Source organism: Methanooceanicella nereidis (genome assembly GCF_021023085.1).
Lineage (GTDB): Archaea > Halobacteriota > Methanocellia > Methanocellales > Methanocellaceae > Methanooceanicella > Methanooceanicella nereidis.
The window spans coordinates 57,672-285,824 of sequence record NZ_PGCK01000003.1 but is presented as its reverse complement, the minus strand read 5'-3'; the positions used below and the strand labels follow the sequence as shown (position 1 = coordinate 285,824).

Annotated in this window: 233 protein-coding genes and 2 tRNA genes (1 of these 235 cut by a window edge); 105 read left to right on the top strand and 130 right to left on the bottom strand. The window is 48.1% G+C overall.

The features are described from left to right. Window positions 1-49 precede the first annotated feature (49 nt). Both CUJ83_RS05605 and CUJ83_RS05600 read left to right on the top strand, forming a co-directional pair. A complete protein-coding gene (locus CUJ83_RS05605) occupies window positions 50-796 on the top strand; it encodes a TrmB family transcriptional regulator sugar-binding domain-containing protein (RefSeq protein ID WP_230741302.1) in 747 nt (248 codons plus the stop codon). Window positions 797-970: 174 nt separating this feature from the next. Next, complete coding sequence (locus CUJ83_RS05600) at window positions 971-1,882, top strand: DUF4349 domain-containing protein (RefSeq protein ID WP_230741301.1); 912 nt, start codon at window positions 971-973, stop codon at window positions 1,880-1,882. 59 nt (window positions 1,883-1,941) lie between these two features. Here CUJ83_RS05600 and argS read toward each other — a convergent pair whose 3' ends face one another. Together argS and prf1 are read right to left on the bottom strand one after the other, a co-directional pair. Beyond that, window positions 1,942-3,639: an arginine--tRNA ligase gene (gene argS, locus CUJ83_RS05595; protein ID WP_230741300.1), complete on the bottom strand. Its 1,698-nt coding sequence runs from the start codon at window positions 3,637-3,639 to the stop codon at window positions 1,942-1,944. 12 nt (window positions 3,640-3,651) lie between these two features. Then, complete coding sequence (prf1, locus tag CUJ83_RS05590; protein ID WP_230741299.1) at window positions 3,652-4,896, bottom strand: peptide chain release factor aRF-1; 1,245 nt, start codon at window positions 4,894-4,896, stop codon at window positions 3,652-3,654. A 407-nt stretch (window positions 4,897-5,303) separates the two neighbouring features. Here prf1 and CUJ83_RS05585 point away from each other — a divergent pair, with 407 nt between their 5' ends. Further along, complete coding sequence (locus CUJ83_RS05585; RefSeq protein WP_230741298.1) at window positions 5,304-7,190, top strand: sensor histidine kinase; 1,887 nt, start codon at window positions 5,304-5,306, stop codon at window positions 7,188-7,190. A gap of 392 nt (window positions 7,191-7,582) precedes the next feature. On the opposite strand, the gene CUJ83_RS05580 is transcribed toward CUJ83_RS05585, so the two are convergent. From CUJ83_RS05580 to CUJ83_RS05570, 3 genes are all read right to left on the bottom strand, one after another. Continuing rightward, window positions 7,583-8,557 carry a 5,10-methylenetetrahydromethanopterin reductase gene (locus tag CUJ83_RS05580; RefSeq protein WP_230741297.1) on the bottom strand — a complete coding sequence of 325 codons (975 nt, stop codon included), beginning with the start codon at window positions 8,555-8,557 and terminating at the stop codon, window positions 7,583-7,585. Window positions 8,558-8,765: 208 nt separating this feature from the next. Then, entirely contained in the window at window positions 8,766-9,416 is a 651-nt protein-coding gene (gene deoC / locus CUJ83_RS05575) for a deoxyribose-phosphate aldolase (protein ID WP_230741296.1), read from the bottom strand. Window positions 9,417-9,653: 237 nt separating this feature from the next. Continuing rightward, the gene (locus tag CUJ83_RS05570) at window positions 9,654-10,784 is read right to left on the bottom strand and encodes a tetratricopeptide repeat protein (protein ID WP_230741295.1); all 1,131 of its coding nucleotides are present in this window, start codon (window positions 10,782-10,784) and stop codon (window positions 9,654-9,656) included. A gap of 156 nt (window positions 10,785-10,940) precedes the next feature. Between CUJ83_RS05570 and ilvE the strand changes: the two genes are divergently transcribed. The 3 genes from ilvE to CUJ83_RS05555 all read left to right on the top strand — a co-directional run bounded on the left by ilvE (window position 10,941) and on the right by CUJ83_RS05555 (window position 14,532). Continuing rightward, a complete protein-coding gene (ilvE, locus tag CUJ83_RS05565) occupies window positions 10,941-11,816 on the top strand; it encodes a branched-chain-amino-acid transaminase (RefSeq protein WP_230741294.1) in 876 nt (291 codons plus the stop codon). Between the two features lie 759 nt (window positions 11,817-12,575). Next, window positions 12,576-14,015: a complex I subunit 5 family protein gene (locus CUJ83_RS05560; RefSeq protein ID WP_230741293.1), complete on the top strand. Its 1,440-nt coding sequence runs from the start codon at window positions 12,576-12,578 to the stop codon at window positions 14,013-14,015. 10 nt (window positions 14,016-14,025) lie between these two features. Continuing rightward, complete coding sequence (locus CUJ83_RS05555) at window positions 14,026-14,532, top strand: hydrogenase 3 maturation endopeptidase HyCI (RefSeq protein ID WP_230741292.1); 507 nt, start codon at window positions 14,026-14,028, stop codon at window positions 14,530-14,532. Between the two features lie 239 nt (window positions 14,533-14,771). Here CUJ83_RS05555 and CUJ83_RS05550 read toward each other — a convergent pair whose 3' ends face one another. Next, window positions 14,772-15,038, bottom strand: coding sequence for an acylphosphatase (locus tag CUJ83_RS05550; RefSeq protein ID WP_230741291.1), 267 nt, complete (start codon window positions 15,036-15,038; stop codon window positions 14,772-14,774). 38 nt (window positions 15,039-15,076) lie between these two features. After that, window positions 15,077-16,135 (bottom strand): type II glyceraldehyde-3-phosphate dehydrogenase, encoded by a 1,059-nt coding sequence (locus CUJ83_RS05545; protein ID WP_230741290.1) that lies wholly within the window; start codon window positions 16,133-16,135, stop codon window positions 15,077-15,079. Between the two features lie 184 nt (window positions 16,136-16,319). Here CUJ83_RS05545 and CUJ83_RS05540 point away from each other — a divergent pair, with 184 nt between their 5' ends. Beyond that, a complete protein-coding gene (locus tag CUJ83_RS05540) occupies window positions 16,320-16,886 on the top strand; it encodes a DUF2085 domain-containing protein (RefSeq protein WP_230741289.1) in 567 nt (188 codons plus the stop codon). A gap of 950 nt (window positions 16,887-17,836) precedes the next feature. Here the strand turns inward: CUJ83_RS05540 and CUJ83_RS05535 are convergent. Both CUJ83_RS05535 and CUJ83_RS05530 read right to left on the bottom strand, forming a co-directional pair. Beyond that, window positions 17,837-18,403, bottom strand: coding sequence for a DUF2085 domain-containing protein (locus CUJ83_RS05535; RefSeq protein ID WP_230741288.1), 567 nt, complete (start codon window positions 18,401-18,403; stop codon window positions 17,837-17,839). A gap of 38 nt (window positions 18,404-18,441) precedes the next feature. Further along, the gene (locus CUJ83_RS05530; protein ID WP_230741287.1) at window positions 18,442-19,632 is read right to left on the bottom strand and encodes an AI-2E family transporter; all 1,191 of its coding nucleotides are present in this window, start codon (window positions 19,630-19,632) and stop codon (window positions 18,442-18,444) included. Between the two features lie 45 nt (window positions 19,633-19,677). Here CUJ83_RS05530 and CUJ83_RS05525 point away from each other — a divergent pair, with 45 nt between their 5' ends. After that, window positions 19,678-19,830, top strand: a complete 153-nt coding sequence (locus tag CUJ83_RS05525) for a hypothetical protein (RefSeq protein ID WP_230741286.1) — start codon at window positions 19,678-19,680, stop codon at window positions 19,828-19,830. On the opposite strand, the gene CUJ83_RS05520 is transcribed toward CUJ83_RS05525, so the two are convergent. Then, window positions 19,825-20,700: a damage-control phosphatase ARMT1 family protein gene (locus tag CUJ83_RS05520; protein ID WP_230741285.1), complete on the bottom strand. Its 876-nt coding sequence runs from the start codon at window positions 20,698-20,700 to the stop codon at window positions 19,825-19,827. The genes CUJ83_RS05525 and CUJ83_RS05520 overlap by 6 nt on opposite strands. Before the next feature lie 93 nt (window positions 20,701-20,793). Between CUJ83_RS05520 and CUJ83_RS05515 the strand changes: the two genes are divergently transcribed. Then, entirely contained in the window at window positions 20,794-21,963 is a 1,170-nt protein-coding gene (locus CUJ83_RS05515; RefSeq protein ID WP_230741284.1) for a glycosyltransferase family 4 protein, read from the top strand. Window positions 21,964-22,115: 152 nt separating this feature from the next. On the opposite strand, the gene CUJ83_RS05510 is transcribed toward CUJ83_RS05515, so the two are convergent. The 4 genes from CUJ83_RS05510 to CUJ83_RS05495 all read right to left on the bottom strand — a co-directional run bounded on the left by CUJ83_RS05510 (window position 22,116) and on the right by CUJ83_RS05495 (window position 26,614). Then, window positions 22,116-23,273, bottom strand: a complete 1,158-nt coding sequence (locus CUJ83_RS05510; RefSeq protein ID WP_230741283.1) for an aminopeptidase — start codon at window positions 23,271-23,273, stop codon at window positions 22,116-22,118. A gap of 183 nt (window positions 23,274-23,456) precedes the next feature. Further along, on the bottom strand, window positions 23,457-23,852 hold the full coding sequence (locus CUJ83_RS05505) for a hypothetical protein (protein ID WP_230741282.1): 396 nt from the start codon (window positions 23,850-23,852) through the stop codon (window positions 23,457-23,459). 427 nt (window positions 23,853-24,279) lie between these two features. Continuing rightward, complete coding sequence (locus CUJ83_RS05500; RefSeq protein WP_230741281.1) at window positions 24,280-25,524, bottom strand: Nre C-terminal domain-containing protein; 1,245 nt, start codon at window positions 25,522-25,524, stop codon at window positions 24,280-24,282. Window positions 25,525-25,645: 121 nt separating this feature from the next. Continuing rightward, window positions 25,646-26,614, bottom strand: coding sequence for a hypothetical protein (locus CUJ83_RS05495; RefSeq protein WP_230741280.1), 969 nt, complete (start codon window positions 26,612-26,614; stop codon window positions 25,646-25,648). 475 nt (window positions 26,615-27,089) lie between these two features. Here CUJ83_RS05495 and CUJ83_RS05490 point away from each other — a divergent pair, with 475 nt between their 5' ends. From CUJ83_RS05490 to hypE, 3 genes are read left to right on the top strand one after another with little or no spacing between them, the layout of a single operon-like run. Further along, complete coding sequence (locus CUJ83_RS05490; RefSeq protein WP_230741279.1) at window positions 27,090-27,317, top strand: HypC/HybG/HupF family hydrogenase formation chaperone; 228 nt, start codon at window positions 27,090-27,092, stop codon at window positions 27,315-27,317. Between the two features lie 2 nt (window positions 27,318-27,319). Next, window positions 27,320-27,664, top strand: a complete 345-nt coding sequence (gene hypA / locus CUJ83_RS05485) for a hydrogenase maturation nickel metallochaperone HypA (protein ID WP_230741278.1) — start codon at window positions 27,320-27,322, stop codon at window positions 27,662-27,664. Then, window positions 27,664-28,665: a hydrogenase expression/formation protein HypE gene (hypE, locus tag CUJ83_RS05480; RefSeq protein WP_230741277.1), complete on the top strand. Its 1,002-nt coding sequence runs from the start codon at window positions 27,664-27,666 to the stop codon at window positions 28,663-28,665. Before hypA ends, hypE begins: the two co-directional genes overlap by 1 nt. Window positions 28,666-28,795: 130 nt before the next feature. Here hypE and CUJ83_RS05475 read toward each other — a convergent pair whose 3' ends face one another. Further along, window positions 28,796-29,173 (bottom strand): desulfoferrodoxin family protein, encoded by a 378-nt coding sequence (locus CUJ83_RS05475; protein ID WP_230741276.1) that lies wholly within the window; start codon window positions 29,171-29,173, stop codon window positions 28,796-28,798. A gap of 72 nt (window positions 29,174-29,245) precedes the next feature. Next, complete coding sequence (locus CUJ83_RS05470) at window positions 29,246-29,620, bottom strand: hypothetical protein (RefSeq protein WP_230741275.1); 375 nt, start codon at window positions 29,618-29,620, stop codon at window positions 29,246-29,248. Window positions 29,621-29,795: 175 nt separating this feature from the next. Here CUJ83_RS05470 and CUJ83_RS05465 point away from each other — a divergent pair, with 175 nt between their 5' ends. From CUJ83_RS05465 to purD, 3 genes are all read left to right on the top strand, one after another. Beyond that, entirely contained in the window at window positions 29,796-30,320 is a 525-nt protein-coding gene (locus tag CUJ83_RS05465; protein ID WP_439651960.1) for a CDP-2,3-bis-(O-geranylgeranyl)-sn-glycerol synthase, read from the top strand. 25 nt (window positions 30,321-30,345) lie between these two features. Beyond that, window positions 30,346-30,873 carry an orotate phosphoribosyltransferase gene (gene pyrE, locus CUJ83_RS05460; RefSeq protein WP_230741273.1) on the top strand — a complete coding sequence of 176 codons (528 nt, stop codon included), beginning with the start codon at window positions 30,346-30,348 and terminating at the stop codon, window positions 30,871-30,873. 204 nt (window positions 30,874-31,077) lie between these two features. Continuing rightward, window positions 31,078-32,382: a phosphoribosylamine--glycine ligase gene (gene purD, locus CUJ83_RS05455; protein WP_230741272.1), complete on the top strand. Its 1,305-nt coding sequence runs from the start codon at window positions 31,078-31,080 to the stop codon at window positions 32,380-32,382. Window positions 32,383-32,643: 261 nt separating this feature from the next. Here the strand turns inward: purD and CUJ83_RS05450 are convergent, their stop codons facing one another. From CUJ83_RS05450 to pyrH, 4 genes are all read right to left on the bottom strand, one after another. Next, window positions 32,644-33,999, bottom strand: coding sequence for an NAD(P)/FAD-dependent oxidoreductase (locus CUJ83_RS05450; RefSeq protein ID WP_230741271.1), 1,356 nt, complete (start codon window positions 33,997-33,999; stop codon window positions 32,644-32,646). A 71-nt stretch (window positions 34,000-34,070) separates the two neighbouring features. Next, window positions 34,071-34,370: a hypothetical protein gene (locus CUJ83_RS05445; protein WP_230741270.1), complete on the bottom strand. Its 300-nt coding sequence runs from the start codon at window positions 34,368-34,370 to the stop codon at window positions 34,071-34,073. Between the two features lie 311 nt (window positions 34,371-34,681). Beyond that, on the bottom strand, window positions 34,682-35,143 hold the full coding sequence (locus CUJ83_RS05440) for a hydrogenase maturation protease (RefSeq protein ID WP_230741269.1): 462 nt from the start codon (window positions 35,141-35,143) through the stop codon (window positions 34,682-34,684). Beyond that, a complete protein-coding gene (pyrH, locus tag CUJ83_RS05435) occupies window positions 35,143-35,823 on the bottom strand; it encodes a UMP kinase (protein ID WP_230741268.1) in 681 nt (226 codons plus the stop codon). The genes CUJ83_RS05440 and pyrH overlap by 1 nt, the downstream gene beginning before the upstream one ends. Before the next feature lie 150 nt (window positions 35,824-35,973). Here pyrH and CUJ83_RS05430 point away from each other — a divergent pair, with 150 nt between their 5' ends. Next, complete coding sequence (locus CUJ83_RS05430; RefSeq protein ID WP_230741267.1) at window positions 35,974-36,465, top strand: hypothetical protein; 492 nt, start codon at window positions 35,974-35,976, stop codon at window positions 36,463-36,465. Window positions 36,466-37,002: 537 nt separating this feature from the next. Here CUJ83_RS05430 and CUJ83_RS05425 read toward each other — a convergent pair. Genes CUJ83_RS05425 through CUJ83_RS05415 form a run of 3 tightly spaced genes read right to left on the bottom strand, consistent with a single transcriptional unit; the run spans window position 37,003 to window position 38,467 of the window. After that, window positions 37,003-37,461, bottom strand: a complete 459-nt coding sequence (locus tag CUJ83_RS05425; RefSeq protein ID WP_230741266.1) for a Zn-ribbon domain-containing protein — start codon at window positions 37,459-37,461, stop codon at window positions 37,003-37,005. A 9-nt stretch (window positions 37,462-37,470) separates the two neighbouring features. Then, complete coding sequence (locus CUJ83_RS05420) at window positions 37,471-37,824, bottom strand: DUF2073 domain-containing protein (RefSeq protein WP_230741265.1); 354 nt, start codon at window positions 37,822-37,824, stop codon at window positions 37,471-37,473. 7 nt (window positions 37,825-37,831) lie between these two features. Beyond that, complete coding sequence (locus tag CUJ83_RS05415) at window positions 37,832-38,467, bottom strand: Era-like GTP-binding protein (RefSeq protein WP_230741264.1); 636 nt, start codon at window positions 38,465-38,467, stop codon at window positions 37,832-37,834. Window positions 38,468-38,677: 210 nt separating this feature from the next. On the opposite strand from CUJ83_RS05415, the gene CUJ83_RS05410 reads away from it, so the two are divergent. The 9 genes from CUJ83_RS05410 to CUJ83_RS05370 all read left to right on the top strand — a co-directional run bounded on the left by CUJ83_RS05410 (window position 38,678) and on the right by CUJ83_RS05370 (window position 47,638). Continuing rightward, window positions 38,678-39,268, top strand: coding sequence for a CBS domain-containing protein (locus CUJ83_RS05410; protein WP_230741263.1), 591 nt, complete (start codon window positions 38,678-38,680; stop codon window positions 39,266-39,268). Between the two features lie 14 nt (window positions 39,269-39,282). After that, on the top strand, window positions 39,283-40,071 hold the full coding sequence (locus CUJ83_RS05405) for a CBS domain-containing protein (protein ID WP_230741262.1): 789 nt from the start codon (window positions 39,283-39,285) through the stop codon (window positions 40,069-40,071). Next, window positions 40,064-41,038, top strand: coding sequence for a CBS domain-containing protein (locus tag CUJ83_RS05400; protein WP_230741261.1), 975 nt, complete (start codon window positions 40,064-40,066; stop codon window positions 41,036-41,038). The genes CUJ83_RS05405 and CUJ83_RS05400 overlap by 8 nt, the downstream gene beginning before the upstream one ends. Next, window positions 41,038-41,883, top strand: coding sequence for a CBS domain-containing protein (locus CUJ83_RS05395; RefSeq protein ID WP_230741260.1), 846 nt, complete (start codon window positions 41,038-41,040; stop codon window positions 41,881-41,883). Before CUJ83_RS05400 ends, CUJ83_RS05395 begins: the two co-directional genes overlap by 1 nt. Further along, entirely contained in the window at window positions 41,880-42,641 is a 762-nt protein-coding gene (locus CUJ83_RS05390; RefSeq protein WP_230741259.1) for a CBS domain-containing protein, read from the top strand. Before CUJ83_RS05395 ends, CUJ83_RS05390 begins: the two co-directional genes overlap by 4 nt. Window positions 42,642-42,990: 349 nt before the next feature. Continuing rightward, the gene (locus CUJ83_RS05385) at window positions 42,991-44,187 is read left to right on the top strand and encodes a mechanosensitive ion channel family protein (RefSeq protein ID WP_230741258.1); all 1,197 of its coding nucleotides are present in this window, start codon (window positions 42,991-42,993) and stop codon (window positions 44,185-44,187) included. A gap of 173 nt (window positions 44,188-44,360) precedes the next feature. Then, entirely contained in the window at window positions 44,361-44,750 is a 390-nt protein-coding gene (locus CUJ83_RS05380) for a hypothetical protein (RefSeq protein WP_230741257.1), read from the top strand. Window positions 44,751-44,878: 128 nt separating this feature from the next. Next, a complete protein-coding gene (gene asnS, locus CUJ83_RS05375) occupies window positions 44,879-46,171 on the top strand; it encodes an asparagine--tRNA ligase (protein ID WP_230741256.1) in 1,293 nt (430 codons plus the stop codon). Between the two features lie 153 nt (window positions 46,172-46,324). Next, window positions 46,325-47,638 carry a glycosyltransferase family 4 protein gene (locus CUJ83_RS05370; RefSeq protein WP_230741255.1) on the top strand — a complete coding sequence of 438 codons (1,314 nt, stop codon included), beginning with the start codon at window positions 46,325-46,327 and terminating at the stop codon, window positions 47,636-47,638. Here the strand turns inward: CUJ83_RS05370 and CUJ83_RS05365 are convergent. Then, a complete protein-coding gene (locus CUJ83_RS05365; protein ID WP_230741254.1) occupies window positions 47,621-49,384 on the bottom strand; it encodes a glycoside hydrolase family 15 protein in 1,764 nt (587 codons plus the stop codon). The genes CUJ83_RS05370 and CUJ83_RS05365 overlap by 18 nt on opposite strands. Before the next feature lie 44 nt (window positions 49,385-49,428). Beyond that, window positions 49,429-50,100, bottom strand: coding sequence for an HAD family hydrolase (locus tag CUJ83_RS05360; protein ID WP_230741253.1), 672 nt, complete (start codon window positions 50,098-50,100; stop codon window positions 49,429-49,431). A 415-nt stretch (window positions 50,101-50,515) separates the two neighbouring features. Between CUJ83_RS05360 and CUJ83_RS05355 the strand changes: the two genes are divergently transcribed. The 8 genes from CUJ83_RS05355 to CUJ83_RS05320 all read left to right on the top strand — a co-directional run bounded on the left by CUJ83_RS05355 (window position 50,516) and on the right by CUJ83_RS05320 (window position 56,997). After that, a complete protein-coding gene (locus tag CUJ83_RS05355) occupies window positions 50,516-52,426 on the top strand; it encodes an NADH-quinone oxidoreductase subunit 5 family protein (protein WP_230741252.1) in 1,911 nt (636 codons plus the stop codon). After that, window positions 52,423-53,307 carry a respiratory chain complex I subunit 1 family protein gene (locus CUJ83_RS05350; RefSeq protein WP_230741251.1) on the top strand — a complete coding sequence of 295 codons (885 nt, stop codon included), beginning with the start codon at window positions 52,423-52,425 and terminating at the stop codon, window positions 53,305-53,307. The genes CUJ83_RS05355 and CUJ83_RS05350 overlap by 4 nt, the downstream gene beginning before the upstream one ends. After that, window positions 53,304-53,774, top strand: a complete 471-nt coding sequence (locus tag CUJ83_RS05345) for an NADH-quinone oxidoreductase subunit B family protein (RefSeq protein ID WP_230741250.1) — start codon at window positions 53,304-53,306, stop codon at window positions 53,772-53,774. Before CUJ83_RS05350 ends, CUJ83_RS05345 begins: the two co-directional genes overlap by 4 nt. Further along, window positions 53,774-54,109, top strand: a complete 336-nt coding sequence (locus CUJ83_RS05340; RefSeq protein ID WP_230741249.1) for an NADH-quinone oxidoreductase subunit C — start codon at window positions 53,774-53,776, stop codon at window positions 54,107-54,109. Before CUJ83_RS05345 ends, CUJ83_RS05340 begins: the two co-directional genes overlap by 1 nt. A gap of 1 nt (window position 54,110) precedes the next feature. Then, complete coding sequence (locus CUJ83_RS05335) at window positions 54,111-55,190, top strand: hydrogenase large subunit (protein ID WP_230741248.1); 1,080 nt, start codon at window positions 54,111-54,113, stop codon at window positions 55,188-55,190. A gap of 4 nt (window positions 55,191-55,194) precedes the next feature. Further along, the gene (locus tag CUJ83_RS05330) at window positions 55,195-55,659 is read left to right on the top strand and encodes a 4Fe-4S binding protein (RefSeq protein WP_230741247.1); all 465 of its coding nucleotides are present in this window, start codon (window positions 55,195-55,197) and stop codon (window positions 55,657-55,659) included. A 158-nt stretch (window positions 55,660-55,817) separates the two neighbouring features. Further along, on the top strand, window positions 55,818-56,195 hold the full coding sequence (locus tag CUJ83_RS05325) for a hypothetical protein (protein WP_230741246.1): 378 nt from the start codon (window positions 55,818-55,820) through the stop codon (window positions 56,193-56,195). A 151-nt stretch (window positions 56,196-56,346) separates the two neighbouring features. After that, window positions 56,347-56,997 (top strand): response regulator, encoded by a 651-nt coding sequence (locus CUJ83_RS05320; protein WP_230741245.1) that lies wholly within the window; start codon window positions 56,347-56,349, stop codon window positions 56,995-56,997. 317 nt (window positions 56,998-57,314) lie between these two features. On the opposite strand, the gene CUJ83_RS05315 is transcribed toward CUJ83_RS05320, so the two are convergent. After that, complete coding sequence (locus CUJ83_RS05315) at window positions 57,315-57,722, bottom strand: pyridoxamine 5'-phosphate oxidase family protein (RefSeq protein WP_230741244.1); 408 nt, start codon at window positions 57,720-57,722, stop codon at window positions 57,315-57,317. A gap of 105 nt (window positions 57,723-57,827) precedes the next feature. Between CUJ83_RS05315 and CUJ83_RS05310 the strand changes: the two genes are divergently transcribed. Further along, window positions 57,828-58,157: a hypothetical protein gene (locus CUJ83_RS05310; RefSeq protein ID WP_230741243.1), complete on the top strand. Its 330-nt coding sequence runs from the start codon at window positions 57,828-57,830 to the stop codon at window positions 58,155-58,157. 133 nt (window positions 58,158-58,290) lie between these two features. Further along, window positions 58,291-59,106: an MBL fold metallo-hydrolase gene (locus CUJ83_RS05305; protein WP_230741242.1), complete on the top strand. Its 816-nt coding sequence runs from the start codon at window positions 58,291-58,293 to the stop codon at window positions 59,104-59,106. Between the two features lie 451 nt (window positions 59,107-59,557). Here CUJ83_RS05305 and CUJ83_RS05300 read toward each other — a convergent pair whose 3' ends face one another. Both CUJ83_RS05300 and CUJ83_RS05295 read right to left on the bottom strand, forming a co-directional pair. Next, window positions 59,558-60,598, bottom strand: coding sequence for an ABC transporter permease (locus tag CUJ83_RS05300; RefSeq protein ID WP_230741241.1), 1,041 nt, complete (start codon window positions 60,596-60,598; stop codon window positions 59,558-59,560). Continuing rightward, window positions 60,598-62,403 carry an ABC transporter permease gene (locus tag CUJ83_RS05295; protein ID WP_230741240.1) on the bottom strand — a complete coding sequence of 602 codons (1,806 nt, stop codon included), beginning with the start codon at window positions 62,401-62,403 and terminating at the stop codon, window positions 60,598-60,600. Before CUJ83_RS05295 ends, CUJ83_RS05300 begins: the two co-directional genes overlap by 1 nt. A gap of 45 nt (window positions 62,404-62,448) precedes the next feature. Here CUJ83_RS05295 and CUJ83_RS05290 point away from each other — a divergent pair, with 45 nt between their 5' ends. Next, window positions 62,449-63,318: an ABC transporter ATP-binding protein gene (locus CUJ83_RS05290; RefSeq protein ID WP_230741239.1), complete on the top strand. Its 870-nt coding sequence runs from the start codon at window positions 62,449-62,451 to the stop codon at window positions 63,316-63,318. Window position 63,319: 1 nt separating this feature from the next. Here the strand turns inward: CUJ83_RS05290 and CUJ83_RS05285 are convergent, their stop codons facing one another. From CUJ83_RS05285 to CUJ83_RS05255, 7 genes are all read right to left on the bottom strand, one after another. Continuing rightward, on the bottom strand, window positions 63,320-63,952 hold the full coding sequence (locus CUJ83_RS05285; protein ID WP_230741238.1) for an HIT family protein: 633 nt from the start codon (window positions 63,950-63,952) through the stop codon (window positions 63,320-63,322). A gap of 77 nt (window positions 63,953-64,029) precedes the next feature. Beyond that, the gene (locus tag CUJ83_RS05280; protein WP_230741237.1) at window positions 64,030-64,818 is read right to left on the bottom strand and encodes a flavodoxin family protein; all 789 of its coding nucleotides are present in this window, start codon (window positions 64,816-64,818) and stop codon (window positions 64,030-64,032) included. Window positions 64,819-64,980: 162 nt separating this feature from the next. Then, entirely contained in the window at window positions 64,981-65,292 is a 312-nt protein-coding gene (locus CUJ83_RS05275) for a hypothetical protein (RefSeq protein ID WP_230741236.1), read from the bottom strand. Window positions 65,293-65,396: 104 nt separating this feature from the next. Next, window positions 65,397-66,017 (bottom strand): methyltransferase family protein, encoded by a 621-nt coding sequence (locus tag CUJ83_RS05270; RefSeq protein WP_230741235.1) that lies wholly within the window; start codon window positions 66,015-66,017, stop codon window positions 65,397-65,399. A gap of 178 nt (window positions 66,018-66,195) precedes the next feature. After that, window positions 66,196-67,995 (bottom strand): aldehyde ferredoxin oxidoreductase family protein, encoded by a 1,800-nt coding sequence (locus tag CUJ83_RS05265; RefSeq protein ID WP_230741234.1) that lies wholly within the window; start codon window positions 67,993-67,995, stop codon window positions 66,196-66,198. Beyond that, the gene (locus tag CUJ83_RS05260) at window positions 67,982-68,500 is read right to left on the bottom strand and encodes a 4Fe-4S binding protein (protein WP_230741233.1); all 519 of its coding nucleotides are present in this window, start codon (window positions 68,498-68,500) and stop codon (window positions 67,982-67,984) included. The genes CUJ83_RS05265 and CUJ83_RS05260 overlap by 14 nt, the downstream gene beginning before the upstream one ends. A gap of 156 nt (window positions 68,501-68,656) precedes the next feature. Continuing rightward, the gene (locus tag CUJ83_RS05255) at window positions 68,657-69,373 is read right to left on the bottom strand and encodes a methyltransferase family protein (protein ID WP_230741232.1); all 717 of its coding nucleotides are present in this window, start codon (window positions 69,371-69,373) and stop codon (window positions 68,657-68,659) included. Window positions 69,374-69,607: 234 nt separating this feature from the next. On the opposite strand from CUJ83_RS05255, the gene CUJ83_RS05250 reads away from it, so the two are divergent. Continuing rightward, entirely contained in the window at window positions 69,608-70,087 is a 480-nt protein-coding gene (locus CUJ83_RS05250) for a hypothetical protein (RefSeq protein WP_230741231.1), read from the top strand. A gap of 18 nt (window positions 70,088-70,105) precedes the next feature. On the opposite strand, the gene CUJ83_RS05245 is transcribed toward CUJ83_RS05250, so the two are convergent. The 3 genes from CUJ83_RS05245 to CUJ83_RS05235 form a co-directional block, all read right to left on the bottom strand. After that, window positions 70,106-70,492 carry a secondary thiamine-phosphate synthase enzyme YjbQ gene (locus CUJ83_RS05245; RefSeq protein WP_230741230.1) on the bottom strand — a complete coding sequence of 129 codons (387 nt, stop codon included), beginning with the start codon at window positions 70,490-70,492 and terminating at the stop codon, window positions 70,106-70,108. A gap of 149 nt (window positions 70,493-70,641) precedes the next feature. Further along, window positions 70,642-71,511 (bottom strand): flavodoxin family protein, encoded by an 870-nt coding sequence (locus tag CUJ83_RS05240; RefSeq protein WP_230741229.1) that lies wholly within the window; start codon window positions 71,509-71,511, stop codon window positions 70,642-70,644. A gap of 2 nt (window positions 71,512-71,513) precedes the next feature. After that, entirely contained in the window at window positions 71,514-72,176 is a 663-nt protein-coding gene (locus CUJ83_RS05235) for a TetR/AcrR family transcriptional regulator (RefSeq protein ID WP_230741228.1), read from the bottom strand. A gap of 218 nt (window positions 72,177-72,394) precedes the next feature. On the opposite strand from CUJ83_RS05235, the gene CUJ83_RS05230 reads away from it, so the two are divergent. The 3 genes from CUJ83_RS05230 to CUJ83_RS15665 all read left to right on the top strand — a co-directional run bounded on the left by CUJ83_RS05230 (window position 72,395) and on the right by CUJ83_RS15665 (window position 75,252). Further along, window positions 72,395-73,255, top strand: a complete 861-nt coding sequence (locus CUJ83_RS05230; protein ID WP_230741227.1) for a bile acid:sodium symporter — start codon at window positions 72,395-72,397, stop codon at window positions 73,253-73,255. Between the two features lie 238 nt (window positions 73,256-73,493). Beyond that, a complete protein-coding gene (locus CUJ83_RS05225; RefSeq protein WP_230741226.1) occupies window positions 73,494-74,816 on the top strand; it encodes a hypothetical protein in 1,323 nt (440 codons plus the stop codon). 313 nt (window positions 74,817-75,129) lie between these two features. Beyond that, window positions 75,130-75,252 (top strand): hypothetical protein, encoded by a 123-nt coding sequence (locus CUJ83_RS15665; RefSeq protein ID WP_255668353.1) that lies wholly within the window; start codon window positions 75,130-75,132, stop codon window positions 75,250-75,252. A gap of 399 nt (window positions 75,253-75,651) precedes the next feature. Here the strand turns inward: CUJ83_RS15665 and CUJ83_RS05220 are convergent. The 7 genes from CUJ83_RS05220 to CUJ83_RS05190 all read right to left on the bottom strand — a co-directional run bounded on the left by CUJ83_RS05220 (window position 75,652) and on the right by CUJ83_RS05190 (window position 79,015). After that, window positions 75,652-75,726 (bottom strand) — tRNA-Met (locus tag CUJ83_RS05220). An 88-nt stretch (window positions 75,727-75,814) separates the two neighbouring features. After that, window positions 75,815-76,123: a Sec-independent protein translocase subunit TatA/TatB gene (locus tag CUJ83_RS15820; protein WP_305067639.1), complete on the bottom strand. Its 309-nt coding sequence runs from the start codon at window positions 76,121-76,123 to the stop codon at window positions 75,815-75,817. Between the two features lie 97 nt (window positions 76,124-76,220). Continuing rightward, complete coding sequence (locus CUJ83_RS05210) at window positions 76,221-76,982, bottom strand: CPBP family intramembrane glutamic endopeptidase (RefSeq protein ID WP_230741225.1); 762 nt, start codon at window positions 76,980-76,982, stop codon at window positions 76,221-76,223. After that, window positions 76,979-77,488 (bottom strand): hypothetical protein, encoded by a 510-nt coding sequence (locus tag CUJ83_RS05205; RefSeq protein WP_230741224.1) that lies wholly within the window; start codon window positions 77,486-77,488, stop codon window positions 76,979-76,981. The genes CUJ83_RS05210 and CUJ83_RS05205 overlap by 4 nt, the downstream gene beginning before the upstream one ends. A gap of 21 nt (window positions 77,489-77,509) precedes the next feature. Then, a complete protein-coding gene (locus tag CUJ83_RS05200; RefSeq protein WP_230741223.1) occupies window positions 77,510-77,818 on the bottom strand; it encodes a DUF7521 family protein in 309 nt (102 codons plus the stop codon). 1 nt (window position 77,819) lies between these two features. Further along, window positions 77,820-78,272: an Lrp/AsnC family transcriptional regulator gene (locus CUJ83_RS05195; RefSeq protein WP_230741222.1), complete on the bottom strand. Its 453-nt coding sequence runs from the start codon at window positions 78,270-78,272 to the stop codon at window positions 77,820-77,822. A 53-nt stretch (window positions 78,273-78,325) separates the two neighbouring features. Then, complete coding sequence (locus CUJ83_RS05190) at window positions 78,326-79,015, bottom strand: PHP domain-containing protein (RefSeq protein ID WP_230741221.1); 690 nt, start codon at window positions 79,013-79,015, stop codon at window positions 78,326-78,328. A gap of 39 nt (window positions 79,016-79,054) precedes the next feature. Here CUJ83_RS05190 and CUJ83_RS05185 point away from each other — a divergent pair, with 39 nt between their 5' ends. Both CUJ83_RS05185 and aroD read left to right on the top strand, forming a co-directional pair. Next, window positions 79,055-80,497 carry a dihydropteroate synthase-like protein gene (locus CUJ83_RS05185; protein WP_230741220.1) on the top strand — a complete coding sequence of 481 codons (1,443 nt, stop codon included), beginning with the start codon at window positions 79,055-79,057 and terminating at the stop codon, window positions 80,495-80,497. A 2-nt stretch (window positions 80,498-80,499) separates the two neighbouring features. Beyond that, window positions 80,500-81,168 (top strand): type I 3-dehydroquinate dehydratase, encoded by a 669-nt coding sequence (gene aroD, locus CUJ83_RS05180; RefSeq protein ID WP_230741219.1) that lies wholly within the window; start codon window positions 80,500-80,502, stop codon window positions 81,166-81,168. 444 nt (window positions 81,169-81,612) lie between these two features. Here aroD and CUJ83_RS05175 read toward each other — a convergent pair whose 3' ends face one another. Then, entirely contained in the window at window positions 81,613-82,884 is a 1,272-nt protein-coding gene (locus CUJ83_RS05175) for a methanogenesis marker 16 metalloprotein (protein ID WP_230741218.1), read from the bottom strand. 50 nt (window positions 82,885-82,934) lie between these two features. Further along, window positions 82,935-84,935: a thioredoxin domain-containing protein gene (locus tag CUJ83_RS05170; RefSeq protein ID WP_230741217.1), complete on the bottom strand. Its 2,001-nt coding sequence runs from the start codon at window positions 84,933-84,935 to the stop codon at window positions 82,935-82,937. 128 nt (window positions 84,936-85,063) lie between these two features. Between CUJ83_RS05170 and CUJ83_RS05165 the strand changes: the two genes are divergently transcribed. The 4 genes from CUJ83_RS05165 to mscL all read left to right on the top strand — a co-directional run bounded on the left by CUJ83_RS05165 (window position 85,064) and on the right by mscL (window position 88,411). Next, window positions 85,064-85,204 (top strand): YHS domain-containing protein, encoded by a 141-nt coding sequence (locus CUJ83_RS05165; protein ID WP_230741216.1) that lies wholly within the window; start codon window positions 85,064-85,066, stop codon window positions 85,202-85,204. Between the two features lie 33 nt (window positions 85,205-85,237). Next, entirely contained in the window at window positions 85,238-87,700 is a 2,463-nt protein-coding gene (locus tag CUJ83_RS05160; protein ID WP_369423876.1) for a heavy metal translocating P-type ATPase, read from the top strand. Window positions 87,701-87,708: 8 nt separating this feature from the next. Continuing rightward, window positions 87,709-88,014: a Rieske (2Fe-2S) protein gene (locus tag CUJ83_RS05155; RefSeq protein ID WP_230741215.1), complete on the top strand. Its 306-nt coding sequence runs from the start codon at window positions 87,709-87,711 to the stop codon at window positions 88,012-88,014. Window positions 88,015-88,093: 79 nt separating this feature from the next. Then, a complete protein-coding gene (mscL, locus tag CUJ83_RS05150) occupies window positions 88,094-88,411 on the top strand; it encodes a large conductance mechanosensitive channel protein MscL (RefSeq protein WP_230741214.1) in 318 nt (105 codons plus the stop codon). Between the two features lie 13 nt (window positions 88,412-88,424). Here mscL and CUJ83_RS05145 read toward each other — a convergent pair whose 3' ends face one another. From CUJ83_RS05145 to CUJ83_RS05120, 6 genes are all read right to left on the bottom strand, one after another. Continuing rightward, window positions 88,425-90,383: a hypothetical protein gene (locus tag CUJ83_RS05145; RefSeq protein WP_230741213.1), complete on the bottom strand. Its 1,959-nt coding sequence runs from the start codon at window positions 90,381-90,383 to the stop codon at window positions 88,425-88,427. Beyond that, window positions 90,362-90,787 carry a hypothetical protein gene (locus CUJ83_RS05140; protein ID WP_230741212.1) on the bottom strand — a complete coding sequence of 142 codons (426 nt, stop codon included), beginning with the start codon at window positions 90,785-90,787 and terminating at the stop codon, window positions 90,362-90,364. The genes CUJ83_RS05145 and CUJ83_RS05140 overlap by 22 nt, the downstream gene beginning before the upstream one ends. A 142-nt stretch (window positions 90,788-90,929) precedes the next feature. Further along, complete coding sequence (locus CUJ83_RS05135; RefSeq protein ID WP_230741211.1) at window positions 90,930-91,481, bottom strand: hypothetical protein; 552 nt, start codon at window positions 91,479-91,481, stop codon at window positions 90,930-90,932. 103 nt (window positions 91,482-91,584) lie between these two features. Next, window positions 91,585-92,250: a Yip1 family protein gene (locus CUJ83_RS05130; RefSeq protein ID WP_230741210.1), complete on the bottom strand. Its 666-nt coding sequence runs from the start codon at window positions 92,248-92,250 to the stop codon at window positions 91,585-91,587. 1 nt (window position 92,251) lies between these two features. Further along, window positions 92,252-92,596, bottom strand: a complete 345-nt coding sequence (locus CUJ83_RS05125) for a dihydroneopterin aldolase family protein (protein ID WP_230741209.1) — start codon at window positions 92,594-92,596, stop codon at window positions 92,252-92,254. A 142-nt stretch (window positions 92,597-92,738) separates the two neighbouring features. Then, window positions 92,739-92,963 carry a helix-turn-helix transcriptional regulator gene (locus CUJ83_RS05120; RefSeq protein ID WP_230741208.1) on the bottom strand — a complete coding sequence of 75 codons (225 nt, stop codon included), beginning with the start codon at window positions 92,961-92,963 and terminating at the stop codon, window positions 92,739-92,741. A 549-nt stretch (window positions 92,964-93,512) separates the two neighbouring features. Here CUJ83_RS05120 and CUJ83_RS05115 point away from each other — a divergent pair. Genes CUJ83_RS05115 through CUJ83_RS05105 form a run of 3 tightly spaced genes read left to right on the top strand, consistent with a single transcriptional unit; the run spans window position 93,513 to window position 95,624 of the window. Continuing rightward, window positions 93,513-94,445 (top strand): ABC transporter ATP-binding protein, encoded by a 933-nt coding sequence (locus CUJ83_RS05115; protein ID WP_230741207.1) that lies wholly within the window; start codon window positions 93,513-93,515, stop codon window positions 94,443-94,445. Continuing rightward, a complete protein-coding gene (locus CUJ83_RS05110) occupies window positions 94,442-95,191 on the top strand; it encodes an ABC transporter permease (protein ID WP_230741206.1) in 750 nt (249 codons plus the stop codon). The genes CUJ83_RS05115 and CUJ83_RS05110 overlap by 4 nt, the downstream gene beginning before the upstream one ends. Window positions 95,192-95,234: 43 nt before the next feature. Further along, a complete protein-coding gene (locus CUJ83_RS05105; protein WP_230741205.1) occupies window positions 95,235-95,624 on the top strand; it encodes a hypothetical protein in 390 nt (129 codons plus the stop codon). 113 nt (window positions 95,625-95,737) lie between these two features. Here CUJ83_RS05105 and CUJ83_RS05100 read toward each other — a convergent pair whose 3' ends face one another. Then, window positions 95,738-97,894: an amylo-alpha-1,6-glucosidase gene (locus tag CUJ83_RS05100; RefSeq protein WP_230741204.1), complete on the bottom strand. Its 2,157-nt coding sequence runs from the start codon at window positions 97,892-97,894 to the stop codon at window positions 95,738-95,740. A 562-nt stretch (window positions 97,895-98,456) separates the two neighbouring features. Here CUJ83_RS05100 and CUJ83_RS05095 point away from each other — a divergent pair. Further along, window positions 98,457-99,653 carry a phosphoglycerate kinase gene (locus CUJ83_RS05095; RefSeq protein ID WP_230741203.1) on the top strand — a complete coding sequence of 399 codons (1,197 nt, stop codon included), beginning with the start codon at window positions 98,457-98,459 and terminating at the stop codon, window positions 99,651-99,653. A gap of 268 nt (window positions 99,654-99,921) precedes the next feature. On the opposite strand, the gene CUJ83_RS05090 is transcribed toward CUJ83_RS05095, so the two are convergent. Both CUJ83_RS05090 and ppsA (CUJ83_RS05085) read right to left on the bottom strand, forming a co-directional pair. Then, window positions 99,922-100,902 (bottom strand): 2-hydroxyacid dehydrogenase, encoded by a 981-nt coding sequence (locus CUJ83_RS05090; protein WP_230741202.1) that lies wholly within the window; start codon window positions 100,900-100,902, stop codon window positions 99,922-99,924. A 117-nt stretch (window positions 100,903-101,019) separates the two neighbouring features. Beyond that, window positions 101,020-103,485, bottom strand: coding sequence for a phosphoenolpyruvate synthase (gene ppsA, locus CUJ83_RS05085; RefSeq protein ID WP_230741201.1), 2,466 nt, complete (start codon window positions 103,483-103,485; stop codon window positions 101,020-101,022). 94 nt (window positions 103,486-103,579) lie between these two features. Here ppsA (CUJ83_RS05085) and CUJ83_RS05080 point away from each other — a divergent pair, with 94 nt between their 5' ends. The 4 genes from CUJ83_RS05080 (at window position 103,580) to CUJ83_RS05065 (ending at window position 109,347) form a co-directional block, all read left to right on the top strand. Continuing rightward, on the top strand, window positions 103,580-103,747 hold the full coding sequence (locus tag CUJ83_RS05080; RefSeq protein WP_230741200.1) for a hypothetical protein: 168 nt from the start codon (window positions 103,580-103,582) through the stop codon (window positions 103,745-103,747). A 385-nt stretch (window positions 103,748-104,132) separates the two neighbouring features. Further along, a complete protein-coding gene (gene eno, locus CUJ83_RS05075) occupies window positions 104,133-105,383 on the top strand; it encodes a phosphopyruvate hydratase (RefSeq protein WP_369423883.1) in 1,251 nt (416 codons plus the stop codon). A gap of 209 nt (window positions 105,384-105,592) precedes the next feature. Then, a complete protein-coding gene (locus CUJ83_RS05070) occupies window positions 105,593-106,651 on the top strand; it encodes a type II glyceraldehyde-3-phosphate dehydrogenase (protein ID WP_230741198.1) in 1,059 nt (352 codons plus the stop codon). A gap of 272 nt (window positions 106,652-106,923) precedes the next feature. Next, entirely contained in the window at window positions 106,924-109,347 is a 2,424-nt protein-coding gene (locus tag CUJ83_RS05065; RefSeq protein WP_230741197.1) for a plasma-membrane proton-efflux P-type ATPase, read from the top strand. Window positions 109,348-109,461: 114 nt separating this feature from the next. Here CUJ83_RS05065 and serA read toward each other — a convergent pair whose 3' ends face one another. Beyond that, window positions 109,462-111,042, bottom strand: coding sequence for a phosphoglycerate dehydrogenase (gene serA, locus CUJ83_RS05060; RefSeq protein WP_230741196.1), 1,581 nt, complete (start codon window positions 111,040-111,042; stop codon window positions 109,462-109,464). A gap of 130 nt (window positions 111,043-111,172) precedes the next feature. Here serA and CUJ83_RS05055 point away from each other — a divergent pair, with 130 nt between their 5' ends. From CUJ83_RS05055 to hpt, 5 genes are all read left to right on the top strand, one after another. Beyond that, a complete protein-coding gene (locus CUJ83_RS05055; RefSeq protein WP_230741195.1) occupies window positions 111,173-111,529 on the top strand; it encodes a hypothetical protein in 357 nt (118 codons plus the stop codon). Between the two features lie 202 nt (window positions 111,530-111,731). Beyond that, a complete protein-coding gene (locus CUJ83_RS05050; RefSeq protein ID WP_230741194.1) occupies window positions 111,732-112,136 on the top strand; it encodes a helix-turn-helix transcriptional regulator in 405 nt (134 codons plus the stop codon). Window positions 112,137-112,138: 2 nt separating this feature from the next. After that, window positions 112,139-114,415 carry a phosphoenolpyruvate synthase gene (ppsA, locus tag CUJ83_RS05045; protein WP_230741193.1) on the top strand — a complete coding sequence of 759 codons (2,277 nt, stop codon included), beginning with the start codon at window positions 112,139-112,141 and terminating at the stop codon, window positions 114,413-114,415. Between the two features lie 11 nt (window positions 114,416-114,426). After that, complete coding sequence (gene mfnA, locus CUJ83_RS05040) at window positions 114,427-115,572, top strand: tyrosine decarboxylase MfnA (protein ID WP_439651959.1); 1,146 nt, start codon at window positions 114,427-114,429, stop codon at window positions 115,570-115,572. A 16-nt stretch (window positions 115,573-115,588) separates the two neighbouring features. Further along, entirely contained in the window at window positions 115,589-116,161 is a 573-nt protein-coding gene (gene hpt, locus CUJ83_RS05035) for a hypoxanthine/guanine phosphoribosyltransferase (RefSeq protein WP_230741191.1), read from the top strand. A 372-nt stretch (window positions 116,162-116,533) separates the two neighbouring features. Here hpt and CUJ83_RS05030 read toward each other — a convergent pair whose 3' ends face one another. The 5 genes from CUJ83_RS05030 to CUJ83_RS05010 all read right to left on the bottom strand — a co-directional run bounded on the left by CUJ83_RS05030 (window position 116,534) and on the right by CUJ83_RS05010 (window position 121,818). Further along, complete coding sequence (locus CUJ83_RS05030) at window positions 116,534-117,751, bottom strand: SufB/SufD family protein (RefSeq protein WP_230741190.1); 1,218 nt, start codon at window positions 117,749-117,751, stop codon at window positions 116,534-116,536. Then, window positions 117,736-118,488, bottom strand: a complete 753-nt coding sequence (locus CUJ83_RS05025; protein ID WP_230741189.1) for an ABC transporter ATP-binding protein — start codon at window positions 118,486-118,488, stop codon at window positions 117,736-117,738. The genes CUJ83_RS05030 and CUJ83_RS05025 overlap by 16 nt, the downstream gene beginning before the upstream one ends. Window positions 118,489-118,948: 460 nt before the next feature. After that, a complete protein-coding gene (locus CUJ83_RS05020) occupies window positions 118,949-120,139 on the bottom strand; it encodes an acetylornithine transaminase (RefSeq protein ID WP_230741188.1) in 1,191 nt (396 codons plus the stop codon). An 84-nt stretch (window positions 120,140-120,223) separates the two neighbouring features. Next, window positions 120,224-121,141, bottom strand: a complete 918-nt coding sequence (gene guaA, locus CUJ83_RS05015) for a glutamine-hydrolyzing GMP synthase (RefSeq protein ID WP_230741187.1) — start codon at window positions 121,139-121,141, stop codon at window positions 120,224-120,226. A gap of 203 nt (window positions 121,142-121,344) precedes the next feature. Next, window positions 121,345-121,818, bottom strand: coding sequence for a flavodoxin family protein (locus tag CUJ83_RS05010; RefSeq protein WP_230741186.1), 474 nt, complete (start codon window positions 121,816-121,818; stop codon window positions 121,345-121,347). Between the two features lie 147 nt (window positions 121,819-121,965). On the opposite strand from CUJ83_RS05010, the gene CUJ83_RS05005 reads away from it, so the two are divergent. Together CUJ83_RS05005 and CUJ83_RS05000 are read left to right on the top strand one after the other, a co-directional pair. After that, window positions 121,966-122,469, top strand: a complete 504-nt coding sequence (locus CUJ83_RS05005) for a DUF488 domain-containing protein (RefSeq protein ID WP_230741185.1) — start codon at window positions 121,966-121,968, stop codon at window positions 122,467-122,469. A 117-nt stretch (window positions 122,470-122,586) separates the two neighbouring features. Then, entirely contained in the window at window positions 122,587-122,826 is a 240-nt protein-coding gene (locus tag CUJ83_RS05000) for a hypothetical protein (protein ID WP_230741184.1), read from the top strand. 29 nt (window positions 122,827-122,855) lie between these two features. Here CUJ83_RS05000 and CUJ83_RS04995 read toward each other — a convergent pair whose 3' ends face one another. The 3 genes from CUJ83_RS04995 to CUJ83_RS04985 all read right to left on the bottom strand — a co-directional run bounded on the left by CUJ83_RS04995 (window position 122,856) and on the right by CUJ83_RS04985 (window position 126,731). Next, on the bottom strand, window positions 122,856-123,524 hold the full coding sequence (locus CUJ83_RS04995) for a hypothetical protein (RefSeq protein WP_230741183.1): 669 nt from the start codon (window positions 123,522-123,524) through the stop codon (window positions 122,856-122,858). A gap of 52 nt (window positions 123,525-123,576) precedes the next feature. Continuing rightward, complete coding sequence (locus tag CUJ83_RS04990; protein ID WP_230741182.1) at window positions 123,577-124,092, bottom strand: flavodoxin family protein; 516 nt, start codon at window positions 124,090-124,092, stop codon at window positions 123,577-123,579. A gap of 722 nt (window positions 124,093-124,814) precedes the next feature. Continuing rightward, window positions 124,815-126,731 carry a threonine--tRNA ligase gene (locus CUJ83_RS04985; protein ID WP_230741181.1) on the bottom strand — a complete coding sequence of 639 codons (1,917 nt, stop codon included), beginning with the start codon at window positions 126,729-126,731 and terminating at the stop codon, window positions 124,815-124,817. Window positions 126,732-128,081: 1,350 nt separating this feature from the next. On the opposite strand from CUJ83_RS04985, the gene acsA reads away from it, so the two are divergent. From acsA to CUJ83_RS04965, 4 genes are all read left to right on the top strand, one after another. Beyond that, window positions 128,082-129,809, top strand: coding sequence for an acetate--CoA ligase (gene acsA / locus CUJ83_RS04980; protein WP_439651958.1), 1,728 nt, complete (start codon window positions 128,082-128,084; stop codon window positions 129,807-129,809). Between the two features lie 898 nt (window positions 129,810-130,707). Then, entirely contained in the window at window positions 130,708-131,490 is a 783-nt protein-coding gene (locus CUJ83_RS04975) for an SAM-dependent methyltransferase (protein WP_230741179.1), read from the top strand. A gap of 114 nt (window positions 131,491-131,604) precedes the next feature. After that, a tRNA-Glu gene (locus tag CUJ83_RS04970) sits at window positions 131,605-131,679 on the top strand. A 195-nt stretch (window positions 131,680-131,874) separates the two neighbouring features. Continuing rightward, the gene (locus CUJ83_RS04965) at window positions 131,875-132,978 is read left to right on the top strand and encodes a winged helix DNA-binding domain-containing protein (RefSeq protein WP_230741178.1); all 1,104 of its coding nucleotides are present in this window, start codon (window positions 131,875-131,877) and stop codon (window positions 132,976-132,978) included. Between the two features lie 636 nt (window positions 132,979-133,614). Here the strand turns inward: CUJ83_RS04965 and CUJ83_RS04960 are convergent. Then, window positions 133,615-133,782: a hypothetical protein gene (locus CUJ83_RS04960; protein ID WP_230741177.1), complete on the bottom strand. Its 168-nt coding sequence runs from the start codon at window positions 133,780-133,782 to the stop codon at window positions 133,615-133,617. 207 nt (window positions 133,783-133,989) lie between these two features. On the opposite strand from CUJ83_RS04960, the gene CUJ83_RS04955 reads away from it, so the two are divergent. After that, window positions 133,990-134,790 carry a DUF4013 domain-containing protein gene (locus CUJ83_RS04955; protein ID WP_230741176.1) on the top strand — a complete coding sequence of 267 codons (801 nt, stop codon included), beginning with the start codon at window positions 133,990-133,992 and terminating at the stop codon, window positions 134,788-134,790. 174 nt (window positions 134,791-134,964) lie between these two features. Then, complete coding sequence (locus tag CUJ83_RS04950; RefSeq protein ID WP_230741175.1) at window positions 134,965-135,816, top strand: ABC transporter substrate-binding protein; 852 nt, start codon at window positions 134,965-134,967, stop codon at window positions 135,814-135,816. Window positions 135,817-135,912: 96 nt separating this feature from the next. Here CUJ83_RS04950 and msrB read toward each other — a convergent pair whose 3' ends face one another. The 3 genes from msrB to CUJ83_RS04935 all read right to left on the bottom strand — a co-directional run bounded on the left by msrB (window position 135,913) and on the right by CUJ83_RS04935 (window position 138,289). Then, window positions 135,913-136,365 carry a peptide-methionine (R)-S-oxide reductase MsrB gene (msrB, locus tag CUJ83_RS04945; RefSeq protein WP_230741174.1) on the bottom strand — a complete coding sequence of 151 codons (453 nt, stop codon included), beginning with the start codon at window positions 136,363-136,365 and terminating at the stop codon, window positions 135,913-135,915. Then, window positions 136,366-136,920 (bottom strand): peptide-methionine (S)-S-oxide reductase MsrA, encoded by a 555-nt coding sequence (msrA, locus tag CUJ83_RS04940; protein WP_230741173.1) that lies wholly within the window; start codon window positions 136,918-136,920, stop codon window positions 136,366-136,368. Window positions 136,921-137,089: 169 nt separating this feature from the next. After that, window positions 137,090-138,289, bottom strand: coding sequence for a cation:proton antiporter (locus CUJ83_RS04935; protein WP_230741172.1), 1,200 nt, complete (start codon window positions 138,287-138,289; stop codon window positions 137,090-137,092). Window positions 138,290-138,495: 206 nt separating this feature from the next. Between CUJ83_RS04935 and CUJ83_RS04930 the strand changes: the two genes are divergently transcribed. Further along, on the top strand, window positions 138,496-139,008 hold the full coding sequence (locus tag CUJ83_RS04930; RefSeq protein ID WP_230741171.1) for a GNAT family N-acetyltransferase: 513 nt from the start codon (window positions 138,496-138,498) through the stop codon (window positions 139,006-139,008). Between the two features lie 16 nt (window positions 139,009-139,024). On the opposite strand, the gene CUJ83_RS04925 is transcribed toward CUJ83_RS04930, so the two are convergent. After that, on the bottom strand, window positions 139,025-139,600 hold the full coding sequence (locus tag CUJ83_RS04925; RefSeq protein ID WP_230741170.1) for a hypothetical protein: 576 nt from the start codon (window positions 139,598-139,600) through the stop codon (window positions 139,025-139,027). 228 nt (window positions 139,601-139,828) lie between these two features. Between CUJ83_RS04925 and CUJ83_RS04920 the strand changes: the two genes are divergently transcribed. Then, entirely contained in the window at window positions 139,829-140,119 is a 291-nt protein-coding gene (locus CUJ83_RS04920; protein ID WP_230741169.1) for a hypothetical protein, read from the top strand. 96 nt (window positions 140,120-140,215) lie between these two features. Here CUJ83_RS04920 and CUJ83_RS04915 read toward each other — a convergent pair whose 3' ends face one another. Further along, entirely contained in the window at window positions 140,216-140,779 is a 564-nt protein-coding gene (locus CUJ83_RS04915; protein WP_230741168.1) for a flavin reductase family protein, read from the bottom strand. Window positions 140,780-141,067: 288 nt separating this feature from the next. On the opposite strand from CUJ83_RS04915, the gene CUJ83_RS04910 reads away from it, so the two are divergent. Beyond that, window positions 141,068-142,885, top strand: coding sequence for a PKD domain-containing protein (locus tag CUJ83_RS04910; protein WP_230741167.1), 1,818 nt, complete (start codon window positions 141,068-141,070; stop codon window positions 142,883-142,885). Window positions 142,886-143,358: 473 nt separating this feature from the next. Here CUJ83_RS04910 and CUJ83_RS04905 read toward each other — a convergent pair whose 3' ends face one another. The 27 genes from CUJ83_RS04905 to CUJ83_RS04775 all read right to left on the bottom strand — a co-directional run bounded on the left by CUJ83_RS04905 (window position 143,359) and on the right by CUJ83_RS04775 (window position 163,981). Next, on the bottom strand, window positions 143,359-144,066 hold the full coding sequence (locus CUJ83_RS04905; protein ID WP_230741166.1) for a hypothetical protein: 708 nt from the start codon (window positions 144,064-144,066) through the stop codon (window positions 143,359-143,361). Window positions 144,067-144,083: 17 nt separating this feature from the next. Further along, a complete protein-coding gene (locus tag CUJ83_RS04900) occupies window positions 144,084-144,716 on the bottom strand; it encodes a hypothetical protein (protein ID WP_230741165.1) in 633 nt (210 codons plus the stop codon). 31 nt (window positions 144,717-144,747) lie between these two features. Further along, complete coding sequence (locus CUJ83_RS04895; RefSeq protein ID WP_230741164.1) at window positions 144,748-145,656, bottom strand: hypothetical protein; 909 nt, start codon at window positions 145,654-145,656, stop codon at window positions 144,748-144,750. Window positions 145,657-145,660: 4 nt separating this feature from the next. Next, entirely contained in the window at window positions 145,661-147,202 is a 1,542-nt protein-coding gene (locus CUJ83_RS04890; RefSeq protein ID WP_230741163.1) for a baseplate J/gp47 family protein, read from the bottom strand. Continuing rightward, entirely contained in the window at window positions 147,202-147,636 is a 435-nt protein-coding gene (locus CUJ83_RS04885) for a GPW/gp25 family protein (RefSeq protein ID WP_230741162.1), read from the bottom strand. Before CUJ83_RS04885 ends, CUJ83_RS04890 begins: the two co-directional genes overlap by 1 nt. 20 nt (window positions 147,637-147,656) lie before the next feature. Further along, window positions 147,657-148,040, bottom strand: coding sequence for a PAAR domain-containing protein (locus CUJ83_RS04880; protein WP_230741161.1), 384 nt, complete (start codon window positions 148,038-148,040; stop codon window positions 147,657-147,659). An 8-nt stretch (window positions 148,041-148,048) separates the two neighbouring features. After that, window positions 148,049-148,855 (bottom strand): phage baseplate assembly protein V, encoded by an 807-nt coding sequence (locus CUJ83_RS04875; protein ID WP_230741324.1) that lies wholly within the window; start codon window positions 148,853-148,855, stop codon window positions 148,049-148,051. 9 nt (window positions 148,856-148,864) lie between these two features. Then, window positions 148,865-149,278 (bottom strand): hypothetical protein, encoded by a 414-nt coding sequence (locus CUJ83_RS04870; RefSeq protein ID WP_230741160.1) that lies wholly within the window; start codon window positions 149,276-149,278, stop codon window positions 148,865-148,867. A gap of 18 nt (window positions 149,279-149,296) precedes the next feature. After that, window positions 149,297-150,340, bottom strand: coding sequence for a zinc dependent phospholipase C family protein (locus CUJ83_RS04865; protein WP_230741159.1), 1,044 nt, complete (start codon window positions 150,338-150,340; stop codon window positions 149,297-149,299). 11 nt (window positions 150,341-150,351) lie between these two features. Next, complete coding sequence (locus CUJ83_RS04860; protein ID WP_230741158.1) at window positions 150,352-150,972, bottom strand: hypothetical protein; 621 nt, start codon at window positions 150,970-150,972, stop codon at window positions 150,352-150,354. 8 nt (window positions 150,973-150,980) lie between these two features. Next, window positions 150,981-151,691 carry a peptidoglycan-binding domain-containing protein gene (locus CUJ83_RS04855; protein WP_230741157.1) on the bottom strand — a complete coding sequence of 237 codons (711 nt, stop codon included), beginning with the start codon at window positions 151,689-151,691 and terminating at the stop codon, window positions 150,981-150,983. Window position 151,692: 1 nt separating this feature from the next. Continuing rightward, window positions 151,693-153,801, bottom strand: coding sequence for a phage late control D family protein (locus tag CUJ83_RS04850; protein WP_230741156.1), 2,109 nt, complete (start codon window positions 153,799-153,801; stop codon window positions 151,693-151,695). A gap of 24 nt (window positions 153,802-153,825) precedes the next feature. Next, entirely contained in the window at window positions 153,826-154,539 is a 714-nt protein-coding gene (locus CUJ83_RS04845; RefSeq protein WP_230741155.1) for a carboxypeptidase regulatory-like domain-containing protein, read from the bottom strand. Then, the gene (locus tag CUJ83_RS04840; RefSeq protein ID WP_230741154.1) at window positions 154,539-156,044 is read right to left on the bottom strand and encodes a hypothetical protein; all 1,506 of its coding nucleotides are present in this window, start codon (window positions 156,042-156,044) and stop codon (window positions 154,539-154,541) included. Before CUJ83_RS04840 ends, CUJ83_RS04845 begins: the two co-directional genes overlap by 1 nt. Before the next feature lie 6 nt (window positions 156,045-156,050). Next, on the bottom strand, window positions 156,051-156,260 hold the full coding sequence (locus CUJ83_RS04835; RefSeq protein ID WP_230741153.1) for a hypothetical protein: 210 nt from the start codon (window positions 156,258-156,260) through the stop codon (window positions 156,051-156,053). Between the two features lie 8 nt (window positions 156,261-156,268). Beyond that, on the bottom strand, window positions 156,269-156,634 hold the full coding sequence (locus tag CUJ83_RS04830) for a hypothetical protein (RefSeq protein ID WP_230741152.1): 366 nt from the start codon (window positions 156,632-156,634) through the stop codon (window positions 156,269-156,271). Window positions 156,635-156,647: 13 nt separating this feature from the next. Continuing rightward, window positions 156,648-157,043, bottom strand: a complete 396-nt coding sequence (locus tag CUJ83_RS04825) for a hypothetical protein (protein ID WP_230741151.1) — start codon at window positions 157,041-157,043, stop codon at window positions 156,648-156,650. Window positions 157,044-157,060: 17 nt separating this feature from the next. After that, window positions 157,061-158,416, bottom strand: a complete 1,356-nt coding sequence (locus CUJ83_RS04820; RefSeq protein ID WP_230741150.1) for a phage tail sheath subtilisin-like domain-containing protein — start codon at window positions 158,414-158,416, stop codon at window positions 157,061-157,063. 365 nt (window positions 158,417-158,781) lie between these two features. Next, a complete protein-coding gene (locus CUJ83_RS04815; RefSeq protein WP_230741149.1) occupies window positions 158,782-158,979 on the bottom strand; it encodes a hypothetical protein in 198 nt (65 codons plus the stop codon). A gap of 115 nt (window positions 158,980-159,094) precedes the next feature. Beyond that, a complete protein-coding gene (locus tag CUJ83_RS04810; protein ID WP_230741148.1) occupies window positions 159,095-159,490 on the bottom strand; it encodes a DUF134 domain-containing protein in 396 nt (131 codons plus the stop codon). 33 nt (window positions 159,491-159,523) lie between these two features. Continuing rightward, complete coding sequence (locus tag CUJ83_RS04805) at window positions 159,524-159,853, bottom strand: NifB/NifX family molybdenum-iron cluster-binding protein (protein WP_230741147.1); 330 nt, start codon at window positions 159,851-159,853, stop codon at window positions 159,524-159,526. Beyond that, window positions 159,850-160,740, bottom strand: a complete 891-nt coding sequence (locus tag CUJ83_RS04800) for an ATP-binding protein (protein ID WP_230741146.1) — start codon at window positions 160,738-160,740, stop codon at window positions 159,850-159,852. The genes CUJ83_RS04805 and CUJ83_RS04800 overlap by 4 nt, the downstream gene beginning before the upstream one ends. Further along, window positions 160,737-161,594: an ATP-binding protein gene (locus CUJ83_RS04795; protein WP_230741145.1), complete on the bottom strand. Its 858-nt coding sequence runs from the start codon at window positions 161,592-161,594 to the stop codon at window positions 160,737-160,739. Before CUJ83_RS04795 ends, CUJ83_RS04800 begins: the two co-directional genes overlap by 4 nt. Window positions 161,595-161,613: 19 nt before the next feature. Then, complete coding sequence (locus CUJ83_RS04790; protein ID WP_230741144.1) at window positions 161,614-161,814, bottom strand: DUF5320 domain-containing protein; 201 nt, start codon at window positions 161,812-161,814, stop codon at window positions 161,614-161,616. Window positions 161,815-161,831: 17 nt separating this feature from the next. After that, window positions 161,832-162,191, bottom strand: a complete 360-nt coding sequence (locus CUJ83_RS04785; protein WP_230741143.1) for a NifB/NifX family molybdenum-iron cluster-binding protein — start codon at window positions 162,189-162,191, stop codon at window positions 161,832-161,834. A 582-nt stretch (window positions 162,192-162,773) separates the two neighbouring features. Continuing rightward, window positions 162,774-163,097 carry a NifB/NifX family molybdenum-iron cluster-binding protein gene (locus CUJ83_RS04780; RefSeq protein WP_230741142.1) on the bottom strand — a complete coding sequence of 108 codons (324 nt, stop codon included), beginning with the start codon at window positions 163,095-163,097 and terminating at the stop codon, window positions 162,774-162,776. Window positions 163,098-163,123: 26 nt separating this feature from the next. Next, entirely contained in the window at window positions 163,124-163,981 is an 858-nt protein-coding gene (locus tag CUJ83_RS04775; RefSeq protein WP_230741141.1) for a PHP domain-containing protein, read from the bottom strand. A 152-nt stretch (window positions 163,982-164,133) separates the two neighbouring features. On the opposite strand from CUJ83_RS04775, the gene CUJ83_RS04770 reads away from it, so the two are divergent. Then, window positions 164,134-165,513, top strand: a complete 1,380-nt coding sequence (locus CUJ83_RS04770) for a deoxyribodipyrimidine photo-lyase (protein ID WP_230741140.1) — start codon at window positions 164,134-164,136, stop codon at window positions 165,511-165,513. Window positions 165,514-165,546: 33 nt separating this feature from the next. Here CUJ83_RS04770 and CUJ83_RS04765 read toward each other — a convergent pair whose 3' ends face one another. The 8 genes from CUJ83_RS04765 to CUJ83_RS04730 all read right to left on the bottom strand — a co-directional run bounded on the left by CUJ83_RS04765 (window position 165,547) and on the right by CUJ83_RS04730 (window position 173,529). Continuing rightward, window positions 165,547-167,328: an Ig-like domain-containing protein gene (locus CUJ83_RS04765; protein ID WP_230741139.1), complete on the bottom strand. Its 1,782-nt coding sequence runs from the start codon at window positions 167,326-167,328 to the stop codon at window positions 165,547-165,549. Between the two features lie 107 nt (window positions 167,329-167,435). Further along, window positions 167,436-168,413, bottom strand: a complete 978-nt coding sequence (gene ala / locus CUJ83_RS04760; protein WP_230741138.1) for an alanine dehydrogenase — start codon at window positions 168,411-168,413, stop codon at window positions 167,436-167,438. Window positions 168,414-168,682: 269 nt separating this feature from the next. Further along, on the bottom strand, window positions 168,683-169,126 hold the full coding sequence (speD, locus tag CUJ83_RS04755) for an S-adenosylmethionine decarboxylase (protein ID WP_230741137.1): 444 nt from the start codon (window positions 169,124-169,126) through the stop codon (window positions 168,683-168,685). A gap of 784 nt (window positions 169,127-169,910) precedes the next feature. Next, the gene (locus CUJ83_RS04750; protein WP_369423881.1) at window positions 169,911-170,285 is read right to left on the bottom strand and encodes a desulfoferrodoxin; all 375 of its coding nucleotides are present in this window, start codon (window positions 170,283-170,285) and stop codon (window positions 169,911-169,913) included. 14 nt (window positions 170,286-170,299) lie between these two features. Further along, window positions 170,300-170,878, bottom strand: coding sequence for a rubrerythrin (gene rbr / locus CUJ83_RS04745; protein WP_230741135.1), 579 nt, complete (start codon window positions 170,876-170,878; stop codon window positions 170,300-170,302). A 337-nt stretch (window positions 170,879-171,215) separates the two neighbouring features. Next, a complete protein-coding gene (locus CUJ83_RS04740) occupies window positions 171,216-172,166 on the bottom strand; it encodes a S1C family serine protease (RefSeq protein WP_230741134.1) in 951 nt (316 codons plus the stop codon). An 86-nt stretch (window positions 172,167-172,252) separates the two neighbouring features. Continuing rightward, window positions 172,253-172,810, bottom strand: coding sequence for a CDP-alcohol phosphatidyltransferase family protein (locus tag CUJ83_RS04735; protein WP_230741133.1), 558 nt, complete (start codon window positions 172,808-172,810; stop codon window positions 172,253-172,255). Window positions 172,811-172,854: 44 nt separating this feature from the next. Continuing rightward, window positions 172,855-173,529, bottom strand: coding sequence for a hypothetical protein (locus tag CUJ83_RS04730; RefSeq protein ID WP_230741132.1), 675 nt, complete (start codon window positions 173,527-173,529; stop codon window positions 172,855-172,857). Between the two features lie 293 nt (window positions 173,530-173,822). Between CUJ83_RS04730 and CUJ83_RS04725 the strand changes: the two genes are divergently transcribed. Beyond that, window positions 173,823-174,344 (top strand): CDP-2,3-bis-(O-geranylgeranyl)-sn-glycerol synthase, encoded by a 522-nt coding sequence (locus CUJ83_RS04725; RefSeq protein ID WP_439651957.1) that lies wholly within the window; start codon window positions 173,823-173,825, stop codon window positions 174,342-174,344. An 8-nt stretch (window positions 174,345-174,352) separates the two neighbouring features. On the opposite strand, the gene CUJ83_RS04720 is transcribed toward CUJ83_RS04725, so the two are convergent. Together CUJ83_RS04720 and CUJ83_RS04715 are read right to left on the bottom strand one after the other, a co-directional pair. Continuing rightward, window positions 174,353-175,081: a dolichol kinase gene (locus tag CUJ83_RS04720; RefSeq protein WP_230741130.1), complete on the bottom strand. Its 729-nt coding sequence runs from the start codon at window positions 175,079-175,081 to the stop codon at window positions 174,353-174,355. A 33-nt stretch (window positions 175,082-175,114) separates the two neighbouring features. Continuing rightward, window positions 175,115-175,591, bottom strand: coding sequence for a TspO/MBR family protein (locus CUJ83_RS04715; protein ID WP_230741129.1), 477 nt, complete (start codon window positions 175,589-175,591; stop codon window positions 175,115-175,117). A 514-nt stretch (window positions 175,592-176,105) separates the two neighbouring features. On the opposite strand from CUJ83_RS04715, the gene nifH reads away from it, so the two are divergent. The 12 genes from nifH to CUJ83_RS04655 all read left to right on the top strand — a co-directional run bounded on the left by nifH (window position 176,106) and on the right by CUJ83_RS04655 (window position 187,227). Beyond that, window positions 176,106-176,930, top strand: coding sequence for a nitrogenase iron protein (gene nifH / locus CUJ83_RS04710; RefSeq protein ID WP_230741128.1), 825 nt, complete (start codon window positions 176,106-176,108; stop codon window positions 176,928-176,930). A 24-nt stretch (window positions 176,931-176,954) separates the two neighbouring features. Next, window positions 176,955-177,281, top strand: coding sequence for a P-II family nitrogen regulator (locus tag CUJ83_RS04705; RefSeq protein WP_230741127.1), 327 nt, complete (start codon window positions 176,955-176,957; stop codon window positions 177,279-177,281). A gap of 13 nt (window positions 177,282-177,294) precedes the next feature. Next, a complete protein-coding gene (locus tag CUJ83_RS04700) occupies window positions 177,295-177,714 on the top strand; it encodes a P-II family nitrogen regulator (protein ID WP_369423880.1) in 420 nt (139 codons plus the stop codon). A gap of 17 nt (window positions 177,715-177,731) precedes the next feature. Continuing rightward, entirely contained in the window at window positions 177,732-179,339 is a 1,608-nt protein-coding gene (nifD, locus tag CUJ83_RS04695; RefSeq protein ID WP_230741125.1) for a nitrogenase molybdenum-iron protein alpha chain, read from the top strand. A 5-nt stretch (window positions 179,340-179,344) separates the two neighbouring features. Continuing rightward, window positions 179,345-180,712 (top strand): nitrogenase component 1, encoded by a 1,368-nt coding sequence (locus tag CUJ83_RS04690; protein WP_230741124.1) that lies wholly within the window; start codon window positions 179,345-179,347, stop codon window positions 180,710-180,712. 30 nt (window positions 180,713-180,742) lie between these two features. Beyond that, entirely contained in the window at window positions 180,743-182,134 is a 1,392-nt protein-coding gene (gene nifE / locus CUJ83_RS04685) for a nitrogenase iron-molybdenum cofactor biosynthesis protein NifE (protein WP_230741123.1), read from the top strand. Beyond that, on the top strand, window positions 182,131-183,528 hold the full coding sequence (locus tag CUJ83_RS04680; protein WP_230741122.1) for a nitrogenase component 1: 1,398 nt from the start codon (window positions 182,131-182,133) through the stop codon (window positions 183,526-183,528). Before nifE ends, CUJ83_RS04680 begins: the two co-directional genes overlap by 4 nt. A gap of 1 nt (window position 183,529) precedes the next feature. Next, on the top strand, window positions 183,530-183,838 hold the full coding sequence (locus tag CUJ83_RS04675) for a 2Fe-2S ferredoxin (RefSeq protein ID WP_230741121.1): 309 nt from the start codon (window positions 183,530-183,532) through the stop codon (window positions 183,836-183,838). A gap of 25 nt (window positions 183,839-183,863) precedes the next feature. Beyond that, the gene (locus CUJ83_RS04670; RefSeq protein ID WP_230741120.1) at window positions 183,864-184,490 is read left to right on the top strand and encodes a Fe-only nitrogenase accessory AnfO family protein; all 627 of its coding nucleotides are present in this window, start codon (window positions 183,864-183,866) and stop codon (window positions 184,488-184,490) included. Window positions 184,491-184,849: 359 nt separating this feature from the next. Next, window positions 184,850-185,692, top strand: coding sequence for a molybdate ABC transporter substrate-binding protein (modA, locus tag CUJ83_RS04665; protein WP_230741119.1), 843 nt, complete (start codon window positions 184,850-184,852; stop codon window positions 185,690-185,692). Then, window positions 185,673-186,530 (top strand): ABC transporter permease, encoded by an 858-nt coding sequence (locus tag CUJ83_RS04660; protein ID WP_230741118.1) that lies wholly within the window; start codon window positions 185,673-185,675, stop codon window positions 186,528-186,530. The genes modA (CUJ83_RS04665) and CUJ83_RS04660 overlap by 20 nt, the downstream gene beginning before the upstream one ends. Beyond that, window positions 186,517-187,227, top strand: a complete 711-nt coding sequence (locus CUJ83_RS04655; RefSeq protein ID WP_230741117.1) for an ABC transporter ATP-binding protein — start codon at window positions 186,517-186,519, stop codon at window positions 187,225-187,227. The genes CUJ83_RS04660 and CUJ83_RS04655 overlap by 14 nt, the downstream gene beginning before the upstream one ends. A 56-nt stretch (window positions 187,228-187,283) precedes the next feature. On the opposite strand, the gene CUJ83_RS04650 is transcribed toward CUJ83_RS04655, so the two are convergent. The 6 genes from CUJ83_RS04650 to CUJ83_RS04625 form a co-directional block, all read right to left on the bottom strand. Then, on the bottom strand, window positions 187,284-188,315 hold the full coding sequence (locus CUJ83_RS04650) for an ABC transporter ATP-binding protein (protein ID WP_230741116.1): 1,032 nt from the start codon (window positions 188,313-188,315) through the stop codon (window positions 187,284-187,286). 23 nt (window positions 188,316-188,338) lie between these two features. After that, window positions 188,339-189,139, bottom strand: a complete 801-nt coding sequence (locus CUJ83_RS04645; protein WP_230741115.1) for an ABC transporter permease — start codon at window positions 189,137-189,139, stop codon at window positions 188,339-188,341. Window positions 189,140-189,154: 15 nt separating this feature from the next. Continuing rightward, a complete protein-coding gene (tsaA, locus tag CUJ83_RS04640; protein WP_230741114.1) occupies window positions 189,155-189,631 on the bottom strand; it encodes a tRNA (N6-threonylcarbamoyladenosine(37)-N6)-methyltransferase TrmO in 477 nt (158 codons plus the stop codon). Between the two features lie 15 nt (window positions 189,632-189,646). Then, window positions 189,647-190,444 (bottom strand): molybdate ABC transporter substrate-binding protein, encoded by a 798-nt coding sequence (gene modA, locus CUJ83_RS04635; protein ID WP_230741113.1) that lies wholly within the window; start codon window positions 190,442-190,444, stop codon window positions 189,647-189,649. A 310-nt stretch (window positions 190,445-190,754) separates the two neighbouring features. Further along, entirely contained in the window at window positions 190,755-191,246 is a 492-nt protein-coding gene (gene tsaA / locus CUJ83_RS04630; protein WP_230741112.1) for a tRNA (N6-threonylcarbamoyladenosine(37)-N6)-methyltransferase TrmO, read from the bottom strand. A gap of 15 nt (window positions 191,247-191,261) precedes the next feature. Further along, a complete protein-coding gene (locus tag CUJ83_RS04625; RefSeq protein ID WP_230741110.1) occupies window positions 191,262-191,891 on the bottom strand; it encodes a class I SAM-dependent methyltransferase in 630 nt (209 codons plus the stop codon). 370 nt (window positions 191,892-192,261) lie between these two features. Between CUJ83_RS04625 and CUJ83_RS04620 the strand changes: the two genes are divergently transcribed. The 3 genes from CUJ83_RS04620 to CUJ83_RS04610 all read left to right on the top strand — a co-directional run bounded on the left by CUJ83_RS04620 (window position 192,262) and on the right by CUJ83_RS04610 (window position 194,379). Beyond that, window positions 192,262-192,465, top strand: a complete 204-nt coding sequence (locus tag CUJ83_RS04620; RefSeq protein ID WP_230741109.1) for a TOBE domain-containing protein — start codon at window positions 192,262-192,264, stop codon at window positions 192,463-192,465. A gap of 54 nt (window positions 192,466-192,519) precedes the next feature. Then, window positions 192,520-193,644, top strand: a complete 1,125-nt coding sequence (locus tag CUJ83_RS04615; RefSeq protein ID WP_230741107.1) for a putative sulfate/molybdate transporter — start codon at window positions 192,520-192,522, stop codon at window positions 193,642-193,644. Window positions 193,645-193,746: 102 nt separating this feature from the next. Continuing rightward, a complete protein-coding gene (locus tag CUJ83_RS04610) occupies window positions 193,747-194,379 on the top strand; it encodes an FmdE family protein (RefSeq protein WP_230741105.1) in 633 nt (210 codons plus the stop codon). Between the two features lie 49 nt (window positions 194,380-194,428). Here CUJ83_RS04610 and CUJ83_RS04605 read toward each other — a convergent pair whose 3' ends face one another. Then, a complete protein-coding gene (locus CUJ83_RS04605) occupies window positions 194,429-194,857 on the bottom strand; it encodes a Tfx family DNA-binding protein (RefSeq protein WP_230741103.1) in 429 nt (142 codons plus the stop codon). Window positions 194,858-195,318: 461 nt separating this feature from the next. Here CUJ83_RS04605 and CUJ83_RS04600 point away from each other — a divergent pair, with 461 nt between their 5' ends. The 6 genes from CUJ83_RS04600 to CUJ83_RS04575 all read left to right on the top strand — a co-directional run bounded on the left by CUJ83_RS04600 (window position 195,319) and on the right by CUJ83_RS04575 (window position 200,402). Continuing rightward, complete coding sequence (locus CUJ83_RS04600; protein WP_439651956.1) at window positions 195,319-196,638, top strand: formylmethanofuran dehydrogenase subunit B; 1,320 nt, start codon at window positions 195,319-195,321, stop codon at window positions 196,636-196,638. Next, window positions 196,616-197,074, top strand: coding sequence for a molybdopterin dinucleotide binding domain-containing protein (locus CUJ83_RS04595; RefSeq protein WP_230741099.1), 459 nt, complete (start codon window positions 196,616-196,618; stop codon window positions 197,072-197,074). The genes CUJ83_RS04600 and CUJ83_RS04595 overlap by 23 nt, the downstream gene beginning before the upstream one ends. Window positions 197,075-197,152: 78 nt before the next feature. Further along, entirely contained in the window at window positions 197,153-197,908 is a 756-nt protein-coding gene (locus CUJ83_RS04590; RefSeq protein WP_230741097.1) for a formate dehydrogenase accessory sulfurtransferase FdhD, read from the top strand. A 26-nt stretch (window positions 197,909-197,934) separates the two neighbouring features. Further along, window positions 197,935-198,117 (top strand): hypothetical protein, encoded by a 183-nt coding sequence (locus tag CUJ83_RS04585; RefSeq protein ID WP_230741095.1) that lies wholly within the window; start codon window positions 197,935-197,937, stop codon window positions 198,115-198,117. A 210-nt stretch (window positions 198,118-198,327) separates the two neighbouring features. Beyond that, window positions 198,328-199,176 (top strand): formate dehydrogenase accessory sulfurtransferase FdhD, encoded by an 849-nt coding sequence (fdhD, locus tag CUJ83_RS04580; RefSeq protein ID WP_230741094.1) that lies wholly within the window; start codon window positions 198,328-198,330, stop codon window positions 199,174-199,176. Further along, a complete protein-coding gene (locus CUJ83_RS04575) occupies window positions 199,173-200,402 on the top strand; it encodes a molybdopterin molybdotransferase MoeA (protein WP_230741092.1) in 1,230 nt (409 codons plus the stop codon). Before fdhD ends, CUJ83_RS04575 begins: the two co-directional genes overlap by 4 nt. 26 nt (window positions 200,403-200,428) lie before the next feature. Here the strand turns inward: CUJ83_RS04575 and tsaA (CUJ83_RS15880) are convergent, their stop codons facing one another. Continuing rightward, window positions 200,429-201,235 carry a tRNA (N6-threonylcarbamoyladenosine(37)-N6)-methyltransferase TrmO gene (tsaA, locus tag CUJ83_RS15880; RefSeq protein WP_369423878.1) on the bottom strand — a complete coding sequence of 269 codons (807 nt, stop codon included), beginning with the start codon at window positions 201,233-201,235 and terminating at the stop codon, window positions 200,429-200,431. Between the two features lie 284 nt (window positions 201,236-201,519). On the opposite strand from tsaA (CUJ83_RS15880), the gene CUJ83_RS04565 reads away from it, so the two are divergent. After that, entirely contained in the window at window positions 201,520-201,975 is a 456-nt protein-coding gene (locus CUJ83_RS04565) for a flavodoxin domain-containing protein (RefSeq protein ID WP_230741088.1), read from the top strand. Between the two features lie 147 nt (window positions 201,976-202,122). Here CUJ83_RS04565 and msvR read toward each other — a convergent pair whose 3' ends face one another. Further along, window positions 202,123-202,863 carry a transcriptional factor MsvR gene (gene msvR / locus CUJ83_RS04560; protein WP_230741086.1) on the bottom strand — a complete coding sequence of 247 codons (741 nt, stop codon included), beginning with the start codon at window positions 202,861-202,863 and terminating at the stop codon, window positions 202,123-202,125. A 163-nt stretch (window positions 202,864-203,026) separates the two neighbouring features. Between msvR and cooS the strand changes: the two genes are divergently transcribed. From cooS to CUJ83_RS04545, 3 genes are all read left to right on the top strand, one after another. Continuing rightward, a complete protein-coding gene (gene cooS / locus CUJ83_RS04555; RefSeq protein ID WP_230741085.1) occupies window positions 203,027-204,916 on the top strand; it encodes an anaerobic carbon-monoxide dehydrogenase catalytic subunit in 1,890 nt (629 codons plus the stop codon). 77 nt (window positions 204,917-204,993) lie between these two features. After that, a complete protein-coding gene (locus CUJ83_RS04550) occupies window positions 204,994-205,224 on the top strand; it encodes a heavy-metal-associated domain-containing protein (RefSeq protein ID WP_230741083.1) in 231 nt (76 codons plus the stop codon). 99 nt (window positions 205,225-205,323) lie between these two features. Next, window positions 205,324-205,488 carry a hypothetical protein gene (locus CUJ83_RS04545; protein WP_230741081.1) on the top strand — a complete coding sequence of 55 codons (165 nt, stop codon included), beginning with the start codon at window positions 205,324-205,326 and terminating at the stop codon, window positions 205,486-205,488. A 62-nt stretch (window positions 205,489-205,550) separates the two neighbouring features. Here CUJ83_RS04545 and CUJ83_RS04540 read toward each other — a convergent pair whose 3' ends face one another. Beyond that, entirely contained in the window at window positions 205,551-206,342 is a 792-nt protein-coding gene (locus CUJ83_RS04540; protein ID WP_230741080.1) for a TrmB family transcriptional regulator, read from the bottom strand. 68 nt (window positions 206,343-206,410) lie between these two features. Between CUJ83_RS04540 and CUJ83_RS04535 the strand changes: the two genes are divergently transcribed. The 5 genes from CUJ83_RS04535 to CUJ83_RS04515 all read left to right on the top strand — a co-directional run bounded on the left by CUJ83_RS04535 (window position 206,411) and on the right by CUJ83_RS04515 (window position 215,250). Continuing rightward, window positions 206,411-207,184, top strand: coding sequence for a 4Fe-4S binding protein (locus CUJ83_RS04535; RefSeq protein WP_230741078.1), 774 nt, complete (start codon window positions 206,411-206,413; stop codon window positions 207,182-207,184). A 372-nt stretch (window positions 207,185-207,556) separates the two neighbouring features. Beyond that, on the top strand, window positions 207,557-209,461 hold the full coding sequence (locus CUJ83_RS04530) for a PAS domain-containing sensor histidine kinase (RefSeq protein WP_230741076.1): 1,905 nt from the start codon (window positions 207,557-207,559) through the stop codon (window positions 209,459-209,461). A 220-nt stretch (window positions 209,462-209,681) separates the two neighbouring features. After that, window positions 209,682-210,218: a ferredoxin domain-containing protein gene (locus CUJ83_RS04525; protein ID WP_230741074.1), complete on the top strand. Its 537-nt coding sequence runs from the start codon at window positions 209,682-209,684 to the stop codon at window positions 210,216-210,218. A gap of 88 nt (window positions 210,219-210,306) precedes the next feature. Beyond that, window positions 210,307-211,110 (top strand): rhomboid family intramembrane serine protease, encoded by an 804-nt coding sequence (locus CUJ83_RS04520; protein ID WP_230741072.1) that lies wholly within the window; start codon window positions 210,307-210,309, stop codon window positions 211,108-211,110. A gap of 78 nt (window positions 211,111-211,188) precedes the next feature. Beyond that, window positions 211,189-215,250 (top strand): YVTN family beta-propeller repeat protein, encoded by a 4,062-nt coding sequence (locus tag CUJ83_RS04515; protein ID WP_230741070.1) that lies wholly within the window; start codon window positions 211,189-211,191, stop codon window positions 215,248-215,250. A gap of 5 nt (window positions 215,251-215,255) precedes the next feature. Here the strand turns inward: CUJ83_RS04515 and CUJ83_RS04510 are convergent, their stop codons facing one another. The 3 genes from CUJ83_RS04510 to CUJ83_RS04500 form a co-directional block, all read right to left on the bottom strand. Continuing rightward, on the bottom strand, window positions 215,256-216,524 hold the full coding sequence (locus CUJ83_RS04510; protein ID WP_230741068.1) for an MgtC/SapB family protein: 1,269 nt from the start codon (window positions 216,522-216,524) through the stop codon (window positions 215,256-215,258). A 111-nt stretch (window positions 216,525-216,635) separates the two neighbouring features. Further along, entirely contained in the window at window positions 216,636-217,274 is a 639-nt protein-coding gene (locus CUJ83_RS04505) for a phosphoribosyltransferase (protein WP_230741066.1), read from the bottom strand. A gap of 34 nt (window positions 217,275-217,308) precedes the next feature. Beyond that, entirely contained in the window at window positions 217,309-217,758 is a 450-nt protein-coding gene (locus CUJ83_RS04500) for a hypothetical protein (protein WP_230741064.1), read from the bottom strand. A gap of 214 nt (window positions 217,759-217,972) precedes the next feature. Here CUJ83_RS04500 and CUJ83_RS04495 point away from each other — a divergent pair, with 214 nt between their 5' ends. Beyond that, complete coding sequence (locus CUJ83_RS04495) at window positions 217,973-218,317, top strand: hypothetical protein (RefSeq protein ID WP_230741062.1); 345 nt, start codon at window positions 217,973-217,975, stop codon at window positions 218,315-218,317. Between the two features lie 428 nt (window positions 218,318-218,745). Here CUJ83_RS04495 and CUJ83_RS04490 read toward each other — a convergent pair whose 3' ends face one another. The 4 genes from CUJ83_RS04490 to glyA all read right to left on the bottom strand — a co-directional run bounded on the left by CUJ83_RS04490 (window position 218,746) and on the right by glyA (window position 223,111). Further along, window positions 218,746-219,846, bottom strand: coding sequence for a DUF373 family protein (locus tag CUJ83_RS04490; RefSeq protein ID WP_230741323.1), 1,101 nt, complete (start codon window positions 219,844-219,846; stop codon window positions 218,746-218,748). Window positions 219,847-220,272: 426 nt separating this feature from the next. Then, window positions 220,273-221,133, bottom strand: a complete 861-nt coding sequence (locus CUJ83_RS04485) for a coiled-coil protein (RefSeq protein WP_230741060.1) — start codon at window positions 221,131-221,133, stop codon at window positions 220,273-220,275. Continuing rightward, a complete protein-coding gene (gene serB, locus CUJ83_RS04480; RefSeq protein ID WP_439651949.1) occupies window positions 221,111-221,800 on the bottom strand; it encodes a phosphoserine phosphatase SerB in 690 nt (229 codons plus the stop codon). The genes CUJ83_RS04485 and serB overlap by 23 nt, the downstream gene beginning before the upstream one ends. Window positions 221,801-221,803: 3 nt before the next feature. Further along, window positions 221,804-223,111 (bottom strand): serine hydroxymethyltransferase, encoded by a 1,308-nt coding sequence (glyA, locus tag CUJ83_RS04475; RefSeq protein ID WP_439651955.1) that lies wholly within the window; start codon window positions 223,109-223,111, stop codon window positions 221,804-221,806. 454 nt (window positions 223,112-223,565) lie between these two features. Here glyA and CUJ83_RS04470 point away from each other — a divergent pair, with 454 nt between their 5' ends. Next, entirely contained in the window at window positions 223,566-224,036 is a 471-nt protein-coding gene (locus CUJ83_RS04470) for a hypothetical protein (protein WP_230741055.1), read from the top strand. Window positions 224,037-224,156: 120 nt separating this feature from the next. Here the strand turns inward: CUJ83_RS04470 and CUJ83_RS04465 are convergent, their stop codons facing one another. The 5 genes from CUJ83_RS04465 to CUJ83_RS04445 all read right to left on the bottom strand — a co-directional run bounded on the left by CUJ83_RS04465 (window position 224,157) and on the right by CUJ83_RS04445 (window position 227,637). Next, window positions 224,157-225,341 carry an aminotransferase class I/II-fold pyridoxal phosphate-dependent enzyme gene (locus tag CUJ83_RS04465; RefSeq protein WP_230741053.1) on the bottom strand — a complete coding sequence of 395 codons (1,185 nt, stop codon included), beginning with the start codon at window positions 225,339-225,341 and terminating at the stop codon, window positions 224,157-224,159. Next, window positions 225,338-225,817: an Lrp/AsnC family transcriptional regulator gene (locus CUJ83_RS04460; protein WP_230741051.1), complete on the bottom strand. Its 480-nt coding sequence runs from the start codon at window positions 225,815-225,817 to the stop codon at window positions 225,338-225,340. Before CUJ83_RS04460 ends, CUJ83_RS04465 begins: the two co-directional genes overlap by 4 nt. A gap of 300 nt (window positions 225,818-226,117) precedes the next feature. Further along, window positions 226,118-226,333, bottom strand: coding sequence for a histone family protein (locus tag CUJ83_RS04455; RefSeq protein ID WP_230741049.1), 216 nt, complete (start codon window positions 226,331-226,333; stop codon window positions 226,118-226,120). Window positions 226,334-226,564: 231 nt separating this feature from the next. Continuing rightward, on the bottom strand, window positions 226,565-226,729 hold the full coding sequence (locus CUJ83_RS04450; RefSeq protein ID WP_230741047.1) for a hypothetical protein: 165 nt from the start codon (window positions 226,727-226,729) through the stop codon (window positions 226,565-226,567). Window positions 226,730-227,082: 353 nt separating this feature from the next. Continuing rightward, window positions 227,083-227,637: a CBS domain-containing protein gene (locus tag CUJ83_RS04445; RefSeq protein ID WP_230741045.1), complete on the bottom strand. Its 555-nt coding sequence runs from the start codon at window positions 227,635-227,637 to the stop codon at window positions 227,083-227,085. Between the two features lie 246 nt (window positions 227,638-227,883). Between CUJ83_RS04445 and CUJ83_RS04440 the strand changes: the two genes are divergently transcribed. Continuing rightward, window positions 227,884-228,153: the start of a COG1470 family protein gene (locus CUJ83_RS04440; RefSeq protein WP_230741043.1), read on the top strand. 1,296 nt of this gene lie beyond the right edge of the window; 270 of the gene's 1,566 nt are visible here — the first part of the coding sequence; its start codon is at window positions 227,884-227,886; the stop codon falls past the right edge of the window.

The following is a 228,153-nucleotide window of genomic DNA, read 5'->3' as shown; positions in this document are numbered from 1 at the left end:
TTATACTTTAAGCGGGATATTTTTAGATACACGATGGAAGGACGACGATATGGAAAGTCTTGAAAAGATACTCGAAAAGATGGGCCTTGACGATGACAGTAAAGAAGTATTCTCATACATGGCAGTCCGTCGCCGTGCCAGTCTTGAAGATATCTTTAACAACACGAACCTGTCAATGGCAGCCATATCAAAGGCTGTGTACACCCTCATGGGGAGGGGCGCGATAAAGAGGGAAGGACAAATATTATTAATGGATAATATACAGTCATCGCTGACGAATTTATTATCAGCCAACATCGAGGACATCAATTCGTCGATAGCATCATACAGGCAGTCAGCTGTCACGATCTGCGATACAAAAAACACTTCCATAGAGGTCGTACATGACGATGTATCCGCAGTCCCGTCATTCACGGCGGGAAGGATCGCATCGGCCTCGAACTCGGTAGAGATAGTGACCCGCTCGCTTACCTGGCTGGACGGAGAAACATTAAGGGCGATACAGGAAGCATCAAACAGAGGTGTCCTCATACGGGTAATAACATATCACCAGCCTGAACTCGAAGAGGGCATAAAGGCGCTAAAAGATGCGGGTGTGAAAGTCAGAAGCCATGAGTATTCGAGAGACGTAAGGTTCATCGTCGCTGACGGCGAATTCGTAGCCTTCGCCATACGTGAGCCTCCGCGCACCACCTCGTCATCATATTTCGGGCTCTGGATAAACAGCCGCGACGCATGCTCAAAAGTACTGGAGCACATATTCGAGCCCGCATGGCAGGAAGCTGAAAACGTATAAATTTTTTCCTGGAGCTCATCAGGCTGATAGAGCCATATAAAACAACGAACCCATACTCTATCTGACAGACCACTAAAACTATTTTTCCGCTTATTATCGGTATTCAGGTCATTGACTACGAAATTTCCCGTACCTTTAGCCATTTTTAAATAATCAAATATTATACATATTATTATGAGACATCGTAATATCCCCGGGACATTTGCTATATTGATCATAATCGTGACGATCCTTTTTTCCGGATGTATGGGCCAGGAATCATATACGGACAAGAGCCCTGGCATTTCATATGACGGCGGCAGTTCGGCGCCTTATCCGGCGCCGGACACCAGCAAGGGAAGCGAGACACTTACAGGGTCGACCTCGCAAACATCGACAGATTACGGTAACGCGTATACTAACATAAGCGACAGAAAGGTCATCATGACCGCGACCGTACATATCGAGACGGATAAGTACGATAATGCGGTAAACAGGGTCAGGGAGATAACGTCGGGCTACGGAGGGTACATCGAATCATCAAGCACGTACCTTTCGGATAATGGAAAGCATACGACGACCATCACGATGAAAGTCCCGCAGTCTGCGTTCGAGCCTGCGCTTGCACAGGTCAAGACACTGGGTAAGGTCCAGTATGAACAGTCCTCCGGACAGGATGTTACAAAGCAGTTCATAGACCTGAACGCACGCCTGAAAAACCTGAAGCTGGAAGAGGAAAAATTGAACGAGATAATGAACAGGGCCATGACAGTTGACGATGTCCTGCAGGTGTCGAAGGAACTTTCAAGAGTAAGGTACGAGATAGAGCGCACCACTGCCGAATTGAACTATTTGAGCGCCAGAATAGATTTCTCGACCATAACGGTAAAGATCATGGAACCTGAACCGGTAGTATCCTATGACTGGGGCATAGACGACGCTTTCCGTGAAGCTGCCAGGGCTTTCGTGTCGATGCTGGGCGCGCTGGTCGTGCTGACGGGCTATCTGATACCCATAATATTATACATAGCGATAGGACTGGCAATATTGTACCTGCTCTTAAAGATATCGTGGCAAGTTTACAAGAAATTCATTAAAAAGAAATAAAGGCTAAGATCCGGGATCATGCATGAGACATCCCGGACTCATTTATTTTTTTTTTAATTTTACATCTCTTCCAGTGCCTCTATGCCCAGCATCTCAAGTGAGCATGCGAGAGCGATCCTGGCGGCATCGACAAGAGCGAGCCTTGCCTCGCGAAGCTCAGGCTCGGCGCTCAATACTGGGACGAACCGATAGAACTGGTTAAAAGTCTCGGCCAGTTCCCTCGCATAGGTCGCGACGATGTGGGGCTTCAGTTCGTCTGAGGCGGTTTTTATCACATAAGGCAGCATCGCTATCTTTTTAACAAGGGCTGCTTCCTCTTTTTCCTTGAGCATGCTCAGGTCATAGTTCCCGGGTTTTGCCTTATCCAGTATGCTGCACGTCCTCGCATGGGCGTACTGTATGAACGGGGCGCCCTGCTTCTCGAAGTCCAGCGCCTGCTCCCACTTGAAGGTAATAGTTTTTTCGGCGGCGACACGTATGATGTCGAACCTGACCGCCCCTATGCCCACTGCATCTGCGATCTTGCGCTTCTTCTCTTCCGGGATGTCCTTCCTGCGTTTATCCACTTCAATATATGCCCTTTCGACCGCCTCTTCCAGGAGGTCGTCCAGGTTGACAACGACGCCTTTACGCGTCGACATCCTTCCCTCGGGCAGCGAGACAAATGAATAGAACACTATAGAAGGTGTCTTGTTCACGCCAAGTATCTTCAGCGTGGCTTCCAGCCTCTGCATGGCCAGTTTTTGGTCCTCGCCAAGAACATTGATAGCCTTATCGCAATTCGAAAGCTTCCATATGTGATAGGCGATGTCCCTTGTGGTGTAAAGTGAGGTCCCGTCCGAACGCGTCAGGACGAACTCTTTTTCTATACCGAACGATGACAGGTCAAGCATGAGAGCGCCGTCCTTTGTCCGGGCATATGGGGTCTTTGAGAGTTCCTCGACCACCTTATCGACCGAGCCGTTCTTTACGAACTCCGACTCCCATACGAAATTGTCATAGAATACGTTCATCTCCGCAAGAGTCATCTTTTGACCTTCGAGACAGATGTTGACCACATTTCGGAACTTTTCCGTTATCTCCGGGTCGAGATGCTCGTACCTGTTCAATATCCCGGAGATCTCTTTCTCGACAGCCTCATCCGACTTCATGCGCCCTGTCGCTTCGCGGTAAACCTCTACGACGGCATGGTCCGGCTTATCCATCTGGGGCGCGGGGAGAGCCTTTGGGTCAAGATTATCATAACCCCATACGATCGTCGCAACCTGCTTACCCATATCATCCACATAATACTGCACTTCGACGTCGTATCCGCCGTTCCTCAAAATGCGGGCAAGCGTATCGCCTATGACAGGATTCCTGCCCCTTCCCACGTGTAACGGGCCTGTCGGGTTAGCGGAGGTGTGCTCGAGGATGACTTTTATGCCATTATCCGGCAGCGAGCAGAAAGTTTTGCCTTTTTCAAGGACATCCTCCACTGCATCCTTTACGTATATATCGTTCGCAAAGAAATTTATGTAAGGGCCTATAGTCTCGATACGGCCTATGTATTTGCCTTTATTATCGATCCTGGCGACTATCTCAAGGGCTATGTCGCGCGGGTTTTTCTTCAGCTCCTTGCCCAGCCTGAACGGCAGGGACGAGCTGACGTCAGCATGCTGTGACTCTCCGAGATACATATCGTCAGACTCATATCCCGCCTTTTTGACAGCTTCCCCCATTACGGAATTCACTTCATCGATGAACTTCAGATACATCAATATACCTCTTCATACCCCTGTCTTATATCTCAAAATGGCCGCGATGCCGCCGAACGCGTTAAAGAGCTGCTCCCCTTCCTCAAAGTCAGTCGATATGAACTCTACCTGAGTGTTCATCTGGTCTGAAAGTACCGAAAGCTCCTCCACGACGTCGACCTTATCAGCTATGCTTAACGAGGACTGGCACTTCGGACATTTGTCGGATACCGTGGGCGTCTCCCCCGGCCTGTACTTGATCGTGCTCGTCTTTGTATAGTCGCAGTTCTGGCACTTTATCGTGATACGGCTTCTTCTCAGGTCTTCAGATAAAAGCAGCACTTCTACCGAGCCTAACTGAAGGTTTTGACGGACTGAATCCTCACCATATGCCGCCAGGCCGTTATCGCTTACAAGCTCTTTCATGAAGCGCTCCATGAACTTCTTCTCCTTCATGACGTCAAGCCCGGAAAGCACTTCGCTCGCGGCTTCCATCAGCTCAGACAGCCCTGACTCGTCCGTGTATGCTATGTCAAAAAGCCCCATGATCTTCGGCTGGAGCTCGTGGTGCAGGTATTCTCCCTTAACGAATTCCTCTTTCGAAGGGGTAGGCCCGCCTATGAGGATGCCCTGAAAGTCGTTACGGTCCACGGTCAGGAAGATGTCGTTGGCCGAATCACCTATCCTCGTGTTAAAATCGTTGATGGCGATGAGCCTTAGCTGCTGGAAACGATGGGATGACTGACCGCCTTTTCTCTGTTTGCCGGGGACAGTGCTCGTCAGATGCCTCATGGGCGTGATATGCTTACCTTTTAAAAGGCCTATCGTAGCCTCACGCCTGTCAAGGACCAGAAGGCCGAAGGTCTTTTTGTCGACCAGCATATCTTCCAGCTTATCTAACTCGAAAGCGCTTCCGCACCGGTATGAAAAGGATGTGATCACCTGTGGCGGCTCGACCACTATGGTCTCCATGGCCGTCTTATCCCCGCCGATGGATATGGCGCCGCAAAATATGACCATTCCGTTCTCTGGCGGCTCTTTGTAATATTTAAGCCTGGCCAGGATCGATTCAAGGGCGCTCTGCACATTGGTCCTTGTCGATTTGGATTTAATGTTGGCCGCGGACCCGTGCTCATCTCTCAGATAAGCGACGATATCCGATATTCTCTTTTCGTGAGGGATATATAACGAGACAAGCTCGGTCCCCTGACCCTGCTTGCTTCGAAGTTCCTCAAGCTGCCTCTTAAATTCGTACTTGTGTTTTGCTTCTTCTGACATATGTGATTATCCCGGTAAATTTTATATTCATGTTACTTGATCGGCCGTTTATATGCGACCATTTAACATTTAATTCGTAAAGATTATAAAAATCGCAAAAGCTATCGGCCGTATACACTGATCGGATCGGCCGTCCGCTAATCGTTGTTGACGATCCCCGTTAAGACACCGCATGCTGATTCATCCACTAATAAAATATGGGTACACCCCTTGAATGATTCACGGTGCCTATACACATCTCTGTCAATTTACTGACATTATATATATAATTTTCGCAAATCTAAATGTGAGTCCTGTACCGGGAAAATTAAAGGAGTTCTTTGGAGATTCATGGGATTAATGGGCAAATTTTTATACTTTGACCGCCGGGATAATATAAAATAAAACAAATGAATCTGGGATTGGGAATGGACAGTCAAAATGACAGGCAGAAGTTAATGGATAACGCCCTCATGGGACTTGAAATAGGAATATCGGCCATGATAGCCATATTGTTCCTCATATCCCCGATAACTGAAGAAGTATTTGCGGCCGCATCGATCCTCATAGTATTATTCTGTATAATCGTCTCTTTTAAGCTTTTTATCTCGAACAGAGATAGAGATCTTAAGAATATGATAAAAGGGCTGATGTCCAGCCTCACCATCTGGATGGTCGTGATATTGATAGAGGTGTTTTTTACATCACACTTTAATATCCAGTACCTCATGCCCGTGTCAGAAATTTTAATGCTGGCAGGATATCTGCCATTGATATACTATGTCCATAGATTATTGATCGATAACAGGGATAGATTTGACGGACGGCTGGACAGGAAGATCATTCCGGGCTACCTGTTCTTGATCCTTGTGATACTGTATTATGCGTCCAGTAATATTATTCCGGTAAAAATTTCTTATTTTGATACTTTATTATTGATATCCTATCTTATAGCAGGGATCATATTTCTCGCCCTATCGACAAAAGCCTTGCTGGGCCGGCTGGAATACAGGATAAAATATTTCCTTGTGATATTGACAGTCTTTATCTTCCTGAATTTTTTAGGCGATGCGTTAAATCTCATCGAGGTGCTGAGAGCAGTAGACACAGGAGGGCTTCCTGCTACATTCTATAGTCTTGGGATATTATATCTTACATTATCACTTCTAGTATTTTCATTTAATAACAGGAATACTTCTCTGATCGATGATATGAGCAAGAAGTTAAATGACACCCAGAGGTTTACCAGAGACCTGATGAGCCAGTCTCCGGACGCTGTCTCCATATTTAATAATGACGGGAGCATGGTGTCAGTGAATGATTCTTTCCTGAGGATATATAATGTCACAAGGCATGAAGTGGAGGGAAAATATAACCTGTTCACGGACTGGAAAGCCCTCGGATTATCCTCGGGATCGCAGGCGGAAAGCCTAAAAAAGGGGAATATTCTGGCGTTAGAGAGATGTAAACCGGGGATAGGAAAGTTCAAAGGGGGAGATTTTTACTCTTCTCTAAAGATATTCCCGACCTATGACTCTGATGGCAGGATGTCAGGCTATGTGGGGATATCAATGGACTTATCGAATAACGTCGGCCTTGAATCAGATATAAGGTGCGCCCATGATAAGCTTAGGGATGAATATGAGCGAAAGCTGGAGTTCACCGGCATTGCTGCCCAGGAGCTTAAGGCCCCGTTGACGCCGATCCTTGGATGCCTGGACAGAGTGAGATCTGAGATCAAGGATGAATCCCAAAGGCAATACCTGGACATCATCGAGAGGAACGCTTACAGGCAAAAGAATATCATTGACAGGATGGTCGAACTATCCAGGCTCGATAATGGAAAAATAAGCGTAAGATATGATGATGTCGATCCCTGCGGGCTGGCGAATGCCATACTCGGCAACTATAGCACATATAAGCGCACCACAGTAAACGAGATCCCGTCCGGGACCATTATAAGGACGGATAAAGAAAAACTTCACAACATACTGGACAACATGATCTCGAACGCCATGAAGTACAGCTATGACGGAAGTAAGGTATCGATAGGCCTCTATGAGCAGGGACCCGAATACATATTTTCAGTCAGTGATACGGGGCGAGGTATCCATCCCTCTGATCTTGAACGTATCTTCGAGAGGTTCTATATCGTAGATGCAAACAACGATAAAAGAGAATGCGGCAGGATCGGCCTTGGGCTGGCGCTAGTAAAAGGATATGTTCAATTGCTGGGCGGCAGAGTATGGCTGGAGAGCACTCCGGGAGAGGGCTCTACATTCTATTTCAGTATTCCGAAACATAATGATTTTTAAGGTCGTTAGAAAACCTTTTGTGATATAAGAATGTATTCAAAAGAATTTTTTTAGACATAATTCTATTGCTATGTCCCGTTAATTCCTGTTATATTATATCTTCTTTTTCACCACAAAGGCGAAAAAGGAACACAAAACGTTAACCACAAAGGGCACAAAGGGGCACAAGGGTACACAAAGGACTTTTTTAGAAGGTTAACATATACTTAAAAAAATTTGTGGACCTTCGAGCACTTGGAGCCCTTCGTGGTGAAAAATAGTGAACCTTTGTTGCCTTTGTTGTGGACTTGATCAAAGATAAACTAATGCACACACGATAGAATTCACTGGACACACTAAAAAGAGATATCAGAAAATATTAAAAAGAAAGAAAAAAGTGGAGATCATCCACTTTATTCGATAACGTATTTGCCAACTAAGCGTATGCTGGTGTTCTTGTCCGGGCCGATCGGTGAGCCTGCGACTATCTGGGTTACACCCATGCCGACGAGGTTCTTGATCTTCTCGTTGAGCTCGGCCGGGCTTCCGTATATCGAGAATGCCTCGATCATTGCGTCGTCTACTGCGCCGAACGCGGTCTTGAAGTCACCCTTTGCGAGACCTGCCTTGATGGTGTTGACTGCGTCAAGGTTAAGGCCGTGCCTCTGGAGTACGGGTACCGGGGAGCCTGCTGCGATGAAAGCGACGACCGGCAGAACTGCCTTCTTTGCCTTCTTGCTGTCCTTGTCTATTGCGAAGCAAGCGTATGCTGCAATGTCGAATTTCTTGTCGCCAGCGGTCTTCTTGACTATTGGTACTGCATACTGGAAGTCCTTCGGGTTTGATGCGTTGATCAATACACCGTCACCAATCGCACCAGCGGTCTCGAGCATCTTTTCGCCCTGTGCGCCGATGTAAATGGGGATCTTCTTCTGCTTGGGCTTGTATGCGAGCTGTGCGCCTGCGAACTTGAATACCTTGTTGTCCGGGGTGCTTACTGCCTCTCCTGCCCAGAGCTTGCTGATTATAGATACGGCTTCAGTAAGCCTTGCGACCGGGGTCTCCATCGGGATGCCGATCTTCGGGAGTGTGCTCAGGTCACCAGGGCCGATACCGAGGGTAGCCCTACCGTCGGATACCTCGTCGATCGTGCAGATCGCGGATGCGGTGACTGCCGGGCTTGCGGTAAATGCGTTGGTGATGCCCGGACCGAGCTTTATCCTCTCTGTCTCAGCTGCTATGAGGGCCAGCTCTGCGAATACGTTGCGGTTGTTATAGTGGTCAGTTATCCACAAAAAGTCAATTGCGTTCTGTTCTGCGTACTTACAGTACTTGATAAGTTCCTTGGTTGGAACGTTCGGAACAAACTCAATGCCGAAAGATACCATAAATTATACCTCAAGCAATTATGTATTAAGCTACTTATTTAAAAGAATATCGGTTTTTACTTATTTGAAAAAAATTTGATAGATGTACCCCGGGATCAATACACCATATCGGGTAAATATCGTGAAAGGATTATATATTCAGTACACATTTCCCAGAAAAGTATATATAACCCTTAATTTTTCTAATTTCATGCAACGCTAATGTAATTTACAGATCTTCAACTATCGTCGGCCCTGCACTGGTGCCAATTCTAGAAGCGCCTGCATTTATGAACTTATTCGCGTCCTCCAGCGTACGAATGCCGCCCGATGCCTTTATCCTGATTCCAGGAACTTCGGTTTTAATTAATTCCACATCTTCAAGCCTTGCTCCGGACGGGCCGTATCCCGTAGACGTTTTAACAAATGCTGCCCCGGAGTTTCTGACAAGTTTGCTCGCCTGGATGATCTCATCCGGAGTAAGATAGCATGTCTCGATGATGATCTTTACCGTCGCGTTTCCCGATGCTTCCACTATCCCGGATAGTTCGCTCGCCATATAGTCGAGCCTTCCGGATTTTAAGTAGCCTATGTTGATGACAGCATCGATCTCGTCAGCCCCGCTCGCTACGGCAGTTTTAGCCTCGAAGGCTTTTGTATGATATATTTCCGCCCCGAACGGAAAGCCGACCACTGAACATACCCTGACCCCGCTCCCCGATAGCTTTTCTCGCGCCAGCGGCACCCAGCATGAGGCCACGCAAGCCGATGCGAAGCCGTACTTTATGGCCTCGTCACATAGCTTTAAAATATCCTTTTCGCTGGCATAAGGCCGAACGTTCGTATGGTCGATGTACTTTGCGAGGTCTTTTTTATCCATATAGAATATTACTCTTTTTAAAAGGCGATAAATATTATGCGAATTAAGACGGCCGATAATAATTCCATACATACAAGAAAATAAAACACCTGCATAGTTTTACCATAATGGCTCGACAAACTGCTCGATGATCTAAACGTTTTTTTAAAAAGAAACATTGAGATAAAATTGAAATACTTACTTTTAGACAGCATTGACCATTGACCCGCGGCCTTAAAAACATGAGGTGTGTTCTGATCACGCACTTATGTTTTCCAGCCCATCCTTGATCATCTCATATATCTCAGGGTCTATATCAATAGCCTTATTTATACACTGTGCGGCTTCATCATTGTTCCCGAGTATGCTCAATATCAGGCCCTTACGATACCATGCTCCCGCGTGGCGCGGGAATATATCTATTGCCTTATCAAAGCAATCAATAGCCTCCGGATATTTTTCAAGTTTCGCCAGAAGCACGCCTTTTGTATACCACACTAGCTCGCTGTCAGGCGCGAGCTCGATGGCCGCGTCATAATTCTCTAAAGCTTTCGAGACATTTCCTATCCTGTCGAACGCCCATCCCCTGTAGAACCATGCTTCCACGAATTCCGGGAACATTTCGATAGCCCTGCCGAAGATATCAATAGCGTCCTCGTATTTTCCTTCCCGGACCAATACCCTGCCTTTTCCATAATAAGATTCCGCCATTCCCGGATCGATACGTATCGATCTGTCATAGCACCTGTATGACTCTTCAAAATCCCCTATTATCGCCATTGCCTCGGCCTTGCCGCGCCATGAGCGGGCACTATCGGGGTTTATCTCAATGGCTTTATTAAAAGAGCGAAGAGCTGCATGAGACTCGCCAAGTATCAATTCGTATGAGCCCTTAAGGTACCATAGCTCCTCGTTAAAAGGCTCGACCTCCAGGGCTTTTTCAAGGCATGATATCGATTCGGTCAATTCCCCGGTCCTTGCGAGAGCCTGTGCACGGCCCCGCCATGCCTGGATATGCCGGGGATTCAGACGTATCGCATTAAGGCAGGCCTGCGATTCATCCTCGGACATGTCAAGCTTTCTGAAAAGAAGGCTTTTACTATACCAAAACTTCGAGTTATCCGGAGATATTCTTGTCGCATACTCGAAACATTCGAACGCTTCTTCAAGCTTGCCGAGTTCCATGAGCACCAGCCCTTTACAATTATATGCCTCACCGTACTCGGGATCGGCCTTAATAGCCTCGTCGAAAAATGGTATGGATTCGGGCATCTTGCCCAGGCTTACCATCTCCAGGCCCCTGCTCAATAGCTCGCTCGCACCGGGGCTCTTTTTATCCCTCTTTTCCTCAACATCGCTCATCGGGAACTCAACGCCCTGATTTTTCATCCTTTTAAGTTTTTATATTACTCATCGGTGGTTAATAATTTTCCTATCGGGAATTCTGACGATAAGTTTTCGTTTTTCAAGAAACGATCAATGGACCCTAAAAAAAGTAACATAAAAAATATATTCTATCCCTGTGTTTATTGATGGGGTATCTGTATGACCGAACAAATCTACATCGATGGCAAGTTCTACTCAAAAGAGAACGCTAGGATATCGGTTTATGATCATGGATTATTATATGGTGACGGTGTCTTTGAGGGTATACGGGCATATAATGGCAGAGTATTCAGGCTGGACGAGCATATCGACAGGATGTACGATGGTGCGCGTGCCATATGCCTTGTGCCGCCATTGAGCAAGGAAGAGTTTAAAGAGGCTATACTGGAGACGTTGAGAAGGAACGATCTCAAGGACGCTTACATAAGGCCCATTTTTACCAGAGGCGTAGGCGACCTGGGCCTGGACCCGAGAAAATGCCCGAAGGCCGGAGTCATAATCATTGCAGTAAGCTGGGGAGCCATGTATGGCGACCTGTATGAAAAGGGACTGACAGGGGTCACCGTCAGCGTCAGGAGAAACGCTCCCGAGGCGCTACCGACCAATATTAAATCGCTTAATTACCTGAATAACATCCTGGCGAAGATAGAGGCGAATGAAAAAGGCGGCGACGAGGCCATCATATTCGACATCAGAGGAAATATATCCGAAGGTTCCGGAGATAACATATTCATCATAAAGAATGGCAGAATAAGGACACCGTTCGTACAGTACAACCTTAACGGCATTACCAGGGGAGCTGTGTTCGAACTCGCCGAGAAACTCGGCATATCCCTGGCTGAGGCTAACCTTGGCTACTTTGACCTGTATACGGCGGATGAAGTGTTCGTGACCGGCACTGCAGCGGAGATCGCTCCGATGACCAGGATCGACGGGCGCGTCATAGGCGACGGAAAGCCGGGCCCGGTAACAAAGAAGTTAATGACTGCCTATACGGAGCTTACCAGGACAACAGGTACTCCGATCTATAAGTGAAAGACGAGATAGGAAGGTCGGGCGGGATAGTCGCCCGAACCATGATTTTTTTTATGGTTTTTTATAGCATAAATTAGCGTAAGCAAGAACTTGTCCGTTCTAAAGTAATTTTTACAGGATAATTATCGTTTAATATGCAAATGTTTAAGGATAAATCGCTTAAGCCTTTCCTAACTTTTGATACTTCACAGATATTAACATTCATCAGGGTATAGGACCCGACTAAAGTATAGCGATCATTTAAGCCATACACTCCCAAAAACCGGGCCCCGGAGAGGTAATGACGCAGCCGGTGTTATACCGTTATCAGGGTGAAAAGGTAGCAAAAAATTTCCCCTCTACCCCAAAAGACCTTTTTCCCTTAATGCCATAACATCTCTACCACGGTTCCCAAAAGGTAAGAAACGGCGCTGAACCTTCTTCACGGCCCATATATTTTTTATTTTTTGTCTTAAAGAGGTATAAATGCCCGTGTTTTAGTTAGATCAGCGATTCTCTGCACTCTAAAAAAATTTTCATTTACAATGCATAGCAAACTTTTTTTACAGTAATATCTAAATGTTATTTTCTTAAATAGGATAAGGTGAATAATGTATACCAAAGGGCTTATGCTAATACCCCGCAAAGGTTTATGTTAATGCGAGACCTTAAAGCGTTGGAATATAGTTTTTCAGGTATGAACCTATACAGCATCATCAAACGAGTTCAATGCCGAATAACATGACCATCAAGCCGAAGATAAAGCGTGGATGAAATACGATGAACGACTATCTTGCCCTTGCACCGATAATACTGCCTATTCTTGGAGCCCTGGCCACACTCATCATAGGAAAATATTCAGAGAAGGTCCAGGACATCTTTCTGGTATCATACTCCATTTTCCTGTTCATCATGAACGCCGCATACCTGGTTTTGCTGGAGAACGGCAGGATCGAGCCTTTGTCATACGGGCCGATATTGCTGGATGGCGTGGGCATGGTGATCACATGCCTCATATGCTTCATAGGCACGCTCGTGATCTTTTACTCGTTCTCATATAAGGATAAGAAACATTACGATAATACTTATTTCATCGCATATTTACTCCTGATAGGCATGATGTCGGGGCTGGCCAACACATATAACGTCATCGTCATGCTCGTTTTCCTCGAGGCGGCGACAGTGATAAGCGCCGTGCTGATATTGTTCGGCAGGACAAAGAAGGCGATAAAAGCGACAATGGTGTACCTCGCGATAAGTATCGTTGAGGTGATACTTGTCATATACGGGTCTTTCATCCTTTTCATACAGGGCGGCACGCTCAACCTTCTTGAACTTAACACGTTTAATATCGCCCCCGGCGACCAGTTTTTGCTGGCAATGCTGTTCTTCTTCGGCTTTGGCACAAAGGCAGGTCTCATACCGCTTGGTCTCATATGGCTTCCGTCAGCCCATGCCGAGGCGCCGCCCCCGATCAGTGCCACGATGTCAGGCATACTTGTCAAGTCAAGCGTCATAGCCGTAGTAAAGGCTATCTACATATTTTATCCCATGATAGGGTTCGGTACTATAGTGCTAATAGTCGCCGGCTTCGGCATCCTGAACATACTCATCGGCGTCATAATGGCAATATTGCAGGAGGATATTAAGCGGCTTCTCGCATACCATACGATCAGCCAGATCGGCTACATCATAGTGGGACTGGGCATCGCGACGCCTGACGCCGTGTACGGCGCGCTCTTCCATATCACGAACCACATGCTCTTCAAAGGATGTCTTTTCCTTATCACGGGAGCTATCATTTTACGCATAAATAAGAGAAAGATCCACCAGATGGGCGGCCTTTTAAAACAGATGCCGCTGACCGCGATCTGTTTCCTTATAGCGTCTCTGGCCATGTCCGGTTTCCCGCTGCTGAACGGGAGCGTAAGTAAGGCCATACTTCATGATGCCGCCATCGAAGCAGGCTATCCTCTGTTTGCCACGCTAATGACGATAGGCAGCGTATTGACGTTTTTATGCCTGATACACGCGTTCTATGTGATGTTCATGGGCAAGCCGGTGGAAGAATTTAAGAACGTGTCAGACCCCCCGGCATATATGATGATCCCGATACTCATACTGACAGGGCTTTGCATAGTGCTGGGCTTATACCCGGACCTATTGTCAGGCGTTCTGGAATACTCGGCCCATATGCTGTCCTCTATCGCACGCCCGTGAGGTCATATCGATGGAGGATGCTTTAGCGGACATAAAAGACGTTCTAAAAAAGCGTATAGGCGGCCTGTATAAAGAAAAAGTGGTCTTTGTAGGGGTCGGTAACAGGATGCGCGGGGACGATGCCATAGGCCCGGCGCTCATAGACATGATAAGCGATAATGTGCCGCACGCCATAGATGCGGAAAACGTACCGGAAAATTTTACGGGAAGGATAAAAAGGATCGATCCTCAGGCGATAGTTTTCATAGATGCCGTCCACTTCGGGAACTTTCCGGCGGGATATACAAAGATAGTGGAGATCAGCGAAGCAGGAGGCTACGGCCTGACGACGCACAAATTCTCGCTGGACATGGTAATGGAATATTTGAAAGAAGAGACGGGCGCGGACGTATTCATGATAGGAGTACAGCCGGCTACGATATCCGATACTGAGGGGATATCCCCGGTCATCGAAGATAGGTTAAAGGCTATTTCAAGATCGATCAGTACAATTTTTAATAATGATCTTTCTTTGTAGCGTCATAGTACGTTGCATGTGTCTGGCATTCTGTATGCATATGAGAGAATGCCTGAGAACATAATGAATTTTCATCCTAAAGACTCAACGTTTCTAAAAAATCTTTAAGACCTTTGAGATAAAAATTGATTATTTCCCGTGAAGCAATTAAGAGTTAAAGGAACAGGAAACTGGGAAAAATCATTAAACACGGATTTCTATGACGCTACATATGAAACAGATCGGATCTTATATGCACGTCAGCGAACATCAAAGCCAGTATATCCTGACTTGTCTATGTCCTTTACCTTTACATCCCTTACCCGGGACGTCATGGGCCCGTTCTTGACGACCTCGAGCAACTTATCCACCTGATGCTCATTACCTTCCATTACAGCATGTACTGTGCCATCGCGCTGGTTCTCGACATACCCTTTGACTCCCAGCATCACCGCGTTCTTTCTGGTAAACGCACGGAAGCCGACTCCCTGCACTCTTCCCGATACTATGACGTCGATGGCCTTCATATTTCCTCAAAAAGAATGAAGAGGATAGTTAATATCCTCTACGGTAATTTCTGTATCCAGGGTGCAAAGTTCCCAAGACCTAAAGTCTTGTCCGTCTTATCCATAGACTTCTTAGCATCCTTCTCGATGCCCATCATAGCCCTGATACAGTCAACGTTCTCAGGTATCGCATCGGATTCCTGGTGTATTGCCTGGAAAAGGTTGACCTCGCCGGAATCGTCGACAGAGACGGATTCTTCCCATATGCAATTCTCCATCATGTCGTTCCTGGGCCTTCCCAGCTCCCTGCCGAACTCCATGACATCAGCCGTCGATTTTATGTTCATCCAGGACGGGATCAGCCACAGCCTCGGATACTGCTTAAGCGTCGATACCACTTCATCCCTTGAAGGAGTGACCTTCAGGTTCATGTTGACATAGTGCATGTGCATAAGTGTCGTCGGTAGCTTTACAGCGACAGTGTCGATCTTTATGTTCGGAAGCACCGTGTTAAGGTCCGGTCCGTGGTGGGAAGGCAGCTTTACGGGGTCAGGCACTATAGCGTTTATAGGTCCTCTCTTTACGTCATTTGGATCGCCGCCGCGCCTCATCATCGTTGCCCGGACTTTCTTTACGCCGAATCCCTTGTCAAGGGCGTAAATGAGCCTTGCCAGACCGGTTGTGTTACAGGATACTACCCTTACGAACTGTTTGCCGATGGCTTCGTCATAGTTGCATACCGCGTTGAAAGAAGTGCCTGCCAGCTCGTGCTCTTCGCCGCCCTGGAAGATCGCTTTCTTTCCCAGTTTTTCGTATAATGGCTTATTTTGCTCGCCAATGCCCCCGGGGGTACAGTCGACTATTATGTCGGCCTTTTTGATCATATCTTCGTTGGATCCGGCTATCTTTATCCCGGCTGCCTTGAACTTCGATTCGGCTTTCGCGGGGTCGACCGGATAGATGTCGATGCCATTTTTCGCTGCTACGTAAGCATCATAATCAGGCTTAGTCTTGGCGACTCCGATGAGCGCCATATCATCCTGGCGCATCACTGCGGAGGCGACTCTTTTTCCAATTGTGCCATAGCCATTAATGGCCACTTTTACTTTATCTGCCATGGAAGTACCTCTTATATTAATATTAAACAGGTTTCATATTATATTTTACGAAAGAGGTATCACTTTTTCATACCATATAATAAAAAGGCATAACATAGTTTTTTTATAAAGCTATGGATCATATTCTGCAGGTCTTTCTAAAGGCATTTATACTCCAAATACCGTATAGAATTGGGACCAACCGATGATAGACTTAAAAATGTTAATCTATGACATAATACTTGCATCTTATATCATTATAAGCGTTCTAATATTCGTTCCCCCGGTACTGCTCTCCATAACATCCTCGGATCCGGGATATCTTTCATTATCGGACTCAATACACACATTCTTCTCCCCGCTGTGCCATCAGCTCCCGTGGAGATCGATATTCTTAAACGACATTAAAATGCCGGTGTGCGCACGCTGCACGTCGATCTACATCGCCACGGCCCTGGGTCTATTATTCTTCAGGCTGAAAGGCTTCGGGACAAAGGAATTCAAGATGAACTGGATCCTTTTCGGCTTACTATTCGTACCGACAGGCATCGACGGCGTCACACAGCTGTTCGGCTTGAGGGAAAGTACCAACGAGCTCAGGATCATAGCGGGTTTCCCTTACGGCCTGGGCTATGCACTGTTGATGGTATGGGCGCTGCCATTCATATGGGCCCTGCTTGAGCTGATATGGGATATTGTCTCAAGAAAAGACGATAAGACTGTAAACGGCGTTGTTAAAAGACTAAAAGACATGGTCTGGCCCATTAAATAAAAAGTCGATTAACAGGGATCTAACGTCTAAAATTTTTACAAAAGCGCCAGACCGGGCGTCCCTGTCCTTTTTCACCACGAAATCTTTGATGAGCGGGGTCTTGCTCAGGTTTTAAGAATGAACAAACGTGTCTTACTAAATTGTCTTTGAGATGAAGTTTTTATGGTTGTGCCTGTCGGATGGCAGGCAGGCACGTAACCTCACAGAAACACGGAAACACAAAATTTTTTATATGATTTTTTAAGGGCACAAAAAGCACTAAGAATTTACTCACCAAACCACAAAGGGCTCAAGTATCACCGTCAACGCACAAACAGCCCAAACGCTCGGCTCAACGCACCAACCTGCTCTAATTCACCAACGCTAAAACAAGACACGAACATTCCCCAAACCACAAAAGTTCAATATCCCGGTTTGTGTTCCCCTTGACCTATAGCAGTGATATTAGTCGTGTAAGCGTCAACCGTGCAGTTAAAATTTAGTGTTTTGGAGAATGTTCGGGCCTTGTTTTAGCGTTGGTGAATTAGAGCACTTCGAGCATTAAGCCGTGCATTAGAGACTTTAGTGCGTTGACGGTGATACTAGAGCCCTTTGTGGTTTGGTGAGTGAACCTTTGGGTTTTCGTGACCTTAAATTCTAAAAAAAAAAATTTGTGGTTCTGTGTTTCTGTGAGGTTACGTGCCTGCCTGCCATCCGACAGGCACAACGGCAGAACATCGATCCCATAATGAATGTTACATGCAAGTCTTTACAGAGACCATCAAAAAGTCTTTCATGGGAGCGCACAACGGCGAACAAGGACTACTAACTTCCACCACGAAGCGCCCTTTGTGGTGAAAGCCAGTGGTCCTTATTTGCCTTCTGCCCTTCGATGTGGAAAAGTAATGCCACCGATCGCATTCAGTGTTGAGTATTTTTGAAAGGGGTTATGATCAAATTTATGGCAATGATCATGAGGACTCGTTTTGTTCCGGCTTATGGCGTTCGAGCTCCATCTTAAGGCGCTCGCTCTCCTCTTTTTCCATCTTGAATATCGCCTGCATGTAGGGGAATACATATAATGCGCTTCCCAATCCGAAAATCACGCCGGTGATGATCCTCAGAAGGTTAGTGCTCTCGCGGAACCCGAACAGTTGCGTGAAGCCGTCAAGTGCCATCGGGATGCAGAATAACACATAATAGATTATATTAAAAGGCTGAAGCCTGTCCCTGACGAAATAGAAGGCGATGCCCCCTATAAGGAATGCCACATAGATGGCGAAGCACCTGGAGCATACGGCCATCGAATAGCCGAATATGAATAGCGACCTTTCAGGCATCTGATGGCATGTCGCATGATAGCCTGCCATTATTATCTCTGCAATGCCTGTTAAGAAAGTGTTCCCGGTATTCATGAAAACAGGTGCCAGCACTATCGGCAGTATGAACAATAACACGATCCCATTGATGAGTAGCAGCCAGTGCCTGACTAAGAACGAAGCCATTCTTATAAGATGCTTATCGAAATCCCTGAACAAAATGATCACTACCGGGAGCTTTTGAAATGATAAAGATGTTATTCATTTATATCTTTAATGCTGTCTTCATCAGTCTCTGGCAAGCCCTTCTCCCGACGGGCGTCCTTCGATAGCTGCGGTACGACCATGCCGAAGTAACGGGTGATCAGTACGAGCACTATAGCGCCTAAGAATAAGCCGGATATGCCAAACACTATCGGGCCGAGTATGTATGCGAACATCAAAAGGCCTGTATGGACCTGGCCGCGGGCCATGATAGGCCTCAGGACGAAATCGGGCAGCGTTTCGACGAATATGAAGATCACGACTATCATTATTATGAAAAACACGATGTTCGGCAGTAGCGTGCCCGCTATCAACGAGGTTATGGCGATATATAGAAGAAGCGGCACTATCACGAGAGCCATCCCTACGACCGGGACGAGCGCCGATATTCCGCAAAGTATGCCCATCAGTATCGAATAGGGTATTTGAAGCGTCGGGTCCGGAGCGAACATGTTCAGGACGCTGAAGGTCACCGCGGACACTATCGCGAAGAACACTATACTGAGTATGTTACCGAAGAATATCACTTCGAGGTCCCTGTCAACGGATTTAGCGAACCTGGGCAGGATATTATCATGCTCCCTCATGAAGTTCGGGAAACTCTTCTTGATCCAGGATATAAGACGATCATCGTCGCGGAGAAGATAGAACGCCACGAGGAATATCAGGAACAGCTTGAATAGTATGTCGGCAATGGTGCCTCCCGTCGCAAGCAGTATCTGCGGGATACCGGCCAGAGAGCCCACGCTCCCTGTCAATGTCTTATACCATTCCTGTTCGGTAACGTTCATTATACTCTCGAGGCTTAAGGATTCAAGGGTTAGGTTGCTCTGGATCTGATAAGCCGTCACGCTAAGGTTAGCCAGGGGGCCGCTTACCATGCCCGAGTTGATACCGGAGCCTGCCACAGCCCTGTTAAGCTCGGATATTCCCACCAGGAGCGTATAGGATATTACCAATATCAGCGGTAATACCAGCACCAGCATACATATCAGTACACGCAGCGAATCGCTTTTTATATAGGGCTTGAGCTTTTTCTTGATAGGCCTCGTTATATAGTAAACGAATATGGCATATACGAAAACATCAAGGAATGGCCAGCCTATCCATAACAGCAGCAATATTAGCGCCACTCCGAAAATTATCCACTTTGTATCATAGACCCTAGATAAGAAACCGTTCACGTATTGTAATAATATTTATTATACTAAAAACCTTATGTATCAGCCATGAGTGATTTTTACAAAGGAAAAAAATGCGCGATATGCGGAAAGGACGCCACAAGGGCCCATTTTGGCAGGTTCCTTTGCGATTCCAGAGAATGCATGGACACTGCCCGTGAGACCCGAGAATGTGTTGGAAAGACACTGACTAAATTATAAGTATAATTTAGCCACGTTCATATCTTTTTTAACTCCCAGAGATTGGGATACCGGCTCGCATTTAGACCTTAGCAGGTATGCGATAGGCTTAAAGTCCTCTTCCGACAGTGCCTCGTAGTTCGCCATGCCTTTGCTTATTATTACCGATGCGCCCCGCATGGCTTCAAGCAACTCTTCGGGGGCCTCCTCCAGGCTTATCCCTATCGCGTTGGACCCGGTGGTCATCACAATGTCGACCTTTTTGTCAAGACCCATCCTGGCGACGTCTTCCATCGTAACGTCCGTGAGTATGTATCCGCCCCTCACCACAAGGGTAACGTGTGCGTTAGCTTCCTTTAGCTGCTCCAGGACAAGCTCGTCAAAATAGATCTCGCCGCAGTTGTCGCAGAGATATATCACTTTACCGTTCCGGGCAAGCTCAAGGATCCTGTCCGTGTCGTCAACGTCCAGGCCGTTCTCGAAGAGTTCATTAAAGAACCCGTCAAAGTTCTCCGTCTCGACCTTATGGCCCTGCACTCCGAAGTCAAAGCTGTTCCCGATAATGGACGCCAGCACGGCCTTCCTGAAACGATCCTCAGGCTTTGCGCCGGAGATATATTCTCTGACAGTAGGGATCATCGCCGCAGCGATCCTGTTGCTCTCGGCTTTCTTTTCCCGGTATGGGTCCTCGTCGCCTAAAATACTGTAAGCCTTTCTGTGTATGCCGGTAGATATCTGGATAGCGTTGGTGCCGGGCTTGAAATTTTCCCGAAGGAACTCAATGCCACCCTGGATAGCCATAAACTTTAGCTCTTTATCAGTTGTGGAAAGCTCGGCTTCGTACAGAACGCGGTTCAAAAGACAGGGAGCGCATCTTGGGTCGGATCTCATGTATTCTCGAGCTAAATAAACATGGGCATATGATAAATTCTTTTCCCGACATTAAAGTATTATATATTAGTAAATATATACTAATAGGTATCTATGGAGACACTACGCATCGCAATGTTCTCATGGGAAAGCCTTCATGCGGTAAAAGTAGGCGGCCTTGCCCCTCATGTATCGGAACTTTCCGAGGCCTTAGCGTCAAAAGGCCATGAAGTGCACGTATTTACAAGGGCAGGGGACTACAAGCCGTACGATAATGTAAACGGCGTAAGGTATCAGCGAGTAAAATATGACCAGTTTGGCAACATAGTGAACCAGATGAACACCATGTGCGACAAATTCGTCGAAAGGTTTCATTCAGTGGAGGACATGTTCGGGAAATTCGACATCCTGCACGGACATGACTGGCACCCGGTGACCGCCCTGAACCGGTTAAAGCATGAAGATGGCAGAGACTATATCCTGACATACCATTCGACAGAGTGGGGCAGGAACGGCAACAAGTTCGGCTCATGGCCCGATGCCAGAGAGATATCCCATAGAGAATGGCTGGGAGGATACGAATCAAAAAAGGTGATCGCAACATCACCTGTGCTAAAAGAGGAGATCCAGTTCCTCTATAGCATTCCGTCAGAAAAGATCAATCTTATCCCGAACGGCATCTTTCCCGGAAAGATGAAGAAGGACCTCGACCCGGGGAGTGTGAAGGAGAGATACGGCATACATCCCCTGGCTCCTGTCATCCTTTTTGTCGGCAGGATGCGATATCAGAAAGGCCCCGACCTGCTTGTCGACGCGGTTCCGCTCGTATTGAAAAAGCGCGGCGATGCTAAGTTTATCTTTGTAGGGGAAGGGGACATGAGGGGCGCCTGTGAGAGAAAGGCAAAAAAAATGGGAGTTAGCGACGCATGCATCTTTACCGGGTACCTTCCCGACGATCATCTGATCGATATATTTAACGCGTGCGACATGCTCGTTGTCCCGTCCCGGAACGAGCCTTTCGGCATAGTAGTCCTGGAAGCCTGGGATATTGGAAAGCCGGTGATAGGCACGGACGCGGTGCAGATAATAGACAATTTCGTCAACGGTATAAAGGCACGGATGTACCCTGAATCCATAGCATGGTGCATAACGAACGTCATTAATAAGCCCGGTGCCCTGAAATGGATGGGAGGGCAGGGCAAAAAATTGATAGATGCCATATATAACTGGGACTATATCGCCGATGAGACCATAGGGCTTTATAAAAAGATACAGTCACAGTAACGCTATAAGTTTTCATTTTCGATGCCAGTACTTCTGATACGACCTGAATAACTGTATCTTTAATATCCTCGTTCAAAACATAAGAATAACATGACACCGGACGGTTTAAATAAAGTAGTATAATGGGAGAAATGATGAGCTAACTGAAAAGATCAATATTGAAGCTTACCGTCTTTCATTATTAACTTTTTATCCCCGTTCTTGTATTCCACTTCGAGCGTGATCTCCGGAGAGGTCACAAAATCCCAGTGCATGTTGCTCTGGACGTTTCCGCCGTACATGTCGCTTCTGCCAAAAGCGACGTGGACAGAGCCGCCTATCTTTTCGTCCGTGAGAATATACCCTATGGCCCGATCGATAACCGGATTCAGTCCGATACCCAGTTCTGCCACTTTCAAAGCATTCGGCGCCCCGTATTTTTTTATGTCCAGCTCGACCATCTTTTCCAGGGTGTCCCGCAGCACGCTTTCGTTAGTATCGGCTGTGCACTTCTCGGGTATCAGCGTCCCGTCCTTAAATTCCAGCGTGACGCCTTTTATTATGATGCCCCTTGTGAGGTCATCGATAGTAAGGGGGCAGTATATACGGCCTTCTCCAAAGGTTTCCACAGGCGCGACAAAGACTTCTCCCGCTGGCAGGTTCCCGCCCTTGTTACCCTCGGCTTCTTTTTCGGCTGACCAGAGGCCGTCATCCAGGTTAAGCCTTCTTCCCTCTATGTTCAGCTTAAAATCAGTGCCATATGGGTCCGTCGCGTGAACATATCTTCCGCCGTCAAGGACTTTTCTCAGGTACTCGCAATCGACCATCAGTCTTCCATAGTCAATGTTACACCCGCCGATGACCAGCTTTTCCAGGATTTCGACCGGCACGCCGTACATTTTGGCCATAGGCTCGGTCGCCCATCCCATGTATACCCATCGTTTTCCGGGCTCGCCATATATGATCTGCATGATCGGGAACATGCCGTCAGACCGCGCCTGCATCTTTTCCCGGTAAAATGATTTGATGGAAGGGTCGAAATATGGCTCTATGATAACATAAGCATCCATTGATTCTGTCACACCCTTCATTATCTTTGGAGTTCGCCTGTACTGGTCGACTGTGTAGGTCTCGAGCATCCTTTTTTGAAAATCGTTAGACACCGAATGAATGAACGGCTCCGCACCTCGGCGGGCTACCTGTATACCGATCTCTTCAAGGAAACCCTGCTCATGGATGCCTCCGGATATGAAAATCGCCTCGCCGTCTCTGACGTTTAAAAGGTTCAGGATGTTTTCAGCAAGCTTTGGGAACATTGCAGGGTCGATCATGTTATGTAGGTTGTATTATATGTTGAATAAATTATCTTGTGCATGTTACGTCAAAGACGGATAATACCTGAGATGTGACATGCAAGGCAGAAATGTAAATGGATAAAAATTGCCAGGGGATCGCGGTAAGCAAATTTATCCGGGGAGTGAAAAACTAGGAAGAGCCGGAGACCGATACTCCGACTATTTTTTGCGCAGCTCTGAAAACATGGTATACGCGATACCAAAGAACAGGAGCATTAACAGGATAACGGTGACGAGATCATTATTTGTAATGTCCGGCTTTAGCAGTATGGATGCGGAAATAAACAGGATCAATAATTCTATAAGGCCCTCGACGGCAAGGATCGCAGTATATATTTTGTTGCCGCGAAACATTTCTCCGTTCGCGGATTCCAGCCGGATGGTCCCCTGATCGACCCCAAGGAATCTTATGTAATTCCTTAGCTCTTGCCTGTCCAGCTCATCCTCTATGGACGTTACCTTCATTCCCCTCCTGCGCTCGTTTATTTCCCGGACTTTCTTATTGATAAGCTCGGTTTTTCTCTGGATAGAGTCGGTCCCCGTTTTTTTATTCATGAGCAACTGTTGAAAGTTATAGTCTAAATACATTTTCGCTCACGTTCGGGGGGTAAACGGTTGATAGCCAGGCTAAAATTACTGTATAGATAAATGAAATAGATTATTTTATTAGAATTTAGTGATAAATGCCGTAAATTTCACGGGACATGGATTAAATTCCCTTAATGGAGAGAAGTTCCGCCAACATCCATTATTTTTGACTGCTTATACGGGATATTCGGTTAACCGGCAGGTTTAAGGAATATTTGATCTCCAGCCGGATTCTTTTCCGCATATTCAAAGCATTTTCGGGCGATTTTCATCCCAGCGGCTCGATCGTGGGATCGTCCGCCATCCGCCGGGAGGAAAAAATCTTTATTCCCGGTATGCACCCGGGATCGTACCATCAGCTATTATACGGGATAATGACCTGATATTTTAGTCATTAAAAGAAATCAAAGAGCCTTTTCTGCTGGCGCAGATACCTGTAAAGCGTACTGGCGTTAAGCCATGGCGACATAGGCGTGTATATTTTCGAGGATATTGAGTTTATAGCCTTGTCCAGAGTGTCAAAGCACTCCGGGACCGAGTTCATAGCTTCCCTGGCAAGTTCCCTGAACCGCCACACTCCCAGCGGTATCCAGTCATTCTTCACTTCAAGGAAAGCTATCGCTCCCGCCTGCCTTCGGATACCATCGAGGTATTCCAGTACAGGCAGCCTGGACGCATAGTAAGCTCCCGCCGTATTCGAAGCATAGGTCTTTCTACCTTCATAAAACTCGAAATCTGCGTCGACATGATAGTTGGGCGCGCTCATATGCCAGAGCTCAAGCGCTTCGAACATCCACGTCGTGGGTGTCAATAATATTCTCACATTATTTGCCAGCGCTTCCGCTCCAAAGACCATATACTGGTCTATTGTAGGATAGTATTTTACGCCGTCAGCAAGTCCTTTTCCCACGATATCATCAACCGCGGTTATGCTCCATCCTGTGGGCACCAGCCTCCTGTTCTCCTTTTGTCCCAGAAGTCCCACCGAGAATAACCGGGTGATCTGTCTCTGGTCAACCCCGCTTTCGAACAGCTCAACGACACCCGGCGCGGCTTTATAGTCGGTGTCGGATGTCACCCTGTCCACTTTACGCGGGACTGAAGGGTTATCGACGATGGTGAGATCTTTAAGGGAGGCTGAAGGGCCCGATGGTGCCTCACGTGCTGAAAATGCTACCCTTGTATCGGGCTTTTTCTCAAAAGATGCCTCGGTGTCCACGGACCTATCCGAAAGCACCATTTCCTGCACTTTTTCCAGGATGCCTGAGGGGTCCGACGCGCTGTGTATATCGATCACGGACTTACTTCTCACGAGCTGGAACCGGTACCGGAGAATATCGTCAAAGCTGGAGCCGATCCAGTGTTCCGAGTCCATGTGCATTGTATCCCCGCATACGGGCGGTATGAGCGGGCCTGCGATGACCTTTGGATACCCGAAGCTTCCGACGAATACTGCCGGAGGCGCCGAACCGGCGATATTCGTGCTCTTTAAGGATTCAAGGTCAAGATAGGTTTTGGATTTTATGAGGATAGGGCAGACCTTCTTGCCGCATAAGGCCATGAATCCCTTACATCTGGAGCAGAGAGACTCTTTTCTGCTCTCCCCGTAGCCGGCATTAAAAGTGACTTGCTTATCCACACTCTGAATAAAGCCGCTAAAAAGAATAATGGTTTTGCATGCTCATTGAAAATAATATAGATGCCCGGGTCCCCGCCTGAACCAGACCCGGGCACATATTTTCTATTCAGACAACCAGCGTTTATTTGGTGTAATATGTCAGGTTGATAGCATTATATAGCTGCCTCTGGCTGATGTCGCCGTCCATGTAGTTCAATACGGGATTTGCCCCGGCATCCACTACATAGTAGTCAGTCCCGGCGGTCGGTATCAGGCTTATCATAAAGCGATCGTAATCGCCATAGCCGCCGCAGAGCGCCTTTAGAGAGGCGTCCAGGACATCATATTTTTGTTCGTTGGTCATCCCGCCTGGCGTGGTGACAGTCAGAGACACTATCTTTTCACCGTTCTCCAGGTTACCGGGCGCCACTTTTACTGAGTCGAATCCGGACTCATTCATATATTCGGTAACGTAAGTGGACCTGTCGGGAGGCTCAACAAAGCCATTATCGTTTTCCTTGAACGCCGCTTCCAGGTCTATCGACATACGGGTCTTATTTACAGGGCTGTCGGACGCCCTCAGGCTTTGGGTCTCCGGAGTGACAACGATAGCCTTATCCGCGATCTCCGAAGCTGTCGCTCCCCCGTCCATATACGATTTTATCGAGGAACGCTCAAGAGCATAGATGTCGACTTTATATTGCGAGGGATTTATCTTTTCAGTGGTATCCACCAGCCCTACGAGCAGCGGGTCTTTAACGTCAAAAACCGGGTACAGGGCCGTATAGCCCGCTAAGAGCAGGCTTGCAGTGTCGCCAGATGCCACAGGCCTGTAGATGTAGACCATCGCAACCTCATCCCCTCCGACCTGCTGAATGGAAGCGCCTCCGAAGGAATATCCCCCGGCACTGATCATCTCTTTTAACATGTCAAACTTTTCCAGCACATCGGCTTTTACGGAACTCCCGTCATCCGACGCCGCGGCAGGTGTGGGGTCCGGCCCCGATGAGTCTCCTGCAGGGGCCGGATTTAATATGCTCTGGAAAACAAGGATGACAGAGCTGACTACTATTAATCCAAGTATTATCGCTACTAGCACATTTCGTTTCATACTGATACCTCTTTACCGTTGATGTGGACCGGTCAATGCCCGGCCCGAACCCTTGGTGATCGTCACCGTCACAGTTATCCGGTCATTTTATAGGATCGATGCTTTGCTTAATTTTGTATATTGAGTAATAAATAAAATTTATTAATATATAACCATTTAATGTCTAAAAATCAATTATCCAATATATAACAACAGTAAAAACACGGAAATCAGGTAATTATGGCACAATGAAATTAGTTTTTCAATCAGGGATAATTATTTTGGCAAAAATTAAGTAACCCGATGTTATCTTATCCCCCCTTCATCCTTACATGGGACTGTAAGACGAGGTAAAACCCTTCCCGACACAGGGCAAATTATTTTAATAGAAATGTATTTGAATGAACAGGCAAATATCAAAGAAGAATATTTACCAGCATGTTTTAATGTCATTATCAGGCGTTTTTGCCTGACCGAACAGGAGAAATGAAAGCACATGTGTCTTGCAGTCGTTGCTCAATTAAAAGAGATCAAGGAGAATACAGCGGTAGCCGATTTCGGAGGCCTCACCCAGGAAGTAAGAATAGACCTCCTCGAAAACCCGAAGGTCGATGATTGGGTCCTGGTCCATACAGGGTTCGCTATTCAGCAAATAGATGAGAAAGAAGCGCTGGAAACGTTAAGGTTGCTCGAAGAGATAGCAAAAATGGACGAGGAACAGTAAACATGCACGAGCTAAGCATAGCGACGGACCTTATCAACGCAGCCATAGCCACGGCTCAGCAGAACAATGCAAAGCAGGTGCTGAGCGTCACCGTCGAGGTCGGGGAAATGGCCATGGTGAACCCCGAACAGCTTATCTTCATGTATGAGGTCCTGACCGAGGAGAATATGCTGAAAGGATCGAAGCTGAACCTCGTTAAAGTCCCGGCAGTGGCAAAATGCGAAAGCTGCGGCTATGAAGGGCCTGTAGAGGATAAATACACTTGCTCGTGTCCGAAATGCAGTAAGACGCTCAAGCTCATAGCGGGTAGAGACATCAGTCTAAAAAATATGGAGATAGAGGTATAATGGATAAAGTCAGCCTTATACACGGTGCGGGCGGAGAGATGATGCAGTCGCTCATCGGCAGCGTATTCGCCAACATCAAGAACAACAACGCTGGCGGCGTCGGGCTCGAAGCCCTGGACGATGGCGCAGCTATACCGTTCGGGGACAAATACATTGTTTTGACGACGGATAGCCACGTGATTAAGCCTATCTTTTTCCCCGGAGGCGACATAGGCAGGTTATCAATATCCGGCACGGTAAATGACCTGGCAATGATGGGCGCCAGGCCGGTAGCCCTGACTAACGGCGTGATAATCCCCGAAGGCTTCTCTATGGATGACCTGAAAAAGATCGTGGAATCTGTCGACGAAGCTCTGGGAGAGGTCGGAGCAGCCCTTGTGACAGGCGATACGAAAGTACTGCCAAAGGAAGCGCTTGACAGCATTTTGATCAACACCGCCGGCATAGGCATAGCGGACACACCCATACGTGATTCCGGCCTTAACCCGGGGGACGTCATCATCGTCACAGGCACGATAGGCGATCACGGCATATCGATCATATCCCATAGAGAGGGCTTCAAGTTCGGCACGGAGCTGAGATCGGATTGCGCCCCGATATGGAACACTGTAAAGGCTGCGCTTGACGTCGGCGGAGTGACTGCCATGAAAGACCCGACCAGAGGCGGTGTCGCGAACGTGCTCAACGAAATGGCGAGTAAAAGCCACGTTAAGATAGTGATAGAAGAGGAAGCGCTCCCGATACGCCAGGACGTTAAAGCCGCTGCCGACATGCTCGGTATCGACCCGATGGAAGTGGCGAACGAGGGTAAGGCAGTGATAGGCGTCAGGGCGGACAAGGCCGATGAGACGCTTGCCGCTATAAAGAATACTAAATATGGGAAAGATGCAGTCATCATAGGCACCGTTACAGAAGGTAAAGGCGTCATCATGAAGACGAAGATCGGCGGCCAGAGATTCATAGAGCCGCCATTGGGCGATCCAGTACCGAGGGTCTGCTAGTAGACCCTGATTTCTATTTTTATTATCAGCTTTTAAAAAAATGATTTTCTGAAAAGCTCTTTAACTGTGACTGAATTAAAAAAAGTCGGTAATTGAGCCATCATTTTATTATGGCCTTATTACCGGAAGATCATTTAACGATCATTGTCTCTGTGCCGGCACCATCGCCATGGATGTTGCAATGTACTATAGCCTTTAAATTAGCGTCCTTATCGAAGTTGCCTGTATAACTAATATCCCATGTTGGGCCTTTTTTATAGCTGCTACTGTCAAAGCTCCATTCCTTTAACATTTTATTACCGTCATAGAGAGTGACCTTATCCACGAAGTGTCCGGGACCTGAACCCAGATGGTTTACTATTACGGTAACTGTGGCCGGCATCTCGCTAGATACGGTAGAAGGCGCGCTTATCGATACCGATGGCACATTAGCCAATACTGTCAGCGGTATCATATACATGGCCAATAAGATAATTGCCGTCAGCACTATTTTTCCAGAACTTTTCAAAGATGGACCTCCTTATAATATTGTCTTTTCATCTGATTATCGGGACCATGAAAAATGGGATCATGCTGATGATCACTTCACGTTCACTTTCATGCCATACGAGCTCTCTGCGTTATCGCTACAGTGAACCACAGCCCTCAGATCGGCGTCCCTATCAAGAGAACATTGATGCTTAAGGTCCCAGGATCGGTCTTTTACATAGTTGTCCCTGCCATATGTCCATTCCTTGAGCAGTTTGTCCCCGTCATAAAGAGCGACCCTGTCCACATAATGTTCCGGCCCGGTCCCGAGATGATTTACGGATAAAATTATCGTTGTTGTCGTACCTTTTTTGAGGCTTTCCGGAGTGCTTATGGAGACCTCGGGCTTATGGGCCATACCGGTCACCGGTGCCATACACATATTAAGAAAATCAGCCATTAACGCTGCATTTTTTCTCCAGATCATAGTTTCATCCCCCATTTGCCTTACTTTAAATATTATATAATATCGGGAAAATAAGCCATCTTAAAATTTTACACGAAAACATTGATATATAAAGATATTAATTTGACTTTAAAATCCGGCCAGCAATGGAATGGAATTTATCATGATAGATTTGATAATATTATCGTTGTGGTTCATGCTTCCAGCCTATATAGCAAACCCCGCGGCAGCTTTATTCGGCGGTGGCAAGCCCGTCGACCTCGGAAAAAAATTCCGGGACGATCGACGTATACTAGGAGACGGTAAGACCTACAGGGGTTTTATTATGGGCTCTATGATAGGGGCTTCGGTAGGAGCCTTACAACTGGTCATTGCCCCCCATATCGCGCCGTGCTTTGCAGAATACGTTGACCCCGAAGCATTTACCAGCATATCGTACCTAGCATTGATAACGTTGCCAGTGGGTGCGCTGATAGGCGATATGGCAAAGAGTTTCATCAAAAGGCGCATGGGATATGAAAGAGGGCAGATGCTCCCGCTTGCCGACCAGCTTGATTTTGTCATCGGAGCATGGATACTGACGTATATTGTAGACCCGTCATGGATGCTGGCTAATTTCACCATAGGGATAATCATCACAGTGCTCTTGATCACTCCGATACTACACCTGTCGACCAATATTATCGGCTTCAAGATCGGCGCGAAAAAGGAACCCTGGTAAATATCATTTAATGGAGATGCTCAACATGGACATCGGACTCGTTGAAATGCTGAAAGAGACCGGAGCCGTGAAGTTCGGTGATTTCACGCTTTCCTCCGGCAGAAAGAGTAAATATTACGTTGATAAGTACATTTTTGAGACAAACCCTAAATGCCTTGAGGCTATCGGAGAACGCATAGCGAAGATGATACCCGGGGGATCCAAAAGGCTCGCGGGCATAGAGATCGGCTCGATACCGCTCGCGGCGATCGCCAGCGTAAAAAGCGGCATGCCGTTTGTCATAGTCAGGAAAGAGAAGAAAGGCTACGGCACTAACAAGCTCGTAGAGGGCGTTTTCGAACAGGGCGATAAGGTCTTCGTCGTGGAGGACGTCGTTACGACAGCAAAGGGTGCGCTCGGCGCTGTCCACGCATTAAGGGAAGCGGGACTTGTGGTCGATACCGTAGTTTGTGTCGTCGACAGGGAAGAAGGCGGCCGGGAAAACCTGGAAAAAGAGGGTATAAAGGTCCTGTCCCTTGTTAAGTCCAGCGAACTTCTGGGTTATAAGCCCTGATAGATTACCCTGCCATTTTTATCTTTTTAACAGGAAATAGGAAGTGTCTATCGAGTTGTGATAAGGTTACTATAATAACCCCTATTTTATTCATTTATTAGCCGCTCATTAAGCTTATCTATGATTTAAGTCATTATGATAAAGCATAGCATTATGAGTCTATGCGATTAAAAACGTTCATTACATTCATGTGAGTTGATATTGATGAAGATCCTTGTAGTTGGTTCGGGAGGCAGAGAGCATGCGATCGCCGAGGCGCTCGCCAGGAGCAAGTATTCCCCGAAGATATATGCAGTGATGGGAAACTTGAACCCGGGGATAAAAAAGCTTTCAGCTGACTATCTGCTTGAGAAAGAAACGAACGTGCCGGCAGTCGTAAGATTCGCCGAAGAGAATAAAGTGGATTTTGCCATCATAGGCCCGGAATCGCCTCTGGCGGCCGGCCTTGCCGACGCTCTGGACGATGTCGGGATACCGGCAGTAGGCCCCAAAAAGCTCGCAGCCCAGATCGAGTTCGATAAGGCATGGACAAGGGAGTTCATGGCCAGGAACAAAATAAAAGGCCTGCCGACATTCAAGGTCTACAGCGATTATGACGACGCCTGCAGGTACCTGAAGGATAATCCGGACATAGTCGTAAAACCCGCAGGATTGACCGGAGGCAAAGGAGTCAAGGTCATGGGAGACCATATGACGACCGTGGCGGAAGCCTGCGAGTATGCGGCGGAAGTGCTGAAAAAGGATAAAGTCGTGATAGAGGAAAAGCTCGTAGGCGAAGAAGTTACCATACAGGCTTTCGTCGACGGCGAGCACATAGCCCCTATGCCCACGGTGCAGGATCATAAGAGAGCGTTCGAGGACGATAAAGGTCCCAACACGGGAGGCATGGGATCCTATACGGATAATATTGAGCTCCTGCCGTTCATGACTCTCGACGACTACAATGAGGCGCTTGAGATAATGAAAGCCACTGTAAGGGCTATCAAGAAGGATACCGGGGTGGAATATAAAGGAATACTATACGGCCAGTTCATGATCACGAAGAACGGCATGAAAGTCGTAGAGTTCAACGCCAGGTTCGGCGACCCGGAAGCGATGAACGTCCTGTCGCTGCTTAAGACCGATTTTGTCGATATATGCGAGTCTATCATAGACGGCTCTCTTGATAAGATGGACATCGAGTTCGAGAGGCAGGCCACCGTATGCAAATACGTGGTACCCGCAGGATATCCTGACTCGCCCGTAAAAGATTCGCCTCTTGAAGTGGTGGAAAGGCCTGAGTATAAGGTTTACTATGCCAGCGTTAACGAAAGAGACGGTAAAGTATATACGACATCATCCAGGTCGCTTGCTATCGTCGGGATGGCGGACAGGATCGCCGATGCGGAAAAACTTGCGGAGATGGGGCTATCAAACGTTCATGGCAAGTTCCATTGCAGGCATGACATCGGGAAAGAGACTCTCATCAGAAAAAGGATAGAGCACATGGAAGCCATTAGAGGAAGATAATCTTCCTCCAGGTTCTTTTTTCTATATATACTGTCTATTTTACTAATAAATAGTGAAGGGCAAACTAATGATCTGTCCCAAATACCCTATTTTTTTCTCCTTATGATTACAAAACCCACAAAGGCGGATAAGGGCACTGGCTTTCACCACGAAGCGCTCAACGGGCACAAGGGTACACAAATGACTTTTTAGTAGATTAATATTATTTATAAAAAAATAGTGGTCCTTATTTGCCTTTGTGTACTTCACGGGGACATTTCTTTATTTTTTCCTGGCGCATCTTAACGCGAGCATTTCCGCGGCATATGTCATCGGGTCTATCATAGGCGAGACAGGCGGCGCATAGCACGTCTCCATGTCGGCAAGCTCTATTGGCGTTATGCCTTTCTTGATACCCAGCGACAGAGTGTTTATCCTTCCGTGGACGCCCTCCTCGCCGATCACCTGGCCGCCGACTATTCTCTCTCCGTCAGAGATCAGCTTGATATTTATCTTTTTTCCGCCCGGGTAGTATCTTGCACGGGTGTTTCCTGTAGCCTTAAATGATATTGGCTTTATCCCCATAGACTCGCATGCCCGGCTGTTTAAGCCTACGCTGCCTATGTGCAGGTCTCCCACGACACAAACTGTTGGACAAATAACAGGCCCGTAAGGCGCCCCCTTTCCTAAAAGCTGGTCCGTCAGGTAGCTTGCCTGCCTGTTCGCGACGCTCCCTACGGCGCACAGCATCGGCTTATTAGTTATCGCGCTTATGACCTCCGCGCAATCGCCTGCGGCAAAGACATCATCGAGTATCAGGTTATTCATCTTTACCCGGAAATACGGGTCGACGACAATACCGCCCGCAGGCCCGATCTCAAAGCCGGCCTTTCTGGCAAGTTCTACGTTCGGCCTGACACCGGCGCTTAAAAGCACCATGTCCGCGGGAATTGTCTCGCCGTCCACGGTGACGGATTCGACCCTTTCCGCACCGTTTATGGAACTGACACCTTTTCCGGTCATCACGCGCGCGCCTTTACTTATAAGATATTCTTCCAGCAATACCGCCATATCGGGATCCAGCGACGACGGAAGTAGCTGCGGCATACGCTCGATAATAGTCAGGTTGATTCCCCGGTCTAAAAAAGCAGGAGCTGTCTCAAGACCTATAGGTCCTCCGCCGATTATCACGGCATTTTTTGATGAAGATATGCTTTTCAGTATGGAGCGCCCGTCATCCAGGTTTATCAAACGGTGTACGCCTCTCAGCCCCGTACCCGGTATCGGAGGCACGAATGGTACCGTGCCCGTCCCGATCACAAGCTTATCGTAGTGGACTTCCTCACCCTTATCGGTCGTAACGGATTTCCTGTCGGTGTCGATAGACGCTATGCCCGTGCCTGTGCGGACGTCAAGGCCGAGGTCTTTGAATACCTCCGGGTTGTATAATATGAGATTGTCAAAACCGGGTATCTTCCCGTCAAGAACGAAAGGCATCCCGCACTGGCTGTATGCTACCGTCGTTTCCCTGGAAAAAACAATTATTTTAAGGTCGGGGTTTTTTCTCGCAAGGTTGAACGCTGCAGTAAGGCCAAGGCCGCCTGCGCCTATGAAAATGATCCTGTCCGATGATGACATGACATTGACCCGAATATTATGTCACCGGATAAATATCCACTATAAAAATGAGTAAGATAATTATCCTGTGATCAGATCTCTTTACCCAGCCTCTTAACCTCTTCGAACTTTTTATCGAGGTTGTCTATCTTTTCTTCGAGAGTGTCAACGAATATTTTTGTCTTTTCGGTCGTGACAGCCCCATGCATGGATGGTCCGATAAGCCCCTCATGCTCGAGCACCCTGAGCGAGTATCGCACCTTATGTTTCGGAAGTCCTGTCACTTCAGATAGTTTCATGATCCCGATAGGTTCCTGCTCAATTACATATTTTAGTATCAAAAAATGCCGCTCGAGCATATCAAGTTCAGTCTCAAGTTTATTGATAAGCATAAATACCACCCTGCATGTGGGTCAGGCTAAAGTTGGATGTTGATATGTTATATCATACCTGACATTGTAACAGTAGTTTAAGTTTTTCTTAGTATTAAGATTTTATCGGTTACTGGAGATTAAAATAAGAGTATAATATAAACTATTTTGATATGTCGGAAAAAATTATCAAAAATGCCTAAAAAATGGTATCATATGTGTTAACATATAACATATAAAAAATTGAGCGGATATTTTTTCAATTAATCGTCCTGTTAAGCAATAATTGCCTGAAGACAGCCGATCGGCCAAAATAAAATGAGAATTAAATATTACTTTTTGATCTCTTCCAGCACCAGCTCGATCAGTTCAGGTATGGCGGCCTCAACTTCAGGGGTAAGCTCCTTAGTGAACTCGATCAGGCGCTTTACTTCGACGCCGTAAATGATTATCTCCGACGGCATCTTCTGGACCATCCTGCCGACATTTATAGTATCGACAAGGTTGAGGTCGTGAAGGGAAAGCATGAACATGCCCGAAGGCGGAAGCTCTTTGTCAGTAAACCGGTATATCGTACCCGCAGGTTCGTTCCCGGTCTGGACCGCGTCTATTATGACAACTTTATCGGCATCCTCTATCCAGCTAAGGATGTTAAGTCCCCCTACGCCCGCGTCGATGCACTCCACGTTCTCGGGCAGGTCCATCTCCTGTAGCTTCTCTATCACCCGTATACCGACTCCGTCGTCACCTACGAGCGCGTTGCCGCATCCAAGTATCTTAATGGTTTTTGTCATTATTTATCTCCTTTTATAAGTGTACCTATACGATTGCCTGCGACCGCGTCCAGCAAGTTCTTCGGATCTTTTCCGTTAACGACTATGGTCGGGATCTTAGATCTTTTTACTATCTGGGCTCCCAGCGGGTCGAAAATATTGTTCGCTCCTGCGGTCATCTCTATCTTGGTGACCATGTCGACCAGTTCCTGAGGCGTCATCCTGTCGATCTTTTTCGCCTTCGGGTCCAGTTTGGGGTCGGCCGTATACACTCCATCGACCGACGTAGTCCTTATTAAAAGGTCGGCGTGGACATATTCCGCGAGGATCGCTGCGACGGCATCGGTTGTCTGGCCGGGCACTACGCCGCCCATAATGACGACTTTACCGGAATACATCGCAAGACCCGCTTCCTGATAGTCGTAGGGAGGTTCCGGGTACGCATAGTCCTCGAGGGCCGATATCAACAGCCTTGCGTTAAGCCTTGATACTCCTATGCCGATATAGTCCTGTAGTGAATTATTAGCCTTTAACTCACGTGAAACATTGATATAATCTCTCGCCGGTGTCCCTCCGCCCACCACGATGAGAACAGTATGGTCCTTCGCGAGAGTCTTTATGACCTTCGCATATGCTTTAAACCTCTTTGAATCGAGGTCCGGGGCTATCGCGGAGCCGCCGACTTTAATGACGATCTTCATAGTAATCCTCTCTGTGAATATACCCTGCCTTACAAAAATATTTCGATGCCGGATATGATATGTAAATATTTTCCATTCAAGATGTTCACAAAATATATATTTGTTTCCCGGTGGAAAATCTTTATATCTTAGCAACCCCATACCACACAAATGTATAAAGGATTGCCGGGGGTAGTCGATATGATATCTAAAAGAGTATCAGCCATTATCATAGTATTCTTGCTTATAGCATGTATAGTCCCGGCTAACGCTGCTTCTTCTGAAAATAACCTCGTCCGCGTGACCAAGATCGTAGTGGAGCCTGATGGCTCGGACCTGAAGTACACGCTAAATTATGATACGAGCATATTCACCAAAGTGTTCTCGCTTATTTTCGGGGCAAGAGTGATACAACCGTCCATAGAAGGCGTATTTGTCGACGACTCTGACCTGACCCTGGTCAGCATAGACCCCAACAATTGTATAGCGAAATTCACCGCCAAAAACCAGTCAAGGCTCACGATGGGCGGCTGGTACGTATATGACGGCGGCGCGAAGTTCTCAACCGAGATCGAGGAGATCGAGATCAGGGACATGTCCATGGAAAAGCCGATCATTGTCAGGAACGGCGCAGAATTACCGATGTTCTATTACAGAGCATAGATCTTCATGCCCCGGACTTCTTTTAGAACGTATCCAAGCGTTCTGTAATCCGGTCAGTTTTAACCGTCTCATATTGATTCATTAAAAAAATAGCTATTTCTTTCGCTACCACAAAGGCGAACAAAGACCACTAACTCCCACCACAAAGCACACAAAGGCGAACAAGGACACGACTTCCAACCACAAAGCACACAAAGGCGAACAAAGACCACTAACTCCCACCACAAAGCACACAAAGGCGAACAAGGACACGACTTCCAACCACAAAGCGCACAAAGGCGAACAAGGAACACAAAAGACTTTTTTAGAAGATTAGCATATACTAAAAAAATTAGTGTACCTTATTCGCCTTCGTGCGCTTCGTGGTTAACAGTCTAGTGTACCTTACTCGCCTTCGTGCGCTTCGTGGTTAACAGTCTAGTGTACCTTACTCGCCTTCGTGCACTTCGTGGTGAAAAATAGTGGACCTTCGAGCCCTTAGAGCCCTTCGTGGTGAAAAATGGTGAGCCCTGATTGCCTTTGTGTTATCGAAAAGGATCATTTGCGCTTCTTTTTAGAGGTCTTTAGCGCGGACGGCAGGTCTACTATGTAGTTACCCTCTTCCTTGGACATAACAAGCTCTTTTCTGTTCAATAGTATCGGAAGGTTGATCTCATAGCTGCCTTTTTCCAGAATGCGTACACTGTCGATCCTATCGAATTCGGACTTCTTGTCAGCGGCCTCGTTTTTATTTTTTGTGGGTGAGGGCGGCTTAATGACGTCTATGATATCTTCCAGTGGCGTGACGGGCGGAGCCTCTGGCTGAGCCTCAGTCGGGGCAGGCTCTGCGGAAGCGGCTTCGGTCACAAACTCTGCAACCGTTTGCTTTGCTTTTTTGGGTTCCTTTTTCGGCCTGATGTACTGGAATTTTTTACAACCGCATACAGGACAGCCTTTTTCAAGGTCCATCGAGCCTGATTCTATGATATTTTTACAGTCCATGCATTTATGGGGCATATTACGACCTTATGCTATAAGGGCAGAGATGATATCTTTTTCTTTCTTTATGCTCTTTAAACGATTTGCCGGGCCTATGACGGTCATGCGAGAATCGGGGTCTTTACCGAACAATTTTCCTATCGCCGACTTTTTCTGGTCGCGCGGATAGCTCTGTATCTCGATGCCGGAGAATACGTCGTTACGTATCTGTATCATCGTGAACTCGATGAGCTTTGCTTCTTCCATCGGGTCGAGGCCTTTTTCGAGTATTACGATATGGCCGTTCATGACGTCATCCAGGATAAGCCTTATCTTTTCCATTGTGTTCATCGACTGCATCCTGTTTGCTGATATGATGTTTATCTGAACCTCATCCGACATCGGCGCATCACCCGAATCTCTTCGCTATGGTCTCGTACAAAAGATCAATATTGTTGCCTTCCAGCGCAGATATCGGTACGACCGTATGCTGAGGGAATGCGCCCTTGATACGCTCCACCGAGGAACCCTGGAGGTCCATTTTATTGGCGACTATGAGCATCGGAAGGCTTCTTGCCTCCATATTGCCGACGACGGTGACGTTGACCTGAGTATACGGATCCTGCGTCGCGTCCATGACAAGCAGGACGCCGTCAAGGTTATCCATCCACTTTATAGCCTCTATGACTCCTTCGGTAGCCTCTTTTGCCCTTTTTTTCGCCTCTTCTTCCGGTATGCCCATCTCCATAAAATCATGGAAGTCTATCTTAGTGGCAAGCCCCGGAGTGTCGACGATGTCCAGCGTTATGGAGGAGCCGTTGCTCGATATTGTCACGCCGTCACGCTTCTTGACCCTTCTGGTCTCATGTGGCACGTTTGACGCTGTTCCGATGGTCTCGCCCGTGAAGTCGGTCACTACCCGGTTGGCAAGCGTCGTCTTGCCCGCGTTCGGCGGCCCGTATATTCCTATACGCGATACTTTTTTCTTAAATATACTGCTTAGAAAGCTAGATAGATTACTCTTAAGCTTTGCTATAAATGCCATCCAATTCCCCTGCGAGTGTTAATTTATGGCATTTTAACTATATTAAAATATTCTCTTATCGAGCATACGCCAGAAGATGGTAAGAGGATATGTTTGTTTTTTATGGCCCCGCCACATAGATACTACTAACATATTAAAAAACGGATAATATTAATAATATTATCATCATAATATAACATAGATTATATAGATTCTTGAGGAGCGAGCCAGATGGAGACCGATTTACCCGTTAGCGACGTCATGTCGCGAAGGCTCATAACAGCCGATGTTTCTGAAACTGCGGACAGGCTTGGCAGCATAATGTCCGAAGCTAAAGTGGGGTGTATTATCATCACTAAGGGCGCGCGGCCAGTAGGAATAGTCACCGAGCGCGACATTGTCGTAAAGATCGTATCAAAGAATCTTCTTCCTTCTACAGTCGTAGCCGAGGACATTATGTCCCGGCCCCTGATCACTATCACACCGGACAAGAGCGTTGAGCTTGCGTCAAGGGAAATGTCCAGGCGCAGGATCCGCAGGCTCCCTGTGGTGCAGGGTAACAAATTGATCGGGCTAGTATCCGATTCTGACCTAATGATGGTATCATCAGAGCTTAGCGAGATACTGAGAGACCTTATCAGGCAAAATAATCCCCAGGGAGAATTTTCAGAGGAATCGGAAGAAGTGATGGAGACGAGAAACCCCACTACTTTTATCCAGGGCATATGCGAGGTTTGCCAGAAGTTCCAGGAGTCCCTGGAATACATCGACGGTAAGTACGTATGCTCGAGCTGCAGGGAAGATCTCCCATTCTATCAATAAAAAAACCTGGTGATATGATGATAGTCGAAGATATGATGTCCGTAAACCCGGTATCGATAAATGGCAATGAGTTCGTGACGAGGGCCAGGGAGCTGATGAGGGAATACGGCTACCAGAGCTTGCCTGTCGTTGACGATGATAAAAAAATCGAGGGCATGATAACCATCCAGGACGTGATCAAGGTGACATCGACCAGATCGAATGTCACGGTCAAAGGGTTCATAAGGCGAAATGTCCCCACGGTGACTCGTTCAACAGGCCTTGCCGCTGCTGCCAGGACATTGCTGGGCACGGATGAGGGCAGAGTCCCGGTAGTTGACGATAATGGACGCCTTATCGGCCTTTTAAGCATTGTCGACATTTTTCAGGGCATAGGGGACCTGGAGTTACAGGATGAGCCCGTGAAGAACTATATGACAAAAAAAGTCCTGGTCTGCGAGCCTGAAGAAAACGTGTCGCGCGTATGGCTGAACATGATAGAGCGCGAGATAACCGGATTTCCCGTCGTAAGTAAAGATATGGAAGTTATAGGCATGGTCACGCGTGAGGATATTATGAAGCGGGGCTATGCCAGGATAGAGCGCGAGAGCGAAAGAGGTCACATGACATCCACTACGGTCCAAAAGATCATGACGACGCCCCCGGTGACCGTGAACGAGGATGACAGCATAAAAAAGGTGGCGAAGATATTCATCGAAAGAAATATCGGCAGGGTCCCGGTCGTAAGGGATAACAAGATCGTGGGCATAATCGACAGGTTTGATATCATAAGAGCTTGCAGGAGGCCGATGCTGGTTGACTAGGGAAGGTATAAATGAGTTTGGAAAAAACAGGCGTTCACGCCGCGCTAACACAGGAAAGTTCGTACATGACCTGAATGAAAGCTTTACTAAAGGCCCGCTGGATTTCAAGCAGCGCATATCCCAGCATGTAAGCGGTATCATGGCCGTGGCGAGCAAGGATGTCGTCACTATACCGCCCACCACCACGATCATGGGAGCGGCCAGGACTATGGTGGGGTATGGATATAGAAGGCTGCCGGTGGCCGACCCCGGGACAAAGAGGATAGAAGGTATCTGCACTGTCGTAGATGTGATCGATTTTTTAGGGGGCGGAGATAAACGCCAGATCATAGACAAAAAATATGACGGTAACATGATCGTGGCGATAAACGGCCCCATAACTGAGATAATGCAGCAGGAAGTCATCACGATACAGGATAGCTCCTCGCTGGAAGACGCGGTCTCCACAATGATAGAGAGATCCATAGGAGGCGCTCCGGTCGTCACGGAGGATGGAAAGATCGTGGGCATCATAACAGAGAGAGATATTGTCCATCTGATGGGCGAGACGATATCGGGTAAGAGGATAAGCGACGTGATGAGCGAAAGGGTCACTACGGCGCCGCCGGACATGTCCATAGAGTCGGCTGCAAAGACGATGATAGAGAGCGGTTTCCGCAGGCTACCGATAGTCTCGAATAACCTGGTCTGCGGCATAGTCACCGCGACTGACATAATGAGATACCTGGGAAGCGGGGATGCGTTCAAAAAGCTGGTGACGGGCAACGTTGACGAGGCCTTGAGCCTGCCGGTGAGCAGCATCATGAAAGGCGAGATAATCACGGTGCGGCCGGATGAAGACCTGGGGGCTACGGCAAAGCTCATGTACAGGAATAAGATCGGCTGCCTCCCGGTCATCAGCGATGAAGGGCTGGCCGGGATTATCACGGAGCACGATATAATGATGTCATTGAAGGAGGAGGAGTGATGACAGAGGTCGGCGAAATAATGTCTTCGCCTGTCTTCGCCGTATCTATGAGCGATAACCTTGCCAGGGCGAGAAACCTGATGCTCCGCAACGGAGTTTCCAGGCTTGTCGTGATGGACGGTGAAGACCTTAAAGGGATAGTTACTAAAAAAGACCTCGCTGCGAGGTTAAACCAGGCAGAGCCGCAATGGAGAAGGCGTCCGCTCGATAGCATACCTGTGGAGATTGTTATGACGCCGAACCCGATCACGGTCACGTCGAATATCCCGGTACAGGAAGCTGCCGCGCTCATGCTTGAGAACGAGATATCAAGCCTCATCGTTTTTGATGATAGGGTCAAAGGTATCGTGACAAAGCATGATCTTGTAAAATTTTTCACTCTCCTGGGATGCAACCTTCGCGTCGGGGACATGATGTCGTCTAACATGTTGAAAGTGAGCAGGCACCATACCATAAACAGCATAATGGATCTCATGGACGAGAATGAAGCGGAGAACGTCATAGTCACTGACGGCCTTGAAACTAGCCCGTACGTGGGCTTTATAAACATGGCAGACCTCGGGTTCGTGGAAATAAACCCCAGGCATGTCAAGGATATCAAGGAGACGAGAAAAGAATCCTATGCAGGTCAGAAGAAGTACAGGCATTTCAGGGAGGCCATGATAGTCGCTGAGGACGTGATGTCGACACCGCTGGCATCCGTGAAGCGAGAGGATAAGGCGGTCGACGCCGCCCGTATCATGGTAGATAACAACTATGATGCGCTGCCGGTCATAAACGGCGAGCTGACCGGCCAGTTCAACTACATGAACATACTGAAATGGCTATCGGAGGCCCCGGAATGAAAGTGAAAGATATCATGTCTAAACCGCATACGATCGATAAATCGGCCAGGATGTCCGAAGCTCTCGACATGATGGATAAATACCATGTCAGAAGGCTGGTCGTTAAACACAAGGACGAAGTCCAGGGAATAGTGACCTTAAGGAGCATATGCGGGGAACTTGGCTCAAGGAGAAAATATAACCACCCGCCGTCGCTGTTCCATGTATGCGATGCAGTGAGCAACAATTTCAGCATGATCGGCCCTGAAGATGACCTGAAGAAAGCCATAAGCATGCTAAAGGACGTCGATTGCGTAGTAGTTGTAGACGGCGATGTCGTCGGTTCGATCACCACCAAGGACGTCATCAGGAACGCCACGCCGGCAGGAACGGTGTCGTCGATCATGAAGATGCCGGTAGTAGCACCCCCGGATGCGAGAGTGGCGCATATAAGAAAGCTGATGATGGAGAAAGGAGTGACGCGCGTCCCGATCATGGACGGGCATGTGCTGGTCGGACTTGTGTCTGAGACCGATATCGCAAAGGCATTCAGGGGAATAAAAAAGCATGCCCAGCAAAACCGGCAGGACAACAAGGTCGAGATGCTTATCGCCATGGACATAATGAGCGTCAGCGTTATCACGGTGCCCCACGATACGCAGATAAAAGATGCGGCTAAACTGATGATAGAAAAAGATATCGGCGCACTGCCTGTGATGAATGAAAACAACCATGTCATCGGTATGATAACTCGAAGGGATATCATCAAGGCCATATAAAGTCACAGGGGAATTGAGAAGTCCATGGAAGGGTCGGTTTATCCCATGTTTTAGCCATCGTACCCTTTCATGAAAATTTTTTATAGTGTTTTTTGATAAAGATGCCGATCCTGAGGCCATAACTACGGATGGATCCGCAGTATAGGGAATCTATTTATTTTCGGCGCTTCAAGTCTGATCGGTAGATGGCGATGAATAAAAAATATCTGTCTCCGATGATCTATACAATTGCTGTAACGATGGCGATCATACTTCATGTCCTGAGCGATACGTCCGGCGCCTTCGTCTAAATACTATTTTGGATAGTCAGAGTAAAAGTTAAATACTCAACGGTCAGTAAAAAGCTAGAATGCTCGAGATCGTGGACAATAGCAGCTCACTGCCTAATGACCCAATCGCTATGACGCAGCCGGCGAACGATACAGTGAACTCCACTGCCAGTGCGACCGCCGGAAGCTTTATGGACATTAACCCCTTCGCTGACGCCATAGAAAACTGGATATCCATGAACACCGGCTTAAGCCCGTTTATTGCCGACCTGATGGCAGCACTGTTGATCGTTGCCATATTCCTTATCTTATCCGAGATCGTCAAGAGGATCGTATTGGATGTAGCCCCCCATCTTGTCTCAAAGACCAAGTCGACGCTGGACGACGAGATATTATCGGTCATAAAAGGCCCGATACAGGTCATAGTCATCGTCGCCGGCATCTACCTGGCGTTCAAGACTATCAATCATATGCCGGTGAACGCCATCACGATGCTGGACAGGCTTTCCGCGATCGTGCTCATACTCTTATGCGCCTACGTCGTTTCAAACCTGATAAAAGGAATAATAAAATGGTATGTAACGGACGTGGCCCCGAAAACCAATTCGGACCTTGACGACCATCTGATGCCATTCCTTAGAAAGTTCCTGGTCGTGCTGGTATACTCGATAGCGGTCATAATGATCATAGGGCAGTTTGGCGTTGAGATCACGCCGCTGATCGCGAGCCTAGGGGTCGTGGGTATCGCGGTGGCGCTGGCTGCCAAAGAGTCCTTGTCCAACCTGTTCGGCGCTGTTGCGATATTGACCGACAGGCCTTACAAGGTAGGTGACAGGCTCATACTTCCCAGCATAGGACAGGGGGACGTGCTCGACGTCGGCCTGCGAAGCACGCGCATCAGGACGATGGACAACAGGGTAGTTATCGTGCCTAACGAGGAGATGGCGAGAAGCAAGATAGTCAACATGTCCCAGCCCAGTTCAAAGGTGCGTGTCACGATAAAAGTGGGCATATCCTACAGGTCGGACGTCGATAAGGCGTGTGCGATAATGGAAAGGATCGCTTCGGAATTGCCCCAGGTATCGAAAGAGCCTGGTCCGAGGGCATATGTTTCCGCACTGGGCGACTTTTCGGTGGACATCACGATGCTCGTATGGATCGACTCGTACAGGGAAGACCTCAGCGTGCCTGACGTCATATACAGGAAAGTGCTCGCAAGGTTCAAAGAAGAGGGCATTGAGATCCCGTACCCGATAAAGACCGTCATACCAAAGTGATCCGGTATTGGCGCTTTGAGGTCCGTCCGCCATGACGTAAGAGCACCGGTGAAACTTCAGCCTATTTTTACTCCTTGTTAAAAAAATTCAGTTATGTTTATCCGTTTATCAGGACATACCGGAAATATTAATGAAAGAAGAAAATGGCTGTTAAAAACTAAGGGCGCATTATCATGTATTCAACGACAAAAGAACTATCCAGATACAGGGACCTTATCATCCGCGACGCGGTCAACAGGTTCAGGGGAGCCGCGTATTTTGCAGGAAAAGGCCAGCCCCCGGAAGACATCGCTCACGCTGTTTGCGAAGGCCTTATGGACCTGCTGATGGAGCCGTCGCAGGCCAGGGACGTCGCGACCGTCAGGCGCTACATGGAATGGTTGTATAACCTTATTCGTAAAGAGGGAAAGAAGACCGATACTACGATCAGGTTCCTCGACGAGTTCGAGGAAATCATAACAAGGCGGCTTGACAACAAGCAGGATGCGGAAGTTGACGTGTTCTTCGAGATATGCCGGGAGATCGTCGAGAACAAGCACAAGCAGCTTATTGGCAAGCCATAGCATGCCATATAGTAAAAGATTTTTAGAAATACGACAAAGATAACCTGAGCCGTTATATTTCCGGCGGGGACCTTTCGGGCATACCGGCGAGCTATAATGGCGTTATCCGATATGAAGATGATATTGTTATGTTAGCGAAGATCAAAGACATCCTTTCAGGTAATTACAGCGACGGTGAAGAGATAGAGGTAGGCGGATGGGTCGTAAAGAACCGGTCCAGCGGCAAGATCGTTTTCACCACCATACGGGACTCTACGGGAGAGATACAGGTCACCACTAAAAAGGGAAATGTCAGCGACGATGATCTGATGACAGCCGACTCTTTATCTCTGGAGTGCTCCGTCCGCTTGAAGGCTAAAGTGAGGACCGATGCCAGGGCACCCGGAGGCAAGGAACTTGTAAGTACGGGTATCGAGCTCGTAGGCTGCGCCCAGGATTATCCGATCTTCGGCGAAGGCCACAACCCGGAAGTGCTGCTGGACCTCAGGCACCTGCATGTCAGGAGTAAAGAGCTTGTGGCCATAATGAAGGTCAAGGACTCGGTGCTCAACGCGGCAAGAGAATGGTTCAGGAACAACAGTTTCTATGAGGTCACGCCGCCTATAATCATGTCAAGCTCATGCGAGGGCGGCTCTACGCTGTTCGAAATAAAATATTTCGATGAGAAAGCTTACCTCTCCCAGAGCGCCCAGCTCTACCTGGAGTCGCTCATCTTCGGGCTGGAGAACGTTTATGCGATCACACCGTCTTTCAGGGCGGAAAAGTCGCGCACCACGAGGCATCTGGCCGAATACTGGCATATCGAGGCGGAGATGGCATGGATGGGTCTCTATGAGATGCTCAATATGCTCGAAGACCTTGTATCATACATATGTAACAAGACGGCGGAAGAAAGGGCAGAAGAGATCAGGTCACTCGGAAGCGACCCCGAGTACTTCCTTAACCTCAAGCCGCCTTTCCCCAGGATAACATACGATGACGCGATAAGGATATTGCACGAAGATGGTTACCGGATACAATGGGGAGAGGATTTCGGGACGCATGAGGAAAGACAGCTTTCTATGCATTATGACAAGCCTTTGTTCATTACGGAGTACCCGCTGGCCGTGAAGGCGTTCTACATGAAGGATGCCGGGAATGAGAAAGTGCTTAACGTGGACATGATAGGGCCTAAAGGGTTTGGAGAGATAATCGGCGGAAGCGAAAGGGAAACTGACCTGGGCCTGCTTGAAGGGCGATTAAGGAAACAGGGCGAGGATCCGTCGAAGTACGCATGGTATCTGGACCTGAGAAGATATGGTTCAGTCCCGCATTCCGGATTCGGCATGGGAGCCGAGCGCCTGGTCAGGTGGATCTGCGGGGCGGAGCATATAAGGGATACAATACCATATCCGCGAACCATAAGCAGGTTATACCCGTAATAGGCTGCTTATCACATTTTTCATTTAAAATTAACAAAATTATTATTTTTTAGTAAATTGAAATTAATAACGTGCTTTACACTGTCATTAGACCTTTTTATTGGTTTTTTATTCGACCAATATATTTAGCCCAAAATAGCAAGATGTTAAAATATGAAAATTTGCACAGTATCCCAATCATTTTATCCGTACGTGGGTGGAGTGACGCGATATTTGCTTGCCCTTGGAAGGAGGCTGATCGATCGCGGGGATGAACTGGTCGTGGTCCATCTTAAGGCCGGGGATGCGCCCGACTTCGAGGTCGTGGACGGTATAAAAGTATATCGCATGTCAGACCAGGAGAATGTCCTGGAATCTATCGAAGGTTATTTTAAATTCAAGGAATTGATAATCGACATCACCCATGGCAATGAAAAAGTGAACTATGTCCCCGTCGAAGACAGGTTCAACCAGGGCTATCCCGAATACCTGGGGTTCAACGTCAGCATGTACGAAAAGGTTAAACAGGTATATGAGACCGAGCAGTTCGATATATTGCATGTCCATGATTTTCAGGTCATGCCGCTTGCATTCTTACTCCGGGGCGAATTGAACGTTCCGACCGTGTTCACATGGCACATCCCGTTCACGGATGTGATGCCTGCCGAATGGCGGGATTTTCTCATAAGGTACATGCAGTACTATGACCGGATCATATTCTCGACGGATGAATATGTGAGGACTGCAGTGGAAAGCGGGCTAGACCCTGAAAAGATATCAAAGATCAATCCTTTCATAGAGACCGAGAAATATTGCCGGAGCGAGGAGAATGGCTTTAGGGAAAAATTCGACATACAGAAAGACCATAATATAGTGCTGTGTGTCGCGCGAATAGACCCCAGGAAAGGGCAGGAATACCTGATAAGGGCCATGAAAGAGGTCGTGCGTAAGGAACCGAAGACGACCTGCGTGTTCATCGGGAACGGTTCCCTGACCAAAAAGATACTTGGAAGGAAGAACATGCTGGAAGAGCTGGAAGCTCTTGTGGATGAGCTCGGCATCGGCGAACATATAAAATTTTTAGGCAAGGTCAGCAACGAGGACCTCCTTGAGGCTTATGAGGCATGCGACATGCTGGTCCTGCCGTCGATCAATGAAGGTTTCGGACTGGTCCTGTCTGAGGCCATGTGTTTCTCAAAGCCGCTTATCGGATCGAATATCGGAGGCATCCCCGAACAGATAATGGATGGCTTTAACGGGCACCTTTTCAAGCCAAGAGACCACCGGGAGCTTGCCGAACGGATCATCTCGCTCATCGAGAACCCCGAATTAAGGAGAGAGATGGGCGAGAACGGAAGAAAGCTTGCAAACACGCGCTTTTGTGTCGAGAGAGGTTTTTTGGAACACTGCGACATATACGATACCATACATCTTCAGAAGAGGATAAGGGATAGATCAGGAGCGGGAGAGTCACTCCTTACCGAGTAAATAATGCACGGACCGGATAAACTCCTCATGCGAGAAGGACTGAGGGATGTTCCCTACAAGGCGCCTGTAGTACATGTCGTACTCTTCGGCAAACAGTCCGAGCTCGCTGGATGCATACCTGGCCGCCCTGTTAATGATCTCCATCGCGTTCACCACTTTCCCTTTTTTCATCATTACCTGGGCCAGCCATAATGATGCCAGCATGAAAGCCCCCGTCTCGTCCTGGAACCTTTTCAGGAGACCTCCGGTCCCCAGGTTATCAGTGATGCTCTTTACTGTCATCTTTACCATAGGGTCGGTGACAGGTAGCATGTTCATGAGAGGGATCGCCAGGACCGACGCGTCGTAGGCGGCATCCTCGTATGCCCGCTTAAAGCATTTTCTTCGCTCGGACCAGCCTTTTTCGATGATGTCGGCCTTTACTTTTTCGGCCTCTTTTCGCCATTCATCGACCAGACTGTCCATATCCAGCAGCGACGCGAGCCTGCTGCCATATTCCAGTGCCGCCCAGCACATGGTCTTACTATGCACGTAGTTCATGTATTCTCTGCGGAACTCCCATATGCCGGCGTCCTTTTCCATCCAGTGCCTCTTCGAATAGTCCACTATCTTTTTTATCCTGTCGAAGTTTCGTTTTACATAAGAGGTGTCCCGGGAATATTTGTAATAAGTGTATATCGCATGTATTACCTCCCCCTCCATGTCATTCTGCTTCTGCTCTACGGCCTTATTTCCGATCCTTACCGGACGGCTGTTGCCGAAGCCCGTAAGGCTGTCCAGCAATACTTCTTCGGTCCCGGTAAGGTCGCCGTAGATGGATACTAGCGGATACGGGTAGGGCTTCCCCTTAAGGTTAACGATATTAAGGAGAAAATCAAGTATTCTCCTCGAGTCTTCGTACATTCCGGCAAGCGCAAAAGCTTCAGAACTATACGCCCCGTCCCTTACCCAGCAAAAGCGGTAATCCCAGTTATGCTCTCCGCCGATGGTCTCGGGGAACGACGAGGTCGGAGCGGCAAGTATGGCCCCTGTGTCATTGTATACAAGAAGTTTTAGGACAAGAAGAGAACGCATATAAAAATAATGAAGCCTGGGGTTAAGCTCGAATATCGGTGTGGCCCCGGACATGTAATCCCTCCAGAACCTCACTTCGGCCAGATAATCTTCAGTATGCCCGGGTGAACCTTTGAACTCCTTTATTGCCTCATTAGTATCGCGACCGTATGTCATCAGTACGGGAACGGTCACAGGCGGTTCGATAGAGAATATGATCCTGTTCTTCCTTATCACAGCATTTTCGGCGGACGTTATGTATAAAGCCTGTCCGGGAGAAGAGACCATCATACCGGCTTCGATCATCTCGATCCGTGGAGCCTTGCGATTATAGTCAGGCCGCGCATCGACGTCCATGTACAGCTTAAAGCGGTCAGGGCCGGAAATGCCCAGGATACGCCACAGGGAATGCTTGCCGAAGGGCATGAAATCTATCGCCTTTATCATGTCGCTGCCTACACGTGTCGTGGTCTCGAGGATATTGGTATCCTCGATATACCTCTGCTCCCCGCTCTCCAGCGGCAGTATCGATCCTCCAAGCTCATATGAAAGCTTGATGCATCCGCCCTCGGAACTGTCCAGTGCCCGTGCGAACATCGTGGGAGAATCGAACGCCGGCAGACAAAGCCAGTCAAGTGAGCTAAAGACACTGATGAAGGCGCAGGTCTCGCCGTTACCTATGATGCCGTACATAGAATAAGGTTGAGCGAATATTATAATAAAATTTATTGTATATATTAGCCGTGATTATTATTAATGAACTCTAAAAATTCTTTCAGACCGTTCCCGAACATGCCGCGGGTCACGTAATCGGCTTTTTCTTTCATGGAAGGAAGCGCGTTCGAGACCGCACCGAGCATGCAGCAATACTCCCTCATTTCCAGATCGTTCTCGGCATCACCGATACACGCCGTTTCTGTAGCAGATACACCGTACAGTCCGGACAGCCACTTCACGCCAGTACCCTTAGACACCCCGTAAGGAAGCACCATCAGTGAGTCCACGTTTTTAATGACATGGAACATGTTTTCCATACTCTTTAAGGACTCGTCCAGTTCCTTCCCATAACCGTGATGGACCGATACTACGACATCACCGGCATCGTAAGGTACATTCTTCCGTTCAAGTCTTTTTAGGAGTTTATCCCGGTCGACCTCTTCACACAGGAAATGTTTCCTGTCTTCGAAAAAGCCGACACATCCGTTCTCGGCGACGAAAGAATCCAGAAAGTGTCCCATATCATCGAAAATATCCCGCATAAAAGAAAATTTCCTTCCGGACACTATAGAAAATCGCACCCCTTTTCTTTTAAGGTTAAGGATAGCATCTATCAGATCAGGGGCAAAGTACAGTGAGCCATCCGTAAAGGTCCTATCGAAATCACTTACTACCAGCCGGATGTTATTCATATATCCTATTTATCCCGTGGTGAATTTAACCATTACCCAAAAAGTATCCTGCATGTATATAAAGCAAAGTAATATTAAATGAAAAATGAGGATTTTATGACATTTTTTATAAAAGATAAGATAAAATATGTCTCCATTATTTAAAATAAGGCGAATAATAAGGTTAAAATTTTCCAGACCATATAAAATATTATTATGTGTTAGCATATGACAGTGTTGCTGAACTTTGAGGATTTTAAACGATAAATTTAGATTAAAAATGATTTTAAAATATTATAAAAGCATATTTTGCTGATTTAACCATTAATATCACATATTTTTGAATAATAATACCAAATTGAGTCTAATAGTGCCTATCATTCAATTTATATATCATGATTGTAAATGTATATTCATTCATTGCCTGGTGTAGCATATGGAAGGATCATTACTGCTAATACTTACGATAATAGTGCCGATATTACTCGGCATAATAACCTACCTGGTGCCCGGCTATAATATTAAGAAATATATCATAATATTATGTGCAGTGGTACTGTCGGTAGCGTCCCTGTTGGTGCTGGCCGGCGGCCCGGTGGAACTGGCCGTTGAATCAATAGACCTTGCGGGCGTAACGATACCAATTTCGCCTATTATAATATTACTTGATTATCTGTTATTATTAACACTTTTATGGTTCGGTATCAAGGATAAAGAATACAAGGCAGTCGCCCTTGTAATCCTTCAGCTCATACCGCTCACGTACGTCGAGTTCCTGATGCCGGGGACAGAGCACGCGGGCGTTAGCACGTTCGTCATCGATGAGCTGGCCATAGTGATGTGCCTGATAGTATCATTGATCGGCTCAGCTATCCTGATATATTCCATAGGATATATGAAGGATGATAAGAGACCCGCGCCATTTTTCCTGGTCATGATGGGATTCCTGGGCATAATGAACGCCCTGGTCTTCACGAACGACCTTACATGGCTGTTCTTCTTCTGGGAAGGCACGACGCTGTGTTCATTCCTTTTGATACGCCACTACCGCAACGAAGAGTCAATCAAGGCATCCGACAGGGCATTGTGGATGAACCTGCTCGGAGGCGTCGCCCTGATAACGGGCATATTGCTCATAGAATCGATGTATGGCACAAAATACCTGTCCGAACTGATCGCCGCGAACGGCACGCTTCCTGGACCGCTGTCATTCCTGCCGGCATCCGCGATCGTGTTACCGTTCGCATGCCTGGCATTCGGCGCGATGACGAAGTCCGCCATAATGCCGTTCAATTCATGGCTGACCGGAGCGATGGTAGCCCCTACACCAGTATCCGCCTTATTACACTCATCGACGATGGTGAACGCGGGAGTGTACCTGTTGATAAGGATAGCCCCATTCATAATCGGCTCTGCGGTCTCGACCACGATAGCGGTGATCGGCGGCTTCTCTTTCATGTTCTGCGCCCTTCTCGCTATCTCGCAGACCGACTCAAAACGCATACTCGCGTATTCGACCATAAGCTATCTTGGACTGATAGCTTTGTGCGCCGGCATAAATACTGCTTTAGCCCTTACAGCGGCGGTAGCCCTGCTGGTCTTCCACGCGGTGTCGAAAGGTCTGCTTTTCCTTTGCGTGGGCAAGATCCAGCATGACATCGGCTCAAGGAGCATAGAGGCCATGGAAGGCCTGATCAAGAAGATGCCCCTTGTAGCGCTGATCACGGTGATAGGCCTCATTTCCCTTATGGCTCCACCGTTCGGCATATTCGTGGGCAAATGGCTGGCTTTCCAGTCGGTGTCCACTTTCAGCCAGGTAAGCTTTTCGCTGATTGACATATTCTTCATAATATTCGGAAGCATCTTCTCGGTGTTCTACTACGCCAGATGGGCAGGTAAGCTTCTTGCAGCCAGGCCGCTGGATAAATCGGATAAACCGGCCCACAGGGACTGGTACATGGAGTTGCCCTTGCTGGTCCTTACTGCAGGGATCTTCATATCCGTGGCATTATCGACGGCGTTCTTCAATAGCCTGATCAAGCTGCCGGCCATTTACGGGATCGAGCCTTCACAGCTAATCTTCGGGCCTACGATACAGAGCGCCATAGGCGGGTTCTCTCCGCTAAGCTTCCTGATAATATTCCTGCTGATAATACTGGTGCCTTTAGTGCTGATAAAAGTGCCAAAGACGTCGATATCGGAACCATGGTCCTGCGGCACGGGTGTCGAGCCTGAGCTAGGGGGCGGATACTTTGAAGACATGATAGGAGAGGAAAAGCTCTTCAAATACCTCGACCCGATCGGAGTATTGCTTATGATAGCCCTCTTCCTGGCGGTGTTAATATGATGGAGACGACAACGCAATTCTCATGGGCATATCCCTACATCTTACCGACTATCCTGCTGATATTATCACCGATAATCGGAGGCCTTCTGATAGGTATTGACCGAAAGCTCACGGCGAGGCTCCAGAACAGGCGTGGTCCGCCGATCGTTCAGCCGTTCTACGATATGCTGAAGCTGTTCGGAAAAGAGGATAAGATAGTCAACAGGAGCTACCTGGTGTTCGGATCGGCATATTCCTCAACGGTCGTCTTGAGCACGGCACTGCTGCTGTTCCAGTATGACCTGCTCGTTGTCACCTTCGTGTTCGGCCTGTCATTCATATTCCTGGTGCTTGCCGGATACAGCGCAAGGTCCCAGTTCAGCTTCGTGGGAGCCACGAGAGAGCTTATGCAGATGATGACATACGAGCCGATACTGCTCCTGATAGTGTTCATGATAAGGCTGGTCACCGGAAGCTTCGAGGTCGAAGCAATATTTGATGCGTCACAGCCCCTGCTGTTCACGCTTCCCCTGGCGTTCTTAGCCCTGCTGGTCATACTCCCGATAAAGTTCAGGAAATCTCCGTTCGACATATCGACCGCCCATAGCGAAATAGCCCAGGGCCCGACGATCGAGTTCGCCGGCAAATATCTGGCCATAGTAGAAACAGGACACTTCTTCGAGATGTTCTTCGTACTGTGGTTCATAGGGCTATTCTACGTACAGAGCTGGCCCATCAGGATAGGCCTGATGGTGTTCGCCTTCCTGTTCTCGCTGGTAGTGGACAACGCGACGGCCAGGCTGCGCGTCGACCAGATGCTCAAACAAGTATACATAGTTGGAATGATATTGTTGATAATTAACCTCGCATACATTATCGTTACAGGGAGCTGGATCGTATGAGCATAATAGAGTTCGCAAGAAAGAAATCACCGTGGGTACTTCACGTGAACGCGGGCGGATGTAACGGCTGCAACCTTGAGCTGCTTTCATGCCTGACCCCGAGATATGACGTATCCAGGTTCGGCGTGTACAATACGGACAATCCGAAGCATGCCGATGTTATGATCGTGATAGGCCCCGTGACGCTGAAGTATAAGGAGATCATCACCAATCTTTACAATCAGATGCCTGACCCCAAAGTAGTCATGGCCGTAGGGACATGTACGTGCACAGGCGGCATATACCAGGGATGCTACGGGCACTGCGGAGCGCTTGACCAGGTGCTTCCTGTGGATGTCTATGTTCCCGGATGCAACGTGAGGCCTGAAGCCATCATAGACGGGCTGGTGCTCGCGCTGGACATGCTGAATGAGAAAGAGCGTAAGATCCTGGAAGATAAAAAGGCAAAGGCTAAGGGGGTGGCGTAATGGACATCAAAGTATTGACTCAGGAAGAATTGCTAAAAGAGGTAAAGAGGCTAAAGGAGAGCGGAGCCCGCATCATAACGATCGCCGGACAAGACTTAGGCGAGAACATCGAGGTCCTGTACTTTTTCCACACCGGCATAGGCAAGTCAGAGGTCTTAAAACTGATAGTGCCTAAAAAAGGAGGCAATGAAGAGGTACAAAGCATAACACCGATAATGCAGGGCGCTTACATTGCCGAGAACGAGCTTGCGGAGATGTTCGGGCTGCATGTTGTAGGCGTGCCCGGTCGCTTCTTCCTGCATGAGAGCATAACGGCCCCGTTAAGGAGGAAATAAGATGAAGACGACGATACAGTACGGCCCGCAGCACCCCGTATGGGTCGAGCCCATCAGGCTGAAGCTTAACGTCGACGGTGAATTCGTCAAGGACGTTGAGTATGAAGGAGGCTTTGTACACAGGGGCATTGAGAAAAGATTCGAATTTGACTATAATAAAGGCCCTTACCTTGCAGAAAGAGTCTGCGGGATATGCAGCACACACCACTCGACATGTTATTGCCTTGCGGCAGAAAAGACCATGAACCTTGAGGTGTCGCGCAGGGCGACCATCATAAGGACTATCATATGCGAGCTGGAAAGGCTTCACAGCCACATACTCGCGGTAGGGCTTACCCTTGAGGCCATTGGGTTCGAGAACCTGTTCATGCTGTGCTTCCGAACGAGAGAGTCGGTTCTCGACGTATTCGAAAGGGTCACCGGTAACCGCGTGTTACACGGGCATAACATCGTAGGGGGCGTAACGAGGAACATCGGCCCCGAGATGGCAAAGGAAATGAGCGACTTCTGCGATGAGCTTGAGAAAAAATGCCATGACCTCGAGAACATGATAGTCAACAGCTACACCATCAAGCAGAGAATGAAGGGCATAGGGATAATGAGCGAAAAGCTGGCCAGGGACCTGGCGGTCGTAGGCCCGGTCGCGAGGGGCAGCAACGTTGCTTATGACGTCAGGCATGCAGACCCGTACATCATGTATGATGAAGTAAAGGTGGAGCCTATCGTAGAAAAGGACGGCGACTGCTGGGCCAGGAGCATAGTCAGAGTTAGAGAATGGTTCCAGTCCATTGACATCATTCGCCAGTGCCTGCCATTGCTGGACGGCACTCCTGACGAGATATTCGTCAAGTCAAAGGCACTGCCTGAAGGCGAGCACTTCGCGAGAGTTGAAGCCCCCAGAGGAGAGCTGTTCTATTATCTAAGAGGCAAGAAATCAAAGGAGCTCGACCGCGTCAAGATCAGGACTTCGACGTACGGCAACGCGCCGGGAATAGTCCCGCTGGTAAAAGGCTGTCACCTGGCAGACGTAGGGTTCATCACGGTAACGTTCGATCCTTGCATAGGATGCATAGACAGGTGAAATCATGCTTAAGATATTGCAGAACATAGTCCACAATGCGATAAGCAGGCCTTACACGTCAAATTACCCGTTCACGCCATACCAGCATTTTCCGGGCACAAGGGCAGATGTGTCCTTTGACGGATCAAAATGCATACTTTGCGGGCTGTGCCAGAGATCCTGTCCGGCCGACTGCATCGTGATCCATAAGGAAGAGACCAAAATAGAGTACCTGAACACCCAATGCATAAGGTGCGGCTATTGCGTAAGGATATGCCCGACAAACGCGATAATCCAGAACGAGGTATACACAAAGCCCTCTACGGATAGGCTTACGGTATTCACACTGGTCACTAACGAGAATGCGCCCATCATCAAAAAGCGCAAGGCTGAAGCCGCGGCGAAGAAAGCCGCTGCAGAGGGTAACCCTGCGGAAGCGAAGCCTGTAAAGGATGCTCCCGGAAAGACAGAGAACAAGCCAGGTGAGTAAGCCCGGCGTTCTCTGAATTATTTTTTGTTAAGTACTTTTTATTCTTGTAATTCCTTTAAAAAAATTCGATTTTTTATTATAAATAGGGTTATATTGGCATTTTTTCTTTTAATAAGGATTAATAGTGCGGCACAATAGATTATATCTGGTGATCATGAATGGCATTATTTGGTCAATTGAGAAGGCCCAGGGAAGAAATGGCATCAGAAAAGCTCAGAGGAGCCGCAAGAGAGTTTGAGAGAAAGAGCTCCAGGATGTCAGGAAAAATGGCAGAGAGCGGCGAAAAGGTCGGGTACAGGATAGCGAATATCATGAAAAGGGCGGCGGACGACATACAGATGATAGAGTCTGAGGGAGTTCCCAGGGCTAAATATACTATGCAAGCATTAAAGCAGGAAGTCAATAAAGACAGAGAGATGATCAGAAAGAACGTAAAGGCTCATCCGTATGCGACAATGGCATCATTCGCCGTGGCAGGCATGCTTATGGGAGCAGTTATCAGTTTTATCATGAAAAAGATGCCCGAGAAACAATAAAAGACCCATTTACGGGTCTTTTAAAAAAAGGATTTAAAAAAAATTATATGTTTTTTTGTCTTTTTTAAATGTAATATTGAAAGTTATAAATAATATTTCAGTTAAATAATATGAAAAAGCATCATTCTCTTTTATGCGGGAAGAAGAACCAATGACTAAAACCTCAGGTAAAAGAATACTGGTCACGGACGATGAGTCCGACATCGTCGACATCATTACAGGAATGCTCCGGCACATAGGATATGAGACGCTCAAAGCTTACAGCGGAAAAGAATGTATAGAGGTCGCCGCCGGCGAAAGGCCGGACCTTATTTTCCTGGACATCATGATGGAAAACATGGACGGCTGGGAAGTCGCCACAGAGATAAAAAATGACCCCCAATTAAAAGAAATACCGATCATCATGGTCACCGCAAAGCCGCTTACGCTTGAGGACGTCAGGGACAGGGCTCAGCTCATCGAGAACTACATAATGAAGCCGGTCAGCATTGCGACGCTCAAAGAGGCGGTCGAGGACATTTTCACGGCAAAGACCAGAGTGGAGCGCATTATCGAGATAGCAAGAAAATCGGGCGTAAAAAGTGAAATGATCGAAGAGCTGAAAGATAGGTATCTGCGCATCTATACTCAAAACCGTACCAACCAGAAGTTACTGGTCCTGTTATCTCAGATATACACTGAAAAGAGACTTGAGGATAACCCTGGATGGAAAAATACCATGGCAAGCCTTAAGAAAGGCATAGAGCACCAGGATGAAGAGCTGGAAAGACTTGAAAAGATAATAATGAAGCCGCAAAAGTGATGTTAAACTATTTTTAAATATTATTCTTCCTTAGTAATGTATCCCGGTCATTCGTCGGCCCATTATCAGATTTGAAAGAGATGTGATATGCAGTACATCCACGTACAGCCTCCTGAGCCACTATCATCGATACCCTGTCCGAAATAAGCGTATAAACCACCGGATTTACGGGACGCGGCACTTAGTTTTTTGTCTCTGCCAAATACTCTGCCAAATATTTTGACTACCCGCAGGCAAACATATCCAAAACCAATGATGTGCAAAAATAATATTCCCGGGCAAAAGTCCGAATGATCCCATTGCCCGGCAAAAAAGTATTACAGTATCTTTTTACCGGCTTCAGTGCCGGGCTTTATCGAATAGACTTCCGTGATCCTTATCACGACGGCTGATTTTGGGGTGAGCTTTGGCATCACCGATTTTATCCATTCCACATCCTCTTTAAAGACATCGTCGTCCTTATGCACTACTGCGACGCCTTTGATCTGATAGCCGCCCTTCTCGCCCCAGTAGGATATCGCCACTTTCTGGTTCTGTTCCAGGTTCTTCATCGTCTTGTTCATGAACTGATCCGAAATGAGCATCGTCTCGTCGTCAAGAAGCTTATAGGCCCCCATCGGAGCTACGTTTGGTATGCAATCATTGGAGCATGTAGCCATGTATATCGTCTTTACCCCTTTCAGGGATTCCTTAATTTCCTCCGTCAGTTTGACCAAACTTTTCACCTTCTAAGTATTATTATATTATCGTTTGTAAATTATTAATTTTTTCATACTCGCGCAATCGACAACAATATTATCCATGATATACATGTTTTAATCGGAGAACAGATGATGGACAGGATAATATTGAACATCGTCGAGAAAAAGACGGAATTCTCGAAGAGAATCGTACTGGACGTTAACATGGACCTTCAGAACTGTGATTTTGTCACGATAGGGGATGACCTCATATTCGACAAGGATACGGATTTCTTTACGTTCGGGTTCGACCTTTCAGGGGGTAACAGGCAGCTGGCTATCGTAACCGGCGAATTCCTGGCGATGCCGCCGGAAGAGATGGTCGCTTACATAAAGGACACGTTCAAGGACAGGTTCGAAATAGTCCAGGATGACGACGAATACCTGTGGATGAGAGAGAAATCCGGGACTGACAATTGATCCTGCATTAAAATACTATTAACCTTTTTTACCCTGATGCCAGTCACATCATCTTTAAAAACCAAACTGGCGAGGATATTATTTTCTTTAACTGATCCAGGATAATTTTAAATTGTCCCAGGCCATTTATTTGATGATGTCTGAGATAGTGTTCCTGGGGACGGCAGGCGGCAGAATGGTCGTAACGAGCCAGCTAAGAAAAAGCGGCGGGATGTGGCTTGAGCTCAACGGAAAGAGGATAGTCCTTGACCCCGGCCCCGGATGTCTGCTCAGATGCGTGGAGCTCGGGATAGACCCGGCAGGAATAGATTGTATAGTCCTGTCGCACAAGCATATCGACCATAGTAACGATGTCAACATAATGATCGAGGCGATGTCCGGAGGAGGCTTCAAGCCTAAAGGCATACTCATAGCCCCGGGAGACAGCCTCGAGGGGGACGACCCGGTTGTACTCAGATATGTGCGGACTTACATAAAAGGCAATATTAAGGTTTTAAAGGAATCATTCAGGTATTCTCTGGGAGAAGTCGATATCGAAGCAGCGACAAAACTGGAGCATTCCGATGTTGAAACATACGGGCTAAAATTTTCGTTCGGCGGAAAAACTATCGGCTACATAGCCGACACTGAATACTTTGACGCGCTTCCTGAGGCGTTCAAAGGATGCGACTACCTGATTATCAATATGGTCAGGATGACGCGTGTCAAGATGCTTCAGCACCTTATCCCCATAGACATCATCAATATATTGAAGAAAGCAAGACCGGGTGTCGCCATACTGAACCACTTCGGAATGCAGGTCGTAAAAGCATCCCCGGAGGCCGTGGCGAAAAAGATTGAGGCCGAATCAGGTGTGCGCACCATAGCGGCCGGGGACGGCATGAGACTGGACCTTGGCAAAGTCCCGGAAAGACCGAAGGATATGACTCTTGAAAGATTTTTAGGATAGATGTTTTTTACAGATGATATTGTAAAAATATTTTTTACACAGCGACTAAAGTTTTTACGCACGTGATCACTTTTATTGAAGAATCATAGGTGCATTATTGATTATAGATACTACAAAGATGAATATGGAACACTTTTTTCACCACGAAGCGCACAAAGGCGAACAAGGACCACCAGTTTCCACCACGAAGGGCGCTAAGGGCTCGATGGTTCACAAAGGACTTCTTTATGAAGATCGTCATATGAAAAATTTTGTGTACCTTATTCGACTTTGTGCGCTTCGTGGTGGAAACTGGTGGTCCTTAGAGCCCATTGAGCGCTTTGTGGTGAAAGCTAGTGTACCCTTGAGCCTGTTGAGCGCTTTTTGGTGAAAAATAGTGAACCCTGGAGCCCTTCGTGGTTAACTTGCGCAATCTGTCTCGTCGTTATGTAAAAAATCTTATTCCTGTATGCTAATTTTTTGCCGCGAACATTTTATTCGATAAGAAGAAAAACAATATCAGCATCACTATGACAGGAACCGCGTATGCCAGGACGTTCGCCATCCCGACATAGATATCTCCCGCGGCCAGCCTCGCCATCAGGCTGAAAGGCGACGGGTTAAGGAAATATGTCACAGCTCCTGCCGAAAGCAGCAATATCGAATAGATGAACTGCGAGCGTTCCCGGTCCTTGAAGAATATGGCGAGAATGCCTGAGCTGACAGATATGAACGCCGCTATTATCACTGCGAGTAAAATGACCGGTATGACATTGTGTATGTAGATATGGTTAAAGAACAGCAATATCGGCCAGAGTATGCATTGCACGGCAGCTATGAACACTGCTGCAGTGAGTTTTGCCCCCAGCATCTGGTTCAATGATACGGGAGCGGACAATAATGTATCCAGCGTCTTGTTCTCAAATTCCTCCGACAGGGTGTCTATCACGATGCTCCCCGCGATGAATGCAGGGAACAGCATGAGCATCGGCACGATAAACGTGTACAGGAACTCGTATGTTGTGTTCTGTTTACCCCGGATGTCAGTATATTTAACATCCACCCCGTTATATTCTCTCAGGTAATTCTCGTACTTTTTAAGCGGCTCTTTTAACACCATCAGGATCACTGTAGACTTTGAGTCGGACTCCGGCAGGTACAGCTTCATATCTGTAACGCCCGACCTATTTTCGGGAATATGGAGTATGGCATCAATAGAGCCTTTATTGAACTCTTCTTCCGCATCCTGCTGAGAATAGAAATACACCGTGCGAACTCTCTTGTCGTCCAGATAGCCTACGAGAGGGCTATAGCTATCGCCCACGATGCCGACCTTAAGCTTAATGTTAGTGTTTTCGCCTATGGAGTCAGGGTCATAGAATGACATCAGCCCTATAAGTATGACCGACGAGAAAGATGCTATCAATAGCTGTATGATTATCGCGAGGATTATTGTCCTTTCTTTAGCCACTGCCTTGATCTCTTTTTTCAATATCGACGAAAAGCCGCTCACTATATCATCCCCAGGACGTAAAGATTGTATAGATAATGCACCAATGAGCCGCCTATTATCGCGAACGGGTACGACCTGATCCTGAACTTAAAGACGGTCAGCGAAACGATGAGTGTGAACACAAAGTGCGCGATCAAGGGTATTATCAGCAGATTAGCGCTTCCCATCGCATCTATCAGCATAACGCTTGAGAGGACGCTCAGCGACAGGAACAGGAGAAGTTTTTCGCCTGCCAGAAAACCGAGCGCAGAAAAGAATGACAGGAATGCCACCTGTTTTACGGAGCCTGCTCTGCGGTTCTCTATCAGCATCGCTATGCCTGCCGATTTTGCTATCTCCTCGACGATTACGCAAAGCAGCAATAATATTCCAAGAGTGTAAGCCGGAGGAAGGTTTACCGAAAGAGCGACGAACACAAGCTGTACCATGAATACCGCAGGAATTATCAAAGCGCTCAATACTGCTATCGAAACATAAGGATGGTCTTTGTTTATGGCCAGGTATATGGCGTCCGCGATCTTTCTGTAAAGCGGCCCGTAGCTCATCAGGTACTCCTCGTTAAACATCCTGACCGCAAGGAACATCGTCAGCAAGAACACCAGGTACATCGGCCCCGTAGAGAACAGGTATTCCATGATCCCGAAGCTTTCTCCCCGATACATTTCCACGGCAAGGGTCAAAGGCGATATATAGCTCAGCTTATTTACGCCGGTGAACAATGCGGGGAAAACAAGATACCCGGTAACGAAGGTTATGGCCGTCATCGAAAAGAACGTCTGGTCCTTGTATGTCCGGTATATCAATGCCACCATCAGGTAGATCGAGAATATAAAAAGTATGATCGGTATGAATATCGCCAGTGCCAGCAGCAGATCCCCGTTCAGGAATAGTGTGATCCCTATCGTGAGGGCTAACGAGAACAGGAAATAAGGTAAAAGCTTTCCTATGATGATCTCAAGCGGCGTCACAGGAGAGGATATGAGGATGTTAAGCTTTCTGTTAGTTTTTTCCTCCATGAAGCTGCTGGTGAAGAATATGCTTATGAAAAATATAGGCACAATGTAAAGGAAAGCTATTATGACCTGGGCCAGCGGAACGGGAGGGTTCATCAATGACGGGACTATGATCTCCTTATCCGAGACGAACTCCGCCTTGAAATTCGTCATATCCCCGCTCTCAAGCTTTTCTATTTGCTTTTTCACTGCGTCATCCGTTGAGTCCGGAGTGCCCGTCGGCGATAATATTGCCGATCCGCCGGTCCCTGGAGTCGCTGTCGGGATTAATGTAGGATATGAGGATGGGACGTAAGGAGTTGATGACGCCTGAGGCAGAGGTGTAGAAACACCCGGACCCGATTGGGAGCCTTGCGGTGCGCTGAGATAATTGATCTCTATCCTTAGCGGGAAAGCCTTATCAATATCATACTGGTCCTTTATGCGAGTTATTTCCTCTTTCTCGAAATATTGCTTTAAAGCTCCGGCCGCATAAAGCGATCTACCGTCATACCTGCTCTTGACAAGATCGCCGTCGATAAAAACATCGATAGTCTTATCATATAGCATCTGATAGCCGGTCGGCCGGTCCAGTGCGATGACATTGAACCTGCTATCAAGGATTTCGGGCCCGTCAGGAGAGACACCTATCGTATATATGTCTTTACTCAGCGTGACCCCTTGCTGAAAGACCATGTAGGATAACGCCAGGGATATGGCAAGTATCAGTAGCACGATCAGTCTCGAGCGCCCAGTGAACCGTGACCTGAACCGCCTGGTCTCCCGCTTTGCCAAAGTGAGAATATTTTTCATCGCCGACACGAAAGCTTTTTAATTATTCTGGATAATTGAAAGTTAATGATTAAACTGAAAGGCGTCACTAAGTTATATAAAGATTTTGTAGCGGTAGATAACCTTGACCTTGAGGTAAAAGAAGGAGAGATACTGGGAATAATAGGACACAATGGCGCCGGAAAAAGCACGACTTTAAAAATGATAGCCGGGCTGACGGCCCCCACGTATGGATCGATACACGTGATGGGGAAGGACATGGCCAAAGAAAGCACTTATGTTAAGCGATACATAGGATACCTTCCTGAGGAAAGCCCGCTGTACGAGAATATGACCGCAAGTGAGTACCTTTTATTCTTTTCTGAGCTCTACGGGATGCCTTCGAAAGACGCTAAAAAGCGTATAGACATGCTTCTTAAGGCGCTAAAGCTCGATGAGCAGAATAAGCTTACGGGAGAATTTTCAAAAGGAATGAAAAGAAAAGTGGCGATAGCCCGTTCGCTCCTGCACGACCCAAAACTGCTGATATTCGACGAGCCGAACTCCGGGCTGGACCCGCTCACGTCGTTCTTTATCATCGATTACCTTAAAAACCTGAAGGGACAGGGCAAGACGATTTTATTGAGCGCCCATAACCTGTTTCACGTAGAATACATATGCGACCGCGTCGCTATAATCAAAGGCGGAAAGTTACTGGTCTGCGATACGATGGACTCGATACGCAAAAGCCTGGGCTCAAGAGAATACGAGGTAATATTCTGGTCCGGCGATAACCTTGACTATGAGCGCAGCGACGGTAATTATATTTTCAAGACGACAAGTATCGGCGAGATGGCATCAGTACTTAAGAACATCTCGGAAAATAACTGGGCATTGATAGACCTGTCGATAAAACAGTCCGCGCTGGAAGACATCTATGTCAAACTGATGGCTTAGATCAGGACGGGAGACCGTCGTTTATTATCTTCTCCACATAACTGCTTAACGTAGACGGCTCGACTGCCAGGTTTTTCCTTATTTTAAGCGCAAGCGACCTGTAATCGAAATCAGCGTCCATTTCACTTCTCCCCGAAAAAAAGGGAGGTTTGTTGAAATTCTCTCCTTCGGACCGGTACCGCGGGATAAGATGAACATGGAGATGGTCGTGGAGGTTCATGTATATCGCATAATTGATCCGGTCCGCTTTGCATACCGCCTGGATCGCGTCTACGACGGCAGATACATCCTCAAGAAAAGCCATGAATATCAATAGCTTATTCTTTAGAACGTAGTTCAGGTCGGTCTCATGGTCCCTCAATATGACGACGGACCTGCCAAAATGATCCTGGTCATAGCTCAGCGCGGCCACGCTCGCCGGCATCCTCTTTATGAACGTGGGCTCCGGGTGCTCATACTCTTCGTTGACCAGCACTATTTGCCTGTTCTTTTTACAAAAACTGCATTCTTCGTCATAGTTGACTTTAAAAGGCCGGGATACGGCGCCGCTTCTATCGAGAACGGATGAAGTGAGTATTGAGCCGACATCATCCATGATCATCGCCTCTGGCCGGTCATTCATTTTTTCTAGCACTGCTATCCCATATACCTTTTTAAATACTGATATTATATATTTTCCGAAAAGGAAAAACACTTTTCTATTCTCGTATTTTATTTATTTTCCTTTTTCATTGCCTCTTTATTCGGCCCCATGTCTTTCATAAAGGTCATGGCTATCCTGAAAAGTATCGAGGACATGACCTTATTATAAAGGCTTATCTTTGTATCATAGTAGTATTCCTTATCCTTGTAAAACTCATAGTCGGCCGGAAGATACTCTTTTACCTCTGAGGATATGGTCTTCAAGAACTTGAAACGCATATAATCATTTAATTTCGGCGGTGACAGCGTCTTTACGAGCATGGCGTCATGCAGCTTTTTCGATGCTTCTCCTATCTTTTTCTCGTTCTTTTGCTCCATTCCGGGAGTGACAGGCCATGGAGGCGTCGGGACCGCCAGTTCATAAACGATTTTCGCGCCTCCCAGCGCGTTTCTCATGGACTTGAGAGTCTCTTCAAGCCCGGCACCGCCGCTGTTAGCCACAAGTAAAACCTTTTGATTGAAAAACCTGAGCCTGTGATTAGAGTACGCGAACCTGTCGATGAAATTTTTCATCAGCCAGCTTACGTTGAATACATAGCCGGGGGAGGATAATATAACTCCGTCCGAATCCAGTATCTTTTGTTCGATCTTTTCCCTGTCATCCTTTAGCGGGCAGAGGCGCTCTCCTTTTGGCACGCATACAAAACAGCCCTTGCAGAGGCCGAGGTTCGCTTCTTTAAGAAAGAGATATTCGAACTCGACGTCGCCTGTTTGCTTCATGTTCTCTTCGATCCTGCGAACGACCTTATAGCCGTTACCTTTGCCTTTTGGGCTCCCCATTATAGCCAGCACTTTCATAGTACTACCTTTTTACATGGCCTGATTACAGGTTCCTTAGCGTTACAAGGTTTTGTGATATTATATATACATTTACTACTACAGCATATCTTTTTTACAAGCGGACTGCATGTATAATGAACTTCATATCGCTAAAATAGCATACATCGATCTATTGAGTTATCATCTTTTTATCCTGCTCAGCTCTATCTGAACGTTAATGTAATGCTGTGTCCTTTCCGCAATGAACCTGTTGATCTCTTTTTCCTTTTTTCTGCGATACCTTATCGCATCCCGCCCGCACATCCTTCTTGACAGCTTTTGCATTTCCCGGTATAATGGCGCTGCGTCCATTCTGGCCTTCTCCATCGCTATGTTATGCATGCTGTCAAAGTCGTCGGGGACCGTGCTCTTTTTTGGCGTCAAAGAAAAGATCCCCTCAAGCAGCACTTTTATAATACTTATTATCTCTGTGATAACCGATATCGACAGCATGTTCATCACTACGGCTTATGGTGAACACTATAGGAATTTCGTTTATTAAATTTATAGAAAGACTATACCGCAAGTAAATAGGATATCAATGTGTAGCTGCTTTATTATTTCCGAAGCCTGTAAGGCAGGAACATATAGGTCTTATTTTTATAATCAGTATAATCCTGTCCGAATTCTTCCTCCATGCTGAGTTCTTCCTTTTTAGCCAGCCGGTAATACAGGATCGCAAGTACCGGCCACATGAATAGCAGGGGAATGGTCGCCCACTGGACAAGCATTCCGAGCGATATGAGAAGAAGGCCGGTATACTGCGGATGGCGGACATATGCATATATGCCTTCCTTGACCAGGCTTCCCTCGCCCTTTTTCTTGCTCCAGTAGTGCATATATACATCTTTCCATCCGAAGACTATCATAAAGATGCCTATGAGAGTTAACAGGATCCCGGCATACATACCAAGATCACCGATATACAAAACAAGGGTATGGCCCCAGAATACGCCTACAGGCAGGATAAAGCCAAAAAGCCAGGATATCATGTACATGCTGAAAGGTAACCCGTACATCTCGACCGCAAATGCGACGATAAATGCAAGATATGCGCTTGATGGTATAATATGGCTCTTTTTATAGAACGGAATGAAAAATATGAATAACCCGTATAAAAGAACCCAGATGGCGACTGCCCACCACAGTCCATAATAATCCCAGACGGTGCTCATCATGATATTTTGCCATCATTTATTAAGCGGTCATGGATTTATACTTATCTTTAATATGGGGAAAAATTAATTTTTATGAAATTAATATCGGTTTAAAACGTATTAAAACAATAATAATAATCATATCATGAAATTAAGTATACAAATAAGGAACAGGATGAGGGCGGACAGGTTTTGAAGCCTATGCCTCCGCCTTCTCTGCCCCGCCTTTCTCAGGAGCTACCTCTTCCAGCATCTTTTTCTTGAAATGCTCCACTGCCTTACGTATGAACGCTTCGTCAAGCTGGCCCAGCGGCGTCGGTGTCTCGAATATCCTCTTCGGTATGCGGACATTGTCCAGGCTGAAGCCTTCGCGCACCTTGAACCGGTTCTTCTCCCGGAGTATCTCGTCGCCTATGCGGTCAAGATCTTCTTTGGCCAGTTCAAAGCCAGTCAACTTTAACGCCCTTAGCGTCACTTCAGGCGTATATATGCCCCTGGCAAAGAAGCATATAGTAAGGCTTGACAGTATCTGTCTCCATTTTTCTTCTTCCATCAGGGCATCGGCAAGCTCTTCGGGAGAAAGCTGCTTTTTTGCAAGTATCTTTTGATCAACGCTGTATCCGGCGTTATCCAGGTGGCTGTGCCGCGCTCCTATCAGATGGCCGACATGCGTGCCCGGCCCGGTATGGTATCCCGCCATCTCGTTCTTACCGAAAGACAGGGCAAAATCACTCCCGCCGTATATCGATGACGCGTGCTCCACGCCCCTTGCCAGCGCAGCATAGAAATCATTAGGCTGATCCATTATGTTGTGAGCCGCCTTAATGTAAGTGTTATAATCGCCCCACGCTAACTTGAGCCCCATAGTATCCTTTTCTGATACCAGTCCTTTTTCAAACGCCTCTGTAGCCCATGCGAGCACGACACCGGTCGTCATCGCGTCCAGCGCCCACGACTCTACGTGGTCCATAAGCTTTAGCAGACCTTTGGGGTCCGAGACGCCAAGCATAGTGCCCAGCGCGTAAATAGGCTCATAGTCGTATGAGATCATCGAGGTCTTATAGAAATACGTCTCGTCCTCGTACGGTATTCTCAGTGCCGCGATATGTATGCACCCCACAGGACAATGGGAGCAGGCAAGTCTCCTTCCGAGATAGTTCTCGGCAATGGAGTCACCCGAAATTTCTTTCGCGCTCTCGAATTTTGCCGTGAGAAGATTTCTTGTCGGCATGCCGCCGAGCATGTTTAGCGGCTCGATGTTTTCCGCCGTACCCAGGTCATGATATTTCTTCATCAGCGGGGACTCGACGGCGGTATGATAAAGCTCATCGTATAGCTTCCGGTATTCCGATTTATTGGCCGTGGGTATGGTCCGCTTGCCCGATACAAGGACAGCTTTAAGTTTCTTGCTGCCGAAGACAGCCCCGAGCCCAAGCCTGCCGAAATGGCGGTAAGACTCTGTGGTGACGCACGCATATGATACGAGCTTTTCACCCGCCTTCCCTATACGCATGATAGTTCTCATGCCGGCCGCAGGCTCGTTCTCCCTGATGATACGTCCGACGGTAAAGTTACTCTCCATTCCCCACAGCGCAGAAGCGTCGCGGAAGTTGATACTATCCTCATGTATGGCCAGATATACTGGCCTGGAGCTTGAGCCTTTAATCACCAGGGCGCCATAGCCGGCCATTCGTATGGCCACTGCGCTTCGACCGCCTGCGTGGCTTTCTCCGAGATATCCGGTATGGGGAGATTTGAACATGGCTACGGTCTTAGACGCTAACGGGAACAAAGACGTGAGCGGGCCTACCGCGAATACGATAGGATTGGAGGGGTCGTATGGGTCGATCCCTTTAGGGCACTCTTCCTTCAAAAGCTGTATACCTACGCCTGCGCCGCCGATATACTTTTCAAAAAGATCACTACGGTCCTTCACCTTGAAACTCTTCTTTGTCAGGTCTATGTAAAGGACCCTGGACAGCGGGTCATGCGGTAACACCCTTGGCAGCCTCCTTCTCCTCTTCCTTCTCCTCTTCCTTTGATGCTTCTTTCGTTGATCCGGTTGAGACTTCGGTCTTTTCCAGAGCCAGAACATTATGCGGACAGTACTGGGCGCAATATCCGCAATAAACGCATACCAGCGGCTTATTTGATTCCTTGTCCCAGAATATGGCGCCGAGCGGGCATGCGTCCTGACAGTTCTTGCACCCGATGCATTTATTCAGGTCTATCCTGACGCCGCCTTCTTCCCTGACAGTTATCGCGTCTACGGGACACACCTTTGCACACGGGGGATCCTCGCAGGCCCTGCATACCACCACGACGAACCCGCGTTCCATGCCGCCTACGGACCTGACGCCTATACAGGATTTTTCAAGCCCTGCATTGCCGGTCCTTCTGGAGCATGCGAACATACAGTTCTGGCAGCCGACGCACCTGTCGATGTCCACTATACGCAATCTAACGTTCTTTGTCCGTTTCTTCTCTTCCTTTTGTTCCGTCATATCAATGAAACAATATATGAATTAATATAATCATGAATACTTTCCGACTATGATTAGTGTAGAAACAATAAATTCCGAGGAAATAACAGCCATATATAAAATTATTAACGCCCGATAAAAAGATCAGGGATGAATCTATGCTTTGACGGGGCTTGTTTACCACAGTCCCGGAATGAGGCGGTAGCGGACCTTTACCGCATAGTCCCTGTACCCCGGCAACTCATTCTTTAGAGTATCGTCTTCCAGGAAAGCCCTTATGAAAAATAATATGGTAACTATCAACGCCGGGATAAAAGCCCAAAAAGATCCGAGCGCGACAGGAGTAGCGAGGTCAAATATGATGACTCCCAGATAACCGGGATGCCGGACAAAACGATAAGGGCCTGACGTGACCGTAGTTTGGCCCCTTTCATCCTGTATCCGGACTGTAGGGGCGAAGAACCTGTTAGTGACCATAGCCCACGTCGTAAGCAACGACCCCAGAAGAGCTACGGCCAGAAAAACGACCTGGATCTCGACTGGAATTTCGGGCGACCACCCGAAGCGATAGTCCAGTCCGGCAGCGATCCATATGAATATAGGGACGACAAGGGCCACAAGCGGCGCAAGGATCTTATCCCATTCCTTTGTACCTTCTTTCATCCGGGAGCGCTCTTCCAGTAATTCCGGGCACTTTATTGACGCATATATCCCGAGTATGGCATTATCTATCACTACAATGCCCAGAAAAGCCCACGCCATCATCCAGTCAAGCCTGCCTGATGATATGAACATGGCCAGCGCTAAGAGTATAATTCCAATTGAGGTCTTTATGATCCATCTAACTATGCCGCTGATATTGCCGGATGAATTTACATCAGGTACTGCGTCCACTTTAACCGAACCCCAATACTGAAAAGCATTATGATTTTGTCATTAGCATCATAAAAGGCTTACCTTCTAGGCCTAATGTAATAGATTGCATATTTTCGTGGAAGCTCGCATGAACCCCTTCACCAGGCCCTTTTACCATAGGATAAATGCAAATGTCACGTACATTTGCAATAACTTTATACGAGTTTAAAATAAACATGGTCATTTAACAGATAATTAAATGGGCGGATTACAATGCGTTTAGAAGATGACAGGCCGGACGAGACTGAGAGGCGTAATAATATAAAGTTCGAGAGACTGGTATCCGGGCTCTTCAGCCCCGAGCATTATGCGATAGAGAGAAAACCCGTTACACCTGCGGCGGACCAGCCTTACAGGGACCCGGACATTATTATCAAGCATAAGAAGTCGAACCAGAGGTTCGCGGTCGTTTGCGTTTTCAGGCAGGATTTTTCACAAGGACAGTCAGTAGGCAGCGACGTCATAAGGTGGTCGTCCCCTAACCAGATCAAGCATTACCAGGATTTCCAGAGCTCGAAAAAACTACCCGTGTTCGTCGTAGCAGGAGTGAAAGGCTTCCCCGATAATCCTGAGCACATGTACTGCATTCCGCTCGATAGCGCGAAAACGCCGGAGATACCGCCCAGCGTGTACGGCGGCCACAGGAAACCCGTGAACAAGCCGTTCTTCTACATGAACGGGAAACTAAAATAAGGAATACGGCGACAGGCGTTATTCGCCCGACGTGCCGAAAAGCAACTTTCGGCTTCGGGGCCCGTCAAACTCGCAAAAGTATATTCCCTGCCATGTGCCTAACGCCAGCCTGCCTTCTATCACCGGTATCATCAGTGAAAAACCCATCATTGAAGCCTTCATGTGAGCGTCGGAATTACCTTCAGAATGCAGATAACCGCCCCTTACAGGCACAAGCTTTTCCAGGATATTTATCAGGTCCGTCGTAACATCGGGATCGGCGTTTTCATTAATGGTCAGGCCTGCCGTCGTATGTGTGACGTATAGATGACAGATGCCGTTCTTAACGTTCCTTTTTGACACTTCGGCCTGAACACGCCTCGTAATATCTAAAAACTGAACACGTGAACTTGTGGATATACTCATTTCATTCCAGATGATATTGATCGCCCCCTAATGTATACTTAAATGATACTCAATATCAAATTATTTGAACCATTGGTCAGGTCATATGAATAAGAGGGCTTTAAACATACAGATTTTAAAAATAAAAAAGTCCGGAACCTGGAAGCCCCTCAGACCTTATTTCCCTGTATCAGGCTCTTAGCCTGAACTTCCGACCTTTCAGGCGACCTTTTTCCCATCTCGGAGAATATAGTCCTTTTGAGATATAACATCATGAACGCTACTGCGACATTTGCTATTAATTTTTTCATGATGCCGATATTCGCGTCCGTGTAGTAGTACTTGCTGCGGTCCATCCAGCCTTTCTCTTTCCAGTACTGAGAATCGGCAGGATATATGTTATCGTATATTTCTCCGAACTCGTTCCCCATAGCCTGTATAGACTTGAAACCTATCACATCCATTAAGCCGGGGGCTGCCGGACCTTTGTTCTTGATACTATTGTAGAATTTGTCCGATGCGCTATCGATCGCCTTTAAGTTCTTTTCCTCATGTTCCTTCGGTGTCTTGAAAGGCGGCGTCATGACGCTGATCTTGCCCGCGGTCCTGAACCCGAAGCTTGAGAACGGCCCTTGCATGGCCGCCATGCACTGCTTTACTCCGCCCGGGCCTGCGCTTGTGACCACGTAGAGGGCATATTGCCCGTAAAACCTGGGCCTGTGTCCCGCATAAGCGATACGGTCGATGAAAGTCTTCATAAGGCCGGTTACGTTGCTCGCATAGTTCGGCGAGGCAAATATAACACCGTCAGCTTCGAGCATCTTCTTCTCCAGCACTTCGCTGCCATCCCTGACCGGGCACTTCTGCTCTCCCTTCAGGAAGCACACAGTGCATCCCCTGCAATAGCCCTGGCCAAGATCTTTAAGGAACAGGTACTCGAAGTCCACGTCCCCCATATTTTTCATATTCTCTTCAATGCGCTGAACGACACGATATGTGTTGCCCTTTCTGGCGCTCCCTATGATAGCGAGTATTTTCATTTTTATGTCCCCTCAATTTTTAACATCTCTACGAAAAGTTTCATCTGTGCCCTTGACTTCTTTTCAATACGCTCAACATCAATGCCTTCCTCATACCTCAGCAGGAAAGTCTCCATATGCATGTAAGCTGTGAAGGAAAAGTAAGACGTCGCCAGAGCCCTCGGGTCATACGGCTTGATCTTTCCTTTTTCGATCAGCCTCCTGAATAAAAGCTCATTCTCGTCTACAGGGCGCTCGAACATCTGATCGTAGAAGAAGTCTCTTATCTTCTTATTCCTGTGAAGCTCTATGGTGACTATGCGAACAAGCTTGAACATGAGCGGATCTTCAGCCATCTTTTTTATCGACTCAAACCCCATCTCAAGCACCTCTTCGAAAGACAAGGTATCGAGTAAAGTATCCATATCCAGATCCTTGGGCGGAGGCATATATAGCATTGATTTCATGTACTCGAATATGGAATCCAGGATAACGTCCTTGCTGGAATAATGCTTATACACCGAACTTTTTCTGATCCCTACAGCATTCGCTATGTCGTCCATCGAGACCCCGTCATACCCCTTCTCGGCGAACAAGTCCACGGCGGCGTCGAATATTTTCTCCTTCGTGCATTTCTCGCCGGGGACCTTCGCCGGCCTGCCAGTCTTTCGCGTTTTCACGGCCATCAATATCACCATAAGCTACCATTTGGTAGCTTTACAATGTATAGAATATTCTTAAAGTATATAAAGCTACCTATTGGTAGCTTTTTTAAGAATAAAAAACATATGAATAAAACGGGAAGTGTTTTTGTGCTTGAATCTTAAGAATTAAATTGTAACTATCAGTATTCGGTCAGTGCACGACATAATCATGTTTTGCCCTAAAGATGTGATAAAGCGTGATGATATCAGGGCTCATCCTGCAAATAATTCAAACTGGCGCAATAATAAGTACATTTGCGATCATGTTATCTCTTGGGCTGGACACATCCTTTAAGGAACTGACTTTTTTCAAAGAGCGTCCATGGCTGTTTTTTAGGTCGCTACTCTCCGTAGTTGTGATCGTACCCATTATCGTCATGCTGGTCATATTTTTGGTCGATCCTGAACGCGCAACTGCGATCGGACTTGTGATCCTTGCAGCATCCCCTGCGGCACCAAGAGTATTATCGAGAATAATAAAGTCGGGAGGAAAGCATGAATACGCCATAAGCCTTCACTTATTGCTAGCCTTACTGGCGATCGTCACTACGCCTGTCACATTAACTATTTTAAATACTATTCTTGATCTCGGGTTTATGGTAAGCCCGTTAGCAGTGGCGGATCAGGTGGGGCTTTCCATACTAGTTCCGGTCATCATCGGCATTATTTTCCGGTCATTTTTCCCCGACGCGGCTCGACGTATTATCCGGCCTTTGGCGGCCTTATCACAGATCATCCTGTTTATGGTCATTATCATTATCATGTCGTTTTCCTATGATCTTATCTTTAAGATGGACATCAGGTCATACGCGGCCATGGCAATGATGATAATTGCCGCTCTGGCAACCGGCCACCTGTTAGCTACGGGCGGTCCGGAAGAGCGTACTACGCTGGCCCTGGAAAGCGCGACTAGAAATCCGGGGCTGGCCCTTCTGATCGCCTCGGTGAACGCTCCTCTGGAAAGAGCCCTGCCGGTATTGATACCATACTTAGTGGTGTTTATCATTGTCACATCGGCTTATCTCAAATATTGCACTAAAAGCAAAAAGGAGCATATGTAAAAATCGGATGGTAAAAATTGTCGAGTTCATCGATACGCATGACAAGCCTTTTACGCCCTGAAGTCTGAAATTGCAGTTCATGATAGGGACTTCGGAGATAATAACGGGAGAGAAAAAATTAATTTTTTATAATATTATTTTTAAACTTTTAGAAAAATTGTAAACATCCATATCCTATACCCAATAATATATATCGAAATAATATCAATTATTATCATTTACCGGGGGGTATTGAGTTTTGAAAAAGATTAAATTGCTATTCATAGCGATATTGATAGTTGCAACTATATTTATTATCGGCATACAACCCGGGTCCGCAAGCACGATGTATTCTGTGAGCATTGAAGATATGTTGAATGGCACAGGATTGGGCGGCGAGGAGATGATCGTTAATGTGGGGAATATTTCCAGAGTATCGCTCACCAACCCGCTCATTATCCTGGGATCCGGCATGGACCTGGAAGAGGAACAGTTACTGAACAATATAAAAGGCCAGCATTTTGATGAAAATCGAATTATCAAAGATGACGTGAAAGAGTTCGATGGTAATGACGTTTCCAGCTATGACCTCATTGTAATGGGTGGGCCTAACCATAATGCTTATACCCGGATGCTGCTGGATGAAGGCTACCTGAAGTACAATGTCACTGACAAAAAAATGCCGACGATCATATTTGAAGTCATCAAGGGTCCCGGAGGCAAAAATGTCGCGGTGATAGGGGACGCATCAGGATATGATTACCACAGGAAGGACCTGCCGGGGAACGGCATTATCCCGGAAGAACTTATGCCGGCCGCAGCAATTGTGACGGGGATATGTTTAAGCTTTTTATTCTCTCTGCTGGGAAGAGGACTATTCGGGAAGATTACAGAATTTATTTTGGATGTATTATCTTTCAGTGTCGATGAGAAATTAAGCGAGACAGGGGACCGCCTGGCAAAAGATACTATCGGTAAGAAGAAAGTGGTATTGTTTAACCTGTCATTGTATGAAATATCGATAGTGGTCATAGCAGCAGTCATTTTCGGCCTGATGTTCATTTACGCCGACCGTGAAGTCTTCTCTCTCACCAATATCCTCCTTGGCATATCCATCGTCGGCATAAGTGAAGTCGCACATGACCTCGTAAGCATAAGGGCCGCGAATAAGCTAAAGATCGATACGGAGTACAAGTTCTGGAAGTTAGGCACAATAACGGTCCTGCTAACATCATGGCTGTTTGGCTCGGTGTTCGGAGCTCCTGCAAGGACAGCCGTAAAAGGAGAGAATGTTACAGAAAAGGACGATGCTGACATCGCTTATGCAGGCCCCAGGATGAACTTTATACTGGCAATATTGTTCCTGTTACTGATACCTTTGAAATTCACGACATGGGGACAGGATATCGCCTGGATCGGGATCATCGGGTTTTCTGCGAATATGGTCTTAAGCCTGTACCACCTGATGCCTTTTGAGCCTCATAAAGGTGCCAAGATATACCGGTCAAACAAGATATTATGGGCTAAATTGTTCATACCGTCGCTTATTGTATATCTGGTGATATTCATATTCATATTATGATCTATTTTTATTTTTTATGAATATGATCAGAGAGGCCTTGCTTTTCTTTTTTTACTTATAGTTTTTTATCAAACCGTATAACAGAGCTTGAGATCACTGATTTTTCACAAAAATAGTATTTATAGAAGTATAGTGTTGAATAAAGCTCTAGTACTATTTTAAAAGTAGCGGGGAATGGATTTGAACCATTAGTCTACGGGTTATAGCCCGTCGGGATCTCCTGACTAATGCATATCTTGTATATTTAAGATATTTTTGAGAATTATCATCGCGTTCGGCGAGACTTTTAGGGTCTGCCCGAGCGAAGCGAGGGATGCGTAGATGGCAGGGTAATGGACGCGGCGTTAGTCCGCGTCGCTTAGGGCTTGCGAGCATAACAGAGCGAAGCGAATGTTATGCGGGGTGCAAGCCCGGCCCTGACATCGGAGCACCCTAAAAGCCGAGTAGCGAGCGACCAAAGGGAGCGAGCGTCGAACTGCATGAAACGGTAACGACAAATACAAAAAGAACGAGCGTCGAACCGCATGAAACGGTAACGACAAATACAAAAAGAACGAGCGTCGAACCGCATGAAACGGTAACGACAAATACAAAAAGAACGAGCGTCGAACCGCATGAAACGGTAACGACAAATACAAAAAGAACGAGCGTCGAACCGCATGAAATAATAAGAAATAGCTAATCAAATATAACAAATAGCGAACATAGAATACTAAAAAGAAATAACTACAAACGCAGGAAAACTTTTTGAAAAAAGTTTTCCGCTAGCCTTTCAAAAACTTTTATCGATAGCAACTCCTACGGAGTTGCAAAAATTTATTAATTATTTTAAAAGTAGCGGGGAATGGATTTGAACCATTGGTCTACGGGTTATGAGCCCGTCGGGATCTCCTGACTACCCCACCCCGCTATGTGTTACAACGAGTAATATGTTAGCAGCCTTATAACGCTGCCAACAGTATATATAGTTTACCAGTAACGCTCTTATTGTTACCGTTTCAATTCGAAGAAGCGCCCTTTTCGCCGAGCTTCGTCTCGATCTCGGCCAGGAGCTGGTCCTCGGTCTTTCCGGTGATGTCGATGTTAAGTTTCTTCGCCATCTTCTGGACTTTGGTCAGTTCGGCTTCCTTTTCCGGGGCAGATTCTTTCATCGTCTTTAGATCTCTCTCGACTTCGATCTGTCCGCGCTTGAACTCGCCAAGGGATTTACCCATCGACCTGGCAAGCTCGGGAAGCTTTGACGCGCCAAACAGTAAGACTATGGCCAGAAATACAAGTAACAGTTCCTGATAGCCAAACATGCCCATGATAATTCTCCAAGCTGTGAATTTTAATTACTAGATGTTATATGCTATAATATACTTTTTGAATGCCATGCAGGCGCATTTTAATAATATATTATTTCTAATATATTTCGTTTTCGGGTGAAGGCTTAGCCTTAAAGTAATAAGATAACACAATGATCGATGCTACAGTCACGGCAAGCCCGATGATCGATGCCTCAGCACCGAAACTGCCGCCGTTAAGGACCGCCTCTCCGCTTTTTGATACTTTTAAAACGGAGTCGAGAGGGCCGAGGCCAAAGATGTTGTACTGGAGAAGGTTCCAGAAGAAATGGAACGCTACGGCGTTAAGTATGCCCCCGTAGACATACAGCAGCGTCAGCAGAATGCTAGCCAGAAAGATCGTCAGAAAGGCGATCACCATCAGGCCAGAGTTTATCTGAAGGACTATCATGGACGGAATATGAAGCGCGGCAAAAGCTATCGATGTTATAACGGCCGACGCAGGCTTCCCTATAGTGTCCCCCAGCACCTGGAACAGGTACTGGCGAAAAGAGAGCTCTTCCCCGAAAGCGACAAATCCCTGTAAAATCACAGCGCTAAAGAGAACCACCGCGTATTCCGGGTTGACCGACAATATTTCCACGCTGCCGGAAACCAGCATTAAAATGAACGCGGAGGTCATCGAGAGCACGGCTACGATACTGCCGAGAATGAAACTCCTTTCTTTGACCTTTATTCCGTCAAAGATCACAAACATTATCGACAACATTATCATCAGGGCATAGGCACCTATAGCGCCGACGACGGAAGGAAAGACGAATACGAGCGATAATATCAGTAAAAAGAAAAGTGAGGCCCTGGTAAGCGCGGAATATTTCAACGTAAACTCACCACGAACTCGCAGAACTTATTGGTCGCGCAGCATTTCCTGGACACCTTTAGCTCTGCTTTATCATTGACAGCGCGAACGAGCCCCAGGGAATAGCTTTCACAGGCCCGTGACTTAATGTCAGGGTTCATCCCGTCGAACATGCCGGAGAACATGCACCCCCGGATACGTATCGAAGTCGACCTCTGGTCTTTTCCGCTCCCGCATACCTCCGAGTCAATGCCTGATAATAAGGAGACCGTCTCGAGCGGCATGACGCAGCCTTTAGTGGTGCCGGACTCAAGATTCAGGTTCTCGCAGATCTTTTTACCGTCCTCGAGCCCTATCTCAAAGGTTATGTCAGAGATGATGGCCATCACCTCTTCGCCGTATTTTTCCACAAGAGCCTTTATGAGCTGTGAGTTTAAGCGGTCGATAGTATTGCTCTGCTGCCACTTTACCCTTGACGTGACGCCGACCGTTTTCCAGCTATTGGCAAATTGCTTGAACCTATCCATTTTCACCACGAGCTGATATGGTCATTTCTTTTGCCCGAACGGATGGATGGCAGATAATAACAGGATGATTATGCCGGATAGCTGTATTATCAGCGCTGCCGTGCGGGCCGTCGACATATCTATAGCGGCAGCGTATTGAGGTATCTCGATTATCCCTGCGGCCAGCGTGTTAAGGTTACTTCCAAAAATGATAACAAAAAACCCGACAGCCATATACATGAGATTCGTCTGTTTTGTCTTGACGTAAGCCTCATATATGAAAAGTACAAGCGCGCCTCCTAACAGGTACATTAAAAAAGCCGCTATCCCCTCTATCAGATATACTCCCATCTCAATCACCGTTCTTCGTTATACAGGCGTTCTCCTTATGCCGCCTTGTCGTAAGGATGCTGCTCGTGTTCAGGACCCCCTTCGTATTCGCGATCACACGCAGCACGTTTTCCTTCAGCTCGCTGATGTCTCGCGTACGGACCTTGACAAAAATATCATAGGGTTCCAGAAGCTCATACACCTCAAGCACGTTATTAAGGGACTTTAAAGTGTTGATGACCTCGTCCTTACGGCCGCTGTCCACATTGATGCCAATGAAGGTCGTAAGCGCCGTACCGGATTTTTCAGGGTTTAAAATAATTGTGAATTGCTCGATCACCCCGTCGTTATAAAGCTGGTTGACACGCTTATGCACCGTCGACGTCGCGACGCCCAGTTCGCTGGCGATCTCGGTACAGTGTATCCGGCTATCGCGGGTGAGTTTTTCTATGATTGTACGATCAGTAAGATCCATTGATCATCTATCTATTGCTGGGTCTCATATATGATAAATATATCGATGAAACGCTACATTTTGGAAAATTTTTTTTCCCGACCGCCCATTTTATACTTAATTTTTCTTACCCAGCCGCGACCTATCTGTGCCATGTACTTGATGAGCGGCGTCTTTTTCACGACCACCCTGGTCTTTCCTTCACGGATAGCTTTCAGGACTGAGCCCGCGTCCCTTTCGTGGGTATTGACCTCAGTGACGGCCGTGCCGACCAGGTCTGCCGTATGCGCGTCGCTGCCGGCGACACCCGGTACGCTCTTCCTGTGAGCGCGTCTTCTCGCCATATAGTTGTGATAGCCCACTATGTACCTGGAATTGAAGATCTCCACGGCGTCTATGCCTCTCGGCACGTTCATGCCATGCCTCATCCTGTGCCCGGGGTGAGGTATGATTATTGTGCCGCCAAGCTCCCTTGCCCTCACTATGGTATCCTTCACAGATAGCCCGGGCGGTATCGTCTCCGTTATGCCGAGTACTATCATATGGCCTGACTTTGTAGATATCTCTTCCCCCGGAATGACAATAAGGCCGGGAGCCACTTTCTCGCATATCTCGAGGGCGTACTTCGCGCCTTTAGTGGTATCGTGGTCGGTGATCGCTATACCGTCCAGCCCCTTAGCCTTCGCGGCCTTAAGTATCGATTCTATGCTGCTGGTGCCATCTTTTGAAAAGTTGCTGTGCACGTGAAGGTCGAAGCGAAGCATAGAGTTAATATTTTGGTTGTTCGAATATAACTCTTCTGTATGCGCGTGTTGTTGGTTACGGGCAGGCTGGCCTACCCCGTGGTAAAAAGCGTGGCGGGCAAAGCCGCGGATGTTATTATGCTTGATATAGGAGTGGCGGCGTTTGTCACGCCGAAGCTTTTAGAAGAGGCTATCAAAGATAAAGCGGAAGACTATGACCTTGTCCTTGTGACGGGCCTGTCATCGTCGGATTTCTCAGGGCTTGAGAATAAGCTCGGCGTCAAAATAAGGCTTGGCCCTAAGCACGCGTTTGACATACCTCTGGCGCTTCAGTATGCGGATAAGATCGAGTTCTCGCATAAGGTCTCTGCATGCCAGCTTCTCGCGAACATTAAGCGCGAGAACGCGATAAAGGATTATGAGAGATTAGAGGAAGAGGCCGCGCCGGAATTTATGCTGAAAGGCGTAAAGATAGGCTGGACGTCGACCATGAAAGTCATGGCAGAGGTCGTCGACGCTACGAAACTGTCAGACGTAGATCTGATAAAGAAGATAGACAGCTACGCGTCGGCTGACATCATTGACCTGGGAGTGCCGCTTGACTCGACGCCCGAAGCCGTTATGCATGCGGTAAAGGTCGCCAGGTCGGCGACTTTCAAGCCGATAAGCATAGACACGCTTATACCCGAGTACATAGAGGCAGGAATAGAAGCCGGCGCTAATATGGTGCTGAGCCTTAACGGCTCTAACATCGATATGATAGGCAATCTCATAGCAGAAAAGGATATCCCTGCAGTCGTAATTCCCGACGACGAGACCCTTGAAAGCTTATGTGTAAATATTCAAAAATGTAAGGACATCGGCATTGAACACATCGTTGCCGACCCGGTATTGTCCCCGGTCGGGCACGGCGCCGTGGAATCGCTGGAAAGATATATCGACTTCAGGAAAGAGCATGCAGGCATGCCGTTATTCTTCGGCGTGGGCAACATAACCGAGCTCATAGACGCGGACTCGATAGGTGTCAACGCCCTTCTTGCAGGCTTTGCCATGGAGCTTGACGCGAGCATCCTGTTCACTACAGAGCACAGCCAGAAAGCCATAAACAGCGCTGACGAGCTTAAAAAAGCCTGCATGATGATGGCGCTGGCCAAAGAGCGTAAAGGCCCGGTAAAGGATCTGGGCATTGACCTTCTCGTCATAAAAGAAAAGCGCCCGCGTAAAGACCTTATAGAGCCGGGCAGAGTTATAGAGGCTAAAAGACATGAGTGGATGACAGACCCGAAAGGCAGCTTTAATATATTCATAGATAACGGCACGATATACGCAAAGAATGGCGACATCACTATCGCAGGAAAGGACGCAGGCCCGATAATGCATACGATAATAGACAGGGGCCTTGTATCCAGGCTTGACCACATGGGATACCTGGGTGCCGAACTGATGAAAGCCGAACTGGCGATAAGGTTTAACAGGACATACCTGCAGGATGACAGGTTCTAGGAATGATGAAAATGGATTTCCCCCCTAAAGTAGTCGCATCGATCACATCGATGGAAGAGGCCATAGAGGCTATCGGGCTTGGCGCGGACATAGTGGAAGTTCGCGTCGACCTTTCGACCGAGAAGCCGCTGCCCATGATAGAAGGCATCTACGAGGACCTGAAGTGCGGCATAATCGCTACGATAAGGCCCGTATACGAGGGCGGTAATTTTAAGGGCCCGGATGCCGACAGGATCAAGATTTTCAAGGAACTGGCACCGTTCGTGGATTTTATAGACGTCGAGCTTAGAGCCAGTAATATCGATGATATATTAGAGACGCTGGAGGGAACGGATGCGCTTCCTATCGTATCATACCATGACTTTGAGAAGACGCCTTCGAACGACGAGATGCTGGACATCATCGACAGGTCGTCTCAGAAAGGAGGGTATGCCAAGCTCGCCGTCATGCCAAAAAGCTTCCATGACGTGCTGAGGCTGTATGAGGTGACGCTGGTGTCAAAAAGGCCGGTCTGTACCATAGCAATGGGAGAGATCGGGCAGCATTCCCGCATAATGTCCTGCGTTTATGGATCTTCCCTGACATATGGATACGTTCGCAGGCCGGTGGCACCCGGGCAAATGCGCGTGGATAGGATAAAAGAAGGGCTCAAAATACTGGGATTAAGATAATTTATCCTTTCACCACAAAGGGCTCGAAGGAACACAAAACTGCTAACCACAAAGCGCACAAAGGCGAACAAGGAACACAAAACTGCTAACCACAAAGCGCACAAAGGCGAACAAGGAACACAAAGAACTTTTTTAGAAGATAAGCATATATTTTAAAAAAAATTAGTGTACCTTACTCGCCTTCGTGCGCTTCGTGGTTAACAGTATAGTGAACCTTACTCGCCTTCGTGCGCTTCGTGGTTAACAGTATAGTGTACCTTACTCGCCTTCGTGCGCTTCGTGGTTAACAGTATAGTGAACCTTACTCGCCTTCGTGCGCTTCGTGGTTAACAGTATAGTGAACCTTACTCGCCTTCGTGCGCTTCGTGGTTAACAGTATAGTGTACCTTACTCGCCTTCGTGCGCTTCGTGGTTTAAAAAGGATACCAGATTATTATCTTCTAATTAAAACTTGATTTTTTCGACCATTTCTGTGACTTTGAATTCACCGGACAGTATCAGTCTTTTCAATTCGGCAGATATCTTCATAGCACCCAAACGGTCCGAATGGCGTTCTGTGATAGGCATCTTCTTACCCAGGAACTCCACTTCTCCGAGGTTCGCGGACACTGCCGAGTTTGGACAGAAGCCGATGCATACTCCGCAATTGAAACATTTGCTGCGGTCTATCCGCTTTTCCTTGAACGATAAAGCACCTCTGGGACACATTTCCTCTGCGCGGCATTTTTCGCATCCGTCACACAGTTTCGGATCAAACCTGACAGCAAGATCGCAATCTTTCCAGACGTCCGCGTAGGTGATCCGCCCGATCTCTTCACGGCCTCTTACGTCCACCACTGATAGAGGGATCTCCGCGTCTCTCTTTAATAGATTCTTCAGGATACGGTCGTTTAGAACAGGTATAGGCACAGCCCAGGATGATACGACCTCGGGGCCGTGTGAAGTCACGAAGCCGCCCATGTATTTCGGGTCCATTTTTTTCATGTCGGATATTGCGGAAAGGTTGGGCTTTTCGGGCGTGCTCCTGGTCCCGCGCCCCGTGACCATTCCGGGAGCGCCGTTTATCAGCACTTTTGTGCCTTCGCCTATGACGTCCAGGCCGGGGTCTTTCTCGACAGGGTTCAGCTCGCCGCAACCGCAAAACTTTAGCTCCTTATAGGGGCCGTAAAACGGGCCAACGGAGAATATAGAATCATATAGCGTCTCAGGTGAAGGGTTAACGTAAGCGACATAGTTCTTATATGCGTTCCTTGTGGCGATCATCTTTGCGTAAGCGATATTTTCCATCGTTGTCGCTGTCTTGAGCTTACGCCCGGTATCGGTCTCGACCTCGACCTCGATGTCATTACCCTCGACCATATCGCGGAAAAGGTGTCCGCCGCCGTACTTATCGTCATAGATGCTGTGAGCGGTCCCGAATACGATGGTATCCACTATCCCCAGCCTTTCATTAGGACATGGCCCGGGATAAGCAGGAACGCCGTTAAGCCACAACCCTTTAGCCCTTACGAACTCGTTCTTTTCGGCGACTTTAAATGACAGGCTGGCCATCGTGCCGCTCATTATGCCTTTTGTGGCGCATGTGACGACGTCGACGTCCGGGATCTCCCCGCCTTCCTGCGCGATGGATAAAAGTTCGGACGCGGTCAGGACTATGGCGGCGCCTCTGGCGATTTTCTCGTTGATCTCCTGGAGGGTTTTTTCTTTCGCGGGCATATATTATTTAATCATATACTTTCAAGGCTTAAAAAGTCCGCCATACGGCTCTAATGCCGGTATATCCTTTTGAGCTCATCGAGGCTGCTTACTGGTTTCATACATACTCCCTGCCGGCAAATATATGCGGTAGTCTTCCCCCCGACAGGCACCTTTCCCTCGAATTCTTCAAGCATCCTTGTCGTATTATCGTTATAAAGGATGACAGCCCGTTTGCATATGAGGCTGTTCACACTATGGATAAAGTCCATGCCTTCGCCATTCTCCGCGGCAATGATGATCTGGTCTGGCGGGTTGGCGTAATAGTCAAGGGCTGAGAAGTAGGTTGCATTACCCAGCGGATAAGGCTTCGCTGCATCAAGGAATATCTCTAGCAGCTCTTTCGCCTTTTCCCGGTATTTTCCTTCGCCCGTATAATAATGAAGCTTGATCAGGTTACGCGCCATCTGGGCATTCGGGCCGGGCACGGAATAGTCCATCACGGGCTTATCCTGCGTCATTGGGGACCTGTCGCTTTTTTGGACGTAAAAGTAGCCTCCGTTTTCCCGGTCAAGGAAATTCTCGTCACAATCCGCCAGCAGCCTTTCAGCCATATCAATATAATAATAGTCCTGTACAGCGGCAAACGACTCGATCAACGCCTCGATCAGGCAGGAGTAGTCCTCAATGAACGCGTCCACCGAAGGCACGTCCGAATACATGCGGTATAATTTGCCATCCTTATACATGATGTTCAGGATAAAATCCACGGTCTTTATCGCATGGTCCTTACACCTGTAATCGTCCAGTATCTCATATGCCTTTAGAAGCGATGTGGACATCAGCGAAGTCCAGCCTGTGATAATACTTGTGTCCACATAAGGCATCTCTCTTTCATATCTCGTATCCAGCAGTATCGTTAACTCATTCTCAAATTTTGACCTGTCTATCTCGCCTGTCATGTACAAAATGTTCTTTCCGCCTTCAAAGTTCCCGTTTTTTGTCACGTTGAACGCCTCGATGAACGTATCTGCCCTGTTACCCAGCATTCCCTTGATCTCGTCCTCGGTCCAGACGAAATATGACCCTTCTTCTCCGTGCACATCTGCGTCTATGCTCGATGCGAAACCCGCAGGCTCTCTGACAAGATCTCTAAAGACAAAATCGACGATCTCATGGGAAACATGCCTGTAGAAGTCCGATCGAGTTTTCTGATAGGCTACAAGATATGCCTTTAATAGCAGAGCGTTATCGTATAGCATTTTTTCAAAGTGAGGGACCCGCCATCCTGAATCGGTCGAATACCTGTGAAAGCCGCCGCCAGCCTGGTCGTAAACGCCGCCGGACGCCATCTTCCTTAATGTATGGTCTGCCATGTTCCACGCATCGACGTCACAGTCAGTCTCGTACCTTTGCAGCAGAAACAAAAGAGCCTCTGAGAAGGGGAATTTTGGCGCCCCGCCGAAGCCTCCGTTGATCATGTCATAATTATCTTTCATCGCCTCGACAGCGCCGCTTACGTACCCCGCCTTCAATTCAGACCGGGAGAGTTTTCCGGGTGCATATATCTTCATCATTTCTTTGACAGTGTTCATCACGTCTTTCCTGTTCTTCTCATAGGCATCGCTCACGGCGAGCAATATTTCTTTTATCGATGGCAGGCCGTGGCGGGGACTATCAGGGAAATATGTGCCCCCGTAAAATGGCTCTTTATCGGGAGTTAGAAAAACAGTAAGAGGCCAGCCGCCCCTTCCGGTCAGAGCGTTTACAGCTTCCTGGTAGATCTTATCAAGCTCAGGCCTCTCGTCGCGGTCGACCTTTATCGGAATGAACTTTTCATTAATTATCCGGGCGACATCCTTGTCCTGCCAGCTTTCATGCGCCATTACATGGCACCAGTGGCACCATACCGCGCCGATGGATAATAGTACGGGCTTATTTTCTTTTCTCGCGCGCTCAAAGGCTTCCTCTGACCACGCATACCATTCCACCGGCTCGTCTGCCGCTTTTCTCAAATAGCTGCTCTTTGAACCTGCAAGCCTGCCAGTCATCAATGATAATTCGGCAGGCATCTTTAAAAAACATAGACCGGTTTTTTAGTATGAATCCGGGTTTAAAATGTTATAAATAAGGAGCCGCTTTCAAGAAATCCAAAAAACCATGGATTTAAGATAAACACACGTTGAGAATATTAGTTAACATGTTAGAGAAAGACCCTGTATGCGGCAAGGACGTGGATACCGAAAAGGCGATAGTCATTTTTAAAATGGGGGACAGATACAGATATTTTTGTAGCGAGGAATGCGCCAGGATATTTCAGAAGACAAAGCTCGGGCTTTAAGTATATATAAAAATCCTGACATATAGTATATTCGTGAGCACTACCGAAGGAGCCGAACGATCAAAAAGGACACAGCTAAAGATAACAGGGATGACATGCGCATCCTGCGTGTCGAGAGTGGAAAGCGCCTTGAAGAGCGTGAAAGGTGTCTCGGAAGCGAACGTCAACCTTGCCAGCGAGAAGGCGACCGTACTGTACGATCCTGAAGCGGCTACTATCGACAGCATGGTGGACGCGGTAAAAGATGCCGGATACGGAGTTGAGGCGGAAACCGTAGTGCTGCCGATCACCGGCATGACATGTGCCTCGTGTGTTGCCCGCATTGAAAATGCGCTAAAGGATAGGCAGGGTGTCATCAGCGCATCCGTCAATCTTGCGACCGAAAAGGCTACTGTGAATTACGTACCGTCTGAGGTGACGATCAAGGAGCTTAAAAAGGTCGTTAAGGATGCCGGCTATGATGTCGCGGAGATCCCCGAGGAAGAAGCAGTCGATATTGAGCGGGAAACAAGAAAAAAGGAAATGAACGACCTTAAGATAAAGCTGGCCATCAGCCTGGCCATTTCCGCTTTCATCATGGCAATTATGTTCATAGGGGACCTGATGCCCGTCATATCGTCATTATCGCATCACCAGAAGAACATTTTATCATTTATTCTTGCCACACCGGTCCAGTTCTGGGTAGGATGGAGATTCTATAAAGGGACATACGCAGCCCTGAAACACGGCACTGCTGATATGAACGTCCTTATAGCCGTCGGGACCAGCGCGGCATACTTTTACAGCGTGGTCGCGACGTTCGCGCCATCGCTTGTTGCCATCGGCGGCAGTATGCCGGACACGTATTTTGATACGTCCACGATGATCATCGCCCTGATCCTGCTCGGAAAATTCCTTGAGGCAAGGGCGAAGGGCCGTACGTCGGAGGCGATACGCCGGCTTACGGGGTTGAAAGCGAAGACTGCCAGAATAATAAGGAATGGCGTCGAGCAGGACGTGCCTGTGGAGGATGTCAGCATCGGGGACATAGTGGTCGTCAGGCCAGGAGAAAAGATCCCGGTCGACGGCGTGGTCACGGAAGGATATTCGGCAGTAGATGAGTCCATGATCACCGGAGAGCCAATACCCGTCAGTAAAAAAGAAGGGGATACCGTCATAGGCGCCACCATTAACAAGACCGGATCGTTCAAGTTCAGGGCTACAAAGATAGGCAGAGATACCGTGTTATCCCAGATCATTAAAATGGTCGAGGAGGCGCAGGGGTCTAAAGCGCCCATCCAGAGGCTGGCGGATAAGGTCGCCGGCGTATTCGTGCCCATAGTCATATTCCTGGCGATACTAACGTTCCTGGCATGGTATTATCTGGGGCCGAAGCCCGCATTCCTGCTGGCCATGCTTAATTTTATATCGGTGCTTATCATCGCATGCCCGTGTGCCATGGGTCTGGCCACGCCCACTGCCATAATGGTCGGCACAGGGAAAGGCGCGGAATACGGCATATTGATCAAAGGCGGGGAGAGCCTTGAGAGCGCATATAAGATAGATACCATAGTCCTGGACAAGACAGGGACTATCACGAAAGGGAAGCCATCCCTCGTAGACGTCGTCAGCCAGCCGGGATTCGCGGAAGAGGAAATCATACGGTTAGCGGCTTCGGCCGAAAAAGGCTCGGAACACCCGCTTGGGGCTGCGATCGTGAATGGTGCCGGTGAGAGAGGCATACCAATAAAGGACCCGGAAAGGTTCGATGCGCTCCCCGGCAAGGGTATTATCGCGATGGTCGACGGGAGAGTAGTGATGGCAGGCAACGCAAAGCTCATGGAGGACGAGGACGTCGACATAAGCGCCATGAAGCCTGAGCATGAAAGGCTTTCAGCGCAGGGAAAGACCCCTATGTATATCGCCATCGATGAAAAGCCTGCGGGAGTCGTCGCGGTAGCGGATACCATAAAGGAAGGGTCGAAAGAGGCAATTGAAGAGTTCGACCGTATGGGAATCGAGACGATAATGATCACCGGTGATAACAGGCGGACGGCCGAAGCCATAGCAAAAGAGGTAGGCGTCAAGCGGGTGCTGGCGGAAGTGCTTCCGGGAGACAAGGCCAACGAAATTAAGAAGCTTCAGGCAGAAGGGAAAAATGTCGCGATGGTGGGAGACGGCATCAACGACGCGCCGGCTCTCGCACAGGCCGACACCGGAATAGCCATAGGTACAGGTACTGATGTAGCCATAGAGACTTCGGACATCACGCTCATGAGCGGGGACCTCAGAGGCGTCCTTACGTCAATAAAGCTGAGCAGAGCCACGATCAGGACCATTAAGCTGAACCTCTTCTGGGCGTTCATCTATAATATTATCGGCATACCGATAGCAGCCGGAATACTGATACCCTGGTTCGGTATACAGCTTAACCCGATAATCGCGGCCGCTGCGATGGCTATGAGCTCTGTCTCGGTGGTATCGAATTCATTGCTTTTGAACAGGTTCAGACCATAGGTGATAAAATGTCAGATTTCACAAAATTGACCAGCGTTAAAGAGATAGCTCCCGGAAGCATGAAGAGATTCACTGTCGGGGATAAAAATATCGTAATTGCGAACATAGGCGGGAATTTCCACGCGTTCGAGGATAAATGCCCTCATCTTTCAGCGAAACTTTCTACGGGCTTGCTGCTTGGCAATAATCTTACATGCATGTCGCACGGGGCCCGGTTCGACATTATTACCGGAAAGCCGGATTCGGTTACCGATAAGCCTTTGAATAAATTAGAAGTAAAGGTAGAAGGCGACGATGTTTATGTAAAAGTGTGACAGCCGCCGCATATATTTTCATAAAATCCTCATTTATTATATTAAGTTTTATTTTTATACATTAATGTGCCATCTACTTATGAGGTATTTCATGAGCATTATCAAAGAGTTCAAGGAATTTTTGGAGGAATACAAGGTCATCGGTCTTGCAGTGGCTTTCATAATAGGCGCTGCGGCCACAGCTCTCGTACAGTCGCTGGTAAATGATATTATAATGCCCCTGATAACTCCTTTCGTACCTGGAGGAGAATGGCAGACGGCGACGCTCGCGATAGGGCCCTTCGTGATCAAGTGGGGATCGTTCTTATCGAGCCTGATAAACTTCTTAATACTGGCATTTGTAGTTTTCTTGATAGCGAAATGGGTATTGAAGGAAGAAAAAGTCACAAAAAAATAGAGGGCCAGAGCCGTCATAAGCTCTGGACCAGGTTACCGTCCTCATCCCATTGTTTATAGGATATGGTCGCACCCATACTATACTCCCTTTCGGACCATCTTGCGCCGCTTTCATAGTACGACCTGTGCATGCCGTCCGGCTTCCCGTCAACGAACATGCCGGTGTAGCGTACCTGGCCGGTGTCATAATACTCGGTCCTGAGGCCATTCTCTATGCCGTCCTCATAATAGGTCTCTTCCTGCAATTGTCCGTTACTGAACCATCGCAGGGAAGGGCCGGTCTCTTCACCGTCACGATACTCTACCATGGCCTGTATTGCCCCGCTCTCATACCATAGCTTGTATGTGCCGTGTATCTTTTGAGACGGCAGGTAAGATCCTTCGTAATACTTTTCATAGTAGGTGTACTCTCGTTTCTTCTGGCCATTGGAGTAATACTCGACATAATATTTCAGCCAGTCATCGGCGGCAGGGGTCGGTGTCGGTGTGACGGACGGCTTTATTGTAGGTGTTGCCGTCGGCTTGATAGTCGGAGTGGCTACGAATCCGGGAATGGTGTAAACGTCCGAGTAGACGATATAGCCGCCCAGGTCATAGTAGACCTGTACGGTATCGCCGGGCTTCGCTTTTAGGCTGACGTCGAGAGTATTGAGATATTCCCCGCTCCTGGGTTTATAGACGTAGTCCACGCCGTTTATGACGACATGCGCGCCGTTACCGATCAATGGCGCTGTCTGCCATTCCTGTGTCTTTATGTGCTTGACGTGCGACTTCATGATATAATATCCGGGGTTCTCTGTATCCTCGGACACGTCATCGATGATCACCTGGAACCGGGGAAGGAAAGCATCGAGGACCGACGCGCTTGATCTTATGGCAGTGGGTATAAGCAATTCCTCCTGGTCGAGGACAACGCGGTAGTCCATGACAGCGAGAGGCTTCTTAATGACCATGTACCTGGTCAGGACAGAATCCCTTGCAAGCTTATACTCTCCATACTTGAACTCAAAGCCTTCGGGCTTATAATAGAAATACCCGTCACTCGAGGGAGTCATCGTCAACGCCGGGGAAGGATGCGCGGCCTTTCCATCACTGTACACGCCCGTGCCATATTGTTCTACGGTATCGAGCGAGAAGAAGTTACGGTTTGTCCAGAGAGCCGTGTCTTTCATCAGCGAGTTCAGAGTATTCTGTCCCTGATAGGTACATTTATAATTCAAGGCCTCCGAGTACGCGTAATCCTTATTGACCTCAACGTCGATCGCCTTTACTTTTGTCTCGTACAGGTCCGGGTTAATATACGGCAGGTGCCCGTCGTTGCGCACGTGAGACGGTACGGTCATGTCAGCCATAAGGTGCATGGTCTCCCCCACGCCTCTCCATGCCATGCCATAATATTCATTGTATGCTTCGCCGTTTTCCATGGCCAGCTTAAAGTCCTTTTTTGCCTCCGGGAAGCTGTATTCATTGCAGTATTTTATGTCAAGGCTGTGAAAAGCCCAATCTACTGCCGTTATTTGAGGATTCTTCAGGCTCGGCACGATCTCCTGTGCCACCGCTATGTAGATCTGCTCGTCATCGGTCAGCCATGGCTGGCTGTTCAGAGGATCGTAGAAATGCCTGAAAGCCATCGGCCCTTCCGGCTCGTCTGCCGAAAATCCGCCATAGCTGATCCAGTCCGCCGGCGTCTTCTTTATCAGCTGCTCCGGCACGGAGCCTATCGCTTCGGTATAGCTGCGCCTGTACTCCGGATCGAAAGCATAGCCATAACACTGTCTTTCGGAAAGGACGGCATTTTTCAGGTACGGGTCGTCTTTCAGTATGTAATCATTAAAATAGTCCACTGCAGCCTCATTAATATCCGGGTGCACTTCCAGGTTATCGTATGCGGATGCCTGGCCGCAGACACAAATAAACAGTAACAGGAACAGAGCGCTATATGCCGCCTTTATCAGAGTCCGCCTATTTTCCATTCCCCATCCTCCTTTATCGTATAGAATGAATAAGTCTCGCCGTCGATCGCCATCTCGTACATGATGAGATCTTCAGTCTGAATGACCATGCGGGCATCCCTTATACACTCAGCAAGTTTCATGGCTCCGAAGGATTCAATATCGATGTCACTGCCAACCTGTTGCCTGAAGCTTCCCGATAAAGAGCTTAAGAACATGCCCTTATCCCCTATCTCAAGCCCTGTTGCCGCATAGCTCAGCACGATGTCGCTTTTCATCAGTTCCTCCGGGTCAATCACGACACCCTGTAGACCGTTATCACCGGCTACCGGGGTATTGGTCGGGGAAATTCCTGGAGGATCATCTATGCAGCCGCTTATCGCGAGCGCTATAAAGATTGAGACTAGTATTATAATTTTCCTCATATTTACCCACATTAATAGAATTATAATATTAATTACAGCAGCGATACAGTCATTTTTAGTTTAATATGGCTAATTTTAAAAGTAAATTTTATTTTGAACTATACTAATACTTTATGGTCAAGGGCATGGCCTATAAGTGCCGTTATAGCTGATCGACGATGTCCTCTTCAAAAACAATGGTCTCTGAATCGTATTCGATGCACGTTTCGCCTTTTTCTGCAGTGTCGCATATTGTGGGTTTCATGACCGCTGCAAGATAAGTATGGTGGTAAAGTTTTCTTTCGAGCAGCACCATATCGCCGATAATGTTACAATGGCCGCCGAGAGTCCGCATGGCGTTCTCCTTCAGTGTCACGAAAGAAAGTTCCCATCCTTTCTCTTTTACTGCCGATATATTATGATCGCCTTCGTATTCTGGCATGAACTTACTGATGTCAACCCCCATTTTCTCGGTGAGAAAACTTTCTATCCGGTATGCAGGCTTGTAGGCATCTACGGCTTTCAGGCGAAGGTCGGCGATATCATTTTGCATGGCAGGGTCGTCGACGTCCAGCTTAAGGTACCTCTCACGAATATCTTTCATTGCATTTTCGAGAGCCGTATACTCATTATCCAGCCTCGCCAGGATCAGCGGGACTGCGACGTCCTCAGGATAGTAAGCGGCGATCTCTTCTATAGACTGTTCAATGCCCATAGTATATGGATAAGCCGTATTAAGTGAAAAATCTTTCAGCTTGAAGATAAAAAAAATGTAGCCCGGCACGACCGCCGGACTTAGGTCTATAAGAGACCGGGGTTTAGAGAGCCGTTAGCAGCATTCCGCCATATGTGAAGGCCAGGTAGAGTACCAGCGGCACGCCGACCACGATCAGCGCCTGCGTCATGCTTAGCTTCTCGCCGTTCTTTATCGCCAGGACGCCGAGCCAGCAGGACCAGAGCAATCCCAGTAAGCCCACTATGGTGCTCGCGATATAGAAGACGTTCCCGTAAAGCTCATTCAGCGCGCTGATGGTCCCGGTGGGATTGGACTGGGATATCTCCAGTGTGACATACGGCGTCTGAGTTAACAGTATGATAGATACTATCACGAATATTATCTTCACGACGTCGGTATATCCGATAGCTGTAAGCATGTTTGGATAGAACTTACCGTCGCCTCCGAACACCATCGAGAACAGGTGGAGTATGCCGGTCACGATAGGCCACCCTATGATCGGGGTCAGGAAACCAAAGACCAGTGACGTTATGGTCGTGATGGTCCTCAGGGCACCCATGTCACTCATACCGGGCATATCATATATGTAATTGATATGAGAAGCGGAGATATATGCGACTATCATCGCAAAGATCGCGTAAACGCCGACTACCACAAGTGCTTCCTCGATGCGCGGCTCTTTTATGATGTCCTTTATCGTTTCGTCCGGCTTTGTGAACATGCCGATGATCCTTTCATTAAAGTTCATATTATGCCTCCCTTATTTCTTTGATAAACATCAGGGGATACCCGTCTTTGTAAGCGATACCGACGTTTACCTCATAACCCGGGTATTTTATGACGGCATCGACATCCAGCATTGGGCCTTTAAGCTCCGTATAGCCGAACGAACTCAGGTTTTCTTCTATCATTTTTCTGTTTATCGATACTGAGATGCTTTTAACATATGGCTGTACGGATATACTTTCGGAGATCGCTTTTTCCAGGCTTTCGGCAGTCCGAAGGCTCACTGGTGAGCCGACGAACTGATGGTAAAGCGCGCCGAGCTTTATGCCCGCCTCAAACACAGCGTTATCCCTGGCAGTTATAGTCATTTTAAACTCTCCACTTTTGTGGGTATGTACCTATTAGTAATAGGTACTATAAAAATATGGCTATCGAAATATTTTATAATGACCATTTTTATTTCTAATATTATCGGTAATAATGGTCGTAATAGCCAATACTAAAGAGGACCTAGTTATCCGTAGTTGTCTCTTTTCCCTCATCCTCTTCAAAAATAAATAGTTCATCTATAGAAGAATGGAGGGCTTTAGCAATATCATGTGCCAGTTTTAAAGAGGGATTATACCTGCCCTTTTCGAGAAATACTATAGTCTCTCTTCTCACGCCTACCTTCTTCGCAAGATCTTCCTGCGTCAGGTCATGCCTGGCCCTGAACTCCTTGATCCTTGTCCTCATTTTATCTCACTATGGATACATGTTTATGTAAGATCGTTTGCAGTCGCCGAAATATTACCAATGCCGGCCCATCTGGCGTCAATTATGAGATGTTGCTTAATTGTAACATTTTGTTATGAAATTGTAACACATCAATATATATAGATTATCGGTCGACCGCTAACGCATTACCTGGTGTCCGATCACTTTTTCCGAAGGTTTTTACCGTCCATTGTAAGCCTGCTTATATTTTTCCTCATTATTCGTTAGTGTGCCATATGGATCATTACTTTATGTTATGTTAAAAATATTTAACTTTATGTTATATAAATATAACATTAAGGTATATAACACTTACCATATTATGGCCAATACAATTGGTAATCGTAAGTTTAATATATGGTATGTTAGGAATAAGTAACTGGTTGTTAGAAATAATCAACAAATTGTTACAGATATATAACTATAGTATAAAGCCCCGGCCGGGAAAGGATTTAGTCAGGTGAAAGAATAACTGAATATCGATCCTGCAGGGATTTGCATCACCGGATGTTAAGAGACGAGGTAGAAATGAGTAACATTGCTATTCATACGGATGCCCTTACGCGTGATTTCAAGAATATCAGAGCAGTTAATGAAGTGACCCTTGAGGTACCCTCGGGGATAGTGTTCGGTTTTCTTGGGCCGAACGGAAGCGGCAAGACTACCATGATAAGACTGCTGCTCGGGCTCCTGGAACCGTCGACAGGCAGCGCTAAAGTGCTCGGGTTCGACACTATGAAGCAAGCCGACGAGATACGGGCCAGATCGGGCGCGCTGCTTGAGTTTAACGGGTTATATGAGAGGCTTAGTGCCGAGGATAACCTTGAATTCTATGGAAAAGTATGGAAAATGCCCGCACAAGAGAGAAAAGAGCGTATAAAAGAACTGCTCACCCACATGAACCTCTGGGATAGACGCGGGGAAAAAGTGGGCAACTGGAGCCGCGGCATGAAACAAAAGCTGGCCGTGTCCAGGGCTATGCTTCACCGCCCTTCGCTGCTTTTTCTTGACGAGCCCACTGCAGGCCTTGATCCGATAGCTGCATCAGGCTTGCGCGATGATCTCGACAGGCTCGTGAAAAGTGAGGGTGTCACAGTATTCCTGACCACCCATAATCTTGTGGAGGCTGAAAGGCTCTGTAAAAAGGTCGGCGTGATAAACAAAGGAAAACTTATAGCTGTGGGCCATCCTGACGAGCTGAGAGCAAGGACAGGCTCGCCGCAGGTCGAGATCGTCGGACGCGGCTTCAATGATATTGTGATGAGCAGTATCAGGTCAAGACCGGAAGTCGCATCTGTGGAAATGATGAATGACAGACTTGTCGTCTCCCTGAACAAGGATGCTGCGACATCAGGCCTCGTCAGTGCGATAGTCAGTGCCGGGGGCGAGATCGAGGAAGTGCGGAAAGGGACCGCCAGCCTGGAGGATGCTTTCCTCGCGATGATGGAGGTCGAAGAATGATACAGGATATTTCAACGATAATCTGGAAAGAGTGGAAAGAGCTTTTCTTCGCGCGCGGAGGGGGCTTCAAGGGCGGCATTACCGGACTTCTGATATTCGTGACAGTATTCGGCGTCTTTTTACCTTTGCAGTACGGGCCTACAATGGTCGATTCGCCGGTCATGATGCTGTCATGGCTATGGGTACCGCTGCTGCTGGTCATGGGAGTCGTGACGGACTCGTTCGCAGGAGAGCGTGAGAGACATACATTAGAGACCCTCCTAGCAAGCAGATTACCGGACCGTGCTATACTGTTCGGGAAGATCGGTGCCGCAGTCCTTTATGGCTGGGGATTCACGATAGCATGCCTGATCATCGGTATCCTTACGATCAACATAGCCCACTGGAGCGGCAGCATTCTAATGTACGCCCCGGAAACAGCCCTGTCTATACTTGTATTAAGCTTGCTTATAAGCGGGCTGATGGGATCGGTGGGAGTACTCGTATCGCTCAGGGCAGCCACGGTCAAAGAGGCACAGCAAAAGCTGAGCATCGCGATATTCGGTATCGCCGCGATACCATTCGGCGCCATCGTCCTGCTCCCCAATCTTCCGGAAGAGTATCTGGTAAAGCTGACCGAGATACTGATGAGCATTGGCATGACCGAGATAGTCGTGGCGGCAGTGGCCATACTTGTTGTGATGGACGTGATATTCATCGGGCTCGGGATAGCAAGGTTCCGGCGTTCGAAACTTATTCTGGATTGAAGGCAAAACCTTCGATCCGTTCATGATCCTGAGGTGAGTGACTATGAAGAACAGACACAGGATAGGCCTTATGGCAGGTGTGGCAGCTTTACTGTTAAGCATACTGATAAAAATGTATTATCCGTCCGCGGATATGATCATATTCATATCTCTGTTTAACGCGGGCATAATGCTCATAATATTCAATGTCTACTACATATTCAAGAACGGCGAAACGGTCGATGCCGACGAAAGAACGAAAAGGATCTCATCGACGGCCATGAGCTATTCATGGTTCATAACGTTCATATCCATTTGTATACTGGTATGGGCCGATTACTTCGGCATTATAAGCCTGACAGGGATGCAGGCACTGATGATCGTGATGATAATGATGAGCGTCTTGATCATTGTGTTCAAATGGTATTTCGGCATGAAAGGAGACTTCGAATAACATACGAACTATTTTTTATATTTTTATTCCCCTAAACGAATACGTACTCTGGCCCCTTGTAGTAGTTTTATATTAGCGTGATGTCCGTTAAAAGTAATAGGCAAGATGCCGGGTCAGTATTCCACCAGTACCTTGATATCCCCGCTTTTTTTCACCACGTCGACGAGAGTGCCGGTTATCCTTCGCTGAAATATCAGATCGATAAAAGAGTCACCTACTCTCAGGTTTATGATATTGACAAGGTTCAGCCACGACGGGAGATACGGGTCCACCAGAGTAAGCCGGTGATTCAGGGCATCAGGCCGAAAACCAAGTGAAGCCATGAGCATGTGCGGTATCGTGCCGGACGACCATGCCTGCGGACTGCAGGCGACCGGGTACTTTATGGGCACGTTGTGTTTGCCCCGGTCGAACCCTCCGAAAAGCTCCGGTAAACGGAACAGCGTATATGCGCTGGCCGCCTCGTACATGGCAGTAAAAAGTTCGGAAAACCTGTCATTATACCCGTACTTGTACAGGCCGCATGCGATTATGGAGTTATCGTGAGGCCAGACGGTCCCGATGTGGTATCCCAGCGGGTTGTAGCGGACTTCCTTCGTTGAGAGCGTGCGTATACCCCAGCCGGTGAACATGTCCGGCTCGAACATCCTGTCAGCAACTTGCCGGGCATATTTTTTATCGACGATCCCTGACCACAGGCACTGTGCCGGGTTAGAGGATATGACATCGCACTTTCCGCCGGGATCGATAGCCATCGCAAAGAAGCCCTTTTCGTCTATCCAGAAACTTTCGTTGAACCTCTTCTTCAGATCCGCCGCCTCGCTCCTGAGCCGGTTCGCGTCGTCCTTTCTGTCAATTTTTTCATATAGGTCGGCAATACGCATTTTTGCCATGTAGACATAGCCCTGCACTTCCGCCAGAGCTATCGGGCTCCGGGCCAGCGAGCCGTCCGAATGCATGACAGCGTCCCACGAGTCCTTCCACCCCTGGTTATACAGCCCGGACTTCGACCTGGCAGCATAAGAAAGGAACCCGTTACCTGCCAGGTCCGAATTATCGATCCATGCGAGAGCGGCGTCCACGTTGGGTATAAGCTCGTTGAATAGCCCGATATCGCCTGTCCAGTCCACGTAATCTGCCATCAATATTAAAAACAGGGGGGTTGCGTCCACGCTGCCATAGTAGGGTGTTTGGGGGATCATGTTCAGGTTGGCCTTTTCCCCGACCCTGAGCTCGTGCAGTATCCTGCCCGGCTGTTCATCCTGCCAGTCATCCCATGCTTTTCCCTGGTAACGTGCCAGCAGCCTCAGCGTACCCTTGACGACATCCGTATGATAGGGAAGTACCTGGATGGCCGAGATGATGCTGTCCCGGCCGAATAAAGTATCGTACCAGGGCACTCCGGCCGAGTAAAACGTGTCTCCATCTTTGCTCATGTGCATCATCCGGAGGTCGAGCATCGAACGAAGCAGGACCCTGTTGAAAAGGCTGTTATCGGTCAGGAAATTCCGCGTATGGTCCGCCACTTTCATGTAGGAGCTTTCTATTCTCTCCAGCATTTTATCTATGCCTGCGCTCGGCGGTTTATCATGACCGCCCTCCGGGGGCGCGTCCTCGACGGATATGCTGATGACTATTTCCTGAGAGAAGCGCGGTTTCAGGTCAAGGGAAAAAGTGCACAATCCTTCGTTGACGGTCGTGGGCTCGGGGTAGAATCGTGCCTTCGTGCTCCTCCTGTGCCCGTCACGTCCCTGGTAGGACAGGATCAATGTTTTCCCATCATAGCTCACCGGCATCAGGCTGCCATCCGCGACCTCGGTCATCCCCCTCACGGTAAATATATCGTTAAAGTCAGCGGCTAGCTCCAGGGTCAGGTCGATCGCAACGGTGAACTCATTAAAATTATTCATCGTGATAGTCTCGACCACACATCCGGGTATGACCACGTTCCTGATTATGCTTAGCGTCTCCTTACTGACCATGTTACCCTCACGGTCATAAAAATCCGGATTGGTCAGATAGATCGTGGATTCATAATTGTTTTGATCGCTCGAGAGTATCTCTGTCATTCGTTTTCCGTTGATCTTCAATACGTATCCGCTAAGGAAGCGGCAGTCGTTATAATAGATGCCATAGCCATAATTATTCATGACAGGTATATTGCAGTTCGGACGGGTGACCATCGTCAGATTATTCTCACGGATGACAAGCGCACCCATGATATTCGTAGACTTCGTATGCTTTTTAAGTGTGATCTTACTCTGGCCCATCGTAACATCCCCGGGCCGGACAGCAATATCCGGCGATTGATAATCATGTGATGAATTTTTAGAATTAAATGTCTTTTTCGTTTTGCCAGCGTACTTTTACTATAGCTGTAAGCCGTTCTGCCCTGGCCGATCGATATCATATTTTAAGAGTGAAAACCGGAAAAAATATAGTTCGTTGAGAACAGCCCGCTTAGTCTCGCCATTATACCGGCAGGGACACGACACCGCCGCGCCCCATTTGTCCTAAACGCGATAAAAATAGTTATACACACAACAAAATATCTTAATCGGTCGAATCATGGAAATCGCCCGAAAAATAGGTCTGGCTGAACGTTAAGTTTCAGGGTCGGGACGGGGATGGACTACGGCGGCCGGAATGGCGATGGACATTTAAAATCAACGGGTTTCCGGCTGGCAGCGGCATTAGTTCTGTGACTGTCATCCGGAGGGGGCGGAAAAAGCCCGGTGATATTATAGTCCATAATACAATTCGGCCAATATGGCTTCGATTTAAGTCACTAAGCTCGAAAAGAGTGTCCCGCAAAAGATCCAGGTGATGTAGATGACTATAAAGACCGTGAAAGATATCGATGTTACTTCGAAAAGAGTGCTGGTACGGGTCGATTTTAACGTGCCGATGAACAGTGATGGCATTATTGGAGATGACACCCGTATCCGTGCATGCCTTCCGACAATAAAATACCTTATAGATAAGCATGCAAAGATCATCATTTGCTCACATCTGGACCGGCCTCATGGTAAGGTTGAAGAATCGTTGAGGCTGGCGCCAGTGGCTAAACGTTTATCAGAGCTGATAAGCAGGCCGGTGAGAGCTATGAAGGATTGTATCGGCCCGGATGTCGAAAATGCGGTGTCGAAAATGCATGATGGCGACGTGGTACTGCTCGAGAACCTGCGTTTCCACCCTGGTGAGAAAGAGAACGATCCCGGCTTTGCAAGGGCCCTTTCACGTCTCGGAGAGGTCTATGTCAACGACGCGTTCAGCGTAAGCCATCGTTCGCACGCTTCAATAGTAGGGATACCAAAACACCTCCCGGCGGTTGCAGGGCTTTTAATGGAAAATGAGCTCGTAAAGCTTGGAAAGCTTCTGGAAAGACCTGAGAAGCCTTTTGCCGCGATGATGGGTGGGGCGAAAGTGAGCGATAAGCTTGGATTCATGGAGAATATCATTAACAGGGTGGACTTGTTGATCATAGGCGGCGGCATGGCTGCGACATTTTTAAAAAGCGAAGGTTACAGGGTCGGGAAATCGCTTGTGGAAAATGACAGGCTGCAATATGTCCGGGATCTGAAGGAAAAAGCAAAGTCTCTTGATGTCAGGCTTTTTTTGCCGGTGGATGTGGTCATCACTGAAGATATCCATGGCAGTTCAGGAACACGGACTGTTCCGGTGAGCGATATACCGGACGGCTGGGCCATCGCTGATATCGGTCCGCGTACCATATCTGATTTTTCGCAGGCTTTAAAAGAGTGTAAAACAGTATTCTGGAATGGCCCGATGGGTGTGTTCGAGATACAGGAATTTTCACACGGGACGCATGCAATGGCCACGGTAATGTCAAAGCTTGACGCCGTTACTGTCATCGGTGGCGGTTCCACGGTCGAGGCGGTGACGAAGATGGGGCTGGAAGATAAAATGTCACACGTCTCCACCGGCGGCGGGGCAACCTTAAAGTTCCTTTCAGGCGAGACACTTCCGGGAGTAGCGGCGCTTTCGGAAAAAATGATAGTGGTATGATCCGCCTGATGACCGGGCCGGTGGCTATGCTTCGGGACTGAGGATATGATCCCCATATCAGTGGAGTATACGTGCCGGGTATCATGTAGGCTCCGAGAGCAGGCGCGAGTTTGCGGCATGCGGAGAAGAATTGCCGGTCATCGTCGATGTTCTTCTGGCGTCATCTACGATCGTTGTGCACATCAGCCGGCGGATAGAGTTTCTGTCCCCGGCCCGGAATATCCGTTATATTATCATACGGCTATACGGGCTATGTGGCGGGCATCGATCAGGCAACGCTCTCCTGGCCTCTTTCTGCGATGACGGCACGATTTACGACATTTTGAGGACGCCCCCGGATAAACATCTCAACGTTCTCAACCGTTACACGGGTACAATCGTCTACCGATTCCCGGGTAAGGAAAGCTATATGGGGGGTGAGCACCACATTGTCCAGCTCCATGAGGGGGCTGTCCATGGGCAGTGGCTCTGTCTCGAAGACATCCAGCCCGGCTCCTGCTATACGTTTTTCTTTCAACGCACTGATGAGCGCGCGCTCGTCCACGATCTTTCCACGGGCAGTGTTGATCAAAATCGCGGTCGGCTTCATCCTGGCGATCTCACGTGCGCCTATCATATGCTCGGTCTTGCTGGTAAGGGGCAGATGCAGGGTAACGATGTCAGACCTCGCGAGCAATGTATCGAGGTCCACGAACTCCAGGCCCAGCGCTTTCGCCCGCTCGGGGCTGGGGTGGGCCGTGACTGCAAGCACGTTCATATTGAAGCCGTGGGCGATCTGTACCACCCTATTGCCGATATCGCCCAGCCCCAGGACGCCGATGGTCTTATTCAATAGTTCGCTTCCCATATAGCGCCTCCAGTCGAACATGCCTCTATGCAGTTCTTTGTCCGCCTTGTCGACCTTTCGCAGCAGGTTCAGCATCAGGGCGAACGCATATTCTGCTACTGAGTCAAAGGCATAATCAGGCACGTTGGACACGACAATACCCTGCCCGGTAGCAGCCTTCAGGTCCACGTTATCGTAGCCCGTCTGCCAGAGGGCTATCATCCTCAGGCCGGGAGCTTTGCGGATCGATTCACCGGTAAAGCCATATCTTCCGGCGATCACGATCTCCGCATCTTTTATTCTCTTTATGAATTCGTCCTCAGAGGCAGGCATGCTATCGTAGGTGTCGATATCGCCCAGAGCTTTTAACCTGCTCTTGTATTTCTCGGTCAGATATATCGGCTCTGAAATGACTATCTTCAAATTATCACCTTCATTATGTCTTGCGGACACTGTCGCAGTCATTTACGATCATATGCATGAATTCCGACGTGTCCGCGATCGTATATTTTGATCCCCCGGTAAATGCAGAAATATCCGTCAGGATGCGGGAGCTCTCCTTTCGGCTTCGCCGGATATCCCTTTCTTCTCGGCGTCAAGCACTTTCAGTGTGATCCTCATCACCGAGTCGGGGTTAAGGGATATTGAATCTATGCCTTCCCTCACGAGGAATTCAGCGTACTCGGGGTAATCGCTGGGGGCCTGGCCGTCAAGTGCGCTATGCTTGCCATTTCTCCTTGCTCCCTGGATGGCCTCGGAAACCATCTTCATCGCTGCCGGATCTCGCTCGTCGAACTCCGCGGCGAGTATCTCCGAGTCACGGTCAACTCCCAGCACCATCTGAGTAAGGTCGTTGGAGCCTATTGAGAGGCCGTCCACATACTGGCAAAACTCGTCCGCCAGGATCACGTTGCTGGGGATCTCGCACATCATGAACACTTCCAGCCCGTTCTCGCCCCTCTTCAGGCCGTTCTTCGCCATCTCCTCCTGTACCTTCTTCATCTCCTCGATCCTGCGGCAGAATGGTATCTTTGCTATGACATTGGTAAGCCCCATGGTATCCCTGACTTTCTTGATCGCTTTGCACTCAAGGGCAAAGCCCTCCCGGTAACGCTCGTTATAGTAACGCGAAGCTCCCCTGAACCCCAGCATGGGATTATTCTCTTGAGGCTCGAAGTACTCCCCGCCGATAAGGCTCGCATACTCGTTGGACTTGAAATCGCTAAAACGCACTATGACAGGCTTCGGATAGAATGCAGCGGCAATAGTGCCTATACCCTGGGCCAGCTTATCCATGAAGTAATCCTCTTTATTCTCGTAGCCATAGGTCAGGTCATCGATCTTCTTTCTGATCGCCCCGTCGGTAACCTTCTCCGGGTGTACCAGGGCCATCGGATGTATCTTAATATAGCTGCTGATTATGAACTCAAGTCGTGCCAGCCCTACACCGTCGTTGGGGATCATTGAGATGGCGAAAGCATCCTCAGGGTTTCCAATGTTTATCCTGATCAGCGTCTTTGGCCGTTGCAATCCCTTCAGGCTGGTCTTATCCACGTGGTAAGGCAGCTTATCCTTGTAGACAAAGCCGATATCGCCTTCGGCGCAGCTCACGGTCACCTCCTGTCCGTCCCGTATTTTCTCCGTGGCATCGTCCGTGCCTACCACGGCTGGTATGCCGAATTCCCTGCTGACTATGGCTGCGTGGCTGGTCCTGCCGCCGCGGTTGGTCACTATTGCGGACGCTATCTTCATGGCCGGCTCCCAGTCGGGAGTAGTAGTGTCAGATACAAGTACTTCGCCAGGCTTGAGAGACGAGAGATGTGCTACGTCTTTAATGATACGTGCCATTCCTGTACCTATCTTCTGCCCGACGCTCTTACCCGTTGCCAGTACAGAGCCTTTGGTCTCAAGGTAATAAGTCTCTAAGACGTCCCGGTCCTTCTGCGACTGTACGGTCTCCGGCCTGGCCTGGACGATAAAGAGCTGGTTTAAGACGCCATCTTTCGCCCACTCGATGTCCATGGGCATACTCTTACCTGCTTTTCGGGAGTAATGGTCTTCTATGTCCAGGGCATATTTAGCGAGGGTCAACACTTCGTCATCGGAGAGACAGAACATTCTTCGGTCATCCTCTGGAACAGTGATGTTCCGGGTCTGGCCGCCCCCCTTTTCCGTACTGTATATCATCTTGATCTGCTTATCGCCGAGGGTCTTTTTTATGACGGGCTTAAAACCTTTTCTCAAGGTGGGCTTGAAGACATAATACTCGTCCGGGTTAACTGCGCCTTTGACGATATTCTCTCCCAGGCCATAAGAGCCGGTTATGAAGACCACGTCCCTGAATCCCGTCTCGGTGTCCAGGGTGAACATGACACCGCTGGATGCCAGGTCGGACCGGACCATCTTCATGATCCCTATGGAAAGAGCTACTTTGAAATGGTCGAAATTGTTATCAACGCGATATGATATTGCCCGGTCGGTGAAGAGCGAAGCGTAGCATTTGACGAGGGCATCTTTAAGCTCGTCATAGCCGCGCACGTTCAGATATGACTCCATCTGGCCTGCGAATGAGGTTGTGGGCAGGTCTTCGGCTGTGGCCGAGCTACGTACAGCCACGTCCGTGTCCGGACCGTACTGTTCCCCCAGTCGGTCATATGCGGCCTTGATCTCCTGCCACAGGTCATCCGGGATCCGTGCGTTCAGGATCATCTCCCGGGCTTTCCTGCCCCGTTCCGCCAGGTCCTGGAGATTCGATTTGTCCAGGCCGGACAGGGTCTCCTTAAGCTTATCGAGGATCCCCGCTGATTTGAGAAAATGCCAGTATCCCCGGGCAGTAATGGCGAAGCCATTCGGTATCCTTACATCCTGTGAGGTCAGTTCCCGGTACATTTCTCCCAGTGATGCATTCTTGCCGCCCACCTGCGGCAGGGTTTCCATCCCGATCTCGTCGAACCAGAGAATATTTTTATCAGTTACTGTCTTGTGTCCTGCTTTATATTCTACCATGATCACATCCCCGATAATTTCGCCGCTTTTAGCAACTCTGCCATAGTCGTGCAGACTTACTTCAGCCGGCCGATATTCCGGATAGGATATCTATATGAAGACAATAATCGAACAGGCTGAAAATAGTAAGGTACGCATTTTATCCCTGGCATCGTACATCATCACAAATAACATGGCTTTCATGCCGGCTTTTTGGTATTTTGCTATCGCCCCGGTATTTAAGCACCGGGAGAACGGCTCAGGAGCAATTCGGCCGATATGATACCAGTATTGATGCATTGGCCGGGCGTAAAGATCAATGATGTAGAGCGTTACGAAGAACTAATTGTATATATGGTGTGACTCAACAGGATCGGTATCATTGATATCGTGCCCATATCCCTGACCATCCATTAAGACTGAAAAATTCGGGGCTTAATTCTTATCATATCCGGCCAAATGGGAATAATTCGCTCATTTCAACCTGCATGTATCAATGATGTGGATTTTGTAATGGTAACGTTTTAACCAGCCGCGTTATGACATGTGTATGATAGCAGATAGAAGCATGCCTGGCTCGCAGGCCTGGCTCTTGAGCCATGAAAGTATCGCTGTTGATGCCGGGAATATTGACATTATTCAACATTTGTTTCAGGGATGTGTTCGTATTGCCAGTTCCGATAGAAAAGATACATGCCAGGGAGATCCTGGACTCGCGCGGAAACCCGACGATAGAGGTGGAGGTTTATACGCCTGTATGTATGGGCCAGGCTTGTGTGCCTTCCGGGGCTTCGACCGGCACCCATGAAGCGCTGGAGCTCAGGGATAACGATCGACGATACGGTGGTAAGGGTGTTCGAAAAGCAGTTAATAATATAAAAGAGATCATTAGCCGGAAGCTCATCGGAATGGAAGTGACCGGGCAAAGGGAGATCGACGAGCTGATGATCGGTATGGATGGGACCGAGAATAAGTCGAAGCTGGGCGCAAACGCGATCCTGGGCGTATCCATGGCCGTTGCCCGCGCTGCAGCGGGATCGGTTGGATTACCCCTATACCAATATTTCGGCGGGGTCAACTCATTCCGGCTCCCTGTACCAATGATGAACATCATCAATGGAGGCAAGCATGCCGGGAACGGCCTGGCAATACAGGAGTTTTGGATCCTGCCTGTCGGCGCCGATAGCTTCCATGAAGCGCTGATGATGGGTGTCGAAACATACCATGCTCTTGGACATATATTGAAAGATGAGTACGGCAGATCATCGACTAACGTGGGTGATGAGGGCGGATATGCCCCGGGCATCAATAAGACCAGAGAAGCCCTCGATGCGATCCTGGCAGCTATTGACAGGGCAGGATATAAGGGTAAAGTGAAAATGGGCCTGGATGCGGCCGCGTCAGAATTTTATAAGGACGGTAAGTACCAAATCGACGAAAAAGACCTTACCCGTAATGACCTTGTTTCCTATTACCTGGACCTTATCAAGGACTACCCCCTTATCGCGCTTGAAGACCCGTTTGCCGAAGATGACTGGGACGGTTTTACCGGCTTAACGAACAAAGCGAAGGGAGTCACCATCATCGGCGACGATCTGTTCGTTACGAACGTAAAACGGCTTCAAAGGGGCATCGATACGGGAGCTGCAAACGCCCTTCTGTTAAAACTTAACCAGATAGGCACAATATCCGAGGCTTTTGACGCCGCCACCCTCGCATTCAGAAATAAGTATAAGGTCGCCGTAAGCCATCGTTCGGGCGAGACATGTGATCCCATTATCGCAGATGTCGCAGTAGCGCTGGGGGCTCAGCTTATAAAGACAGGAGCGCCGGCGAGAAGCGAACGGACGTCCAAGTATAACCGTTTACTAAAAATTGAAGAGACGCTTGGAAATACGGCAGAATACACCCGGCTATGATCATTTAAGCCCGGTTTGAAATGACGGGGTTATTGTAGCTCGTATCCAGTGCCCCCTCCCATCTGCAATTATTGGCCGGATGAAGCTGTCAAAAAAGAAAAGGAAATGTAGCATAAAGGGTCATCCAGCATGTGCCGGCTGACATCATCAGAGATATAATTCCCAAAATATTATAATTATATTATTTTATATGTTAGTGGGGGATGTTAATGACAGATAAGATAAAAGTTGCAGTCAATGGTTATGGGACTATCGGCAAGCGTGTCGCGGACGCTGTCACATTGCAGGGCGACATGGAACTCGTCGGGGTCTCTAAGACAAAACCGGATTACGAGGCATACACTGCGGCACAGAAAGGGTATGCCATATACGCGGTCGATCCGGTAAAAGCAGGACCGAGCTTTAAAGAAGCCGGGCTATCTCTGGCAGGCTCCAGCGAGGAGATGGTAAAGAAAGCCGACGTCGTGGTAGACGCTACACCAAGCGGGATCGGAAAAGAGAATAAGGCATTATACGAAAAGCTGGGCAAAAAGGCCATTTTCCAGGGCGGTGAAAAGCATGAGTTAGCAGGGATCTCCTTTAACGCAGCAGCTGACTATGACCAGGCCATCGGCAAGCAGTTCGCCCGGGTAGTATCGTGTAATACCTCCGCGCTTTGCCGGCTCATCTATGCATTAGACACTGCTTTTGGCATTAAGAAGGCACAGGTCGTGCTGGTTCGCCGCGGTGGAGACCCGGATGACATCAAGCGTGGCCCCATCAATGCGATAGTGCCGGACCCGATCGAGCTTCCGTCTCACCACGGCCCGGACGTTCAGACTGTGATGCCGCACATCAAGATCACTACGGCAGCAATGAAAGTACCGACCACGCTCATGCATATGCACTTCGTGAACATAGCCCTGAAAGGCACGCCGTCGCGGAAGGACGTTATCGATGCCATAAAGAAATGGCGAAGGCTGTGGCTCATCCCGGGATGGTATAATATTAAATCTACCGGAGACATTATGGAGCTCGGCAGGGTACTCGGGAGGCCGAAGAGCGATATGATGGAAAACTGCATCTGGGAAGAATCGGTCACAGTGGATGAAGACGGCGACATCAACCTGTTCCAGGCAGTGAACCAGGAATCTGACGCCATCCCGGAGAACATCGACTGCATACGGGCAATAACGGGGATGGAGAAAGATAAGATGAAGTCGATGGAAAAGACAGATAAGGCGCTGGGCATCGGGAAGTTTAAGCCATGGAAACTCGCGCCGCCGTGAGCGGCCGACAATACATGGCCCGGGAACGACCATCTTTTAGCAGTAATCACTGATAGTTGACATTCGGGGCCGGACCGGCCGTGATACATCGACACCGACAGGATAGTCCGGCAACGCCTTCACGCAGGAACTCCAGGTAATACATTGCCTTTTTTATATACTTATGTAACGGCAGTCCAAGATATAATGTACAAATATATTTTATCGCAAATAAAAAATTTAATTGTGTGCTACCCGGTTTTCCCCATTCATGATCAAAAGAGGGTTCTCCTTTGAATAAACCGTCAATAGACCTGCAGGAAGCGAAAAAACGATCCATAGCCGACCTTATGCAATTGTTTTCTGTTACCGAGGATGGTCTGGCCGCCTCCGAAGCGGAGAAGCGCCTCCAGGCCTATGGACCCAACGAGATCACTGAAAAAAAGGTAAATCCTTTTATCAAGTTCCTATCCAACTTCTGGGGGCCGATCCAGTGGATGATAGAGGCAGCGGCCTTGATTTCCCTTATTATAGGGCAGCTGGAAGATTTCATCATCATCGTCATACTTCTTTTCATAAACGTCCTCGTGAAATATATCCAGGAAAGCAAGGCGAGCAACGCGATCGAGTTGCTGAAGAAAAAGCTCTCGCCCTCCGCCAGGGTGAGACGCGGGGGGCAATGGATAGTGACCAATGCCCGCGAGCTCGTCCCCGGTGATGTAATCCGGGTGAGGCTCGGCGACATCATCCCTGCGGATGTCAAGCTCATCAGCGAGGGGTACCTGGACGTCGATGAATCGGCCCTGACCGGCGAATCGCTGCCTGTGGAAAAGAAGATCAACGACATAGGATATTCCGGGGCGATCGTCAGGAAAGGGGAAATGGATGCGCTCGTGATACTCACAGGGATGAGTACATACTTTGGCAGGACTGCGAAGCTTGCTGAAAAGATCGACAGGCCAAGCCACTTCCAGAGAGCTATCGTCAAGATCGGGAACTATCTTATCATAGTCACGCTGTTGCTCGTTTTACTGATCTGTATCATCGAAATATTGCGAGGACATAACATCTTCTACATCCTTCAGTTCGCGCTGGTGCTGACAATCGCAGGCGTGCCGGTCGCGCTTCCGGCGGTGTTGTCGGTCACGATGGCAGTAGGGGCGATCGCCCTTACCAAAAAAGAGGCCATTGTCAGCAAACTGGTAGCTATCGAAGAAATGGCCGGCATGGATATCCTGTGCGCCGATAAGACAGGCACAATCACCCAGAACGCGATCTGCGTGGCCAGTACTGCCCCATATGGCACGTATAAAGAAGAGGACGTGCTTCTTTACGCGGACCTGGCTTCAAGGGAGGAGGACAAAGACCAGATAGATATGGCTATCATAGAAAATGTGAAAGAAAATAAAGAACTGGCGACCGCTGTCTCGCAATATAAAGTGTTGAGCTTCAAGCCGTTCGACCCGGTCTGGAAACGGACCGAAGCCCTGGTAAAAAAAGATGACAGCAAGTTCAAAGTGACCAAAGGAGCGCCGCAGATGATCGTCGCCCTGTGCAAGGGGGACAGTAATTTTGAAAAAGATGTGAACGAGCACGTAGAGCGTTTCGCGAGCGACGGTTATCGTACGCTTGGCGTCGCACGGACCGTAGGCGATGACATATGGGAGTTCGTGGGCGTTATCGCCCTTCACGATCCTCCCCGGGACGATTCTCTGGATACCATAAAGACTGCACAGTCAATGGGCCTGGACGTGAAAATGATCACTGGCGACCACGTCGCAATAGCAAAAAATATCGCTAAAAAAGTCGGCCTGGGGATCGATATACAGCCTCAGACGGCGATCATCGACGTTCCTGACGAGAAAGCGGCTGAGATAGTGGAGCGCGCAGACGGCTTCGCACAGGTGTTCCCCGAGCACAAATACAGGATAGTGGAACTTTTGCAGAAAAAGGGGCATATAGTGGGCATGACCGGTGACGGCGTGAACGACGTGCCCGCCCTGCAGATAGCAGATGCCGGTATCGCGGTGGCCGGGGCGACCGATGCGGCAAAATCTGCGGCTGACATTGTTCTTACTCTCCCCGGCATATCTGTCATTATCGACTCGATCAAGGAAAGCCGTAAGATATTCAGACGGATGACCAACTACTCCATATATCGCATGGGAGAGACTATTCGCCTTGTATTTTTCATCACGGTTTCTATCATCTTCTTTAACTTTTATCCTATCTCGGCGCTGATGGTGGTGCTTCTCGCACTGCTGAACGACTTTCCGATCATGACGATCTCCTATGACAACGTGTTATACTCGAGCAAGCCCGAACGATGGAATATGCGGACATTACTGGGAGTATCGACCGCGCTGGGACTTTTCGGCGTATTTGCCTCATTCGGCCTGCTGTATATAGGCATCAATATGTTCCATCTCGATCACGAGATATTACAGTCGTTTATATATCTAAAGCTCTCAGTTGCCGGACACCTGTTTTTATTCGTGGCTCGGACAAAGGGGCCTTTCTGGTCTGTATTGCCCTCTCCCATCCTTTTCCTGACCGTCGTCCTCACACAACTTATTGCCACTATCATCACGGTGTATGGTATTTTGCTACCTGCGATGGGATGGAAGCTTGCCCTGTTCGTGTGGGGCTATTCGATCATATGGTTCCTGATGACGGACATTTTGAAGCTATTGATATACCGGGTCCTGGAAAAATAAAAAAACACATTAATGTGATAATAACTCGAAAAAATATTGTCCCGCTTTTAAAATATTTGATAAAAATACAGGTATAGTTTAGAAATAAAAAGGAGATGAGAAACCTCATCCCGTTTATATGTACACGTACCTTGCGTCGTACAGCCCGGCCTTCTCGATCATCTCATTAAGGACGCTCTGAGGTACCGCATCGTCAACGCTCAGTATCATGATGGCTTCGCCGCGCACTGTTTCACGGCCTACGACCATGCCCGCTATGTTAATGTTGTTCTGGCCGAGCACGGTGCCGACGTTCCCGATTACGCCGGGCCTGTCCTTGTGCCTGGTGACTATCATGTAGCCTTCGGGTATAGCATCTATGCGGTAGCCTTCGATCTCGACTATCCTGGCATCCTTGTTGCCGAATATGGTACCGGATACCTTGCGCTCCATCATGTCAGTCTTGACTGTAACGGTGATGAGGTTGGTGTAGTCGCCGACATCCCCGAACTTGGACTCTACGACATTGATGCCCCTGTCCTTTGAGATGCTCTTGGCGTTCACATAGTTTACAAGCTCTCCCATCTTGACATCCAGGAGGCCTTTAAGGGCAGCGATGGTTATGAGAGATACTTCCCTCTGCGCTATTTCGCCGCTGTATCCGACCGTTATTTCCTTGATCTGGCCGTCGGTGATCTGGGCTATGAACTTACCCAGGTCCTCGGCGAGAGGCAGGAACGGCTTGATCTTTTCCAGCATCTCGGGCTTCATTATCGGTATGTTGAGCGCCGTGGTCACCGGAAGGCCCTTGAAAGCGTTCAGTACCTGTTCCGCTATCGTGATGGCCACGTTGACCTGTGCTTCCTGTGTCGATGCGCCCAGGTGCGGAGTGACTATGACCTGGTTAAGCTCCAGGAGAGGATTGCCTACAGGGGGCTCCTTTTCAAATACATCCAGTGCTGCGCCTGCCACTTTTCCGCTCTTGATGGCCTCTAAAAGGGCTGCCTCGTCTATGATGCCGCCTCTGGCACAGTTAATTATGCGCACGCCGTCCTTCATCTTCTCGAACTGCGGCGTCGATATCATGTGCTTTGTGCTCGGTATAAGCGGCGTGTGAACCGTGATGAAATCGGCCTTTTCATATATCTCATCAAGTGTCGTGAGCTTCGCGCCGATCGCCTGGGCCCTCTCGGGTGTCGTGAACGGGTCATAGGCAAGTACTTCCATGCCCATTCCCCTTACGCGCTTTGTGACCTCTCCGCCGATACGGCCCATTCCCACTACGCCGAGGGTCTTGCCGAGAACTTCCACGCCCATGAACTTGCTTCTTTCCCACTTGCCGCTCTTTAATGAGATGTTAGCCTGGGGTATGTTGCGCGACATCGAGAACATCATGGCTATAGTGTGCTCGCAAGCCGCTATCATGTTGCCCTCGGGCGCGTTAGCCACTATAATGCCTTTGTCCGTTGCTGCAGGGACGTCGACGTTGTCTATGCCGACCCCGGCCCTTCCTATGATCTTAAGGTTCTTCCCGGCCTCTATCACATCTTTAGTGACCTGCGTCTCGCTCCTGATGATCAACGCATCATAATCCTTGATCTTTTCAATGAGCTGTTCCTTGGTGAGCTTGGTCTCTACATCTACCTGGACATCAGGTTCCGCTTTAAGTATCTTGATGCCTTCTTCCGATATGGGGTCTGTAACAAGGACTTTCATTGTGATTCACCCTGCGATATATGCGAGCAGTTATGGATATTCATGTTCTTAAGGTTTTGGATAAATATTGGAGTAAGACTAAGAAAATATATATCAAGAAAATGCTAAAAAAATAAACGAGAGGCAAATAATGGATACTGACCCGGTAATAGATATGACCTATGCGGAAAAGAGGACGGATGTATCGACATTTCAGAATATGGCAGCCCTGGGACTGGCACTATTAATAGATTTTACCGACGCCGTCCCGTCAGAATTACTGTTCGCAGTGGGGTTGATCCCTGTGCCGATCGCGCTCGAAGGCGGAATATCGGTGGTCCAGGCCGCGTTCCTCACACATCTCGATGTCCCGGTCGCCAAAGCCCTTACGATGACTGGAGTGGACCTTATACCGTTCATAGACATCATACCCTGGTGTACGCTGGCAGTGCTTGATAAAAGGTTCAATTTAAAGATACCGTACCTCACAGGGATGTTTAATCACTAGAGGACGCGCCATTTCCCAAATATAAAAGTAATGTATTATTTTTAATATTTTAATACCATAAGTAATTATAATATATTAATTGTATTACTGTTAGTAATATTTTTTTATAATGTTACATGTTACGTCACATAATCATTATATAGCCAGAGCGCTTACTTGTAAATACAAATATGTTACACGACGTGTAACATGTGATGCTTTAATGTACGCGCCAGATTGGATAATCGAACTTTCTAAAAAGATCGCGGGTGACATCGTCACTTCGTCCGACAGGGGTATCACCATTCAAAGATACAGGAATAAAATGGACCTGACGCAGGATGATATCAGCCGCATAATGAAGCTGCGGCGGGAGACCATATCCAGGATAGAGAATGGTAAGGTCACGCCGACGCTCAAGTTCATAACTGTTTTTTCCGGTGTGGCCGCATTAACGGAAACGGTAAAGTCATACAGATCCATGAACAAAAGTGTGGAGTACCCTTATTTTAACCGTATCGGCATGGAATTAGGGGTTCCGCACGACAAGATATCTTCGATCGTGGATATCACTCTGCAAAACTATGAGAAAAAGCGGAAAAAAGCGATAAAGGCTCTGGAGAAATGAACATGGCAGCAAAAGAGAAGTTAGTCGTCTGGCTCGAAGAGGTCAGGAATAGCGATATACCCATAGTCGGAGGCAAGGGCGCAAGCCTTGGCGAGATGATAAACGCCGAATTCCCGGTGCCCCGGGGATTTGTCGTCACCGCGCAGGCTTTCAGAAAATTCCTGGATGACACCGGCATAACGGAAAAGCTATTCAAGGGGCTTGAAGTGGATGTCGATGACCAGAAATCCCTGAAAAAAGCGGAAGAGTCCTCTAAGAAGCTTGTCAAAGAGAACAAAATGCCAAAGGAGATCGAGAGCGCTATAAGGGACTATTATAAGACTCTTTGTAAGCGGGAAGGCGAAGAGATATATGTCGCCGCGAGATCCAGCGCAACCGCGGAAGACCTTCCCGATGCCAGTTTCGCAGGACAGCAGGAAACATACCTTAATGTCAGGGGCGAGGAAGACCTGGTAAAGGCCGTTCAGAATTGCTGGGCCTCCCTGTACGGCGCCCGCGCCATATATTACAGGGTAAAGCAAAATTTCCCGCACGAGCATGTCAACATCGCCGTCGTAGTCCAGAAGATGGTCGATGCCGACACGGCAGGGGTCATGTTCACATCCCACCCGACGACCGGTGAAAAACTGGAGATCATCGAGGCCGCGTGGGGCCTTGGCGAGGCTGTCGTATCCGGCGCGGTATCCCCCGATAATTACATAGTCAGCAACACTGACAAGGTCAAGAAGAAAATAGCGACCAAGCAGATAATGATCATCAGGGACAAGAAGACACGTAAGACCAAGCAGATTGATGTTCCCGAGGACAAAAAGAACGCCCAGGTGCTGACCGATGATGAGATAGTGAGGCTTTCGAAGCTGGGCAGGCTGGTCGAGGAACACTATGGTAAGCCCCAGGACATAGAATGGGCCATTAAAGGCGGAGAGATATACCTATTACAGTCCAGGCCCATAACGACCATCCAGAAACGCGAGGCAAAGGGCGAAAAAACATCCGGCGATATAATCCTGGAAGGCCTTGGTGCATCACCGGGTATCGCCAGCGGCAAAGTCAAGATCGTCACCTCGATGTCAGAGCTGGACAAAGTGCTTGAAGGCGACATCCTGGTCACAAAGATGACCACCCCGGACATGGTGCCTGCCATGAAGAGATCCATCGCCATCGTGACCGACGAGGGAGGCCTCACCTGCCACGCGGCGATCGTGTCCCGTGAGCTGGGAACGCCGGCTATCGTAGGCACAAAAGAAGCCACTAAAGTTTTAAAGGACGGCATGGTCATAACCGTGGACGGGGAAATGGGTAACGTCTATGAGGGAGCCATAAAGAAAGCCGAAGCGAAAGCCCCGGCAGAAGAGGCTGCTGTCAGGCCGATGGCCCTGTCCAAGCCGATCACTGCCACAGAGGTCAAGGTCAACGTATCCATCCCTGAAGCTGCAGAGAGAGCAAAGCAGACGATGGCTGACGGAGTAGGCCTGTTAAGGATAGAGCACATGATACTGGGCCTGAACACCCACCCGCAAGTATACATTAAAAGCGGGCGTTCGGATGAATACATCAACGAGCTGGTGACGGGTATTCGCACGGTCGCAGATGCATTCTACCCGAAGCCTGTGTGGGTCAGGACGCTTGACGCGCCGACGGACGAGTTCAGGGCCATGAAGGGCGGAGAAAGCGAGCCGTACGAGCATAACCCGATGCTCGGCATGAGAGGCATCCGCCGCGACCTCAGGGACATCGACCACTTTAAGCTGGAGATGGCGGCGTTCAGGAAGCTCTATGAGATGGGCTATGACAATATCGGCATAATGCTGCCCCTTGTGCAGCACCCGGTGGAGCTCAGGCGTGCCAAGGAGCTTATGGTCGAGTGCGGAATAGACATAGAAAATGTCGACGTGGGCATCATGGTCGAGATACCGGCATCAGCGCTCATAATCGACGAGTTTATAAAGGAAGGCATAGACTTTGTATCGTTCGGAACGAACGACCTGACACAGTATACTCTAGCAGTGGACAGGAACAACGAGCTGGTAGCGGACCTTTACAATGAGCTGCACCCCGCCGTCCTGAAGCTGATAGAGTACGTCATAGGCGAATGCAACAAGGCGGGCGTAAAGACGTCCATATGCGGACAGGCAGGAAGCAGGCCGGACGTCGCCAGGAGGCTCGTCGCGATGGGCATCACCAGCATATCAGCTAACATCGATGCAGTAGAGTCCGTCAGGGAAATGGTCGCGAGGACCGAGCATACTTTAATACTTGAAGCAGCCAGAAAAAAGTGAAGTGATCTATGGTGGAATACAGAGGGGTTGACGAGAACAGTATATTCGAAGAGCTAAGAGAATATGCTAAAAAGAACGTGCCGTATGAGCGAGTATTAAGCTCTATGTGCACGACCCCTCACCCCATAGCGGTCAAGGTCCAAAAAGAGTTCATTGTTTCTAATCTCGGAGACCCGAAGCTTTTTCCGGGGACTGCCGACATCGAGCATAAATGCATAGAGATGCTCGGCAGCCTTTTACATTTACCTTCCGCCGTAGGATACATCACGACCGGCGGCACCGAAAGTAACATTCAGGCCATGCGGACGGCCATACAGATCAAGATCAAGAAAGGCGGCTTTGACAGGAGCAAAGCTAACATCATCATTCCTGAGTCCGCGCATTATTCTTTTGATAAGGCTGCACAGCTGCTGGGATTGGAGCTTCGCAAAGCGGCCACCGACAGCAGCATGAGGGCGGACCCCGACAGCATGGCAAAGCTGGTGGATGATAACACTGTGGCCATGGTAGCTGTAGCGGGTACTACTGAGTTCGGACAGGTTGACCCGATACCCGAGATAGGAAAACTGGCACTGGACCTGGGTATCTACTTACACGTCGACGCCGCTTTCGGCGGGTTCGTCATACCTTTCCTTGATGATCCGTCCAGATATAAGTTCGACTTTGAAGTGCCCGGAGTAATGTCTATTACCATAGACCCCCATAAGATGGGCTTAAGCACGATACCATCTGGAAGCCTGCTCTATAGAAGCGACTACTACTTGAAAGTGCTCGAGATAAACGCGCAGTACCTGACCTCGCAGGTCCAGTCATCGCTTGCGGGCACCAGGAGCGGGGCGTCAGCTGCCGGGACATACGCGGTCATGAGGCATCTCGGCAGAGAAGGCTACAGGGAGATAGTCTCAGGATGCATGAAAAACACATGGCTTCTCTATGATAGCCTTACGTCGCTGGGCCTGGAGCCGGCGATGGATCCCGTGTTGAATATCGTCACATTTATCATGCCTGATGCTCAATCGGTGCGCAGGCGCCTCTGTGACAGGAACTGGTATGTTTCGACCACTACAAGGCCGTCGGCATTGAGGATGGTAGTTATGCCGCATGTGACGGAGGAAGTCATCAGGTCGTTCGTCAGCGACCTCAAAGATGTATTATGACCATGGATGTGAGAGAGTGTTAAAAAACCTTAGAGAGAGCTTAAGGAACGCGCCGATAATAAAGAGAGGAAGCTACAATTATTTCATTCACCCGATATCGGATGGCGTCCCTGTAGTCCGTCCCGAACTTTTAAGGGAAGTTATCGCCTGCATCGTTAAAAACGCCAACGTCGATGTCGATAAGATAGTGACAATAGAGGCCATGGGCCTCCCGCTCGGCTCGGCATTATCCCAGATCACTGACATACCTTTTATCATAATCAGAAAAAGAAAATATGAGCTTCCCGGCGAAATAGCAGTTCATCAGGCTACCGGGTACTCCAAAGGCGAGCTTTATCTAAACGGCATCGATAAAGGCGACCGCGTCCTGATAGTTGATGACGTCATCAGCACCGGAGGCACGATGCTTGCCACGCTGAAAGCGCTGGAAATGGCAGGCGCCACGGTTAAGGATATCATCGTCGTTATCGAGAGAGGCGACGGGAAAAAGGAAATAATCGATATGGGCTATGACATAAAGACGTTAATTAAGATCGATGTGGACGAGAATGGCGTAAAAGTGCTCGAATGCATAGACGGCGAGTGCTAAATAAGATATTATTTTCTTTTTAGGCTCTCGATGACCATTTTTTATTGTGTTATCTATTAATTCACAGTTTTATGGATACATGAGTACTGTAATTTATATGTGAGTTCCGGGGAACATATAGACAAGAGCAGCTAAGTAATACTTTTTTTAATCACAAAGCGCACAAAGGCGATAAAGGAACATAAAAAAACTTTAAGTATCGCAAACTTTCTAAAAAAGTCCTTTGTGTACACTATTCGCCTTCGTGCGCTTAGTGGTGAAAGGATTATCGCATCTTAATTTTTGGAATGACGGATATATAGAAAATATTGATTAACGAATAGAAAGCCCATTTATAATATAAAAAATTATAGAAGTGGATTAAAAACCCACTTACATCATTGATTTTTCGCCAAGCTCTATGGCTTTCTTTATCTGCTCATGAAGCTGCGCTGGCAACCCGGTAATATCCACGTCGAGGAACCCTCTTACGATGAGAGCAGTGGCCGTATCCGCGTCCACTCCCCTTGCCATGAGATAGTTGATCTCTTCTTCGGCGATCTTTCCGACAGCCGCTTCGTGGCTCAAGTCCACTCCGGGTATGCTTCCGAGAAGTTCGGGCACTGCGTAGATGACGCCGCCCTCAGACAACAATAAGCCCCTGCATTCAAGGTGGGCTTTAATGCCTGGCGCATCACCCTGGATTATACCGCGCGACGCTATGTAGCCGCCCTTGGTGATGGTCCTGGCTATGAGCTCTGCCTTACAGCCCTTAGCCTTTAACAATGCCTTAGAGCCGAGGTCGAGATGCGAGCCGGGAGGAGCATATACTACGGTGTTAAATCTGGCGATACCATTCTCGCCCTCCATGTAGCAGCTCGGGTACATCTGGACGTCCTGAACGGGCGTCATGGAAACATAGTTGCTCATGAACACGGCGTTCTTGCCGAGGCTGGTCGCTGACCTTGGCCTGACCGCCACGCTTTCTCCCCAGTTGTGGACCATCGTGTACGTGAGCTTTGCATTATCCTTAACGAAGAACTCGGTGACACCGATGTGCAGGCCTCTCATTACGTGCGTATCGGTCGTACATCCCGTTATGACGTGTAACTCGCTGCCTTCTTCTGCTATGAGAATGTTGTGGACGTTCTGGATCATGCCCTCTTTGCCTATGTACATACACGCCTGCAGCGGGAACGTGACCTTTGCGCCCGGCAGCGTCCTTATGAAGTAGCCGTTGAACGGATGGGTGGCGTTATATGCCGTGTATTTATCCTGGTCAGGCTGCACGAGCTTGAAGAAATAATCCTTGAGCCAGTCATATTTTTTCATCGCGGCGTTAATATCCATGACCTCGACGCCCTCGCTCATGGTCATAGTGTGTATGACGCTCTGGTCCATCTGGAAGAAAGATGCGGAGCGTTCCTTCATCGTAGCGTCGACGCCCGTATTAAGAGCCCTCTGCTGTATTCCCTCTGAAAGTTCTGAGAGGCTGGTGATCATTTCCCGCGGCGGTACCTCTTTCTGGAAAGAGTCCAGGTCAATGTCATTGCCATATGCCGCTTTCTTGTCTCTGGCAGCCTCGGCCCTTTTGATTATCTCTTCATACATGTCATACACTCCCCATACCCGTTGTGCCTGATATCGTCCAGCAGCTCTACCGGATTGCCCTGGCAGAACACGCGTCCCTTCATCATGACATATGCCTTGTCAGCCTTAACGTAGTCAAGGATATTGCCGAAGTGAGTGATAATAAGCCCGGATTTTGACCGGTGCATGGTCTTTTTATCCTTTTCGAGCAGCTCGTTGATAGTGTTGCCTACCAGCCCGATGTTGACAAGGTCTACGCCGCTGTCAGGCTCGTCCAGCATCACGAAGTCCGGGGCCTGTGCAAGCAGTTGTAAAAGTTCAGAGCGCTTGATCTCTCCTCCGGAGAAGCCGAGGTTGACGTCCCTGCTCAGGAAGTTTTCAAGGTTGAGCTTTTTCGACAGCTCGATGATCTCCTGGTCCTTGACCTTGACTCCGCCGTTCCTCTGTTCGAGGCTGATCCTGACCATATCCAAAAGCTTGACACCGCGAAGCACGGGCGGATGCTGGAAAAGTATCCCGATGCCCAGTTTCGCCCTCTCATCCATCGGGGCGTCCGTGATGTCCTTTCTCTTGTAAACGATGCTGCCGGACTTCACCTTATACTTGGGTACGCCGGCGATCGTGAATAACAGTGAGCTTTTACCCGAGCCGTTCGGGCCAAAAAGGGCGTGTGTCTCACCCTCTCCTATAGACATATTCACGCCGTTAAGTATGCGTTTTCCATCTACTTCTACAGTTAAATCCTCGATGCTAAGCATGAACCTTTCACGTCCTAAAAAGAATGATATTCATCATTTTTTGATTAAATTCAATATACGCCAATACCTTAAAATGTTTATGTTCGGTATATACCGGATAGACCACAGATAAGCCAAATGCATGGCGAATAATAGGTTAAGTCAGAAAGGTTTTAAGGGTATTTTGTTATTGATCGAAAGTTTTTATCACTGATCAGAAAGGCACCCGTAAATTCAATGGTTTTAACGTTCATTTCCGAACAGTGTTTATGATGATACTGTGGCAGTGAATTGGTCAATGCATTTTCATCTCAAAGATATATCATAGATCTCAAAGATCCATATAAAGGAACGTTGAGCCTTTGAAAAGAAAGTGTATCACATCCAGGCACAGCAGGAACAACGAATTTAAGAAACGAGGTACATTACACACTAAAAAAGATATTAGAAGGCTGGTCCAAAAAATACCAGCCGATCAGTTTTACAATTCAAGCTCGCTTATGACTTCAACGGACCTGTCTATCTCGCCCTTCGTTATGACGAACGGCGGCACAAGCCTCAGGACAGTCTCGGAAGTGCAGTTGACCAGGACTCCCTTCTCCCTCGCCTTATCGACGAGCGGGGTACCGTCCTTCTTCAACTGGACGCCGATCATCATGCCCAGGCCGCGGACGTGGTCGATGAAATCCTGTCTACAGCGCTTCTTGATCTCGTCCCTCATATATGCGCCCATATCCCTGGAACGTTCTACGAGGCGCTCCTCTTCAATGGCGTTGATAGTGGCAAGCGCGGCTGCGGCTCCAAGCGGGTTGCCTCCGAACGTCGATGCATGGTCTCCTTTGGAGAAGTTCTTAGCCACTTCTTCAGTCGCGGCCATAACTCCCATCGGGAACCCTCCCGCAATGCCTTTTGCGATGCACATTATGTCAGGCCTGACCCCGGAGTGGTCCTTTCCGAACCATTTGCCGGTACGGCCCATGCCAGTCTGTACCTCGTCGAATACTAACAGGACCCCTGCCTTATCGCATATCTTGCGGACTTCCTCAAGATATCCTGCGGGCGGGATTATCACACCGCCTTCACCCTGTACGGGCTCGATTATCACGGCTGCAGTATCGCTGTCAAGAGCGTTACGAATGGCATCTGCATCGCCATATGGCACAAAGTCCGCTCCCGGTATGAGCGGTTCGAACGGCGCCCGGTATTTTGCTTTGTGGGTTATGCTCAAAGCCCCCATTGTCCTGCCGTGGAAGCAGTGTTCGGCCGAGATAAAACCCTTGTTGCCCGTGGCCTTCCTCGCCAGTTTCAGGGCCGCCTCTATAGATTCCGTTCCCGAGTTAGCGAAGAAGATCCTGTCCATGCCCGTCAGCTCCGCCAGTTTTTCCGCCAGCTGAGGCTGAATGTCCGTATAATACAGGTTCGAGGTATGGATCAGTCTCGCTGCCTGCTCCTGTATGGCAGCTACGACTCTCGGGTGGCAATGACCTACGTTGTTGACCGCGATCCCTGCGACGCAGTCTATGTATTCCTTACCGTTCACATCCCATACAAGGGCTCCCTTGCCCCTCGTTAAAACGATAGGCTGACGCCCGTAGGTCTGAAAGACGTGCTTTGCGTCTTTCGCTATTATCTCCTCCTCGGAGAGATTGCCTTGACATATGCATTTTGCCATTTATTCTCACTCTAAATATGTTTCACCTTGTGCATTTTTGAGGATGTCTGAATTGCACGTTTTTACTGATGATATTGATCGCCGTTATTCGAATTCAATGGTCGCCGGCGGCTTCGGAGTTATATCGTAGACGACTCTCGCCACTGAGGGTATCTCTGAAGTGATACGGGACGATAGTTTGTTCAGCGTCTCCCATGGAAGTTCCATATGGTTCGCGGTCATAGCGTCTCTGGATTCCACTGCCCTCACGGCCACTATCCATCCGTGGCACCTGTTGTCGCCCTTGACGCCTGTGCCCTTCTCGAGCAATGCTGCAAGGCACTGCCACGGCTTAAACTTATGTACTATCTCTTCTTCGACGATGGCGTTAGCTTCCCTGATGACCTCGACCTTTTCCCTGGTGACCTCGCCTATGACGCGTACGGACAGCCCTGGCCCGGGGAACGGCATGCGTTCTGCTACCTCTTCCGGCAGCTCAAGAGCCCTTGCGACCTCCCTTACCTCATCCTTGTAAAGGTCCTCGATAGGCTCTATGATGCCTTTAAAGTCAATGACGGACGGTAAACCTCCGACGTTGTGGTGGGACTTGATGCCTCCCTCGGACTCTATCCTGTCCGGGTAGATCGTGCCCTGTATAAGATAATCGACGTCCAGGCTTTTTGCGACGACCTCGAATACCCTGATGAAATTCTCTCCGACCACTTTACGCTTCATCTCAGGGTCGGTCACTCCTTTTAATGCCCCGAAGAACTGATCGCTCGCATCCACTATCCTCGGGTTCATAAAGCTGAATAGCTCTCTTATCCTGTCTGTCTCCCCTTTCCTCATGAGCCCCGTGTCAACGTAGACCGGGACTAATTTATCACCTATCGCCCTGTGCGCAAGTATCGCGCATACAGAGCTGTCGACGCCGCCGGACAAAGCTATCAAAGCCTTACCGTCCTTAACCTGTTCTCTGATACGGTTAACGGCCTCGTCTATAAATGCGTTGACATCTACCATGATATTACTCCGTTTGTTTTTTGAAATAAGGGCGTTCACTATTTAAAATTATCTGCATAACGAGTGAGACATTAGATAGCGAGCCGCTATACCCGGCTTCCGGCTTTTTTTAATGACGGTGACAGGACGATTATTGATAAAAATAGAATGATAAAAACTTTCTGACAGGGACACCTATTCGCTTACACCGCGATATCCGGTGCTTAGGCCCTTGTCAACCCTATGACGAACTCGTCGATCTTCGCCATATGCGTGCCCGAGTCAATTTCCTTTTGAAGGACAACTAACGAGTTAATGAATACCATCTGTTTATTGTCGCATTCCTTGCATATCTGCGACAGCACGTTTGCCATCCCGCTACTTTTGGCCGTCACTACAACAGAGTATTTTTTGCCGAGAGTGTTCTGTAATTCATTAAGATACTGGTTCACTGCAGGGGGCGCGCTTGCTGCCCATACTGGAGAGCAGATGATGATATTGTCATAGTTGTTAAGGTTGGTAGTACATTGTTTTATGGGTGTTTTCTTTTTTAATAAAGCGTTGATACACTTAAACAGGTACGAGCTCTCTTTTTCGGCTTCTATCCGGGTGATATCCGCCTTTATCTTTGACCTTATGTCATTGGCCACTTTCATGGTGTTGCCGGTGTTTGAATAATATGCTATGAGCGTCTTCATTATACAACCCCGATCATAATAATAGATTACTATACAAGCATATATTGTTTATGAATATAATAATGTCCATATTAAATAAAACTATGGAAATTTTTTATAGTGAGCAGCGACCATGTATTTTAGTTTTAACAGCAGGTCATAGATGTCATGAGAAATGGCCCGGCACAATCAATGCTCTCCGGATACGGTACTGAGGACGAGGAATTTTTCACCGTAGGGTATGAGCGTACGGGATCTGAAGACCTTTATCTATTGCTAAAAAGCTTTGGGGTAAATTGCCTGGTCGACGTAAGGGAGGTCCCGTGGTCGCGGGTGCCGGACTATAGAAAGAGCGCTCTTGAGAGAAGGCTCGAAGAATACGGAGAGAAATACGGACACCGGATAAGATATGTTTCGATGCCCGGGCTTGGTAATCCCGAGGAAAATCGAAAGTCGGACAAGAAAGAAGAAGAGCACGCCGATCATTACAGGAGATACGCGCTCGGCAAGACCTTAGAGCTGGAGCGTCTCCGGCAGCTGATAAAGACTTCGCGTACTGCGCTTATGTGCTACGAGAAAGATCCGCAGAAATGCCACAGGTCGATACTTGCAAGGATCATGGAAGAAAAGTATGGGTTGACTCACATCGACATTAGCGGATGCGTTCACTAGTCTTGCCGTTTATGCTTTTTCGGTCTGGTCGCTGGCAGGTGGAGTTGCATCAAGGATAAATTTTTATACCAGTTCATATCTCTTCATCGGTAGTCATTTTAGTGGTATCGTGTTATTATGGATGAAAAAACAATCAAGTACGTCAAGATACTGTGGCTGCCGCTATTGATCATAGCGTTAATGATCTCGGAGCCATTCTTAGGGCTGGTGGAGAGATTCGGGCTATACCTTACCGGCTTAGAGATAATACTCTTTGCCATCTATACCTATATCCTGGTAAAATCGGGTATCCTTTTAAAGCCCAGGACCACTTATAATCCCAATACCAAGGGAAGGCGCAAGCAGAAGAATAAATGATCAGGAAGCTCTTTTTTTAATTTTCCCACCTATAGGATATCGGCGTCTTCCATCTGCCTGAACTCAAAGGTTCCGCAAAGGCGTGATATCCCTCCCATCAGCTGTATGAAGAACAGTACGGATACTATCATCTTTAACAGTATCACGATGTAGGACGGCAGCATACCGTCGAAAGGAGATATCAGAAGTATAGCCGCCAGAGCACAGGCCATGATCAGAGATAATAGCCCGTCGATCACCATGACGGCCCAGTTAAAGCGATTCGCGTAAAGCAGGTTAACGCATATTCTCAGGACAATGATGAGATCTATGGCCCCCACAAGCAGGCTGAACTTATCCGTAAAAACATCTACTTTATCAGGATAGCCGCTAGCGGTGTAAAAAACGATCACGCCGGCCCAGATCGCGTTCAGGCCGAGCATCATCAGAAGAAGCCACCCGGTCCTTACAAATGCCAGTACGGGAGATAGCCGTACCCTGAGCCTGGTGATGAAGGATACATCCTGTATTTCATTTCCATCACCGGGCCGATAGAAGATCATGATAAGCATGGCCAGTGCGTAAGAGCCGATAATGGCAGGTAGAAGTACGAGATACATGAAAGACGTTATGCCGTCGAGTAAAAGCATCAGTGCCAGTAATGCGGTACCCACGCCCAGAAAAAGATTAAGCCAAAAGCTGCGCTGCCTGATCTTCATTCGTATACTCTGGAGCCCTGGAGATAGATAAATCTTTTCAATAGGTAGCTGCCTATTTTGCCTTGATCCCGGACTCTCTCATGGCCTTAGCGCATGCGAACTCAAGTCCGGCTTCGCCAAGTTTCTTTCCGGCTTCGATAGCGGCCTTTCTTGCTGCGCTATCAGGCTTGCCCTGTACCGCAAGCCCTGCCGATTTTATGTCGGATCGCTGGACGAATCTTACATTGAAGAAATCCAGAAGCTTTTCTATGCTTTCGATACAGGTCAGCTGACCCCCTTCACCGGTCGCAAATGCCATCACGGGCTTATCCTCGAAAAATTGCTTGAAAGGAAGTGACCTGTCGAACAGTGATTTAAGATCGCCGCTCATGTAGCTATAATATGTCGGTGACCCGAAGGCTATGGCACAGCTATTTCCTATATCCGGTAAGTTCACTTCGCTGGCCCTCTTCATGACGACATTGAGATTCCCGGAGCTTTTAACCCCCTCCGATATGGCCCTCGCAAGCTCTTCCGTGTTACCTGAGTATGAAGTGTATATGATCAGTACATAGGGTTTTTCGGGCATAATTATCACTAAATAATTATAATATTCTCTTACTGATAACTTTACCCCATCACAAAACAGCTTACTGATAACGAAGCGCCAAATAGTACGAATGTTCTGGTGTATGCCGGACATGCCTCCGCTGCCTTAAGCTTTCAATGATCCGGGATCAAAGACGCCCCGCTTAAGGCCGGCAGACATGTCCGGCACCTGAATTCACGGCTTGCGTTTGGGAGAAGCTCAGAGAACACCATGGATGATCGTTCTCTTCACCTTTTACTTGTTCCGTTATCGTAATGCACTTCCGGGCCGGAAGCGGCACAGTATCGCTAACCGGCCCCAGTGCTATTCCATCCTTCCTCAAACCCACACATTTCGTCTGCTACACAGGTTTTAATTTATATTTGGATAATAGGGAGCATTAAATAGCATATGCCTCTTAGAGTCAGTGGCCATTTTTCGTATCCATGATACTGAGCATAAACCACTCGCATCATATGAGGTCATAAAAGTAGATTAAACTCTTAAATTTATAAATATTACCAAATAAAATAACTATTAGCTTAGATTATTAAGAATTTTAAGCAAAATCGCATGAATAGACTGTTAGCGGCATAAAAAGTAAAATGTAACAATAATAAATGGTAAATATACCATAACTCTTATGATAATGGCTTAATCCCGAATTAATAATAAAAAATGGTTTATCAAGTTTGGGGTTAGCCAAACCTGACAATATCAGTTCATATGCTTCCGACGAACTTGGGGCGCTTTGAAAGGTGATCCGCCACTGGCAGCGGCCTTGTCGGCAGCTCTTCAGTCTCGGCCTTTATGCGCGACGCAAGCTCTTCGACGGTCATGTCTATCTTCGCAGGTTTCTTCTGCTCGGATTCCGACCTGACGACTACGGGCAGAGTCTCGCCGCCCATTTCCGCGTCTCCGATAGTGACCACGTACGGGATCCACTCCTTACCGGCGTCCCTGACCTTCTTGCCGACGGTCTCGTCCCGGTCGTCTATGTCGACACGTATGCCGTTCAACTTTGCGGCAATGGCCTCGGCATAGGGAACGTGCTTATCCGAGAGGGTGATCACCCTGACCTGGGTCGGCGAAAGCCATACTGGAAGCATCGGGACCTTGCCCTTTTCGCTTTCCATGAACTCTTTCTCGAGAAGGCCGTAAATACACCTCTCAATGGCACCGGACGGCGAACAGTGGAGGACTATCGGCCTCTGCTTCGAGCCGTTAGCGTCCACGTAGGTGATGTCGTAGCGCTCCGCGTTCTCCACGTCTATCTGGACAGTGGAAAGTGCGCTGGCCTTTTCCAGAGAGTCTATGAAGTTAAACTCGAACTTGAGCACGAAGTAGAAGAATCTCTCCTCCCACATCTCGATGACGACAGGCTTGCCAGCCCTTGCCACCAGGCTTTCTATGAACGCCTTGTTCTGTACATAGAAATCTTTGGTGAACCTTATCGCTATCTCATAGTCATTCAGGTCGATACCGACCGTTTCCAGGGTCTCTATGCACATGTTGTACTGGTCCTTGAACTCGTTGATGGCGCCGTCCATATCCGTACAGAGAGTGTGCATATCCGGCATCGTGAAGGCCCTAAGCCTTCTGAGCCCCACAAGCTCGCCGCGCTGCTCCTTTCTGAACGAGTAGCGAGTAAGCTCGATCATCTTCATCGGGAGGTTCTTATAGGATATGGTCATGTCGTGGCTCATCAGGAACTGGCCGAAACATGCCGCAAACCTTAAGAACAGGTTCTTTTTGTCGGCTATGACAGTGTATTGCCTTGCAGGGAACCTGTCAAGGTATTTTTTGAGCGTCGGATGCTCCATGTCATACATGATGGGCGTCTCTACTTCCATCGCGCCCTTCTTGTAAGCCTCGTTAAGGACGAAATTCTCGAGCAGGCTCTTCATCATCCTGCCCTTGGGATAAAACCTCATGTTGCCGGGATCGCTTCCGGGCTCGTAGTCCGCGAGCTCCAGGCGCTTCATTAGTTCCACGTGAGGCGGCACGCGGTCGACGGCCCTCTTTTTGGCCATCTCGTAGTCGACGAATGCCCTGAGCTTATCCTTACCGGAATAGTCATAAGATTTAGGATCTTTAAGAGTGCCGTCAGAATCGAGTATATAGAAATAGCTCTTGAGCTTTTCCTCTGCCTTAACGGCCTCTGAAACAACCTCTGCCTTCTCCGCCGGGGCGCTTACGGTAACGGTCTCTACGCCTTCCGGTTTTATGGACCTTGACAGTTCTGACAGCGGATGGCCTTTGCACTTGATAGAGAACGCCTTATACCAGCCGAACGGAGCCCTCTTGACCTCGTAGTTCTTTCCGGCCAGTGCTGCTTCGAGCGCCCTTAAGACATCTACGGCCGTTTTCGGCGAGGATAGGTTTGAGCTTAAATGAGCGTAAGGGTATAACATTATCCGGTTGGTTTTTACCTGCGAAGCGACCTTTTCGATCTCTTCCACGCCCTTGCCGATCACGTAGGACACGCTGGACTCGTCGGGTTTTTCGACAGCTATAAAAGCGGTGAGCGCCTCCTCCATCCTGCCGGACATTACGTCCTCCCCTATCTTCTCGGCGACGGGAGTGCTCTTCTTAACTTCATATTCGATGAAATCCGAATGGATGAGTAGTAATTGCATTATTCCACCCTAATGGTGAAACATAAGGAACATTTAAAGTTATATAATTTGGGGTTTGGGGAGTTCAGGACGGAGTAAAATAGGAACTATACGTATGATCAAGAAGAATTTGTGCCCCTTGAGGCATATAAGGTACGATCCTATCGTCTTTATCACCACCAAGGGCTCAAAGGACCACTAACTGTTAACCACTAAATCTTTGATGAGCGGGGTCTTGCTCAGGTTTTAAGAATGAAAATGTGTTTTACTCAATGGTCTTTGATGTGAAGTTTTTATGGTTGTGCCTGTCGGATGGCAGGTATACACGTAACCTCACAAAAACACGGAAACACAAAAATTTTTTATATGATTTTTTAAGTGCTCAAAAAGCACTAAGAGTTTACTCACCAAACCACAAAGGGCTCAAGTATCACAGTCAACGCTCTAACACCTCTAACGCTCGGCTCAACGCACTAACCTCTCTAAGTCACCAACGCTAAAACAAGACCCCGAACATTCTCCAAACCACTAAAGTTTAATATCCCGGTCTGTGCTCTCCTGAACTATGGCAGGGATATATTAGTCGTGTAAGCGTCAACCGTGCAGTTAAAATTTAGTGTTTTTGGGAATGTTCGGGCCTTGTTTTAGAGTTGGTGACTTAGAGCGCTTCGAGCGTTGAGCTGGGCGTTAGAGGTGTTAGTGCGTTGACGGTGATACTGGAGCCCTTTGTGGTTTGGTGAGTGAACTTTAGAGATTTCGTGATCTTAAATTCTAAAAAAAATTTTGTGGTTCTGTGTTTCTGTGAGGTTACGTGCCTACCTGCCATCCGACAGGCACAACGGCAGAACATCAATCCCGTAATGAATTGTTATATGCACGTCTTTACAATGACCATCTAAAAGTTTTTCATGGGAGCGCACAAAGGCGAACAAGGAACACAAAGAACTTTTTTAGAAGATTAGCATATACTTTAAAAATTTTTGTGTACCTTACTCGCCTTCGTGCGCTTAGTGGTTAACAATTTAGTGCACCTTATTCGCCTTTGTGGAGACTCAGATTAGGATGAACAAATATTCAAAGAATTTTCAAGCGGATTCGGAAGCATTTAAGACCGAACCCCGGCTTGTCTGGCGTTTGTACTTTAATCCCCGGTTTTAGCATAAAAATATCGATGTTTTTTCGTTCAAATCTATACATTATAGCGCATGAATAATCGTGATAAATGGAAATCTTTATTTATCATGATTGTTTATCCAGTATTGTGTGAGGAACACAGGAGGTTCCGCAATTCCATCCGCGCCAAATTATGAAAAGACTCAGACAGAATATGACAGGCATGAAAAATGCTGGGACATCAAGTGTGAAAACGGAATAGAGATCGTTGATAAGACCGGGACTTGCAACCTTGACTATAACAGGGTATGCAAGAACGGGTTTTGCTTCGACGAGGTGAAGAAGGATTTTGACTGGTACTACACCGGACAGGTAAACATCGCCCATGAGACCATCGACAGGCATGCGAATTCCTGGAGAAAGAACAAGATAGCGTTATACTGGGAAGGCCCGGATAACGAGCACGAAAAATACACTTTCATGGAGCTTAAGACGCTCACTGACAAGTTCGCTAACGTGCTGAAGATGGCGGGCGTGAAGAAGGGGGACAGGGTTTTCACCTATCTGCCCAGGATACCTGAGCTTTATATAAGCGCCATATCAATTGCCAAGGTCGGTGCCATATTCGCCCCTCTTTTCGGAGGCTTCAGGGCCGAGGCGGTAAGGGACAGGATGAATGATTCGGGCGCAAAGGTCGTCATTACCACCCCCGAGATGAAAAAGATCGGGATCGAGGAGATACAATCCGAAGTCCCGTCGCTTGAGAAGATCATACTTGCGGACGTTCCTGAATCCTACAAATTTAACGACAACGAGCTTAGCTTTGACGCGGAAATGACTTACGCCCCTGAAGAATGCAACATGGAATGGTGCAGCCTTGAAGACCCGGTCATCATGCACTACACCTCCGGCACTACGGGAAAATCCAAGGGTGTGGTCCATGTGCACAATGCCATGATAGGGCATTATATCACTACGAAGTGGGTCCAGGACCTCAGGGATGACGACGTGTACTGGTGTACCGCGGATCCCGGGTGGGTCACCGGAACGTCCTACGGCATATTCGGGCCATGGCTTACCGGGGCGTCCCAGGTCGTATGCTCGGGGAGGTTCAGCCCCGACGCATGGTATTCGGCCATAGATAAGTATAAAGTGACGGTCTGGTACACTGCGCCGACAGCGCTCAGGATGCTGATGAAGGCCGGCGACGAGGTCATTAAAAATTACAGCCTCAGGTCACTGAGGTACATAACAAGTGTAGGAGAGCCCCTTAACCCTGAGGTCATCAGGTGGGGCATGAAGGTTTACGGCCACCCCATCCACGAGAACTACTGGATGACCGAGACCGGTAGCAACATGATCGCCAACTTCTATGGTCTGCCACTGAAGATCGGATCCATGGGTAAGCCTTTCCCGGGCATAGAGGCGGCTGTTGTTGATGATTCCGGCAAGGTCCTGCCTCCTGGAGTTCCTGGCAATCTCGTGATAAAGCCGGGGTGGCCGTCCATGATGCGGTCCATCTGGAATAACCCGGAGAAGTACAGGGAATACTTCCGCATACCCGGCTGGTATGTCACAGGCGACAGCGCGTTCGTGGATAATGACGGGTACTTCTGGTTCACCGGAAGGGTCGACGATGTCATCAAGACGTCGGGCGAGCGCGTGGGCCCGTTCGAGGTCGAGAGCGCGCTGCTTGAGCACCCGGCAGTCGCGGAGGCAGGGGTCATCGGAAAGCCGGACCCCCTGTACGGGAATATAATCAAGGCTTTCATATCCCTGAAATCCGGATATGAGGGCTCCGAAGAGCTTAAGAGGGAAATTTCGGGCTTCGTCAAGACGAAGCTTGCGGCACATGCTTTCCCGCGCGAGATAGAGTTCAAGGCAGGTCTGCCGAAGACCCGCAGCGGCAAGATCATGCGCAGGGTGCTTAAGGCCCAGGAACTTGGACAACCGCTGGGTGACCTGGCGACGCTCGACGACGAATGATCATTGAAGGATATCATGATTCGCCTTAGTTGTTCAAAGGAGGTGATACCTGGACTCATAATGACATAGTGAACAGATCATTATTGACAATAGATCCGAAGGAGGTGATCAATAACCCGAACTTTAAGGCCCTGTCGGGCATATCATTATTGACACGACAAAAATACGGGAGGTGATAAAAAACACGATTCGACAATAATCATCTCAAACATTATGACAGGAATATTTGTAAGATAACAACAGGAACTTTAATACGAAAAAACGTAAATTTGGAACATTTTTTGAACTAAAATGAAAATATGTATTATTTTTTAAGGGCTTAATCGAAACCTTTATTTATCATTATTGTTAATTATAGATTGTAGTAAGAAAAGGAAAAATACGCGCGACGAATAAAAAAGACCGCCCGATAAAAACAATACCGGGCAGGCGAATTTCACGATCACACACATCATGAGGCCTGATAAGAGGAAGGATTATCCTGTCAGGCTATCGTTCGGAAGACATACACAGGAACGATGGGGGTGTTTGAAAGACTACACTAAATAAAACCCCGGATGAAAAGTGTCGCGAGATGCCAGGAGAAGCATCTCGAAAGGAACGAGCCATAAGACGGAGGTGATTAACGAGATCTCATACGCGAATAAACCATCCGATACAATTTAAAGGGGGTGAACAACCAGTAAGCGGATCCCAAATTTTGTAAAGGAGTAAAAACGTGTATGGACATCACGAGATGTCATTGATCAAGTATTCATCGCGGCTGGCAGCATTATGACTGCCGGCCCGGCGATAAGCTCCCATGGTTTTTTAAATTATTTTGGCCCTTTTTAGGAAGGCTTATTTTGCGACCAATAAGACTATATTGGGCCTATATTATATCCCCTATGGAATTTCAATGATCACCGACGATTTTGACTACCTTGCACCCGGAGGCAGGTCTTTTACGATCACTTCCGGCTTAATATCGAAGCTGAACAAGCGCTCGCGCGTCCTGGAGATAGCGTCAGGAAGAGGCGAGGCCGCATGCGCGCTCGCGGGTGAATTTGGATGCAGGGTAGAGGGGTTCGACCTGGATCCCAACATGGTCGAATACTCAAGGCAGAAGGCTGAAGCTCTAGGGATCCCGGATCTTGTGAGCTTTGACGTTATCGACGGCAGGGACCTGGATTTTGGCAAGGGTAAGTATAACCTGATACTTGCCGAAGGAGGCGCGCTAACTTACATAGGCCGTGAGGACGGCGTTGAGAAGTGCGCCGAACTGCTGAAGGATAACGGATATCTGGCGCTTACCGACCTTATTTATATTAAGGTGGATGTCGATAAACGCGTAAGGGACGTCTACGAGGAAGGCGTTTATTCTTATTTGAACGAGATCGATTACCGTAAGCTGCTGGAAAGAAATGGCCTCGAGATAATTCATTTATCCATGGTCCCGCAGTCGGCGTGGGACAGGTACTACATATCGATGCGCAGGAAGATATCGTCGCGCCTGTGCAAGTTTACGCAGGAATTTAAGGATGCGATGGCAAACGAGATCGACGTCTACTATAACTGGGGCGGAATGGAGAGCGTAGGTTATGTGTACATCGTGGCGAAAAAGATCCCTCACGACCGGCGTCTTGCTGCAGGGCCTGAGGATCTGAGGATATCTACGGTGGGTTCCGGGTATTATCAGTAGGACCGGGCGATCGATAATTAACCCATAAAAACTCTATATTTTATCCTGCGGGGATTGTGCGGAAAATATAAGTATGAGAATGTATATTTTAGGTTCGCATTTGTTCAGTGATTTGCTCCGGTAGTGTAGACCGGCCAATCATGCCGGCCTTTCGAGCCGGCGACTCGGGTTCAAATCCCGACCGGAGCACTATTTTGTAGGGGATATATATTGTCCCCTTTTTATGTCATATTTTTTTTTAATTTTGAAAATAAGTATATTAGTCCATTTATGTTAGATCTATAATGGTATAGGTACATGTGCCTGGCAAAAGTAGTGCATGAGTTTCGGCATATATTAATGAGGAGTAATTGCTATTAAATCACTAAATTTATGGTGATAGTAATGAACCCGGAACAGGTGCGGAGATTACGTCTTCATGCCCAGCACCTTGATAAAAAATCTCCTCTGAAGGATGCGGAATTAATCATACGGTCGATGGTTGGTGTGAACGCCCAATTCTACCCGGCCATGATGTTGTCCTTGTGTGCCCGCATTAAAGGGTTGGAACAATCTGACATTGAAGCGGCGATAAAGCAGAAGGGCCTGGTGCGAACTTGGACTATGCGTGGTACCATACATCTCCACGATCCAAGTGATTCGGACTGGCTAATCCAGCTTCTCAGCCCCGTATTCATTAAAAAAGGCATAATACGCCGCCGTGAGCTTGGGCTGGATGAAGAAAAGGTCGCCAGGTGCCTCAATGAAATCCATGAAATATTAAAAGGCGTTGGGCCGATAACAAGAGTCGAACTAATTGATAGGTTGATCGAAAGAGGTTTAAACATTGATCGAAAAAGCCAGGCACCTTATCACCTGATAGTTCGGGCTGCCCTGGAAGGACTCTTATACGTTGGCCCGGAGAGTGGAGAGGGCGAACAGACCTACTACTACAACGATGGGGAGAATAAACAACAATCCCTGACCGGTGATGACGCCCTAGCTGAACTGGCGATCAGATATTTGAAGGGATACGGGCCGGCAACCCAGAATGATTTCGCCTCGTGGTCCGGTCTGACACGCACCGATGCAAATAAGGGATGGAGTCTTCTTTTTAACAGGGGATTGATTAAGGAAATAAAAATTGATAATCATCTTCTCTGGGCGGAAAAACAAATTAATACGTTTGAAGAAGGGGAAAACGTGGAGCCTGTTGTCAACCTGCTACCTGCATTTGACTCGTTTGTCCTGGGATATGCCGACCGGGAATATCTCGTTCCCGAAAAGTACCGGAAAGAAGTGTATCATGGCGGTCAAACAGTGCCAGTTGTACTGGTCGATGGTCTAGCAGCCGGCACATGGAAGTATGAACGTCACGGTAAACGGCTTAACATCCGAGTGAGCCTGTTCAAGCCTATTGACAAGACGATACGTGAGTTAATTGAAGAAGAAGCGAATGATATAGGAAGATTTTGGGGTCAGCAGGCATCCCTTTCATATCAAATCTAACTTTTCCAATACCAGAGCCTTTTTTATGGACAGCGACGAGATAGAATATAGGGGAGTCGTACTTAGTCGTAAAATCCCCCTGCGAGTACTACGCACCAGGCAGAACGGATAATACCACGAAATTGGTAAAGCCTGGATCAGGCTACTGGATCCTAAGTAATGGCAATTTTACGCTACATGTTACATGGTATGTGCCATCATAAAAATAGAGAAGAAATGGTTAACCCTTTCTCCCTTATTAATTTTTATATATTAATAGGTCAACCTCTTGTTTATACCCTGATTAAAAATATAACGGGTATAGCCTTTATTATTGGCTATACCCATTTTTTTATTATCACAGGCCCCACTACTAGGGTCTGACACAATTATAGCAAGCTGGCTAGTTATAACTACAAGGCAACCTAGCATTTATTTTCAAAGTATTAGAAAAATGTGACATAAAAAGGGGACAATATATATCCCCAGCACTATTTTGTATTTTAACTTGTTTTTAAAAGATATTGTTATTCCGAAAGAGTTGCTACAGTAATAAGTTTTTGAAAAGCCGGCGTTCTGGCATATAACATTATAGATATTATTTCCACTTCACGCGGTTAGATGCTCGTTCTATTTGATAATTTTTAACTTATTCTTTCACGCGGTTCGACGCTCGGCCTTTGGCCTCGCTACTCGGCTTTTAGGGTGCTCCGATGTCAGGGCCGGGCTTGCACCCCGCTCGCATTTCTGCTTCGCAGAATGCTCGCTCGCAAGCCCTAAGCGACGCGGACTAACGCCGCGTCCATTACCCTGCCATCTACGCATCCCTTCGCTCGCTTCGCTCGCTACGGGCGGACCCTAAAAGCCTCCGCCGAACGCGATCATATATGAATTTTTGATTTCTGAAGACAGGACATTATACATTAATTCTTAGTACCATTTAGTATTCGGAATTTATCGTTTTTCAACAAACAAAAACATCGCTGACATGCACAAGGATTTATAAACATATCGATAACATTTCGATTATCCATGGATTTGCTTAAGGCAGCGCTCGATTTAGTGATGCGATTCATTTACAGGACCGCGTTATCGCTACGATACAGTACGTCGAGAAAGACCAGCGTACTTGTGGGCGGTTTTCTGGTCACGTTCTCATATATGCTGATCGGCTTGCCGTTTCTTCTCGGGTATATTAACCGGTCTATCAAATACCTGTTAAACGGGATCACAATACTTCCCCCAATGAACCATTTAGTACAGATGTATGCTGATGGCATCCGAATTGCCTTTATCGCCGTGGAATATGCATTGATCAGCTCGATCATATATATTCTGGCGGTAACGATAGCAGTATCTGTTCACGATATTGCGTCCCCTGCTATCGGGGGGCTTGAGGAAAGCGCAAGGGCCCTTATTCTGAACACGGATGGAAGGGGTGTTGTTGTCATATCGAAAGGGTTCGTTCTCGCCTCTGCATTCATCGAGGGATTGTTGTACGGTATGCTTTTCGGGAACTCATGGCTAAGATATGCGGCATACGGGAGTTTCATATCGGCGATCAACCCGATATCTACATTAAAATGGATAGCAATGAACCCGCGCCTGATGTGGAACAACATGTATTCGATAGGAGTGGCAAGCTTCCTGATAGCCGCGCCGGGAATACTTGCATACATATCATTGACGGGGGGAAGACTATCCTCGATTGCTGCGATCATCGTGGGCCTGCTTATGCCGTGGGTAATATTTATCGGATTTATGTCGAACGCATATATCAGGATCAACAATTTTCACCAGATGATGAGAAAAGGCCAGATCAGGCATGTATAAAAAATCAGTAATAAGTTGGTCCATAAAAAACTAAAGATCAAAAAATCCTGGTGAGATTGGTAACATACCGGGAATATAAAATTATAAATAAAATTCTAACTTTTTTATCGGTTCCCATATTTAAATTACATAATTTTTATTTTATAAAATCAATATAATTAATATGGGGATGGTATGAACCTTTGTAAAGTCTGTGCAGGCATGATATTGGTCATCATTATACTGATCATGATACCGTTATCGGGGATAACAGCATCTTCCCCGAAAGTCTTGAAGCTGGCCACTACGACGAGTATGTATGACACAGGTTTACTCGGCTATTTGATCCCTGCTTTTGAGAAAGACAATAATGTGGACGTACATGTATTATCGGTGGGGTCCGGTATGGCGCTTGATATGGGTAGAAGGGGGGAAGTGGATGTGCTAATCGCGCATAGTCCGGCAGATGAAAAGACATTCATGTATCAAGGCTATGGCAAGGAAAGGAAACAGTTTGCACATAATTACTTCGTCATAGTCGGGCCGGCCAATGATCCTGCCGGGATCAAAGGTATGAGCGCTCCTGAGGCAATGAAGAGAATAGCGCTGAAAAAGTCCCCATTCGTTTCAAGGGGGGACCGATCCGGCACCCATATGATGGAAATGGAACTCTGGAATAAAAGCGGTGTGACAAAACCCGACTCTACATCTTCATGGTACATGGAGACAGGGACAGGCCAGGCTGAAAGCCTTAATACGGCGAATGAGAAGCAGGCGTATATGCTTTGCGATATAGGCACATTCCTTAATAATCATAAATACATGAACCTGGTCTTGCTTGTGGATAAAGACCCTATGCTGGTGAACAATTATGACGTCATAACAGTAAATCCGACAAAGAACCCCTTCGTAAATTATGATATGGCTAAGAAGTTCGCAGATTACCTTACAAGCCCCGATGTTCAGCGGAAGATCGGGGAATATGGGAAGAAAGAGTTTGGCAGGCCTTTGTTCTACCCGGAGCTTGAGGTTGAGATAGCCGGATGATGGTTTCAACATCCACATATTTTTATTAGGTGCCATTTTGAATAGAAAGTAAATTAATTGATAACATGGATCGAAATATGAAAAAGGTCAGGCGCACTACTTTTCAAACAACTTTTTATACTCCCCGTAGCCCTCTTTTTCCAGGTCCTCTTTGGGTATGAACCTTAATGCCGCAGAGTTTACACAATATCGTAATCCTGTGGGAGCCGGCCCATCCTCGAATACGTGGCCAAGATGCGAGTCCGCTTTCTTGCTTCGGACTTCAGTCCTTATCATGCCGTGACTGGTATCCATTTTCTCCGCTAAGATCTCTTCCTCGATAGGTTTGGAGAAACTAGGCCATCCGCATCCTGAATCGAACTTGTCCTTCGAGCTGAATAGCGGCTCGCCCGATACAATGTCCACGTATATCCCCTCCCTGTCGCTGTCCCAGAACTCGTTCTGGAATGGCGGCTCGGTCGCGTTCTCCTGCGTTACGGCATACTCGATCGGCTTCAGCTTTTTCTTTATTTCCTCCTTAGAGGGCTTTGATTTGGAAATTGATGACATTTATACCCCCTTAGACCTTATCGGGCACGTCCGGGGCTTGTCTTTCCAGAATCTCTCGATGAAGGGGCTCCTGCCTGAAGCATACTTATAGCGGCCGTACTGGCCGGGCTGCTTTTCAGAATAGCCCTGATGATACTCTTCGGCCGGGTAGAAAGTCTGAGCTTTTTTGATCTCGGTGGCTACCGGCTTCTCTATGATCTCCGCAAGCTTCTGTTTAGATGCCTCTGCCACTCTTTTCTGCTCGTCGTCAAGATAAAAAATGGCCGTCTTGTATTGAGAGCCGCGGTCCGCGAACTGTCCCCCGGCATCCATCGGATCTATCTGGCGCCAGAAGACATCAAGGATCTCGCCGTATGAGATCCGGGAAGGGTCGTATGTTATTTCCACGGCCTCGTAGTGGCCCGTATTGCCCGTTGATACTTCCTCATAGGTCGGGTTTTCCTTTGTTCCCCCGGTGTATCCTGAAATTACTTCTATCACTCCCGGCACGTTCCTGAACGCTGACTCTATGCACCAGAAACAGCCTCCTGCTAAGATCGCTTTTTCCTGTTTCATGTCATCCGGCTCCCTTGTGACGAGTTTCTCCGGCAGTGGCCATATATGCCCTGTAGTCGGTCTCGTCTACAGATATTATCTATTGAGTCTGGATTTTAGGAATATAAACTATCCCGGCGTTACTGGCGTCTTATTATGAAACTTATTACGGCACGTCAAATTGACACCGTCAATGCGATATTCTCTCCGGATACTCATGCTTCTCCCGGAAAAGCCAGTCCTTGAGCAGCAGCGGGGTTATCAGTGTGCAGATGAGGCTTGCCATGATTATCGAAATGAACACGTCCTGTTCCATTATCCCCATGGACAGCCCTACAAGAGCGATGACCATCGCCATTTCGCCGCGCGGGATCATTCCGGCACCGACAGTCAATGAATCATGAAGGTCCATGCCGAGTAATTTTGCAGGCAGGCTGCAGCCGATGAACTTTGACAGCGATGCCACGATCGCGATAAGAATTATCAACGGTATTATCGCTGCGGTCACCTCGTGCAGATCTACAAGGATACCAAGCGAGATAAAAAAGATCGCAGCGAAAGGAACGTAAAGATATTCCGAGCCTTTCTTGATGCTCAGGCTGTGCTTTAGCGATACCTTATTGATCGAGACGCCGGCGATAAACGAGCCTATCAGCGGGGAAAGTCCAAAAAAGTCAGCGACGAGCGCGTAGATGAACGCGATGCATAAGCCGAAAAGAAAGACGAACTCCGGGAACTTTAAAGCGAGCCCGGAAGAGTCTACCTTCATTATAAGCCTGTCAACAATATACAACCCTGCAAGTGCGGCCAGAACGATATATAAGATAGGCCTTAACACCGAAATGGCGATCTCGGCGAAGGTCACTGCCCCGTATACAGTGTCGACAGTTATGGAAAGGACTATCAGGGCCAGGATGTCGTCCACTACCGCACTGCCTATTATAGCGTTGGCAACTTCGGTATGCAGCTTTCCCATCTCCTTGAGCACGTTCGCTGTTATTGCAATGCTTGTTGCTGTGAGTGCCGCGCCTATGAAAAAAGCTCCCTCTATACCGTAACCAAGATATTCCGCCGTAAGGAATCCGGCGATCCATGGCAGGATCACTCCAGATATCCCTATGGAAAAATATCGGACTTTTAGTAAGTCCGAGAAATGGAAATCAAAGCCTATTACGAAAAGTATAATGATCGCGCCTATATGCGCAAGCGCGCTAACAATATCAGTATAGGTGATAAGCCCAAGAACGCTGGGACCCACGATAAGGCCGAGAAGTATCTCTCCAACGACTGCCGACTGGTGTATCCACGAAGCCAGAAGGTAGCCTCCGACCGCAATGAGAAGGAGTAATGCTATCTGGAATTCTATGCTTAGAAGTTGCGTGTGATCCATGATAGTCCCCGGCCATCAGTTGTACGCTTAGATCCTATTGTGGGGATTGTCATAATCTAATAAAAGAGTTATCAATGCTATTGATCAAATGTTATCAAGAAAATCCTATATTATGACTTATTGATCGTGTCATAATATTCACTTTGATTGAGTATGGAAAAAGTTATGTCAATAATTTATAATTATAGCCATGTTCAGTGATACCTATGGAATACTCTATACGCCCGGTAACGGAAAAGGATAGATCGCCTGTAATAGACATCTTCAATCACTATATAGAGAACAGCCTTGCAGCGTTCCCTGAAAACAAAGTGGGGTACGAATTTTTTGACCTGTTAAGAGGTATGGCTAAAGGTTATCCGTTTTATGTAGTAGAGGCCGGTCCGGGCGACAAGGATGCAGAGGACGGCAGTATAATAGGATACGGATTACTAAGGCCCCATAACATGATGAGCACGTTCAAAAGGTCGGCAGAGCTCACCTATTTCTTAAAGCCCGGTAACGACCGCAAAGGAATCGGCACCCGGATGCTGAATATGCTGGTGGACGATGCGAGAAAGATGGGCGTAGATACACTGCTGGCAAGCACTTCATCCGTGAACCAGGCCAGCATTGACTTCCATAAGAAACATGGCTTTGTCGAATGCGGCAGGTTCCTGCGTGTCGGTAAGAAACTTGATAAGGACCTGGACATCGTCTGGCTACAGCGTTTCATCTGATAGGGCATATTAAGATTTAAAAGAACAGGTCTCGCGCCATCGCCGCGAACCTGTTAGACCGGTAATGATCGGCTCCGCAATAGTATGCGGCGACCGATTCGCAAAAGCATTCGCCGGCGTTCACGAGCGAGTACCCGGATATATCCATTATATCGGATCTATTTTTCCGGTCCCTGAAGAAGCCTTTCCAGTGCCTTTTCTTGTTCATGGACATATTCTTATATATCGTATGAGCGGCTTCGTGGAATACCAGATAATCGAAAACGTCATCGCATTCAGGATGCCATCCGCAGTCCATCGTACGCCTTAAAGAGTTTGTAGCCAGGTCATAATCCGATAGCCAGCGCTCATTAAGAAGGATCACCGGCGTCCTGATAAATGGGACGAAAGTGGTGACCGAGATCCCATACGTGCCGCAAAATTTGCCTTTGAAAAACGTCCGGTCGAGCTTTTCGACGACAGGGAGCCTGAAGTCCATCGTATGCATGGTCAGGCCCTCCGCAAGTCCCCTATGCACTGACCCAAGCCTTTTACAGGAATCCCTGATGGATCCCTGCACTCTGGTATCCAGTCTCGAAATATTGAGATTCATGTCCTTGATAGAAATATGGAGTGAGTCTGATGATGTTAATATAAATATTTTTCAAACATATCCCGTATTTCATTTGCCTATTAGCCCATTATTCCATTAATAGATGAATATTGACCATTATGACATGCATCTATTCTTAATTTAAACCTTATTAAGCAAAACAATCCGTAAAAAACTTATTAAACCCATAAAAAATAGGTAATATCTAGATTGGAGGTTTCTCTGACCATGGTTGACTGGAACTTATTGATTTTAGAGGCCCTGATATTTTTTGTTATCTTTTTAGTGGTAGAAGCGATCATAGTGGCATGCATCTGGTGGGAGCCGTTTTCCTGCACGGTCACTTCGATCCTGAACGGGGCCGCTCATCTGGCTTTGACTATAACAGCATGGGTCGTCACGATAATCGCCCCGATATTGACGGAGGCCGGCAGGGAACTGGCGATGGCTGTCACCGCGATAGTCGTGGCAAAAGTGCTGGAGCAATTCGTGAGCCTGATGACGATGATCGCTGTATGATCCGATAATACAATATCGCCCTGAACGAAACAACGGAAGCAGGACCACAACCTGCTTCCTCCCGGTCATTGACACGGTAAAAAAGATCACTGTTATTTACTTTTTATACTCTTTTCCGATACTGTAGGCTTTTCCTATATTCTCGCCGACGCTCCAGTAATTACCCTGTGACATCGAGTAAATGACGGGATCTACTTTCTGAATGTCAGGCAGGCCGTCGGTAATACAGTCTTTATCAACGTACACGTCGACGATCTCCCCGATAAAGAGAAAATGGCTGCCAAGGTCTAACGAGGTATGAAGCTTACATTCGAGCGACACGGGACACTCGCTGGCCATCGGAGCAGTCTCAAGCTTACCATAGAAAGACTCGAAGATAGCCGACTTATCGACCATGTTCCCCGAGACAAGGCCGCAGTAATCTGTCTTTGCAAGCTGTTTCCTGGACGGCATGTTCACGCTGAACGTCCTGTTCTCGTTAATTCCTTTGTTCGTATACCTTGCATGGTTCACTGCCACGGCTACCATAGGGGGCACCCAGTTGGCTATGCTCGCCCATGCGGCGGCCATATAGTTCGGCTTTTCATTGACGTTTGCCCCGATAAGCACGGTCGGCATCGGGAATAGGTACGGTCTGGGACCCATCGCTAATTTATCCATAAGCATCACCGGTAAGAAATGGTAAACACTGCTGATTAATAATATTGACGGAAAGTTTCCTCCGATACTCAAATTTTATTTTAATTTCTTGGCTAGATTTTCCAGACATATTTAAAATATGTAAGGAAAGAAGCTATCGCTTATAGGCTATAAGAAAGCTTTATATAAGCTACTGTCCATGATTTTATATACCCGGATTTATTCCGGGCCTGATTATTAGATATATAACGTTGAGGGAAAAATATGGTGATAGGTGGGTTTACCGATAGGGGTATTTATCGTAGATTATTGGCTGTCTTGATATTGATCACATTATTGATCGGTTCGGCCGGGCTATGTACGGCCGCAAATCCAACATATGTAATTCCGATCGGTACATATACCCCGGTAGTCTCGATAAATCCGGCCATAATATTCTCATTGACCACAAAGGTCAACATTGATTCCAGCTCGTTTAACATAAACCTGGATTCTCCCGCGACCATAACGGTCACGGCCAAGTATTATAACGATACGCCCATCGTGGGTGCCACAATAAAGTTAAAAAGTTCCGGCGGGACGCTGGGAAGCACGACCGGGACGACTAATTCTCAAGGAAAGTTCACCACTACGTTCAAGTCATCGACATCAGGTGTTTTTAACTTAAATGCCACTGCAAGCAAGTCGGGATATTACGATAGTACGACTAACGTGAACATTACGGTAAAGAACAACCCGCCATCTGCGTATTTCTCACTTTCGCCATCATCCGGGCAGACACCGCTGGAGGTCACATTCGACGCCTCGGGATCCACGGACATCGGCGGAACTATAACTACCTATTCATGGAATTTTGGTGACGGAAAGACAGGGACAGGTAAAACGGTAAAACACACCTACAATACCTCTGGCACGTATTACCCGTCGCTTACAGTGACCGACAACCTGGGGCTATCCAATTCGACATCAGGGCAGATCCTCGTCGGTGCCACGAACCAGCCTCCTGTAGCGACATTCTCTGCATCGGCAGTATCCGGCTCATCACCGCTGACAGTGACATTCGACGCATCTGACTCCGTCGATAACGACGGTACGATCACATCATACGCGTGGAGCTTCAGCGACGGCGGAAGCGCCACCGGAAAAGTTGTGAGCCATACATTCGATGGAGAGGGCAACTATACGGCGATCCTTACAGTCACAGATAACATGGGAGTATATTCCACCAATGAGACTCTCATAGCGGTAGAGGGCTCGGGAGGCGCGCCGGGACTGGGCACAGCCGCCATATTGATCGGGGCGCTGATCATACTCGCGATACTCGCTGTAGCAATATTCGTACTGTTAAAGATGTTCCAGAGTAACCTCCAGGTCATTCCAAAACAGAAGGAAGCTCCATGTGACGGCAAGTCCACGATACCCCTTAAGGTCTTATTCGTGAACGGGTTCGGCAAGCCGAAGAAACAAAGCTCGGACGTCGAAGTGGAGTTTGAGGCGACAGCAGGCAGTATTAAAAATGTCATCATACCCTCAGGAAGGGAACTTGTAGAAGCCGTACTCACAACTTCAAAGGAATGCGGCCCGGTGGACATAACGGCTAAGGCGAACGGTAAGATCGCAAAGGCGCAGGTAAAATTCATCTACGGTAAAGCGACAATTGAGATGTCGGCTTCTCCGGATTCCATACCGGCGGACGGTAAATCGTCGGCCAACATAACCATAAAGTTCAAGGACGGAGAGGGCAGCTATTTCTCCTGGATAGAGGAGAAAAACGTAGACATTAAAACTACACTTGGAACGATACCGGGCACAGTAAAGATATCGCCAAAGACGCCCGAAGTGACCACGAGCGTTACCTCCGGAGAAGTGAGCGGCACGGCGATAATCACTGCTGCGAGCGGTGACATTAAAGGCGAGACTAAGGTAGTGTTCAAAGGCCTGCCAAAGAGATTCTGTATGCACTGCGGAGCGCCAATGGAACTAGAAGCTCCGAGCTGCCACAAGTGCGGGCTTACTCCGCCTTCGGGAGTGGACGTGAAAGTCTGCCCGACATGCGAGACGGTGCTGCCGGAGGCTGCAAAGTTCTGCTACAGCTGCGGAGCAAGGCAACCTAACATGGAAAGTTAACATTAAAGAACGATAGGGCTTTCTAGCCCTATTCCTAATTTTTAAATGAAAACCTTTGTTATTAGCCAATTCGTCCACGAAGGTGACTAAGGTCCACTATTTTTTACCACAAAGTACACAAGGGCAACCAAGGAACACAAGCTCAACCACAAAGTACACAAAGGCAACCAAGGAACACAAGCTCAACCACAAAGTACACAAAGGCAACCAAGGAACACAAAGGAATTTTTAGAAGATTAACACTCTCTAAAAAAAATTTGTGGAACTTTGTAACCCTTGTGTACTTTGTGGTTAAGCTAGTGCACCTTAGTAACCCTTGTGTACTTTGTGGTTAAGCTAGTGCACCTTAGTAACCCTTGTGTACTTTGTGGTTAAGCTAGTGCACCTTAGTAACCCTTGTGTGACGGAAGGTTTAAATGAAAGTTTTCATACTCTACTTAAACCTCAAATATGAAATACTGTCCAGCACGGCTTTATCTCTTCATTTCGCCTATTTCTATGCGCTCCATCGGAGGCATCGGTATCTCTATCTCCACGATCTTAACGACCTGGAAATCGATAACGCTGGCATCTACGACCTGTCCTTCAGACGCATGGACCGAATATCCCTTCAACAATTTGAAATCCTCGATACCGTTTGATACCATCGCAGTTTTTTTACCGTACAATAATTTGATAGCCTCAAGCGTCAGAATGCTTTTATCCCGGGGATTTTCCGTGGTTATTATCAGCGAATAGTTTAGCACGAACTTCAGGTTCCTGGTCTCCGCTACCGCCCTTGCCACGTTATACCTGGCATGGACGCCGTCTTTGGCCTTTTCAGGAGCGGTCCGGAAAGATATCGATCCGGTAGCATAATTCACCATATAGTCATCCGGCTCGTTCTTTATCGTGCCGGGAGGGCTCTCGACGCTGATGAGCGGGTTCAACGGGGTACGAGAAAGCTGGAAATCTTTCTTTTCGCCGTCGGTGTCGAACTTTTCCATGGCCTCTTCCTTCTTTATAGTGGAAGAGCTTCCCATGCCCAGTTCTTCGATAACGTATTCGGTGCTGACCAGAGAGATCGACTTTTTAGGCTTCTTGGTCTTGAATTCCTCAATGACGATGTTCTCGGGGGAGATGAATTCAGATAAGCCTTCTCTAAGGTATCCAAGCAATATTTCGTCCACTTCTCTGATCATGTTATCACTCGCTTATTTTATTCAGGCTTAACTGCCAGCGGTTTCACCCTGGTCACGTAATGCATCACGTTCGCTATCCTCAGCGCGCAATCCGGATCCGAGTCCTTAAAGGTAATATACCGTATCTCCTTATCCGGGTCAGGGTTAACCAGGACATACCTGTACCAGAGCCTCTGGTTGGGGGACTGGAGGTATTCCACGTACGGGTTCTTACTACCCTTTGGCCTCAGGTTTGACCACTCGTGTATATACAGCTTTTCCGACGTGAACACTGACCCGTCCACGTACTCTATACTTATGACAAGTGCCTCTTTATCGCCGTTAGCCGCGCCGGACCAGTACGATATAATGTCAGCATAATCGCTAAGGCCGAACCTGCAGATGTCGCCGGTCTGCTGTGCTCCCCCATAGTACTGGCGCGTTATCAGTCCCATGACGTCCACGCCATAGTTGAAATCCTCCGTCACGCCTGTGCTCAGGGCGAATGACCTGCCTATCGGGCTCGGCAGCGCCGTGAGCGTGACGCTCCGCGTCATGTTCTCTATGTAGCTTTTTAGCGCCTTGAGCTCGTCAACGATCTTATTCCATTCGTCAGATCTTATAAGATCTCCCGGTTTCTTGTACATTGGCTCATAGTCCATTACTGGCATCCCTCCCCATTGATCAAAATAAAAAAATACATCAAATCACCTTTACTTCGGCTTTTACGCCGCTTGCTTTCACCGATTCCAGCATCTCCTGTAAATAATCCTTCCTCATGCCTGCCTTCATTAATATATGCTCAGGCACGCGAAGCTCAAAGGTAGCCGGCTGGTCAGCCACCCACTCAAATGTTACTGATGAGATTATGTCTATGGCAAAGACTGACTCGTCAAATTTCGTGCTGTCGAACACACCTATGTTCGCGCCCACCGCTTCCGTATATTTCCATGTCGTCCTCCTGCGCGGCAGGGAAGGCATCTTAGTCGTGGATAGCCTCGGCGTTTCATCACTCCCGTTGAGCGTCGCGACTCCGTCGCTTATTCTCAAAATGTCGCCATGGTGCATGTCGCCGGTGAAGGTTATCGATTCGCCTGTCGTGACATTAGTTATGGTAGGGTCGCTGATCCTCGCGTTCTCAGTCTCCACTTTAATCGTGATCACAGGCACCGTATCATTGATGTTCCTTGGATTCACTGTCCATTCTTTGCCTGCCCTCACATTCCATGTCTTGTTTAAAGCTACGGGAGGGTTCTCGATAATTTCGACAGGGTAGTCTTGAGGCAGCCCCAGTGTCACTCTGACAATTGTCTTGATCGCACCTATGGTCCCGCCTCCCTTGTAGCTGATGACCGCGGCCTTTAGCCTTCCCCGGTAATCATTATCCGGCTCGCCATCGTTCCTCCCTATCCTGAAGATAGCGCCAAGCCTGTCCAGGTCCGTGCCGCCTGCCGTATCGACCCAGTGGCAGCGCATTATTGCGATAAATTCTTTTTCTGACTCGTCCAGCCTCTTTCCGATAGAATCGACAGTGTTCGATATCAGGGACTCTTTATCCCAGTGCACGTAGAAATGCGGAAGCCTTGACGATATCTTCTCGGCGCTGGACATCTATCTAGTCCTCCACATATATCTCGAGCGTCCTGAGTTCGCCTTTTTCGTGAGGCATCACGTCGATATTCTCCTTTTTATCATTTATCGTAACATCTCTTGCGTCCCTGATGCCGCGCGGGCTTAACGCAGCCTTTATTATCCTGCTCATTATGACGTCCTCGCCTATCTCAAGGCCGCCCAGGTATTGCCTTATGATGCTTTCCACTTCATTCTTGACCTCGTTGCGGTCGACGTTCTCGACGACGACGATGGTGAGCTTTACATCAAGCGGTATGATGATCGGGCGCTTGAACTCTACCTTTATTCCGGCGGACCTTGTCTCTCCTATGACCTTCTCTATCTCTTCTTCGTCGCCTCCGCTGGCGATTATCTGCACGATGCCGGGGACTCCGTCGGGCTGGTCTATCACGACCACGTTGCCGGTTACTCCCTCTATGCCCTGTACCGCGGATTTAAGGGATTTTATGGTGGCTTTACCGGCCATCTCCAGCGCCCTCTTAGCCCGCTCCCTGAGCTCGTTATCATTTTCGGCCTCGGTCCCGTTCAATATGTCCTTCTTATTGATCACGTATTCTATGCCCACGAGCGGCTTTGGCATCATATTGATCGAGCCTGCGAAAACGTTGCCCTCTTTACCGGGCGTAAGCGCCATGACGGGCACCTCGACCTCCCACCTGCCCTCTGCGTTCCTTGTAAGCACCGACTGCTCTACTGTCCTGAACACCTTCACATTTTCAGGCCTTCTTGAATAGGTCGAAACGCGGGTGTCTATTGGTATCGTTATGGTCTCATAGGCAGCATAATCAACGTAAAACACTGAGCCTTTGTCGGGTTTTTTGCCCGCCGGGATCCAGATAAGCTTCCCTTCCGAGATCAAATAGTCCTTACCCTGCTCAAATCCCGCATTAGCTCCTTCCAGTGTGCCTTCGACGCTTTTTACGGCCTTTAACATGGGGTTTTTCAGCTCGTACCTGTCTTTGCCGTCATAGACGTGCGTCTCCCTCGACACCTCTATAGTTGCGGGCTCGCTTTTCCTTCCGAACGTAACCTCGCCGGTAGCGTACCCCGCCATCTTGCGGTTTACTCCGAGCAGCGCCGCGACCATGTCCAGCGATTTGCCGTTAGCCGTATCGATGAACGCGGAATTATAGACCTGGTTCATCTGCGCGTAAAGATAGTCCAGTTCCATCGCGACCGATTCTATAATTGTGCGCGTCACGCTGCCGGGATTAATATCGGTGATGCCTCCAGGCGCATCCATCATATAGTTTACAAAGAAAGGAGTTCCGTGGTCCGGTTTTTCGCCGCCGCCCAGCCATTCCACCATGTTATCTCCAAGCTTATAGTCGGTGCCTTTCCGGAACACGAAAGCTGCGCCTTTCACGATGCCTTCTATCTTCACGATGTCATACACGTTGGGATACGCAAGCCTGTATTTTGACCTGTTTCGCACATAATCTTGCTTTTCGTTCACCACTCCCCTGGTGATCTGTGATAGTATCGAGTCGGTTATCTCGGTGTAAGATTTTCTCACGAACGTCATTATCCCACCTCCAGGTAGAAGGGAAGTACAAGGTTCATCGGGACGCTGCTCTTTATGGGAACGACCGTTATGTCAAGCATCACGGCACCCGGATAATCTGTCATGCCCACGCTCAGGCTGACGATGTCCCTGACACGGGGCTCCTCCATGATACATTCCTTCGCGTACAGCCTTATCAGTTCCCTCGTCGTCTCGTTGTTCGGCTCCCCTATAAGTTCATGCAGCCGCGAGCCATAATATGGATGACCGAGGCTTGCCAGCTCGCCTTTTCTCGTAAGAAGCCGGTGCATCAGGGCCTGTCCGAGGTTCTCACGGCCCCTTGTGATCTCCAGGTCCCCTTTCTTGCTGGCCGTCAGGTCCGCGCCGGGCCCTACGAAATCGGGCCTGGTCTCGACCATTAGTTTAAGATCGTTTCCGTATAGTTCTTCATCCATCCTCATACCTCTTTTACCGGTCATCCGATCATTACCGTGCCTGCAGCGACCACTTTTCCGACCGGGAGGTCTACAGGGTCGTTACACGTCAGGGCAGTATCCCCTGCCCGTGCGGCCGGTTTTCCGTTTATCATTACAGTTGCGCTTCCGATCTGTATCGTGCCCATGTTCATCGGAGGCTTTGAAAAGCTACCTCCGGGCGGTATATGGACCGGGATGTTCATTGCCGTGCTGCCTACAGTGGCTGCCGGCTTGCCCTCGATCATAACGTTCGGGCTGACGTTACCGTTTATTGTGCCGTTGAACGGCAATGTGACCGGGCTCGGCGCGCCCGATGGAGTAATGATGATGTGCGTATCCATCGCCACTATCTTATCTCCGAGTTTCGCCGCAGGAAGTCCCATGATACCACCTAGTTAATATTGACCAGTGCGCCCTTTATGTCCACCTTCGCCGCTGCCTGCACCTTTGCGGTAGAGCCCGCCGTTATTTCTGTCGATGATCCTGACATTGTGCTTATGTTAGTACCGGAAGTGATGTCCAGGGCCTCGCCGGTAGTGATCGCGAGGCTTTTACCGACAGTCATATCGGTCGCTTCTCCCGAGGTCACTGAAAGGCTCTTTGCGGCGATGATGTTGATGCCTTCTTTGCTATCCATTTTTATGTTCTTTGCCTTAAGCTCCATGTCGCCGCCGGCCGTGATCGTCGTGTTCCCGCTGGAATTGACGACCAGCTTTGCGTTGGACTCTATAGTGATGTCCCCGTCCGTCTTTATGGTGACAACGGACTTCCCGACTTCGGCCTTAAGCCCGTCATCCGTGATAGTAAGGACGATGCCGTTAGGGAACTTCATGTTAAGCCTCCTGACGCCCTGCTTTTTATCATCAGGGGACTCGTATATTATCTCACCTGCATCATTTACAGGAGGCCTGTTTTCATCGTTGTACAGCCTGCCGAGGACTATCGGAGCGTTAATGTTCCCCTTGACAAAACCGATTATGACAAAGTCGCCCACGTTAGGCACGCTGGTAAAGCCGATATGCTGGGTGGCTACAGGGACTCTTCTAAGCTCAAGCTCCCTGTTCTTCAGCTTCACGTTACACTCATAATTATCATAGTCGCTATCGCTTGAGTGGGGGTAAATAGATGTGACTACGCCTAGCTCCAGAGTATGAATCTTTTTTGCCTCATCTTCGGCTATCTTTTTGATGACTTCCACCGCGCTCAACTATTTGCCTCCCCTGGCCTGTGATTCTATCTTTTCTATAAGAGACCTGACAAGGTCGCTGTTAGCCTGGTACTCCCGCTGCCTGTCCTCTATGCCGCTCTTGATCTTATCAGAGCTTGACCTGGCGTTTTTCATTGCACTTTTTACGTCATCAGAGCCCTGCTTGAACATAAGGTCCTTATTCTCGACGATCTTATTCGCCGCCTCCACCTTCTGTTTTGACGCGTCCATCGCCGCTTTTGCCTGGTCCTTTTTTTGCTTCATTATCTCGAAAGGCTGCATGGCCTTCATTTTGGCCTCTTCGGCCTGCGCTTTTTTCTGTTCTACGGGAGAGACGATCTTTTCCTTTGCAGAGCCGTATGCGTCTTTAGCGGCGTTTATCCCTGATTTTATATCTTCCAGCTTATCACCCATTTAGTTCCCTCCGCCGTCTTATGGCACATCGTAGACCGCCCATGAATGCTCGTACTTAATACATAGCTGCCCTCCCTCTGAGGACACCTTTATCCGATACCCCGTATCAAGGTTCCAGTTCCCCATGTATTCAAGAAGGTCGTCGCGCCCGGCTTTTCCGCTCCAGTAGTCAAGGGCTTTTATGCAAGCCTCTACGGCCGCCTTTTTCGCCTTGAAAAGATACGAAGGATAATTCTCCTGGCGGAAGCGGGTGACCATGCCCGGGTTAGGGTTCGTGGGAACCGGGCCGAGGGCAGTATCGTAGCCGATGTCGAGCACAAAGCTCCAGAAATTATAGTAAGAGACCAGAAGATATTCCAGTCCGTCAGCGGCATTCTTGCCGTCCGGGTACTCGCCGTACGTAGACATGAAGACCTCGTTGATCTCCTTGAAGAACTCCTTCGCGCGATCGGAAGCTTTCCCGATCCAGTTGGAGTCGTCGACGTAGTCGGACCAGCTATGGGATATGCCCGTAGTGGTGATGTCCTTGAGCCCGTAGTAGTGCTTCGCCATCCAGGAGTCCATGTTCACTTCGATAGTCTGGTGCGCCTCCTTGCTGGCGACCTGGTGATGATAAGCCCCCGCGAACGTGTTGACATAAGGATGGACTATAGCGTCCGCCATTATGTGGGTGATATAGCCTATCGTAAAGGCCATGATCCTCAGGCCCAGATCGCTGTCCTTATGTGTCTTTGCAAGGTCCACAAGATATGCTACGAACCTGCCTGAGTTATGATAGTGCGTAAGGTCGGCCCACCTGCTCTCGCCTTTATGCATGATCCTGTTATGCATGTAGCATATGTCCGGCCCGCAAGACCCTATGTACCCGTATTTTGTCAGGCCGCCGTCGGATTTACCCCTATATGGCGACGGGAACATCTTTGAGTCGTCCGTCTTAGGGTCCATCTTTCTCTCGTACTTAGGCTCGACCCTGAGTACCTTTGCAGCCTCCTCGCCATACTCGTCTATAAGCGCAAGCGCCGTCTCTCTGAACACAAGGAAATGTCCCAATACCGCAGGCATGATGTTCTCCCCTATTGATTTTTGAACGGGACCTCGAACCCGTCCATTATGCATTTCAGGATCTTTCCGTCACTGTCCATTGACACGATTATCTCGTTGCATCCCGGCCGTATCTTTCTTGTCTTAAGGTCTGTCTCGAACTCTTCGAACTTTTTGTACTTATCGTTCCCCGCGCCGAAGACCTTTTCAAAATCCTCTTTATTCAGCGTGCTTTCCCCGTCGCGGTATATGTAGGTCATGAGAGCCTGTTCCTCCGTCGCGTGCAAAGCCGGGTCTTTCTCAAGGCTGTTTAAAGACTTCAGGACGTTGCTGCGGGAGGGTTTTATGCCGGCCTCCCTGTGTGACGGTATCTCCGCGGAATATTCTATGGTCTTACCGTTATTGGAATTTTTTATGTCTATGCTCTTGTCGGGCTCCCAGCTTTCACTGAACGGCGAGCTGTCCGGGCCCGGCCTCTGGCGGTACTCACGCAGCACCATGGCCATGGCCTCTTCCGTCCGGTCAAGGTCGCCCATATCCACCTTGACAGATATTTTAGATGACGGCTCGTCCTTTTTTTCAGGCGGCTTCTTCGGGGACACCTTTCCCGGGTCGTTCACCTGCATTATCACTCGCTTTATTCCGTCGCCCATATTATCACCTAAAAGCTGACTCCCTCGCTTTCCGCCATCTTCCTGGTCAATGTCACAAGCTTTACGTCACCCGTCAGATCCCGGGGCGTCTCGTATTTTTCATACCATACGCCTACAAGTGCCCTGTTCAGAGCATTTCCTGTCCTCGGTCCCACCAGTCCATCCACGACCAGCGCGTTTCCCTCCCAGTCCTTATGTTTCTCCTGGAAGTCTTTTACCGCCTTCTCAGTCGCATCCCCAAAGTCTCCGTCGACGCCGTTCTTATCCGGGCCGTAGTCGCCCAGGTCATACCCCAGCGCTATCAGCATGTGCTGGACGTGCTCGACAAGTTCCTTGCGGTTATCCATCTTTTTCACCGGGCCTTTGCCGCCGTCGCTCTGATTCTTTAGCTCGAGCAGCTTATCATCGGGGATCGGTCCCGGGTTAACTTTAGGCATCTCCTGGTCTTTTCCTTCTTCGGCGCTCTCCCCCGGCGTTAAAGTGACCTGTTTTCCCCCGGGCACGATACCTTTTTCCTTAATGTACCCGTCGCTGTCCGAATTACCTTCCCCGACAGTCCCGCCGTTATCGGCAGAATACTTATACGGCCTGTCAGCTATAGGGTCCCAGCTCCCGTCGACCAGCCTTACTCTCTCGATGCCCCCGGGCATTATATCGGGCACGGTATATTCCTTGACCTCTTTTTTCTCGGTCGTCTCCCCGCCTGAACCTTCAGTCATTTTATTCCAGCCCCGCCATCTTCTTCGCCTCGATCACTTTATCCCTGGCCTCGTTATATGACTTCTTGACCTTCTCCAGGGATGTCATAGCCTCTTTCTTTGCTTCCTCGGCCTTCTTCACCGACTGCGAATACTTCTCTTCGGCCTCTTTGACGATGTCTTCGGCCATCTTTTTCGCTTCGTCTATCTGTTCCTGTATCTCTTTGGTGATCTCATCGAGGTTCTTTTTGGCCTCGTCGACGTATCCCTTCAGTTCTTTTTCCGCGTCGTCGATGCCTTTCTTCACTTCCTCTGCCTTGCCCTCGATCTCTTTGACCTTATTATCGATATCTGCTATCTTTTCCCGGACCTCTTTTTCGATCTCTTCCGCCTTTTCGCTGACGCCGCTTACGACATCCTCTATGGCCTTCTGCTTCTCGTCGATCTCCTTTTTCAGGTCCTCAGCCTCTTTTTCCAGGCGCCCTATCTCCTTCTCCATGTCAGGTATCTTCGCTTTATCAGCAACGCCGACGCCCTCAACTTCCCCGGTGACGGACCCCTTCGCGTCTTCCAGTTCCTTCTTTTTGTCCCTGGCCTGCCTGATGGTCTCATCCATTTTTTCCTTCGCCTTGTTCAGGGCGTCCTCGAGCTCCTTTTGTTTCTCGGCCACTTTTTTCTTTACATCTTCGACTTTAGCCGATGCCTGGTCCGCCAGCTTCTTACCTTCTTCCTTTAGCTTCGTTAGCTCGCCAGCATATTTATCCGCCTGTGCCATCGCCTCTTTCTTGTACTCCTCGAACTTTTTCATTTTTTCATCGATGGCGTCCTGTATCTTTTTCTTCTGGGCCTCAAGCTCCTTCTTTAGCTCATCGGCTTTCTTGAGGGCTTCTCGCGCCGCCTCCAGCGCAGTGTTCTTAGCTTCCTCCGCGGCCTTGATCATCTCTTCCGCACGCTTATCCATCTCGGATATTGCATTGTTGATCTCTGCGAGCATTCCTTCCAGAGCGGCCTCACCCGACTCTACGGCGTCCATCAGCTTAAGGCGGCTTTCTTCCATCGCGCCCTGTGCTTTTTTCAGCTCTTCCTCAAGAGGCGAGGGCGGCTTCGGAGGAGCGGGTACGGCAGGCGGCGACATGAGCGCGGGCTCGGACGGGGAGATAGACACCTTCTTTATCCATCCCGCAGTGGTGATAAGCCCCTCTGCACCACTGAAGATATGGCTCATGCTCCGGACCTCGAACTCTCCGTTGATGCGGCTGTCGGGCATTTCTTTTATCTCTATTGTATCGCCAGGCGCGACACGCGTATTGCCCAGAGACCGGATAGTGCCTTTTAAAGGCGTCATCAGCGACTCGAGCTTAGCTACAGCCACCTTATCCGCGGTGTCCTTATCCCGTATCCGGGCATCTTCCATTGTCAATACCGTGCCGCCGTTCCCGGCGATGCCTTCGACGACCTTTTTTGACTTTAAATGGGACGTGTTAGCGCCTTTGAAGCTTGAAGGGCTCTCCCCGTATACCTTGACCGAAGTCGCAGGAGGAGTAAGCTCGTTCGCTTCCGCTTCCAGGACGTCTCTGCCGTACTTGAACGGCCGGGGTGTTTTCCTCTCGTATTTTTTGAAGACGAGCTTTCCGTCGCCAGTCAGGTACAGGTCGAACCCGCAAAGCTGCGCAAGCTCATGGATATGAGTGTAAACGTTTTTTGAGTCGTCTATCGAGTACATGGGAAAGCTTATCCCGTCAGAGGCTTCCTTTACCGCAAGTCCCGCCCTTCCTGCCATGTCTTTAACCATCGCGCCGGCAGACTGGTTTTCATATACCTGGTTGATTTTCGCGTCCGTAAGAAGCGACATCAGGCTGAACCCGCTGACTATGACCTCGCTGATCTTTGGTTCCACCGTGTTGACAGTCCCTGTCAGCACTTTATTCAATGCCCCGTCATAGCCAAGCTCTATCTGCACGGGGTCGCCTTTTTTAATGGAACTGCTCTTAGAGTCCTTCATGAGCGTGATCTTGAACCGGTCCAGCGGCACGTCCATATCCAGGTCTACGTAGATGCTGATGATCTCTCTCAGCCGGGACGAATCATAGGTCGCTGACCCGATCTTTACCTTATATGCCGGACTCTGCATTTCTTTCACGCTTCAAAAGAGGCTCTATGTCCCCTCTTTTTCTTTCTTGCCTACCGTGAGTTCCCGCTCAAGGCCTTCGTAGCCTTCGGCGTTGACGGTGATCATGTATTTTCCTGGCGGCATGTTCTCGAACCTGTACTTTCCTTCTTCGTCTGTTTCCGCGTTGTATTCGCCGTCATCGCTTTTTAGTAATACGCCGGCCCCCTTTTTCGGGTTACCGTCCGGATCCAGCACACGGCCTGCGACGACGTTTATTGAATCGGCGATCTCTTCAGCCTTTTTTTCTGCCCATTCCTCCGCCTGATCATCCTGCGAAGGGGGAGTGGTGGGTTCCGGAGGCGGCTCTTTGTATTCCCTCAGGATTATGGAGTAAGAGTATTTTCCCTGGATTCCTGCCACATCCTGGATCTTAAGGTCCTCTATTATCACTTTCGTAACGTCCGCGGAACCCGAGACGTCGGATGTGAACGGCAGTGCTGTTCCCTGTTTGAACTTTGAACGGATCGCCTCAAGCAGGCTTTTCGCGTTTTTACCCTGAAAAGCCCCGTCGAAAGATATCCGGACGGCGGCCCTGCCGAGGTTCTGGAAAACGCTGCCTTCCATGCCGGGCACCTTATGCTCTACGATGCTGCGGCTGTCGCTCGTGCTGATGTTCGATACGCTCCTGACCTCCATCTGGCGGCCGGATTCGCTTTCGCCGGCCTTGATAAGAGAGATGCCGTCCAGCTCTATGTTCATTATATGCCTCCGTATCGCTTTAGCTCTTCAGAGAGTATGACGCCGATCTTTTTACCCAGTTCTCTCAGCTCGTTCTCGTCATTTCCGCTCTTCACGTTGACCGTGATGTTAAAAGTGCTATAGAAATTGGATGTCCTTGCCGCCTGCTCGGGCCGAGAGAGCCCGGATGTCCCCTGTATCATTTGTAAAACAGTGTCCATGGCACGCGGCGCTGTCGTGAGTGAAAACTCTTTACTTTCCGACCGGTAATACGGCGCCATCATAGTGATGCTGTTTATATCCGGTGAGCCTGCGGCCTGCAGCGCTCCTGACGCGGCTATCATTAGAGAGATCCCGTTCGCCGTTTCGCCCCCGGGGATATTACCGTATATGGGCACCATATTATCGATAAGGCGTATAGACTCGGATCCCGCGCTCAGCATCTCGGCCACAGGATTAAAAGCCATGCCGGAAATGATCTCATTTTCAGAGAACATGGCAGTCTCTCTCAACTCGTTGAGCTTTGATATTTCAGCCATGTAGCTGTACATGGCGCTCATCGTGCCGGAGATCGGCTTTATTGACATCGGCTGCTGTAGCTTTGTACCTGAGATCTCGGTCTTCTGTATACGCTCATCTACAAGATGGCTCCTGTACCCTGTATCGATACGCTGTGACGACGCTATCGCCTCATTTAGCCTGGCGGCATTCATGGACGCTTCTTCCGGCGGCCCTGAAGTCTTTCTCCTCGGGACGAATGCCGGGACATCGATGCTTTTTCCGGAGCTGATAGACGAATGGGCGGCACTTCTGGAAACCTCCTCGCTAAATGCCCGGGATATTTCCGATGCCGTATGTTCGCCTGTGAAGATGCTTTTTTCATCCAGGACTTTCCGTGCGATCTCTGTAATAGCGCTATCAACCGAGCTTTCCATTACTTTGTTCCTGACGGCTTCCAGCTCGCTGATCATCGCCGCGGACTGCTTAAGCTCCTCGCTGACCGCCCTGGCGTTCATTATTTCTGAGGCGTTAATCCGGCTCTCTGCAGACCCTGTTTCCCGTATCTTATCGATGCCTTCGACATTTTCGGCTTTTATCAATAACTCATGATACCGTTCCGTAAGGCTCTCGATGCCTGACTTCAAAATATCGGGTTCGGACTCATGCCCGGAGAAAATAGATGTGATGCCGGATGTCTGGCTTTCGAACTTTTGCAGCGACTCCCGTACGCTCATCGCCGTCGAGTTTATGTTTATAGAGCCTATGTTGACGCTCTGGTCATAAGCCTGAGAAGATGCGGGCATATCCTTTCCGGATAATGGCTCTTCTTCCGCGGCTTCGGGCATCGGCATCCTGAACTCCACAAGCGGAAATACCATGCCTGAAAGCTGTTCGTTTAGGTAAAGCGCATCTTCGAGAAGAGACCGGATAGTATCCTCTACCTCCGCCATCGCGGGAAAGACATCGCTATGGCTGAACAAGTCTAACCTGCAGGCTTCTTCCAGGAGAGTGTCTATGGCTGTCATAGGGCCCTATTCGTCAAGATCCGCGTCGTCAGAGAATATGAACGTCGTGGCCCCCGATTCATCAGACCTTGCCACTGCCACCTTCTCAAGCCTGTTGACCAGTGCCGCTACGAGAAAATTTATCTGGGGCCGGGTAAGGTCAGTAGGTGCGGCGGCGAGCTTATACCCGTAATCCAGGCATAAGGCCGCCAGTTCCTGTCCTTCGGGAGATTCCACGAATCGCTCTATTTCAATTCTTTTTTTTTAGCCGAGACTCCGGGGACTATGCCGCTGACCTCGAGCACCTTCGTCCCGATAAACTCGGGAACGCCGAACTTCATATCGGCGACCTCTTCCACGGTCAGTCTCGGCTCCACGAGCCCCATGGAAGTGGCAAGCCTTAGCGCCCTAAAATTTTTTGTGACGTCCACTTTCCCCGTATCAGGGGTGCCGTCGTCCTTAAGAGGGACGCTGCCGATAATGGAGAACACTTCGCTAAGCTCGCCGTCGGTAAGGGGCCGGATGACCACGTCGGCATCGTATGCATCGACGTGGACGGTCTCGCGCATCTCTTTACCCTTGAGTACGTCCTCTTTAGTGAGCTTCTTCATTCAAAAGATGCTCCTACGATTCCTGGATGTCCGTCGCGGTGAACGTATATATCGATATACCCACACCGTTAACGTCTATCGAGAACTCCCTTCCGTCCAGGTAGCAGTCCTGGAAGCTCACGGTCTTCTGTGTGCTGCCTTTCTTTAGCTGCGCGGATACCGTGAACTTTGACTGCTCTACCTCTTTCTGGTTGAGCTTCTGGTCCAGCGCGGGACATGAAGACTTAACTTTCAGGGTCCCGGTTATGACTTTCACGCCATACTCCACGCCCTGCCTGACGTCCTTCCCCACTGCGATGATATCGCTCCTGCTCCTGTTCACCTTATATTCTAAAGACTGAAGGCCCTCGACCTCAGTGGAATCAATAAGTACCTTGCTGTCCGTCGCGGACCATATGGATATTGCCATTTAAACCTCTCCTCCCCTCATGCTTCAACCTTGATCGTCGCATAGATATAGTCGATAGCCCTTACCGGCCTCACCGCGAGATTTACGCGGACTATACCCTGCGCGAAGTCCATCTCAGAGCTGTAGACGTCCAGCAGGAATGCCGGCTCTTTTCCGTCTGTGCTCGGGACGATCGAGCCTTCCCTTTCCATCTGCATCAGGAATTCGGTGATCTTGCCCTTCAGCGCGTTCCTGCCACTGGGGCTGTTAAGCGTACCTATGAAAAAATCGGTTATGTTCTTGACGCCCCTCACGGAGTGGTCGGCGATCCTTGTCACGCTTATCTGCTCTTTACTGGTCGATATTCCTTTGACCACGACGATCCCTCTGCCCCTCTGTGCCTCGATGGGTATTACGCCCGCCTTTAGCAGCTCCATTTGTTCGGACGGCGTGTAGTTAGCCTCGAGCTTTGAGATACCGCTAAGCGGCTTGAAAGTCGGGGATTCATAATAGTTTAATTTGCTTATGAGACCGGCCACGGCCCCAAGGTTCCCGTACGGCGCCACAAGCGCGAACCTGTCGCTGGCCATCACTTTTGTCCGCTCGCAGATATCCTTTATGCTTTCTCCAGATGCTACGGTTCCAAGGCCGATGCGGTTCTTCGCATCGATGCTCATCTTCATGCAGTGAGCTTCTATAAGCGCGTGTATCTCGGGGTCGGTGACGTCACATGCCGTCACTATGTCGACGTCCGGCTCGCCTTCCAGCTTATCAAGGGCAGCCTCGTAGTCTGCTTTTGATATTGCGCCGGATTTGCCTCCGGAGAGCTTATCCTCGATGTTATCGGGATTGTTGTTCGGGAACTTCGAAGATGAGCGAAGGTCCGTAGCCGTGACGAGAGTGGACCTTCCGTTGACCTTATCGACGAGGTATTGCTCGCCTGTCGGCTCCATCACGACGTTCTCGAATATCTCGAAGTTCGCGCCGTCAGTTATCGAAAGCCTTACCAGCTCTGACTCGGGCTCGGATTCGATCTTCACGGCGATGTTGTTGCCTTCCTCGCCGGATTTCCTGGCGGTAAGCTTTACGGTCTCTCTGCCCTTTCTGTCCTTAAGGATAAGGGACGCTTTTTCGCTGTTCATGCCGCTTATAGGCACGACCACTACCTGGAACACGCCATTCTGGAATGCCTGTTTTACATCCCTGACGACCGTATATCCCTGGCCAGCACCGAACTTATTGACGAACTCGCTATAGCTGCTGACGTAGGTCGGCTCCAGCACCTCACCCTTTTCAGTCGTGCCTATCATGGCTACAACCCCTGACGGGTTAAGCTGTTGCGGCACGATCTCCTTTATCACCTGTATCTCAACGCCTGGTATTATCCTTGTCATTCCTCTACCTTCCCAATTTTTACCATATTCTTATTTTTCCTGCAAAGGAAACTTTACTATTATACCTCCCAAAACAGGTCCATTCATGTTTGAATGATGATAATAAGATCGTCAACCCATTTCGGCCATATTAATATATTTATTGAAATATTTTAAATTGATAGTTAAATTATCTTTACTATGAATTTAACTAATATAAGGATATTAAGCTTTTTCGTTGTTTACTAAATATTTTGATATACTATTGTATATATTCTAAATAAAGATACTTTAAAAAACTAATAATGAGTAAATATTTGGAAAATTTTCATTAAAAAAATATAATTATAAAAATATTAATAAAAATAAAAAATATTCAGGAAAAATTATCTTTTTAGCTCGTCCATCCTTCTCTCTATGTCCTTGATCTGATCTCCGAGCTCCTGCTTGAACTTTTCAAGGGCAGATAGCTCTTCGTCTTTGCTCTTAAAACCGCCTGACCTGCAATAAGGGCATTCCGCTTCATGGTGAACGTACCCGGAAGGATGTGATCCCGGAGCATGCTTATGTTCATGGTGTACCATACTTACCATCCCCATTGAAGTTACGGGCTACAGGTATTTTTAAAATGGCAAAAAAAATCTCGAATATTTCAAATGATGATTGAACGACCTGTCAACAAAAAAGTGGACCTAAAGCTTATTCCGGGTCTTCAGGATCTGCGCATCCGGAATCGATGCATCTGCTGCCCCTGCATTTCTTCATACAGATGTCTATTCCGCAGGTTTCGGTATCCTCTGACTCGCATTTTTCTATCCGGATGGCCTTCCCGTTGATTATGGCATCAGCTATCTTTTTTCGGGCGCTGTGAATATCCTTCCAGATGGTCTTCCTCGACACGCCCATGACTGCTGCCGCTTCTTCCTGCCCGAGGTCTTGAAGGTCGATAAGCTTTAAGGCCTCGACTTCTTCGGGTAAAAGAGTGACAGCCCTGATGTCGCCCTCTCTACGGCATGCAGGCATCATACACCTGAAATCGCTGCCCGAGAGGTATCTGCTCGACCTCGGCCTGCCAACGCATTTTCTTTCTCTCATCTTTTTTATACTCTGTATGGTTTTTATAATAATTTAGTGGTCGCAGACGTTCGGCCCGAAGGACAGAGTCCCGTCAATGAATTTTTGAATGGTCCCGTCTATCGTTCCGGATACGCCGGGATATACCTTTATGTTAAGCTCGGCGAACATGTCCTGTGCCTTTTTGCCCATTCCGCCTGTGATCACATGGGTCACTCCATGGCTGGAAAGCAGCCTGGGCAGGACACCCGGCTCATGGCCCGGGCTTGGTATGATCTCTTTAGTTATTACCTTGCCATCCTCAATGGTGAATATGGCGAACTCGGGCACATGCCCGAAATGCTGGGATACTAAGTACCCTTCCTTTGGTATACACACTTTCATTTATTTTCACTCCTTATCTCGTCTATCAGTCTTTTTAAATTTTCAAATATGTTAACGTAATATGCTTTGATCTCATCGCGTACGCCTTTTACCGGGACGATGCCGTCACATATGCTGTCATAGACCTCCCTGTCGTACGGCACCCTTCCGAGAACTCTGATCCCGGCCTCTTTACAGTAGCCCTCTACGCATTCGGTGTAATGCAGGTTAAGGTCATACTTGTTTATGCAGACACAGGGCTTGACCTTAAATCGATTTACAACGCTCAGGACTCTGTTAAAGTCGTTAACACCCGACACCGTAGGCTCTATGACTATCACGGCTATGTTAGTTCCTGCCACCGACGCTATGACAGGGCATCCTATGCCAGGAGGGCCGTCTATCAGCACCATGCCGTCCTTGCCGGCGATCTTACAGGCCTCTTCCCGCACCATCGTGACAAGCTTACCCGCGGTGCCTTCGCCGGCATTAAGCCGGGCATGAACCATAGGGCATACATCCGTATCGGAAATGTACACTTCTCCTGTCGGACGGTCTTCTAGTTTTATCGCGCCGGCAGGGCACACAAAGCTGCATACGCCGCATGCCTCGCATGCTATACTGTCTATGTGAGCCTTAAGGCCTTCATCGACTTTAATAGCTCCAAACCTGCAATTCGTTTCACAAAGACCGCATCCGGTGCATAGCTCTTCGTCGACTGCGGAAATTTTATGGCCATAGTACGGCTTTTTTTCCTTCACGACGGGATCCAGGAGGAGGTGCAGGTTCGAGGCGTCGACATCACAGTCAGCCACCACGATATCCTTTAGCAGGTATGCAAGGGATGCGGTCAATGTGGTCTTGCCGGTACCGCCTTTGCCGCTGACCACTGTGATCTGGAAGGTCATTGCTTATCACCGGCCTTTATCCGTTCGAACATAGAAAGGAACATTTTTGAAAGCCCCGGCATTTTTGAGGCAGGCAGCACACCGATGCTGTAAAGCTTTGCAACTGTTCCGTCGTAAGGTATCTTTTCAAGCACTTCTATGCCTTCCCCATTACAGTAGTCCTCGATTATGCGGTCTTCCCCAAGGCTTTTATTTATGATGATGCTGAAGGGTATCCCCATCTCTCTTAACACTTCTACAGCGAGCTTCAGGTCATGAAGTCCGAAAGGCGTCGGCTCCGTGACAAGGATGCAGTGATCACATCCCCTCACTCCTGCGACCATGTTGCATGAAGTGCCTGGAGCCACGTCTATCAGGGCCAGGTCCGCGTCTTTCAGGCGTTCTTTGACCTGATCGATCACGGGGACCGACGAATGCTCGCCTTCGTTCAGGATACCGGTTATAAGTTTGATCTTCCCGGATAAGGGCGGATAAGACGTTTTTATCGCTCCGACCTTACGCTCCTGTTCAGTTATTGCATTTTCAGGACAGGCAATGACACATCCTCCGCAGGAATGGCATAGCTCAGGGAATACGAGCATGTGCCCCGGAAAACATGATATGGCGTTAAATTTACACAGTTCTGCGCATTTACCGCAATATGTGCACCGGGACCTGTCGATCAATGGAATTTTTACGGTGACGTCCTCCGTATCATATTCTCCGCCCTGGAGGAAAAGGTGAAGGTTGGGGCCTTCAACGTCGCAGTCCGCCAGAGTGACATCATATCCAGATTCACTTAAGGCGAACGCCATGTTCGAGGCCACGGTAGATTTACCAGTGCCGCCCTTTCCGCTTGCTATAGCTATGTGCATCCTTTTCCTCCTGGCGGGCTTATTCCCTTCTCCAGCCTCCGCAGCGTCCCATACCGCAACCGCGCGGCTTGCCGCCGCGTCCTACGCCGAAAAGGGCCTTTCCCTCGTTTTCGACGGGTGTCGTGTTTTTCTCTTTATCTGCGGGCAGGTCCCTGCAAGGACCAAGCCTTCTTCCGCTTGGACCGATTCCCATCGGCCCGGTCCCATCTCTTCCTGGCATCTTTATGTCCTCCTTTTTTAATTGTTGGCAGTATCAAGCCGTTCCAGCTTTCCGTCTTTGTACAGTGCCACGGCTTCCCTGACCGTGACGTCTTTACAGGAATAAACACCGGCATTGGCGGTCTGCAGGACCTTGATCGCGTTATCTCCGATCAGGCCGGTTATGATAGCTTCAGGGGAGTATTTTAGCACGGCAGATGCCGCCTTGATCCCCACGCCCCCCGATTCGCTGAGCGCGGGATTGTTTATCGCTTCATATTTCAGCGTCTCCGGGTCGACAAATATAAAATACTTGCATCGGCCAAATCTCTGATCGACTTTACAGTCGATGTTATCTTCCATGGCTGTTATACAGATGCTCATTGGTATACGCTCCATTTCTAAATATTACTCATATGCGACAAATAGATAAACTTTTTGGTTAGAGTAAAGAATTTAATGTTCACTCAGAGAAAGAAGGCAACAAACGACACGGTTTTCCACCATGAAATCTCTTATGAGCGGGTTCCTGCCAGGGTTTTAATGAAGAAAAACGCATTGTGCTTCCCGGTTTTTAAGATGAAGTTTTTTAGTGTTGTTCCTGTCGGATAGCAGGTAGACAACTAACCTCACATAAACACAGAAACACAAAAATTTTTTATATGAATTTTTTAAGTTCTCAAAAAACACCAAAAACTTATTCACAGAACATTTGAGTTTTCGTGCCCTTGAATTCGAAAAAAAATTGTGTTTCCGTGTTTCTGTGAGGTTAGTTGTCTACCTGCCATCCGACAGGAACAACGCAAGAACTTCGATCCAAAAATAGATATTATGAGCCAGGTCTTGTCAAGATCATCTAAAACTTTTTCATGGGAGCGCAGAAGGCAAAAAGATGGTGACCATAACTGATCTTTAGTTAAGTTCCTGATATAAAAGTAAAAATGTTTTGAAAAGAAGTTGAGTATTTCATGACGGCACGGCCTATACAGGCTGCTGTCCGAAAAACAGGCTTCCTTCAAGGAATTTTTGTATAGTATCATCGACCTTGCCGATCACGCCTGTATAGACAGTGATATTGAAAGGCAAGAACATCTCCTGCATCTTTTTCCCCATTCCGCAGGTTATTATGTGGGTGACGCCAAGTCCCGCGAGGAACTCCGGCAGGATGTGCGGGTTATGCCCCGGGCTTTTCAGTATTTCTTTACTGATCACTGCCCCGTTCTCTATAGTGAATATCGCGAACTCGGGTGATTGCCCGAAATGCTGTGAAATGTTTTCCCCTTCCTTCGGTATGCAGATCTTCATGTATTTTCACTCCTGTGCCTTCAATATCATAGGTCGTATAACCACATAATATCGATGCCATATTCTTCCGGGTTCATGCCCATGACGCGGGTATCGTCATGATGGTCCGAGGCCATCGTGATCTTGAGGCCGTGCTTTTTTGCCTGCTCGATCGTCCAGAGGTTCATCTCCCGCTCTTTTTTAACGAGCTCGGTGACGGGCAATGTGGACAGCATTTCTGTCCTGGCCTTATATCTGTATTTGCAGACCTCTATGGCTTCTCCGCCGGCATCCAAAAACCTCTTTAAGACCACGTTGACATCGTTGCTGAAGTCGAAGGGATGTGCAAGGACAGGCACGCCGCCCCAATCCTTGATATAGGAGACCGCGTCCTCAAGCGTTATCTCGAACTCGATAGGCACCCACAGGTCCGGGTTGAATATGATGTCCATCATCTCTTTTTCAGAGATATTTATGCCCTGCTGATTTGCGCTCTCGATAGTATTTCGAAACACGCTGGGCTTTATTTTTGTAGCGGGTATCCAGCCGGGATGTCTCTCCGACATGAACTTATTGACGTTTTCCAGAAAGCCCCACTCCGAGTCTTCGAAGGACTTCGTGATCTTTTCGAGCACCGCGGAAACTTCACTGCCCGTATCGATGCCCAGCCCGACGATATGGATACAGTTACAACCCTTTTCGTTCTTTGTCGTAAGCTCCACGCCCGGCACCATGTGAATTCCGTAGCTCTCCGCTATGGTAAATGCTTTCGGGTATGCCTTTATGCAGTCATGGTCGGTGATGCTTATAATATCCATTCCCATGGCCGCTGCTTTTGATAGGACGGTCCCGGTGTCCTCAAGCCCGTCGCTCAGGTCCGTATGTGTATGAGTGTCTATGAGCATCTGCGCGTCTTCCTGTTTTGATATTTTAGTATATTGATGAAGTAGAAGAAATATAATACGTTGCCTATAAAATATATAGACATCCGTTAAAAATATTGGCTTCCGCCCTAATCGTTATAAAAATTAAAAGCCGTAAGATACGATACTCATGCATGGATCCTCTCATTGAAAAACGAATAACGCAATTAAATAATGTGAGTGAGCATGACGGCGAATGTGTCATGTACTGGATGCAGTCGAGCCAGCGTGTATCGGATAACCCTGCCCTGGAGCTTGCCGTAGAAAGGGCGAATACGCTGGACCAGCCGCTAATGGTCTTTTATTCTATCGATCCCTCGATACCCCTCGCAAATGAGCGTAACTTCACTTTTATGCTTGAAGGGCTCAAGGACGTTGCGAACGGGCTTGAGACCATAGGCGCGACATTCTGCATAAGGCACGGCAGCTCGATGGAGAACGCTGCCGAAGTATCGATGGAATGTGACGCTTCGCTCGTAGTGACCGACGAATCCCATCTTAATCACGGCAGGGACAGGCGGGATGCTGCAGCTCAAATGCTGAAGGTACCGTTATATCAGGTTGATTCCAATGTGATCGTGCCGGTCAGAGAGATCCCGGGAGAACAATATGCGGCATATACGATCCGGCCGAAACTTATGGACCTGCTTGAAAAATATTTAAGGCCGGCAAAGAAGGTCGATCTAAAAAACCATAAAGAGGTCGAGGTATCAAGCGATACGGACAATATCGATATTAGCAGGACCATGAAAAAACTTGGCATTGAAAAAGTGCCTCCGTCTCCCCTGTATCATGGCGGGGAGGTGCAGGCATGGCTTACCCTGCAAAAGTTCATCGACGATAAGCTGGACATTTTCGCGGAAGAGAGGAACCATCCCGAAAAAGAATCGACTTCGAACATGAGCCCCTACCTGAGGTTCGGACAGATATCTCCGGTGAGCATGGTATATGAAGTGAAGAACAGCGGCGGAGACAAAGAAGGAATTAAGGCTTTTATCGAAGAGGCTTTTGTTAGAAGGGAACTGGCCGAAAATTTCACATTCTATGATAGAAAGTACAGGACGTTTGAGTCTTTGCCCGACTGGGCCAGGGAAACTATCGAAGATCACAGAAAAGACAAAAGAGAATATGACTATTCGCTTGAAGAGCTTGAAAGCTCAAAGACGCACGATGAAATATGGAACGCATGCCAGTTCGAGATGGTCAGGACCGGGAAGATGGCGGGATACATGAGAATGCTCTGGGGCAAGTGCATCATAGAATGGACGAAGACACCTGAGAAAGCCCTCGAATGTATGCTTTACCTGAACGATAAGTATGAGATAGACGGCAGGTGCCCGAACAGCTATGCCGGGATAATGTGGTGCTTCGGGAAGCATGACAGGGCGTTCAAGGAGAGGCCTGTCATTGGAAAATTAAGATATATGACCACAGACGGCGCGAGAAGAAAGTTCGACATGGACGAGTACATTAAAAAGACGGGGTATAAAGAATACGCGGAGGCATACGCATAAAATAAACAGGAGCGGGATCGGCCCGCTCAAGTCTTATTTTTTCCTGAACAGCAGGAAATAGGCACTTATTGCCGATATGGCCACTCCGAACAACAATATCCACATCCAGATACCGCCATCATTGTCAATATCAGATGGCTGTACAGGAGGAGTAGCTACCGGCGTGGACGAAGGTATCATCGTAGGTACGGGGGTAGCCGTGGCCTCGATCGTCGGCTGTGCAGTCGGCGCGGGAGTCGGGACCGGAGAAGGCGTCGGGGAGGCCGTGCTATTAGTAAGAGTGTCGACAAGCTCCCCATTCTCGAATATATAAGAAATACCAGATGATGGCGGGCATTTTACTGACACATGAGGATAATATTGTCCTGTGGAAAAAGACCAGGAATACTTGCCTTCGAACTCAAATCCCAGAAGATCTTTCACACCGGTTATGGTCGCCGTATATGTTGTAGTATAGTTCAGGTGTTTTGTAGGAGTAAATATCACATCGGCTCCTGAACATGTAACATTACCTGTAACAACGCTCCCGTTATCGTCAACTACGGTGAGGGTAGAGCCGTTTATTATAGAGGTGTCGATAGGTTCGTTGAAAGTGGCTTTTATGACACTGGTGATCCCGACGTTCGCTGCCCCCTTTGACGGATATGTGGAAGATATTTCCGGCGGATAGTAGTCACCGGCGGGATTGAACGCAACATGCCATGAACCTCCTGATCCAAGATAAACGCTATCAACTACCGAGTGGCTGGAAGTATCGATAACGAACATACTGCTATTCATGCTGGACGGGACGTAGGCCACTTTGCCCGACGGGTCTATTGCCAGGTTTCTCGGGGACTGGCATACTGTCAGGTTCTTAGCAATGGAATAGTCAGAAGTGTCGATCACCCATAGACCGTACCCCATGCTTTTATCTGTCACATATATGAAATTGCCGGAAGGGTCAACTGCAAGCCCGTTAGTTCCATTGCAACCAGGTATCGTAATATTATGGATAACGCTACTTGTTGAGGTATCAATGACGCTGACCATGCCGATATTATAGTTAGTAACGTAAGCGACATTCCCGGTCTTGCTAAAAGCGACGTTATAAGGGTCTGACATGCCCGGTATACAGCCTATTGTACTGTGGTCGGAAGTTTGAATGATATATACGCTGTCATTGTTCCAATCGGTAATATATGCATACTCTCCTGAGGGATGGAATGCAACACCGCTGGAGTATAGTTTAATATCTGTTCGAGCGGCGATAGAATGGTCCGACGTACTAATGATGTCTGAGTAGTCGCCAGTGAAGAAATAGCTAGTTACATATGCATATTCTCCGCCGGGATTGAATGCGATCATTCTCCCCTGGTAGCTCGTCGGTATATCCTTCACAATAGAATGATCCGAGGTACGGATGACCAGAATATTGCGGTCAGTAGTAACATAAGCAAACTCTCCTGAAGGATGGAAAGCTATGCAAAATGTGTCCGACCCGACTGATATAGTATCGATAACAGTACCGGTGATATAATCAATGACATAGATATTATGGTCATAATAACCGCTGACATAGGCAAAAGGCTTGGATGAGTTGGATATCGTTACACCGGATACGGACATACCGTTCATTGAACCGGCCGGCGTTACCGAACCCTGAATATTAATATCAGTATCTGATACACTTATCGCCTGTGCAGATACTGATCCTATGAAGCTGGCGCTAAATAGCGAAGCTATGATCATCATCGAAAATAAACAACGGACAGCAAGCACAAGATTTCGTGATACTGAGCTTGATAAAGTTACCCTCAAGTTTTTACCGACCATATAATACCCCCAACCCACAAGAGTTATATGATAAGCTATCCAGTTCCCAAAATAAAGTTTTCCATATAAAAAAATAATATTTTTTACAGACTTTAGCATTTAAAGATTCAAAAATTAAATTCCGTTCCCATATTACCTTTCATAGATTTTTCATATACGATATGCGCCGTGGCCATATCCTGTATAGCCAGCCCCGTTGAATCAAAGATAGTTATCTCTTCATCATCGGTCCTTCCCGGCTTTATCCCGGCTATGACCTCGCCGATACTTCCTGCGAGCATCTTTTCATTCAAAAGGCCCTGGCCCCATGGTATGTTTATCTCGCCGCTGTGCGATGTCTGGTCATAGGAATCCACAAATATCCTGGACCTGAGAGTCAGCTCAGTCTCAAGCTCCTGCTTTCCAGGTGCGTCAGCTCCAATGGCATTGATGTGAGTGCCGGGCTTGATCCATCCCGACATAACTACCGGCGAACGGGCAGGGGTCACGGTAGCCACAAGGTCGGCATCCACGGCATCTTCGCATTTTTCAAATGCTTTTGCATTATATCCCATTTTATCCTGCACTCTTTTTGCGAATTTTTCCGCATGAGATAATGTCCTGCTGTATACCTTTACGAGCTTTATCCTGTCGCCAAAAACGCATTTATAGGCCAGCATCTGCGTCCAAGCCTGCTCTCCGCTGCCGACGAGGCCGATGACTGACGTGTCTTTTCTCGCGAGATATTTTGCGGCAACACCGCCTGCAGCGCCGGTCCTCATGTCCGTGACATAGGTCCCGTCCATAATAGATAAGATCTCCCCGGTCTCCGGCTTGCTCAGCATTATGGTACCCATTACTGTCGGTATACCTTTCCGGGGGTTTTCCGGATGCACGTTGACCCATTTTAGCCCTGCCGTATTTATGGAAGGCACGTAAGACGGCATCGCCCTGAAATCGCCATATCCGGGTATATCCAGGTATATCTTGCTGGGCATGTACGTCTTTCCCAGCGCGTATTCCTTAAAGACCTCTTCGACCGCAGGTAAAACATCGTCCATCGTAATGGTCCGCTTAACATCTTCCATGGATAATAGCCGTGCCATAGATAACTCTCCAGCATGAAGCGCAAAATGCGTATACGTTAAATTATATACACGATACAAAATAAAATTATCCCGTGAACGGGACTGTGATACGGATTGGCGATGCCTTGATCATATAATAAATTTTGCCATATAGCCGTTAACTATGGCTAAGATTACCTAAAAGAGGTTTTACTCCTTGCAGCTTGCCGTTTAATGCATAGCCGCATGCCCGATGGGCTGCAAGGGCCTTCATCCCGGATGAAGCTTATTTGAATTACTCGATCCGTTTATGCGTCCTGCTTTACCTTTGAGCCACAAGAGCAGCAGTTGCCCGGTCTTACTCTGGGGTCATACATTCTCGGGGTAACGGTCTTTATGCAGCTCTCGGACTTGAAGAACTTCGTTGTGAACTCCTCGACGACCACAGGGTCGAATTCGGAGCAGCTGAATACATCGACGTATGCTGAGTTGTCAGAGGCTGAGAAGTGCCCGCTGATACAGCTGGTCTCTATGAACTGAAATACCGAGTAGCCTGCGAGCGGGGTGCCTGCCTCTCCGAAAAGTTCACAGTGGCACGGGCCGTAGCGCTTCATGTTGATAACGTCGCAAAGCTCAACTACATATTTCTCGAGTTCTTTTCCGCTGTTTATGACGTTCGGGTCGCATCCAAATAAGTCGAGGCTCACTAAGAGTCCCCATGATTCTCCGGTTGGTGAGTAATTAGTCTTCATGTGCGGCATGCATATTCATGCTGTATATTTAAACTTTTGGGTGCCGTCCCCTGATTATCTTTTAATAATAAACATTATATAGTAAAAAAGTCCGAAAATTTATGATAATCTAAATCCATTAATGCCATATCATAGCCAAAAATGAACGATTTTGAAATTAATCACCAAAATAACCTCATTTTATTTAGTTATGCCGTCATAGAGGTAGTTCGTATCTTTAAAACCCTCAAAAATCATTAATTATGACAATGGGACTTAATAACCTGAAATATTTTCTTTTAGGACAAAAATAAAGCCATTAATGACATTATACAGGTTATAACATTATGATTTTCGATATTTCAAGAAATTAACATGTATTTATCATTTTACGCCACTATAACCTATAGAATAAATTATTACAGGGCAAATAATCATAAATCTATCCCTGATGATAGATCGAGGCCATATACTTCGATATTTAAAAAATGATGCTTAATTTCACCGTTATTTTACCGGATAGGGTTAAAATTAGTGTATTAATGAAAAATTTGATTTATTTTTTGTGGCGGCTCATGAAAACAGGCTATATTTTGACTATTTAGGGCATTTTAGTCTATAATGATATATTATGTGTATAAATGAGAAAAATAGTCATTTTAAGTATAAAATTAACATTATATTAAAAAAATTACCCCGAATGCGGCGAGTCGCAAATATATGCCGTTATTTTGATAAAAGGAAAACATCAGAGCTATGAATAGTGTTTTGAAAAAATATAAAAATAGATAATAAAATAAATGATCTATGCTTTCCAGAGCCCGTGAAGATTGCAATAAGCCCTGACCTGAGCATTGCCTTCAGGGACCTCGAATTCTGCTTCCGGCCTGTCCCCGGGCCTTAATTGCCTGCGGTATACTTTTTCGCCGGCTATGACCTCTATCCACTCTATGTAATGCTTTTCTTCCATCGGGTGGGGGATCGACCCCACTTTCACTTTCAGTGTAGGTGAGGCCCTTTCTGCCACTGGTACATGCTTCTCTTTACTGGCATCCACAGCGTTCTCCTTCATCAGCTGCATCGGCTGCCCGCAGCAAACGAGCTGGCCGGCGCCTGTGTGCATGACCTCTACCAGATTGCCGCATACATTACATTTATAGACCTGGTTCAATTCAGTTATCTTCATCACCTTGCTCAGAATTGCTCGCACATCTTCTGATAGTAAGACCTTTCATGATCGCATGAAGGGCACTTTGCAGGAGGCTCGGTGTCATAGTGCTTATACCCGCATTTTCTGCAGAACCACCATACAGGCTCGCTCTTCTTGAAAAACGTACCTGCTTCCAGTTCCTTTAGCACTTTAGCGAATCTTTCCTCATGATGAGTTTCAGCGATCGCTATGGACCTTATCCGGTTAGCGATGTCCTTGAACCCTTCCTGCTCCGCTATACTGGCAAATTCCGGATATAGCTTCGTGTGCTCCTCGTTTTCGCCAGCTATCGCCGCTTTCAGATTATCTATCGTGGTGCCCCACGTCGTCGGGGCTACTGCCTCAACTATCATAGGGTCGATCTTTTCTCCTCCGTTAAGCTGTTTCAGGAATTTGAAAAACCATTCCGCATGCTCATTCTCGTTATCGGCGGTGATCGTGAATACTTCGGAGATCTGCTCGTATCCCTCTTTTCTTGCCGTGCTGGCATAGAAAGTATACCTGTTCCTCGCCTGGCTTTCGCCTACGAATGCCTTTGTAACGTTCTCAAGAGTCTTGTTCATGGTTGGTCACCAGTAGCTTATAGGTCGACCTATAAGCATAATATTATTTCGGTAAGCATAAATCTGGAATTATTATAGGAATATTATGGTTTTTATGAAAATAATATAGGATCAATACCCAAAAAGATACAACTAAAAAGCCCATTGCAACGAAGGCACAATATTGCCTGATTTTATCCCATCGATCTAATATGATGCCCCTGTGAATATAGAGTCCCGGTAAAATCCCGACAATACCATAACGGTAAATGGGTCACTGCCTTTAAAAAATAGATAGATCTTTACATGCCCGTATGTAAAGATTGTATAGCCTGTCGGCCCTGAGAGCCTTCTATACCTACATTTGAGGCGTTTCGGCAAGGATTATATCCACATCACCCTGCAGGCTTCCCCGTTTTATGGTCAGTTTTATCTTATCCCCTATCTTTTTCTTGCGCACATATCCTGCAAGTTCACTCATATCTTTCACCGTGATGCCATCCACGCTCAGGATTATATCCCCGGACGTGATGCCCCTCTGGCCTGCCGGGCTATTCTCGAAAGCCCTGGTGACAAGTACGCCTTCTGACACGGGCAGATGATAATAGTCGGCGATCTCTTTAGTAAGCCCTATTCCCAGTATGCCCAGCCATGGCCTTATTACCTTACCATGCTCGATGAGCTCTTTTGCTATCTGCATCGCCGCTTTGATAGGTATGGAGAACCCGATACCCTGTCCGAACGGCAGGTTAGCTGAGTTCATCCCGATCACTTCGCCCTTACTGTTCAGCAGAGGGCCTCCGCTGTTGCCGGGATTGATGTGCGCGTCGGTCTGGAGGATGTTTTCATACACTCCCCTTTCACCCTGTATAGTCCTGTTCAGGGCACTGATGACGCCCACTGTGACCGTCGGCCCCCTGAGCATAAAGCCGAACGGGTTCCCGATGGCGATCGCAAGCTGTCCCATCCTTAGCTCGTCCGAGTCGCCGATCTTAGCTACCGGCAGCTTTTTCTTGCCGTTATCGACTTTTACGACTGCTATGTCGGTCATGGGGTCCGTACCTACGAGTTTGCCTTCGAGTTTCGTCCCGTCCATCATGCTTACTATCATGCTCTGGGTATTTTCGACGATGTGGTTATTGGTCAAAATATAGCCTTTAGAGTTTATGATTATGCCGGAACCCATGCCCTGCTGAGGGTAAACGTTCATGTAAGCGTCCCGTATAAGAACGACGGTGTTGATGTTAACGACAGAAGGGCTCGCTTCCTCGATTATACGGACTAAAAGTGTCTCATCGACTGGTATCATGATAAGGCCTCCATAGGATTTCTGTTTAATTAATTAAGTAGCGACAGCATCACAAATAAATTTTATCCGTATGATAAAAATAAAGATCAGGCTGCAGTATCTCTCGAGGAATGTAAAAATTTGTATCCCCCGTGAATATTCTCTATACCTGATAATACGGTAAGGATCGCCGCAGCAGCCCAGATCATCATAGAGTATTCGAACTGGAGCAGCAGGCAGATTATTGATACTGCCAGCAGAAAGCTGTTAATTCTTCCGAGAGCATGCGGGCGCTTGTCCAGCCTGCCCTTTAAAATTATTATATATAAAAAGAATCCGTAGACGACGATCTCCCTGCCCACGACCACGAACACCATCCATGCAGGGAATCTCATGCCGGTATCGATAAAGTACAGTAACAAAAACCCGAGAACAAAGCCTGTCATGTCCACGGCGGCGTCCATTATGCCGCCTATGTAGCTTTCCTGGTTTAATTTACGCGCGATTTTTCCATCCAGTATGTCAGATATGATGGCCAGTACCACCAGGCCGGCGGCCACGAGCCGGAGATAGTCGTTCTCAGGCGAATATGAAAAGAAACATACGCCTATCAGCAGGATAAGCAGGCCTCTGAATCCCGTGATGATGTTTGGTATGGTCACCATTAAAATACCAGGGAAAAAATGCCGGCCATATGGCCGGACCATATTTAAGCTGCCTTGTCGATCTGCGCTATAGCCATCTCGACGGCAGATTTTGCCGCTTCGAACGATTCCAGCGAATAGGTCGAGACGAACATGTTGCTATATTTTGTTACGACGACATAGCAGTCCTGCCCGAACAGTTTGGCCTTATATTTATCGCCGCCATCGCCGACACCTAATCCGCCCTCATACGAGATGTCCTGCACACCTCCGGGATTCTGGCCCGGGTCGTTCGCCATCGAGAGGCCGGAATTCACTATCTGTTTGACGCTCTCGTAATTGGCAGTCGCGGTAAGCGGGCTGCTAACCTTGCCGACAAAACCCGCTACTACCTGAGTAGGGCCTGAACCGGCATATTTGAAAGACTTATATTCTGTGATCCCGGTCATGTCGACGAAAGAGTCTACCGGGTCCAGGAACTCGGATCCCGAGTAGCCCAGTTTCGGCAGTAATCTCTTGACCTGGGACTTCACTGCTGACGAGCCGATATATTCGTTAGTATAGACCTTTTTGTAAGTCTTGCCGCCGATAGTTATCTCGGAAGGGAATGATATCTCTGTTACGGACTTCTTGAACTTGCTCAGCATGCCGTCCAATCCGCAGCAGCATATACATCCGCTGAAAGCCACGACGACTGATAGGATCAGAGCAAGCATCAGTATCTTTTTCATATCTTTCAAAAATTTACCCCCTTATCAAATGATAATTTGATGAATGTTTAATCTATTAGAGTGGTATTAATTCATAAATAAATTTATGGTGAAATCAGGTAATGTATGGATGGAATAATGCAATTATTATATTGATGGCCGGTTTTTCAGACGTAAATTTTATCCGGACCAAATTTTTTTCCATATCATAATCATATTTATAAACGATTAGTTTTATATCAGGTGACATTTATTGTCATTATCGTCATATACGGGGATGGCGGCGAAACATGATAGAAATATTGCTCATAGCTTTATGGTTAATGGTGCCTGCGTACACAGCCAATGTCTGCGCCACGCTACTTGGCAGCGGCACACCTATAGACCTCGGAAAAAACTTTTTTGATAAAAAGAGGATCCTTGGAGACGGTAAGACCTATAAAGGTTTCATAAACGGCTCGCTGTGCGGCGCTATAATGGGCGCGGCCCAGATAATGGCGCTCCCGTACATCGCCCCGCACTTTACGAACGCTGCGGGAGACGCGCTGATAACGGCATCCTATATCGCCATCATCACTATGCCGGTAGGTGCCCTGTTAGGCGATATGACGAAGAGTTTCATAAAAAGGCGTATAGGTTTTGACAGAGGAGAGATGCTCCCTGGCGCTGATCAGCTTGATTTTGTCGCAGGTGCCTGGCTATTGACATATATTTTCGACCCTGCATGGTTCGCCAGTAATTTTACCATATGGGTCATAATCATGGCGATCCTGGTAACTCCCCCGCTGCACCTGTTAAGCAATATCATAGGCTTCAGGATAGGGAAAAAGAAGGTTCCCTGGTAACCCGGCATTCATGCGACCATATAAGCGGCGGACATAAACGCTGCTGACATTATCGTGATAGTCAGGTCGTCATCTATGGTGACTCCGAAGAATCTCCATGGTATACCGTCGGCGATCGCAGCGCCGGCAGATCCTGCTATTAGTACTAAGGCAGACATATCCGGGTATAAGCCCGTAGAGATCATGGCACATGTCGCGAACATGATCGCCATCAATACAGGCGACTTATAATTACGGGCAGCAAACCTAAAGTCCTCTCCGACCCTTTTCAGGCTTAATTTAAACGACCTCACGTCAAAGACACGTATATCGGTCTTTTCTTTACCTATGTAGGAATACATCGCTGCGCCGGCCATCGCAGTGGCCGAATCGCCTATGCAGTTGAACATCATGGCAAGGATGGCGATCTCTTTATCGAATAGCATAACGACAAGGAAAAATGACATGAGCTGAAAGAAAGCGCCTATGGGGAGCCCGTTCTTTTCATGTTCCCTCAGGTATCTCACCGGGATGACATTGATATCTTTACGCCTCAGGATCTCCAGGGATACCCATACCAGCAGTATCAGGGCCAGTAAGATCAAAACATCGTTCTTTGTAAGGCAAAAATAATACAGCAACGGGATAAATGACCATGCTACGTGAAGAAGTTTTCTCATGGCTTCATAGACTAAGAAGTCCATGTCTATGTTAAAATAATGTTTACCAGTAACTGAATTATTTTCCCCGGGGTCCATTGTACATATTGTTAATATAGAATATTTAAAAAATTATGGGTTTAGCAACAGTAAAGACAGGTTCAATATGGTCGCGAACGATACCCATAGAAGATATGGTACCATCAGATATGCTGCCGTCTTATCTATCCGGTAGAATTTCATCGTCGTTAGAATGATAAAGATAAGCAATAGGACTATATCCAAAAACGCGAGAGATATGGAGTGAAGCCCGAAAAAGAACAGTGACCAGAAGAAATTCAACACGAGCTGGATGCCGAAAAAGGCGATGGCAGTCTTAGCTTCAGGAGCTTCATTGATCTTTTTCCATATAAGGAATAATGCTACCCCCATCAGGATGTACAGTATAGTCCAGACAGGGCCGAATAGCCAGTTCGGAGGCGAAAATGACGGTTTTATGAGAGTACCATACCAGGTCATTATGTTCGGCGCAGTGATAGCGCCTCCGATAATTCCTGCAAGTAAGCATATGCCCAGAGAAATAACGAGTTTTAAGCGATCACTTATCATAGCATTATTACTTTCTCCATGTAATATAATAATGATTTTTGTAAAAATTATTGAATTTAAATCGTAAAAGTGTGTAATAATTAATTTTATAATTTTATTGCCATAATTTTATGAAAGGATATAATTGTAAACAATAAGCCTTATGTAAATCTTTTTTAATTTAATATCGATCTTTATGATTTTTTGTTAATACAATAATTTGTGAGTTCTGATTAAAAATTATGAATGTATAGCATAAGAGTTCATAAAAACATATACGTCAATGGTATCAGGTCATAATAAAATTGAATTTTTATTCCAAAATTATACCCGGATGGTAAGCTATTGTGATACTTTATGATAGAAATATTTAAATACTTAAAGTAGGAAGAATGTATCCGTTACATTCTCGGAGGAGAAATGCGGCAAACAAAGATCTACGAAAAATGCGGCGCAGGGAAGTCGATATGGACGCATGACCCTGGCGCCATACTGGCATCGGTAGGTAAGAAAACGAATATCAGGAGAACATGACATGAGGCAAGTAGCAATATACGGAAAAGGCGGTATCGGTAAATCGACCACGACCCAGAATACGGTGGCGGCACTGGCTGAAGCAGGTAAGAAGGTAATGGTCGTCGGATGCGACCCAAAAGCCGACTCTACGAGGCTCCTGCTCCACGGGCTTTGCCAAAAGACCGTACTGGACACCTTACGTGACGAAGGCGATGATATCGAGCTCGATGCCATCCTTAAGCCAGGGTTCGGAGAGACCCGCTGTGTCGAATCGGGCGGTCCGGAACCGGGCGTAGGCTGCGCAGGCAGGGGGATCATCACGTCCATCAACCTCCTTGAATCGCTCGGAGCGTACACCAGCGACCTGGACTACGTGTTCTACGATGTGCTCGGCGACGTCGTTTGCGGCGGGTTCGCTATGCCGATCAGGGAAGGAAAGGCGCAGGAGATCTATATTGTCGCATCGGGAGAGCTGATGGCGCTGTATGCGGCGAACAACATCTCCAAGGGCATCCAGAAGTACGCAAATACCGGCGGAGTAAGGCTGGGCGGCATCATATGCAACAGCCGTAAAGTCGACAACGAGTACGCACTGCTCAAGGCATTCGCGGAGGAGATCGGTTCCCAGCTCATTCATTTCGTCCCGCGTGACAACGTTGTGCAGCGTGCGGAGATCAACAAGAAGACGGTCATCGATTTCGAGCCCAACGCAGATCAGGCTAACGAATACAGGAAACTGGCCAGGGCCATCGACGAGAACAAGATGTTCGTCATACCCAGACCAATGAAACAGGAACGCCTTGAAGAGCTGATGATGCAGCATGGATTCCTGGACGCGATGTGAACGGATAAGAGAGGAGTGATGACAATGTTGCTGATCAGATCAATAATCAGGCCTGAAAAGAAAGACGCTGTGCTTGCTGAGCTGACAAAAGCGGGATTCCATGCCGCGACCGTAGTGGATGTCGTGGGCCGCGGCAAGCAAAAAGGGATCAAGATAGGCAGTATGGTCTATGATGAGATACCCAAGACCCTCATTATGATGGCGATCCCGGACGAGGATAAAGATAAAGTGGTCGACGTGATCCTTCAGACCGCCAGGACGGGCGAAAAGGGAGCATTCGGCGATGGTAAGGTCTTTATCAGCCCTGTTGAAGAGGCCTACACCATTTCAAGCGGCGCGAAAGGCCTGTAAAAGGAGTGTTATGATGAAGGAGATCATGGCGATCGTACGAATGAACAGGACGGGCGCAACTAAAAAGGCGTTGGTGGAGGCGGGTGTCGCGGGGTTCACGGCAGTCAAGGTCCATGGAAGAGGAAAGCTGGTCAAGGATCCCGAGGTCATCGCAAAACGCAAGTCGCAGCTTATGTCGATGAACTTCGACGATGTCACCGAATCCGGTGCGACGGAAAAGCTGGTCACCGACTTCCTGGACGGAACTCGCATGTTCCCGAGGCGCCTGTTCACGATCCTTGCGCATGACGAGGATGTTCCCAGGATCGTGGAGGCCATCATGCAGGCTAACAGGACGGATTGTAAAGTAGGCGACGGTAAGATATTCATCATGCCCGTGATCGACGCAGTGCGTGTGCGCACAGGCGAATCGGGCGAAGCGGCGATATGGTGAACAAGGAGGTATGAAAAATGGCGATCACGGAAAAAGGAATGGAGGATTTGCTGGCTACCTACCCTGATACGGTCAAGAAGAACAGGAAAAAGCATCTGCTCATTAAAAATTCGGCGGAAGCCTGCCAGCAGATCGAGGCGAACACCAGGACCATACCCGGCATCATATCGCAGCGTGGCTGCTGTTTCGCCGGATGCAAAGGTGTAGTGGTGGGGCCGATAAAGGACATGGTACACATAGTCCACGGCCCTGTCGGCTGCGCATACTACTCCTGGGGAACGAGACGCAATAAGGCGAGGGCGGACGACACCACGCCAAAGGAGAACATCTATTCCACGCTCTGCTTTACCACGGATATGCAGGAGCCGGACATAGTGTTCGGCGGCGAGAAAAAGCTGTCCAGGATGATAGACGAAGTGGTCGAGATGTTCCATCCCAGGGCTATAACGATCTCCGCTACCTGCCCGGTAGGCCTCATCGGTGACGACATCGGCGCCGTAGCCAGAGCGGCGCAGGAACGCCATGGCATTCAGGTCCTGGCTTTCAACTGCGAAGGATATAAAGGCGTGAGCCAGTCGGCAGGCCACCACATAGCTAACAACAATATCATGGAGCATGTCATCGGCAAAGGCACTCAGAGAAAACCGGGGGACTATGTCATCAACATCCTCGGGGAGTATAACATCGGTGGCGATGGGTGGGAGATCGAGCGTATCCTCAAAGACATAGGGTACACGGTGAACGGTATAATGACCGGGGATAGCAGCTACGTTGACATAAGGAACCTGCACCTGGCCGACCTGAACCTGGTGCAGTGCCACAGGTCGATCAACTATATCGCCGAGATGATGGAGACAAAATACGGCATGCCGTGGCTGAAGGTAAACTTCATCGGGGTCGACGCGACCTGCAAGACCCTTCGTGAGCTCGCCCGGTGTTTCAATGACGAGGCACTTATCGGGAGGACGGAGGAGGTCATCGCCAGGGAACTGGCCATCGTCGAACCGGTGATAGAGCACTACCGTAAGATCCTGAATGGCAAGACCGCCTTCGGGTTCGTCGGAGGGTCGCGAAGTCACCACTACCAGCACCTGCTCCGCGACCTTGGTATGGAAATGATCGTCGCCGGTTATGAGTTCGCTCATCGTGATGACTATGAAGGCCGACAGGTCATTCCCACAATCAAGAGCGACGCCGATTCCAGGAACATCCCGGAGCTTCATCTGAAGCCCGATGAAGAGCTCTACCAGGATGCGCATGTTTACCTGAACCTGACGAAAGAGAAATTCGAGGAGATCAAGAAAAACGTCCCGCTTGGCCACTATGAGGGAATGAACCCGGACATGAAAGACGGGGAGGTCATAATCGACGATATTAACCATTACGAGTTCGAGGAGCTGGTCAGGAAGCTAAAGCCGGACCTGATCCTCACGGGTGTCAGGGATAAGTACATCGCCCACAAGCTCGGTGTCCCGTCCAGACAGCTGCATTCGTATGATTATACCGGCCCATATGCCGGCTTTAACGGGGCTATGACATTCGCACGTGAGGTCGCGAACGCTGTGACCACCCCCGCATGGAAACTGGTCACAGCCCCGTGGGAAGACGGAAAGAGCAAGGAGTGATAAAAATGCTTGAATGTATCCCCACAAGAAAAGTGGAACACACTGCAGGAAAGATCAACCCTGCAAAAACATGTCAGCCGATCGGGGCCATGTATGCCGCGCTGGGCATACACGGATGCCTGCCCCACAGCCACGGTTCGCAGGGTTGCTGCGCTTACCACCGGATGGGCCTTACCAGGCATTTCAGGGACCAGATACTCGCCTCATCCAGCTCCTTCACCGAGGGCGCATCGGTCTTCGGCGGCGCTGCGAACCTTAAGACTTCAATAAAGAACGTGTTCAAGATCTATAACCCGGAAATAATGGCGGTACACACGACCTGCCTGAGCGAGACGATAGGCGACGATATTCCGACGATCATCAAACAGTCGGAGGTCCCGGAAGGCAAGGTCGTAATCCATGCCAACACTCCCAGCTACCAGGGGTCCCATATCACCGGGTTCTCGAACATGTGCAAAGCGATGGTCTCCTATCTTGCCGAGTCTGACGGCACGGCAAAAAAGGAACGTGTAAATATCCTGCCCGGCTTTGTCAACCCCGGCGACATGCGTGAGATCAAGCGCATTGTCAGGGAGCTAGGCATAGACCTGACCATGTTCCCGGATACCTCCGACGTGGTCGATTCACCGCTGACGGACAAGTATGAGATGTACCCGGAGGGCGGAGCCACAGTGGCAGAGATCCGCGATTCCGGTAACTCGAAGCTTACCCTGGCCCTCGGGGCATGGTCTTCCGAAGCAGCCGGTGCGCTGCTGCAGGAAAAATGCAGTGTGCCCTGCGTTCCCCTGAAGATACCCGTCGGCCTTAAGGCTACCGATGACCTCATCATGGCCCTGAAAGACGGGTTTGGCATGAAAGTCCCCCGGTCCATGACCATTGAGCGCGGACAGGTCGTCGATACACTGATCGATACGCACTTCCACTACCAGGGGAAGAAAGTCGCAGTGGCAGGCGATCCGGACATCGTGGTCCCGCTGACCGAGTTCCTTCTGACAATGGGAATGATACCTGCTTATGTCATGACAGGTACCCCCGGCTCGCGGTTCGAGACCGAGATCAGGCATATGCTTGAACAGTCCGGCATCAAGGACTGCGTCGTCAGGGCTGAAGGAGACCTCTTTGAACTTCACAAATGGATAATGGAGAACCCTGTAGACCTCCTGATTGGTACCACCCACTGCAAGTATATTGCGCGGGCTGAGGATGTGCCTCTGGTCAGGGTCGGGTTCCCGATATTCGACAGGGCGGTCCACTACCTGATGCCCATCGTCGGCTACAGGGGATGCCTGCGCCTGATAGAGATGATCAGTAACGCTCTCCTTGAGAGGCGTGACAGGGACTGCACGGATGAAGACTACGAACTGATCTTATGATCGGTCCTTAACGATGAGGGAGATGAAAAAATGGATACGTACTGTTCACAGCCGGCCGGTGCCGAAGCATACATCGAGGACAGAAAGGATTCCATCCTGACAAAGGGTAAAAGCAAAGGCAATATCAGCTGCAGCAGCGACAGCCTGGCGGGAGCGGTCAGCCAAAGGGCTTGCGTGTACTGTGGGGCAAGAGTGGTCTTAAACCCGGTAACGGATGCCGTCCACCTGGTCCATGGGCCCATAGGCTGTGCCGCGTTCACGTGGGACATCCGGGGAAGCCTTTCAAGCGGATCGGAAATGTACCGCAACAGTTTTTCTACCGATATGAAGGAAAGGGACATCATATTCGGGGGAGAGCAGAAACTGGCTGCCTGTATTGATGAAATAGTCGCTAAGTACGCTCCTCCGGCAGTATTCGTGTATTCTACGTGCGTCGTCGGCGTCATCGGCGACGATATCATCTCCGTCTGCAAAGAGGCATCGCTGAGGCATAATATCGATGTCATACCGGTCGAGTCGAGCGGATTTAAGTCGGGGAACAAGATCGTCGGGTACAGGGCTGCCGCTGATGCGCTGCTGAAGCTGATCACCCCTAAAGACGGGGTACACATCGAACCTACCCGCAAGCTGAACTTCCTGGGGGAGTATAACCTCGGCGGAGAGAAATGGGTCGTCGAGAGATACCTGAAGGAGATCGGCATAGAGATCAACGTGGCATTCACAGGGGATTCCACCGTGGCCGCTTTGAAACAGGCGCCTGGAGCATGCCTGAACCTGGTGCAGTGCACAGGCTCCATGCACTATGTGGCGATGAAACTGGAGCAGACGTTCGGCACACCGTATATGGACGTGAACTTTTTCGGCGCGGAAAACACGACGGAAAGCCTGAGGAAGATCGCGGACTTTTACGGGGACGAAGATATCAAACGCCGTACAGAAGCGCTCATCGAGAGAGAATCGAGCCATGTCCGGCCTGTCATCGAAAAGTACAGGAAAAAGCTTGCAGGCAAGCGGGCGGCCATCTACGTAGGCGGGGCTTTCAAGGCCGCTGCCATCATCCGCCAGCTAAAGGAGCTGGACGTGGAGATCGTCCTCACCGGGACGCAGACGGGCAAAAAGGAGGAATATGAAAACCTGAGCGGCATGCTGAGCGAAGGTACGGTAATCATCGACGATGCCAATCCCGCCGAGCTGGAAAGGTTCCTGCGGGAAAAAGATGTCGACTTCATGGCCGGGGGAGTCAAAGAGCGCTTCCTTGCCTATAAGCTGGGCGTCGGCTTTGTGGACCATAACCATGACCGTAAAGATTGCCTGGCTGGATTCGAGGGTGCCGTGAAATTCGCCCGGGAAGTCCATACCACGGCCTGCTCACCTGTATGGAAACACCTGAAAAACACCAGCGTAAGGGATGTGCGGCTATGAGCGATATGCGAGCGAAGATGGTCAGCGAGAACCAGTGCCAGACATGTATGCCGCTTGGCGGTGTGGTCGCATTCAAAGGAATAGAGGAGGCCATGGTGCTGGTACATGGATCGCAGGGCTGCAGCACGTACATTCGCCTGTCGAACGTCGAGCACTATAACGAGCCGATAGACATCGCGTCTTCCGCCCTGAACGAGAAACAGACCATCTACGGCGGCGAAGCAAACCTGCGGAAAGCGCTGGACAACGTTCTCAGGGTTTATCAGCCTAAAGTCCTGGGGGTGGTTACGACCTGTCTTGCGGAGACCATCGGCGAGGACATGGAGCGGATGATCCAGTCGTACATCAAGGATCATGACATCAGGGGCGTGGATATCATCCCGGTGGCAACCCCCAGTTACAGCGGGAGCCATACGGAAGGATTCTGGGCGGCCACAAAGGAGATCATCAGGCATTATGCAAGGCCTGTAGCAAAGCATTCGGGCATCAACGTGATAATTCCGCACATAAGCCCTGCCGACATCCGGGAAATAAAACGCATCCTGGACATGACCGGGCTGGAGTATACGCTTATACCGGACTATTCCATGACACTGGACAGGCCGTTCGGCGGCGAATACCTTAAGATACCTCTCGGCGGTACCCGGACCCGGGATATTTCCCGCATGGCAGGAGCCCGGGCCACGATACAGTTCGGCCTGACATGCCCTGATGACCTGTCGCCGGGGCTGTACCTGCAGCAGGAATACGGCGTGCCGCTGATAGACCTTCCGCTGCCCTTCGGCCTTGAGAACACGGATCGTTTCATAGAGGCCCTGTCGAGGATCAGCGGGCGTCTGATGCCCGACTATCTGGCCCTGGAAAGAGGATGGCTTCTCGACGCGATGGCAGATTCCCACAAATATAACGCAGAAGGCCATCCGGTCATATATGGAGAGCCCGAGCTGGTCTATGCGTTCGCTGCGTTATGTGCGGAAAATGGCGCCATGCCTGCGGTCATCGCCACCGGGACCAGGAACGGCCGGCTTATGGCGCGGGTAAAAATGCTGCTTGCCGAAGCAGAGGAGCAGCCCATATTCCTCGAAGATGCGGATTTTACGGCAATATATGAAGCTGCAGTTAGTACAGGGGCAAACGTGGCCATAGGACACTCAGGCGGTAAATTCCTGACAGAACATCTTTGCATCCCTGTCGTGCGTGTCGGGTTCCCCATACATGACAGGATGGGCGGGCAGAGGATACTCTCGGCAGGATATGCCGGCACCCTTGCTTTCCTGGACCGTTTCACAAACACGCTGCTGGAAAGAAAGTATGCGTCGTATCGGCAGAAGAAGAAGGATGAACTGACTAAAGGATCGAGAATGCAAGAGGCAGCGATAGAAGGAGATGAATGATATGCAGAAACCCTCAAAACATATATTTATTTGTACAAGCTCCCGCCCCACCGGCCAGCAAAAAGGCTTTTGCCATACTAAGGAAGGCGTCGACGTCATGATGAGGTTCACGGAAGAGATAGAAGAGCGCGAGCTCGGAGGCGAAGTTTTCCTTACTAACACCGGCTGCTTCGGGATATGTGAAAAGGGGCCGATAGTCGTGATATATCCCGACAATATCTGGTATAAGTCTGTAACGGCAGACGATGTTACCGAGATCATGGACGAACACATCGAAGGCGGTAAAGTCGTAGAACGCCTGGTATTATGAGGATCGTTGCGATCGGGAGTGTAAGATGGCAAAGGAGATAGCTGTATTTCTGGGAGACGACGGCTCGAGCACTTTGCTGGACGAGCCGGGGAACATAGTCGTTTTTCGCCGTGCACAGGGTTCATGGGAAATTGACCGGGAAAAGGGATTTTCTATGGGCCGGGTAAAGGGGATACGAGAACTTCGCCTGAATATGGGTGAAATGCTGCAATTCCTTGACGGGTGCAGGATATTCGTCGCAAAGTCAGCCGCAGGCGTCCCGTTCTTTGAACTGGAAAAGGCGGGGTGCAGCGTGTGGGAATTTGACGGGAAGCCTTCGGAGTTTCTGGAACATGTATGGCAGCAGGAAGAAAAGGAACGGGCCATGGAAAAAGACCAGGCTGCGCCATGCTTACCTGCTCCCGAGGAAATAACCCCCGGCAACTTCTATATTTCTATCAAGGGGATACAGGGGAACGCGGATGTCACCAGCAAGCAGGTTCTCCAGAAGTTTATCCGAAAAGGCGGTTTCCGCTCCCTTGTGATCATCTGCAGCCACGTCCCTCCATGGATAGAAGTGGAAGCGGTAAGCAGTGGACTCGTCTTCGAGACCGGCCAGTCAGGTAAGAACGAGTTCAGGGTAAGGATAGTGAAAATGGCTGCCAATGGATGACACATTATCTTCACTGCTCAATGTGCTTAAAATATGCGGGAGAGTGTATTCGAGCCTGTCGACCATCAGGATACCAACGACATGTGCGGTGCAAAGGAAATGTCAATAGCGCACCTGGAATAATAATATGTGTGGCATGTGTATGTCATGCCCGTATAGAAATATTATATGAGAGCCGATGATAAAAATGAAAAAATTGGTAAAAGGAAATATTTAATAAGTTTATTTTTTTATCACCTTTTACTATATGTGTTAATGTATTATAAAAATTAATTAAATAATTAATTTTTACCTCAATGTTTAGTAAAATATAAATAAAGTTCGTTCATAAAGAATGACAATACATTGGGAGGATAACAATGAACAAAAAGAGATCAATGATAGGTCTTGCGATCATCGCGCTGGCCATCACCATTATCGTGTCTGGATGCACGACCGGTACAGGCCCTACGGCCACACCGGGGGCAACAGAGACGCCGACTGAAAAGATAGAACTGACAGTGTTCGCGGCAGCATCATTGACCGACTGCTTTACTGAAATGAAGAACGCTTTCATGGCAAGCAACGAGAACATTGATGTCGTGACCAATTTTGACGGGAGCCAGGCATTAAGGACCCAGATAGAACAGGGCGCATACGCCGACGTATTTGCATCAGCGTCCACGAAGCACATGAACGCGGTCAAGGACGCGGGATACATGGTAAATGATACCGTTGTCAACTTCGCGAACAACAAGCTCTGCGTCATAACCCCGAAAGACAACCCGGCCAATGTCAACACGCTTTCTGATCTGGCTAACCCGGGAGTGAAGATAGTCATAGGTACACCGGAATGCCCCGTAGGCGCATATGCGGTGCAGATCATCGACAAGATGGGCAACGACTCGGCATATGGACCGGAGTATAAGCAAAAAGTGCTTGACAACGTTGTATCCAAAGAGACGACCGTTACGATGGTAGTATCCAAGGTAGCGCTCGGAGAGGCGGACGCAGGTTTCGTGTACGTGTCTGACGTACCGCAGGAATACAAGGAAAAAGTGAACATCATATCCATACCGGACAACCTTAACGTCATAGCCGTATATCCCATAGGTGTGCTCGATGAATCCGGCCGCCAGGACTCGGCGAAGAAGTTTGTGGACTTTGTGAAATCGTCTGAAGGTAAGGCTATACTGGAAAAATATGGCTTCACAGGAGTATAAAGGGGACCGTAAAAACATGGCGGCCGGCCTGATGAGGAGGATCCGGATAACTCCGGCCTCTCTCATCGTATCTTTGATATTCGCCATCATCATTATTTACATATCCCTGCCGGTGGTATCGCTATTTATCAAAACGTCGCCGGAGTCGTTCATTAGTTCCTTGAACGAGCCCGTTGTCATTGAAGCCTTAAAACTTAGCTTCTTGACCACCATAGCGACCACTATTATTGTGATAATAATCGGGACGCCGGTCGCGTTCATCAATGCACGCTATAGATACCCGGGGAAAGAACTTGTGGATACTTTGCTGGACCTGCCCGTCGTGATGCCGCCGGCAGTGGCCGGCATAGCGCTTCTGATGGCGTTCGGCAGAAAAGGTGTCCTTGGAGAATACCTGAACTTATTTGGTGTCACGCTGGCTTTCACCACAATAGCCGTGGTCATGGCACAGGTGTTCGTAGCCTCGCCATTCTTTATCAGGCAGGCGAGGACCAGTTTTGAGGACGTCGACAGGTCCTTCGAGAACGCTGCAAGGAGCCTGGGAGCATCGAGAGTGTATACGTTCTTCTATATCACCGTGCCTATAGCCATGAACGGGCTGATATCCGGCGCGATAATGACATGGGCCCGCGCTCTCGGGGAGTTCGGAGCGACGATAATGTTCGCCGGCAACTTTCAGGGAAGGACACAGACGATGCCTCTCGCCATATACACGGCCATGCAGGGTGATATAGACGCTTCATTATTTTTATCCATAGTACTTGTCATCACGTCGTTTACAGTCATTGCCATTGTAAAGATCCTTACAAGGAGGCGAATGATAGTTGCTAAAGATTAAGACAGTAAAGATGCTCAGGGATTACGAGCTCAACGTGGACATCGGCCTTAATGGCCACAGGACGCTCGTGCTCATGGGCAATAACGGATCCGGAAAGACCACTGTGCTAAACATGGTCTCGGGCATACTGTCGCCGGACTCGGGCACCATAGAGGTGTCCGGCAGGAAATTCTTCGACTCGGGTTCTAACATAGACGTGCCCCTCAATAAGAGGAACATCGGATATGTCTTCCAGAACTACGCGCTGTTCCCGCATATGACTGTCATGGATAACGTGGCTTTTGGGCTCAGGATGAAAAAGATGACAGCAGATGACATAAAGAACAGGGTAAAAGCCCAGCTGGATTCTGTGGGACTGTGGGAGTTAAGGAATGAAAAAGCGATAAAGCTCTCCGGAGGGCAAAAACAGAGAGTGGCTCTGGCAAGGGCCCTGGTCATCAAGCCTGACATACTGCTTCTCGATGAGCCGCTAAGCGCGCTTGACGTAAAGACGCAGGTATCGATGAGGGCGGAGCTAAGGTCGTCTTTAAAAGAGACAGGGCTGCCATGTATCATCGTCACCCACAATATTAAGGACGCGGTAGAGCTTGGGGAGATGGTATATATCATGGACCAGGGCAGAGTGGCCGCTTCAGGCGAGCCGTCCGAAGTCTTGCGAAAAGGCCATAACGATTTTATCGATAATTTTTACAGCTGATCGCTCTTCAAACCCTTAAAATATCTAATGAAGTGGTGAGGCAGAGTACAGTATGCTTAAAAAACATGTACGTCGGATGCACTGAATGATAGGTATACTGTCGCGCCTTCTTTGATCTCCGACATCACTACTTCCCGCCTGGTCAATATCGCGGTCAACTGTACGCCGGCGTGCACAATGACACGGTAATACGGGCCGTTATTAATGACCCGTTCCACTTTACCGGCCAAAACGTTCTCGTGGCCGTAAGACAAAGTCTTTGATATTAAGATGTCCTCAGGGCGAATACAAGCGTTCACAGTACCGTTCATTTGTACCGTTGATACTATCGTCATCCCGTTCGATCTAATAATAGACATATCGTTCTCTATACGGCTTTCGCCCGGGACGACGTTATCCATGCCAACGAAACCTGCAGTAAATGCGCATCCCGGCCTCCTGAAGATCTCGTCGGGCTTTCCGACCTGCACTATGGCCCCGTTGTCCATGACTGCAATACGGTCCGCAAGAGAGAACACTTCCTCGAAATTATGAGTAATATGGACGATCGTGGTCCCTGTCACCTTATGTATCTTTTTTAGCTCTTCTTGAAGCATGTATCGAGTCTTAACGTCAAGCGCGCTTAGCGGCTCGTCCAGCAGAAGTACGCCGGGCCTGATGACCAGTGCACGCGCGATAGCGGTCCTCTGGCGTTCTCCCCCGCTAAGAGTTGCAGGATACCTGTGAAGGAGACCGGAAATGTTCAGCAGTTCAGCGCACTCTTCGACCCTTTTCCTCGTCTCATCCGGCGATGCCCTGTATGACCTGAGCCCGAATGCGATGTTATCAAGAACCGAAAGATGTGGGAACAGCATGAAGTCCTGATAGACCATGCCAATCCTCCGGTCCCTGGGGGGCGATCGGGTGATGTCGATGCCATTCATCATAATATTCCCGCTGTCCGGCTGGTATATGCCGGCAATGGTCTCCAGGAGGATGGTCTTGCCGGTCCCTGACGGGCCAAGTATCATAAAGTACTCGTTCTCGCCTATTTCAAGCCGGATGTCCTTCAATGAGAACTCGCCAAGTTTCTTTGAGACGCCTATCAATCTTAAGATGACGGACCCTCCTGTCAGTATACGCTGCCGGCCCTGCCGTACTTTTCGAATATGAGAAGCGAGATAAGTGATATCACTATCATGATGGAAGCGGCGGATATTGCCAGGTCAAGGTTCCCGCATGACATGTTAAGGAATACGGATACAGGCAGTATTTCGGTCTTCATGCGGGTGGCACCGGCCAGTATCAGCGCAGCTCCGAACTCGCCTATCCCTTTTGACCAGGTTATGACAGCGCCCGCGAGCAGCCCGTTCCTCGACATCGGCATCGTGACCCGCCAGAACGCCTGAAGATCATCACATCCAAGCGTCTTTGCCACGTGCTCATATCGGGGGTTTATGCTTTCTATGGTCGACCTCATTATCCTGACCATGAAAGGGGCATTCATAAAGAACTGTGCCACTATGATGCCTGCGGGAGTGAAAACGAACTCCATACCGGCGCCGGAAAGTAGTTTTCCGAAAGGCGTCATGCCAAAGAATATCAGAAGCCCTACGCCCGCCACAAGAGGAGGCAGCGCCAGCGGGACGTTCATGACAGCGTTCACGGCAGCCTTGCCATGGAAGTCGTACCTGGCAAGAGCGTATGCGGCAGGTATGGCCATTATGATGCACAGCAGCGTGGATATGACCGACGTCTCGATACTAAGCCGGACAGCAAAAGAGATCTCATCGGATAATATGGCCGAGACATGTTCATCCGTCGACGGGAACGCCAGTATGCTCGATATTACCAAAAATATGAACAGTGTCAGTGCGAATCCCGAGGAAGTTGTCAGTACTTTCAGCGCCAGGCTTCCACGTGATGATACCATTTTTTTACCACTGATCTAAGCGGGCTTTACGCTTTTGTCCCTGATGGCGCCCATGTGCTGTTCGTCAACCCATCCGTTCCTGATGCCTTCCATGACATCAAAATGCCTGATATATGGCTTAATGTCGAGAAGCGGCGTGCCGTCCAGTATGTCCAGCCCGCATACATCGAGGATATTTCCCCTGACACCTTTTAGTTCGACTATCGAGAGCCCTATGGGATTGGGGCGGTTAAAATGCCTCATGGCAAAAACACCATGTTCCCCTTTTGCGTCGACTATAGGCTTTTCAGAGATCGCGCTCCCGTCAGCCCTGTCAAAATGATATAATAAAAAGATATGAGAGAAACCCTCAATATCCTTAAGCCCGTCCGCATACCCGGGGAATACTTCGACAGTTCCCCACGCTTTACTGAAAGCGCTCTGTACAGGGGTCTTTTCCTTTTCTTTGAATTCAGAGTGGATGACGCCTATCTCATCATACATATGGGACATGAAATATTCCTCCGTTTAACTATATTCAGGATCAGGGTATGCTACGAACCCGTATTTTTTAAATATGGCCTTTCCTTCATCTGACGCTACAAAATCTATGAAATCACCGGCGGTGACCTTATTTTCGGAGAAAGATAGCACGCCGATCGGAATGACCTTAATGATGTTTTGCTGCTTAGGAATAGTTACCTTCTCCATATTTTCAGGGTCGTAAAGGTCTTCCCAGATTATTACGGCGTCTACCTGGCCAGTGGTCACATATGTGACGAGCTCGTTCACTGTGGCAGCACGCGTCACCAAATTACTCTCCACACCTGCCTTTATCCCGTTCTTTGCCAGCATCTTATCGCAAAGCTTTCCTATGGCATTGGACTGGTTATCGCCCAGCGCTATCTTTAATCCGGGCCTGGTGAGGTCATTCAGGCAGGCGATGTTTTCGGGGTTGCCCTTTCGTACGGCTATTATTGGCGTATGATAGAACACGAGCTTCCCGTCGCCATCTATGAAGCTTTTGTTTTTCGCCATGTTGAAATCATCGGTCGAGCCTGGCATGTACACATCGCCTTTTTTTGTTAGTTCCATCTGGCTTAACAGCGCCCCTGAACCGCCATAGTTGAACTCTATTTTCACGCCGTGCTCCTGTTCGAAAGCTGTAGCGATCTCATCCATCGGCTCGTTCAGCCCCGCCCCGCAATATACAAGGAGTGAAGGTCCATCGCCGCTGTTTACGGTCGTGCATCCGCATATGGATACCAGAATCACTACTATAACAAGGATCGAGATTTTGGTTATATTCTGACCACGATAATTCATGGTCATAAAATACTCAATGACCATACATATATTTTACTATTATGTTAAACATTGATATTTTGTTTAATAAAATAGATTAACACAATAAAAAGGAATCCAGGTCAAGGTATTTCATTTTTGATCATAGAAGGAATAGATAAATAACATTGAGAAAAGCATTCGGATATCGCTATCGGAAAACAGTGATCCGACAGCGTGACCATTTATCATGGACATAAAAGGAAAAAGAATTAAAGAATAATAAAATATGTCAGGGAGGAGCTATTTTTCCTGATGATCCCTGCCATCACCATTTTAAGGATAACTGAACCTATTTTTCTTCCAGCCCTTCAGGGGTGAATTTCTTTCCTTTATGATCTTCCATGTTCTTCTGATCCACCCATCCGCAACGGACATCGTCCCTGTGGTCGAACTGCCTGACATATGGCTTGATATCGAGAAGAGGTGTGCCATCCAGTATATCCACACCGTCTATCTCGAGTATGTTGCCCTTTACCCCCTTTAATTCTACGAGAGATATGCCTATCGGGTTCGGCCTGTTAAAATGCCTTATCGAGAATATACCCCTCTCCTTAGAGCCGTCCACAAAAGGCTTTTGCACCAGCATACAGCCCTCAGCCTGATTAAAATGATAGATAAGATAGAGATGCGAAAAACCATCAATGTCCTTCAGACCTTCCGCATATTCAGGGAATACCTCAACAGTGCCCTTTGATTCGCTAAATATGCTCTGTATAGGTGTACTTTTTTTATCCTTGAACTCCGAGTGTACTATGCCTATTACCTTATACTTGATTTCCATGGTCATTTCCTCTTTTTATGCTTTTTTGAACAATATCCAGAATCCTGTTTCGTCGTCGATGATCTCGTAATCGGGTATATATGCGTCTCTCATGATGCCATGGAAGCGCCCGGCGTTGCACATTTCAAATCGTTTCTTCACGCCGTCTTCCCATTTCTCATCCACTTTTCTCATTTCTTCAGCTGCCCTTGCCCTCAGTTCTGCGTTACCGAAGCCTCCGCCGATATATGCCCTGCCGCCGAGACTCAGGACGCGATATATCTCTTTAAAGGCAGCTACAAGGTCATCCCAGAAGAAAAATGAGCCCCTGCTTACAACAAGGTTCGCGAAGCCATCCTCAAAGGGCATATCCTGTACGTCACCCCTAATGGTGACGATCCTGTCAGATAGCCCTTCGGCGCCTATGTTTTCCGCTGCTATCTCGCGCATATCTTCGGAGGAGTCCATGGAATAGGTTTTCAGGGCGGTCATTTTTGTCAGTGCGATAGCCAGCAGAGCAGGTCCGCTGCCTGCATCTATGCAAATGCCGGTACGCACGCCGCACCTATCCACGATCTGCTGCGCTATCACCGGATATATAGGGGCAAACGCAGTCTTAGCGATCATGTCAAATTCTTTGGACTTTTTCTTATCGTATCTATTCATGATCTTTTCTCCGCCCTGTGACCGGTCTATTACTTTACGATATGCGCATATGTTTTAAAAAGTTTTTTAACAGTAAGTAAAAGTTTATTGATTTTGATTATGAGATGCTGCCATAATTGTTTTAACTTAAAATAATTGTACCATTAATGGGGGCGGAGAAGCTGCCCCCATAATTGTACTGGTGCGTTTTTATTTTTCTCTTTTGTCTGATATCTAAATGTATTTACATTTATTTAAGTATTTTGTTAACCAGTATATAAATGTATATTAAAAATGATAAACAATTCATATTTTTATATAAAATATTATAAAGATATTCTGGATAAAATTAATAATGACGACTGAACAACTGAATATGAGGAGATAATTCATGAAAGTCAGTGTACGCAATAAGATCCCGGGTACTATTAAAGAGATTAAAAAAGGTGAAGTCGTGGCGGAGATAATCGTCAAGTCTGGCGATATCGAGGTAATTTCCGTGATAACTAAGGATGCTGCAGAAGAGCTTGGATTAAAAGTCGGGGACAAAGTGACGGCGCTGATCAAATCGACATCCGTCATGATACAAAAGTAAAACCATCCCGCAAAATCATAATAGCTTATAATCAATAAGCGCATTATTACACATATGCCGGAACATAAGTTCACGCTGCCCGAGTTCACGGGGTCTCTTGCAGACCTTGGCACAATTATACCATTCGTCCTTGTAGCGGTCAGCATCGCGGATATGAAGCTGGGGCCGATACTATTGATGTTCGGGCTTTTCTATATATTCACCGGAGTGATCTTCAAGCTGCCCGTAGCCGTAGAGCCTCTTAAGGTAGTAGGAGCGATCATCATCTCAGTGGGCCTCACCCAGGGAGAGATAATCGGAGCAGGACTTTTTGTAGGGCTGTTCTTTATCCTGATCGCCATAACAGGGATCATAAACTATATTGAGAAGATATTCCCCCTGAGCCTTATCAGAGGCGTGCAGCTTGGCCTTGCGTTCGTGCTCATTTTCAAAGGCGGCCAGTACATTTACCAGGATATGCTGATAGGCATACTTGCAGTGCTGATATTCGTGGCTTCGAAATACTTTAACGACAGGACAGAAGACCTGAATTTCCCGGGTGCGCTCATTATATTCATATTAGGGATCCTTTACGGGATATATGCCCACGGCCAGCCGCCTGTCAACCTGAACATACCGCTGGACCTCTATGTCCCGACGATCGGAGAGGTCGTCAGCGGGGCATATAAGGCGGGCATCCCCCAGATACCGCTTACCCTTACCAATGCCGTACTGGCGACAAGCCTGCTGGCATCAGACCTTTTCAAAGAAAAGATATCTAATAAGAAACTATCCTTGTCCATAGGGGTCGTGAACGTCACCTTGCCATTCATGGGCGGTTTCCCTATGTGCCACGGCGCAGGGGGCATGGCCGCCCATTATAAGTTTGGAGCGAGGACCGGAGGAGCCAATATAATGATAGGGACAGTATTTATTTTACTGTCATTCATATCGACGTCGGAAATGCTTGCGGTCATACCGATAGGAATACTTGGCACGCTGCTGTTCTTTGCGGGCGCGGAGCTATTAAAGAACGCATTGAAGACCGATATATTGATAATCACTGTCATGATGGGCGTGATAGTCATGATAGTGGACGCGACGGCCGGCCTGGCGGCAGGAATAGTGGCTTACGTCCTGTACTATTTATTCTTCAAACCAAAAAAAGCCGGTAAGACTGATGAAGAAGAAAAGATATAATAGAATATAATATTATTGCTTAACACATACATTAAACAAATTTGATTTTTTAACAAAAATGTTTATATAAGTTACAATAATCACCCTGTTCAGGTATTAGTCATGGAAGAATACGACCTGAAAGATCTAAAGATTAAGATGGATAATCTAGAGGTAGACGAAAAGATCAAGGAATACATCAGCGAATGCGTAAAGTTTCATACATTCCCTGCGGCAGGCCTGCTCATCAGCACATTCATGGTCGACCTTGCCCTTGAGAAACTTGGCGCAGTGCCTGGAGAAAGGCTATATGCCGTATCAGAGACGGCTAAATGCGCCCCTGACGCGTTACAGGTGATCATTCACTGCACATATGGCAACCACAGGCTGAGGGTCATTGATACAGGAAGGTTTGCCATCACGGTGAACAGGTTTAGCGAAGATAAGACAGCACCCGGAATCAGGGTATACATTGATGCTGAAAAAGTAAAGAAATATCCGACACTGAACCTGTGGTACAGGAACGATCCCGCTTTCAAGGGCGGCGTAGCAGGCTCGGATCTTCTTGACGAGATATTGACGGCAGGAAAAGATATTCTTTCATGGTACCCCGTTAACGTACGGTTCACCCCCAAGCAGAAATGGAGCTCTACAACCTGTCCCCGGTGCGGAGAGATGGTGCCGGAGAACACTATCGAGAACGGAGTTTGCCGCGGATGCGGAGCATTGTCCTACTACGATAAAGAGACCGCGTAAGAGACCGGGCTTTCTAGCTCCGGTTTTTAAGATCAATAAGGACTCTCGCTCAGGATATAGACATATTTCCGTGTTCGTCCACGGATATTTCTATCTCGTCCACAGTCAGCCTTCCGTGGATCTTATCCTGGACCTCTGTCTTGAGCTTCACGATGACCATGGCTGAATCTATGGCTATCTTTATCCTTTTTTTATCCGCTTCCGTAAATATGATCTCAGGTATCTTATAAAGGTCCGTGCCTGCCGGAACAGTGATCCATATCGGCGCTTCAAGTGCCCTGTAGAACTTTAAGGTGTTTTTAGCCTTTTCAATGTTCTTTAAAGCAGTATTCTCAATGATACAGATATTACCCCTGGTCGTCTTCAGTTTCCTTGCGATGTCCGCCTGGGATAGTCCTTTTTTCTTTAATTTTAATACCTCTACCTGCTTTTCTGTAAGAAGCATATCTTTTTCGTGTTCCCTCATAGCCTTCCTCAAGTGTTTAATAGTTTTGTAAAAACGTTCGATATATAGTTTTTGACTAGAGCAGTTTAATCCGGTCTCTGCAGAATATCAAGGAAATATTTGATATATTTGTAATATTATATAAATAATAATTTCAATAATGGCTTCTATGTAATGTTATTTCTTTTTTTATATATATTTAATAATTTAAAGTATATCACTTATAGTTAATTTTCAAAAAATTGTCAATCGATATGGATAACTATATAAATGACACTTAAGATAAAACATTTAACTTGAAGGCAAAAGGGAAGTTTTTGTGGCGATCGTCACTGTCTGCGTCCGCAACGCGCAGCGAATGTATCGTCAGACGACTTTCCTTCCCTTCGCGCTTTCATCCCTGATCGGGATGATCACGTTCACAAAGGTTAGAGGTGTAACTCTTGATCTCAGAGGTAGTCGAAGAAAATGTTGTAAAGAAAGACGGGAAGAAGATCACGTGTACAGATGTGACCTGCCCGGTGTGCGGAATGTCCTGCGATGATATTTATATCGAGCTTACGGACGATGCGGTACTGACCAAGAACGCTTGCCTTATGGGAGATGCGAAGTTCCAGGAGCTCCGCAGCCACCACAGGCTTACAAAGCCGCTTGTCCACGGAGAAGAGGCTTCGTGGGACGAGGCGCTTGAAAAGACCGCCGATATACTGGTCAACGCAAAGAGGCCTTTCTTCTTCATGGGAAGCGAAACGTCTAACGAGGCGATGGCAGTAGGTATCGAGATCGCTGAATACCTCGGCGGTTTAGTAGATGGTAACGCTACCATTTGCCACGGTCCCACAATCATGGGATTGCAGCTTTCGGGGCAGGTAGGTTCCACCCTCGGAGAATGCAAGAACAGGGCAGACCTGAACATATACTGGGGATGCAACCCGGCAGACTCGCACCCGAGGCACATGAGCCGCCACTCCCAGTTCGCCAGAGGCTTCTGGACAGAGCAGGGCTTCAAAGGCAGGAAAGTCATCGTCGTAGACCCGAGAAGGAGCCCGACCTGCGAGGCCGCTGACCTTCACGTCCAGCTAAAGCCCGGAAAGGATCATGAGCTCATCGATGCACTTATGACCATGCTGAGAGGCGAGGAGCCGCACCCGACCGTGGAAGAGGTCACAGGAGTGTCAAGAGAGACCCTCAACAAGATGGCTGAGATGGTAAAGGAATGCAAGTTCGGAGTAATATGGGTCGGACTGGGCATAGCGAGCAGCAGGGGCCACCACTACAACGCAGCGATAGCGATGAGATTCACCCATGAATGCAACAAGTTCACAAAGTTCGTGATCAACGCTAACAGAGGGCACTGCAATGTGGCAGGCTTCAACCAGGTGTTAGCCTGGACGCACGGCTTCCCGTTCGCAGTGGACTTCTCAAGAGGTATCCCCAGGTATCAGCCGGGAGAATACTCCTGTGTGGATGCCCTGTCCCGTGGAGAAGTTGACGCGATGATCGTCATGTGCGCAAACCTTGGAGGGCACCTTCCTAAGAAGGCTGTCGAAAGGCTCGCCAAGATCCCGATGATAGCAATAGAGACCTCCCCCGGAACTAACGCTTTCATGAGCGACATCATTCTGCCGGGCGTATTCGACGGAATGGAATGTGAAGGCACTTTCTACAGGATGGACAACGTGCCCATCTACGCGAGAAGCTTCACAAAGCCGCCATTTGACTTCACCGAATCGAACGAGCACACTCTGAAGCAGCTGTTCGAGATCGTAAAGAAGAAGAAAGCAGAGAAGGATGCCAGAGAGGCAAAGCAGTGAGGTGGATGACATGGAGATAACTCTTAACACCGGTTCAACAGTCTACCAGGGCGCCATAATCAAGGGCGGCAAGACGTTCGCAGATGCCGAAGGATACATGCGCGAGGCCGCGTACTGCAACATCAACCCGGAGGACTTTGACGCCCTCGGAAGGCCATGGTTCGTACGCATCACCAACGAGTATGGAGACAGCGTCGTCCTCAGGGCGAAAAAGACCAACACGCAGCAGAGAGGAGAGGTCTTCGTCCCGCGAGGAGTATGGGCCAACATCGTCGTTACGGTATACACCGAAAGTACGGGAAGCCCGACCTACAAGAACCTGAAGGTCGACATCGAAAAGTGCAACGGCCCCGTCCTTGATCCTGTCACCCTGATGAGACAGGAGTACTTCGGCGGCAATATGCACAAGATCTGGAAGGAAAAGGCTGAGGACTAAACTGGTACCACGCAGGCAGCCCACATGTATCCCGAAGTCTCATACCCATATGGAAGTAAGACAACCTCGAAATATAGAGTGCTGGATATATGTGGTGATGTTGCCCGATGGTCGAACATAGAAGTCTGCCCGGAAAAAAAGTTCAGGATATTGCTTAACGGTAAAAGAGTCGCATCCTTCATGGCGACCCCCGATAATATCGAAGCCCTTGCCTACGGACATTTGTTTTGCGAAGGGTTCATAGGCAGTATCGGCGACGTCATAAGCTTTGAACCGCATGACAGCTCTATTGATGTGCTCGTCGGCGGGGATAAGGCTGGACAGGCTTCATGTGATTTTTTTGATCCCTTCATCGAAGTATCGATCGACCATAAAATATTATACCATTGCCGAATGCGCCTGGAAGAGCTTGCTAAAATAGCAAGGATGACAGGAGCCACTCACTGTTCCGCGATCTTTACCCCATACGGAGGAATAATATCCTATGCAGAGGACGAGGACAGGCACTGCGCCGTCGATAAAGCTGTCGGAAAGGCTGTTTTAAATGGCGTTGACCTGAATGGCTCTATCCTCATGTGTACAGGAAGGGCATCGGCAGGGATGGTCAGGAAAGCGCGCAGGGCGAACATACCGGTGTTCATTACCTGGGCAAGCCCTTCAAGCAAGGCAGTGGAGCTAGCCCGTAAGTTTTCTATGACGCTTGTTTCTTTCCCGTTCATGCCGAAGATAGACATCTATAGCGGCGAAGAGCGCATCACCGGTCTTGAGGATAAAAGGGAAAAATACGCCCGATTAATGCATGAAGGCCTTACCGGCTTTGATAACCTGCAATAAAATAACCCTGGAAAAGAGTTGATAATATGGATTCCGGCTCAATACAGTTCGTTTTTGAATATGATCTGAACGATGAGCATTCTTTTGAAGTACCGGAAAATTGCCTGTTAGTCGATGATTATAAATTGAATCTTTTTTCCGTCCATGAGTTTATCAGATCATATCCTATCGACTCTATGGACCTCGATATTGAATATGACAGGCCTTGACTAAAATTATCATTTTTAAAAAATATAAATGAACATAAGGACATTGTTATTGAATATGTTTACATATTTAATATAATGAAATCATAACCGATAACTATTTAGTAAATCTTAACCCTGATTTATCCTAAACAATTCACATAAATTGACCGGCCACACGTCAACATTGTCCGGTATGGATGTGTTTTTAAAATTGAAAACGGGTATGAAGGAATGAGTCTGATGGAAAATGGTAGCATAAACGGCATTCATGAAAGAGGAAATGAGAATAAAGATCTTACTAATTCATATACGGTCACAAGAGTGGACAGGGATGCCGTAACCAGAGTCGACGTAGAAGTCTGCGTGGAGGAGAGCGTTAATATCATTTTAAACGGTGCCCGGGTCGCGAGCCTGACCATTACGCCGTCAAACCTTAAGGAATTCGTGTATGGCTACCTGATATGTGAAGGCCTGATCAGGTCGATTGACAGGATAGAAAGCGTCGAGATAAACTGGCCAGATATTTTTGTCAAAGTACCCGAATTCGATAAAGACGACCCAGGCCTGTGGATGGAAATAAGAAGCTCCGGATGCGTAGGAGTAAGGTCTTCATGGATGAGTCTTGAAGGACCGGTAAAGTCGGACATATCCCTGAGTAAGGATATGATATTTCATTCCATCGAGCTGATCAACGATCTTGCGGTGTTATGGAAGACGACCGGAGGTACCCATTGCACCATTATTTTCGACAAAATGGGCTCCCTCATATCCTATGCGGAAGACATGGGAAGACATAACACTATTGATAAGGCAGTCGGTAAAGCCCTTCTTGATGGCCGGGACCTTTCCGGATGCTTTATGGTATGTACGGGCAGAATGCCGGCGGGGATGGTGGCAAAGGCTTACCGGGCAGGAATACCCGTCATTATCAGTAATACAGCGCCTTTCACCACAGGCATAGAGCTTGCCAGGAAGCTGAACATGACGCTTATTTGTTTTGCCAGGCCGCCGAGGATGCAGATATACAGCGTTCCTGAAAGGATCAAAGACATCGGGACCATAAGGGAGAATGTTCCATGATACTGGCGGAGCACGATAACCCTGTGATGCCGGAAAATGGCCGGATGATGGTGCCTATAAAAAAGGCCTATGAAATGATCGATAAGATGAGAGAAAAATTTTTCTTAGAGCTTCCGGTCGAAAAAATATCGCTAAAAAAAGCGCTGAACAGAAGACTCGCATCAGACGTCATATCTGCGATATCGTCTCCCATGCATAACATTTCGATCATGGACGGATACGCCATAAGCACATCTGACAGGTATCCGCTGGCATTGCAGGAGGATATATATGCTGGCGATGAGCCCGGAAAAGTACTGGGAAAGGGCAAAGCCCGGTACGTGGCCACAGGCGCTTTCGTACCGGAAGGTGCAGATGCAGTATTAAAGATTGAAGATGCCGTTATCGAGGACGATATGCTGAAAGGCATATCACTGGAACCGTGGACCCATATCGTCAAAGCAGGCTCGGACTTTAAAACAGGAGAGACGATCCTGTATGAGAACAGTGTTATAAGGCCCCAGACGATAGGGATACTCCATGCTACGGGCGTTAGTTCGATAGAGGCCTATAAAAAGATAAAAGTAGCCGTGGTGTCGACGGGTAACGAGATCAAGAACGGCATGACAAAGGACACGAACGCGCCGATGGTGTGTGCTATGCTTGAGACCTGGGGATGCGAGCCCGAGCATATTGGCGTGATACCGGATAATAAAGAAGAGACTGTATCCGTCATTGAACAGGTCACGAAGGACTATGACATGGTGGTGACCATAGGCGGCGTATCGGTGGGGAAGAAGGATTTCATTGTCTCTACTATCATAGAAGGCGGCAGCGTCGTTTTCCATGGATACAGGATTCGCCCGGGAAAGCCTCTTCTAGTATCTTATTACAACGATAAGCCAGTATTCTCTCTTCCCGGTAAGCCGACCGGTGCATATACCGCGATGGAACTGATAGTGCGGAGGTTCATAATGGGAGAGACCAGAAGAGTAAAGGTCGACCTTCCTGTCAGCAAGGACATAGAGTTTTACTCAAAAGGGTTTGATTATATCGTCTATGTGGAGATAAGGGATGGTAAAGCTGTGCCCTTAGGCTATGAAGGCTCGTCGCTGGAATTGTTCTCAGGGCGAAAATACGGCGTGTCCATCATATCCGCATCGCCGAGGTCGCTTGTGGCGGACGGATACTTCATGGCCCGGGATAACCTGAAAGAAGGAGAGAACGTTACAGTGAACCTGCTTTGATGTTTAAGATCATATAATACTTTTTATCATATGACCTCTATGTTGAACAGGTCGTTGGCGTCGCATTCAAGCACGCCGAAAAAGTCTTTCATGAACCGCTTGAGCTTGAATATTATTGTCTTCTTATCGTTGAATATGGAATAAGAGTCATTCGCCATCGTGATCTTTGGATTAAGGTTGTATAGCAGCCTGTGGGTACCGAGCCTTGCGCCTGTGATACCTATCAGCGAATCGGATATGCATGGATTTTTTCCAATCACAATGCCTACGTTCTCTACCCTGAGGTCAGTCTCGAGAGCCTGGTTAGCGACCATTGCCATACGTACCGCGACGGCCAGTCCTATGCACAGCTCGCCATGATAGTTAAAAGCTTCCCTTTTAAAGCTCTCTTTGAGGTCTTTCGGCATCATCTTTTTTATCTTTTCGGTTTTATCAGGGTTTCTTGCGGAGAATATGCAGTCCCATCCCGCATGGTAAGGCTTTATGTCCAGTACTGGCGTCCCGTCTATCACATCCATGTTCGAGACGTGAAGGAACCGGCCTGACCTGCCAAGTAAAGTGACGGGCGTAAGCGCTATAGGGTTAGGTCTCGAAGGCGACCTCATAGAAAATATGCCTTTTTCGGGAAGTTCCGGGGATATCTTTCTGGGCGTGGCTTTCAGGACGTCCCTGTCGGCTTCGTGCAGCCAGGAAAGAATAAAGAGATGGCTATAATCCTCGATACCCTCCATAGCATCGACGTATTCCATGAATACCTCTATATCGGCAGTAACACCCTGAACCGGCATATCATCCTTTAGCTTTATTACGGAATGTACGGTACCTACAGGAATTACTGATAAGTCCTCAAATCTAATTATGACCTTCCCCTTACCCTAAATAATTGAATAGTTCGTTTAATTAGTTCATTTGTGAACGTATAAATAAATTACTGTCCTTATACTATATGTTAATATAACTTACTAAACATCAGTAAGTAATTGTATATAAAAAATTTGGACATAATCTGTGCCGCTGATTTAGTAAACACTAAATATATAATAATTTTATAAATATATTATGTAGTTCATCGGTTACCTAAACGGTCAATTGCAATTGGCCGCTCCCGGGAGGAATTATGGTCGACGTGATAGTCATATATGATACAATATCCGGTAATACGGAAAAAGCAGCAAAAGAGGTCTACGAAGGGGTTTTGGAAAGCGGTGCGGAAGCCATGTTGAAAAATGTGAGCGAAGCCACGGAGAATGACTTGAGGGAAGCCCATGGAGTCATTCTGGGCTCTCCGTGCGTGAACAATAACTATTCGGGGAGAATGAGAGAGTTCCTGAACGGAAAGCTAAAGAACGTAAGGATGTACGGCAAGGTCGGAGCCGCTTTCGGAACATACAAATGGAACGGAGGGAACCTCCACAGGCTGGAGACTGAAATGCTTTATCACGATATAAAGATCGTAGCGCCGGGATACAATGCATTAAAGGCGCCGGGCAGAGATGCCGTTAAACATTTAAGAGAACTCGGGAAAAAAGTCGGCGAGGAAGTATTGAAGCTAAAAGAAGAAAAGACCGTTTGAAATTGGAAACCCTGTATGCCATATACAAAATTAGCAGATTTAAATGATCATTGTCCGACAGGATCAATTCTGATTTACTGTACGTGGTTTTAATACGTTATGCCTGGGTGATTAAGCTCGGAGTGAAAGGAACAGGCCGATATATCCTTAGAATATTTTCACTTCGAACTTGCAGTGATCATGCCCCGTCCCATGGCATTCGATCTCGTCGACGGAACATTTTACTTTCAGCCTTTCCTCAATGATGGCCTCCAGTATGCCTTCGTCCAGCGAGCATTCGGTACGGCCCACATCAGGCAATGTGCCGCAATCGAAACAATCTTCCACTATGATGGTCGGGAAGACGCCCATTTCGGCATGGACCTTTCCAAGTCCCTGCTCTTTCCAGAAAGCCGCTACCTCATTGAGAAGATCAGGCAGCTTTGAAGACTTAAACGACGGCGCCAGCATGCTCCCGACATCGTGGCCTATCTTTTTTAACGCAGGCCTCGTATCGATGCCGTATGACTCCATTCCGCATCTGATGAGATGGAAAAGCGATCTCAGGAACCCATATTTGTCGCCTTTGAAAGACGGTACCGTGTTCAATATCTTAATATAATGCAGCGTCACTGGAGGGCTGGAGCTTACGATAAGGTCGGAGTTGATGCCAAAATACTTTTTTCTACGGTCTACCGGGTCCACGCGCTTGTATATAAGTCCCATTTTTAGAAGGTCGTTCAGGTGTACCGACATCGTGGATTTAGCCTTTCCGCACACCCTTATCAGTTCCTCGAAAGATAATTCCCTTTCCTGAAGCTTTTGAAGTATCCTGTTCTTTACGGGACTGTCGACAGCTATAATGCCTTTTTTTGTTGAGTATATCTCGACCTTTTCCTGGGACATCATATTCTCATTTTTTACTTAAAGTATTAATATGTTCGCACATTCCGAACAGTTCGGAAAAAAAGAACTAATGTCGGCCCCGTTTTCTTTAAAATACCAACAGGTTATTATACATGTTCGTAATAATACGAATTGTTCGTATTCATACTAAATATATGGTGATGTTATGAGTTCTGAAATAAAGATCCAGGAAAAAGTATCGGTAAGTGAACCGGTAAACGAGATGCACAGGAAGATAGTCGGCGACAACGGCATGACAGTGTTCGAAAGATACGAGGCGAGGAAGCCGATATGCACATTCGGAGGCTCCGGCGTCTGCTGCCACCTGTGCAGCCACGGCCCATGCAGGATAACCCCGAACGCGCCGTTCGGCATATGCGGCGCGAACGCCGATACCATTGTCGCCAGGAACTGGCTCAGGCAGACAGCCATGGGAGCGGCTTCCTACGCATATCATCTTGAGGAGATGATTAATACGTTAAAGGCCGCGGCGAGAGGCAGCCCTGTATTCAGGATATCCGACGAGAAAAAGCTCTATGAGTTCGCAGGCAAGCTGGGATTCAAGACCGCCGGGGTAAGCCCGCATTCCCTCGCATTGGACTTAACGGACTTCCTGCTTGCAGAATTGAGAAAGGGCTCCGACGAGCCTTCAAGGGTCGCGATGGCTTTCGCGCCCGGGAAGCGCATTGAAGTATGGAAGAAACTCGGCATACTTGGAGGAGGCCTGAACTCTGAGATACGGGACAACCTGGTAAGGACAGCCACTTCGATCAACTCGGATGCAGTGGATCTTCTGTTGAAAGCCATGAAGATGGCGATATCCACTAATTATGTCTGCCTGTCGATAGAGATGCTGCACGATATAGTGTTTGGCACTCCTTCCATAGTTAAGACAAGGGCGGACCTGGGCATCATAGACAGGGACACGGTAAACATAATCGCACACGGCCATGAGCCGATGATGGGCATGGCCGTCATTAAGGTCTCGAAATACCCCGAAATGATAGAGCTTGCGAGATCGGCCGGCGCAAAGGGTATCAAAGTATATGGTTCAATGGACACCGGCCAGGAGCTTATACAGAGAGCCGGCGTGGCCGCAGAAGGTGTCGAAGGACAGTTAGGCAACTGGGCCTCTCAAGAGTTCATTCTCGCTACCGGTGCAATAGACCTTGTAATGGCAGACATGAACTGTACGCTTCCCGTAATGGGAGAATATGTCGCGAAATACGGCGGTAAGATAGTGCCGGTATCCGGGCTTGTAAGGACGCAGAGCAACGGCAGCGCCCCGGTGGAGTTCAACGCTTCGGCTGCCGAAGAGCAGGCGAAGGAGATCATAAGGCAGGCCGTAGAGTCATACAGGTCGAGGAAATCTGTGACAATACCGACAGGATGTTCTGACGCAGTCGTCGGGTTCTCCCTTGAGTCCATAACAGGAGCCCTTGGCGGTTCCGTAGCTCCCCTTCTGGACGTCATCAAGAACGGCAGTATAAAGGGGATAGTAGCAGTAGTAGGCTGCACCAACTGTAAGAACGGACAGGGCAAGACATCCACGAAACTTGTGGAGGAGCTCGTTAAGAAGGATATACTGGTCGTCAGCGCAGGATGCGTCTCCAGCGACTTCCAGTCCGCAGGGTTCTGTGACCCGTCGTTCGCGGATAAGGCAGGAGATGGCCTCAAGGCCGTATGCAAGTCCCTGGGAATACCGCCGGTACTTAACTTCGGCACCTGTACGGACATTTCAAGGATATATCTCGTAGTGACCGCCATTGCTGAGGCACTTGGCGTCGACGTGCCTGACCTGCCCGTAGCTGCGAGCGCGCCGGAGTATCTTGAGCAAAAGGCCGTAGTATACGGCACATACGCTGTCGCGGGCGGACTATTCACGCATGTAGGGCCTATACCACCGGTGACCGGTAGCCCGCTTGTCACGAAGGTGCTGACCGAGGTCGTAGAAGACCTTACAGGAGGCAAGGTCAACGTAGAGCAGGACCCTGTCAAAGCGGCAGATGCGATATACGGCCACATAATGTCGAAGCGCCAGAAGCTTGGAATATGATGGCGGTATTAATGCCGCCTCTCTTTTTTGGAAAACATAATCACTACATAGTGACATAATATTTTTATGGTGAACAAATGTCTGCTGAACAAAAGAAAGTAGTCATGGTGATCGAAGGCATGCATTGCGGCCATTGTGCCGAGACTATCAGAGATGGCCTGAAAAAGGTCCCCGGTGTCGTAGACGCAGAAGTCATTTATACCACCGGTAAAAGCAGAGTGACATATGATGCCGGTGCAGCGCAGGTCGACGATCTTGTCAAAGCGATACAGGATATGGGATATAAGGTAAAAGAGATCAGACAATGATAGCGTCCTGACTACAGGCATGATAGATATTAATTCACCTTTTTAAAGTGACAAAATCTATATCATTCCGGAAAAATAAAGTTTCAGTGGTGAATAGCTATGGCAGAGAAGTGCTTTTGCGGCCTCGATCTGAGCGATTTCATGAGAGCATCGCCGAACAAGGACCTGGGATTCAGGAAAATAGTATGCGCAAAATGCGGTAAAGAGTTCTATACGGACATCAAAGAAAAAACGTACTGCTTTGACTGCGAGAGTAAGCCGTGAGGATCGGCATTGAGATCACAGGCTCAATGCCAGTGTTCATTTTTTCTAAAAGTTTAAAATATTTATCGGGCACCGATCTCAACAGGCTCCGCAATTCCCCACATCATATTAAAATTACTCTGCATCAGCGATGCGATGTCCCGGTTAGGGGTCCATATCGCCACCACGTTATCAAGGTCAGGGACATCCTCGGAGACCTTTGAGAACATGATCAGTATCTCTTTACCGTCGATCACGACGAACTTGATGAAAGGCGTCTTTAACAGTTTTATGTCGGGAACAACGGGCGAGAACTCCTTCACAAGATCAACGGTCCGGTCCTTAAGCGATAGCGCAGGCCTTGTTATTATCCGGACACTGATGCCTTTCCTTTTTGCCCTGGACATGTGCTTTTTTATCTGGTCTATCTCCTCAGGCGAGTATAGCGCTCCCAGAAATATGATCTCCTGTTTTGCCCTGGACATCATGTCAAGCTCCCTGGACAGTATGTTATCCATACCCCTGAACTGCCATACTTTAGGGGCGTCCTTTTCTATATGATGCTCATAGACACGGGATAGTTCAGTGGATGCGTAATCGATGTCAGAGTATAATATAGACTTCCTCTCCTCGATGGTGTCGCGGGGGTGATTGGCCTTATAAGTGAGCGGCCTCCCTTTCTCGACCTTCACCCAGTTCTCCTCCTCAAGCCTCTTGAGCACTTCATATATCTTTGATCTCGGCACGCCGGACTCTTCGGCTATCCTGGCAGCGGCCGAAGGGCCCATTTCGACCAGGGCCATATATGCGCTGGCCCCGTAGTAGGTCAACCCCATTCTTTGGAGAGTATCGAGCATCTTTTCATCGAGCATCATAATATTTATCCCATTTTACCTTATAGAAGTTACACTATTTATAAATATGACCATGCAGAGTTACTACTATGAACATCCCCTTACCATTCATCGGTCTTGGCTACACGATAGCCGTTATCACCGTAATAGCCATACTATTCATGAAGAAAAAAATGAATGATAAGGCCGGCCTGTTCTTTCTGATCATATCCGTTTTTGTATCCGGCATATTATTAGGCGGCCTTCCGAACCCGATAGCGCCCATACAACAGATAGCCTATGGACTTGGACATGGAAAAGTTAACCCGGTACATGTGGCAGGCATACTGATATTATTGCTGACAGTCCTGTTCTCGGGCAGGATATTTTGCGGGTATGTGTGCCCGCTTGGCGCGATCCAGGAACTGATGTCCCGCTTCAGGAAAAAACAGGTAAAACCCCATACAGAGGTTTCGGGCAAGGTCAGGGCCGTGATCCTGATCGGTTTCATCATCGTGGGAATATTTTCTCCGTTATACATAAAGATAGATCCATTCGGAGCGTTCTCCTTAAACCCGTCCCTGTACCAGGCTGCGGTTTTCCTGGTCATCGCCATTACAGCCATATCTGTGTACAGGCCATGGTGTGCATGGATATGCCCGTTCGGTGCGCTTGCCAGTCTCGTATCAAGGTTCAGCCTCCTGAAGATCGGGATGAATGAGAATTGCAACGATTGCGGGGCATGCAAGAAAAAATGCCCGACATCGCAGCCGTATAGAGGCTCGGACATGAGTGAGTGCTACTATTGCGGACGCTGCTTCAGCGTCTGCAAAAAAGATGCGCTTGAAGCGAAGATAAATATTGCAGGCAAAAAAGGTGACTGATATCAACTAAAATCCCCGGCTGCCCTTTCGTCACATGGCCTTATCGACGAACGCGGCGGAAGAGCTCTTATGATAATATGCACATCCTGTGATATTTGTCATTGTTTTTAGAATATTTTTAAGACTCCCCGATCATATATTTTAATAACAAGATTATATGCTTTTCAAACAACCTATGACTGACCATAACGTGACTTGCCCGATACAGCAAATATATAATAATTAAAAATATAGACTTGACAATTGACCCGGGAAACCGGTTGAAATTTATATCCTTATCTCAAAGGATCAAAATTCAAGCGAACATAAGATCGTCACTGAAGAGGTATCATCATCAGCGAACATGGATACGACAGGTTTAAACTGATCATTTTGAGCTTAACGATAGTCGTAGCTATTTTTCTTGCCATTTTCGTGAACGTGATATGGGGAGTAGACATCGTTTACACACATCTTTTCTATATCCCGATCATACTTTCAGCGATCTGGTATTATAAAAAGGCGGTCTATGTCGCCATAATCCTGGGCGTTATCCATATACTGATAAATGATATGGTTCTCGGCTCGTTCACATATAGCCCGTTTTTAAGGACATTATCCTTCATTCTAATAGCATATGTTATCGGGATGATCGCCGAGAGGAAGGATAAGTTATGCGATAAGCTAAAAAGCTCTGAGGATTCTTTACGTAAAGTACGTGATACGCTGGAGTTAAAGGTTCAAGAGCGAACTAAAGAGCTTAAAGACATCAATGAATCGCTGAGAAATGAAATAAATGAAAGAAAAAGTGTCGAAGAGGCGCTGCGGGAGAGCGAGCTACATTTCGCAAAGGCGCAGCATGTCGCACGCCTGGGCAGCTGGGACTGGGATATTTCCAAAAACGAAGTGAAGTGGTCCGATGAACAATATCACATATTTGGTTTAAAGCCTCATGCGGAAAAAGTCACTTTTGACACGTTTTTCTCATTCATTCATCCCGACGATAGAGAACTATTGATAAAAAATCGCGAATCCATTTTGCATGATGGGCGTAACTATAGTTTTGATTATCGCATAGTTAAGCCCGATGGCTCGATACGCACGATCCATAGCGAGGGCGAAGTCATTCATGACGATAACGGCAAGCCTGTAAAGGTGTTCGGGACGATGCAGGATATTACAGAGCGTAAGAGATCTGAACAGGCTTTGAAAAAGAGCGGCGCAATTCTTTCTAGGGCCCAGAGCATAGCCCATGTCGGTAACTGGGCATGGAACTTAAAAAATAACGAAATAAACTGGTCTGACGAGGTATTCAGGATATTTGGCCATGATCCTCAGGAATTTCAGCCAACGTTCGAATGGGTCATGAACAATGTCCATCCGGAGGATAGAGAGCTGATCAGCAGATATTTAAAAGAGGCAATTTATGAGGATAAGTTAAGGGGATTCGACTACCGTATAATGATGCCTGACGGATCCATACGTTACGTAAGCTGGGTATTTGATAAGATAAGAAGAGACATTAATGGAAATCCGGAATGGATGTACGGGATAATCCAGGACATCACAAGGCGGAAATTAGTCGAAGAGGCCTTGTTAGACTCTAAAGCCCAGGCCGAGCTTTACGTCGACTTGATGGGGCATGATATCAATAATATGAACCAGATCACTATGGGTTACCTGGAGCTGGCCCATAACATATTGAAGTGTGAAGGAAAGCTCGAATCCTGCCATATTGACCTGGTGGAAAGGGCCATCGAATCGTTGCAGAACAGCTCAAGGCTTATTGGCAATGTCAGGAAATTGCAGCGGGAGAAGATGGGCCTGTACACGCCGGAGATCCTGGATGTGGGAAAGATACTCGAAGAAGTTGTTTCCCAATTCCAGCATATACCGAACAGGGATGTTAAGATCAACTATACGCCTGTTAAGGGCTATTTTGTAGAGGCCAACGAATTGCTCAGGGATGTTTTCATTAACCTTATCGGAAACGCAGTCAAGCACTCAACAGGGCCTTTAACGATCAATGTCGGGGTGAACATTGCCATAGACGAGGGTAAAGAGTACTTCGAAGTGGCAGTGGAGGATAATGGCCCCGGAATACCGGACAAGCTTAAAAAGACATTATTCGACCGCTTGAACATAGCCGATACGAGGGCAAGGGGTAAAGGCTTCGGATTATGCCTGATAAAAATGCTCGTCGACGACTTTAAGGGTAAACTCAGGGTGGAAGACCGTGTCCCCGGGGATCATTCGCATGGCACCAGGTTTGTGGTCACGCTGCCCGCACTGTCATGATCGCCTGAAAGTAATAATGATGCGATGATAAAGACCATACGAATTTTTAACATTACCACAATGCCTGATGAGACAACCCTATCAAGATGTATGATTGCCAGTATCATTAATGCGGATGCCACATCGACCGATAGTAAAAGAAGAGCTTTATGCGAAGATAACTATAGTAGACATAAAAATGTAATAAGAAATTCACTAAAGACCAATGGTGACGATCATCATGATATTAAGCGGTAACGATATGGAGGACAGGGCTGTGGAGACAGTAGCGGCATTAATATGCGCCGCCGCGAGGACTGCCCCGAAAGCAAAGGGAATAGACAACCTTTTCACGCTTGTAGTGACGGGTGATGACATCCAGAAGATATCGGCTGAGATGAGACGTGTCGCGAAAGAGGACGGCGTAAAGTTCTTTGAAAGGGACGCGGGCAACGTGGACGCTTCAAAGGCTATCGTACTTTTCGGGCAGAACCCGGTCCAGCTAAACATACCGGTATGCGGATATTGCGGGTACGCGAATTGCGCAGAGAACGCAAAAGGCTCGAACGTATGCGCGGTAAGTGCCGGAGACCTTGGCATAGCGCTATCATCGGCAGCTGCCGTCGCAGCCGCTCACCACATAGATAACAGGATGATGTTCAGCATCGGCAGGGCCGCGCTTAACCTGGGCTTTTTCAAGAACGAAAACGTCAGGATCGCGTATGGGCTTCCGTTGAGCGTCTCGGGAAAAAGTCCATACTTTGACCGTAAACAGTAATAAGGTATCCGCCGGGGCATGAAATATAAATATAAATGCCCGGCTAATCTTTTTATACGTTAACTCTTAATTAATTCATGGTCATTAGATGCCTGAAAACAGATGCGACTATTGTGGGACTTATGAGCTTTTGCCTTTTAAATGCAGGTATTGCGGAGGCACCTATTGCTCGGCGCACAGGTTACCGGAGTACCATGAATGCCCGGGTCTCGTCAGGTTAAAGAACGGCACATGGTTCGATCCTCAGGCACAAAAAAGAAGACCTGCGCAGCCCGTAAAAAGAGGCAGGTCGAAGATCCCGTCGGTCAAGCTGCCTTATGAGGGATATTATGCATACGGGATCATACTGTTTACAGTACTGGTCTTTATTTTACAGATGATACTTGGAGGATGGTTCACATCCTTCTTTTCGCTTGGAGGCGGAGAAAATCTGCTCCTGAGGCCGTGGGGCTTGATCACCCATATTTTCCTGCACGGCAATTTTACCCATATTTTCTTTAACATGCTGGTATTGTTCTTCTTCGGGCCTTTACTGGAGCGCCGCATAGGGACGGGTAATTTCCTTCTCGTGTTTTTCGCTTCAGGCATCCTGGCAGGGCTGGCACAGGTGATGATATTCCCGGGAACGTCCGTTATAGGTGCCAGCGGAGCGATTTTCGGAGTGATGGGTTCGCTTGCAGTGCTGATGCCGGACCTGGTGATATACCTTTACTTCATACCGATGAAGATAGTGTACGCTGTGATAATATTCGCTTTGATAGACCTCGTATTCCTGCCTACGGGAGACGGGATCGCTCACGCCGCCCATCTTGCAGGGCTCGGTGCCGGGCTTCTCTTCGGGTACTATTATAAGAAAAAGACCAGCGTAAAGCGAGTATACTGGGGAGTATAGTAAGCGCCGGGAAAATCACAAGTTTTTAGGCCTATAAGAATTTTGATAATGAAGCCTTACTGTCGAAGTATATCGATCGTGAGAGAAACTATATATCTCACCATAATCGATTCTATCGCAATGACCAGAGGCGGATGTATGCGCAGCAGGACATGCCGGTCAAAATGGCATATTCCTAAATTTTTTATCGTTACCGCCATTATTATAGGCCTGCTGGTACCGGGCGCATTAAGCTGGACGGTTCATGCAGAAAATAGCTCGCCTGGCGTAAATTTAGCAACGCCCTCTGGTTTCCTGTATGTTTGTAATTATTATGATAACGACATTTACGTCATAGACGCTTCCTGCAATAAGGTGATCACCGGGATCCAGCTTGACGGCAGGCCGGAATGCGTATTAGCCAACCCTTCCGGGAGCAGGATATATGCAGGCCTGAACATAGGTGGAATAGCGGTCATAGACGCCGCGACAAATGACGTCATAGCTAAGATCAACCTGAGCTCGGGCGTGAACGATATCGCGATCATGCCGGACGGGAAGATGGCTTATGCTGCCGGGTCCGGTGACGCGATCTACGTGCTCGATCTCGAAAATAACAGGATGATCACGGGAATGAACACCGGAAAGACGCCGATGAGCGTGGACATCTCTCCCGACGGAAAATATGCATATGTTGCCCTGTATGACGGTTCGGCGAGTGAAATGATCGTCATCGACACGTCGTCGAATAACGTGGTAAAGTCGATAGACGGCGGTAAGTATACCATGGACTGCAAATTAAGCTCTGATGGTAAGCGATTATACACCGTATGTCTTGATGGAGATTACCAATATCAATTCAGGGCCATCGATGTCTATACAGGCTATATCGTTAATGAGATAGATCTCTCAAAAAGGCCTGTTAGCATGAGCCTCAGCGATGACGGGGCTTACATGTACCTGACAAACACGTATGACATCACGATCATTGATGCTGCGGATTGTAAGGAAGTCTTATCTATCGATACAGGCGATAAGCTTTATGGATCGGCGGTAAAAGAAAAAAGCCTTTACGCGACCAACGAAGCGAAAAATGTCATACATGTCATAGACCTTGACACCGGAAAGGTTACAGGCTCCGTAAAGGTCGGGAACGTGCCGAGGTGCATTATTGCCGTTGACGGCCCGGAAAATGTCGCTACGCCCGCCGATACTAAGTCTCCGTATCTGTATGTTTGTGATCATAATAACGCCAGCATGATCGTACTGGATACAGGGTCGAAGAATGTCATTAAAAGAATAAACCTTAGATGCTATCCTTTTGATGCCGTAGCCGATAAAGATCTAAAGAAAATATATGTGACATTGAACGACTGGACCATTTCAGTCATCGATATTTCGACCGACGAGGTCATATCGAGCATATTCGTGGGTACTCTGGCTGAAGATCTTGTGATAAGTTCGGCCGGGGACCGGGCTTATTTTATTGATTATTTTAATGGGACCGTCCATTTTATTGACCTCGGGACAAAGTCCGTAAATATCCTTAAGACCTGCGAATCGCCTCGCAGCATAGGTTTGAGCCCTGACGGCAGGAAGCTATACATTGCCGATAACCAGGGACCGTATGATAAGAATAGTAATATCGTCGTGCTAGACGCCATGACGGGAAGCGAGATAGTAAAGATACCTGCCGACGGATACATAGCCAATGTCAGGATAAGCCCGGACGGGTCCAGGATCTACATATCCGAATTGAGCCTTCATGATAATATCATGGATATGATCGTCATTGACGGATCCACCAATAGCGTACTGGACAGGATACCGATGGAAGAGATAAGCTACAGCACTCTCATTACCCCGGACGGCAAGCGTATCTATGTAAACTCTCCGGGCAACGTTACCGTATACGATATTCCGGCCGGGGAAAAAGCTGCCGTGATCAATGCAGGTTGGCGGCCGGGAGATATGGAGCTATATCCTGAAGGAGACCGTCTCTATGTCACGGATGAGGATAACTCCACCATACTGGTTATTGACACCTTGACGAATGAGATCGTAGACAGGATCAGCATGGACGTCAATCCAGGAAAAATCGTCTTGATACCCGATAAGGACACGGAACAGATAATTACGCCAGGGCGGGATGAAAGGGGAAATGTCTCGATAGAGGGAAAGACATTTGTCTGTAATTATTTTAACGATACCGTTTCCATATTTGACCATGTGAATGGCACCGTGAGAGAATTAAAGACCGGGAACGGTCCGGCATGCGCCATCGTTAGCAATGACGGAAGCAAGCTCTTTGTCATAAATGACCGAAGCGATGACCTGTGCGTGATCGATACGGAAAAGGAAACGGTCCTGTCCAGCATTAAAACGGGCAGAATGCCGAAGAGTGCCGCAGCCCTGCCTGACGGTTCACGCGTATTCGTCGCTAACTTTTTAGACGGCGATGTTTCGGTGATAAGCACGAGGTTCGAAAGACAGGTAGCATCGATAGATGTCGGGAAAATGCCTTCTGATATCGCCGTTACTCCGGGTGCTGACAGGCTATACGTCGCAAATTACGGCAGCGATAACATATCTGTCATAGACATCAGATCCAGAAAGGTCATTGATAATATAGAAGGAATATCTCGCCCTGTTTGTCTGGAGATCAGTCCTGACGGGAAGTGTCTCTACGTGGCAGGGGGAGTGAACGGGAAAAGATCGCTCCTCACCGCCATAGATACAGGGACATGCCGGGTAACATCGACGCATAAGATAAGCGGTTTACCTCTGGATATGGCAATCTCTCCCGAAGGGAACCAATTATTTTTATCGACGAGTGACAGCGGCATCCTCACAGTGATATACCCTGAAAAACAGTTTGAGACGGCTTTGATAGACATAAGCGAGTATATGCCTGTTAGCGGAACGGATAGCGGAGAACTGTGCGGTCTTGCGTTAAGCAGGGACGGTAAAATCGCCTATGTTACCGACAGGGCGGGAGATAAGCTCTTCGCGCTTGATACCGGGACGAACTCGCTAATGTTTTGCTCGGATACAGGTAAGTCCCCTGTTTCTGTTACCAGCCTCTCGAACGTCATCAAACCAGCAGGCGAAGAAGCTCTCGGGCAGGGAGCTGCCGGATATGCATATGTGCCGATAAGAAACTCAAACAGCATGTTGGTCATAGACGTTGCACGAAACGGGATCATTGGCAATATAGATGCTGAATGTCCCGTGCTTGAAATGGCCATTGACGGTCCCGGGGACAAAATTTATTGCTATACTGGCGGCAACATATCGGTAATAGATACGGGTTCGAACTCAGTAGTTTCAAGCGCGTACCTGGCCGAGAGGTTACATTATTTTACAGTTAGTCCGGATAGTAAGTACATATACTATACCTTTTACAACAGCTCAGATCCTGATAGTAGCGATATCCATGTCGCGGACGCCTTAACAGGAAAAACGGTCAGGTCCATAGAGACCGGAAAGATAGCTATGAAACTAAAGCTAGATCATAGCGGTAAGCTGATATTTTATAATAGCATCGATCCGGAAAGGACGGAGAGTAACATAAGCGTTATGGATATAGCCTCGGGTAAAATACTAGCCTCCGAAAATATTCTCTCCGGCATTCAGGACATAGTGATAAGCCCGGACGATAAGAGACTGTACATTGCCTGCAGCCCCAATTCATTGTATCCGGCGGGACGGATACTATCCATGGATGCCGGGAGCCTGAAGATCACAGGAGCGACCAATTTGATGGCGATACCTACCAGCATGGATATCACGCCTGATGGGAAATGCCTGTACGTCGTATTATTTGACAGGGATAACGATCATGCGCTGGCCATCGATACGTCCTCATTCAGCATAATAAAAGATATAAGTGTGGGAAGGGTCCCGTATAAAGTTGCCGTAGACCCGGAAGGCCGATATGCATACGTCATTAACAATTTGGGCAACAATGGCAGAGGAAGCATATCGGTGATAGATACCGCCAACAACACGGTGATACAGATGATAGAGAATACCGGGATTCCCGCGGACATTGTCTTTAAGAGAGCGGCAGACCATCCAGCGACACCCGGGTTCGGCTGGATCATAGCTCTGATATGTGTGATCTTCATAGCATGCACACGGTCAAGAAAAAGAAGCTGACAGTGTTACGCATAGGACATCAGCATCACGACTAAAACTCCGGCGGCAACCATCACCGCCGCCATCCCTATAGTATACATCCCGAATTTTTTTGTGCCAAGATAGTAAGCGTAAACTATCCTCACGCCAAGGTTCATGAACACTGCTAGCAGTATCGCTGTGGTCGCAACGAACGGCTCTGCCAATCCCTGCGATGCAAGCTGTGCCGCGGATATTGTCAGCGCGTCGACATCCGCGAGCCCTGCTATCAGCGAGGTCAGGTAAAGGCCGGAGCTTCCTATGTATGCGGATGCCAGTTTTGATATTAGCAGGATAATGACGAAGAACGCCGCGAACTTTAAGGCGGGAAGGATCCTGAACGGGCTCTTGATCTGTATGGACTTAGTGCTTGCGATCTCTTTACTGGCGTTCATATAGAAGTAAGCCGCTACCCCCAGCCCTGCCAGGAACATGAAACCTATGGGAAGGTATAGCCGGGTCAGAAGTATAGGATAGAACACGGATACCAGGAAAGATACCCGGATCAGCATGATGACATTGGCGAGAGTGGCGGCCACCATTGCCGAATATTCCATACCCTTTAGCTCTTTTGTCCTCGCCGCCATGGTCGTCGTTACGGCCGTACTTGACGCGAGCCCGCCCACTACGCCGGTCATGGCCAGCCCGGTGTAGGGCCCGAACCATTTAACAAGGAAATAGCCTACAAAGCTTATGCCGGAGATCAGGACGACAACCAGCCATATCTCATGAGGGTTAAAAAAGTCCATCGGCCCGAAGGTCTTGTTCGGCAGGATAGGCAATATAACGATGGCTATGAGAGCGAATTTCAGAGAGTCATAGAATTCGTCCTTGGGTATCTTATGGCTGAACTCATGAAGCGGCTGCTTAAATGCCAGTAAAATGGTCACAAGTATAGTCAAAATGACCGCGACAGCGTCCTGAAAGTAGGCCATGCCGCCAAGCAGGAACGTGAGTATCAGGCTTAGCTCGGTAGTGAAGCCCAGATGAGGCTCAAGGATAGTCGACCGGTAATAAGCCGCTGCCACAAGGATCGACATGCATAATAGCGCGCCGACGAATACAAAAGGCTCAGTCTGTGCCAGGAATGCTGCCGTACCCCCTAAAAGCCCGGCTATTCCAAAGGTGCGAAGGCCCGCTGATTTGATACGGTCGGCCTTATCCTGGGCGATCTCCCGCTCAAGGCCGATGATAAGGCCTATGATCAGGGACGTGAAAAGCTTCTGAATGAGTATAAGGTCAACTTCGAGCGCCATGATGCACACTACAAACTTACATAGATTATGTAATGGTATATAGATGACGGCAAATAACCTATCCGAGAAAAGCCTGCGTCGTCGGGAAATATAAGATCAGGCCGGTGTTTATCAGGCCTGGTTGGCAAGCAACAAATATTCTTTTACCCGTTCATTGCTGAGAGTCTCGAACTCCTCGTAATATTGCCCTACCGCCTCAAAATCATCCGCCGCATGAACATAGACGGTGGGAGCGACGTATCTCAGAGTATCGACAAGCTCGGATGGCAGTACAGGGGTAGCGATCACCACATCCTTCGGGCCCATATCGCGTATCGCCTCAACGGCGGCCATCATTGTCGAGCCGGTTGCGATACCGTCGTCCACGATGAAGACTATCCTGCCATACAGCTTCGGGAAATTGCCCTGGCCGACGCGAAGCTCGTCCAGCATCGAGTTCATTTCCGCCAGTATCTTATTGGACTCGCCGCGAATATAATCCCGGGGAACCTGCCACCTATCCACCAGTTCCTGGTCCACCATCACGGCCCCGTTCCATGTCACTGCGCCGATAGCGAGCTCAGGATTAAAAGGGGCGCCGATCTTTTTGGACATTACCAGGTCAAGAGGAGCCCTGTATTCTCTTGCCACTTCATAGCCTACCGGAACACCGCCCATAGGTATAGCCAGCACTATGACATTCTCGCCCTTATAGGCCGAAAGTTCTTTGGCGAGCATTTTACCGGCCTGTGATCTATTCTTAAATCTCATACTATGCCTCGAAGAATGTTTGAACGTTAACAGGTCATGCCCGTGCTTCTGTCGCCGCGTGTTTTGTGCCCTTGGTCAATTCGGCCAGAGTAACTGTGGTTATGTATTTATGCAGCTGCAGGAACCCGCCTATGGAGTCGAACGATCTGATCTTTCCCTGTATAGACTTTTGTGTGCCCGAGTCAGGCACGACGAATATCAGATGATCGCAATCGCTCCATAATGACCTCATGGCGTTCGTAGTGATGATGTCGGGATCTATATCCCCGCTTTCATTTAATATTTGAACGGCGAACTTCATTTCGGGAAGATTAGGGTGTTCCTGCCTTGACCATACCTGGTCGATCCTTCCGACCCCCAGATTGATATTGTGCTCTATCTTAAATCCAAGCGAGCCGGCTACGCTTTCGCAGATAGCGTCCATACTTTCGTGATCCAGATAAATACCTCCGTCAACTCTTTCAGGTCTCGATGAGTCCCACATATAAAGATTAGAGCGTATAAAATTAGAATTTATCAAAATATAAAGCGAAATTAACAGTTACAAATATTTTATTGGCCGCGCAGATAAGGCAAGAAGCCTTGATTTTATCGCTATAAGGGTTTTTTCGCGTAAAATGTCTGCTGTTTTTTGCGGTGAACCTTAAACATTATCCGGTACAACCTTAAACCGCATAAGAAATTAATGAGGAGAGAACATGGCAGGAGTGGGAAGAAAGTCCGATTTCGGGAAATCGATGTACGATACGGAGGTAGACGTCGAGAACAGGCTGGACACGACTGACCCCCTCGTAGACGAGAACATACCATATGAAAAGAGGGTAAAGAACCTCATGGATCGCGGCATGACCAGAAAACAGGCCGAAGAATGGATAGAACATGCCAGAGAAGATGTTAAGGCCCGTGAAAAACGTAAAGAGGACATAATATACGAGCAGTCCGCTTACAGGAAGCAGATAGGCGATCTAAAATATTGCACGCCGATAGACGAGAGCTGCGTCCCGACTGAAAATTATGAGAAAAAAGAATACAAAAAAATGTGAATCTTTTTTAGTATAAATTTTATTAAGGCCATATGTAGTGTGTAGTTTTATCAGTGTTACAGTTTACTGTGTGGAAGCATTCGAAAAGAAAAAAGGGGTATCCATCACAAAAGAACACGAAGGAACACTATACTGCTAACCACAAAGCGCACAAAGGCGAACAAGGACACGGTTTCCAACCACAAAGCGCACAAAGGCAAACAAGGTACACAAAGGACTCTTTTAGAAGATTAACATATACTTTTAAAAAATTTTGTGTTCCTTTTTCGCCTTCGTGCGCTTAGTGGTTGGAAACCGTGCCCTTGTTCGCCTTCGTGCGCTTAGTGGTGAAAAATAGTGGACTTTAGAGCCCTTAGTGGTGAATAACTTCACCTTAACAGTTATAAAATATTCTTGATCTTCCCGGGAGACTTAGAACCCCTTTAAGGTCAGAAGTCGATGACCTCTACTGTCCTGTACTGTGTTATGCGCCTGACGTAGTTCGCGAACTGTACGCCTACATAGCTGATTATCACGGCGCCCAGTATTGACAGGCCCAGGTTCTTTGTCGCCATGTCCCATGCGATGGACATGTCTATGATATAATTCGTGCCTCCCCAGACCAGCAGGCCCGCCGCTATCAGGAAGAACGGTGTGGCAAGGTACCTGTACAGGGATTCGTCCTCGTCCATGTAAGCGTCTATGATCCATCCTATGACTATCGCGAGGAACGCGCCGACGAACCACCATATCGAGGAGTTGAAAAAGATGGCTGCGAGATCGATGTATCCTGGCGGCACTGCGTTAGTATCGTTGACCTCGTTCCATACGGCCCATGCCCCCTGTATCACCGCCATGATCATAAGTATGAGAGAGATCAGGTATGTGACGAAGGTCAGCTTAGCTTCGCTGAAGGAGCTTTTAAGGTTGGATATGAAAGTCTCGATGATCTCGTCAAGGCTAAGTCCCCTGTATAAAAGATAGCTGCCTATGAGAGTAGCGATCGCCACGGGCGCTGCGTTCGGCATGGACATGAGTGACGATGCCGCATAGACAAGGAACGTGACGCCGAGCGGTATGAATATGACCCTTGCGACTTTGGGGTCGTTAACCAGCTGCTTGATTATATAATAGGTGCTCTCAAGGTTCTGCGCCTGCTTGACCACGACCCTTTTTACGGACTCGACCTTTATGCGCGACTGTATGATGGGCATAACGGATTCGTCTTCCGCGCCGTCGCTCACCACGATTGCCTTATCCGCGGGGAACTTTAAAATGAGGTTGTCAAGCTGCATCGCTATAGACCTGTCCGACTTCAAGCCTACATCCCTGTGGCCGGCTATGCACACTATCTCTACCTCATAGCCCTGGGACCGAAGCTCGTCATAGACCTGTATGCCCCCGAATATCGTGTTGGTATCGGAGTCTTCAGGGTCCGCTGTTCCCAGCCTGCAGGCTGTCTCAAGGCAAGCGGCCCTGCCTATCACAGGGCTTTTCGCACCGGCTTTTACACCTATATCATCGTCTTTATCGATGCAGATAATTAACATGTCCAAAGTTTTTTACCCCTTTGATGTGTCAGGATTGTGGACTTATCATAAACATTGACATCCGCTATGGATATCCAGATAGTTCTTGTCTTTTGTATATTATAAAGTTTCTCTCATGGATTGTTAACAAGGTATTGTAATGGAAAAAGATCAGATACATTTTCTATAGAGAATGCCTGAGAACATAATGCTGTTTCCTGTGCCTGAAAGCATGATGCACAGCCTGCTACATCACTGTCAATAATATCCGTACGACAATAAGATCATAAACCTTCAGACTTTCAAAACATAGCACAAAAGATCCATAGAGCACTGGAATGCTCAGAACCTGTAAAAAGATGCAGCCTCAGCTACCCTATCAAAATATTAAAGAATTTTGTAGGTCCCCGAAGGAACCTAGTAGTAATTTATTAAGCGTTAATGAATTTACAAGAACCCGGAGCGCTGTAACAGTAACAGGTCTTCGGTGTTGAGCTTCTCTCCAGCCTTGAACTGGGCGAAAACATCCTCTGCCTGCTTCTTGTACTCGACCTTGTCCTTGGACTCTTTCTCGGTCTTTGCCTTCTTCTTTAATCCTACAATGACCTTATCGAAGTCGCGGATCTCCTTCTGGATCTTCAAGAACTGCTTGTGGTACTCGTCGGCGGTCTCCTGTGCCTTTACGAACTCCTTGTGCTGGGCGTCTGCCTCTGCACGGGTCTTGTCAGCCTCGCGGAAGCACTCGATCATCTTGTCGTGGTACTCCTGTGCAAGGTCAGCGTTCTCCTTGACCTTCTTATGGAATTCGGATGCCTGGTCCCTGAGACCCTGAGCTTCGCCAAGTAAGCCTTTCAGTTCATGGTTCTGCTCTAACTGTTCCTTCTTCTTCCTGAACTCTTCTTTTAATTCGGAGATCTTGTCTACAAGGGCGCGTTCCTTCTCGGTGGTGAGAACTTCGGTCTGCTGTTTGAACTCGAGGTGGTCGATCTCTTTCCTCAGTTCGTTGAGTGAGCGTCCTGTGCCAACGTTATCCTTCTTTCTCAGTGCGTCTACCTTTGCGTAGACCTCGTTGGCCTTCTCGTTAAGTTCGTTCCTCAGGTCTTTGTTGCTGCCGACCTGGTTGTTGAATTCGTCCCTCTTTACGCGGTAATCCTGTGCTTGCTCTATAAGCTCCTTAGTCTTCTTGTTTAATTCATCCCTCCTTTTTGAGAATGTACTGGCCTTGGAGTTCCACTCGTTACGGTTGTTCTTTAACTCCTCAGCCTCTTTGAGGTATTTTGTCTTTTTATCTTGCAGTTCTTTTAGCATGTCGTTTGTCTTCCTCCTGTTTTACTATAGGGATCAAAGACCCCAGATCTTTGCCCTCGACGACAACATCGGCAGCGCGTTTGACAACGGGTTTGGCGTTAAATGCTATGAAAGTGCCTACCACGCCGACCCAGCAAAGGTCGTTAGAACCGTCGCCCACTGCGATACAATCTCGGGGGTCGATATTTTCCAGTTTGCAAATATTCTCGAGAACCTCCTTCTTCGAATTTTGCTTCGTCAACGGCCCCCGGACTTCTCCGGTTGCCCTGCCGTCCTGGATCACTAGCTCATTTGCACAGACATGATCCATGCCGAGCTTGCGGCCGATTAGGTCCGCAATGATCGTGAAGCCCGCAGAAACTAGGGCTGTGCGATAACCCATACTCTTCAGCTCGGTTATCAACTTTTCGGCCCCGGTCATTAACGGGACATTCTCTGCTACTTCTTTTGCTGCCTTTTCGGGCAGCCCGCCGATTAGCTTTACTCGCTCTTTAAGCGCATTTTCGAAGTTCAGCTCGCCGTTCATCGTACGTATAGTGACCTGTTCAACGTAATCGCCGGCACCGTTGGCACGCGCTAGTTCGACTATGCCTTCGGCGTCGATAATAGTAGAATCCATGTCAAAAACTATAAGTTTTTTATCGTTAGAACAGCTTGCCTCCTTCATAAATCACCTGAGTTTAAAAAACTCATAGGCACCTTCGCCATCGAAACAGTATTTAACTGTTTGATACTGAGACTTAAAGAGTACTACATCCTTTTTAACCTTTTCGGGTTCCTCTTTATCGATGGCTACTCTCTTGATAAACCTGGCCACTTCTTTCATCTCAGGCTCCTTCATCCCGAGCCTGGTCAGTTCCTGCGTGCCGAGACGTAATCCTGACGGATTGTCCGTGGTATGTACATCGTCCCACGGGAATAAATTCTTGTTGGCGATGATGTTCGCTCTTTCAAGGTCTTGCGCTATAACGCTTCCGCCGCCGATCTTTGATACGTCGACTGCGACCTGATGGGACTTAGTGTATCCGAGGTCCTTACAGAGGACGTTGAAGCCCATGTCATCCATGTACGCTCCCAGCGCCTGCGCGTTCTTGACTATCTGCCTCGCATAGTCCTTTCCGAACTGTTTCATCTCCGCGAGCGTGATCGCGAGAGCCGCCTTATGATGTAAGTGGAAGTTGCTCACTGTGCCCGGGAATACTGCCTCGTCTATCTCGGCCGCGTATTTTTCCTTACATAATATCATGCCGCCCTGCGGTCCCGGGAAGGTCTTATGGGTGCTGCCGGTCAATACGTCCGCGCCCTCTTTCAGCGGGTCCTGGAACTCCCCTCCCGCTATCAGCCCGAGTACGTGTGCGCCGTCATACACTATTGACGCTCCTACCTCGTCGCACACTTCCCTTGCCTCCTTGACGGGATGCGGGAATAAGAATAAGCTTGCTCCGAACACGACGACTTTCGGCTTTATGCGCCTGATGTCATTGATCATCTTATCAACATTGATGTTCATCGTGTCGTAGTCGTATGGATGAGTGTGAACCTTTAATCCGCAGATGCCGGCGGCCGAATATTTTGCGTGGCTTATGTGGCCTCCGCAGGGCACGGCAAGTGCCATTATGTTATCTCCGGGATTTGTGAGCGCGAAGAACGCTGCTATGTTACAGTTAACGCCCGATATTGGCTGTACATTAGCATGGGGCGCATTGAAGATCTCTTTTGAGAGCTCGACAGCTTTTCCTTCTATTACGTCCACAAAACCGCATCCCTGGTAGAACCTGTGCCCTACCTGGCCCTCCGCGTACCTGTGGCCGAGATCGGAACATAATACCTGTCTTGCTATCGGGCTGGTGATATTTTCGCTGGCTATCATGGGCAGCGAATATTTAAAGAGCTCCTGGCTCCCCTCTACGGCATCGATTATAGTCTTGACGTCCGGGTTCAACACCTTATCCTCCAATTCGTATGATACTATGCTAATCGTTGTCAAGAATAAAAAGGTTTGGGTTAATATGGGAACATTATTAAGAAAGGTATAAGATTTAGGCTTAATAAGGCCTGTCCGGGCATTTTATTGATAAATGACAATTTTTTCGAGGACATAAATTAAGATACATGTTTTTTGGAGCTTAAGTAATTGTCATTGGAGATCATGGTTAAAAAATAGACCTCATAGATATAGTCAATAGAATAAAAACACCATAACGCCATCCAAGTATTTTTTATCACAGGCTTTAAGGGGGACGTTATTTTATTCTTATATTTTCTGATTTAATGAACATAATTATTATATACTAATTGCAATAATGTAAGTAATTGGGGGTATATAGATAGCTCTTCTTGTCAGGGAGCGGATAAGCAGCGCTGGCTATTTCCATGCGCTGCTTATCGGTTTGGCTTTATCGGGGGCGATAATCTCTGCCGCAGGCATTAGCATGGCCTATCAATCAGACACGGTGTTCCATTCTAGCGGCGCGCCCGTAATATACGGCGATGAGGATTTTAAGAGCAATGTCAACTTTGCCCTTGAATATCTAAAAAATAATTATCCGGATAGCTATTCTTCCGTAAATCACTGGATAACGGAGATCAGGCCAACAGAAAAATACACATGTATCAATAACCTGGGCATCTGCTATGTAGACGAGGAGGATATAAGCGCCTCATACGTATGGCTCGCAGGCGTGCTTATTCATGAAGCGAAGCATACCGGGGATGACAACACGTATTTCCTCGACAAAGAATATTCGCATGAAATATCGGAACGCAGGGCGATCTACGAGCAGGCGGCTTTTCTGGCTGATGCCAACGGATGGAGCGAGGAAGATAAGATAATATGGGCTGAAAGCTGCCTCGATTCTAAATTCTGGATAACCATACCGGCAGAGTATGGCGAGACTATTTAAGGCCATAACTTAAGGCTCATAAAAATTAAGGAAATACTAAGGCCCGGGAAGTCTTAAAAAACGTGCCTTTGTGCACGGATTCGTAGAGCCTTAGCGCCATTAGTGCATTGAACTATGATCTTACCTATGTTTTAGCGTCGGAGCATGCTGCTTTTTAATCTCGTCGATGAAAGCCTCTATTCTTCCCAGCGCCTCTTTTATGCCGTCCATTGACGTAGCGTAAGAGCATCTTAAATGCCCGACGCCAGATTCACCGAACACGCTGCCCGGCACCACGACGACGTGATACTCATAAAGCAGCCTCTCGGCGAACTCTTCCGACGACAGCCCGGTGCTTTTCACGGACGGGAAAGCATAGAACGCCCCTTTCGGCTCGAAGCAGGATAAGCCCATCGAGTTGAACCCGCGTACTATGACACGCCTGCGGCGGTTGTATTCGCTGACCATCTCCTTCATCTCGCTCTGGCCGCTCTTCAGCGCCTCTATCGCGCCCATCTGCGCAGTAATAGGCGCACAGAGCATGGTATACTGGTGGATCTTCATCATGGCCTCGATAACTTCATGATTGCCGCATGCGTAGCCAAGCCTCCACCCGGTCATCGCGAACGCCTTGCTGAAGCCGTTCAGGACTATGGTGTTATCCCTCATGCCGTTGAGCGAAGCTATGGAAGAATGAGTGCCCTCATAGGTGAGCTTATCATAAACCTCGTCCGATAGTACCATAAGGTCGTGCTCTATCGCGACGTCCGCCACTTCCTCCAGGTCCTTCCTGGTCATTATGGCACCTGTCGGGTTGTTCGGATAGCTGAGTATTATAGACTTCGTCTTTGACGTTATCTTAGCCTCGAGATCCTCTTTCGTGACGCGGAAATCATTTTCGGGCTTAGATGAGACGGATACTGGAACCCCGTCTGCCATCATGATACATGGCTTATATGAGACATAGCATGGCTCAACTACCAGCACCTCGTCTCCCGGGTCCGTTATTGCCCTTATGGCAAGGTCGATGGCCTCGCTTACGCCCGTCGTGACAAGTATCTCGTTCTTGGGGTTGTAATCGACGCCAATACCTTCCATCTCGTATTTCGATATGAGCTGCCTCAGTTCGAGTACGCCCCAGTTTGACGTGTAAGTAGTATAGCCCTTTTCGAACGCATACATGGCCGCTTCGCGCACTCTCCACGGAGTGACGAAATCCGGCTCGCCCACGCCAAGTGATATTACATCGTCGATGGTCGACGCGATGTCAAAATATTTCCTGATGCCTGAAGGCGGCAGGTCCTTGACTTTCTGCGATATCTTCATGGATGTATGACCAGCCTTGTATCCTCTTCGCGTTCGAACATGATCTCGCCTTCGCTCTTATACGAGCGCAGCATGAAATGAGTTGCAGTGTGCTGTACCTGTCCCAGCGGAGATATCTTCTCGGCCACGAAGAAGGCGACGTCCTTCATCGTCTTCCCCTTGACCACCAGGTGCAGGTCGTGGTCACCCGAGACTAGCATACAGGTGACTACTTCGGGGAATTTAGCTATGCGTTCGGCTATGGCATCATATCCGATGTTACGCTCGAGGCTGATCTGTACCTCGATTATGGCGTATACGGACTCGTCGCCGAACTTTTCCCAGTCGATGACTGTCTTGTACCTCTTTATGACGCCCCGTATCTCCATCTCCTTTATGAAGTCGGCGACGGCCTTCACCTGAAGACCTGTCTGTTCCGCTATTTCCTCAGGAGTCATACGTGCGTCCTTTTCGAGTAATTCGAGTACTTCTCTCATTGATAATTCCCCGTTATCGGAGATGAATTTAAATCGTATAACTTTAAAAGCTTAACTGTCCTGAAGTAGTGAAAGAATAAAGTGTAAGAGATTATTATGGGGTAAAAATAGGTTATTATGGCCCTAAGTGACTGAAGGCTCTGCAGATCTATTCACAAATACACTATGGGCTGGAAGGCGGAAATCCCTGAAGCCCGGTAAAACAAAGAGCCTTATCAAAGTGGTTTTAGTCAAAAACGAACGTATCGTCTTTGACCTATAACCGTTTCTGGTGCGTAAAATGAGTTATGATCGTATCGCCTAAAACGATCCAAGCCTCTCAACAGCGAGCTTGATGTCGTCGGCCTTTATGGTCTTCCTGCCGGCGTGGGCGCAAAGTTTGCTGGCCTCGGAGCCGATCTTCAGTATATAGTCCTCTGTGTACTTTACCATTTCATCGACGGCCTCTGCGGAGATCCTCTCTCCTCCGGCCTCGCTTAAAAGTCTTGCTATCGGAGCTTTTGAAATTTCTGACATAGTTAAACCTCTAGATTATGTTAAATTACTAGCGCTCATATGCAATATAAAATTTTTCATTTTTACTTATAAATCAAAGTCAATAAAGCATTTACGGCCGTGATAGAAAGAAAAAAAGTGTAATAAACGATTTTATAAAAATTTTCATTTCAATAAACATAAAATATATTGAATATTGGATATTATGGCTCATGAATGTACGTAGTTCAACATCAATGGACATATAATGTTTTAATGTTTATGGTCGTTCGAGAGAGGGCATCCGACATCAAGTAAAGATCTGACCATTCCGCAGAATCCTTTCTGTTTTCCGAAAACGTTCAGGCCCGGAAAACAATACGGACACTTTATCAGGTCACATTCCCTTGATACTATATCATTCCTGTAAGTCATCATTATGAAATGGAAGAAAGGCGATATAAATCAAACCTGCGAGCGTCAAGAAACTAATCGGACAGAAAAGACCATCTTCTTTTACCTGTGATGTGTCCGGTAATTTCTTTAACGTATATGTCAGTTATCTTTCTTCAAGTGCATCCCAAAGGCAACAAAGGAACGCCACCTTTTCACCACGAAGGCGAACAAGGAACACAAATTTTTTAATGGATATTCTAAATTTCTAAAAAAATTTGTGTTCCTTGTTCGCCTTCGTGCGTTTAGTGGTGAAAAAGAAATTATAAAACCAGGAATTAAAGGGACACACAACTAATGTCCGGTATTTTTTATATTCATACAGATAAATGAACGGTTCACTTTAGGAGCCGCATTATGTCATACTTTGTTATGACGCCCACTACCTTTCCGAGTTCCATCACCAGCACGGCGTGATAGGATTCCAGAAGGTGGGATACAGTGCCCATGTCCGTCCTTGGTGAGACTGCAGGGAACGATTCGTCCATATACTGTTTTACTTTAGATGTGCTTATCCTGCTGATGTCCTCGCTGCCCATAGCCTGTACAAGGATGCTTTCGGATATGCTGCCGATTGGAACCCCTTTTTCGATTACCGGTAATTGTGAAAACCCATATTTTTCCATTAGCTTGACGGCCTTATCAACAGTATCCTCCGGAGAGAGCGAGATTATCTGCGATGTCATAAGGTCTTTGGCCGTGACCTTGCATTTTTCCATCTCGTCAAGAGCGTTGATGATGCTTCTCAACGTAGAAAGACGCGGATCGACATCCCCGGACTCTATCCGGGCTATCAGAGGCTGGCTTACGTTAGCCTTCTCCGCTAATGCGCTCTGGGTGAGCCCGAGCTTCATCCTTCTTTTCTTAATGCTCTCCGGCGTAGGAAGTTCCATGATTAGCAAAAATGAGAATGGGATTATATATAGTTAACTATAGTATCGCGAGTCGAATCAATCGCCGTTGCGTATATAGTAAAAGGATATTCCAGATTTTTTGAGATATAGCTTAAATGACAAGCGATAAAATAGAAAAGGAAATAATAATCAGAAATTTATATATAATAGTCTATTTAATAATATATTTGGTACCATTCGTAACTGAATTAATTAATATGTATTCGATTAGTGCCCTTCCATGAGGTGAACAGCATAGCTGAAAAAGGATCGACAAGGGTGGCAAATGTCATATTATGCGCAATGATCATTTCTTCGATATTACTTCCGGCGGCGTCGATGCATGCCGGAGCGGATATCGATACATCGGTCACGGTAGGAGAAGACGAGATCGAGATAGACAGCTCCATCACAAAGGATCCGCTCAATGGAAATGCTCAGGCAGGCCAGATAATAGTGATAGAAGGCTATGTGAGCGAATCGATAGACATACGGGACAGGCCGGGCGTACTGATC

What these genes read in the sequence shown, in the direction of transcription:
- CUJ83_RS05275 (WP_230741236.1), bottom strand. Translation starts at nt 65,292, where the DNA reads ATGCTGTCGATATCGGTTATCACAGAGATAATAAGTATTATAAAAGTG.
- CUJ83_RS05385 (WP_230741258.1), top strand. Translation starts at nt 42,991, where the DNA reads ATGCTCGAGATCGTGGACAATAGCAGCTCACTGCCTAATGACCCAATC.
- CUJ83_RS04920 (WP_230741169.1), top strand. Translation starts at nt 139,829, where the DNA reads ATGGTTGACTGGAACTTATTGATTTTAGAGGCCCTGATATTTTTTGTT.
- CUJ83_RS05355 (WP_230741252.1), top strand. Translation starts at nt 50,516, where the DNA reads ATGGAAGGATCATTACTGCTAATACTTACGATAATAGTGCCGATATTA.
- CUJ83_RS05155 (WP_230741215.1), top strand. Translation starts at nt 87,709, where the DNA reads ATGTCAGATTTCACAAAATTGACCAGCGTTAAAGAGATAGCTCCCGGA.
- CUJ83_RS04855 (WP_230741157.1), bottom strand. Translation starts at nt 151,691, where the DNA reads ATGACTGAAGGTTCAGGCGGGGAGACGACCGAGAAAAAAGAGGTCAAG.
- CUJ83_RS05390 (WP_230741259.1), top strand. Translation starts at nt 41,880, where the DNA reads ATGAAAGTGAAAGATATCATGTCTAAACCGCATACGATCGATAAATCG.
- CUJ83_RS05560 (WP_230741293.1), top strand. Translation starts at nt 12,576, where the DNA reads ATGAACGACTATCTTGCCCTTGCACCGATAATACTGCCTATTCTTGGA.
- CUJ83_RS04720 (WP_230741130.1), bottom strand. Translation starts at nt 175,081, where the DNA reads ATGGACCCCGGGGAAAATAATTCAGTTACTGGTAAACATTATTTTAAC.
- CUJ83_RS05145 (WP_230741213.1), bottom strand. Translation starts at nt 90,383, where the DNA reads ATGGAAAATAGGCGGACTCTGATAAAGGCGGCATATAGCGCTCTGTTC.
- rbr (WP_230741135.1), bottom strand. Translation starts at nt 170,878, where the DNA reads ATGAACAAGACTCTTGAGAACGTTACAAAGGCATTCGTAGGCGAAAGC.
- CUJ83_RS05080 (WP_230741200.1), top strand. Translation starts at nt 103,580, where the DNA reads ATGAAGACAATAATCGAACAGGCTGAAAATAGTAAGGTACGCATTTTA.
- CUJ83_RS04840 (WP_230741154.1), bottom strand. Translation starts at nt 156,044, where the DNA reads ATGACAGCCATAGACACTCTCCTGGAAGAAGCCTGCAGGTTAGACTTG.
- CUJ83_RS05395 (WP_230741260.1), top strand. Translation starts at nt 41,038, where the DNA reads ATGACAGAGGTCGGCGAAATAATGTCTTCGCCTGTCTTCGCCGTATCT.
- CUJ83_RS05105 (WP_230741205.1), top strand. Translation starts at nt 95,235, where the DNA reads ATGAAGAACAGACACAGGATAGGCCTTATGGCAGGTGTGGCAGCTTTA.
- CUJ83_RS04955 (WP_230741176.1), top strand. Translation starts at nt 133,990, where the DNA reads ATGGATTTGCTTAAGGCAGCGCTCGATTTAGTGATGCGATTCATTTAC.
- CUJ83_RS15820 (WP_305067639.1), bottom strand. Translation starts at nt 76,123, where the DNA reads ATGGGCATGTTTGGCTATCAGGAACTGTTACTTGTATTTCTGGCCATA.
- CUJ83_RS04445 (WP_230741045.1), bottom strand. Translation starts at nt 227,637, where the DNA reads ATGGAACTTCCTACGCCGGAGAGCATTAAGAAAAGAAGGATGAAGCTC.
- CUJ83_RS05095 (WP_230741203.1), top strand. Translation starts at nt 98,457, where the DNA reads ATGACTATAAAGACCGTGAAAGATATCGATGTTACTTCGAAAAGAGTG.
- CUJ83_RS04890 (WP_230741163.1), bottom strand. Translation starts at nt 147,202, where the DNA reads ATGACGTTCGTGAGAAAATCTTACACCGAGATAACCGACTCGATACTA.
- CUJ83_RS05335 (WP_230741248.1), top strand. Translation starts at nt 54,111, where the DNA reads ATGAAGACGACGATACAGTACGGCCCGCAGCACCCCGTATGGGTCGAG.
- CUJ83_RS04880 (WP_230741161.1), bottom strand. Translation starts at nt 148,040, where the DNA reads ATGGGACTTCCTGCGGCGAAACTCGGAGATAAGATAGTGGCGATGGAT.
- CUJ83_RS05405 (WP_230741262.1), top strand. Translation starts at nt 39,283, where the DNA reads ATGATGATAGTCGAAGATATGATGTCCGTAAACCCGGTATCGATAAAT.
- CUJ83_RS05230 (WP_230741227.1), top strand. Translation starts at nt 72,395, where the DNA reads ATGATATCAGGGCTCATCCTGCAAATAATTCAAACTGGCGCAATAATA.
- CUJ83_RS04520 (WP_230741072.1), top strand. Translation starts at nt 210,307, where the DNA reads ATGCCTGAAAACAGATGCGACTATTGTGGGACTTATGAGCTTTTGCCT.
- CUJ83_RS04925 (WP_230741170.1), bottom strand. Translation starts at nt 139,600, where the DNA reads ATGAATCTCAATATTTCGAGACTGGATACCAGAGTGCAGGGATCCATC.
- CUJ83_RS05120 (WP_230741208.1), bottom strand. Translation starts at nt 92,963, where the DNA reads ATGAGGACAAGGATCAAGGAGTTCAGGGCCAGGCATGACCTGACGCAG.
- asnS (WP_230741256.1), top strand. Translation starts at nt 44,879, where the DNA reads ATGTTAGCGAAGATCAAAGACATCCTTTCAGGTAATTACAGCGACGGT.
- CUJ83_RS04915 (WP_230741168.1), bottom strand. Translation starts at nt 140,779, where the DNA reads ATGGATAAATTAGCGATGGGTCCCAGACCGTACCTATTCCCGATGCCG.
- nifH (WP_230741128.1), top strand. Translation starts at nt 176,106, where the DNA reads ATGAGGCAAGTAGCAATATACGGAAAAGGCGGTATCGGTAAATCGACC.
- CUJ83_RS05465 (WP_439651960.1), top strand. Translation starts at nt 29,796, where the DNA reads ATGCTTCCAGCCTATATAGCAAACCCCGCGGCAGCTTTATTCGGCGGT.
- CUJ83_RS05175 (WP_230741218.1), bottom strand. Translation starts at nt 82,884, where the DNA reads ATGCCCGCGAAAGAAAAAACCCTCCAGGAGATCAACGAGAAAATCGCC.
- argS (WP_230741300.1), bottom strand. Translation starts at nt 3,639, where the DNA reads ATGTATCTGAAGTTCATCGATGAAGTGAATTCCGTAATGGGGGAAGCT.
- ppsA (WP_230741201.1), bottom strand. Translation starts at nt 103,485, where the DNA reads ATGGTAGAATATAAAGCAGGACACAAGACAGTAACTGATAAAAATATT.
- CUJ83_RS05605 (WP_230741302.1), top strand. Translation starts at nt 50, where the DNA reads ATGGAAAGTCTTGAAAAGATACTCGAAAAGATGGGCCTTGACGATGAC.
- CUJ83_RS05305 (WP_230741242.1), top strand. Translation starts at nt 58,291, where the DNA reads ATGATGTCTGAGATAGTGTTCCTGGGGACGGCAGGCGGCAGAATGGTC.
- CUJ83_RS04545 (WP_230741081.1), top strand. Translation starts at nt 205,324, where the DNA reads ATGGCAGAGAAGTGCTTTTGCGGCCTCGATCTGAGCGATTTCATGAGA.
- msrA (WP_230741173.1), bottom strand. Translation starts at nt 136,920, where the DNA reads ATGAAACAGGAAAAAGCGATCTTAGCAGGAGGCTGTTTCTGGTGCATA.
- CUJ83_RS04965 (WP_230741178.1), top strand. Translation starts at nt 131,875, where the DNA reads ATGAACCCGGAACAGGTGCGGAGATTACGTCTTCATGCCCAGCACCTT.
- CUJ83_RS05600 (WP_230741301.1), top strand. Translation starts at nt 971, where the DNA reads ATGAGACATCGTAATATCCCCGGGACATTTGCTATATTGATCATAATC.
- CUJ83_RS05320 (WP_230741245.1), top strand. Translation starts at nt 56,347, where the DNA reads ATGACTAAAACCTCAGGTAAAAGAATACTGGTCACGGACGATGAGTCC.
- CUJ83_RS05490 (WP_230741279.1), top strand. Translation starts at nt 27,090, where the DNA reads ATGTGTCTTGCAGTCGTTGCTCAATTAAAAGAGATCAAGGAGAATACA.
- CUJ83_RS04505 (WP_230741066.1), bottom strand. Translation starts at nt 217,274, where the DNA reads ATGAGATTTAAGAATAGATCACAGGCCGGTAAAATGCTCGCCAAAGAA.
- CUJ83_RS05340 (WP_230741249.1), top strand. Translation starts at nt 53,774, where the DNA reads ATGGACATCAAAGTATTGACTCAGGAAGAATTGCTAAAAGAGGTAAAG.
- CUJ83_RS05415 (WP_230741264.1), bottom strand. Translation starts at nt 38,467, where the DNA reads ATGGCATTTATAGCAAAGCTTAAGAGTAATCTATCTAGCTTTCTAAGC.
- CUJ83_RS05240 (WP_230741229.1), bottom strand. Translation starts at nt 71,511, where the DNA reads ATGAAAATACTCGCTATCATAGGGAGCGCCAGAAAGGGCAACACATAT.
- CUJ83_RS04825 (WP_230741151.1), bottom strand. Translation starts at nt 157,043, where the DNA reads ATGGCAATATCCATATGGTCCGCGACGGACAGCAAGGTACTTATTGAT.
- CUJ83_RS05420 (WP_230741265.1), bottom strand. Translation starts at nt 37,824, where the DNA reads ATGTCGGATGAGGTTCAGATAAACATCATATCAGCAAACAGGATGCAG.
- pyrH (WP_230741268.1), bottom strand. Translation starts at nt 35,823, where the DNA reads ATGAAGATCGTCATTAAAGTCGGCGGCTCCGCGATAGCCCCGGACCTC.
- ala (WP_230741138.1), bottom strand. Translation starts at nt 168,413, where the DNA reads ATGGCACGGCTATTATCCATGGAAGATGTTAAGCGGACCATTACGATG.
- CUJ83_RS05020 (WP_230741188.1), bottom strand. Translation starts at nt 120,139, where the DNA reads ATGGCAAAATGCATATGTCAAGGCAATCTCTCCGAGGAGGAGATAATA.
- prf1 (WP_230741299.1), bottom strand. Translation starts at nt 4,896, where the DNA reads ATGTCAGAAGAAGCAAAACACAAGTACGAATTTAAGAGGCAGCTTGAG.
- CUJ83_RS05350 (WP_230741251.1), top strand. Translation starts at nt 52,423, where the DNA reads ATGATGGAGACGACAACGCAATTCTCATGGGCATATCCCTACATCTTA.
- CUJ83_RS04860 (WP_230741158.1), bottom strand. Translation starts at nt 150,972, where the DNA reads ATGGGCGACGGAATAAAGCGAGTGATAATGCAGGTGAACGACCCGGGA.
- CUJ83_RS05130 (WP_230741210.1), bottom strand. Translation starts at nt 92,250, where the DNA reads ATGAACTTTAATGAAAGGATCATCGGCATGTTCACAAAGCCGGACGAA.
- CUJ83_RS05200 (WP_230741223.1), bottom strand. Translation starts at nt 77,818, where the DNA reads ATGGGAGTATATCTGATAGAGGGGATAGCGGCTTTTTTAATGTACCTG.
- CUJ83_RS04800 (WP_230741146.1), bottom strand. Translation starts at nt 160,740, where the DNA reads ATGACCTTCCAGATCACAGTGGTCAGCGGCAAAGGCGGTACCGGCAAG.
- purD (WP_230741272.1), top strand. Translation starts at nt 31,078, where the DNA reads ATGAAGATCCTTGTAGTTGGTTCGGGAGGCAGAGAGCATGCGATCGCC.
- CUJ83_RS04735 (WP_230741133.1), bottom strand. Translation starts at nt 172,810, where the DNA reads ATGGTGACCATACCAAACATCATCACGGGATTCAGAGGCCTGCTTATC.
- msrB (WP_230741174.1), bottom strand. Translation starts at nt 136,365, where the DNA reads ATGTCATCAATTTCCAAATCAAAGCCCTCTAAGGAGGAAATAAAGAAA.
- CUJ83_RS05585 (WP_230741298.1), top strand. Translation starts at nt 5,304, where the DNA reads ATGGACAGTCAAAATGACAGGCAGAAGTTAATGGATAACGCCCTCATG.
- CUJ83_RS04585 (WP_230741095.1), top strand. Translation starts at nt 197,935, where the DNA reads ATGGATTCCGGCTCAATACAGTTCGTTTTTGAATATGATCTGAACGAT.
- CUJ83_RS04565 (WP_230741088.1), top strand. Translation starts at nt 201,520, where the DNA reads ATGGTCGACGTGATAGTCATATATGATACAATATCCGGTAATACGGAA.
- hypA (WP_230741278.1), top strand. Translation starts at nt 27,320, where the DNA reads ATGCACGAGCTAAGCATAGCGACGGACCTTATCAACGCAGCCATAGCC.
- CUJ83_RS05555 (WP_230741292.1), top strand. Translation starts at nt 14,026, where the DNA reads ATGGAGGATGCTTTAGCGGACATAAAAGACGTTCTAAAAAAGCGTATA.
- CUJ83_RS05505 (WP_230741282.1), bottom strand. Translation starts at nt 23,852, where the DNA reads ATGAATAAAAAAACGGGGACCGACTCTATCCAGAGAAAAACCGAGCTT.
- CUJ83_RS04540 (WP_230741080.1), bottom strand. Translation starts at nt 206,342, where the DNA reads ATGATGCTCGATGAAAAGATGCTCGATACTCTCCAAAGAATGGGGTTG.
- CUJ83_RS04775 (WP_230741141.1), bottom strand. Translation starts at nt 163,981, where the DNA reads ATGCTCATAGACACTCATACACATACGGACCTGAGCGACGGGCTTGAG.
- hypE (WP_230741277.1), top strand. Translation starts at nt 27,664, where the DNA reads ATGGATAAAGTCAGCCTTATACACGGTGCGGGCGGAGAGATGATGCAG.
- CUJ83_RS04725 (WP_439651957.1), top strand. Translation starts at nt 173,823, where the DNA reads ATGGTGCCTGCGTACACAGCCAATGTCTGCGCCACGCTACTTGGCAGC.
- CUJ83_RS05525 (WP_230741286.1), top strand. Translation starts at nt 19,678, where the DNA reads ATGAGTGATTTTTACAAAGGAAAAAAATGCGCGATATGCGGAAAGGAC.
- CUJ83_RS04870 (WP_230741160.1), bottom strand. Translation starts at nt 149,278, where the DNA reads ATGGGTGATAAGCTGGAAGATATAAAATCAGGGATAAACGCCGCTAAA.
- CUJ83_RS05550 (WP_230741291.1), bottom strand. Translation starts at nt 15,038, where the DNA reads ATGAAGGCCATCGACGTCATAGTATCGGGAAGAGTGCAGGGAGTCGGC.
- CUJ83_RS05360 (WP_230741253.1), bottom strand. Translation starts at nt 50,100, where the DNA reads ATGAATAACATCCGGCTGGTAGTAAGTGATTTCGATAGGACCTTTACG.
- CUJ83_RS04465 (WP_230741053.1), bottom strand. Translation starts at nt 225,341, where the DNA reads ATGAAGATATCGCAGAAAGTCAAGGACCTGCCGCCTTCAGGCATCAGG.
- CUJ83_RS05540 (WP_230741289.1), top strand. Translation starts at nt 16,320, where the DNA reads ATGATAGACTTAAAAATGTTAATCTATGACATAATACTTGCATCTTAT.
- CUJ83_RS04645 (WP_230741115.1), bottom strand. Translation starts at nt 189,139, where the DNA reads ATGGTATCATCACGTGGAAGCCTGGCGCTGAAAGTACTGACAACTTCC.
- CUJ83_RS04705 (WP_230741127.1), top strand. Translation starts at nt 176,955, where the DNA reads ATGTTGCTGATCAGATCAATAATCAGGCCTGAAAAGAAAGACGCTGTG.
- serB (WP_439651949.1), bottom strand. Translation starts at nt 221,800, where the DNA reads ATGAAGGAGGCAAGCTGTTCTAACGATAAAAAACTTATAGTTTTTGAC.
- CUJ83_RS04905 (WP_230741166.1), bottom strand. Translation starts at nt 144,066, where the DNA reads ATGATCAGAGAAGTGGACGAAATATTGCTTGGATACCTTAGAGAAGGC.
- CUJ83_RS04900 (WP_230741165.1), bottom strand. Translation starts at nt 144,716, where the DNA reads ATGCCAGTAATGGACTATGAGCCAATGTACAAGAAACCGGGAGATCTT.
- nifE (WP_230741123.1), top strand. Translation starts at nt 180,743, where the DNA reads ATGGATACGTACTGTTCACAGCCGGCCGGTGCCGAAGCATACATCGAG.
- CUJ83_RS04865 (WP_230741159.1), bottom strand. Translation starts at nt 150,340, where the DNA reads ATGCCTGCGGTATTGGGACATTTCCTTGTGTTCAGAGAGACGGCGCTT.
- CUJ83_RS04690 (WP_230741124.1), top strand. Translation starts at nt 179,345, where the DNA reads ATGCTTGAATGTATCCCCACAAGAAAAGTGGAACACACTGCAGGAAAG.
- CUJ83_RS05295 (WP_230741240.1), bottom strand. Translation starts at nt 62,403, where the DNA reads ATGAAAAATATTCTCACTTTGGCAAAGCGGGAGACCAGGCGGTTCAGG.
- CUJ83_RS04510 (WP_230741068.1), bottom strand. Translation starts at nt 216,524, where the DNA reads ATGGCGCTCGAAGTTGACCTTATACTCATTCAGAAGCTTTTCACGTCC.
- guaA (WP_230741187.1), bottom strand. Translation starts at nt 121,141, where the DNA reads ATGGTAGATGTCAACGCATTTATAGACGAGGCCGTTAACCGTATCAGA.
- CUJ83_RS05310 (WP_230741243.1), top strand. Translation starts at nt 57,828, where the DNA reads ATGATGGACAGGATAATATTGAACATCGTCGAGAAAAAGACGGAATTC.
- msvR (WP_230741086.1), bottom strand. Translation starts at nt 202,863, where the DNA reads ATGATGTCCCAGGAAAAGGTCGAGATATACTCAACAAAAAAAGGCATT.
- CUJ83_RS05100 (WP_230741204.1), bottom strand. Translation starts at nt 97,894, where the DNA reads ATGGGCCAGAGTAAGATCACACTTAAAAAGCATACGAAGTCTACGAAT.
- CUJ83_RS05570 (WP_230741295.1), bottom strand. Translation starts at nt 10,784, where the DNA reads ATGAAAAATCAGGGCGTTGAGTTCCCGATGAGCGATGTTGAGGAAAAG.
- CUJ83_RS15665 (WP_255668353.1), top strand. Translation starts at nt 75,130, where the DNA reads ATGCGTAGATGGCAGGGTAATGGACGCGGCGTTAGTCCGCGTCGCTTA.
- CUJ83_RS05495 (WP_230741280.1), bottom strand. Translation starts at nt 26,614, where the DNA reads ATGAAACGAAATGTGCTAGTAGCGATAATACTTGGATTAATAGTAGTC.
- CUJ83_RS04815 (WP_230741149.1), bottom strand. Translation starts at nt 158,979, where the DNA reads ATGGTACACCATGAACATAAGCATGCTCCGGGATCACATCCTTCCGGG.
- CUJ83_RS04845 (WP_230741155.1), bottom strand. Translation starts at nt 154,539, where the DNA reads ATGAACATAGAGCTGGACGGCATCTCTCTTATCAAGGCCGGCGAAAGC.
- modA (WP_230741113.1), bottom strand. Translation starts at nt 190,444, where the DNA reads ATGAATTATCGTGGTCAGAATATAACCAAAATCTCGATCCTTGTTATA.
- CUJ83_RS04670 (WP_230741120.1), top strand. Translation starts at nt 183,864, where the DNA reads ATGGCAAAGGAGATAGCTGTATTTCTGGGAGACGACGGCTCGAGCACT.
- CUJ83_RS04780 (WP_230741142.1), bottom strand. Translation starts at nt 163,097, where the DNA reads ATGAAGATCTGCATACCGAAGGAAGGGGAAAACATTTCACAGCATTTC.
- CUJ83_RS04490 (WP_230741323.1), bottom strand. Translation starts at nt 219,846, where the DNA reads ATGTTAATTATCTGCATCGATAAAGACGATGATATAGGTGTAAAAGCC.
- CUJ83_RS05410 (WP_230741263.1), top strand. Translation starts at nt 38,678, where the DNA reads ATGGAGACCGATTTACCCGTTAGCGACGTCATGTCGCGAAGGCTCATA.
- CUJ83_RS05195 (WP_230741222.1), bottom strand. Translation starts at nt 78,272, where the DNA reads ATGGATCTTACTGATCGTACAATCATAGAAAAACTCACCCGCGATAGC.
- CUJ83_RS04575 (WP_230741092.1), top strand. Translation starts at nt 199,173, where the DNA reads ATGATACTGGCGGAGCACGATAACCCTGTGATGCCGGAAAATGGCCGG.
- CUJ83_RS04470 (WP_230741055.1), top strand. Translation starts at nt 223,566, where the DNA reads ATGGCCTATCAATCAGACACGGTGTTCCATTCTAGCGGCGCGCCCGTA.
- CUJ83_RS04625 (WP_230741110.1), bottom strand. Translation starts at nt 191,891, where the DNA reads ATGAATAGATACGATAAGAAAAAGTCCAAAGAATTTGACATGATCGCT.
- CUJ83_RS04455 (WP_230741049.1), bottom strand. Translation starts at nt 226,333, where the DNA reads ATGTCAGAAATTTCAAAAGCTCCGATAGCAAGACTTTTAAGCGAGGCC.
- CUJ83_RS05440 (WP_230741269.1), bottom strand. Translation starts at nt 35,143, where the DNA reads ATGACAAAAACCATTAAGATACTTGGATGCGGCAACGCGCTCGTAGGT.
- CUJ83_RS04675 (WP_230741121.1), top strand. Translation starts at nt 183,530, where the DNA reads ATGCAGAAACCCTCAAAACATATATTTATTTGTACAAGCTCCCGCCCC.
- CUJ83_RS05000 (WP_230741184.1), top strand. Translation starts at nt 122,587, where the DNA reads ATGGATGAAAAAACAATCAAGTACGTCAAGATACTGTGGCTGCCGCTA.
- CUJ83_RS04500 (WP_230741064.1), bottom strand. Translation starts at nt 217,758, where the DNA reads ATGTGGGACTCATCGAGACCTGAAAGAGTTGACGGAGGTATTTATCTG.
- CUJ83_RS05140 (WP_230741212.1), bottom strand. Translation starts at nt 90,787, where the DNA reads ATGAGGAAAATTATAATACTAGTCTCAATCTTTATAGCGCTCGCGATA.
- CUJ83_RS05205 (WP_230741224.1), bottom strand. Translation starts at nt 77,488, where the DNA reads ATGGATAGGTTCAAGCAATTTGCCAATAGCTGGAAAACGGTCGGCGTC.
- CUJ83_RS04535 (WP_230741078.1), top strand. Translation starts at nt 206,411, where the DNA reads ATGAACATCCCCTTACCATTCATCGGTCTTGGCTACACGATAGCCGTT.
- CUJ83_RS05055 (WP_230741195.1), top strand. Translation starts at nt 111,173, where the DNA reads ATGGATACTGACCCGGTAATAGATATGACCTATGCGGAAAAGAGGACG.
- CUJ83_RS05070 (WP_230741198.1), top strand. Translation starts at nt 105,593, where the DNA reads ATGACAGATAAGATAAAAGTTGCAGTCAATGGTTATGGGACTATCGGC.
- CUJ83_RS04620 (WP_230741109.1), top strand. Translation starts at nt 192,262, where the DNA reads ATGAAAGTCAGTGTACGCAATAAGATCCCGGGTACTATTAAAGAGATT.
- fdhD (WP_230741094.1), top strand. Translation starts at nt 198,328, where the DNA reads ATGAGTCTGATGGAAAATGGTAGCATAAACGGCATTCATGAAAGAGGA.
- CUJ83_RS04790 (WP_230741144.1), bottom strand. Translation starts at nt 161,814, where the DNA reads ATGCCAGGAAGAGATGGGACCGGGCCGATGGGAATCGGTCCAAGCGGA.
- nifD (WP_230741125.1), top strand. Translation starts at nt 177,732, where the DNA reads ATGGCGATCACGGAAAAAGGAATGGAGGATTTGCTGGCTACCTACCCT.
- CUJ83_RS05290 (WP_230741239.1), top strand. Translation starts at nt 62,449, where the DNA reads ATGATTAAACTGAAAGGCGTCACTAAGTTATATAAAGATTTTGTAGCG.
- CUJ83_RS05115 (WP_230741207.1), top strand. Translation starts at nt 93,513, where the DNA reads ATGAGTAACATTGCTATTCATACGGATGCCCTTACGCGTGATTTCAAG.
- CUJ83_RS04930 (WP_230741171.1), top strand. Translation starts at nt 138,496, where the DNA reads ATGGAATACTCTATACGCCCGGTAACGGAAAAGGATAGATCGCCTGTA.
- CUJ83_RS05010 (WP_230741186.1), bottom strand. Translation starts at nt 121,818, where the DNA reads ATGAAGACGCTCATAGCATATTATTCAAACACCGGCAACACCATGAAA.
- CUJ83_RS04700 (WP_369423880.1), top strand. Translation starts at nt 177,295, where the DNA reads ATGAAGGAGATCATGGCGATCGTACGAATGAACAGGACGGGCGCAACT.
- CUJ83_RS04550 (WP_230741083.1), top strand. Translation starts at nt 204,994, where the DNA reads ATGTCTGCTGAACAAAAGAAAGTAGTCATGGTGATCGAAGGCATGCAT.
- CUJ83_RS05330 (WP_230741247.1), top strand. Translation starts at nt 55,195, where the DNA reads ATGCTTAAGATATTGCAGAACATAGTCCACAATGCGATAAGCAGGCCT.
- CUJ83_RS04995 (WP_230741183.1), bottom strand. Translation starts at nt 123,524, where the DNA reads ATGAAGATCAGGCAGCGCAGCTTTTGGCTTAATCTTTTTCTGGGCGTG.
- CUJ83_RS05470 (WP_230741275.1), bottom strand. Translation starts at nt 29,620, where the DNA reads ATGATCTGGAGAAAAAATGCAGCGTTAATGGCTGATTTTCTTAATATG.
- CUJ83_RS05580 (WP_230741297.1), bottom strand. Translation starts at nt 8,557, where the DNA reads ATGGTATCTTTCGGCATTGAGTTTGTTCCGAACGTTCCAACCAAGGAA.
- CUJ83_RS05190 (WP_230741221.1), bottom strand. Translation starts at nt 79,015, where the DNA reads ATGCTTCGCTTCGACCTTCACGTGCACAGCAACTTTTCAAAAGATGGC.
- CUJ83_RS04715 (WP_230741129.1), bottom strand. Translation starts at nt 175,591, where the DNA reads ATGATAAGTGATCGCTTAAAACTCGTTATTTCTCTGGGCATATGCTTA.
- CUJ83_RS04820 (WP_230741150.1), bottom strand. Translation starts at nt 158,416, where the DNA reads ATGACAAGGATAATACCAGGCGTTGAGATACAGGTGATAAAGGAGATC.
- CUJ83_RS05260 (WP_230741233.1), bottom strand. Translation starts at nt 68,500, where the DNA reads ATGACGGAACAAAAGGAAGAGAAGAAACGGACAAAGAACGTTAGATTG.
- CUJ83_RS04765 (WP_230741139.1), bottom strand. Translation starts at nt 167,328, where the DNA reads ATGGTCGGTAAAAACTTGAGGGTAACTTTATCAAGCTCAGTATCACGA.
- CUJ83_RS04935 (WP_230741172.1), bottom strand. Translation starts at nt 138,289, where the DNA reads ATGGATCACACGCAACTTCTAAGCATAGAATTCCAGATAGCATTACTC.
- CUJ83_RS04525 (WP_230741074.1), top strand. Translation starts at nt 209,682, where the DNA reads ATGATATTAAGCGGTAACGATATGGAGGACAGGGCTGTGGAGACAGTA.
- CUJ83_RS05250 (WP_230741231.1), top strand. Translation starts at nt 69,608, where the DNA reads ATGCGTTTAGAAGATGACAGGCCGGACGAGACTGAGAGGCGTAATAAT.
- CUJ83_RS05545 (WP_230741290.1), bottom strand. Translation starts at nt 16,135, where the DNA reads ATGGCAGATAAAGTAAAAGTGGCCATTAATGGCTATGGCACAATTGGA.
- CUJ83_RS04960 (WP_230741177.1), bottom strand. Translation starts at nt 133,782, where the DNA reads ATGCGTAGATGGCAGGGTAATGGACGCGGCGTTAGTCCGCGTCGCTTA.
- CUJ83_RS04795 (WP_230741145.1), bottom strand. Translation starts at nt 161,594, where the DNA reads ATGCACATAGCTATAGCAAGCGGAAAGGGCGGCACTGGTAAATCTACC.
- CUJ83_RS05365 (WP_230741254.1), bottom strand. Translation starts at nt 49,384, where the DNA reads ATGTACGGCATCATAGGTAACGGCGAGACCTGCGCCTTCATCAGTGTC.
- speD (WP_230741137.1), bottom strand. Translation starts at nt 169,126, where the DNA reads ATGAAGACTAATTACTCACCAACCGGAGAATCATGGGGACTCTTAGTG.
- CUJ83_RS04770 (WP_230741140.1), top strand. Translation starts at nt 164,134, where the DNA reads ATGGATCCTCTCATTGAAAAACGAATAACGCAATTAAATAATGTGAGT.
- ppsA (WP_230741193.1), top strand. Translation starts at nt 112,139, where the DNA reads ATGGCAGCAAAAGAGAAGTTAGTCGTCTGGCTCGAAGAGGTCAGGAAT.
- CUJ83_RS05370 (WP_230741255.1), top strand. Translation starts at nt 46,325, where the DNA reads ATGAAAATTTGCACAGTATCCCAATCATTTTATCCGTACGTGGGTGGA.
- CUJ83_RS05050 (WP_230741194.1), top strand. Translation starts at nt 111,732, where the DNA reads ATGTACGCGCCAGATTGGATAATCGAACTTTCTAAAAAGATCGCGGGT.
- CUJ83_RS05450 (WP_230741271.1), bottom strand. Translation starts at nt 33,999, where the DNA reads ATGTCATCATCGGACAGGATCATTTTCATAGGCGCAGGCGGCCTTGGC.
- CUJ83_RS05235 (WP_230741228.1), bottom strand. Translation starts at nt 72,176, where the DNA reads ATGGCCGTGAAAACGCGAAAGACTGGCAGGCCGGCGAAGGTCCCCGGC.
- CUJ83_RS04660 (WP_230741118.1), top strand. Translation starts at nt 185,673, where the DNA reads ATGGCTTCACAGGAGTATAAAGGGGACCGTAAAAACATGGCGGCCGGC.
- CUJ83_RS04595 (WP_230741099.1), top strand. Translation starts at nt 196,616, where the DNA reads ATGCCAGAGAGGCAAAGCAGTGAGGTGGATGACATGGAGATAACTCTT.
- CUJ83_RS05280 (WP_230741237.1), bottom strand. Translation starts at nt 64,818, where the DNA reads ATGAAAGTGCTGGCTATAATGGGGAGCCCAAAAGGCAAAGGTAACGGC.
- CUJ83_RS05185 (WP_230741220.1), top strand. Translation starts at nt 79,055, where the DNA reads ATGCGCGTGTTGTTGGTTACGGGCAGGCTGGCCTACCCCGTGGTAAAA.
- CUJ83_RS05005 (WP_230741185.1), top strand. Translation starts at nt 121,966, where the DNA reads ATGAGAAATGGCCCGGCACAATCAATGCTCTCCGGATACGGTACTGAG.
- CUJ83_RS04805 (WP_230741147.1), bottom strand. Translation starts at nt 159,853, where the DNA reads ATGAAAGTGTGTATACCAAAGGAAGGGTACTTAGTATCCCAGCATTTC.
- CUJ83_RS04785 (WP_230741143.1), bottom strand. Translation starts at nt 162,191, where the DNA reads ATGGAGCGTATACCAATGAGCATCTGTATAACAGCCATGGAAGATAAC.
- CUJ83_RS05270 (WP_230741235.1), bottom strand. Translation starts at nt 66,017, where the DNA reads ATGATGAGCACCGTCTGGGATTATTATGGACTGTGGTGGGCAGTCGCC.
- CUJ83_RS04495 (WP_230741062.1), top strand. Translation starts at nt 217,973, where the DNA reads ATGGCAGGAGTGGGAAGAAAGTCCGATTTCGGGAAATCGATGTACGAT.
- serA (WP_230741196.1), bottom strand. Translation starts at nt 111,042, where the DNA reads ATGAAAGTCCTTGTTACAGACCCCATATCGGAAGAAGGCATCAAGATA.
- CUJ83_RS04950 (WP_230741175.1), top strand. Translation starts at nt 134,965, where the DNA reads ATGAACCTTTGTAAAGTCTGTGCAGGCATGATATTGGTCATCATTATA.
- CUJ83_RS05125 (WP_230741209.1), bottom strand. Translation starts at nt 92,596, where the DNA reads ATGACTATAACTGCCAGGGATAACGCTGTGTTTGAGGCGGGCATAAAG.
- CUJ83_RS04740 (WP_230741134.1), bottom strand. Translation starts at nt 172,166, where the DNA reads ATGATACCAGTCGATGAGACACTTTTAGTCCGTATAATCGAGGAAGCG.
- CUJ83_RS05245 (WP_230741230.1), bottom strand. Translation starts at nt 70,492, where the DNA reads ATGAGTATATCCACAAGTTCACGTGTTCAGTTTTTAGATATTACGAGG.
- CUJ83_RS04680 (WP_230741122.1), top strand. Translation starts at nt 182,131, where the DNA reads ATGAGCGATATGCGAGCGAAGATGGTCAGCGAGAACCAGTGCCAGACA.
- CUJ83_RS05345 (WP_230741250.1), top strand. Translation starts at nt 53,304, where the DNA reads ATGAGCATAATAGAGTTCGCAAGAAAGAAATCACCGTGGGTACTTCAC.
- CUJ83_RS04615 (WP_230741107.1), top strand. Translation starts at nt 192,520, where the DNA reads ATGCCGGAACATAAGTTCACGCTGCCCGAGTTCACGGGGTCTCTTGCA.
- CUJ83_RS04830 (WP_230741152.1), bottom strand. Translation starts at nt 156,634, where the DNA reads ATGAAGAAGCTCACTAAAGAGGACGTACTCAAGGGTAAAGAGATGCGC.
- CUJ83_RS05430 (WP_230741267.1), top strand. Translation starts at nt 35,974, where the DNA reads ATGTATAAAGGATTGCCGGGGGTAGTCGATATGATATCTAAAAGAGTA.
- CUJ83_RS05520 (WP_230741285.1), bottom strand. Translation starts at nt 20,700, where the DNA reads ATGAGATCCGACCCAAGATGCGCTCCCTGTCTTTTGAACCGCGTTCTG.
- tsaA (WP_230741114.1), bottom strand. Translation starts at nt 189,631, where the DNA reads ATGTCCCATATGTATGATGAGATAGGCGTCATCCACTCTGAATTCAAA.
- tsaA (WP_230741112.1), bottom strand. Translation starts at nt 191,246, where the DNA reads ATGGAAATCAAGTATAAGGTAATAGGCATAGTACACTCGGAGTTCAAG.
- deoC (WP_230741296.1), bottom strand. Translation starts at nt 9,416, where the DNA reads ATGGATAAAAAAGACCTCGCAAAGTACATCGACCATACGAACGTTCGG.
- cooS (WP_230741085.1), top strand. Translation starts at nt 203,027, where the DNA reads ATGAGTTCTGAAATAAAGATCCAGGAAAAAGTATCGGTAAGTGAACCG.
- CUJ83_RS04810 (WP_230741148.1), bottom strand. Translation starts at nt 159,490, where the DNA reads ATGAGAGAAAGAAAATGCGTTGGCAGGCCGAGGTCGAGCAGATACCTC.
- CUJ83_RS04850 (WP_230741156.1), bottom strand. Translation starts at nt 153,801, where the DNA reads ATGCAGAGTCCGGCATATAAGGTAAAGATCGGGTCAGCGACCTATGAT.
- CUJ83_RS04450 (WP_230741047.1), bottom strand. Translation starts at nt 226,729, where the DNA reads ATGATGACTTACAGGAATGATATAGTATCAAGGGAATGTGACCTGATA.
- CUJ83_RS05165 (WP_230741216.1), top strand. Translation starts at nt 85,064, where the DNA reads ATGTTAGAGAAAGACCCTGTATGCGGCAAGGACGTGGATACCGAAAAG.
- CUJ83_RS05110 (WP_230741206.1), top strand. Translation starts at nt 94,442, where the DNA reads ATGATACAGGATATTTCAACGATAATCTGGAAAGAGTGGAAAGAGCTT.
- CUJ83_RS05510 (WP_230741283.1), bottom strand. Translation starts at nt 23,273, where the DNA reads ATGATCGACCCTGCAATGTTCCCAAAGCTTGCTGAAAACATCCTGAAC.
- CUJ83_RS05380 (WP_230741257.1), top strand. Translation starts at nt 44,361, where the DNA reads ATGTATTCAACGACAAAAGAACTATCCAGATACAGGGACCTTATCATC.
- ilvE (WP_230741294.1), top strand. Translation starts at nt 10,941, where the DNA reads ATGACCGAACAAATCTACATCGATGGCAAGTTCTACTCAAAAGAGAAC.
- CUJ83_RS04885 (WP_230741162.1), bottom strand. Translation starts at nt 147,636, where the DNA reads ATGGATGAAGAACTATACGGAAACGATCTTAAACTAATGGTCGAGACC.
- CUJ83_RS04460 (WP_230741051.1), bottom strand. Translation starts at nt 225,817, where the DNA reads ATGAGAGAAGTACTCGAATTACTCGAAAAGGACGCACGTATGACTCCT.
- CUJ83_RS05425 (WP_230741266.1), bottom strand. Translation starts at nt 37,461, where the DNA reads ATGCCCCATAAATGCATGGACTGTAAAAATATCATAGAATCAGGCTCG.
- modA (WP_230741119.1), top strand. Translation starts at nt 184,850, where the DNA reads ATGAACAAAAAGAGATCAATGATAGGTCTTGCGATCATCGCGCTGGCC.
- pyrE (WP_230741273.1), top strand. Translation starts at nt 30,346, where the DNA reads ATGGACATCGGACTCGTTGAAATGCTGAAAGAGACCGGAGCCGTGAAG.
- CUJ83_RS05030 (WP_230741190.1), bottom strand. Translation starts at nt 117,751, where the DNA reads ATGTATGAAGAGATAATCAAAAGGGCCGAGGCTGCCAGAGACAAGAAA.
- CUJ83_RS05325 (WP_230741246.1), top strand. Translation starts at nt 55,818, where the DNA reads ATGGCATTATTTGGTCAATTGAGAAGGCCCAGGGAAGAAATGGCATCA.
- CUJ83_RS04975 (WP_230741179.1), top strand. Translation starts at nt 130,708, where the DNA reads ATGATCACCGACGATTTTGACTACCTTGCACCCGGAGGCAGGTCTTTT.
- CUJ83_RS04485 (WP_230741060.1), bottom strand. Translation starts at nt 221,133, where the DNA reads ATGCTAAAAGAACTGCAAGATAAAAAGACAAAATACCTCAAAGAGGCT.
- aroD (WP_230741219.1), top strand. Translation starts at nt 80,500, where the DNA reads ATGATGAAAATGGATTTCCCCCCTAAAGTAGTCGCATCGATCACATCG.
- CUJ83_RS05445 (WP_230741270.1), bottom strand. Translation starts at nt 34,370, where the DNA reads ATGCTTATCAATAAACTTGAGACTGAACTTGATATGCTCGAGCGGCAT.
- mscL (WP_230741214.1), top strand. Translation starts at nt 88,094, where the DNA reads ATGAGGTATTTCATGAGCATTATCAAAGAGTTCAAGGAATTTTTGGAG.
- CUJ83_RS04985 (WP_230741181.1), bottom strand. Translation starts at nt 126,731, where the DNA reads ATGCAATTACTACTCATCCATTCGGATTTCATCGAATATGAAGTTAAG.
- CUJ83_RS05515 (WP_230741284.1), top strand. Translation starts at nt 20,794, where the DNA reads ATGGAGACACTACGCATCGCAATGTTCTCATGGGAAAGCCTTCATGCG.
- CUJ83_RS04895 (WP_230741164.1), bottom strand. Translation starts at nt 145,656, where the DNA reads ATGTCCAGCGCCGAGAAGATATCGTCAAGGCTTCCGCATTTCTACGTG.
- CUJ83_RS05025 (WP_230741189.1), bottom strand. Translation starts at nt 118,488, where the DNA reads ATGCTTAGCATCGAGGATTTAACTGTAGAAGTAGATGGAAAACGCATA.
- CUJ83_RS04990 (WP_230741182.1), bottom strand. Translation starts at nt 124,092, where the DNA reads ATGCCCGAAAAACCCTATGTACTGATCATATACACTTCATACTCAGGT.
- CUJ83_RS04610 (WP_230741105.1), top strand. Translation starts at nt 193,747, where the DNA reads ATGGAAGAATACGACCTGAAAGATCTAAAGATTAAGATGGATAATCTA.
- CUJ83_RS05135 (WP_230741211.1), bottom strand. Translation starts at nt 91,481, where the DNA reads ATGGGCATTGAACAGTCTATAGAAGAGATCGCCGCTTACTATCCTGAG.
- CUJ83_RS05170 (WP_230741217.1), bottom strand. Translation starts at nt 84,935, where the DNA reads ATGCCTGCCGAATTATCATTGATGACTGGCAGGCTTGCAGGTTCAAAG.